Below are 230,686 nucleotides of genomic sequence, written 5' to 3' on the forward strand. Positions count from 1 at the left end.
CTATTGGGAGCTGTCATATTAATACTTCAGCACCTAAATATATTCTAACTTTATTTTTACGATAAATAGGCATTAAATTCCGTTAAAAAAATGTACAAAAAATGACGAAAAAAAACTATTTCATTTTACTAAAAAATCTTGTATGATACTTTCAGAAATAGTTTATTTTTGAAAATTGTATAAGCGAAAATTAGGGAAGGCAAATGGTGCGCCACCAGTAATGGTCCTAGTGGGTTCGATTCCCACCCCGAAATTTTTTGATATTACATTAAAAAATTTCGAGGGGAAATCGCAGTTAGCGGCTGCCCTCATACGGAGGGATCTGTATGTTGAAAAAACGTGAATTATCTGATTGTCCTGTATTGTTTGATTTAATGATTCACCCCGATGTCTTCCCTTTTGTGCGCCATAAAACGCATCAATATGAAGAATATCTCTTTCTTACTAAACAAATGATTGAAGCTGAGGAGCGTGGCGAACTGATTTCACGTACCATTCTCGATGAGTGGGGAAATCCAATTGGCACGATAACGCTTTATGATGTATCCAATCAGGCTGGCTTTTTAGGTACTTGGTTAGGGAAACCCTATCATGGAAAAGGATATAACCAATTGGCTAAACAGCATTTCTTTGAAGAATTGTTTTTTGAGCTTGAGATTGAAACGGTCTTTCTGAGAATAAAGAAAGAAAATATTCGTTCTTTTAAAGCAGCTCAAAAGATGCCCTATACTATGCTTGCAAACGAAAGTCGAAAAACCTTATATGAAGAAATCAACTCAGGGGAGTATTCATTTGATTTATTCGAGATAACAAAGGACCACTTCACTTTATCACAAATGCGACAACCAGCAGAGGTGTCTGTATTTGATATAAAAGAAGCTTAAAAAAGGTGTTATGCATAGTCTGCCTAATAGACTGTGCATACACCTTTTTTCGTAATAGCGGCCTTATTCTTTTGTTATCTTTTGCTGTTCGTATAATTTTCTCAAGATATATGTTTTGTACAACTCCAGCTTTCTCCGTTCAACAGGATGCCTTCTTATACCATTTTCTTTTAGCTTGGCCACATACCAACCCTTCGAACCTATGTATGCCATTCTCTCCTCACTCCACTCTGTTTTATTCGTTATACAATATATGAGTGATTTTAACTAATATGACACATAACTGAATAAACATAATCCAGCCAATTTAAGTAAAAATTAAAGTTTAAAAAGCAGAATTATTTTGTGGTATAATTTTTTATTGTCATACTTACTTTATACGGGGGGCATGGATATGAATTTATCTATTTTTACAAAGAGTAACTTTTCAAGAATAATTTCGGTATTCCTCCCGATATTAATTACACAGCTGGGACTGTTCGCTATCAGCTTTTTTGATACGTTTATGTCCGGGCAAGCAAGTCCTGAAGACCTAGCTGGAGTAGCCATAGGCACGTCTATATGGAGTCCTTTCTATAATGGACTTGCCGGCATTTTACTGGGAGTAACACCAATCGTCGCCCACTTAATTGGGGCTAAAGAAAAAGCGGATAAAATTCGCTTTTCTGTTATGCAGGCGATTTATGTAGCTGTCGCAATGTCCATCATTCTAATTGGCGCTGGTGCTTTAGTGCTTAAACCGATATTAACAGGCATGAATCTTGAGCCGGATGTTTATCAAATAGCCTATGGTTATTTAGTTGCTTTGGCATTCGGAATCTTACCAATTATGATTTACAATGTACTTCGTTCATTTATTGACGCACTAGGGAAAACTACCGTCTCCATGCTAATCACCCTTATTGCGATCCCAGTCAATGTGGTACTTAACTATATGTTTATCTATGGAAAGTTAGGTGTTCCGGCATTTGGCGGTATTGGTGCAGGAATCGCTGCATCAATTACTTATTGGGTTATCACTCTGGTTGCAGCAGTGATTATCATTAGATTACAGCCTTTCTCCGGTTTTGGCATTTTAAAATCATGGCCATTGCCCGTTTTTAAGGAATGGGTTGAATTAATGAAAATTGGATTCCCAATAGGTATGTCCATCTTTTTTGAAACCAGTATCTTTGCAGCAGTTACGCTGGCTATGAGCTCATATGATACGATTACGATTGCATCACATCAGGCTGCCATGAACTTCTCATCCTTCTTGTATATGGTACCACTTAGCTTTGCGATGGCATTGACCATCATTGTCGGCCATGAGGCAGGTGCCAAGAACTATAAAGCAGCTAAAGAATATTCAATACTTGGTGTTTTTTGTGCGATTGGTTTTGCAGGCATTAGTGCTATCTTCTTATTTATTTTCAGAGATTATATTGCTCTTCTATACACTAAAGATCCTGTGGTAGCTTCATTAACAGCTCAGTTCTTAATTTACGCCATCTTCTTCCAGCTTTCCGATGCTCTTCAGGCACCAATCCAGGGTGCTTTGAGAGGCTATAAGGATGTGAATATCACGTTCTTTATGTCCCTGTTATCCTATTGGATTATAGGGCTTCCACTTGGCATATTCCTTGCTAATTATACCGACCTTGGAGCATTTGGTTATTGGATTGGATTAATCTCCGGCCTAGCTGTTGGGGCAACTGGTTTAACATTGAGATTGTTATACGTTCAAAAAAGAAAATTTGTGCACACTTCAAATAGCTAACCATACAAAAAGTTCGCTTGAATAAACCAAGCGAACTTTTTTATTTACTATCTATTACGATGATTTTTCAGACAAAGTTACACATACTAAATTTTCAAGGCCAAGCTGCTTATCTGGTTTTTGATAAAACATCCTGCCCACCTGTTACTGGAATAACCGTTCCTGTAATAAAGTCAGCTTCTTCCGCACATAGAAACGAAATGACACGTGCGATATCACCGCCAGTTCCAGGCCTTCCAACTGGAACATTTTCTGATACTATACCTTCTTCTACACGAAAGCTTTCCTTCCAAGGATCCACAATATCCCCTGGACAAACCATATTGGCTGTGATTCCATACTCCGCCTCTTCCAAAGCCAGCGTTTTTGTCAAGGAGGTTAATCCCGTTTTGGAAGCAGCAAAAGCAGAACGGTATTTCCAGCCCGGAGCGTGGTCTGACTGATCAAACCCCATGGTAATAATTCTTCCCCATTTATTCACTCGCATATAGGGAATAACCAATCTGGCTAAGTAAAACATACTCGATAAATTCCCATTAATAAGATATTCCCATTCTTCTTCCATATATTCCATCATTGGTTTACGTTCCTGTATATATGGACCAGCATTATGTATCAGAATATCAATTCCACCACATAATTCATAGCATTGATGAATTAGTTTGCGATGATGATCTTGAACTGTTACATCATATGGCAAAGCATAAGCTTGCACGTTGTAGTTTTGAGCTAATTCCTGCATATCTTGGATGGCACTGTTTTGATTAGTACGATAGGTCGTAATGACATTTATCCCATCCATAGCTAATTGCCTTGCTGTAGCTCTGCCCAGTCCTCTTGCTGAACCAGTAATTAAAGCCGTTTTCCGAGTCAACTTCTTCTCCCCCTACAGGCAGTATTTACTATCTGTATTATACATTGAAAGATGACATTTCCGTTAATCAAAAGCTGACTTCTGCATTAACGACAATTACCCTTATCGCATATAGTAAGTTAACCTAATATGTCTCTTGAAAGTCGAGGTGATCAATTGTTTCCGTGGAACCTTTTTCCCAAAAATCAAAACCAAATGCCAGATTGGATGAAGTTCCTTAATCAGCCAGGTATGGAAAAGCAGATGGAACAATTATTCTCCATGCTATCACCTGATCAATTAGGAGGAATGATCAACCAACAATTTAAATCAAGTCCAGAACCAGATGAGCAAACGGTGGTCCATTCAAAACATTCCGTAGATATTCTGGAAACACATGATTATCTTTTCATTAGAATCCCAATAAAAGAGGATCATTTACCTAACGTTAAGGTATACCATACTTCTACAAAGCTTCTCCTATCCGGATTACCCCCGGATCCAGAGGAGAAACACTCTTTTCATCTACCTGCTCCGGTAAAAAAAAAGGGAGCGAAATCTTCATATCGGGATGAAATCCTGGAAATCATTCTCTTTAAGGTAAATGAATCAAACTATTCAGAAATTTCTATTCCTGAATGGTAAAAAAACTGGCTTGGATGACAGGGCCAGTTTTTTACTATCCTTTATTTTTCTCCCTGTAAAAATACAAGAACTTTATCTCCCGGTTTCCCATTGAATTCCACCTTCATATATTTAAGCCTGTTAGGGCAATCCAATATTTCTAATTTACCCTGGTTAACCAATCGCTTTTCAATCAAAGAGGCATAAATCGTGTTATCAGGGCTTACTGATAAGGAAACATGGATTCCTTTATCATTTGGATTTGCAGTTGCAACCGTAAAATACCTGAATTTGTGGACATCAAAAATGATATGTGCATTGCCGTTTGATTTAAAAAACAACTCTTTTTTTATATTAACAAATTCATGATTTTCCCTTTTTATATGCGCATTATTATTAAACTCTCCAACATCCAATCCTGCAATCTCTTTTATCCTGAATTCTGTTTGATTATGCGTTTCAGCGGTATATTGTTTTTCTTCCCTATGTAATTTGTACACCTGCGATGGTTCAATTACCTTTTTATCATTCTCCTGAATTGTCAAGATAGACCCTTCCTTTCTATCGATGCATAACGTAATTAACTATATGTGTATGCATCAATCTTTCGGAAAAGAAGGCATAAATGAATTCTTATCAGTGTCTACTTCTATAACTTTTTGACCAATAGAATATTTAAAATTTATGTTACTCATTTTTTATACAATATTATCACTCTCCTGGCGGAGAACATCTTCATTTAGACTGTAACTGTTCTAAACATGCTTATTGTGCTTACCTGACCAGTTTGTATTATAAGGAGTACAACATATAATGGGGCATTGATCCTACTTGGAGTAAATGTCTCGTTAACCATATTTCTATTTCTGATATTAATGCTCCGATGACTGTCCGTTTAGCCGAATAAGGCAAGATAAAGGAACAATCACACAAACATACATTTGAAAATTTCTACCCTAAGATATTCGCAGATTTCTTCTATTTATACGATTCTATTTTTAATAATTAAAATGATTCACACAGACTGTTTCTTATATTTTTCGCTTTGTAAAGCAAAGAAAACCCAAATTATCGTAATTAAAGTTACGTAACCTGTGCTATTTTCAATAGGTCTTCCGATAACCCACGCAATTATGTCTGCACTTAATAAAGCTAAAAAAGTAAGGGTGATAATAAGAATAACGGAATGAATTAACAGTTTAGTGAATCTAATCATTGTTAGTTTTGGGAAGTTAAACATTTAAAAACACCTCCTAATAATAGAGTCAGCATCAATAATCAGTAATAAAAGAAGATTATGGTACGTAAACAGAAAAAGGAGACAGCAAAGAAGCTGCTCCTCTATTTCAAACTATTAGCAATCATGGTTACGAAAGAGTAATCATCCTGAGATTATCCATTAATCGTTAATTAACAACAGTAAATTCTTTCTTTGGCATTGCATGCATTCCTCTTGCTGTCACATGAGGGATCATATAATAGTCCCCTTCCTGAGAGAATGACTTTTCAAGACTGTATATACCATCCTTTTTATGCTTAACGGCAATTTTCTCTTTATCCGAACCATCCTTTTTGCCAAATTCAAATTCGACAGATTCAGCATCCGTCACCTTATCATTCCCCTGTGTTACGGTCACCTCAAAAAGTACATTTTCATTCACTATGGCCGCCTCAGGTGAAAGTTTTACCTGGACATCAATGATAGCTGGCATTTCTTCATCTGCTGCTTTGTCCTGACATCCGAACAGGATTATTACTGTGATCATACATAGACTCAAAAATAATACATTCTTTTTAAACAACTTAATTCCAACCCCTTATCATTCACAATCCACTAATTCTAATAATACTCCAAAACTGGAATTAGAGACCAGTAATTAGTTGGAAAATTCACCAAATATTCAGGTTTTCTCTTTCTCATTTTTTTCTTTATTCCCTACTTGTATATTTCTGGATGAGGTTACAAAACCTATACTAAAAGGAGGTTAGACATGTGAGCCATCCATATTGTTGTCCAAACTGTAAAACAAACCGGTCACGTTTTAATGTGATTGAACAAACTCCCATTTACGTGAAACTTGATCCCCAATCAGGCACTGTTATTCAAATGTACGCAGACGATGAATTAGACGCCTTTCATTTACCCTATAATGGACCTGTCAGAAGAATCCAGTGCGCTGCCTGCGGTTTAATTGAAGATGAAAAAACATTTATTGCATTTGGTGAACGCTCGTTTAAATAATGTTGATTCAAAGCGCATTCATACTCTTTCCTGAAACATTAACCAAAAAATCGCCTCTCCTGGAATGGAGAAGCGATTTTTTTATTTTATATCCTCAGCCAATTTTTTCTTAGCTGCTTCTAGCTGTGGATCTTCTTCAGTAATTTTATTTCTTAATTCATTCATTAATTTATTTGTTGTGTCTCCCTGGATCACACCTGTTTCTTTTAAATCATGATCCTTTTGGAACTTTTTAACCGCTGTTACAGTGTTCTCATCAAAATATCCATCGGCTTTACCTGGATTATATCCAAGTGCTTTAAGCATTTTTTCAGCATTCTCAACTTCTGGCGACATTTTTGAAAGCTCTAGCTTTTCCTCAGGATCAATAAACGATAAATTTGCATAATCAGGCATTTTGACAGTAATGTCCGGCTTGATGCCTTTTTTATGAATCCAGTTGCCATCCGGTGTCAGCCATTTTGCATACGTAAACTTCAAATTGGATCCATCTGTGAAGTCCATTGCTGATTGAGCAGTTCCCTTCCCATATGACTTCACACCAATAATCGGAATATCAGCAGATTCATTTAACGCTGCAGCCACTATTTCAGATGCACTAGCACTGCCTTCGTCAATTAGTACAGCCGTTGACAATTTAAATTTATAACCGGTATCTGTCGCTTTTGCTACTTGTTTATTCCCGCTGCGGTCTTCAATCTGTACGAGATTTTCACCGGCTGGAACAAACATATTCGCTATTTTTTCAGCTTGGTCAAGCAATCCGCCCGGGTTTTGTCTTAAATCAAGCACAATTCCCTTCATACCTTGCTCTTCCACTTCACGTAATACTTTTTCAAGCTCTTCAGCTGTATTCTCAGAAAAGCTGGTTATCTGTATGTTTGCAATATCATCCGTTAAGTTCTCTTTATAAACTGTATTTACAGGAATTGTATCACGTATTATTTTAACGTTCATTGTCTTACTTGCACCCGGACGCTGGATTACTAAATTAACCTCCGTCCCTTTTTTTCCACGGATTAAGAGCACGGCATCGCTGGACGACATCCCTTGCAGGCTTTTATCATTTACTTTTAAAATAATATCACCCGCTTTTAATCCGGCTTTCTCAGCAGGTGCACCTTTTATCGGTGAAACAATTACAATTTGTTCATTTTCTGACATTATTTCTGCCCCAATTCCCTCAAAAGAAGAGGAAATGCTTTCATGAAAGCTGGCGGCTTCTTCTTGTGTCATAAAGTCCGAATATGGATCATCAAGTGATTCTACCATTCCATTAATGGCACCATCAATTAATTTATCGCGGTCCACTTCTTGGAAATAACTATTTTCCAAGGTATCCATAGCACTTTTGATTTTCTCCATATCGTTTTTAGATCCGCTAAGCGGAATCTTGATTCCTGATGTTGATTGTTGCGTGTTATCCATTATGTACCTTGTTGCAAAAACACTAAGGATAATGAGTAAAGCTGATCCTAAAATAAGATAAATCCATCTAACTTTAATATAGCCCTTCGGCTTGTTTGCTTGTTCTTGATCTTGTTCTGAATCCAACTGGTTCACCACTTTCACTGAACTATACTGCCTTAAAATTAACTATATTATATCAGAACTCCAAATGATATCCTACTCTGTTGCCAGCTGGATGTATTCCTCCAAGGTCAAGCCACGTTTTTTCATATCAGTGGCATAGGCTTTTCCCACATATCTAATATGCCAGGGCTCATACATATACCCTGTTGTTTTCTCGTCACCCTTTGGATAGCGGATGATGAATCCATATTCTGCAGAATTTTGGGCAAGCCATTGTCCGGCTGTTGTAGAGCCAAAATCTTCATTAAGCTGATAATTATTCTCTGCACTCGATACATCCATTGTTAGACCTGTTTGATGCTCACTCTTACCAGGCTCCGCTACCGATTGTTGGGCATACTCTATACCGGATGCTTCAATTTCCGCATTATATAGCTGTACCTGTCTTTCATAGGAACGAAAACCTGACACGGCTGCTAATTGTACTCCCTCTTCATTGGCTGCAGTAAACATCTTCTCAAGCGCCTCTGCAGCTTCCTTTCTCATCAGCTGTTTTTCATGCTCTCCTACGAATGAAAAAGTAACATTCGGTTTCACCAAATCATCTGCTCGGTAACCAATCGGCAGACTATTTTCTTTATTTACCAACACAAGAATATTATCAGGATTTTGGATATAGTTCACTCCATCCTCAACCTTAATATCATTTAAGAATTCAGCAGCCAGATTCACACTATTATCATCCTCTTCCGACCCTTGATTTCCTTGTCCATTTCCAATCGTTTCCTGCGTATGGTTCTCGTTCTCTTCTTTTTTCGATTGATCTGTGTCAATGGATAAATCATTACATGCTGTGAGTAATAAAGCCGTTGCCATCATCATCCCAAGAAGTATCTTTCTCATTTCTCTTCCCTCACAATTCTCTCTCTAGCTGTTTATTGTTTCAAAAAACCATTAAATCAGCCTATGCTATTTATTATTTTAGTAACTTTTTAAATTGATATGTTTTTAAGTTTTGTTTGTATTATACTAAGTTTCTGAAAAATTCAAACAAACTGTTAATCATCAAGGAGTGTACTATTTGGTCACTCGAACACATTTGCTTTAAATAGTGATATATTGATGTTTCCACTAATCCTTTTCAAGTATAGCTGAAATGTTCCCGATCTGCTTGATTTTTTCAAAAAATCTAAGTTGATAATTCAATATCAAAATTCAAATAATACATCAATAGTACAATTATAAAAAAAAGCTCTGGTTTTCACCAGAGCTTTCTTGTTTTTATAATATTAAGATTCAATAGCAGTATTTAAAGCAACTTCGATCATGTCATTAAATGTCGTTTGTCTCTCTTCAGCTGTCGTTTCTTCACCTGTAAGGATATGGTCACTGACAGTAAGAATGGATAATGCTTGTCTGCCATATTTAGCAGCTAAAGTGTATAACGCAGTGGTTTCCATCTCAATGGCTAGGATACCATATTGTGCCCATTTTTCATGGTCTGCTTTATCATTATAAAATTGATCTGCAGTAAATACATTACCAACTTTTAATTGAAGTCCTTTTTCCACACCTGTGTCATATGCTTTTTTTAATAAACCAAAATCAGCTGTAGGTGCAAAGTCGATTCCATCAAAAAGTAATTTATTCATATTGGAATCCGTTGATGATGTCATGGCTAAAATAACATCTCTCACTTTTACATCTTTTTGAATCGCACCGCATGTACCAACACGAATTAATTTTTGTACACCATAGCTTTGCATTAATTCATTTACATAAATAGAGATGGACGGAACTCCCATACCTGTCCCTTGAACAGACACTTTTTTCCCTTTATAAGTACCAGTATAACCAAACATGTTTCTAACTTCATTATAACAAACAGGATTTTCCAAAAATGTTTCAGCTATATATTTTGCTCTCAATGGATCTCCCGGCAATAGCACAGCTTCTGCGATTTCGTTTTCTTTAGCGCCTATATGTATACTCATGTTTGAATATTTCCTCCTTTATGTAAAGACAAAAATGTCTATATTCAACTATAACTATACCATAGGCTTTTTAAAAAGATAAAGTTACCGATAATTCAGATTTTAACAAACGTGAATTCGGTTCACTACAGCCCAACCGCCAGATTGAAGCTGGTAATAACTCTTTTTCTCGTACTTATCCCCGATCATAATGATATCACCACTTGATATGGTTCTTCCCTTATAATTCTCAGGTATTAAATCTCTTATATTAAACTTTCTAAACAATTTATTAATGACTTCCGTATGACTTTCTCCATCTATGTAGCCTTGATATACCTGTTTATATCCTTTCTTATCCCGAGGGTGTTCTGTTTGAAAAATGGCGATTTCATATTCTCTTCTTCGCAAAGCCGACCACTTTAAAATTCTTTGTTTAAGCATAATTTCCCTCCTAATACGTTTGTTATTTAAATTTACCCTTCCTATAACAAATTCCTGCAATGAAAAACTTCTAGTTTTGTCGAATCCTAAATTTATGAGTTTTGGCCTAGTCTTTTCTTATAAAGTATGCTGTTAAATGCTTACACCCCTGTGGTTAGAGAACAATTTACAATCTGCATATATTTGTTGAATCAAAAAACAGACCAGGAGAAGTCTGTTTTTTGTTTAGTGAGGCTCTTTTTTCTCTCTTGTTGTTTGATCGGCCACTAATTTTTCTAGTTTTTTTATAGCAGTTTTCATCACTTTCCCATAGGTTTCATCACCAAACATGTCACGTAAAATTCGATAATCATTATAAATATCGAGAAGATGATTAATTTTCTCTTGATGATCAGACTCCTGGTTACCATTTTTATTTAAATGTGCGAGCGGTGAGGGCTCTGTTAGTTTCTTATACTGATTTGATTTCAATTTTTGATTAAGAGCATGTTTCTTCAAAAATTGTTCTGCATCTTTCGCATCTGCAAGAAAAATCAAATCATCCTCATTGCATTCTAGCCATTCATTGTCTGTAATTCTAGATAATTCATAAATAATATCTTCCCACGATTCTTCTTTATATCTCCAAATTTCAGTTCGAAACCCAATGACTTTAAAGATTTCCTTTCCATACCCTTTCACTTGCACTAAATCTCCAAAAAAATACTTGTAATCAATATTTACATGTTCTGCTTCAAATAAAAGCCCTTCAAAATCCTCAACAAGCATTAAGGATGATTCCGTAAATACTCCATCAGCACCTTGGACCTCATATACATAGGTTTGATTAAATTCCTGAACAGACTTCACTTTACCCACGATTCCGTTCACAAGTATGACTACTGAATTACCAATTGCAAACTTCGGTTTATTACGCTTGCCCATTGCTGCCACCCCTCGCAGTTCGGGTAGAATTTTTATCAGTATATGCAGCTCTTTAATTGAGGGGAAGCCTATTATTTAAACTCTTTTAGCCATCTTCCCGAAAAAACAAGACTTGATTCAGTAAAAGGATTAAATTGGGGAAAGATTTATATTTTTGACTTTGGCTTAATTCACCGATTTAGACTGGATTTGTGACAGAGTTGGCTGCTTTCTTCCTGTCCCCTACTGTATTTACAGTAAATCAATTGTTACCCATTCTATGACTGTCGGAAAAAGACATAGTTTTTAATTTCAACTAATACAATCTTTTTCGTAAAAAAGAAAAGCAATCCACTTATTCAAGTAAATATGAATAAGCAGATTGCCAAGAAATTTTCATGCGATAGTTAAGTAGAAATATCTTCATCGGAAGGAATGGTTAGAATAACGCTCGTTCCTTCTCCTTCTACGCTTGTTACTTCAAATGTACCTTTTAACTCTTCCATGATTTTCATGCTCGTTGCCAGTCCTAATCCGGTACCATTTTCTTTAGTCGTAAAGAATGGGGTACCAAGCTTGGATAACGTTTCTGCTGGAATACCCGGTCCATTATCCTTAATGATTAATTTCATTTTATTCTCAAAACAATCTGTTAAAATGCTGATCGTTCCGCCATCTTTCATAGCATCTCGAGAATTTTGGATTATATTTAAAATTACTTGATAAAGACGATTTCGATCTGTATAAATGATTCCTTCATGATGAATATCTTTTAATATTGTTATATTATTTTTATTTAACTCCGCTCTTTGCAGTAAAATAATTTCTTCAATCAACTCAGTAACTGAATATTTTTTCAAGATTAATTGATATGGTTTTGATAGATTCAATAATTCGCCGACTATTCTATTCATACGGTTTAATTCTTCTATAATGATATCAATATAATTTTTAAATATTTTTTCATCATAGGGATGATCTCTTAATAGTTGGAAAAGCCCCCGAATCGTCGTAATAGGATTTCTGATTTCATGGGCTACTCCGGCCGCTAATTGGCCAACATATTTAAGCTTCTCCGTTCTGAGAATCTCCTTTTCCCGTTGTTCCAAGGTTTCTATCATGGAAATAAAGGCCCTATTAAGTACATTTAGCTCATGATATGTACTTTCAATTTGGTTATATTTTTTTCCGTTCGTATATCTCTCCACACCTTCTGCCATCCTGACAACAGGCTTAACTACTGTTTTAGATATATAATAGACAAATAGTAAAATACCAATCAGCAGTATTAACCCTATCATTAGATAACGATCAATTAATTGCAGCAATGGAGCATATACAACTTTTTTACTAGCTTCGGTAACCACATACCACTGCTCCTGGGCATCAGTTCTTTCCTTGATTGGTTTCACAGCAAATAACTGCTTGCCATCTTTGGATTGAATTAATTCATTTTGCTTATCAGAGGCAATCAAATCATCTAGTGAAAGATTATTTTCCTCCAGAAAGTTTGTTTTCATAATATTATCTTCATTTTGCTCTGATACAATCCAGCCCTCGTGATTAATCATAAACGCTGTATAAGGAAATTTTTCACGCTCAAGTGTTAAATTAGACTCTATCGTTTTCCACAGATAAAATAAATTAACTGTTGGAGCAAATACTCCATTTATTTCATTATCATTCGTATAAATTGGTGTGCTAATCAAAAAAAATGGCTTTTCACGATCTAATTTATACACTTTAGACAAATACTGAATGCCTGCACTTGATTTTTCGAAGGATTTACTATTTATAAAATAAGGAGTGATATCATTATACTCCTCCGAGGGAATTACATCCCCGTCCTTATTAACATAGATATATCCAGAGTAAATCGGCTTTGATTCAACATATTCCTTCAAAAAATTCAATGAATGCGTTTTATTGTCACTTTCTATATCGGAATGCCGACTTAAATAAACTAGATCACTGATTCTCTCATCTATAAAACGATCTGTTGTATCTGCCGCATGGTAAGCGGCCGTTCGCAATGTCATTCTAACTTGATTTTCAATTAACGATCGCTGGGTCGAATACGAAATAATCCCAAGGCATAGTAAAGGAACCGTTGAAATAATAAGAGAATAACTTAACAAACGGGTTTGTAATCGAACTGGCATAGGAACACCTGTTTCTTTCTGTTAAATTCAATTGCTAAAAAGCTAAGAATCCTACTAAAAATTTAATAAAGCTTTGATATGGTTAATCTGATTTTCTACAAACTATAACTCACCAATATGCTGAAGGTAAAGATTCCAGGCATCGTCAAATAGGCTCATGTCCAATATATAGTCAACATTCATTTCTAGATACAGACTTATTTCATGATAATCAGACGAATTCTTAGGAAAACCGGGATCATGAAAAACATTTTCAGCAAACATGGACATCTCACTTTTCTCCAGGGCATGCCTATATGTGTTTAAAAATCGATAAAAAGATTTCACTTGCTTTCGCTCCACTCATTTAACATTAATTATGCATTATACATATTACCTAAAAAAACTACATAATGCTATTATTTACCTTGTTGATTTGGGGTACTTCACGCGAATAATGATACGAATTACCTTCATTTATATAATAATTTTGTTAATCAACAATGACACCAAATCTTTTTGGTACTATGTATATTGCGGATAATTCTTCTTTCTATTCTGTAACAAGTATACATGAATACAATACATTTCCATATATTATAAAACAATTAAATGTTGCAGAATAACATTAATTCACAAAAAAACCTCGGAATAATCCGAGGTTTTCATTATACTAAAACCGGTTCTACTTTTACTTCCTGAACTTTACGGATAATATCACGCGCTACCCAGACCCCACAGGCACTTGCCTGCGCTAATCCCCTTGTAATACCGCCTCCGTCTCCACCTACATATAAATTTAATATGTCTGACTGAAAGTGCTCATCTAAATTTGGTCTTGCTGAGTAGAATTTTGCCTCTACTCCATAAAACAATGTGTGCTCAGATGCTAATCCTGGCGTTACTTTATTTAATGCTTCGGTCATTTCTATTAAACTTTTCATTGTATTGTAGGGTAAAACCAAGCCTAAATCTCCTGGAACTGCTTCTTTCAAAGTAGGCTCGATAAAACCTTCTTTTATTCTCTTAACAGTAGATCGTCTTCCTTTTAAAATATCGCCGTACTTTTGAATAATTAAACCGCCATTTGAAAGGGCATTTGCCAGTTTTGATATCTCATGGGCATATTCTGTAGGCTTATCAAACGGCTCAGAAAATTTATGGGATACCAGTAATGCAAAGTTTGTATTATCACTGCCAAGTTCAGGATCTTTATAAGCATGACCATTCGCCAGCATAATTCCAGAATGATTTTCAACTACAACATGCCCGGAAGGATTGGAGCAGAATGTGCGAACCTGCGTACCAACAGAGGTATTGTAGATAAATTTACCTTCATATAAATGTTTATTGATTTCTTCCATTACCACATTGGATGTTTCAACCCTCACACCAATGTCAACCTGGTTACTCGTCATTTTAAATTTACGTTTTTTAAGAATCTCTGTTAACCATTTGGAACCGTCTCTCCCCGGTGCGACCACGACATAATCAGAATATAGCTTTTCTCCATCTTTAAGAACAATTCCTTTGGCTACATATTGGTTATCCTGCTTTTCAGTTAATACATCTTCTACTTCTGCCTTAAAAACCATATCTATTCTGTCTTTTAAATATTCATAAATACTTTTTAAAATTTCAAGATTCTGTTCCGTTCCTAAATGACGTACATAAGCTCGCAATAGCTTTAACCCTGCTGCATAGCCTGACTTCTCAATTCGGCGCACTTCTTCACTCATTGGATTCGTAAGCGTATCAGTAGCACCATGCTTTATGTTAATTGCATCTACATATTTTATCAGTTCCACAACTTGATTTTTTGATAAATAATCTGTCATCCACCCGCCAAATTCGCTTGTAATATTAAATTTCCCGTCAGAATACGCACCAGCTCCACCAAATCCGTTCGTAATGGAACAAGCAGGCAAACAACCCGCAAAGCTCTTTCGATTAGTAGGTGGCGGACATTTAACTATTCTCTTCTGTAATATTGGGCAGTTCCGTCTATATATATCATGACCTTTATCAATTAAAAGAACCTTCGCTTCCGGTAATTTTAGAGTAAATTCGTAGGCAGCAAATATTCCGGCAGGACCGGCACCCACGATAATTACATCATAATTCGTTTTCATATGAGGATCTCCTCCATTTATAGGTCTGCTCCGCACTAAAAATCATACCAAAGCGAACATGAACCGTCAACAGAAAATACGAACATTATTTTTGTAAATTATATTTTTGTTCGTCTTTAAAGTGTTTATATGTAGTTTTTATCCAAACATAAGATGTTTTTTTACCAATCCATTAAAAAAGGACGGATAACCGTCCTTTTTCCCTTTAATCAGCAAGGGCTGCAGAAAGAAGCACCGATAATAATAAGGAGGATAAATAACACAACAATCAATGCGAATCCGGAACCAAAACCGCCTCCGTGTCCGTAACCTCCACCGTAACCATATCCACCGCAACCGCTGAAACATCCATCTTGACCACCGTAATACATTTGTTTCACTCCTTTAGAAGTTCATCATTACATTTTTACTATATGTGTTATTCGCCCTTTAGGTATGTGCATTCGCCTAATTTGATTGCCTTTTTTATGTAAATATTGTAACATTATTGTAACATCAGACTAGATTATAGAAAGAAAAATGGGGGTTAATCGTATTTTCAAACGCAAGCAAGGGTTATTACTTGTTGTGATGGTTGCCACAGGTTTATTGTTTTTTTTCAGTTTTAATGTATTTTACAGCAAAAGCCAAACACAAGGCTTAATGGATAAATTAGAGAATGGACAAACAATTCGCTATTTAGTATTAGGTGACAGTATTGGTCGCGGATCGGGAGCAGAAAAGCCTGAACTTACTTGGTTCTCCCAATTAGAAAACATGATTCATGAGAAATATGGAAGCAAAATGAACGGACAATATATTGTTCAAAGCGGTGCCACTTCATTTGAAGGCATCTATAAATTGCAAGAAACAAAGGTTTCCCCATACACAGATTTAATCTTCATTGTTTTTGGTGAAAATGACAGGAAATACATGCTGAAAGACGATTTTGCCGAATTGTATGAGAATCTAATCAGGCACGCTAAAATCAGTGCACCACAAGCAAACGTAATAACTGTGATTGAGAGCAGCTTGCCGGATGAGGGGTTTGCCCAAACAATCAAGGATATCAGCCAGCATTATGGAGCTGTCCCAGTAGATATGCGACCAGTCTTTAAACAGTCGCCATTATCGATTTCTGAATTAACAAAGGACTCCGTTCATCCAAATGGAAAAGGGTACTCTTTATATGCGAATGAAATCTTTAACACCCTTAGTACATTGGATCACGCACAAAAATCAGTGACTCTGCCTAAAGCCAAATATATTCAAAACGAGTATCAATTAAAAATGAATGGTCGATACAATTATAATAACGGGTTTACGAAACATAATGGATTTCTCCATTCAAATAAAGAAAAGAGTCAATTAATCTATCAATTTAATGGACCAATTGTTGGCGCCGTTTTATTTCGCGGTCCAGATGGTGGTACGGCGAATATTTATATAGATGATCAATTTCATAGTACCATCAGTACTTGGTGGCCCTTTCAAAAAGAAAGATATATTTATCTGGCCAATAACCTCGGGGAAGGTACACATGAACTAAAGATTGTTCCTACCGGACTTCAAAGTAAATACAATTCAACGAACGAATCTTATATTAGGATTTCTGGGATACTTGAAAAGGATAAAGATTAATAAGGAACTACTGTTTGTTACGGTTTCTCTTTTTGAATTTAGAATCTCAATTCATTTTCCACTAGAAAAAATAACACGTAACAGCAAAAGAGGAAGCGAATATGCTTCCTCTTTTCAATTACTTTTCACCGCAAAAGCAATACTCATATTTACAAAAATTCATCCTGTGCTTCAAAAATGTTTGAAAAAATCCCATTTGTTCTTTTTCTATTTTAAAGTAGCCTGTAACTGGATGCTCTGCTGATAGGTTGAAAATCCTGCGATAGTCATCTAATGGAATAGATACTAGTTCCTCTTCACCAATAACGATCTTATCTTCATCACTAATTTCGTTCCATTGAATCATCCTAGTTGTTTCTTCCTCAGAGAAAAAATATGGCGACGTACATTGTTCAACAAACAGTCCATTACTTTCAGCAAATTGAATAGCGGATTGACAATTTACATTAGACCCAATATACATATAGTAATCATAGCCAAAGTGTATGAAGAATTGATCTTTACTATAGAGCTTACACCATATAAAATTTCGCAAAATCATTTTGCAAATCAAACGCAATTCATTTTTGTTTACCAACAGGTCTTCTTTGAGAACCAGCTTTTCAAATTCCTGTTCGTATAAAGGTGATGTAAGGTCTTCTTCAGAAATCTTCTTATCCAATTGCAAAATTCTTAGTGAATCAATATTACTTTCCTCCATGAATTTAATCATGGAATTTATATAAGCTGTCTCAACCTGAAGATATTCATGAAAAGTGAATTCCTTCCCATTAATAAATTCCCCTATTTCAGAAGGACAAGTCCATTCCTCCGCTATGGTATAGTACCCATTTTCATCCCTAAAATCAGGATTAAACTTTGTGACACACCACTGAAAATTTATTTGTTTAACCACCCTGCCCCTCCTCCATTCTCCGTAAGTAAAGTATATCATTTACATTAAATTTCATATTGAAATTCCAAATTGCAGGAGTTTTCTTTTTAACATCTCGTGTTTTGCAAGGGAATTTAAGGCTATAAAAGCTCTTAAAATGAAACGAGAACCCGTTAGGTATATGATGTAAAAATATATCATAAAGAAAAAATAACAGATTCACATTTTCCAAAACCCATTTGCTCTATTACGAATACGGATTACATAACAAAAAGGATAATCACCCAAGCAGGCAACGGTGTCCTCACTTAGAGAGATTATCCTTTACAATTTAATATCAGCTGAACAACTTTACATATCGCCCGTATCCTTCTTTTTCCAATTCTTCTTTTGGTATAAACTTTAGTGCAGCAGAATTAATGCAGTATCTTATCCCTGCAGGACCCGGACCGTCGGGGAATACATGACCTAAATGAGAATCCGCTTCATTACTCCGGACTTCTACGCGACGCATGCCGTGTGAATAGTCGTCCTTTTCGATTACTTCAGACTCATCAATAGGTTTTGTGAAACTTGGCCAACCACACCCCGCGTCATATTTATCCTTTGAACTGAAGAGTGGCTTTCCCGAAACGATATCCACATAGATCCCTTCTTGTTGGTTGTCCCAGTATTCATTTCGAAAAGGCGGTTCTGTACCACTTCGCTGGGTTACGTCATATTGCATAGGTGTTAGTTCTTTTAGACGATCAGAATAATTGGTCAATTATTTTCACCCCAATGCTCTTTAATAAACCCTGAACGCCCTGAACCTACTTGATAGGATTCATAATGATCTTTATTCTTCTTATAGAAATGCTGATGGTACTCCTCAGCTGGATAAAAGGTTTTGGCAGGAAGAATCGGTGTTACAATTTCCTTTGTAAATCTACCGCTGTTACCCAACTCTTTTTTGGATTGCTCCGCAATTTCCTTTTGTTCCTCGGTTGTATAGAAAATGGCTGTCTTATAGGAGTCTCCTCGATCACAAAATTGTCCGCCTGCATCTGTTGGGTCAATTTGCTGCCAGAATAACTCCACAATTGATTTATATTTTATAATAGCGGGATCAAATGTAATTTCTACTGCTTCTACATGTCCAGTACTACCTGAACAAACTTCCTCGTAAGTAGGATTTTCTTTATGTCCGCCTGTATAGCCTGAAATAACACTTTTTACTCCTGGAAATGTGTCAAAGGGTTTTACCATGCACCAAAAACACCCACCGGCAAATATTGCTTTTTCCATCATCCTACCCCCTTTTGAGTTTATATTTATAAACGTATTGATATTCTACCCTTTTATTGTTAATTAAGAAAATGGTTTGCTTAAGACTTTTCTCATATAAAGACACATGCCTAAGCTCTCTTGCATATAGCTAGAATATAATTTGGAAGTGCAAGGAGTGAGACCAATGTCCTCTATGAATGGACAAAGCTATTATCAGAAGGCAAAGGAATACGATTTACTCTCCCAGTATTACAAATATACAAATCCTGATTTGTATATTAAGTATTACTACAGACATCTGCATTATATGGAACAGTTACTTCATCAAGGGGCAGGAAATGAGCGGACTACGCTTGGTAAGATAAAGTTTTTCCATGCCCTTCCATCTGTAAAAAGCATAGATTTATATATAAATGGAACACGGATTTTCAAGAACGTCCCATCTAAATCTGTTAGTCATTATTTATCACTGCCTGAGGGGAAATATGAATTTGACCTTTATCCGAGCGGCCAATCACATTCCGCTTTGTTAAGCAGAAAAGTAGACATTAAAGAAGGAACCCCTTATACCATTATTGCTGCAGCGAATCAAAATGGATATTCTCTCTTTTCAATCGAGGATAATCTTACTCTTCCGACCAGGGAGACAAAGTTAAACTGTTTAAATCTAAATCCTGATTCGGCTGGTATCGATATCGCTGTAACAGGTGGAGATACCATATTTTCTAATTTAGCCTATAAAAAGCCCAGCTCTTATCTTGGATTGACTCCGATGACAGTAGAATTTTTAGTGAAATGTTCAAAATCGAAAGAAATGATTCTTGATCCTTTTTCCGTCACCCTCCATCCCGACCAAATATACACAATGCTTATTTTAAGCTCGGGAAACGAACATAAAGACCCGGAAATTGTGTTTATTTAAAAGGCTCTGTTAAATGTAAATGTTGATTTTTGATACCTGTCCGAATCCTTGATATAATCAATATAAGAACGAATATTCGGGGAGGTTGTCAAGGTGGGCAAAGCGTTTAGCAACTTGTTAAAGTATATTGACAAATTACCACACACCCAAAAAGAACAAGTCTATCAATGGGTTAAACGCTATGTTGACCCTTCTTCCTCTGCTGGTGGTCGATTAATTGATGAAATGAGGGAAACTCGCTTCAAGGAAGGATTCGAGTGTCCTCATTGTTCATCGGAACACGTTGTTCGGTTCGGAAAATATAAGGGACGGCAACGGTATCAATGTAAATGTTGTAGCAAAACCTTTACTGACACAACCAACACCGTCTTGTACCGCACTCGAAAGGCTAACGAATGGATTACATTTGTTGATTGTATGTTCAAAGGCTATTCTCTGCGAAAATCTGCTGAAATCGTAGGGGTCACTTGGGTTACTCTTTTTTATTGGAGACACAAACTATTAAACGCCTTAAAACAAATGGATTTTGACCACTTTGAGGGAATCGTTGAAATGGACGAGACCTATTTCCTATACTCTCAAAAAGGACAACGTAGCATTATTGAACGCAAACCACGCAAACGTGGCGGGAAATCCAAGCAGAGAGGAATCAGCCACGAACAGGTTTGTGTCCTCGTTGCCAGAGACCGAACAAAAGCAACGGTCTCCAAAGTTGCTTGTATGGGGCGTATTATAAAACTGAAAGTCGATGCCTTAATTGGTTCTAAACTTTCCAAAGACAACGTGATTGTAACCGATGCTTGGAGGGCTTACAAAACCTATGCGAAAGAAAAAGGTTTAGAGCATTACCGTATTAAATCAGACGGTGGCAAACACGTTATCAAGGGTTTGTATCACATCCAAAATGTCAACGGTCTTCATTCTCGTCTAAAACAGTGGATAGGCCGCTTTAAAGGTGTGGCTACAAAGTATCTGGATAATTACCTTTCCTGGTTTTTGTTTGTCGATAGTCGTAGCAACGAAAGCACTAAACAGCATATTAAAGAATTTTTATTAACTTCATTTGTATTTGAAATGACGGACACATATGACAGTTTACGGTTAGCCAAATTTAGCGTGAAATAACCATATAACTTACGAAATCAGGTGACGATTCTTTGACTGAAAAAAAGGTTTACAAACCGCTTGAGGATTTATCAAACCAACAATTAAATGAAATTTTAGATAGGAACAGAATCTATGAACTTATTCCTCTTCCTCTTTCTGTCGGAGAGTATCATATAAATTGGAAGTATGCACAGGATTTATGTGCCAAGTTATCTGAACACGAGAATCCTCTAATAAGGGCGAATGCGATTTTAGGTTTTGCCTACATCGCAAGAACAAAAGGTATGTTGGAAAAACATATAGTTAAACCAATAGTGTTGAAAGAACTCCGAGATAATCAAGAATACAATTGGAGAATAATTGACGCTATACACGACATAAATCTTTTTATGAAATGGAAAATTGGAGCCAATGCAATAAAAGAATAGATTTTAAACATTTGAAAACATAGGGAAACTTTTATTCGAGTGAGTTTCCCTAACTTTATTGAAAAAATCAACATTAAAATTTAACAGAGCCATTTAAAAAATGAGAGGAATTGCATCCATGGACTCATGGTACAATTCCTCTTTTTACAATTATTCTACCGGAACTAACAAACTTAACTTAATTTCATCATTTTTGAGATCAAAAGACTTTGCTTTAACTGTGATTCCACTCTTAAGATCCATTTGGCTTAATGCCAAATATATGTTTTTTTCTTTAGGTCGTATCATAACCCATTCAGGTGTATCATATTTTTCGTTAATGTAATTCAATACAAATGTTGCCGGCAAGCTCATACCGCCAATTTGAATAGCTTCATGCTTTAAAAGTAAATCCCCATTTTCGAGTGTAACTGGTTCAAATAACACCTTGATTTCGACATTTCTGCCAAACGCGGATAATGTTCCGTACAATTCAAGACTTTCCTTTAAAAGCACCTCATATTTAATTGGACTATCTGAGCTTTCTTCCTCAATATAATAATTAATAATCCGATTAAGGTCTTCCTTATTGGATGTAAACGGTATCTCCACTTTTTCATCGTTAGTGGCTAGTTTATTTAATGATTCTTCATCCTTTATCGGACGAGTCGTCCAATAAATCAGGATACAGGCTGCAATTAGGTTGATTGCCAATAGCCCCAAAAAAAGTCCTTTCCACTTGTTATCTATTTTGAAGATTCTCCTCATTCTTCTCCCCCTCTTGTACCATCCTCATCGTATTTATGTTTTTAACAGTACTCTCTTTCATTTTCTCATATATACGTGAAGCAATAATCTCATAGCCCTTGTCATTCGGATGAAAATAATCCTCTTTGTATAAAAGATTTTCATTTGATTTTGAGAATGCATCATCAATTCGGATAAAAAAAGCATTTGGATCCTCAGAAACTATTCCCTCACTGACGCTATTCCAATCATCCATGATAATATCCAGTTCCTGAAATGCTGATATCCATTTCCCGAAAGGGTTATACAAGCCAACAAAATAAATTTCTGCTTCTTTATTATATTGTCTAATTATACTAAAGATTTCTTTCAGTCGCTCTTCATATTGAATAGCCTCCAGATTAAAATCCTGTATGGTTAAATTTGTAAATTGTTCTTTTACAACTCTCATGATATCGTTTCCGCCAATCGTAATGATAATGGCATCAGAAGTTTGTATATCGGCTATTAACTGTGGCGTATTCAGCCGTCTTAAAAGATCTGAAGATCGATTGCCGCGGATACCGTGGTTGGTAAATTCCGCTTCTCTTATCCCCTTATTTTGTTCTAAATAGGAGACTAAATAAGGAATATATCCCCCTTGATCACTGCTATCCCCAACACCCTGGGTCAATGAATCCCCCAGTGAAACTACCTTCACATCGGTTGGAAAGAAATCATTCGGAATTTCCCGCTTTAATGCTTTTGTTATAGATGAGGCTGAATGTTCTTCCACTTGCTTTCCAAAAAAATATTGATAAGGACTGCATCCTGAAAGCATAAATATCATAATCACAGTTATCAAGGTTTTCCAAAACATAGCTGTCACCTGCCTAAAGATTACTCTTTATTATATTCATTATAGTTACAATAAATATCCTTATCATATAAAAAAAGACAGGTTTCCCCTGCCCCTAATTTGACTGTAGTATTTTTATATGTTTAATAATATCCTCGAATGGAATACCTTCAACACCAGAATATTGCTGAACAACTGTGCCCTCTTGATCGACCAATGAAAAGCTCGTTCCATGAATTACCTGGTCCCCTTCAGCAGGCTTCTGCACCAATACTTTAAAGCTATCCTTCGCCAGGCTTTCAATCGTTTCTTGGTCATACCCTGTTAAGAAGCTCCAATTATCGAAATTCGCCTGAAAGCTTTCCCCGTATTTTTTCAAAATAGAAGGATTGTCTACTTCCGGATCGATACTAAAGGAAACAAAATGTACATCCTCAAGACCTTCTTCAGTAATCATATTTTGAAGCTTTTTCATATTGGAAGTCATCGGCAAACATACTGTATTGCAATTTGTAAAGATAAAATCAGCGATCCATACTTTTCCTTCTAAATCACCTTTTGATACTTTTTGTTCATTTTGGTCTGTAAAAGTAAAATCTTCTACCTTCCAATTTACCGCATTAGGTATTTCTTGTTGAGAGCAACCATTAATAATGAAAACCAGAAAAAATACCATTGCTATTTTGCCAAAATAGTTCATGAATTAACCACCCTGTGTTTAATCTCTAATACTGTTAATTTTATCAAAATCTGTATTTTCACAAAAGTATTTTGCCTTTGATTGACAGATTGTTTTATCCTTTTGAGATTTAAACATTGGTAGTTTCGTTTGAGTTTCTTTGACTCGTTATAAAACCCTACTCGAACTGAATTTGAATCGTCACAATTTCAGAGCGTGTACCAATCCGAATAGGCGGTCCCCAAAAACCAAAACCGGATGTTACGATCGAGTCCATCTGACCCTTTTTTAAATAGCCCCAATCATTTTCATATATCGCTTCAGTAATTAGATTTCCCGGAAAAATCTGGCCGCGATGGGTATGACCGGAAACCATTAAGTCAACGCCTTCTTGCTGCGCAATATCAAGTTCATAGGGCTGATGTTCCAACAAAATGGCGGGCTTTTCGAGATTTACACCGCTCATTAATTTTTCTAAAGGCAACCTATCTTCCTCAGTTCGATCCTTGCGCCCAATGAGAGTGAATTCTTCTTTAACCTCTACGGTTTCATCGTACAGCACTTGAATTCCGCTGCGCTCTACCGCTTCAATCAGTTCCTGCATCGTACCATCGTGCTTATCATGATTTCCAAGGGATGCATACACCCCATATGGTGCCTGAAGCTTGGATAATATCCGATCGATCTTCTGATCAAGGAATGGTTGAACATCATCATCAAATAAATCTCCAGGCAAAAGGATTAAATCAGGATTCAGTTCGTTAACTTTCTTTACAAAACGCTCCGCATGGTCTTTACCCGATAGCAACCCAAAATGTGTATCTGCAGCCATCACGATATGTAGGTTTTCGAGAGACGAGGAACCTTTATCCATCTTAATTTCATAGTTACGTACGACTGGGCTATAGGCATTATATGTACCGTATATCATAAATGTTATTAACAGCCCTAAAGTGATGATCCCTGCCCATAACTGCGTTTTCGGCCGATGCAGCCGTGTCAGGCGTAGAAGAATAACTGTAATATGAGCAAGAGGAACTAGCATTAACAGTAAGTAAAAGCATGCCATCCAATAAGCTCCAGCAATATTTAAAAATGTCAGCCCAGAAAAGCGGCCAATTATAAATGAGCTTGCTGCAAGTATAATGATGAGGCTGTATAGGATTTTAAATCGTCGGCTTGAAGATTCCGGTCGTAGCCAACGATATCCCCGCCAGCCTATATAGTAGACGAGGCCACCATAAAGCAGCAGTGCAATAATCAGAATAAGAATGAACATATGTATTCCATAAGACTCCTTTTCACATGACTTTTATCATTTTAGTTTAATAAGGTAACATCCTACTTTATTATGACTTACCTATTCTTGATTGTTAATTTATTTGATTTTTATTTTATTCCATATCAACTAAAAGGGACATACACTTTAAAAGTTGTTCCTTTGTTTTTCTCACTTTCGACTTCAATTTTCCCTTTCATTCTCTCGATAACTTGATAACAAACCATCAATCCAATGCCGGTTCCTTTATCTTTTAATGAGTAGAAGGCTGTGCCTAAACGTTTTATTTGTTCCTCACTCATACCATTACCTGTATCTGATACCGAAAAGACTATACACTCTCCTTCTTTCTGAATGGATAAAGTCAGTTCGCCGCCATCCTTCATTGCCTCAATCCCATTTTTCATAATATTGATTAATACCTGCTTCACTTCGTTTGTATTTATGTATATTTCCAAGTCAAAATCCAATTCGAAGTGTAAATGAATATTGCTGACCATTAAGGCATATCCGTTCATTAAATCAACAATATGAGCTGAGAACTCTGATAACATCACATATTCCTTCGATCCTAAGTCCGGCTTGGCAAGAGATAGATAATCGTTAATAATTCCTTCAGCCCGATTGATTTCGTCCACCATTAATTTTATATATGATAATTCCTCTTCAGATAACTTGCTTTTATTTTGGAAGATTTGCAGAAATCCTTTCACAACGGTCATAGGATTTCGAATCTCATGAGCAACAGATGCTGCTAATTGTCCAATGGCGTTCATTTTTTCAGCTTGTTGCAGCTCTTTTTGGATACTCGTCCTATATACAATATTATCAATTTCCTTTATGGCTTCATCAAAATTATTAATCAGCATTTCATTATTAGATTTAGAACCAATTTGTACTGAAGTAATTGAAAGCTTTTCAAATAAAATATGAAGCTGATGAACCATATAGTTGAATTGTTCAAAAAGCTCCTCAAATTCTGTTGAGGAATCTTCGGTTAACTTAATATTAAATTCACCCTGACTTACCTTCGTTATCCCTATAATCAACTTATGAACAGGGCCCATTAATTTATTTAAATAATGACAAAGGACACCATATGCCATACAAAAAATAATTAATATACTTCCAATGAATAGGAGTAACCAATACAAGTTTTTCGTGAACACTTCATCTGCATTGATTGTCACCGCTAATATAGCTTTATTAGACCCTTCTAATCCATCAATTCCAGCATAGGCATTGACCCATTTATTCGAAGATTCCTTATATATTTCTGTTATTTGCGGATTTTCACCATGTATGACCTTTTGAATATAAGGTAGGGTTCGTTTGCTTGGTATAAAGGGAGACCCTTCCTTTATACCATTAGGTTGAGTACCATCTGATGCACTGATGATTTCATAATGCTTTTTATTTTCGTTATATAAAATAATATGTCCGGAAAATAAGTGATTACTCTGTTTATCCATTTCGTTCAGATAGGTTTTCAGTTTAGACCTTGCACCTATTGAGGAATCAGTATTAACTGAAGCTTCATTTATTAATCGGGAGGGAATCATTGATGAGCCAAACATAACCATCCCCTTACCTCTTTCATACAATATATCTTCTGTATAAGCATTCATTAATTTATACCCAATAATCGAGATAAGAATGATAGTAATGAGCATTAACAAGACTAATAGCGTCAAAATTTTGCGTTTGATTGACATCGACTTTTTTATATTCTTCATAGATCCCTCACACAGTTTCATAGTATCTATCTATAATTAGACAAAATTAGGCAGTTTTCCTGTAATAAATATAAAATAATCGCAAAATCAAAAAAAAATACACTATCTCGATCTTGGATAGTGCATTTCTCTTACTGTTACATTAGTCGGCGTAATACATAAAGCCGATTGCCCCAATTCCCGTATGTGTACTAATAATCGGTGTTGTTTCATAAATTGGTACATCATCTATACCAAGTTCACGGATGATCATTTCTTTCAATTTTGTTGCAAGTTCGATTGCATCTGCGTGGGTTATGCCAATCCCCTTTAGAACTTTCCCCTCAATATCCTGCATAAGCTGCTTTACTAAGAATTTCACGATTTGGCCTTGACTTCTCACTTTCGCTACAGGAGTATACTCTCCTGTATCAAGTGAAGCAATCGGTTTGATATTTAAGAGAGAACTTAACATAGCTTTTCCTTTTCCAATTCGGCCGCCCTTAACTAGATTCTCAAGGGTATCCACCACCACAAAAAGTCGAGTATTTTCCCTAATATGATCCAATTTTTCAACAATCTCATCCATCGTTTTACCTTCTCTTGCCATTTCAGATGCCGCTAGTACCTGGAATCCCAGTGCATTGGATATATATTTGGAATTAACTACTGCAACTTTCCCATCAGCCATTCTGGCAGCAGTTTGAGCCGATTGCACAGTACCGCTCATTTGAGCAGTCATATGAATAGACAACACTTCACTTCCATCTTCTGTAAGTTTATTATATACTTCCAGAAATTCACCTGCTGGGGGCTGGGAACTTTTTGGCAATTCTTCTGATTGCTGCATTTTGGTAATAAATTCTTTAGATGTAATATCTACTCCATCAATGTATGTTTCGCCATTTATTGTAATTGAGAGTGGTACAACTGTTATGTCATTTTCTGCGATGATCTCCTTTGGCAGATCAAGCGTGGAATCAGTAACAATTTTAATATTTGGCATAGTTTCACTTCCTATATGTATGACTAATCATATTATACATGGTAGAAAATTAAATTTAAATGAATTTCATTTTCCTTAATATAAGTTTATGAAAAATTCTTATAATTCAAATACTCAATTCCAGCAAATCCTACCATGTAAATTTGTTAATCGATTTACGTTAAACGAAAGCATAACTGGCATGCAGCTGTACTAAATATATATTTCCTAAATTTAACTATTTATTATTTCCCCTCATCATGTATATAAACTCCAAGCTATTCTATTATTAAAAATAAAAAGAGTGTGAATCACTGTAGATTCACACTCTGCTGCATTCAAATTTCGTACTTAATTTAAATCCTGTTCCAGTTCGTACTGTTCTGCTTTTATTAGCTTTCGTTTATATACAAATTTTGATAGTGAAATGCTGATTTCATATAACAGCAATAACGGAACTGAAACTACAAAATCAGATAAAAATTCAGGCGGTGTAATAATAATCGCAACCACGATTAACACAAAATATGCGTATTTCCGATACTTCGCCATAATATACGGATTCAAGATACCCAAGGACGTCAAAAACATCATGACGACTGGCAATTCAAAGAGAAATGCAAACGGCAATGACATATGAATAATAAATTTCAAATATTTATCTGCCGTATAGGATGTCGTCATCACATCATTACCCAAATCTGTCAAGAAACTCATAACGATTGGAAAGATGACAAAATAGCCAAAGGATAATCCTGCTATAAACAGAAGAAATAATGCAGGTATATAGGATAATGCAATTTTTTGTTCGTGTTTCAAAAGTGCAGGTTTAATAAACAGCCAGAGTTGAATTGCTAGAACAGGTATTGTACAGGCAATAGCCACTATGGAGGCTATTGTAAAGTAAATCCACATAACATCACTAGGGCCAAGTACAATAAGCTTCTCATCTACATTACGAGTAAAAAATTTATATATGTCTTTAACGAAGAAAAAAGATACACATAAAAACAGTATAAAAGCAGTTACTGTGATGATTAACCTTGTTCTCAATTCATCAAGGTGCTCTATCATATTTAATTCTTTCTCTTCCAAACTAGAGTCACGCCTTTCTGAATCCCTTTAAAGAGGTGCAAGAATAAATTCTCACACCTCTTTTAAATAAACTATTAAATTATTTATTGATCTCTTTTTTAACATCCTTTATATCATCCACTACATCACTGGTTAAATCTTTTGTAGAATTTTTAAATTCACGTAATGTTTGACCGAAAGCTCTGCCGATTTCAGGTAGCTTTTTAGGTCCAAAGATAATCAGGACAAGCAAAAGGATTAACAGCAATCCTGGTACACCAATATTTGAAAACATTCTTTTCTCCCTCCCAAGCTGAAATGAATCTAATTCTATTATAATTGTTTTAAAGGTAAAGAAAAGTAATAATTTCATATACAAACAGAATATACTAACTTTTACTTATTTAGGAATTCGTTTTGTTAAATAAATCTACCATTCTAACTTATATTAAAAATTGATGAAGGCTGCTTCCTTTCTTTACTTCAACAAACTGGAATCCTTTAGTCTCCATTCGCTGCATCAGTCCATTATAATCCTCTCTTTTTTGCAATTCGATGCCAACAAGTGCAGGACCATTGTCTTTATTATTCTTCTTCGTATATTCAAACCTGGTTATGTCATCATTCGGTCCAAGCACCTCATCGAGAAATTCTCGCAGAGCACCCGCCCGCTGTGGGAAATGAACAATGAAATGATGCAGGAGACCTTCATATTGAAGAGAGCGGTCTTTAATATCCTGCATTCTCCCAATATCATTATTGCCACCGCTAATGATGCACACGACCGTTTTTCCCACCAATTGCTCTTGATACAAATCCAGTGCTGCAACGGACATAGCTCCAGCCGGTTCAGCCACAATCGCGTGCTCATTATATAATTCCAGAATCGTGGTACATACCTTTCCTTCCGGCACAGTAACCACATCCTTAAGCAAATCACGGCAAATAGCAAATGTTTTCTCTCCAACCTCTTTTACGGCAGCTCCATCAACAAAGGAATCAATTTGCGGAAGTTTAACCACCTGCCCCTCTTTGATTGCTGTTTGCATAGATGGTGCCCCAACCGGCTCTACGCCAATACAGGCAGTAACGGGAGATATACTCGCACTGTACGCAGCTATACCTGACATCAATCCGCCGCCGCCAACACTACCAAAAATATAGTCAACGGGTACGTCTATATCATGAAATATCTCTACAGCTACCGTACCTTGTCCAGAAATGACATTTTGATCATTAAACGGATGAATGAATGCTCTATTTTCTGCTTCCTCGCACTTCCTTGCTTCTATAAATGAATCATCAAACGTATCACCAATCAGGATAATTTCCACATATTCTTTTCCAAATAACTCCACTTGATTAACTTTTTGTCTTGGAGTGGTTGTAGGCATGTAGATTTTACCCATCACCTTTAATTCATTACATGCGTAAGCTACTCCCTGAGCATGATTGCCGGCACTGGCGCATACTATGCCATTTTGCAATTCCTCTTTCGATAGATTTAGCATCGCATAAAATGCCCCACGCAATTTAAAAGAACGTACATATTGAAGGTCTTCTCTTTTCAAATAAACATTACAATGATACTTTTCTGACAACCTCTTATTTCTTTGCAAAGGAGTGTGAGCAACCTTGTCTTTTAATTGCTGATACGCGATTAAAATTTGTTCAGGCGATACCCCTTCATTTGTTTTCACCAGATGCCTCATATGCTCTCCTCCATTACTTTTTTATTAATTTATAAATTATAGCAGGTACGAATAATAAATCAACAGAATTTTTAGAAAAATCAATTTAATAAAATTTAACTGATATACTTTTAATAATTTACAAATTAATTCCGTGTGATTAATTTGGCTACATTGATCACTTGATGGAATGCTGACCACTTTTTAAAAGCTTCAAAAAACGACAAAACAGGTAGAATTTTCTCCACCTGTTTTGTCGTTCTAGCTCTAATGATACGTATGCCTTTGATTTGATTTATGCACCCTTTAACAGATTGCTTCTTTCCTCTTTGATTCTAGTATGAATATGTTCAGCCACTGCTGTCATTCCCTCTTCTTCGTATTGTTCAGAGGTAATCGCAGGCAATATAACAAGTTTAACCTTCCCAGGCTTTATCTTATTATTGTTATTCTCAAACAAGTCCGCAGTACCTGTAATCATAAAAGGTACAATCGGCACCCTAGTATCTTTAGCAAGACGCAATGAGCCCGCTTTAAATTCACCAATCTCCTTACCTCTGTTGCGAGTACCCTCTGGAAAAATGAGAATTGAGTGGCCATCCTTTAATTTCTGTACCCCTTCTCTAATAGCCTGTATAGAAGCACGTCGATCCTTACGATCCATAAACACGCAGCCCATTACTTCCATCCAGCCAGCAACAATCGGAATTTTTTTTACTTCAATTTTTGAAATAAAGCCAAACGGCTTGGAGATACCAGCCATTAATACGGGTATATCAAAATCCCCTTCATGATTTCCTACAAATAATACTGGCCCATCCGGAATATTTTCGGACCCTACGACTTCCAGCTCACAGCCTGAATTCTTTAAAAATCCTTTTGCCCATTTTTTCGGAATTTGTTGAATTTCCACATCGTCATGAGCATTATTTTTCTCATAAACCTTCTTCATTTTAGATAGTCCTGGTAAGCTGTACAATAAAAAGCCACATAAATAAATAACCATATAAACTAACCGTAGCAATGTAATAAACCTCCTGTATCGAACCCTACTTGCGTATGTATTCTTTAAAATAATAATCGTATGGATTTCTTTCGTCTTTTGGTCCTTTTTCAGATGAAAGCAATTCCCATTCTTCATCATAATTTTGAACTAGGAAGAATGTATCTCCTTCAAAATGATGATCAATATATGTCAAATAGATTTTTGATACATACGGAAGAAGCTGTTCAAATAATACTTGTCCCCCGAATATGACACATTCAGTATCGGTATCTTTTTCTATTTGAAGAATTTCATCCACTGAGTGTACGACTTTTACTCCATCAACGACCCACGATGGATCTTTCGTTAAAACGACATTCGTTCTGCCAGGAAGAGGCTTTCCTATAGACTCAAACGTTTTTCGACCCATAATTAAAATTTTACCCATCGTGGTTTGTTTCACATGGGCCATGTCGGCAGGAATACGCCATGGAAGATTATTATTGATACCGATAACGCGATTTCGATCATGTGCTACAACAATTGAAAACATTTTAATCCTCCTTTTGTTTAATCTTCTCTTGTTAAATTTTAAATATCCATCTTCGAAAAATCATTGCTAATATCATTTTATCTCATATATCGAGTAACATATAAGAGAAAAACCGAACCACAGTCGGGAACGGTTATATTGACTTGGATATTTACGACTAACAGACTACTAAAAGTCATTTACTACTTGATATACGAAACAATTAAATATTACTGACTTCTTAATCGTCAATGGACCTATTTAACCATTTAAATAACGGATTTGCAAGGTCAAATTTCTAACAATCTATACATGTTTATTCAGTAACATGATATAAACTTCTTTCAAAATCCCCTCCGGTAGATGATTTAGATTTATTGTGTTTTTAGAAATAAAAGGTTTTTGGAATTCCGTTGTTACATAACGGGCATTATATTTTATAATTTCGTAAAATGCTAACCTCAGGTCCTTGTTGTAAAGTTGGTCATATTTATGGAGTAATTGATTAATATCTCTTATTGTTACTTGCTCGCTAATCAGCTCTAAACTCATAGCATACACTTCAATTGAAGGATGTTTATCCATGAAATAGCGATAATTTAGTAAAGATTCCTGTAATCTTTTCTTGTTAACTTCATGTTCTTGATGAATTGTCCCCACAGCACGATCCACTTTAAATGTAGCACCACACTGGTGGAGCCTGTACCCTAATTCCCAGTCCTCCCATCCATAGCCAATAAACTTTGGATCAAACCTTCCCGCCTGGTCTAATAAAGTACGCTTCACTGAAAGATTACCACCCATGCAGGCAACCCAAGGAATCAGAAATTTGTCCAATTCATCCCCATAAGGGACAATGATATTAGAATAATAATAATCTTTAAAACGGATTAAGTTTTGAAATTCTTCACTTAGGAAGTTTATATTCTGGTCCACGATTTTTTTTTGGGCTCTTTGAGTTATATAATAATAATACATGGCGCCAGTTAAAACCAAGTTTTCACATTTCTCATGCCTTTTAACATGATTTTCAATATAGTCAGGATAAACCAACATCTCCGCATCAAGAAAAATGATTAAATCCCCATCTGTATTGGCAATCCCTATATTCCTTGTTTCTGCAAGTCCCATTTTTTTATTATTTCGAACCATACGAAAATGATTCGGAAGATCAATTGTACTGGTGCGATCATCTGATGCATCATCCACAATCATCACTTCATAATTATCATGACTTTGTTTCCGTAATGCTTCAATTGTATTTTTAAGCTGTTCATACCGATTGTGACTCGGAATGACAATTGATACTTTCACGATTTTTCAACTCACTTACCTAATCATATTTTCCGATATCAATCCAATTTTCATTCTTCAAGCCCATCAATATAAGCCAGAAACAGCACATCTACATTTTCATTAATCTATCTAACCCGATTATTTCATTGATCCAAGAATCAGTAACAATTTCATCCGTAATAAATGTCTGCATTCCTGAACCTATATCGAATGCTACTTTTCCATACCTGGATGCTATATATGGGGTAAGGATAAGTGCATTTATCCCTGCTCCTAAAAAACATATATCAAAATCGATTGTTTTAAGCTGTTTTTTTACAGTTGGTATATCATCATAGGAATAGATAGGTAGTGCTCCCACTACTTTTACACCTAATGTTTTTCCATACTTATCTTCCATACCCTTTTTAGCTTTTTCAGCCAGTGATCCAATTAATAATACTTTTCTGTTACGTAATATTTCTTCAAACTTATCTTTTTGCGACTTCATAAAAACTCTTCTAATATTAGCTTCAAAATACTCTTTTGGTTGGATATTATAAATTGAAAAAACACGCTCCGTGATTTCCTTGGAATTTTCTTCAATTGTGTTATAACCCACAATATCAGCACTATTCACCGCGGCAATCCCTTCCATTTGAGCAATGGGGTTTGGAAACCTTATTCCACGATGATAAAAGCCTTCTTTCACATCTTTATTGGCTATCTTTTTTTCCTTTCTATAATGGCCTTGAAATTTATTTAAAATAGGATCCTTATCGAATTGATCTTGTCCCATCACAACGGCTTCGGTTTGACCGACTGATACAATCGATAGAGGCCTTTGTTTTTTCAAACTTCTTAAAATACGGTCCATTATTTCACCGCTTGATAATTGGTTTGACAAATTTCTCTCTCCCTTCGCTAAAAAAATCACATATATTAGATTATTTTTCTATCCATTTACAGTAGCTTAGTAAATCATTTACATGCTTTGTAACCCATGATTGCTCAGGAGTTCTCCGACTATTATTCTCAAATTTATTTAAATACCATTGAATTAAATAACATTTATAAAGGATTCGTGCTGCGAGATAACTACCATAAAATGGTTCCCATTTAACTGGCTGTGAACTGTATTTATTCCATCCGTCAACATAGGACCTCAAAGCTGTTTCATTTAACTGACTTGTAGGAACATGAATATCTTCCTCACCAATATATTCCATCAATAAAGTCATCGGTCCAATTTTCATATTCTCAAAATCAATAATTAAAACCTGGTCATTAGAATAGCTAATTAACGTATTAAACTTCGAAACATCACCAGGATGCAATGTACATGGTACTCCGTATAATTTATGGATTATTTGCAATATCCATTTTTGATCCATTCTTTTAATTAAATCTAAAAATTCAGATCCGCCAATCATTTTCAAAAGATCTTCTCTGCTTTCACGGAATTTAATACCCTCATAGATTTCATCAATATGGTTACGAATAGATATTTTGTCAATAAAGTGATCTAACTTCCCTCTATAATCTTCGTTCGTATTTATCAATTTATCAATCTTATCATTATCAAACTCATTTATTTGATTTCCCCACTTAGCTGCAAACTTCCCATAATCTTTATAAACCCTTTTAACGATTGCTTGATCACTAAAATCTGGGTTTACTCCTTCTATCCACTCTAGAATCAGGACCTTTACATTATTATGGGCATCATAGGCTATGATTTTTGGGATTTGTTCTTTTACAGAGTTAGATAATTTACTATAAAAAAGCACCTCAACCAGTATCGCTGAATCTCTTCCATATTTAATTAATATTTGTTCGGGTATAGCATTTTTATTTTCCCGCCATTTGATACGCTCTATTCTCTTTGAGGCGTCAAGTATCAACTCTCTTTCCAAAATCTCAAACGAATCCAAGCTCAGAATCTTTGCAATCTCATCAGAATTAAGTTCAGACATTCAATTCCTTCCTCTCATAATAAGCACAAGCATTTATGATTAATCTATCTTCCTTACTTCTGTTCATTTGTTATTATTTCCTGAATCAACTCGACAAATTGTTTTGCACGCTTTTTCGTCGTATGGTGTTCATGAACCATCAAATAGCCTTGTTTAGAAATCTTATACCTTTCTGATTCATTCTCCAGATAATACTGCGCCTTTTCCTGAAAATTATCTTCATTGATCTCCACAAAATGCACTCCTGGTACAAATCCCATGTCTTCTAACTCGTTCGATGAGGGAGCTAGCAACAAAGTCCTGGAGGCCGGTACTTCTAAATATTTTGTAAGAACATACTCATATCTTGAATTACATGTAAAAAACATTTTGGAGCGGTTTATTTCTTTTGCATATTTTTCACCAGCAAATACATTCTCTTCGTCATCATCTATATTTCGATAACCAGGATGCTCATGATAAACAAATCCAGGCTTATCTTTCATAGCTTGTACAACTTTATGTCTAATCGGATAGACCCGATGGTGTACCGCCCCCATTAACAAATAATCTATTTCTTTTTCTAACTTATAATCTTTAAAAATAGCTGGATTAATATGTTTGGGCAGCCATTTCATCATATGCGCAAACTCCGGATACCACTCGAGAAACTTATCGCGATAATACACAAATATATGCTTTACATTATCAGCATGGAGAGCTTCTTTCCTATCCTTAATATGATAATGAATATCATATAAATTAACTGCAAAAGGGATTTCCAAAGTGCTGAGGCCTGTAATTTTTGGAGAGTTACTTTCTCCGAATTCATTTATGAAAATAAAATCCGGTTGAACTTCTACTTTTTTCAGAATATCCTTAATATCGCCTGACTCATGCCAAACAGTTAAATTTGTTAGCTTGGCTACCTCCATCAATAAATAGTGAAACTCTGGGGATATATATTTGCTGAAATCACCAGTCGTCACAAGAAGGTTTATTTTTCGCACTTGTTTCCCTCCTTAAAAATATTAGAAATTACAACTTGTCTTTTCATACTATGAATAACTTCGCAAAAGGTAACTATAAATACCCAAATCGTGTATTTAGAACTGCTAAACTAATTTTTTTAAATTATTTCCGGCAAAAAAACAGCTGCCGATTTTGTCGACAGCCACAGATATAGATAAGGTGTTCATATCCTTATCTATCTCTTCTATTCGAAATAATTTCATTTACCGTAAACAGAAATTCCTCTACTCTCTTTTCCACAGAGTGTCTTTCTGCAACTAATTTATAGCCTTTATCAATTATTTGTTTTCTTTCCTCTTCATGCTCTAAATAATAATTCACTTTTTCAAGTACATTATATTCATCTACTTCAACAAATGTTTCCCCATCAATAAACCCCAATTCTTTTAACTCATTTGATCCCGTTCCCATCAATAATGTTTTGCAGGCCAGGCATTCGAAATATTTCATAAGAGGCAGCTTTTCAACAGAATCACATGTTACAAATATTTTTGCTCTTGATAATTCTTTGGCATATGTTATTCCTGTTAAACGATTCGAATTTGCTGGTAATTCTCCATAACCTGGATGATCGAAATACTTAAAGCCTGGATAATTTAACAACTGCTCATACATAGCAAATCGTTTTGGATATACCCTTTTGATTAGAATCCCCATCATTAAACAGTCAATATCCCGCTCTTGCCCATAGTCTCTGAAAATATCAAGTGGAACAAAATGGGGCATCCAAATGTACCGTTCCTTTAATTCGGGGAGGATACGGTTGCTTGCATCCCTATAATGTGTAAAAATATGCTGAATGTACTCCCGCTCATAAAACAGTCTGCGACGGTAAGGTTTATATTTAATCTCATGTATTATAGCCCCTACAGGTATAGAGGTATCCCTTATACCACGTATTGTAGGTGTATAATCCGACTTAAAATCATTTAAAAGAATAAATGAAGGTGACTGCGGCAGTCTACTAAGTATTCCGCTTAAATCACCATCATTTTCCCATATATATAAGTTACATTGTTTTTGAAGTTCTGAGACAAAGTATTCTGTACTTTTATTAACCCGATTATGGAACCTTTTTGTAATAAATAAAATGGTTAATTGTTTAATCAAACGCATATCCTCCTTAAAGCGGCTTCATGTGTTTATAAAAACCACATGAAGCCACATTATCTTTAAATAACTTAAGGAAGTTCAAGAGAAGTGATTTGATTAAATCTTACGATAAATGTCCTTCCTCCAAATGAAGAATCAACTTGTCTAAATTCAGCATAATCATTGCCTACATTAACAACTTGTACATTAGTTAAATCAGGTTCTCCATTAAATTGAGATCTATTGACATGAACTTCTGCAATTTCTTGACCCGTTCTTAAATAATGTCGTAGTAGCTGTCTAAAGGATACTCTTGCAATAGACCTTGATAGGGTCGATTCAGAATTATTCCTGGCCATTTCTTGAGTCGCTGTTATATACTCTGTTAACAGTTGTTTTAAGGAAGCACTTGTAATAGCTCCAGATGGAGTCTGCTTAGATTCAGGGTTCCACTCTGCCATTTTTGTTCACCTCACATATGTTTCAGCTATAATTAGCCGTAATTTAATTATATGGAGATTTTCTATGATAGCTTGTTTGCTTGTCCTATAACTTTTAAAGAATTTATTATGTAAAATGACCATTTTTATTGATGATGTACTTCACCCTAAAAGTTAGAGTTGAAATCTAACTTTTAGAGGTCACCTTATGAATCATTAGAAAATTAAACTTTTATCGAAGCTTTACGCAACTTCTTAACTGAAGTAATATTTATTCTTCTGAATTTAACTTTCCAATAATTGTTTCAATTACCGAACCAATCCCAGCTACAGACAAAACCATCAATAAAAAATAGCTAACTACTGGAATATAATAATCGACCATTACTAAGCCTATACTAACCCATATTCCAGTACACCAATGACAACTTAGTAATTCTCCGAAAAAATGTTTAATCCCCTTTTCTTTAACTATATAAAAAATGATTTCATTGCCTTCTTTATCGACTTCACTGATTTCCTCAAAAAATGGCTTTCTGATAAATTCAGTGATTTTATCAAACACAAATAGGCGTGTTAATCGAAAAGCTGCTAATCCTATTATGAATATTTTTACAATATCTAGCTCCATTATTAATCCCCTTTTTCTTCAATTTTTATAAATACATTTAAAAATAGGCTATATACTCAAACAACTATACTCTTATTTTCATAACCTGTTAGAGAAATGATTTCATCAAGGAGGAGAAGATATGAGCTGCGGTTCTGAATTTGAAACATCCAGTTGTATTTGTGATACTTTACTAGCTATTGTGGAAGCTCAAGATTTAGTAAAACCCGATGAAGAAACTCTTGGAAAAGGCTGCGAAAGAGCAATTAACGAATTAAATAATGGTAAACTTTTTGGAGGATACAAATATAACACGATTCCAATTATGCTTACTGTATTTAACACCGGAAAACTATTTGAGGGGCATGGAACAACTAAAAAGAAGGGAAAATGTTATTTTGTTGAATCCAAAATTTTCCGCATCGACAATGTTGATTCTGATTCTTGTTGTGCAACCTTAGAATTATTAAAGAAAAAAGATCATTTTCCAAAAGGTATAGACTCAGATGACCATCATTATGAAAATCATAAAGATGATTATAAAGATAATCATAAAGAAGATCATTATTTTGAGGAACTCGAAGGAACCGATGCTTATATTACTGTTGATTTGAAGATGTTTGGTGCAGTTACTTGCCTTTGTCCTGTAGCTATCCATCATGATTGTAAATAAACTGGCAGGTTATAATTTACTTTCATATATTTACAGCCTGGGGGTATCTCCTCAGGTTTTCTTTTTGTGTTTGATTTTTATTACCTTCACTTTTGATTCGATTTATTATCTTTAGGCTTATCCTCTTTAGGCTTATCCTTTCCTTCTGATACATCTTATGAAATTTACCTTTTTTTGATTAGGCGATAGCCAACATATTCATAAAAAGATGACCTATTTTTCAATTTCAAGAAAAATAAGGTCATTGTTATGTTTAATCTATATAATAGAAAGTTCATCAACATCATCTATGGCAATTAATCTAATTTTTTCATCTACTTTTACCTTTAAAAATTCTCCACGTTTACTCTCTATTTGCCCAACAAGGGTTTCTCCCTCAATTTTTATTTCACAGAAAGGCTTCTCCACTACTGATGGATACCTTGCTAACCTTATTAATTTCATACGAAGATCATCTTTTAGAGGATCACTTTCGACTTGAACCTCAATATTTTCATCCGACTTGAAATCTTCTTCACCTTGGCTTGTTTTTCCTATAAACAAATTTTCTGTGATATTATCAGTATCTTTTTTTAATGCTTCTTCATGCAACTTCTCTGTAAGTTCATTTTTTACAGCTGCTTCGTCCTCTTGTAGACTATATTCTTCTTGTAATTTATTATCCTCTTTTTCTTTGATACTTCCCTTACTGTGATAAACTTCCTGCATATTCTGAGCAATCAATTTACCTTTATTCACTGGTTGGATAATATAAAATATCGGTTCTTTTTTATTATTTTCCATTTCATTATCATTCATTGTTTTTCTTCCTTTCCTTAATGGGTCATTTTTATATGTATGCATATGGCCTTTGTCCTTTGACAAATTAGTTGTAACAAACAAGCCTTATCATTTAGCCTAAAAGACACATTTTCTGAGACAAGAAGTGAGGTGTGAATTGGTTTACGTCTTGTTTTTGTTATAACAGTGGTAACCTTATCTTCTTATGCTTTAAGGATAGAAACTCACCCTATCGACACAGAAAAGCCGATTGCAAGTTAAAGCAATCGGCCTTGTTCTCTTTATTTTCTCACTTCTTCCCAGATAACCGCCTGTTCTTCATCCCCTCTAGCAATTTCTGTTGAAGGCGCAAATATTCAAGCAGTTCATCTTTGGAAAGTACCTCGAATAGTTCTAAAAAAATCGATTCACCAATCTTTTGGGCCTCGTTTAAAGCTATACATCCCTGCTCGGTAATCTTTAAATAAACAGTGCGTCGATCTCCTTCATCATATAGCCGCTCAGCCAGCTCAAAATGAACGAGTTTTGAGGCAATATGCGTGACTGCTCCTTTGGTGTAGCCAAGCATATCAGCGAGTTCACTTTGCCTTAATGTCTTGCTATCACTAAGTTCAGCCAGAACGAGTACTGCCGATACACCGATTGGATAAGAGTAACGCGACGTGAAATCCACGATGTGCTCATTGGAGACTTGTTCAATGGAATGAATTAAGTCAAATAGATTATCTTGTTCCATCATCATCACTTCTTAACGAAGCATAGTTGCTCCACCATCGACCATGATGGTTTGCCCAGTAATATATTGAGAGTCTGCGCTCGCTAGGAAGACTGCCACACGGCCGATATCTTCCTCTACATCGCCGAAGCGGCCAAGCGGAATTTTATTCACAACAGCCTGGTAGTATTCCGGCTGCGCTTTTGCCCATGTACGTACGCCTTCAGAATCAGCAATCGGACTGATCAGGTTAACATTAATACCATAGCGTCCCCATTCATTAGCGGCAACACGAGTGATTCCGCGGATAGCTTCTTTCGCAGCTGCATAGGCAGCTTGTGTTTGGTCACCATTAATACCCGCTCCAGAGGCAAAGTTAATAATGTTTCCTTTTGTTTCCTTCAAATAAGGAAGGGCTGCCTGCATCAAGTAGAATGTAGGAAAGAATCCTGTTCCAAGTGACAGCTCTAAGTCCTCATGTGTAATCTCTTCAAATAATTTTTGTTTACATGCATGTGCATTATTGACTAACACATCCAGTTTGCCATACTTATCCACAACTGTTTGAATAATATTTGGTAAGTTTTCACGATCCATTAAATTAGCTTTCACAAACATGGAGTTTGGAGAGATGTCCTGCAGAATTTTTTCCGCCGCTTTGCCTGTTTCTTCATTTACATCGACAATCGCGAGGATAGCACCTTCCTTGGCCATTGCTTTCGCCATACCAAGCCCAATACCTCCCGCACCACCTGTAATAATGACAACTTTTTCTTGAAGTTTCCCCATAACAATTTCCCCTTTATTTTCTTATTAAACTATATTTTAACAATAAACTATTTATTAATAAACTAATACGCTTTCATTTTTAATAGCTTGCTTGGTTTTTCATTTATAAAAACTTCTTCATAAAATAAAACGTGCTCGCATAATAAAAGCAAGAAACCTATATGAGCTTTCTTGCTTCATAATTAATTTGCTTTTAACATAATACACATTTACTGATTGAGCACTTTACTTACATAAGGATATCCATCCAAAGCTTAACCGCTGTAGCTGCAATGATGACTGCAAGAATCCACTGCAAAACTTTTGTATTCATTGATTTGCTCACCCTTGCTCCAAGTGGTGCAGCAATGATACTTGCGATTATCATGATCAAAGCTGGTCCATAATCAACTTGTCCTGTCAGAATCTTACCAGTGCTTCCACCGACAGAGGAAATGAATGTAACCGCAAGGCTTGTCGCGATTGTCATTCTTGTTGGTATTTTTAGAACAACAAGCATGATTGGTACAAGCATAAATCCTCCTGCTGCACCAACAATTCCTGAAGAAATCCCTACAATAAAGGCAAGAATGGTGGCGAGTGGCTTGTTAAACGTAACTTCTTTAAGTGGTTGCCCATCAATTTGTTTTTTAGGAATAAACATCATAATTGCCGCGATAACAGCCAACAGAGCATATACAATATTGACAGCACTTTCTGATAAAAATAGAGAACCATAGCTTCCTATAAAACTTCCCGCCAGGATGGATCCCCCCATATAAAGAATGAGCTGCTTGTTTAAGTAACCGCCCTTCCGATAAGCCCAGACACCCGAAATGGAGGCAAATAATACTTGGACTGCACTAATACCCGAAACTTCATGCGGACTAAATGCGATAAGACCAAATAATGGCGGAATATATAAGAGCATCGGGTATTTGATGATTGAACCGCCAACTCCCAGCATCCCTGAGATAAAAGAACCTACGAAACCTATCATAAAAATAACTACTAAAAATAAAATATCCATATGCATTACACTCCTTTCCAATAAAAAAAGCGGACTTCCAAAGTTACGGATGTCCGCTATATTCTTATGCCTTCTGAATATAGAATTTCAGTACTCCGGCTTCTTCTGTTTGCTCTACGATGGTGTGCCCGCCAGATTTAGACCATGCGGTAAAGTCGTTCAACGCACCCTTATCTGTGGCAAGTACCTCCAGTACCTCTCCGGATTGAATTGCTGCTATTGCCTTCTTTGTTCTAACAATTGGCATTGGGCAAGCCAGCCCTTTTGCATCTAATGTTTTAGTGATTTTCATATCAATCTCTCCCTTTGTTAAATTAGCGAACTGCACAGCGGTTTGGACCAATTTCCATTTCAGTTTGTTCATCTAGTTCGGGTATAATTTTACCCATATTCACTTGACGGATTTGCTCATATGCATTTGGCTGCGGTGGCAGATTTTCTGTGACTATCTTACGGAATTCATTTTCATTATCAATATTTAAACCATGATTTTCAGTCAGCAAAGTTCTAAGCCGTTTGGCAACAGTACCGTCTTCGTTTACTTCATCCATAATCATGAAATGAGCAGGAAGGACAATTAATTCATCCGCAAGCACACGGTATCGTTCATACAATGTTTCACGTAAATCGTCCATCCAATCCTCGGCAAGACCAGCTAAATCCGGGCGCCCAATTGAATCGATGAAAAGAATATCCCCCGTAAGTAAGTAACTTCCGCCAATGACAAAAGAAGTGGAGCCGATTGTATGCCCCGGTGAGTATATAGCATTGACTTCAATCTCTGATTCGCCAAGCTTCACCGTTAACCCGTCTGTTAATGGCGTATAATTATATACAACTTCCTCAGCATCCTGCTGTGGAAGATAATACTGTGCACCTGTCTGTTCAGCAATTTGGCGCCCACCAGAGATATGATCAGCATGCAAGTGTGTGTCAAATACATGCTTGATTTTCACTCCCTTTTCTCTGGCAAAGTCGATAAATACATCCGTGAATCGGACTGCATCGATGATTGCCGCTTCCTCACCAGAGATGACCATATAGGAGAGACAGCCTTTGCCAAGGCGTACAAATTGATAGATCTCTCCTCCACCTTTCAAATCATCTACCTTTACAGGCTCAAGGTGCATACTCCATGCCTTCATACCACCTTCCAAATAGGCAACAGGTCGGCCAGCCTCTGCCAGCATTTCAGCAACCATGACAGATGATCCTTCTTTTGCACATACTACAAGAACTTCTTTATTCACCGGGATTTCAGAAAGAATTTCCTCTACACCATCTAGTAATTCAAAATAAGGTATATTCATATATTCAAAGCTCTTAGCCTCAATCTTCCAATCCTTAAATGCATCTTGATTACGAACATCCAAAATAAATAAGTCCTTATGTTCAATCACATATTTAGCCACATCGGTAGCTGTCCATTTCAAAACTTTCATTTTCAGTTACCTCCTGACGTGATTTTATTCGTTTCTTTTATTAATTCGCCTTTCCAATCTTTCATGCCAGGGAATACATTGAATACTTTTTGAAATCCGCTTTCGACAAGTTTGTGAGCAGCTAGTTCACTACGTCTGCCTGTACGGCAAATGACGTAAATATTTTGATTGGAATCTAGTTCACTCATTCTTTCCTCCAATTCCCCAAGAGGAATTGACTTTGCCTGAGGCACATGCCCAAAGGCATACTCGGCTTCCTCACGAACATCTAAAATGATACCCTCACTTGTTGCAAGATCTTCATTTGTTATTGTTCGTTCAAATGGTTTATCAACCTCGCTATCTGCACCACCCTTACGGATATAATGAATAAGGATTTCGCCATCTTCATTTGTACCAATATATTCATGGCCAGCTGATCCCGCCCAGGCAGCAAGATCGGCCTTTGATCCCTTATCTGTTGCCGTAATTTTCAATACCTTGCCCACAGCTAATTCTTTCATCGCTTTCTTCGTTTTCACGATAGGCATTGGGCACGCGAGTCCTTTTGCGTCCAAGTGAACATCTGCTTTGATTGACATTATGAGACCTCCTATACTCCATAGGGTATATTATTGTTTAAAAATTTTTGACCGTCTTCCCTTTCCAAACAAGCATACCTCCAACCATATTAGTTGCCTGAAATCCAATCGATTCCAGATAAGAGGCAGCATTGCCACTTCGAGCGCTTGAACGGCACACGAGAATGTATTCCTTATTTTTATCCAGTACACCAATACGGTCCTGAAGCTCACTAAGCGGAATATGGATAATGCCTTCAATATGAGCCTCAGCCACCTCTTCTTGCTCTCGTACGTCAATTAAATTTAGTAGCTTCCCTGCTTCTAAGCGTTCTTGAACTTCTCTTGCTGTAATTTCCTTCATTTAGCTCACCCTTCCTCAAATCCTTACAAGTATTAAATTAAACCTTAGAAAACTAACAGATCTTACTAACAGATCTTACTTGAATTTAAATAAACAAGTTGACTGCTCCATTTTCTGCGTCTGCAAGATAGGCGGCAACTCCGGCATAATGAACGTCATCCAGCAACTCTTCTTTTTTTAGACCCAATAAATCCATTGTCATTGTGCACGAAACTAGCTTGATCTCTTGTTCCTGTGCCATGTCAATCAAATCTGTTAAGGTGAGTGCATTATGTTTCTTCATGACATGCTTAATCATTTTTGGTCCCATGCCCATCATATTCATTTTAGAAAGCGCTAGTTTTTCAGCACCTCTTGGCATCATAAAGCCAAACATTTTCTCAAGGAGGCTTTTCTTTACTTTCATTGGCTCCTGTTTACGTAATGCATTGATTCCCCAAAATGTATGGAAGATTGTCACTTCATGGTCATAGGCAGCCGCTCCGTTTGCAATAATATAGGCGGCCATCGCCTTATCATAATCCCCGCTGAATAAAATGATATTAGTTGATTTCTGTTCCATTGCTCCTCCTTAGAATACATATACCCCTATAGGTATTTATTATTGTAAAAAAATATAATCTTTTCCTGTTATCTGCTTTTAACGAGCAAGTTTACCGCCTGTCCAATTAATTCATTCATCTGTTCCTCATCTCCATCAATCGCACGTACACATTCAATTAAGTTTTCACTGACGACGATACCAATTGTTCGCTCTATTCCGGAACGTACCGCTGAAAGCTGGGTGATCACATCCTTACAATCCTGTCCTTCATCCATCATACGTTGTATGCCACGAAGCTGACCTTCCATTCTTCTTAATCTCACTTTCGTTTTATCATCATAATTCATTCATCATTCCCCCTCTCAGTTGTATTATATCGATATGCCCATCGTATACCCCTATGGGTAATTGGTCAATCAGAATGCTCAATAAATTCTTCACATCCTTTCATGCCCTAAAAAAATACTGACATTCTAGATTAAAAGTACCTGCTTAGATTCATATTTTATATTCATTAGTTGCCATGTATTTGTTTATGTTATGGGCTTTTTAAACACTAGCAAACCGTATATTTTTAAAAAATTTGGCCATACTATGCTTAACTTTGTTTGATTTTTCAAGGAGAAATTTATGTATAGAGGTATTATATTATTGGATGAGAAATGTCCTATTATCCAAGTCCCAAATTTTGTGAAACATTGCCCATTAAAATCTGTCAATGATTTTATCTGTCAAAAAAATATAGAAATTGCAACCTTAAATCCCCATCAGCTTACCAGCTATTATACACGCCCGTTTGCCTTATATTTTGATTTAAAAAAAACCAGAAAAGATCGTAAGGTTACTTATGATTATTTAGTAATAAATCTTCACGAAGCTTTCCAAAAATTTACGGATACCTATCCGGAATATTGGAATGAAATACAAAGTTCGTTTCACCATATCCACTTAATTAAGTGACTTAGTAACTGAGTAACCCTTTAGTCTAATCCAATTGCATCACAATAACTCTATTATTTCCACCCGATAAATGAATAGATAAGATTCGAGTACTCATTACTTTTTGAAATTATGAAACAAACTCATATCCCTGCAGTTTTATATAAAAAGGCGTACAGAATATCACTATTCTGTACGCCTTTTTGCTATCAGTTATGAGGCTGTCCGTAAGCACTCTAAATTAAACAGCAATCGGTGCTTTGATCGTTGGATGCGGGTCATATCCTTCAATTTTTATTTGATCCAGATTCATATCAAAAATACTTGTAAATGAAGAGTCAATCACCAGCTCAGGAAGCGATCTTGGTTCTCTTTCCAATTGAGTCTTCACTTGTTCTACATGGTTTAAATAGATATGTGCATCACCAAGAGTATGGACAAATTCACCAACCTCCAGACCACATTCAGCTGCAATTAAATGAGTCAGCAATGCATAGCTGGCAATATTAAATGGTACACCGAGGAAGATGTCTGCACTTCTTTGATACAGCTGGCAGGACAGCTTGCCGTCTGCCACATGAAACTGGAATAAACTGTGACATGGCGGCAAAGCCATAGTTGGTACATCCTCCGGATTCCATGCAGATACAATCAATCTTCTGGAAGATGGGTTTCTTTTAATTTGTTCAATCACATCTTTAAGCTGGTCAATCGTTTCACCTGTTGACGTCTTCCATTCTCTCCATTGTTTCCCGTATACATTGCCAAGCTCTCCATACTTCGCCGCAAAGGCATCATCATTTAAGATTTTCTCTTTAAATAAATCCATTTGTTCCAAATATAATTGATTAAAATTTTCATCCTGTAAAGAACGAATACCAAAATCAGTCATATCAGGACCTTTATACTCTGAGCTTTCAACCCATTTTTTAAATGCCCATTCATTCCAAATATTATTATTATGCTGAAGCAAAAACTTGATATTCGTATCTCCGTTAATAAACCACAGTAATTCACTTGCAATCAAGCGAAATGGTACTCTTTTGGTTGTTAATAATGGAAAACCATCCTTCAGATTAAATCTCATTTGGTGGCCGAATACAGAGATTGTACCTGTCCCTGTACGGTCTTCTTTTTTTGTCCCGTTATTTAGAACATGCTGGCAAAGATTTAAATAGGCCTGTTCATTTTTCACCATTTGTTGATCCTCCTATTTTATTGTTCTTTTACTGTGTACCCATTCTTTTCAATATTTTTTATGATTTCGTATGTGAGAGGGGCCTTTTCCAAACATTCTGCTTTAGTTTCTTGATTGAAGTAATACATCGCAAAAACCTCAGCAAAGTACTCCTCTGGATAATCAATAAAGTATGCTTGATTCGGGAATAGTTGTTGCACTTCTTTTAACCAAGCATTTTGAAAGTAGCCCGTTTCACTAATATTATTCAATATAATTTGATCGACTGAATGTCCAAGCTCATGTAGTTCTAGATTAGTTGAACCATGGCCCGCTCCTTTTTCACTGTGCCCGATTTTTACTAAGACTGTTTTACTGCCACCCATTCCGGGTACTTCATCCCAATTTTTCGAGGAATACCCTCTTGGCTGAACTCCTTTTAAATGGGCAGCCTCCCGTTGATCCGTCAATGCTCCCGTAAATAACTTAATCTTAATTCTATTCTTTTTTAATACTTGAAGTAAGCCTTCAGGTAACCCACTTATTCTTTCTATAATAACCTCAGCCTCATCCCATTGATCTTGATCATCAGGTAAAACAATTATAGTTGATACCAATGATTTATTCTCAAAGCCAGATAAATTCTTTAAATAAACTGACTCTGCATAATTTTGCCCTAATGGAAATAATATAAGAGTGGCTACCATAATGAATATAAAAATGAATACAAGTAAATTTCTGGCCTTCATCACAATTCACTCCGAAGATTAATTTTTATATCATAAAAACCCTATTACCAGTCAATGAGAATATATAGGGTTATGTATAAAACTTCGTGAAGAAATCTAGATAGGCGTATATGTATGGTTTAACCATTTATCAACAATGGCATATATCCATTTCGACAAATCATTAAAAATTATACCATATGATGAGAGTTTCGAAGTGAACGAGTGGTCATAAAAATTATGGAAGTTCATCTGACCGTTTGCAGCTAAACAGCACCATCACAGCATTCCAGCAATCCCCTTTTACAATAAAGTATCCAGGGAGAGGTGGTTAAGATACGGTTCCATCCTGATAAATATAATCTTGATGACGAATTAATGGAAGATTTGTATTCTGCTATGACAGATTGGAGATTAGTGGTATTCGATAGTCTAATTACTCTTGGATTTTGCATAGGCTTTATTTTCATTCATCTCTCTTAAAAGAATTCCTGATCATATCCTGATCAGGAATTCTTTTAACATATTCTATGCCGACTGATTCTTTCTACTCTTATAAAAGTGCAACAGAATGGTTGCGCCAAAAATCACAATGATAATGAAAAAGAACATAGTATGATCGATATGTAGACCAAAATTGGAACCAACCATTTTAACAGCGATAAAGGCAATCAAAATATAAGCAGCACTTTCAAGCTCTGGTATTCTATCGATTAACTTTAAGAATACACCTGCCACACCCCTCATCATTAAAACACCTAATATGCCTCCAACGAACAAAACCCAGACTTGATTACTTACACCAAAGGCAGCCAGTATACTGTCTACAGAGAATGCGATATCCATCAACTCTACGGATGCAACTGTCCCCCAAAAGTTACCGAACAATCGTTTGAGCAAGCCAGATTTTTTTACGTCCGGAACATCAGGAGTCGTTTCAAAATGTTTATACTTTTTGTAAAAATACTGAATGGAAAGCCATGCAAGATAACCTCCTCCAATCAGTTTCACCCACAAAATTTCAATTAAATAGACACCTACTCCTATAGCTAGGAAACGGAATAAATAAGCTCCAATCAACCCATAAAACAAAGCTCTTTTTCGTTGTTTTTCCGGAAGATCCTTTACCATTACAGCAAGGACGAGAGCATTATCGGATGATAGCAAGCCCTCCATCAGAACCAGTGTACCAATTAATCCCCAACTGACTGGGTCAGACAATACCTCTATCCACATCTGCCCATCAAAAAACATAGCGTATGTTTCTATTAACTGTGAAAAGAATTCATTCATGGTTGTCTTCATCTCCTGATTATTTTCTTTAACACAAAAAAGAAAATACGTTGATTACAACGTATTAACCTGAAAATAGTAATCTATCAATTAATGATCTGCTTAGCTAATCCACTTAGGAGGAGTGTTTTGACTCCAATAAATCCTTGCCATCGAGTGATGGGCGTCAAAATTATCTTTGTATGTATGGTAATGAAATTCAAACCAATGGCCTTCTCCAGGCGGGTTCTCTCTCCTGACATGAAATCTGATGAGGTCTTCATTGGTTTCCCGATCATAAACATGAAATATTTTTTCACTTAAACCGCCGCTTGGCTTTTCTGATATCGCCATATTCAGCAGCTTTTCTTCCGGTACATCAGATGAAAATTCCTGCAAGGCGGATTCAATGTTCGGTAATACACTCGTATAAAATTCATCTTTTATATGGGGACCAATTCTACTCCCAAACTTTTCAAAGGATTGCTCCTCAGCGCGAAGCATGGCATACGATAAAAAATCACTTTGACTAAATACCGTTACAGGAGATTCACTGCTTACATAATCAGTTTGGCCAATAACAGGATTGTTTTTGGTTTCTTTGACAGTACTTCCTTCATACCATTCCTGATACTGAGATGGAGATATAATTCCAAAGCTTAAAACAGAAAGCCCAACTACCAAGGATTTCTTAAGAATACTTGACCAATTTTTCAAATTAAAATCACCTGCCTATTCAGCAAAACGGGCTATTTCTTCACCCCGTTTTATTAATATTGGAAGAGCGAATTTTGATTTTTTTAACTATTCTAATTCTATCACACCAAAATGAAATTTTGCAGTTTTTCTTTTTTCAACGCTAAATCCAAACCGGGAAAATCGATCACTCCTGAAATGGTCCTTAAGAATAATCCTCTTTTTGGCAACTCTCTTGGCTTCCACTACTGCTTCATCTGTTAACTCCTTGTAGGAAGCAAATGAACTCAAAGACTGAATTCCAGCACTTTCAATGACTCTTTCTGTAAACATTGGATCAAAATAAACGACATCATAGGAGCGATCCTCAGCTTTTTTAAGAAAGGTTAAATAGTCTATGTTCACAGCTTCAATTCTCCCGGCAGCTTCGCCAAATTTCTCATTCTTAAAAGGATAATTTTGCAGTCCCTCCTTAATAACAAAGTAAACAAACGGATTTAACTCTAAAGCAGTTATTTTCCCGCTACTCCCTATGATATAAGAGGCAATCAAGGCATCCGCTCCCATACCAAGTGTACAATCAAGAATAGACATCCCTTGATTTAATCCGGCTGCCCTGACAAATGGATCCACTTCCCCTTTCTCAATTCTCTTCATACGGACTGCGGCCATATTTGGATGGAAAAATAATGGATCTATTCCATGCAGGTCATATAATTCTGTTTTGATCTTCCCCACTACCAGACATGGTTGGTTATAGTAAGATTGCAACTGTTTAATCGTTCTTTTATTGCGTTCAATATACGGGATCCCTAATTGTTCAGCTGTTCTTAATGCTTTTTGATTCAGCACATTATTCGTTTTTTCAATCGTAGTGACAAACACATAAAAAACTCCTTTAAAATCTGCAAGATTTCTTGTTGAGCAGGCTTCTTTAAATCTAAAGCGATAGAAACTTATTTACCCTCAGGCTCATATTAAAAAAAGGAATACTCATGTGAGCATTCCCTTACGTTTATTTACAATACTCAGAAAAAGCATTTAATAAATTCTCTTTAACGTCTTCTAAAGTATGTCCTTCAATCTCATGTCTTGGAATAAAATGAACCACTTCATTTCCTTTTAATAAAGCCATTGAAGGTGAAGATGGAACTTCCCCAAGATATTCTCTCATTCTGGCTGTTGCTTCTTTATCCTGACCGGCAAAGACTGTTACAAAATGATTCGGTTTAATTTCAGCATTTACTGCTTCTGCTGCAGCCGGTCTTGCCAAGCCGCCCGCACATCCGCATACGGAGTTGACTACAACCAATGTAGTACCTTCTGCCTTTTCCATAAATTCATCTACTTGTTCCGAAGTCGTTAATTCTTCAAAGCCTGCTTCAGTCAACTCTGCTCTCATTGGTTTAACCATTTGTCTCATATATTCTTCATATGCCATAGACATTCATAATTCCCCCATTCAAAGTCTTACATTTGTAGGATACATTAGATAGCTTACATGTGCAATCCATGTATTCCCTAATATTGTATGTAACATTACCTAATATAGATGTAAACTCCCCGTTTAAACAGAGGCATATACTCTTTCCTATGCTCAACTAAAGCAGCTGCCAAGTGATTCGACACTGCCTTCCTGATATGCTCTATTATTCTTGAACCTTGTTATTTTTTCTGGCTTCAGTCATTTGTTTCCATACAGACCCAAGGGCTTCATCACCATTTTTAATACGCTCACTGGCCATCTTCGCCTGCAGAGCCACTTCAAATTCTTCATCATTTTCCGCTTTTCGAAGCGCTGGCAAAGCATTTTCCCCACCAACCTCATACAAGTACATGGCCGCTCTCCAGCGTACTAGCTTACTTTTATCAGCTAAAGCTTCAATCATAGCCTGCTCAGCTTCTGGGAAGCCTAAATCGGACAAGCAGTCCCCTGCTGTTCTTCTGACCGTGACACTCTTATCTTTTAGTCCCTTATATAAGTATGGCAAAACGATCGTGTCTTCAATCATTCCTAAATAGACCACAGCAAGCCTTCTGATAGATGCTTTTTCATCCTCCAAAGCTTTATTGAGCAGCGGCAGATCCAAAACATCCGGATCCTCCATCTGATCCAAAGCTTGAAATCTGGCCTTCCAGTCTTCCTGATCCAAATCAGCTTCCGTTAGCTTTCTTCTTTTCACCTTAACGGGTTCTGCCTTCTTGGTGGTGGTGTCCTGAGCGTCTGCAACAAGCAGCGCTAACCGTTCTTCTGGATATAAGGCGATGATTTCATCCATCACCTCTTTCCCAATCTGCTCAAGCTCCCCGTAACGATTTCCAAAATCACTCCATTTACGGATTAACACAGCATTATCATCCTCAAGCTGAGATTTTTGGAAAGCATCCATAAATGCTTTCGGCATAGCCCATCGTTTTTCTTCCAGGTCACTATTTGCTTTAATCTGGATAGGGATTCCTTTAAAAACTTGAATTTGGACCTTCACTTCTCCAAATCCTTTGTCAGAATTAATTGGATTAGTTCCAGTGTCTTCAACTGACTCACCAAAAACGGTTCGAACCTGTGCCAATATACCAGGCCAGTCATATTTAGCATTTCTTTCAACTGCCAGGAAGTCTGCTACATGGTATACACCTTTAACACCTTCAATATGTAAAATTTCTTTTATAAATGAAGGTGCGGTATCAATTGTATCCTTTTTATAATTCGTACTTTTCCCAGCCGGCAATTCTTCATTTAAGATAACCTTCATCGTATTCGGGCTCGGTGTCGGCTCAATCGAGACAATCCTCATCATAAAATCCCCCTGATCTATTTATCTAGGGGGATTGTAGCATATCTATCTAAATATTTACATACTTACGATTTAGCCTTCTTGTATTTCTGAAAGATAGGACCATCGTTCAATCAAATGTTCCAGTTCTTCATTTAATTGAATTTCTTCCTCAGCTAATTTATTCGCCAGTTCAAAATCACTGCCTGCTTTATTTAGTTCGGCAGCTACTTCCTCCAGTCGTTTTTCAACCGCTTCTATTTTTTCATCGATGCCTTCCCATTCTCTCATCTCATGATAGGATAGACGTTTTTTCGTTTTTGTCTCTTCTGCACGTTTTATTTTAGGAGTTGACTCTTTCTCAACGGCAGTTGCAAGTCTTTCCTGCTCCTGTTTCCATTCCAAGTAATCACTTGCCTGCCCATAGTATTGCTGAATCTGTCCATTCCCTGTAAATACCCATAATTTATGACATGTTTTATCCAAGAAGTATCGATCATGTGATACGGTTATAACAACACCCGGAAAATGCTGAAGATACTCTTCCAAAACAGTTAATGTCTGAATATCCAAATCATTTGTCGGTTCGTCCAATAAAAGTACATTTGGAGACTCCATCAATATCTTCAATAAATAAAGCCTTCTTTTTTCTCCGCCTGAAAGCTTCCCGATGACCGTCCCATGCGTATGTGGCTCAAAAAGGAAACGTTCCAGCATTTGTGCGGCCGAAATTCGCTCACCATCTGCAAGCGTGACCGCTTCACTTGTTTCCCGGATATATTCAATCATTCGCTTATTGAGTGGTAAATCTTCATTTTCCTGAGTATAATAGCCAATCAATACCGTAGAACCCCGATCAATTGAGCCACTAGTTAAAGACTCAGAACCGGCAAGCATTCTTAATATGGTTGTTTTTCCACTGCCATTGGCTCCGAGGATACCAATTCGATCTCCCTTTTGTAAAATGACAGAAAACTGATCGATTAAGAGTTTATTTTCATAGGATTTTGAAAGATTAACCAGCTCCAACACCTTTTTCCCAAGTCTGGTTGAAGCAACATCCAAACTTAAATCGTCACTTGCATTACCAGCATTCGCTTCCTCCTGCAAGGATTCAAAGCGCTGAATTCTCGCTTTTTGTTTCGTCGTTCTCGCTTTTGCCCCTTTCCGCATCCAGGCCAATTCCTGTTGGAACAGCCTTGAAACTTTATGAGCTGATTTCGCTTCCATCTCGTCTCTGATCGCTTTGATTTCTAAAAATTTCTCGTAGTTTCCGTCATAAGAATGCAATTGCCCCTTATCAAGCTCCCAAATCTTTTTAGTCACGGCATCTAAGAAATATCGATCATGAGTTACAAATAAAACCGAGCCTTGATATCCTTGGATATACTCCTGCAGCCACTCGATACTGTCATAATCCAAATGGTTTGTCGGCTCGTCTAAAATAAGCAAATCTGCTTTTTCCATTAATGCTTTAGCTAAAGCACAACGCTTTTTTTGCCCTCCGGATAAAGAACCCATTCTAACATTAAGGTCTTTGATTCCTAGCTTATTTAACATAATTTGTGCATTTGAATGGATCTCCCAGCCACCGTTTGCATCCATTTCAGCCTGCAAATGAAACATTTTATCAAGAAGAGCTGAATCATTTGGGGACTCCTTCATATGTTCCAATAGCTCTTCGTACTTTCGTACAGTTTGAAATACAGGTGAGTCATTTCTATAAATAAAGGCTGATACCTTTTCATCTTCGTTTACTTCAACATTCTGTCCTAGATATGAAATCCGGTAATCCTTTGGCTTATCAATCAATCCCCCGTCCATTTCTTCAATGCCGGCAATGATTTTTAACAGTGAAGATTTCCCTGTTCCGTTTAAGCCGATTAAACCAATTTTTTCGTTTTCACTTATGCTAAAGTTAATATCCTTAAAGAGAGTCTTCTCTCCGTATTCCTTTTTAATGTCGATTCCTTTTAATACTTTCATTCCATCATATCCTTTTTAAACTGTTCTAAAAACAACAAGATAAATTGATGACGTTCTTCTGCCAACCTTTTACCTGTACGTGTATTCATCAAGGTTTTTAATAGTAGTAATTTATCATAAAAATGCGTGAATGTACTAGGGGCAGAATCATCCTTCGGTAAATAAATAGGATGCCCCTTATGACTGCCATATGCGAAAGCACGGGCTATACCAATGGCTCCCAATGCATCCAGACGGTCCGCATCCTGCACAATGGCTGCTTCAGGGGATAAGCCCTCTCTTAAACCCTCACTAAATGAGATACTGGAGACATCCCTTTTAATCTTTTCCCTAATTTCTTCATTTTTCACATTAGATTCGAGCCATTCGCTAAGTACCGCTTCTCCCGCTTTTTTTGTCCCATTTAATTTGGAATCGGATAGATCATGCAGTAGGGCGATCAGTTCAATTAGCTCAGGATCGCCTGTTTGCTCGGTTTGATAGATTAATAAGGATAGCCTTCTGACACGATCCATATGCTGCCAGTCATGGCCCGTTGTATCGTTAATAAAACGTTTTTTCACGAATTCTTCCGCTGCTTTAATAGCTTCGCGCATAATAAACTCCTTTACTTTTCTATCCATCCGATTCCTACTGTTTCAACGCCTGCGTGAAGGCAAAGGGCAGTCCCGAGCGGATGTATCGTAATTGATAATTCCTCACTGATTCTTTCAACCATCCGGACCCAATCGCTTGTTTGACTGATCTGTTTTCCATACAGCATAAAAACTTCTTCAATCTGGGAGGACCCGAGGGATTGTTTTAAATAGGATTGGATTTTTTCTGTTGCCTTTTTCCATGTACGAACCTTGGTTTTAATCTGTAGACTTCCTTCCTGAAAGGTTACGATTGGCTTTATATTCAAAAGACTTCCCAGGTAATAGCTTGAGGTGTTAAGCCTGCCGCTATTATGAAGCTGCTGAAGAGATCCTATCCAAACATACACTCTTAACTTAGATTTAAGCGCATGGATTGCTTCCACAACTTCTGTAGGTTCATTTGAAGTTTCCCATATTTTAATAGCTTTCTTTATCAATAACGTCAATGGATAAGCAAGATAATGAGTATCCACATTAAAAACCGGGATATCCACCAGCTCGGCAGCTTGAACACTTGTAGAATATGTACCGCTTAATTTATCAGAGATATGAAAGGAGAAGATAGAGTCATAGGTAACAGCCAACTTGTCGTAAAGCTTTTTGAAATCGCCAATCGATGGCTGCGATGAGGTAAGAGTGGATCCCTTTTCTATGTGTTCAACTAATTCATCGGTTGTTAGATCTACACCATCCAAATAAGACTTTCCATCAATCATCATGTGGACCGGTAAAACGTAAACATCTTTATTGGCTCTAAATTCATCATCTAATACAGCAGAGCTGTCTGTTACCCACGCTACTTTTTTCATCATGCAACCAACCCCCATACCTCATGGAATACATAACCGATAAATGGCGTTACTCCTATTATAACCAAAAGCGTTTTTAAAAAGATACAAATATAAGACCTCTCCTTTGCTAGGAGAGGTCTGTCCTATAATAAATCAACGATACTTTTCTCTACTTCAGAAAGTTTTGTAGAGGGTGCAAAACGTTTTACAATCTTTCCATTTCGATCAATGAGAAACTTTGTAAAGTTCCATTTAATCGCCTTGGAACCCATCACACCAGGGGCCTGTTCTGTTAAATAATTAAATAATGGATGAGCTTGGTCTCCTCTTACATCCACTTTTGCGAACATAGGAAAGGTAATTCCATAATTAGTTCGGCAGAATGAATGGATTTCCATTTCATCTCCGGGTTCTTGATTCATAAATTGATTGCACGGAAATCCAAGAATAACCAAGCCCTGCTCCTTATATTTTTGGTAAAAGGATTCTAACTCTTTATACTGTGGAGTAAACCCACATTTACTGGCAGTATTCACAATAAGCAGGACCTTCCCCATATATCTTTCAAAGGAAACTTCATCTCCAGTGATTAAGTTAGCCTTAAAATCATAAATGTTCATCATCTTCACTCCCGCTAAAAATACATGACTGATCAAGTTTTACTTTCGTTCAAAAAAATCTAACCTTCTGCTTTCAGTATATGATGGATTTGGCTGACATAGGTATGTAATTGATCAATTTCATCCTCATAAATTGGCTTATCCTGCTTAATTTCAATCGTTACGAATGGATCTTCATGTTTAAATCCAATCGGAGTATGTTTAAAAACCCGGTAATGATACCCTTTATCCCAGATCTGCTTCAATATATGAATATTGCGGAGAGGATGCTCAGGATCGATATACCTAAATTTAATTTTAAGATCACATCCCGGCTCGCGTTTCGTTATGGATGATAGCTTTTCTGATGAGAAAGCTTGTAAACCTGCACTTAAAGAAAGTGTACATTCAACCGCTTTTTCCATCGAAGCATCAAGCCTTGTACTAATCTCAAAAATTCTTGACATATAGGCTAAGTCAACATAATCATGCCTGTCTATGATGGCTAACTCGCCTTCTAAGTCTAAATCATAAAAGGCACCTTCAACTACTACTTTCAGGTTTTCAAAAACTGATGGATCAAACATGAGATCACCTCCATTTTACATAATCTCCCTATCCTTATTAAAACAATCCGACCGCATTGCCATTCTCGTCGACATCCATCTTTAAAGCAGCTGGTCTTTTAGGTAATCCAGGCATTGTCATAATATCTCCAGTAAGTACCACAATAAAACCTGCTCCTACAGAAGGCTTTAGCTTTTTGATATACAATGTAAATCCTTCAGGCCTGCCCAACAAACTTGGATTGTCCGATAATGAATACTGGGTTTTAGCCATACAAACAGGGAGCTGCCCCCATCCTTCTGATTCATATTTATGTATTTGTTGCAGAGCTTCAGGAGAATATTCAATCTTTTGTGCCCCATATACAATTTTTGCGACTTTTTCAATTTTCTCTTGAATGGAATCCGTTGATTCGTATAGACGTTTAAATGTATTGGTATTCTCCTTCATAAGGTCTTCAAGTTTTGCTGCAAGGTCCAATCCGCCCTGCCCACCTTTTTCCCACACTTCTGTTAAAGAGAAAGGTAATCCATGTTTCTGACATAAAGTATTGAATCGTTCCACCTCTGCATCAGTATCTGCAGAAAATTTATTTAAAGCGACGATAAAAGGCAATCCAAAAGCTTGAATCGTTTCACAATGCTTCACTAAATTCTGGAACCCTAATTCAATCGCATTTAGATTTTCCTCTTTTAATTTATCCGATTGTACGCCACCATGCATCTTTAAGGCTCTTAATGTTGCCACGATAACGACAGCATCCGGAGTAAGATCAGCAGCGCTTGTCTTAATATTCAAGAATTTTTCTCCGCCAAGGTCCGCACCAAATCCTGCTTCTGTAACACAATAATCAGCTAGCTTAAGGGCTGTTTTTGTAGCAAGTACACTGTTGCATCCATGTGCAATATTTGCAAACGGACCACAATGAATTAGCGTAGGCGTATGTTCAATAGTTTGAACCAAATTAGGCTTTAAAGCATCCTTCAACAATAAAGTTAGTGCACCCTCTACACCCAAGTCTGAAACAGAAACAGGTGTATCCTGATAGGTGTATCCAATCACAATCTTCCCTAATTTATCTTTTAAGTCATCTAAATCTATCGCGAGACAAAGAATTGCCATGATTTCAGATGCTACGGTTATATCAAAGCCATCTTCACGGGGAATTCCGTGCTTATCCCCGCCAAGCCCGATTACAATATGCCGAAGAGCACGGTCATTCATATCAAGGACCCTTTTCCAAATAATTTTCCGCGGGTCAATCTGCAGTTCATTTCCCTGCTGTATATGATTATCAATCAGAGCTGCCAGTGCATTATTTGCTGTTGTGATGGCATGTAAATCACCAGTAAAGTGCAGGTTAATTTCGTCCATTGGGAGTACCTGTGAATAACCGCCGCCAGTTGCACCTCCCTTTACACCCATGACTGGTCCAAGAGAAGGTTCTCTCATCGCTATCATTGCTTTCTTTCCAAGAAGAGAAAACGCATCTCCTAGACCAACGGTTACCGTTGATTTCCCTTCCCCTGCTTTAGTAGGATTGATGGAAGTAACGAGAATTAATTTCCCATCCTTTTTGGTGCTGCGGGATTTTAACACATCAAGAGAGATTTTCGCCTTGTATTTCCCGTAAGCTTCCCAATCTTCTTCCTTTAATCCAATCGTTTCAGCAATTTGTTTTATGGGTTTCATTTTTGCATTTAAAGCAATCTCGATATCACTTTTTACAATTGTGTCCAAATTCATGCTGAGCCCCCTAAAAATCAATAGTCATAATTAGTTTAACAAAAAATATATATCAAACACACATTATTATTTACAACCTCTCAAAAATATGAATACAATGGTAATATTATTTAATATTTTGAAAATTTAAACAAACAAGGAGGTCCATATCTTGCCGATTACGATTCCAAATAAACTACCCGTCAAACAAATTTTAGAAGAAGAAAATATTTTCGTAATGGATGATAACAGAGCTCTTAGTCAGGATATCCGACCTTTAAACATTCTCATTTTAAACTTAATGCCTGAAAAAGAGAAAACCGAAGCACAGCTGCTTCGATTACTAAGCAATACTCCTCTGCAAGTCAAAATAACCTTTTTACGAATGGAAACACATGAAAGTAAAAACACACCCCATACACATTTGGAACAATTCTACTCAACCTTCCCCGAAGTATCAACGAAGCGCTTCGACGGCTTAATTATTACTGGAGCGCCGGTTGAAAAGCTAGACTTCGAGGAAGTTCACTATTGGAATGAGCTAATCAACATAATGGATTGGTCAAGGGAGCATGTAACCTCATCCCTTCATATATGCTGGGGAGCCCAAGCAGCCCTATACCATCATTTTGGAATATCAAAGCAATTATTAAATAAAAAATGTACAGGCATCTATAAGCATAAAGTATTGAAACCATTCGAAAGCCTTGTAAGAGGATTTGATGATGTTTTTTACGCTCCGCATTCAAGATATACAGATATTGAAGCAGAAGAGATCCGCAATCATGAGGAGTTAATCGTCTTAGCAGAATCGGAGGAAGCAGGTTTGTTCCTGGTCGCTTCTAAGGATAAACGATTAATTATGGTAACCGGTCATCCAGAATACGATTTGGCTACCTTGTCCCATGAATATAAGCGTGACTTATCAAAGAGCTCAGGTGCCCCTATTCCTCAAAATTATTTTCCTGAGGACGACCCGCTGCAGCTCCCATTTCATACATGGAAAAGCCACGCAAGTCTTCTATTTTCTAATTGGCTGAATTATTATGTCTATCAGACGACACCTTACCAGTGGAAATAATGATAAGTATTCTTACAATAGAAATTCTTATATAAAATATAAAAGACAGCCTATCAGCTGTCTTTTTCTTCTAATATCCAATATCCTCTTATACTTCATTAATAATCTTAACGATTTCAATATCCCTAAATGCCATTAAATCTATGATTCCCCTTTCAGTCTTTATTAAAGACTTAAGTGGATTATATCGATTTATGAGAAGAATCGAACCATATTCGCCATTATTCAGCTTTACTTTTTTGCCCACCAGCGCCTGAAGCAATCTATCCATGAAAACCAATAAAATATGAGCATCTAATGTTCCATATACATCATTCTGCATTTGTTTGATGATTAAATAAAATGGTGTTGCTTCGTGATAAACTCTTTCTGAGGACATCGCATGATATATATCTGCTATGGCGACAATCTTAGCAAAGTAATGAATTTGCTTACCCTTTAATCCATGAGGATACCCCATTCCATCTTCTCTCTCATGGTGCTGCAAGGCAACAATGGCAGCCGAATCAGGGATATGGTCGAGACTACTTAATAGTTCATGCCCATAGACGGTATGTTGTTTCATTATATTATATTCCTGAGAGGTAAGTTTACCTGATTTATCTAAGATGTTCTCCGGAACCATGGTCATGCCGATATCATGCAAAACAGCAGAAATCATAAGGTCTTCCAGCTCATCTATAGGCAATCTCAGCCATCTCCCGATTAGACCGGATAGAATTCCTACGCAAATGGAGTGCCAGTATGTATACTCCTCTTTACGTTTAGTTTGATGAAGCAATTCAAAAATTCGCGGACTCGATGATGCACTCTTGATAACAGGGATAATCTCCTGTTTAACCCGATTGACGGAAATTTCTCCACGTCTCTTTATATCCTTAAATATATGCCGAATATCCGTACATGCCTGATCCATGCATAAAGAAACCTCTTCTGTCGTCATCATTCGGAATTCCCCATTATCTTTGATAGAAGGTGTTTTTTGTTCCACCTTATCTCTTATTTCTTTTTGTAATTGATTCATATAAACTCTTTCCAGCAAATAATTAGAAAAACCATTATGATGTGTATCCATCAGACACCCCGACATATGTTTTCATTTCATTTTAACAATTATACCATATTTACCCAATTATCCAGTCACCTCTTAAAAATTTTCAATATTTTTTAAAATCCATTTTGACACTAATATTTGAATGTTGTATATTGAAATTATCATGACTTATCTAAAGTTTATGATAAATAGTAATTGGCTTTTGAGCCACAGTTTTAGGAGGAATAAATCTATGCAAAACGGTAAAGTAAAATGGTTTAACAACGAAAAAGGTTTTGGTTTTATCGAAGTTGAAGGCGGAGATGATGTATTCGTACATTTCACAGCAATTCAAGGTGAAGGATACAAATCTTTAGAAGAAGGCCAAGAAGTTACTTTCGAAATCGTAGATGGAGAAAGAGGACCTCAAGCTACTAACGTACAAAAAGCCTAATAATGAACCAAAATTAACAGCCGCCTATTGGATAGGCGGCTTTTCTGTTTTCTTATTTAAATTTCCGCCTATATGTTTCAAGGATTCACCAACTGTACACTGATTGATACAAAAACGGTGTGCATGAGTACGGCCGTTATCCCGAACAAGCTGTTTGTGTAGAAAGCAGCCATCACAATACGTACTTAACAAAAAATCAACCTGTTTAAGAGCATCTTTTTTTCCCTTTTTTTTATTCATCGATAACATCACCCCATTTTTGGTAATTCAAGTTGACCGTCTATCTCAATTCCCTCTAGTGCCTGTGTTGCCAGCCGATGTGCTTCCTCATTATCTTTTCTTGGAACTGCCATTGTCTCAAAGTGCAAGCCAAGATTCTTAAGCTGTTCTTCGATCCGATCCAGCCACTTATTTAAATTTTCTTCATAACAAGGCCATTCTCCTGTTAATTGTTTCAATACGACCTGAGAATCCCCTTTTATCATAATTTTTTGATGTTTAACTCCCAGTTCATCAAGCCTTTTGACAGCTGCTAATAATGCACAATATTCTGCTTCGTTATTGTCCTCTATATAATCAAAGACTTCATTGCTCCGTATGCGAAACCTTTTATTGTTTTGTGTGTAATAAATCGCAATGCCAGCTCCTGCAAAGGTTTCACCCGGTCTGTGACTTCCATCAAAATAAATCGTTACATTCTGTGGGGTTTCTTCTATTTCCTCTGTCAGCTTTTGAAACTGTTTCTTTGTCCATTCCTGTCCCAGTTCATCAATAAAAATGAAATCTCGCCATCTTCCCGTGCTTTCGAGATCATTGACAAGCCTTAAAGCAAATTGACTTTCCATTTCTTCTGATGTGAAGGTTATAGGAGGTATTTTGGATTTATTGTAGATACCCTTTACTGTTACGTTCATTTCTTTCTCCCTTCCCAATCCTTTATACAATTAATTCATTATATATAAATTATCCTGATACCACTAAAACTATGACAGTAGACATTTAATAAAAATTCATGTACTTTTTAACTTGAAAGGATGTTTTCTTATGATAGAAGTATATGTAGATGGCGCAGCTAAAGGAAATCCAGGTCCAAGCGGTGCCGGTATTTTTATAAAAGCAGATGGTGAAGTCCACCGATATTCCATACCCCTTGGCATCCATAATAATCATGAAGCTGAATACTTAGCCTTGATCCATGCTTTGAAGATATGCCTGGATAAAAATTACGATGTCATCTCTGTTCGAACCGATTCAAAACACGTGGCGGATGCAATGGAAAAAGAGTATGTAAAAAAAGAATCCTTTAGACAATTACTCAATCAGGCACTGGAGCTTTCGTCTGAATTCTCCTTATTTTTCATCAAATGGATTCCAGAATCGCAAAACAAATCAGCTGATCTGTTATCCCGGCAAGCTGTGCAAATGAACGAGCAGAAATAATCATTCGGTTGAAACGGTATGGAATAAAAATAGAAAAGAGGAAAAATCATTGTCGCAAGGGCTTATCCATCATATTGAAATCAATGTATCAGATTTAAATAAATCCATTGACTTTTGGGGCTGGCTTCTAGCTGAATTGGGATATGAACTTTACCAGGAGTGGGATAGTGGACAAAGTTTTAGAATAGGGGATACCTATATAGTCTTCGTTCAGACGGAGGATAAATATATGGATATCCCTTATCACAGATGTGGAACGGGATTAAACCATTTGGCGTTTCATGCCGAATCCAGGCAACAGGTAGACGATCTAACAAAGAAATTAAAAGAAAAGGATATATTAATTCTTTATCAGGATCAACATCCATTTGCAGGTGGGAAAAATCATTATGCCGTTTTTTTCGAAGATCCTGACAGAATTAAAGTTGAATTAGTAGCACCCTAACCTCCCTTAGGTTAGTTGTTCTAATGTATAGTAGTTGAAATTGTAACCCTAGAACATCTTGCCAACTATTTAAGTGAGAATTTTAGTATAACCAAAATACATTGTCAGTTCAGTATAAAAAACTCAGAAAACCCTTTAGGATACGACTAATTAAAATAGTTTATAGCAGGAATAACATCCATTGTTCCACTTTCTTTGATGAACTGAGTCAGTAGGTGAATATGGGCTGAACCTATTATTAAAAGTGTTCTGTCCTCGGGTGAAACAGTCATTTCAACAAGATTCGCATAAATAATTAAATTTCGCTGATACCACCATCTTAGCCAATCAATCCCGATATAGTCTGTTCCTTTTCCTATTTGTGCAATCATCATATTCAATTCATGCTCTAGTTTAATTCTTGAGTCTGTATTGCACGCTTTAACTAACTCATAAATATCAATGTGATCAAAGCTTTTATTTAACTTTGACCAGTAATGGTCCTTAATAAATTCATATTTATCTGGCTGTTCTTCTTTTGCCCAATCATATACCTGACCAAGTCCCCTATTCCCAACCGATTCCATCCAATCGACCGCATAAACTTCCTTATGACCTAATTCAGCAGCAGTCCTGAATCCAAATTGGTGGATTTCGTTGACCTCATTTCTCAACTCACCATTCAGATATTTATCATACTCGTCATTTAGAGAAGTATGTTCTTCTTTTACGACTTCAAGGGCTATTTTAGTCGGTTTAAATTCTTTCAGACATTTAACGACTGCTTCAATTTCCCTTTGCTGATCCGTTATGATAGACTCATCGAAATCTCCGCGATGAAAATCCGGTGTATATCGCAAATGAAAAGTTCCGAGAATCATTACTTTTGGCTTTTTCGACATGATATCCCTCCTAATCATCCATTTATTAGACAATATTCAGGAAAAATCCTGCCTAAAAAGCTATCTTTTAGCAATAAAGCTGGCAATACTAGTTTATATATGGATTAATAGCCACAAAAAAATACCTTGATTTATTGAAATCAAGATACCTGTAAGCCATGTTCCTTCATTAATTGATTTGCTTCTTTTCTGTTGGAAACTTTACCATTCACCAAGGTTTCCAGCAGTGATATATAAAAACCTCCATCAAATCTCTTTTGAGCTTTCAATGTATTTTCCAGTGCAATGTTTACGATCCAGTCTGGTGCTGAAGTCAACTGTTTTCCAAAATAGATAAATCCTATTGCCTCTTCTCCAAGACGAAATCCTTTCGAAGATAATCTACAAATATAGTCTTCTAATTTTTCCATGTATCCCCCAAACACACTCCTTCACAAAATTACTCTTTTATTGTAAAACATTTTTAAAAAGTTGAATACAGGTTTTTGTCGAATTGTCTGAAAAAGGTTGATCACCCAGGTGACTTTTACAACTGAATTAACCCTTCCCTTATTTCCCGGTATCCAATTTTAATAAATATTCATCAATGATTTTTTTATGGCTTTTAACGATTCTTCCCGGTAATTCATGTGGATAAAAGAATTCAAACTTTATAGATTCACTTTCATCTACAACTAATTCACCTTCGTATTCATTTGTATAATACGCAATCGTGACACAATAGAATTCATCTCCATTAGCAGCCTTTACAAAATACTCCGGTCCGGAATATACATTAATAAAATGCAGTTTGCCCAGCGTAAGGCCGGTTTCTTCTGTCACTTCACGTCTGGCTACTTCTTCGGTCGTTTCTCCCAGCTCCATTAAGCCGCCTGAGAGCCCCCATGACTCCTTCGGAAATTTTCTTTGCTGCAACAACAGCCTGCCTTCCTTGTCAGAAATAACGACGACTGATCCAACTAATATTAAGGGACGATGACCCACAATAGCTCTTAAATCTTCAATATAGCCCAATCTCATCTCTCCTTTTATTTACCGCTCTGTAATACTAATCAATGTAACAGCGAAGATTTTGCATGTTTATATGAATCAATCAAAAAAAAAAAAATCGAGCCCTAAACCTTCAGGCATAAAGCTCGATCATGACTACTCAATATATTTTTAGCTGACACGAATTCTTAATTCTAATTCTTCCAGTTCATCAGCCAAAATATCATGATTAATCTCATACATGAGATGTTCATGAGTCCAATCCTCAAATACATCTATTTGACATATAATTTGGGCCAATTCTTTGCTTATAAAGGCTGATTCCTGTCCTGCCGCCAGCTTTTTCTTGCATCGATTGAATTTTGGATCTAATAATTCCAGCTGTTCATATAGCCCCTCCAGCGTTTGGTAATGCTGGATAAGTGGTAAAGCTGTCTTTTCACCAATACCAGGACAGCCCGGAATATTATCACTTGCATCGCCCAGCAGTGCTTTTACATCGACCCATTGCGCTGATTCTATTCCATAATCCTCACGAAAATCTTCAATGGTATAAACACGATCTCCTGTTTTACTGGCAATAATTTGACTCGTATGTTCATTCAGCAATTGAAACAGGTCACGGTCATTACTGTAAATTAAGCATTTCCCCATGTTATTCGTACTCCACATAGTAGAAATCGCACCGATTACATCATCTGCTTCATAGGAAGGCACAGACAGCTGCTTAACGCCAATCCGTTCTAGACTTGAACGCAATGTTTCATATTGCATAATGAGCGGTGCCGGCAATTCTCCGCGTGTCGCTTTATAAAAATCAAATTTTTGTCTGCGGGACGATTCTTCGCGCTTTACATCCCAAGCAACAGCTAAATGCGTTACTTGGTGAGTTTTAATAAGGCTGAACATTTTTTGAAAAAACACGCGCAGTGCATTGGTATAAATCCCATTTTTATTTCGATATAATTGATCTTCTGTTTTCCCATAAGCAGTTGCAAAATAACCTCTGCTAAGTAAGTTAAAACCATCTATTAATAATAATGTATTAGTATTTTGATTCATCCTAATCCCCCTGATGTTCTGATTCTCTGTTATCAGATTGTACCATATCCGGGCCTTATTCTCTTCTTAAAAATTTCCCATCAAATCAATTTACTGGTCCGTTTCTATTCTGTTTTCCGGATAGGATATCCAATCGCTAAAGCTGCCGGCATAGATTTTCACATTCGTAAAACCTGCTTCCTTGAGTGCAATATAATTAGGAGTTGCTGTAATACCGGAACCGCAATAAACAATGATTGGCTCATCTTTGTTCAAGTGATTAAAACGGTTTTCCAACTCTGGTACAGGCAAATATTTACCGTTCCTGAAATTTTCAGTCCAATCCATATTTATTGCACCGGGTATATGCCCAGCTTTATGATCAATCGGCTCATGAATTCCTTTATAGCGGTCTGATTCTCTGGAATCTATTAAATAACCTGGTCTATCATTCTCTGCCCAGTCTTTCACTTCAGGGTAAGTGACTAATAGATTCTTATTCATGACAGGGGCATAATCTGTTGGTGTCAGCACAGGAATATCCTCGGTTACTGGATATCCTTTCTCCAGCCAAGCCTTTAATCCTCCATTAAGTACATATACACGCTCATATCCAAATAATTGGGCTGTCCATAGAAAGCGACCGGCAAAAGCTCCCTCGCCGCCATCATAAGCAATAACGGTTGTCTGTTCATGTATACCGATGGCTTTCATTAGTTCAATAAAGTCTTCTCTCGCAGGATGCGGGTGTCTTCCTCCATGTTCCTTAATTGGACCGGACAAATCCTGAGCAACATCCATAAAAGCAGCTCCCGGTATATGGCATTCTCTATATTGTTCTCGTCCCGCTGTTTTATTGGATAAATGGAATTGGCAATCGATGATACGTAAATCAGGATCACTCAAATGTTCAAATAACCATTCAGACTCTTTTACCAGCTGCAACTGCATTCTCCTCCTCCGATTCTAAAATTAACTTGATTTGCTTTTCAGCCTCCAGGTAAATTTGAGGATTAGATTTCTTGTTTAATGTCAATTCCATACTTTTCAATCGTTCATTGCCTTCGGTTTTCATCTCCTCAATTAATGAAAGACTTATATACTGAATGGCTGATTCAAAATGCTCAAACAATTTGTTCTGTTGATCTGTATAATAAACATCTAGATAGTCGTTTAACTTCTCCAAAAAGGCATCAGCCATTGGTTTTCTACCATTCTTTTCAAAGAAATGCTGGGTACCCTTGAAAAGTCTCAGTTCTTCTTTGAAATCATCTGCCGTTAAATTTAATAGCGCTCGGTCGGTATTATATTCGTTTTGTAAATCTGACTTAGGCTCACTGAATGACCAATCTTTATGGATGGTTTGAATCTCTTGAACTAACTGGACATAGGTATCATGCATGGTCTTTTTGACCATAACCTCTAAACGCAAGGATGTAGCCTGTATTTCATTGGCCAATTCAATTCTGACTTGATCAAGTAAACGATTCGTACAGGCTAAAAGGGACTGCCGATGGTCCTTTAATGTACCGGGATTAAAAAATTCTTTAAAATAATTCGGGAAGTTCAGGTTAATCCTTTGCTTACTATAATGAATCAATTCTTCTGTTTCCTGCTTCATCCTGGCCTTTTCATGAGTAAATCTTTTTTCATTTAATATCGCTAACACTCGCTCCCAGTTTTCATGCAATTGGACACGTCTTTTCGTCTTCTGCTCCTCGGTTTCATTGGACAGCTCGACAAGTCGACTGGTAAGCTGAAGTGCCTTATCCAAATCCAGCATAGCTGCATTAACTAATATACCTTTAAGCTCCTCCTGAATAAATGAATAGAAAGCTGATTCAAAATGGGAAAACAGCTCGATATATGCCTCATTTCCTGAATTGAGTTCTTCAGTCCTTTGTTGTAGCGCTGCACGACTTGAAATTGGATAAATCCGTGGATGATGGATTCCTGAAGTTTGCAATTCACTGCGTAAATAATCCTCAACCACCTTTCTCTCCTCCAGATTTTCAGCCAAATCAGCCGCATTCAAAAGGAAAAACATCTTATCCATACTGAATGAATCCTTAACCCGTCCCAGTTGATCAAGGAAATTTCGGTCAGCCCGTGCGAATGGGTGATTATAATACGTAATAAAGCAAATCGCATCTGAATGCTTTATATAATTGAAGGAGGTACCTGTATGTCTCGCATTAACAGAATCCGCTCCGGGAGTGTCAACTAAAATAACGCCTTTTCGCGTTAAATCACAGTCATAATATAAATCAATGCGTTCGATAAAGCATGATTTTGTTTCATCTATTGCATACACAGAAAACTCATCCAATGAAACGGCAAAACTTTTACCAAGATTTTCTTCAAAGGAGTCAATCCCCTTTAAAAATGCCTCCAGGAAAGAAACCTTTAATCCTAGCGCATAGCTTTGTTTCTTGAGCATGGTTTGCGCCTGTTTCCTTGCCATCGCTAGATCCTGTACTTTTAAACCATCCTCAAACCACAGTTCATTTAAATCATCGAGCAGCATGGTCTCCGTCTTAGCATGAATGGTAGCAGTACCATGTTTATGTAGGCTCGTTGGCGGCAAAATACGATTAATGACAGCGGTAGTAGGATTCGGTGAAACGGGTAAAACGTTTGCTCCTAAAAGTGCATTGGCAAATGAGGATTTCCCTGCACTGAAAGCACCAAAGAGAGCTAAAGTGTAAGTTTGATTCATCAGTGAATCTGCCCTATTTTTCAGCTCCTGCGCTAATTTCTCAAGACCAGGTAAGTGGTTCAAAGCCTGGGAAGCTTTTTGCAGCTTTAAAGCCACTTGCTCAGATGTATAAATCGGCTGTGCCGTCTCCACTTTTTTTATAATCCGTTCAGGCTTTGGCTCAGGTTCAATATCTTTAACTTCTTTAATATCCATCTCCACAATTGAACCCTCTTTTTGCTGGCTTTGCAGGAATTCCATGACTTCTGTAAGGTTATATCTGGATCTTTTAGTCAACTCATTCATAATTTTATCTTTATAGCTCCGCTGATTAGTCAGCTGTACTTGCCAATCCTGCCAAATGTGAAGAATAGAATGGTCCGATTTTAATTCCTCCTTCACCCGGGTGAGACGCCGCTCTCTTTCCTCTTCCCACTGACTCACCAAGGTATTGAAAAGAGTTAACGCTTGCTTGCCCGCAGCTTTTTTAATGGAAGATGCCAAATCCTTGGAAAAATTCAACACCAAGTCACTGGTAACAGAAGCTAACTGATCTACCTCAATGATCGTTTCATAGGGAATATCATAGTCGAATGACTGGATGATATTCTGACTCTCCTGTTTGTGTCCTGGATAATCGTTCATCATTCTTTGAAAATATTCATTTAAATTCCACAAAATTGTCGATTCAGTCTGCTGTTTAATATTTTGAATCAGATTAGCTTTACGAGTTTCTTTTTCTTGTTCTGTTTTACTTTTTCCAAATATTCTCCCGACTTTAAAAGATGTAACCATTGATTCCAAATATGATTTCGCCAGTTCCCTGGATTCATATGGAGTGATATTGCTATTTTCGATAATATGCCCAATTTGTTCATCAAATTTATCTTCCTCATGCTCACGGAAATTAATAATGCTTTTACTAAATTTTTCAGCAGAATCAATAATTTCTAACAAGTGATGATTCTGTTTGTCATGCAGCTGCTGCTCCAGATGATTTCTGGCTTGATTGGAATCCGCTTCTTTCCAATTTAGATGCTCCGTTATTAAATGGTTAAGAAGTGAATTCACATCATAAGCTGGCGCAATACCAGCTAATTCAGCTATTTTTTCAGTTACACGGTGAGCTTGGTTAAAGGGATGATCCTCCGCTTTCATAGTAGTAAAGTAAAACTCTTCTACTGGTATATCCCAATCCTTAAAAGCTTGCTTTACACTTTGTTTAAGAGATGTAAAAGAAAGCTCATCCTCCTGATGTTTATCGATTTGATTAATGATGACATATATTCTTTTCCCCATACGTGCCAGATCTCTTGTAAACTGAAAATTTATTTCTGACTGAATATGATTGTAATCGGTCACATAAAAAACCGCATCAGCCAGATGAAATGAGGAGGCAGTCGACAATTCATGGGCTTCATCAGTTGAGTCAATCCCTGGTGTATCCAATAAAACTAAGTTGTCTGCATACGGAAAATTCTGAATCATCAAATCGATTTTTTGGATGGAACCTCCGTTTTTCGCAAATTCTTTAATTTTGTTAAAATCAATTGGCGGCTGAAAGATTAGACATTTTTGATCATTTAAAGTGACCCTGGCTTCTCCATTGCCGCTCCTTATTTTCACGATATTAGCACTTGTCGGAATGGGACTGGAAGGCAATATCGGCTGTTTCAAAATATAATTAATAAGCGTAGATTTTCCGGCCGAAAAATGTCCGCAAAATGCCAAGCTATACTCATTATCATTAACCTTATTCATAATATCGATCGTTTTTTGTGCCCGTACTTGATCCCCATCTTGTTCAAAGTACTTATAAATAGCGTAAAGCTGGTTAAGTGTTACTTCCCTTGTATGCAGTCTCATACTTATCCCCTTATTAATAATCATTTATCTATCTATTTTATCGAAAATTGGAATAGTTGCCCATAAATATCTATTTTGGTAAAAAAATAAGTTCAGACTTTTGTCTGAACTTACATACTTTGATTAGCTTGTGATTGAGCTGCTATAACTTTAGGATTTGCTACATTATTTAAAACATGAACCATGACTCCGCTAAAGGCTGTTACCGTTGCACCTACAAATACCCAAATCATCATCATGCACCTTCCCTGTCATGTAGTTAATTGATAACGTCTCTCATTATAGTTCCAGTGTATCATCAATGATAATCATTTTCAATCAAAATTCTGTTCAAAACAGATATTACCTATACACGCCTGTGCTTTATGTAAGTTCTAAACAACAGGTAAACAATCTCCCCTGAATACCAAGACAGATTGTTCATGATTTTTCCGGTTAATTGCCGCTCTTCTTTTCGTTATGCTGAATCGTTATAAAAATTTCCTTCAATCGGTCCTGTCCACAGACATGGCAGACTTTCAGCATCTCATGTAATGAATGGCAATGAATACAATAATACTTTTTCATATGGTGTATCCACCTTTTTTACATACAGTATATGTAATATGATGGTTGCTGGTTCCTCATTTAGAGTATATTAATTCATTTCTCTTTGTTCTTTATTAAAACTGTAAACCACTCCAAAAAGAAGCATTATATCAATTGCATATGCCTATTTACTTTTATCTGTTCTAATTTTATGTAGATTGTACAGGAATAATATTGATGACGTACATATGATGATTCTGATTATATTTTAATAAAAGGAGTGAAATTTGTGAGTGATGACCAGAATCAATCCCCACAGTTGATCCCTCAGCAGCTAATTAATTTACTAGTAAGTGATCTTTTTCGGAAAAATGGAATTAACGCTGAGAAGGCTAAAGAAAAGTTATCCGATGAACAAAAGCAAATGATAAAAGAGTTAGTTAGTGATTTGACTAACCAGGTGGAAACATTTGTAAAATCCTCATCAACCGAGGATAACAAAAGCAATGAAAAATGATCATTTTAAAACGCCTGATTAGCAGGCGTTTTTTTTTCGATGGACAAACACATTTGAGCTTTTTGTCCAATCAAAACAAAGGACATCCTCATATTTTATAAAGACCAAATCACAAAGGAGTGGTAGAAAAATGTCAAATTATTTTGGTGACAATTGTGAAAGGGAAAGGGATGAGGAAAAGCGGCACACGGCAGAGATAGCCCAGGACGCTGATCAGTTCACTTCTGAAATCCAAGAATCAGATGAATTAATCATTATCAAGGATTCAGGTAACGTGTTTGTTCAAACTACAGAAACTCAAGCAGCAGTGTCCCTCCAATTAGCTTTGCAGCTCGCAATCGCATTGGTAATTGAAATTTCAATTGCAGATTCAGATGATAGCGATGGTGTTGTTCAAGACCTTCTTCAGCACTTTAATTCTGAGCAAAAGAGTGTACAAAAAATTCATATCGAAAATTCAAGGGACGTTAGGGTTACAACTACTGACACAGATATCTCTGCAAACCTTCAAGTAATGCTAGAAGCACTTCTAGCTATTGTAGCCAGATTAGATATCGCGTAAATTCAAAAAATAAAATAAGAGGTGAGAAGAAAAATGAGTGAAAAGAATTGGAGAGCATTAGACAATTTCAAATGTAAAAATGATGATGCGGAAGTCACCCAAGAGGCTGATCAAATCACATCAATCACACAGCAATCCTATGAATGGATCGTCGTCAAAGATTCAGAGGATGTAGAAGTGCATACAACAGATACTCAAGTGGCATTATCTTTACAAGCAGCTATTCAAGTAGCAATCGCAATTGTTATTAGTATATCAGTTGGGGATAATGAAGCCGGTAAAGGGGTAGTTCAAGATTTAAAACAATTTTTCAAATCTAAACAACGAAATACCCAAAAAACAATTATTACTGGTTCAAAGTGTGTAAGGGTCGAAAGTACGGATACTCAAATAGCTTTAAATATACAAGTATTAATCCAAATTCTTGTGGCTATTGTTGCTAGACTAGATATTGGATAAAGATGATGCTCAAGATACTAAAGATGGATAACCTGTATAATATAGTAAAAAGACATGACTAGCTCATGTCTTTTTACTTTTTAATCACTATTTTGAAATGAACTCTTGGAAATTTACTAATAAGCCGATCACTTACATTTTCGCCATGCCCCTGCCTTCTTGTAGAGTTATGCTCTATCAAACAAATATCACTGATTCTTCACATCTCTTTAATTATTCTGTACGTTGTTAACCAAAATGAATACTACCTTTTCAGTAATTTGATAGGATATATGGATAATCTAACAGTTTTTAGGTATTAAAATAGATAAACTTACCTTAAAATAAATCGAATTAATAAACTATTTCTTCCTTATTTTGAATCAGTGGACTATCTTTTTGGGGCTTTTTGAAGATTACATTAAACAATAGATTTAATCCTATCGCAGTTACCCCTCCAGCCACAATTCCGTTTTCAGTCAGAATTTTCAATGTATCTGGCAGATTAGCAAACATTTCCGGGACAACCGAAACCCCAAGACCGATTCCGCAGGAACATGCAATAATCAGCAAGTTTTCCTGAGATTGCAGGTCTACTTGGCTTAGCATTTTAATTCCCGCCGCTACCACCATACCAAACATAGCAACCATTGCTCCGCCCAGTACAGATGAAGGAATAATCGTTGTGATTGCTCCAATTTTAGGGCTGAAGCCAATCAGGACTAAGAATACACCTGCCGTATAAATCACATTGTTAGAACGTACACCGGACATTTGGATTAATCCGACGTTTTGAGAAAATGTTGTGTAGGGAAGAGAATTAAAGATACCACCGAACACAATCGCTAATCCTTCTGCCCGATACCCTTTAGCAAAATCCTCTTCTTTTAAATCCTTTTCACAAATATCAGATAAAGCAAGATAAACACCTGTTGATTCTACTAAGCTTACAAGTGCCACGAGAATCATCGTAATTATTGGTGCCCATTCAAAGGTTGGCATCCCGAAATAAAAAGGAGTAGGAGTTAGGAGTGCATCGGCATCGATTACAGCTTGGATGTTCACCTTTCCCATGAAAGCTGCTGCAACTGTACCTGCAATTAATCCAAGTAAAATAGAGATGGCTCTTATAAAACCTGTTGAAAACTTATAAAGAATAATAATAAATAGCAATGTACCAAATGCCAACAGGATATTAGATGTTGAGCCAAAATCACTCGAGCCTTCCCCACCAGCCATATTATTCATAGCTACCGGAATCAAAGTCATCCCAATAATCGTTACCACTGATCCAGTCACAACCGGAGGAAAAAATTTCAACAGCTTACTAAAATACTTACTTACTAAAATAACAAATAATCCTGATGCTAAAATAGCTCCGTATATAGCCGGTATTCCGTATTCTCCTGCAATCGCAATCATTGGACCCACTGCCGTGAATGTACAGCCTAGGACAACAGGCAACCCGATACCAAAGAATCGATTCTTCCATACCTGCAAAAGTGTCGCAATTCCACACATCAGAATATCGATTGAAACTAAATGTGTTAATTGCTCCGGGGTTAAGCCAATACTTCCACCAACAATCAAAGGTACTACAACTGCTCCGGCATACATAGCTAATACGTGCTGGATACCCAGTGAAGCGGTTTTCCATTTATTCATTTGCATTGGCTGTTTCCTCCTCCAAAAAGATTACTTTATTTTTTTCAAGGGATTGGATACGAGCGAGTGATTCCACCCGATATCCTTTATCTCTTAAAATTTCACCGCCATCCTGGAAGGATTTTTCAATAACAATTCCCAGTCCGGCAATTTTGGCGTTCGCTTGGTTCACAATATCAACCAAACCAAAAGCAGCTTGTCCTTTAGCCAAGAAATCATCAATGATTAATACAACATCTTCTTCATTTAAAAACTTTTGGCCAATGCAGATCGTATTTTCTTCTTTTTTCGTAAATGAATAAACAGTGGACGTATATAAGTCGTCTTGCAGGGTCAATGATTTTTTCTTGCGGGCAAAAATAACTGGGACCTGAAGCTCAAGCCCTGCCATAACCGATGGAGCTATTCCAGATGACTCAATGGTTAAAATTTTCGTAATCCCAGCATCCTTAAACCTCTTCGCGAATTCTTTACCTATCGCCACCATTAATTCAGGATCCAGTTGATGATTTAAAAACGTATCTACCTTTAGGACCTCACTTGAAAGGACTTGCCCTTCCTCCATAATTTTAGCTTTTAACAATTTCAACTTTTACTCCTCCAATCCCTTGCTTCAAATAAATGAACAAATAAAAAGGACCTACAAATTGTCACCTACCTAAAAGTGGGTACAACAATTCATAGGTCCTTTATATCCGGACAAATATGAACAGCGCATTATTAACTCGGGCGCTTGTTTCCCACTCATAGTCAGATTATTTCGGTGGCGAACCACACTGGTAATCTGGTAGAAACTCGCAGGCCATATCCCTGCTATTATATGAGTGCGTATGTAATTAGTATGTTGAGAATTATATCAACAAAATACTCGTTTGCAAAGTGTTTTTTCGTCAAAAACTACTTTTATATTGTCCAATATTTGTGTCCAAATAAAAGACGAATCTTCTATAAAGAAACTGTTTTTCACAATTCAGCCATATTTATTTCATTCATCCTACCCATAAAACGCTTGTTATATCAATTTTACACTATTAATACAGTAATAACCTTATTGGTGAACGATTTGTGAAAATGAAATAACCATCATCCATTTCCAATATTATCTAGTAGAATATACTCAAAGCACATTTCCATTATTTTCGAGAGGGGAGAAAAACGTGGCAAAAACTAAATTAAACGTACCCGTCAAGGTTAAGAAGAACGAAGAAACTAATCTTTCCGGAACATTGATTTCTGTCTTAACACTTGGGGCATTCATTTTAATTGTATGGGCAAGCGTTTACTTTTTATTTTTAGATCGTCTGTAGAAGAAGGGAGAGATTATCGGTCATGCATATCCATAAATTTGAAAAGATATGGCTTATATTAGGGGTAACAGCACTTTTTGTATTTTTAACTGTATTAGGGGTCAGTGCATTTTATGATGGAAACCAACCGGCAAGCTGCCTGGTGACGATTGATCCAGAAAAAGTAACAGAAACTAAACCTTTTGATAAACCGGGTTTACATAAAGTTGAAGGGAAAGAATGGGATTACGAATTAGTATTCGTTGTTTCCGCGTTTAAATTTGACCCAGGTGAAGTTCAAATTCCTAAAGGTGCAACTGTAAAATTCATGGCTACCTCAACGGATGTTGTTCATGGATTTGAAGTGGCAGGAACGAATGTCAATATGATGATTGAGCCTGGCTATGTGAATGAATATACAAAGACATTCGATAAAACCGGTGAATATTTAATTTTATGTAATGAATATTGTGGTACGGGCCATACCATGATGACGTCTAAAATCGAGGTGGTTGACTAATGAATAGGAATCAAACTGATCTTAAAGTAAACAGAGCTGATGGTAAGCTCGCTATGGCCCACTTCTATGTGGCATTTATCGCACTGGCTCTTGGAGGATTCGCTGGCCTTTTACAGGTTCTTGTCCGATCAGGAAAATACACACTGCCTGCCGGAATTACATATTATCAAGTTCTTACTGTTCACGGTGTTTTACTTGGACTTATACTGACTACATTTTTTATAATGGGCTTTCAATTTGCAGCAATCAGCAAAACAAGCGGAACACTATCTAAAAAGGCAAGAACGGTTGGTTGGATTGGTTTCTGGATGATGACCATCGGTACAGCTATGTCAGCTACAATGATTCTACTTAATGAAGCATCCGTTCTTTATACTTTTTACGCACCATTACAGGCTCATCCAATTTTTTATTTCGGGCTGGTATTTGTTGTAGTGGGAAGCTGGCTGGACGGCGGAGCTATGGTTGCAGCTTATATTAACTGGAGAAAACAAAATAAGGGTAAAGTTGGACCTTTATTATCATTCATGGTCATTATCAATAATGTATTATGGTTTACAGCTACCCTTGGTGTCGCGGCTACTGTGTTGGTACAGATTATTCCATGGTCACTTGGATGGGTTGATTCTATTAATGTTCTTATTAGCCGTACGTTATTCTGGTATTTTGGACATCCGCTCGTATATTTCTGGTTATTGCCGGCTTATATGGTTTGGTATGTCGTCATTCCGAAAGTAATTGGCGGAAAAATATTCTCTGATTCATTGGCGAGATTATCGTTTATTTTATTCTTACTGTTTTCTGTACCTGTTGGCTTCCACCATCAATTAACGGAGCCTGGGATTGATCCTGCATGGAAATTTTTACAGGTTATTTTAACTTTCCTGGTCATCATTCCATCCTTAATGACAGCTTTCTCCATGTTCGCCACTTTTGAAAGTGCAGGACGTGCAAAAGGCTATAAAGGAATCTTTGGATGGTTTAAAGCCCTTCCTTGGGGTGATGCGCGCTTTACGGTTCCTTTTATCGGAATGGTTGCTTTTATCCCTGCTGGTGCAGGAGGAATTGTCAATGCTTCCAACCAATTGAACCAGGTTGTACATAATACGATTTGGGTAACAGGACATTTCCATCTAACACTTGCTACCTCTGTTGTCTTAACTTACTTTGGTGCCATGTATTGGTTGGTTCCACATTTAACCGGCCGTAAGCTTACTAAAAAAATGAATAAATTAGCCATCATCCAAGCTATGACATGGGCAGTTGGAATGACCTTTATGTCTGGCGCCATGCATTTTGCAGGTCTGCTGGGTGCACCAAGAAGATCATCCTACTCCACATATGGCGGTTCCGCTCAGGCTGCTGAATGGATTCCATATCAAATCGCTCAGGCCGTTGGAGGCTCCATCCTCTTCATTGGTATCATTTTGATTTTAGTTATCTTCGTTAATCTAGCTTTCTTTGCCCCTAAAGGTGATGAAGAGTTTCCGATTGGTGAAGTATCAGAAAAGGCTGAAAAAACACCTTTCATCCTTGAAAATTGGAAGCTATGGATTGGTATTACAGCAGTTTTAATCATTCTCGCCTATACCCTGCCATTTGTAGACATGATCCAAAATGCACCACCTGGGTCAAAAGGATTTAAGCTCTGGTAAAGGTGCTATGACAAAAAACTATAGCAGATGCGGATGACAAATATGTTCTCTGCATCTGTTATTTTAATTATTTTGATATTTGAGAGTTTATTTGTTTATAAAATTGTATTTTCATATATTGGTGTACGCTTTAAAGTATCAATTATTCTACCTAATCTAAGAGATACCTGATTAGCTAATCATTATTGAGCGAAAAATGAAGTATATGAGCGAATTCCATCATATATGTGCGATTTTCAACTTAAATGAGCGAATTCTTAATTATATGAGCATCATCAGAATTAATTGCGCGAACGGGAAAATAATTGAGCAGTTTTGAGCCTAATTGAGCTTTAAAAATAGCCTTTGAGCGATTTATTTAAGGATTGAGCTAAACTAATTCATCCGTTCCAACCGTCATAATCAGCCTCTTTCTTCCCCTGTCATCCATTCTCCACAGCAAGTGAACAAGCCAAAACCTTTCCTCAGCAATAAATAAAGGCGCCGTCAAGCATCTAAACTTCTACTTAACGAACACCTTTTTATTGTTTATAAATCATACAGTGCAGTATATTTTTCTTTTAAATACGTTATCAAATACTGTGGATTTAATCCTTCTCCCGTAGCATCCTTTATAATCTCTAAAGGCAATTTCAACTTTCCATACTGATGGACATGCTTCGTTAACCATCCAGTAATTTTGTTATAGTCTCCATTTTCAATAGTTTCATCGAAGTTCGGAATATCCTTCAGCATTGCAGCTTTGAATTGAGCTGCATACATATATCCGAGTGCATAGGATGGGAAATACCCAAACATGCCACCTGCCCAATGGACATCCTGTAAAACTCCTTCACCATCATTTTCAGGCCGGATTCCCAAGTACTCTTCATACTTATCATTCCAATGCTTCGGCAAATCAGCTACTTTTAGATCTCCATTAAACAATCCCTTTTCTAATTCATACCGAATCATAATATGCAAAGGATACGTGAGTTCGTCAGCCTCAATCCGAATTAAGGAAGGCTTTGATTCATTAATAGCCTTATAGAACGTATCGAGGTCAATATTATCAAATTGTTCAGGCGAGACAGCTTTTAATTTATCAAAATTATGTTTCCAGTAGCTAAGATTACGGCTGATAAAGTTTTCAAAGAATAAGGACTGAGATTCATGGATACCCATTGATGTACCGGTACATAAAGGTGTTCCTTCTAATTCTTTATTAATATTTTGTTCATATACGGCATGTCCGCATTCGTGTATGGTACCAAATAGAGCAACACGGAAATCTTCCTCAACATATTTCGTTGTAATCCTCACATCATTTGCGTTTAAAGCTGTAGCAAACGGATGGACTGTATTATCCAGACGTCCCGCTTCCAGGTCATAACCTAATTCCTGAATCAATTCCATACATAATTTTTTCTGTGCTTCTTCACTAAATGACTTATATATAAAGTTCGTTTCTAGATTCTTATTCGATTCACCAATCTTTTTCACAAGCGGTACAATTTCTTCTCTTAGCCTGGCAAATACATCATCCAATATCTCAACTGTCATACCCGGTTCATACAAATCGAGTAATCCATCATAAGGATGATCAGCTTTTCCCCAATAGGATAAAAATTTCTTATTCACATCAATTAATTGTTCCAAATATGGCATAAACAACGAAAAATCAGATGTTTCTTTTGCCGTTTCCCATATACTTTCAGCCTTGGACTGTAGTTCAACATACTCCTTATACTCATTTGCGGGGATTTTACTCATCTTCTCGTATTCTTTTTTACATTCCTCAACAATGACAATTGTATTTGAATCCAACTGCTCCTTCAGTTCAGGCTTTGATAACTCTTCTATGTATCGTTCCATTTTAGTTCCGGTTGCCATTTCAAAATGTTCTTTCGATAAGATGGATAGCACTTGACTTCTCTTATCAATCGTTTTCTTTGGAGCCCCAGTGCGCATGTCCCATCCAATCAGTGCAGATGCTTCTCTGAATGCATCCATGGTATGTATATAGTCTAAAAACTCTTTTTCTAATAGGTTTGTCATATAGATCCCCCTTCTCCTTAAAGTATACTGAATATTTTACCATATTAAGTATACTAGGTAGATAGTTTTATATACGAATATGCGTACTTTTCCTACCAGTCCTGAAAAAGTCTAATTACCTAGTATTCCACCATTTCAAACTAAATAAAAAATGCCAACCCTTGGGGTTAGCGTTTACTTTTATTGCTGATTGTCTTCAAATTCCCTTTGTGTTTTTTCCGCGGCATCTTTCCCCAATATTGAAAATAAATCTGTACAAATAAAATCCTTGAATACCTTTCGTTTTTTCGTGGCGTGTTTGATAACACATGAATTTCTTGATCACTTACGAGTACTATTTCAGATATTTTTACCTGATTACTTTTTCGCATATAAAAACCATAAACAGGCTGGATAAAAAATTAATTAGGACAGATAAAGCTATAGAAATATGGTATACACAAAATAAATCCCTAAAGGGTGCTTATTTCTGCCCTCAAGACTAACTTATTTCCTTTGCCTCCTTTATTTTATGAAGTCACTAATTGCGTCTCTAAGGCTTTGTATTACAAGGCAAGAAGTAAGTCCTCATATCTGGGCTTTTCTTTTTCCAAGAAGTAAACGAAACTAAAAAATGTAAATCAAACAAGCAATGATGATTAATACTACAGCGATAGTCCAAAGCATTAGAATCAACTCCTTTCAAATAGAAGAGAAGTAGTGACTATGATTATTTGTATAGCAAGACGCCGCAAAATAGACCAATTAGGCATGTACCAATTATATTTTTGACCACATAAAATAATCAGCTCCTACACAAAAAAGATGAGAAAGACAAAAAAAAGACGACTCTATAAGAATCGTCAATCTATAATGTGGTAAACGTAAAATCAGGTTATTTAATATCTCTGGAAATGACGTCATATCAACCTTTTCTCGGCGGTCTCTTTCCCCAATACTGATAGTAATCCGTACGGATAAAACCATTAAACAGCTTTCGTTTTTTAGTGGCCGGTTTGCCATAAAACTGCTCAAAGTTTTCATCAGAAGTCAGCATATAAACAGACCAAGTTTCAAATGGACGGAGTGCTTCCCCCATCTCTTTATACATTTTCTCAACGGAAGGACGGTCGCTGAGGCGTTCACCATATGGAGGATTCCCAACAATTACGCCATATTCCTTGGTCGTTGTAAAATCACGGACCTGCATTTGTTTAAAGTTAATTAAATCCCCAAGTCCTGCTTCCATAGCATTTTCTTTTGCGATTTCAATCATCTTATGGTCAATATCAAACCCCGAAATGTCTAATTCCTGATCATAATTGGCCAGTTCTTCTGCTTCCTCTCTGACTTTATCCCAAATAGAAGAATCAATAATAGGCCAGTCTTCGGAAATAAAATCACGATTAAATCCAGGCGCAATATTTTGGCCGATTAACGCAGCTTCTATCGCAATCGTACCCGATCCGCAGAATGGATCAACAAATGGACGGTCCGGAGTCCAATTCGTCAGCTTCACTAATGCTGCTGCAAGGGTTTCTTTTAATGGCGCTTCACCCTGCCCTGTTCTGTATCCACGTTTATGAAGGGCCTGAGGGCCGGTTGTATCAATCGTTAATGTGGCTTTATCTTTTAAAAGCGATACTTCTACACGATATAATGGTCCATTTTCATCTAACCATCCATCTTTTTTATATGCTTTTTTCAAGCGGTCCACTATGGCCTTCTTCGCAATCGCCTGGCAATCTGGAACACTGAATAATTTAGATTTGACCGATTTACCTGATACAGGAAATTCAGCCGTGACATCCAAATAATTCTCCCAAGGAAGTTTTTTTGTACCTTCAAATAATTCATCAAATGTATAGGCCTTAAATTCGCCTACAAGAATTTTCACCCGGTCTGCTGTTCTAAGCCACATATTGGCTCTGGCAATGGCAAGCTCGTCTCCCTGAAACAGTACTCGTCCATTCTCGACTGTACATTCATACCCAAGGTCACGTACTTCCTGTGCGACAATCGCCTCAAGACCCATTGCTGCTGTAGCTATTAATGTAATCTTCATTGTTTCACCCTATCTAATCATATTACTTTTCCATTAAATTAAGTCGTTCGCGTCTTTTATCATACAACTCATACATTTTGAATGCAAACCAAATCAGCATTTCTCGTCTATATTACCGCATTAAATTGTGGTTGGTTTCATCCATAGCTTCGAAAAATCTGCATAGCCAAAATTCTTAATGCTAATATTCATAATATCATCTGAAAACAGTACACTTCGTTTGGAATAGTATAACGGCAATATTAAAGCAGATTTCATTAATCTTCGTTCCATTTGTTCATGAAGCTCACTCCACTTTTCAAAAGGAGTATTAGCATACTGGTTTAATATCTCGAATCGCTCTCCTTTATCTCCTAGGACTTGGGCAAGCGGAGAGGAACTCAACAATAAAAAATGAAAAAAAGATAAGCTATGATTCATTTCAAATACTTCTCCATGGATAAAAAAATCTGTACCATGATCTGTATATCCATTTTGCAGACTTTCTTCAAACGTGATCTCTTTTAATTTAACAGGAATACCTGCGGTTTCCAAAATCCCCTTTAACCAAAAGATAAGCTTTTCTGTATATGGAGTAGTCTGTAGAACAAGTGGTTTGGATACCTCTATAAATGGAACTTGATCCACTATGTATGGGTCAGATGGAGAGCGCAAAATACCACTTTGATTCGGTATAATTTTTGGATCCAATTGATTAATTTCATTTCTCCTTGCACTGATAACATATTGGATATAATCTCTTACTTCCTGCTTATTTATATCTGAATTGCGGTACGCATTCATAATCACAATACCAAACCCTGAATCACTCTCAACCTTATATGTTTCGATATCATCCTCTTTTACAGAGGATCGATAAATAGTCTCAAACCCCATCGGCATCTGAACAAATTCTATACAATCGAGCAGAGCTCTTTCCTTGTAATAGTCTTCAAACGCACGAAGAATTGTTTTTGTTTCATCATTTTTTTCCAGATAAAAGCTGCCCGTTCCAATTAATTTTCCATTGTTTACTTTATATATACTTGAGTTTATGGTGCTTAAGAGATGCAATATATAGCTGCACTTTTGTTTCAAGTTAATTTCTACCACATACTGTGCGAGGGAATGAATTCTTTGGACAATAAACCATATATCCCTGTGAATTGGATGATCACGCAAAGATTCCAAGCACCTTACAACATCATCTGCTGAAAGGTAGGAACCATCATGAAATTTGACTCCTTTTCTTATGTAAAGTCTTAACAAGCGATTCGAGCTTTCCCAGCTATGAGCAAGCTCAGGCCATATTTCATTATCTTCAGTCAGGTAAATCAAGCGATTGTAAATATTAGAAACTAAGTTAGCGCTATGTATATCGAGAGCTTCAAGAGGATGAAAGGACAAAAATGGATCCTTTCTAGGAATGATGAGTTTATCCTTTCCCTCATCATTAAATCCAAGCTTAGTTTGAAAGAGTCTCATCAGACGTAGTTTGCATTCAGAGGACCAATGCAGAGTTAGCCATTTTGCACTTTTTTCAATTGATTCATGATTGATTATATATTCCATTTCTTTTTCATATATGGATTCCACATTTTTGACCCACTCTATCTTAGTTGAATGTCCCCGTCCTTTTCCTGGCTGCAATCTAAACCACCCCTCCTCATGCCATCTTTGCATATATCTGGAGGTTTGCTTTGGACTAAGTTCGAGTAAATCCGCTATCTCTGCCTGTCTTACATATCCCGTTTGAATATGCTGCCAAAGAGTCAGTAGTTTAGGTTCCATCATCTACCCCTTTTCACCATAAAAGTAGACATTTATCAATTAATTGTCTATTTTCAGAAGCATCAGTCTAGTTTAATATAATTGATACAAAGGGGGTAAAACAATATGAAATTGAAGAATTTGCCACAAAATATTAAAGTACGGTTAGGCACATCTTTTTTTAACAGAATGGCATCAAGCTCTGTGATGCCATTTATGGCTTTGTATTTTGCTCATGAATTGAACAAAATCTGGGCAGGTGTCTTCTTGATTTTTACCGTCCTTATTACATTCGTTGCTAACCTGCTGGGAGGATATCTATCAGACCGTTTCAAAAGGAAGAAAATTTTATTAATGACTTCCTCTACAAGTGCCTTCATGTTTTTGATGATGACTTTGACCTTAATCCCTGAGAATGACTGGGTTTGGCTATTTGCAATTTGCTATGTTGGATATATGATTTCAAGTAGTCTTGGAAGGCCAAGCATGAGTGCAATTATTATGGATTCTACTACAAAAGAGACAAGAAAATTTGTTTATGCTCTTGATTATTGGCTCATTAATTTATCCATGGCCATTGGGGCAGCAATGGGAGGACTTTTATACAGTAATCATCAACTTGAATTATTTATCATCTTAACGTGTACATCCACCTTCATTGCCATTGCTTATAAAATTTGGCTGATTGAAGGTACGGTCCGTCAGTTAAAGCAATCACATAAAAACTTTCTGATTGATTTACTTCATAACTATAAAATTGCCCTTCAGGATACTCGCTTTGTAAAACTCGTACTTGGATTCATGTTTATCCTTTCCGCTGAATTCTCACTAAATAGTTATATTGGGGTTCGATTATCAGAATCCTTTGAAGTCGTTAACGTATTCGGATACCAAATTGGCGGTGTCCAAATGTTAAGTTTGATGAATATAGAAAATATGTTATTAGTCGTCCTTTTAACGTTTATTGTTTCCAATATTACGAATCGTTTTTCAAATAAACGTGTGTTAATCATTGGCCTGCTTATTTATGGTGTAGGGTATACATTTGTTACATCAGCCAATAGCTGGTATATGCTCTTATTATTTGGGTTTATTGCCACGATTGGCGAATTGATGTATTCACCTGTTTATAATACTGAACAGGCAAATATGATTCCTGAGGATAAAAGAGGTTCTTATTCTGCTTTTAGTAATATATCCTATAATGGCGCCGACTTAATTGCAAGATCAACCATCATAATAGGCGCTTTTGCCGCTCCGATGATGATGTCCGTTTATATCGGCCTGGTTATTGCGGTCGGAACTTCTCTTGTATATTTCAGCCTTTTTTATAAAGAAAAATATCAAAGAAACATCCAGACAAATACATAGTAATAATTTGAGTCAAGCTTTACCTGAAGCATAATGATTGTCATAAAGTACCGCATTAAAACAGGCTGCCGATCTAATCGGCAGCCTTTCATTCTTCCCTTAGTGGAAGTAGTTTTATTCAGATAATACATTTCCAAGATAACGTCCTGTAAGCCATGTTCTGTTCCTTCGTACTGCAATCGACTGGAATGTCTCGTACTCCGGTGGTAATCATCTATCTTCAGACTCCTACGAGTCTGCCCTTTCCCCTCGTTCATTTCCTTGGGAAAGGCGCCCCTACCAAATTTGGGTTTCTCGCTCGCGGGGTTTACCTCGTTCCACCCTTTTTGTTTCCAAAAAGGCTCCGTCACTGTGGCACTTTTATAGGTACCGGTGCCATATTCTAAAAGAACTTAGGCACTTTCCCAGCCGTCAGCCTGAAACAGACTGCCCTAGCTTATTGGGCTAGGCACGAACACTACAGGCATCTCAGCCTGTGCGAGCATGGACTTTCCTCTACAATTTGCATTGCAGCGATTACCCAGACGTTATCACATGCAAAATTCATTATACCCTCATTTCAACTATAAAACAACTGTTATCATTTGGAAGATATTTTATTCGTAAAGCTTACTTCCAAACACATGCTTTTCTAAGTTGGATAAGCGTTTTAAAATATCGAAATTGGTGGTACCTGTTGCTTGCTGAACTGGTTGTACAGTTCTTTTCGGCTGTTCTTCCAATTGTTTTTTCAGCTTCATATTCTCTTGCTGAAGTGATTCAATTTCCTGATGAAAAACCTCATAATCCTTTATAACTAAATCCAGGAATTGATCAACATCTTCTTGTTTGTATCCTCTGACACCCGTTTTAAATTCTTTCTCTAAGATATCCTTTGCGGTCAACTTTGTTTTATCTGAGAGCATTTTATTCACCTCAAATTCATACGACTAATATATAATATTTTTTCAAAAAAAGTGCTGTTTGTCAATTTCCCTCTTAATAATCTTCCCATTGTGCCTCATCAATTAAACTTTGCAGGTCCCAAAATGTTATTTGAATGATAGGATAATCCTGTTTATTCTGTTTCTTTTTACCTTCAAACCAACTATATTTAGGGCTTCCGTCCTTTTCATCATCGTACAATATTAACATTTCATCGCTTTTATCGACAATAAATTGGTTCTTCAGCTTTAACTGCCATGGTCCTTCATATGGCTTCTTCGAAATAGCCTCCACATAGTCTGCCTGAAGCAGTATTTCTTCATACAGTTCTTTAACCGGTTCTTTCCAATTCTCTTCCTGATTTAAATAGGGTAATAAAACACCGAGCTTAAGATCTGGATACTCTTCCTGCAAATCAAAGACCACCTGTGCAGCCCATAGCTCCACTCCGGGCTGCCCTGTAATGATTACCCATTCCATTCCTTCCTCGAGAAGAGTTAACAGGCGACTCAGCAGTGCTTTTTTTATGTATTTTATACCCTCGTGATTTTGATCAAAAATACCAAGCTCGTGGGCCTTATATCCTGTTACGAATACGACTTTTCCCATATAAGTTCACATCCATTTATTACATTATACATTAAATAATAAAAGAAGAGGCTTTACGCCTCTTACTTTTAAAAGCCATAGCCACTGCCACTACCTGAGCAACCAGGTCGCGGGGGAGTTGGTGTACCAAATTGATTAGATTGACTATGAACACTATTGGCACTTTGGAAAGAATGTGGGAAATGATGTTGATGTTGATACACATGCTTATTCACTTCAAGAGTTTGAACTGGATGCACATGCGGTACTATATGTGTATAGCAATTTTCCTTAACAAATTGAATCGGCTGGTGGCAAACCGGTGGGCACACCTGCACTTTGTTACACCCTGGTACTTGAATAGGACCACAATGATGTTGATGATGACGACGACCGAACATACGCGTCTCTCCTTTCATTATCTATATAGCTTACATAAATAGACTATGAAAAGGTGGATAAGACTGTACTAAGGCAATCACCTATTTTCCGTTTATAAAAAAATGTTTCAGCATCAGAACTGCTACATTATAATTAAATAGAATTAAAAATTACCATCGATAACCCAATAACAACAAAGAATAAATAAAAGACAACCTTATACATCCGATTTATGTTCACTTCCTTCTGCAAATTAACAAAGGTGTATAACATTAATTTACATGGGATGCACAAACATAACAACCATTATTTAGTTTTCTTTTATTCCAATTTTTTCATTATCAAGTTTCCGCTCCAGACGGGAGATGCGGTGAAGGGTTGATTTCTCATGAATACCATGCTTATGAAATGAATATTCTCTAATTTTCACCAAAGCTTTTTTTGAATATTTCAGAGCTTTAGCATAATCCTTTTTCTTATGTTCAAAATATTTTGCCAGCTCAATCAGGGAACAGCAAACAATTACTGGCGTCTGTGCATTGCTCGCCTCTTCCCAAAGCTTTACTGCCGCTTCTTCATTTTTACTTTTTTTATATTCGTTTGCCAAATGAAAGAGTACCTTCAAGCGTTCTTCATCATGCTTGGATTCAGTAATTCCTTTCTCAAAGGAACCTATAGCACGCTCCCGATCCTTTAAATAAGAAAACCACCTTGCCAGTTCAAATGAGTCCTCATGCTCCAATGTTTTATCGTTTAATAAAAGGGCAGACAAATGAATGTACAATGTGATTAAAGATAAAATGTCCCATTCATTGTGTTTCATTATTTTAAAGACAGCTTCAGGATTCTGCCTATCAACATAATCAAAATAAATGATAGGGGCCAGGTATCCCGGTACGTCATCCTTTCTCTCGAAACCAAGTACCTCTTTTTCAACAACTGATAGTTTTACTCGATCCAATTTATTTTTCCACAGTCTTCTAGAAGCATGATATAAATCGAAATGACCGAAATCCGGTAATTTTGGCAAGTGCTGACGCAAAAGAGTATGCTGCGTAACTACTTGCGGCCAGTCAAATGCTTTTCCATTATAGGTGACCAACGTCTCATAATTCACTTTTTCTAAAAAGGTCTTATAAAACGGAATTTCAAACCCTGGTCTAGGGAGAAAATGTTGTCTGACCTTGATATGCTCATCCTCCAAAAAAGCATATCCAAGCAAAAAGATGGAAGTCCCTGCTCCGCCACCTAACCCGGTTGTTTCTGTATCGAAGAAAAACATTTGATTTGCTTCAAATCCTTTGGCGGAAAGAGGGTGCTTTAGGTCGCTCTCATTCCAAATCTTCACAATTTGTGGAAGCATATCAAATGTATACTTTCCATGCTGATAATTAAGTGGATAGCTGACCTCCCTGATTAGGCAATATTCATTCTCGTAAATAACAGGAAAGGCCCCGAATTCGCTCCATTGCTCAAAGAAAGGGATGACAACATTTTTAATAGGTGTATCGGGTTCAGGTTCAGAGCATACTTCCATACGTTTTTTTGAGCCTTCGCCAACATTTGTATTCAAATGCTTTTTCATCCGGTTTAGTTTATTTTTAATGGACATGTAATTTGTCACCGGCCATTCGGTTTCCAAGAATGGATAACACTTTAATGGAATCCTCCTTTAAAGACGAGCCAGTGCCTTCCATTCCGACACAGGATGGGCAGCCATTTTCACATGGACAGACTCTAATTGCCTGAATCGTCTCCTGAATAATTTGTTCACTGTTTTCGTACATATGCTTGCTTAAACCAATTCCTCCCGGATAATGATCGTAAATAAAAATGGTCGGAAGCTCGTTATGTGTTGCCTTTACTTGAGGGTAAACATGAATATCCCCCGGATCACACAGCACATAGACTGGAATGATGCCTCGCAGAGCGTGAGCAGCACCCATTAGCCCTTCCTCGAGCCGCTCTTCCTTCCAATCGACACTCCCTTCCTTTAGAGAGAGCATACATGCATTCGTATGAATTTCTTCTTCTGGTAAATGGATTGGTCCCGAACCAATATTTTCATGTGAGTCAAATCTGATTTTCTTGAAGATGGTTGCCATAGCTCGAACAGAAACATCTCCAAATGTAGTTTCACTTTTCGGATTAACGTTTGTTCGGTCAATTTCCAGCACATCTACCTGAACTGCAAGATTTGCATCCGTATAGTAATCCACATTGACCTCGCGTACATATGCCTTCTTTTCTTCCCAATCCAAATACTCTACCTGATATTGGATTCCTTGATGTAAGTAAATGGCTTCATCATGTAGAAGAGTCATAGCTGAGAATCGGTCCGTTTCTCCGATAACCTGCACTTTTGGATTAGTTCGGTCTATAATGACCACATTCTCCTGCGAAGCAGATCTAAGACTGATTTCATGTGCTGGGAAAGCATCATTCATCCAATGCCATGTATCTTTATTTTTGTGCAATACATGCTCCTCTGCCAAATATTCCAGAATTTCTGTAACCTCTGCAGCGCCAAATTCCTCCCCTTCTTTAAACGGGATTTCAAAAGCTGCACATTTTAGATGATCAACAAGGATTACCAGATTATCAGGATTAATTCTCGCTGTTTCCGGACTTTTATTAAAGAAGTAATCAGGATGTTGGATGACAAATTGATCTAATGGACTGGAGCTCGCAACCATGATAATCAACGCCTCGCCGTGACGCCTTCCTGCCCTGCCTGCTTGCTGCCAGGCACTGGCTATCGAGCCTGGGTACCCCGTCATAATGCATGCCTGGAGCTGTCCTATATCCACGCCCAGTTCAAGTGCATTCGTGCTGACAACCCCATAGATTGATCCATCTCGCAATCCCTTTTCAATTTGCCTCCTTTGTGTCGGCAAATATCCCCCGCGATAACCCGTAATCGCCTTCGGTCCCAATTGTTTCGAAATTAATTCCTGTAAGTACGTAACCAATATTTCAACACGGACACGGCTGCGCGCAAAAACAATTGTTTGGATTTTATTCCTTAAAAGAGTGCTAGCTATCTTTCTGACCTCTAATATGGAGCTTCTGCGGATATTTAAAGGTTTATTGACGATTGGCGGATTATAAAACACAAAATGCTTTTTGCCTGCTGGTGCACCATTCCGCTCAATTAAGATCATTTTAGATTCCGTTAATTGTTCTGCAAGTTCCTTCGGATTGGCAATCGTTGCAGACGTACAAATAAAAATCGGATCACTTCCGTAAAAACGGCAAATTCGCTTTAACCTTCTGATCACATTAGCCGTATGACTTCCAAATACTCCCTTGTACGTATGAAGCTCGTCAATAACAATATACTTCAGATTTTCAAATAAACTGACCCATTTCGTATGATGGGGTAATATTCCGGAATGTAACATGTCCGGATTTGTCATTACGATATGGCCTGCTTTGCGGATTTTTTGCCTGATACTAGTCGGTGTATCACCATCATACGTATAGCTGTTAATATCTGCATCTGCAGCATCAATCAGTTCCTCTAATTCAGATTTTTGATCATAGCTCAATGCTTTTGTCGGAAATAAATAAAGAGCTCTTGTATCTGCATTCTCAAGAATCGATTGGAGAATCGGTAAGTTATAACACAATGTTTTCCCTGAAGCTGTAGGAGTGACCGCCACAATATTCTTATTATTTCTTATATATTTATAAGCTTCGGCCTGGTGGCTGTATAGAGCTTCAATCCCTCTTTTTTCAAGGGCAGACTTTAACTTTTCATTTAATTCAGTTGGAAAGGGTGAATACGTAGCTTTTTTTTCATCGATGGTATGCCAAAAAGCAATATTGTCTTTGTATTGTTCATCCTGTGAAAAATCATCTATGAACTCCACTAAATTTTTCTTCCCAAACATGATGCACACCTCATTTCTGTCATCATTGTACCGAATGAACGTTCCCTTGAAAAGGAAAAAGTCGCATCTTTTTCAAGATACGACCTTCCAATTATTGATTCACTTTTTCTATGAATGAGGTAATAGCCGTGGATACTTGCTCCGGGGTCTCAAATATTCCCATGTGCCCGGCTTTATCAATAACTATTTGTGTAATATGCTCTCCGCTCACAGTAAATACTTTCTCTATCGGTACAACCTCATCTCTTGCACCGGCTACGAGAAGAGCTGGGATATCGTTCCTTTGCAGCACATAATTCTTATCTTCACGATTTTTCATAGCCTTTAAAGCACCGATGATGCCTGTTGGTCTCGTTTCAACGCCAATATCATACAAAGTTTTCAGCATCTCTTGTTCGTTTTCCCTTGTTTCTTTTGACAGCAATTTAGGGATCAGATCCTTAACGAAAAAGGAAACTCCCTGTTCTTCTACTGTAGAGACACCTGCTGACCGTTTTTTCTTTGCTTCAGGGGAATCTGGTAATGCAGTGGAATGAATGAGTCCATATCCGCTGATAAGATCGGGATGGTGATCCACAAAGTCAAGGGTAATATATCCTCCCATTGAATGACCAAATAGATAAGCATCCTTTAAATCATGTTCAATAAAGAAATTATACAAATCCTCTGCCATATCATGAATATCGTATCCAATCTTTGTAGTATCTGTTTCGCCATGACCTCTTACATCAACAGCAATTACTCGGTAGAATTTCCTTAAATAAGGAATCACTTTTTCCCAGTAATCCTTGCTTCCGCAAAAACCATGCAGTAAGATAATAGGCTTTCCAGCGCCTTCTTCCTTAAAAGCTAATTTCACAAGATTATTCTCCATTTACTTCCACACCTTTTCATTTAATGATAATTAAATCTAAAGATCCGTCCCCGCATATTTTCTACGTTCAGGGTGGAGTCTTTTACATGTATGTATGATTCGATATTAAAAAGAGACAAGCTCAACTTCTAAAACTTTCTCTATATTTACCCATTCATTTTACCATTATCCCTCCTGTTATAACATTGCTTAAATATAAAGCAAAACCGCCATTATATAGCCAAATGACTATGATATCTTCGTTTACATCGTACTCCTTTATCACCCTAATTATTTAACAATTAAGAATAGCCTGCATATGCTAAAGATAGAATCATCAGAGGAGGAGAATATATGGCTCAAAACAAGAAGAATGGTGCATTTGAACCGCTCCGTAACTTCATTTCACAAATGGATGATTTGTTAACCGAGAACACAAGGAGCGGACTATTACAGTCTATGGATGATTTTTTCCAGAACCAAAAAATGTTTGCAAGCTTTCCCGTTGAATGGGAAGAAACAGAAACCCATTATATTATTCAAGCTCCTATCGCAGGTGTCGACAAAAATTACATTGAAATTGATATATCGGGTAGTAAATTAACAATATCATATGAAACTGTACGAAAAGTAAATAAAGGCGATCAAATCTATGCTACAGAAAAACAAAAGAAATCGAGAAGCTTTACATTCCATTACCCAATTGACGAAGAACAAATTGAGGCTAGCCACGAAAATGGCTTATTAACAGTCAAAGTCCCCAAATCAAAAAAGAAACGCATATCTATCCGATAAATAAAAAACTGCCGATCTATAACCGGCAGTTTTTTATGTGGTTACTTTAAATATAGAACCTACACCTTTTACTAAATTGGATACCTGATTCATTGAATTTAACATCATTCCCGCAGTATCAATCATTTTATTAAAATCGATACTGCCTTCCTGTGTTTTAAATTGATTAAGAACCGATGAAAAATTACTGCCCTGATTTTTTTGCATAAAGCTTTGTTTAGGATATGGATTAGTAAAAGCTGTATTCATCTGCTGTAAAGGATAAAAATCTTCATCCTTAGAGTATAATGGGTTTTGAAATGGATTCACCTGTTCTTTTGGGTATTGATTCGGCATTTCCTGCTGCGGATAGCCGTAAAAATGTTGATCCTCCATCATACCGCCTGACATTGGCATACTTCCTGGATATTGCTCCATATAGTATGGATTAAAGGATGGCTGTTGATACATTTGGTTAGGATAGTAGGGTTGGTAAGCAAGGTTTCCTTCAAAAGGATTCAATTGTTGTTGCTGAATGCTCTCCGGCCCCCAACTACCCTGTGGTTGAACTTGAGGAGCCCCAGTTCCAGCCGGATAGATGTTTCGATATTCATATGGAGGCAAGCGGGATGCAGCCGGCATTCCATAATAAGGATTAAAATCACCATTACGCCTTCTAGCTTTCTTCTCAAGAAGTGGTTTAAGCATAACTCTCCCTCCGCTCTAACTATATACTTATACAGTATGCAGCATCTGGAATTGGGTGCTATACCGTTACTCCCCGTTCACTTCTTCCATCCGAATCTGTTCGAGTACAAACAAAGCTGCATTGCAATGTTTAATGAATCTCGACTTGCTTGACTCCGGAAAGTAACAATGGACAGAAACTTGTAAAACATTATTATGGGTATTCTTAATCTGCATGAGGGATAGATATTTAGGTCTTTTATCAGCTACCCATTGCTCAGCCTCAATAAGCCATTCATCTGCCAGCTGCTTAGTATGGTCGGCAAACGGCTTAATCACAGTGTGGAAATCTGCACGCTCTTCCGTTTCGCGTGCTTCTCTATAGATTTTTTCAGCATCTTTAACGATTTCTATCAAATCGATTGTCTTTTGATAAAAGTTATCTTTCATTTACATTACACCCTTGTTCTTTTTACCTAATCTAAACAGAATTTCCGAAAAAATGATACTATCTTGTATTTTTACGTTAAATGAGCCAATTTCAATATAGACAGTTGTGTATCATGTTTGTAATCATCAATAAAATTATTCATTTTAATTTGAATATCTGCCATATCCATATCAATCTTCCTGGCTTCAGTTTTGATTGTATACGTGAACTCGGCTATTGTATCATTTACTTCATTATCTGTTTTTCTAATTATTTCTTCCTCAAGGGCTATTATTTCCTGCTCCAATTCCCTTAGCAATGTGATGATATTTTCTTTGGAACTCATGCACCTCACCCTTTCCTCATTCTTATACACTTAAGGTTTCGATTTAACTATTTCAATCCCTTCATAGACGACAAAACTAGAAGAGTATCGGCAAAGAAAACAGAGACGGCGCACGTAAATGCTTCCTTCGACAACTTGCATAAACTCTCTAAACATAGACAACCTAATGAATAGGAGGTGTAGTCATGAAGAAAAATACATCAGCTGCTCAAGAGAAAAAAAAGAAAAGCAATAACGCATCCAGCAAGCATACAGGCAATCCAAAACTAGATGGTCCAGATAAACCATCAACTTAAAACATTAGCTACCACTTACTTAATAGCCGGAGGATTTTATATTCTCCGGCTTTTTATTATTCTCTTTCACTTATGTCGCTTAAAAGATGACCTCGATAACATTCTTCTATATAATCATATACTCTAACCTTTTTATCTAAAAAGTACCTTTGACGAATCCAGCCAATTTATTATAAACTTCGAAGTGCCTTAGTTTCGTTTACATTCTATCAATTTAGTATTTATTGAAAGAGAAATACACGTTTATCTTATAATAAAATTACATAAATGAGTATCTGTACTAATTATTTAAACTTTCTATGTAAGTAATAATGAATTTTACAATTTTGATGCTATTTTTGTTATGATAAGGATGGGCTTGGAGGGATACTATGTCTATAAAATATCCTAATGGAAAACAATATAACCCGATTGCGAAAACCGGCAGCAAAGTACTGAAACAGAAAAAAGTGAATTATTCTAATCGGGGAATGACATTGGAGGATGACTTAAACGAAACAAATCTTTATTATATAGAGAATAACATCGCAATTGTTCACAAAAAGCCAACACCCGTTCAGATTGTTAATGTGTCTTATCCTAAGAGGAGCGCTGCAGTCATAAAAGAAGCCTATTTTAAGCAAGCCTCCACAACGGATTATAATGGTGTATATAAAGGCAGATACATTGACTTTGAAGCGAAGGAAACCAGACAAACAACCTCTTTCCCTTTAAAGAATTTTCATGAACACCAAATTGTCCATATGCGCAATATCATTAAACATGGTGGGATAGCCTTTATTATTATGCGCTTCAGTGTAACAGAGGAAATTTACTATTTACCGGCTGAGACACTGATCTATTATTGGGAAGAGATGCTATCTGGCGGTAGAAAATCTATACCAAAAAAGGATATTGAACATACAGGTGAAGTGATTCCGCTTGGGTTTTCACCAAGAATTGACTATATTAAGATAATTGACAAAAAATATGGTACCCAACTATTTTAAATGGTCCTTTATCCTGAAAGGAAGGTATGTAACACAATGTCAGATCAATATAAAACAAGGACAGAAAAAAGAAAATATGCAAATTCCAAAAGAAATAAAAAACAAAAGAAACAATCAAAATCATTATTAAAAAGAACCTTAATTGTTTTAGCTGCACTATTTATTATTGCAGGTATTTCAGTTGGAGGAGTTTTTGCATACTGGGCTGTCACAGCTCCTGAGATTGATGACAGCGCCCTGATTGATCCTATTTCTTCGAAAATCTATGATAAAAACGGAGATATATATACAGAAGTAGGCTCAGAAACAAGAGATTACGTCGATTATAAGGATGTTCCTAAATTGATGGAAAATGCCATCCTGGCAACTGAAGATGTGCGTTTTTATAAACATCATGGAATTGATATTATTCGCGTTGGCGGAGCTTTAATTGGAAACATAACAGGCGGCTTCGGCTCTCAGGGAGGTAGCACCATTACCCAGCAGGTAGTGAAAAACTCTTTCCTTAAATCAGAAAAAACGATTAAACGTAAAGTACAGGAAATGTACCTTGCTTTTCAACTTGAGCAAAAATATTCTAAAGAACAAATTTTTGAAATGTATGTTAACAAAGTATATATGTCATCCGGAGTCCATGGGTTTTCCACAGCATCCAAGCTGTACTTTGGCAAAGAATTGAATGAGCTTACCTTATCTGAAGCTGCCACGCTGGCAGGTATGCCGCAAAGCCCAAATAATTACAACCCGTTTACGTATCCGGAAAAAGCGGAAAAACGAAGAAACATCGTACTTAAACTAATGGAAAAAGCAGGTTTCATCACTGCGGAAGAACACGAAAAAGCGCAAGCCGAAAGTGTTGAAGATAGCTTAGTACCAGAAGAAAAACGCGAGAAAACAACAAACACAAAATATAATGCTATTGTTGATCAAGTCATCGATGAAGTAGAAGAAATTGGAGACTACAATATATACACAGATGGCCTTCAGGTATATACGTCCATCGATCCTGATGCACAGGAACTAATGGAGGAAATACTGAATAGCGATAAATATATCGACTACCCGAATGATAAATTCCAGGCTGGTACGGTCTTTATGGATACAAAGACCGGAGAAATCAACGCAATGGGCGGTGGAAGAAACCAAGAAGTAGCCCGTGGCTTTAACTATGCAACAGATTTAAAAACAAGGCAGCCGGGTTCAACCATTAAACCAATTCTTGATTACGGTCCAGCAATTGAATATTTGAAATGGTCGACTGCTCATATTATTAAAGATGAACCATATAAATATAGTTCCGGACAATCAATTGGTAGTGCAACGGGTACCTATAAAGGGAATGTAACGATTCGTGAGGCGCTTTATAAATCACTTAACGTCCCTGCAGTTAAAACACTCCAAGAGGTTGGTGAAGATCAAGCTGGTAAATTTGCAAAAAAATTAGGTGTTGACTTTGGGGAAATTTACGAAGCATCCGCAATCGGCGGTGTAGACAAAGCAGCATCCCCTCTACAAATGGCAGGTGCCTATGCTGCATTTGGTAACGAGGGTATCTATAATAAACCGCATGTCGTAAAAAAAGTAGTTCTAAGAGACAATGATACTGTTATTGAAACGGCACCGGAACCACAAGTTGCCATGAAGGATTATACAGCCTTTATGATTACAAACATTTTGCAGGATGTTGTGACTAAAGGTACAGGAACTGCAGCCAATATTCCAGGTCTTCACATTGCAGCAAAAACAGGAACAACAAACTACTCTGCAGAAGACCGGGCAAAATATAATATCAGTAAGAGCAGTTCACCGGATGCGTGGTTTATTGGATATACAACGAATTACACCATGTCTGTTTGGACGGGCTATGATCAACAATTAAAAAATCCGATGAGTAAGCAGGAAACAAAAATAGCCGCAAAAATCTTTAAAACAATGATGGGCAAAATGTCTGAGAATGTGACAACTGATAATTTCAAACAGCCAAGTTCGGTTGTCAAAGTTGCCCTTGAAAAAGGAACAAACGCTAAAGCAAGTGAATATACACCAAGTGATCAAATTGTATATGAGTACTTTGTAAAGGGACATGAACCTACTAAAACATCAGAAAAATATACAAAACCAAATGCGCCTTCTGGTCTCAACGCTGCTTTTGATGAAGCATCTAATCGAATAAACGTGAGCTGGAAATATGATTCTTCTAATGACGCAGAATTTAATGTTCAGGTTGCCGTGGATGGCGGAGACAGACAAACGTTAACCACTACAAAGGAAACTTCCTTTAGTCTCGATGCTCCAGAAGCCGGGAAAAAGTATACGTTCTATGTAACAGCTACTGTAGACGGCCAGGAGAGTGACTCAGCATCTACATCTGTTTCTATTCCTGAAGCTGCTCCAGAGGAGGAAGAACAGCCTGAAGAGCCAACTGAGGACAATACAGAGGATCCAAACCAACCTAACCCAGACAATGGCACAGGTAATGAAGAAGATCCGAATGAAGGTAACAATCCTGAAGAAGGTACTAATCCTGGTGAAGGCACCAACCCTGGCGAAGGCACCAACCCTGGCGAAGGAACTAACCCTGGTGAAGGCACCAATCCTGGCGAAGGTACTAACCCTGGTGAAGGCCAGCCAGAACCACAGGATGAGGATGGGCAAGAACAGCCTGCTGCGAGAAGTAATAGTACTTCCCAGCCTGACGAAACTTCCTATCTGATTCCACCTGCTATTCAAGAAATGCCTAGACATATACGTAAAATTGCCTAAAACAAAAAAAGAGATCGGACTTAATAGTCCGATCTCTTTTTTCATTCTCCTTCATGTATACTTATTTAAAGCTGCCATTTTGGCCGCAATCTTGATTTGCTCTTCCATTAGGCTTTTTAATTGCATAAAGCTTGGGTAAAAGTATGGCCTTGCCAATATAAAGGGCAAACGCTCTTCCACATTAACCGGTTTCCCCTTTAATTCCTTTAGACATGCAGGGAAGCCGCATAAATTTACAGGTACTTGATTCGACCAATACATAAACGAAACATATAGTACAATTCCTTTTAACATATATGGTTTAATTTCCTGCTTTTCTCTGTTAGCGAACATTATTTCCAACTGTCGAACGATTTCCGCCCATTCATTCGTCAGCTGCTCCCTTATAACAGAGAAATCCTCCCAGGGCCTGTACAGATCATTGCCTTTATAATAATAATAATCATATGGAAAACCAAGATTAAAAATATCTTTATTCCATCTCAAAAAATCATTTTTATCAAGTTGATTGTACTCAAAATTAAAAGGTTCAAGATTTAATTCTGGAATATTCATTTTCCTTTTCCTGCTGCTTTCATTCTTTTTTTCCCTTCACGGCACAGTAGAAGCATAGGACACTCCTCACATTTTGGCGATTGAGCTTTGCAATGGTATCTACCAAAGAAAATTAATCGGTGATGGGTAATCGACCATTCTTCCTCTGGGATTCTTCTCATCAGCGTTTTTTCAACCTCTAAGACGGAGTCCTTCCACCTGCATATACCAAGCCTTTTACTTACTCTCTCCACGTGTGTATCCACAGCGATTGCAGGTGTTCCATACGCTACTGAAACAACCACATTCGCTGTCTTTCTCCCTACTCCGGGAAGCTCAACTAATAAATCCCGGTCATTCGGAACTACCCCATTGTATTTTTCCAGAATAATCTGCGATAACTTCTGAATATTTTTCGCTTTATTTCTGTATAAACCAATTGAACGAATATCATTTTCCAATTCACTAAGCGGTACAGAAAGGAAATCCTCTGGTTTTTTATATTTTTGAAAGAGATTTTTCGTTACTTTATTCACCAAAGCATCCGTACATTGTGCCGATAATACTACCGCCACGGTTAATTCGAATGGATTGGAATGATTTAATTCGCAATGGGCCTCAGGAAACATTCTTGCCATTTCGTCGAGACAATAACGAATTTGTGTATTGGTAAGCATCTAAATCCCCCTCCCTTTATTCTTTATTTTTCGCGAATAAAAAGACCGGATAAAAGGATCTATCCTGGTCTATCGATTAAAGTCTATTCTAGCCAATTATATAATGGCAACTCTTTAGCAACGGGAACAGTTTTAGCAGGACTTTTTTTCGTGTAGCTTCTGAAGCGTTCACTATACGCCTTGGCTTGTTCCAACGTTTTGATACTGTGTTTCTTCCAATCGAACAAAATACGATCTATATATCTGAAACTGAGCTTTCCGGAGATAACGGCTTCTTTAAGAGCAGCCTTAACCAAATCAGGTGAATGCTGATCCTCATCCAGCCACATCGTTAATGTTTCACCCTCAAAGGGTGATAAGGGCCGGCCAAATTCCTTTTCAAATACGGTATATAAGGATTCACTCTTAATTACTTTCTCTTCAAAGTCGGTTTGCTTAGCTTCTTTTAAATAATGATAGGCCAATTTTTCAAATAATGGCTTGATTGAATAGCTCTCATAACCTGGTTTTTCATCCTCTGTAATATCTAAGAAACCATGCTGAACCAGTTTTCTGAGCAGGTTAGTACAGTCCATTTCAGTGAGGTTCATTACAGAAGAGATTTCAGCAGGAGTGGGAAATGAATTCCCGTTCATCGAAAAGTTTTCAACATGTAGTAAAAGCATCATCTCTTGTTCATTTAATCCCATCTCTTTGTAACTGCTTAACAAATAAGAGGGTATGACAACATTCGCCTGCTTAATCCAATTCGACAGATTTTTTATAGTCATAATTCGACACCTCACCTTTTAGTATACCATGTATGCTGATTTTGAAGTACGGAAAAATAAAACCTGACAATAAAATAAATTGCCAGGTTTTATTTGACTATTAAGGATATAGACGATTTAAAAGACGAGGGAATGGAATCGTTTCACGAACATGTTCCACACCGCTTATCCAAGCAACCGTTCTCTCTAGCCCAAGACCGAAGCCAGAATGAGGAACGGAACCATATTGACGTAATTCATAATACCATTTGTAAGCATCCATACTTAAATTATGTTCATCAAGTCTTGCTTTTAATAGATCCATATCGTGGATACGTTCTGATCCACCAATGATTTCACCATAGCCTTCCGGTGCAATTAAATCTGCACATAAGACAACATCATCACGGTCAGGAGCAGGCTGCATGTAGAACGGCTTAATTCCTGTAGGATAATGGGTGATAAACACAGGCTTATCATAGCTTTCTGCAATTGCTGTTTCGTGAGGAGCACCGAAATCATCGCCCCACTCGATATCATCAAATCCCTTCTCATGCAAGAATTTAATTGCATCATCATAGGTAATTCTAGGGAATGGTGCTTTGATATTTTCTAATTTGGAAGTATCTCTTCCTAGCGTTTTCAGCTCAATCACACAATTTTCCAGTACAGATTGAACGATATAGGAAACATATTGCTCTTGAACTTCTAAGTTCTCATTGAACTCAACAAATGCCATCTCTGGTTCAATCATCCAGAATTCGATTAAATGACGTCGCGTTTTGGATTTCTCAGCACGGAATGTTGGACCGAAGGAGAATACTTTCCCAAGTGCCATTGCTGCCGCTTCCATATATAATTGTCCACTTTGAGATAGATAAGCATCTTCATCAAAGTATTTCGTTGCGAACAATTCTGAAGTACCCTCTGGAGCACTTCCTGTAAGAATCGGCGGGTCAACTTTTACAAAGCCCTCTTTATTAAAGAATTCATACGTAGCACGAATGATCTCATTACGAATTTTCATGACAGCATGCTGGCGCTTTGAACGAAGCCATAAATGTCTGTGATCCATAAGGAACTCAGTGCCATGCTGTTTCGGTGTAATCGGATAGTCAACTGCTTCTGCAATTACTTCAAGTCCTGTTACAAGTAGTTCGTAACCAAATGGGGAACGCTCATCCTCCTGAACAATACCTTTCACCCATACGGACGTTTCCTGAGTAATCTTCTTAGCGGTATTGAATAATTCTTCATCAACCTCTGCTTTGACAACTACGCCTTGAATAAAGCCTGTACCATCGCGCAGCTGCAAGAAAGCAATTTTTCCTGAAGAACGTTTATTGGCAATCCAAGCACCTATCTTAACTTCTTCATTAACATATTTATATACTTCATTAATTGTACATTTCACATTTTTTCCCTCCAAAGCTTAAACAAAACCAGGTTATGTACCCTATTCATTATACAAGTACCAAAATGGACAAGCAAATACAAAATTTCACCTGTACATGAAATAATCCATTATTTCATCGATCCTTTGCAGAAAACATCCATTCTCGCTTGCTCGTTTTTTAAATTAATCCTTAACCCCCTCATTTACCATCAGTCAGTAAGGTAATGAAGCGGCTTAAATTAATACCATTCACTCAAAAAACCCCTTTAAGATCATCCAGGAATTTTCCTTAAGGGGTCGTTTCGTTTACCGTCTCCCTGTGAATCCTATTTATTCAGCCTTTGTTGCTGATTTATTTATCACATATTCCTTTATACGCTTAACAGCTTCTTGAAGTGCTTCTAACGATATAGCATACGATAAGCGTATATTATCAGGTGCACCAAAGCCAGAACCGGGAACTACGGCTACCAGAGCATTTTCCAATAGATCTTCTACAAAATCATCTACACTGTTAAATCCACACATCTCTGCCGTTTTTGAGACATTTGGGAACAGGTAGAATGCCCCCTGAGGTTTCAGACAAGTCAATCCCGGTATCTCAAGCAATTGATCGTAAATAGCATCCAATCTTTGTTCAAACGCACTTCGCATAATTTTAACTTGATCTTGCGGTCCTGTATAGGCTTCAATTGTTGCATATTGTGCGGTCGTTGTCGGATTGGACGTACTGTGGCTTGCCAAGTTCGTCATTGCTTTAATTAACGCTTGGTCACCTGCCGCATAACCAATTCTCCATCCTGTCATAGAATGGGATTTGGAAACACCGTTAATGACGATTGTTTGCTGCTTAAGCTCTTCGGAAAGCTCTGCTATCGATACATGTTCATGGTTGTGGTAGACCAATTTCTCATAAATTTCATCTGAAACTATAATAATATCATGTTTTAAACATACCTCACCAATCGCCTGTAATTCTTCAGCTGTGTATATCATACCGGTAGGATTGCTTGGTGAATTGATAATAAGCGCTCTCGTTTTTTCAGTAATTGCTTTTTCAATCTGTAAAGGCGTTACCTTAAATTGATTTTCTTCTTTACCTTCAATATAAACAGGCACTCCATCTGCCAATTTAACTTGTTCCGGATAGCTTACCCAATATGGAGTAGGAATCAGCACTTCATCCTCTTCATCCAAAATTGCCTGAAAAAGTGTATATAAAGCGTGCTTGGCACCTGAAGCGATAAAAATTTGGCCGTTACTGTATGTTAGTCCTTGATCTTTTTGCAGTTTATCTGCGACAACCTTGCGCAGGGATTGCAATCCAGCAGAAGGTGTATATTTTGTGTGGCCATCCCGCATGGACTTTTGCGCTGCTTCGAGTATGTTAGCTGGAGTATTGAAATCTGGTTCTCCTGCTCCAAGTCCAATAATGTCCAGACCTTGGGCTTTAAGCTCTTTTGCTTTGGCTGTTATTGCTAGTGTTGATGATGGTGTTAATGCTGATACTCTTTTTGCTAATTTCATCCGGTTCCATCTCCATCCTACAGATTATCGTAATTACGTATTAAATTGCCTGTTTTGAAATTCAGGTAATAATACCCATAAAGGTCTTTATTATTTTTATAGGTTACTTCCCATAAGGGTTGATTATTTTCCATTCCCAAATGGGCAGACACAATCTTCTTCACATTCTTTTTTTCTTTCACGATTGCAATGGCTTTATTTTTACTAATACCTTCTGAGAGGGCAATAATCTGGCTTTTCTTTTTCTTATCATCCGGCACCCAAACACCGATTTTTTTGCCATCTGCTGTTTTGCCAGTTATTACACTCCATGTCTCATTTCCATTATATAAATAGAAATCATCCACTTCTGTCATTCCAGCTGTTTCTCTGGCAATATCTTCTGCACTCTTTTCAGCGTCTTTCCTGGTGCTGTCACCAGCATAGATAGCCTGAATAAAAAAGCCACTGCCAATCAGGATAATAATCACTATGCTCCAAATTACTTTTTTCATATCTATTTCCTTTCAAGTTATGTACGGTATATTGAAAAAACAGCTGTTTGTTGATCTTGTTTATCTAATGCCAAGCCAAACATTAAATTCTCTTTTTTCAACGTTTTATTTAAAGAATCAACGATTTTATATAAATCATTCGTGTATGTCAATTTAACACTTGATAATAGCTCTACCTTACTCTCCATTGTAAGTCCTCCCAAAACGTAGCGCTCTCGTACACATTATACCAAAATAAAATTGCAAATAGCTTTACTTTACTAAAAAAGCGAGCCAAACATTAAATTCCTTACATATTCCTGTATATTGGCTTTACGTAATTTAGACCATGTTCAAACATACTTCTATCACTCCGAATCAAATCATTCTCGATCAAGACCCATTTGCTGTCTTTTTTATAATTCGGAGAAGTATTAAGCAAGCTTCTTAAATTAATGATTAACTCAGGTATTAAATCCTCATCTGGAATCGTGCTGTTCATTTCGACTGGAGGCTCAACCATTAAAATCATTGATCGGCCATTATAAGTATGCCAAACCTGATCCCAGCCAGTGTAATTCATTAAGAGAATTGATTGGTCAACAGCAAGATGATTTCGCAGCATTTTCATGGCAGAACCGGAGGATAGTCCCTGAGCCTGCAACTGTATGTGCGTAAATTCTGCTAATCCCTTCATATCATTATATATTGTTTTTAATGATTCTTGTGATTGAAAAAGAAGGATTAAGGGCTTTTGTTGCTTTTTCACAAAATTAATCAGCGTATATCCCGACTTTTCCTTCAATGGAGTCAATATCGTTAAATATTGCTCTTTTACCGGGGGGATCACCAGGCTACTCAACTTGTTTTCCTGAACACCTAATTGTTGTGAAATAAAATGGAAGGATCCACCTACCGTCAAGACATCTGAAATAAATAAAATATGGCTATCCGGCTTTAATAAGTTTCGATTAACCCATTTTGAGACCGATAAGGGCTGGGCATATATTTGGACTGAATTTCTATTTCCCTTTACATTCCAACTCGCCCAAACCTCATCATTTGTATCCAGACTCTTAAAAAACCTATTTAAAGTAACTCGGATTAAATTTATTTCCCCCGATAATTTTGTTAATTCATCAATAATGTTAAATTGACTTCGCTTTAATTTTTCAATTGGTACTTGGTTCAACTCACCAAGGATCTGTTGAAATTGTACTACTAATAAACCGAGAGAGTCATACAGATCATTGGCTTCTTTTAATAATTGATCCATGTATTTTTTATTCTCCAGCTCAGAAAAATCAAGCTTACATTGCACTCTAGGTCCGTCCATATCCTTTTTGCTTTTCATTCCATATGTGAACAATGCCTCAAAAAAACTCTCCACACTGCATGCGATTTCTTCCAATAAAACAGCCAGTTGATTTTCATTATATGGACCGGTTGTTTTTTCCTTTAAAAGTAATATGACAGATCTCAGTAATTGCCGATTATCCAAAGTTCCAATTTTATTCAAGAGATTCCTCACTTCTACATAGCTCAGCTCTTTCGTTAATCCGCTTTCAACAGAGGATGGAAAATAATTAGCTTCCTCAAGTACTATATTAGGGCACTCGCTTAAGAAATCCCCTGTTTGAATATCCGAAATTAGACTGTCATGAGTACTAAGAATAATCTTTGCCTGCTTAGCAGCCAGCATCTGTCTCGAATAGAAGTCCCGTTCCGTCCACGGCTTAAGCAAGCGTGGATGCAAATGGGCATGGTGGGCTACTTCCTTCCAATATTCTCTTCCCCCCGAGGATAAATTAAGCTCTTCCAAACAGCCTGTATTTGTCATGGTTAACCAGACTAATATTTGCATTTTTGCGATTGTACTTTCGTAATTTTGTTGTTTTTCCCGCATCGATTGCTCGAACTTCGGCAAACTTAAATACTGCTCCTTAGAATGCAATATGCTAACTTGATTTTGAATCATTTTAGAAGAATAATCCCTCTGAAAAATACCCATTAACTGTTCAGCTGTATGTTTAGTATGGGCAGCTATGGTTACCTGTACATGATTTTCATTGGCATATTCATAAAAGGCTTTTATATGTCCGGTAAAATCCCGTGTCCCATCTTCTACTAAACTAACGTTATGACTCTTAAAGCTCTTCTTTAATATGTTATGTAACGCTGATTCATCAAGAGAAATATGTTTTTTTTCATTCTCCTGTTGTGTTAGGCTTTCAATTGATTTCTGCCTAACAATTGCGATACCACGATAAATATCTAGATCTGGTCTCCATGGCTCACTCATCGTTGAATATTCATTTAATATCTCAGCCAATAATTCTTTAAGCTCGCTTTTTAATAAAAATGATAATCTGTATAATGATTTAATGGTAGGTTTCGGCAATTTCTTTAATTGTTTGTAAAACTCGATAAACAAAAGAGCCGTTACATAAGCATCACTGTCTGCTTGATGTGGCCGCTCATGAAGAAAGCCATAGGCTTTTCCTAACTCCTCTAGTTTAAAACTCGACATTCCAGGATTGACGATTTTTGCTAGTTCCACCGTATCTACGGTATATCCAAGAAAACGCTCATACCCTACACGTTCCAATTCAGCCTGTAAAAATGTCAAATCGAATAATACGTTATGAGCAACAAAAACAGCCTCATCCAATACACCAATAATGTAGGGTGCCAACTCTTTAAATGTCGGTGCATTCTCCACGTCTGCATCCGTAATACCGGTTAATTCCTGTATGAATAGAGGGATGGACCTCCCTGGATTTATGTAAGATGAATATTGGTATGTGATTTCACCATTTTCAATGACGTTAGCCGCAATTTGAATGATGCGATCACCATTTTTAGGGTTATTACCTGTAGTCTCCAAGTCGATTACTACATACTTACTTTTCATATTTAACACCTGCTCACTTCTTCTCTAACTTGCTTCTGTTTAGCTGATGGAAAAATTCACAATGGCACCTTATTTTCCATTTTATTTTTTGGGTCCCCTATCATACACTCTTCATATCATTTATCGTTACCCATTATCTACTGTTATATCAAAACCAGCCTTATTAATCAAAGAAGAATGAAGACTATTGGTTAATAAAAAACAAACGCTGGTTCCCTTAAAGATTTAAGGGGATCAGCGTTTGTTCATTAACAAAGTCATTAAATGATCGTTGCCTCTGGTTCGGCTCCAAGCATTTCAACAATTGTATTATACTCATCAAGAACAGCCACTTTAGGCCGATGGCTTCTTACATAAGCTTCTTCTATTAATCCATAGGATATAATGATTATTTTATCACCTTCCTGAACTAGACGGGCAGCAGCTCCATTTAGGCAGATTACACCACTTCCTCTCTTACCGGGAATGATATATGTTTCAAAACGTGCACCATTATTATTATTTACAATCTGAACTTTCTCATTTGGAAGCATATCTACCGCATCTAATAAATCTTCATCAATTGTAATACTGCCTACATAGTTTAAGTTTGCCTCAGTAACTGTTGCTCTGTGAAGCTTTGCTTTCATCATATTGCGAAACATAATCTTACCCCCTTGTATGACTATAAATTTATGATAATGTTGTCGATTAAACGAACAGACGTATATTGAACCGCCACTGCAAAGATTATCTTTTGATCATACTCTGTAATCTCACTCAAGTCCGGATAGGATAATCCTTCAAAATAATCGATTTGACCATTGATATGGGATTGCAAATACTCTTTCCCCTTTTCAAGCGCTTCCGCGGGACTGGCACCTTTTTGCAGCTGAGCTTTCACTTTGCAAAGACTTTTATAGATAAATGGAGCTTCTTCTCTTTCCTGCTCTGTTAAATTAATGTTTCTGGAGCTTAATGCAAGACCATCCTCTTCACGCTTAATCTCAACACCAACCAGTTCAATCGGGAAATTAAAGTCATGGATAATCCCTTCTACTACAGCAACCTGTTGAGCATCCTTCAGTCCAAAATAAGTTCGGGTCGGATGGACAATAGTGAACAATTTTGTCAAAACAGTCGCCACTCCATCAAAATGACCCGGTCTGGATTTTCCGCAAAGTACATCGGTGCGCTCATGCACTTTTACCGTCAGGGTTTGCTTATCCCCATACATTTCCTGAACTGTTGGATAAAATAAATAATCCACCCCTGCATTTCGTGCCAGCTCTTCATCCCGTTCCATATCGCGTGGATATTTATCAAAATCCTCATTAGGACCAAATTGAAGCGGATTTACAAATATACTGATAACTACCACATGATTTTTCTCTCTTGCTTCTTGAATAAGTGATAGATGTCCTTCATGCAAATATCCCATAGTTGGGACAAATCCGATGGAATGTTTCTTTTCCCTCTCTAAATCAAGTACTTCACGCAGTTCATTTATCTGGCTGATAATCTTCATTTTTCTCCTCCATACAATGAGGCTAGTTCTTCTTCCTTCATCGTGAATGAGTGATCACGATCCGGAAAAATTCCCGATTTCACTTCTTTTATATGCTCAGACAAAGCATAGCCAATCACATCATTTAAATTAGCATAGGATTTAACAAACTTGGCCACTCTGCCTACACCATATAATAAAACATCATGATAAACGAGAACCTGACCATCCGTACCGTTACCAGCACCAATCCCGATTGTTGGGATTATTAGTTCATTCGATATATGTTCAGCGACCTGATAAGGTACACATTCGAGCACAACGGCCATTGCCCCGGCTTCTTCACACTTTTTCGCATCCTCCAAAAGTTTAATTGCCGCCTCACTTGTTTTACCCTGGACTTTATAACCTCCAAGTACACCAACTGATTGCGGTGTTAAGCCTAAATGCGCTACTACCGGTATACCTGCATCTGTCATCGCTTTTATTTTGCTAATAACATCTCCGGCACCCTCCATTTTGACCGCATCAGCCCCTGCCTCCTGCATAAGTCTTGCAGCATTTTTTAACGCTTCCTCATTTGTTGTGTGATACGTCAAAAACGGCAGATCCGTCACGATAAATGTGTTAGGTGCGCCTCTTTTAACAGCCTTCGTATGATGAATCATATCCTCGATAGTGACAGGAACAGTAGAATCATATCCTAAAATAACCATTCCAAGAGAGTCACCTACAAGAATCATATCGACCCCCGCTTGTTCTGCCAGTTTAGCAGATGGATAATCATACGCAGTCAGCATTGAAATTTTTTCTCTGTTTTCTTTTAGTTTCAAAAAATCCACAGCAAATTTCATTTTTTCTTTCCTCCTTTTCATTCCGAGGAGAGAAAAACCTATTTACCAAATAAAAAATCCTTCTAATTACAGAAGGATGGATTGGCATAATAGCTTTTATCCCTCTGTCCCGGTCCTTTCTTGGATACAGGCAGAATTATAAATCTATTTAAAATGACTACTATACAAGGTGCAGGTCGTTTCCGCTCCCGCCCTTCTATGAATTATAACATTCAGTCATTTTTATATGCCATATATTAACTCATTTTCAATTAATTTCTTTTTTTAAAAACAACCGCTTAATATTGTCCATTATTGATGCACAGTTATATCTCCGGAATAAACCAAATGGCTTTTTTGCTCATCATCCATGATAATCAATACACCATCATCATTAATTCCGGTTGCCAAGCCAGTTAAAGATCCTCGCAGGCTTTGGACGGTGACCTTCTTCCCAATGGTAATGGTAAGCTTTTCCCAAAGCTGTTTTATTGGTTCAAAACCTTTTTCTAAATAAAGTAGATATATATCTTCAAAATTCTTAAAAAAGCTTTGTAAAAATTCAGATCGATCTACTCTTTGTTTCTTCTCGATTAAGACAGAAGTAGCGATCTCTTTTAACTCATCAGGAAACGATTCAAGGGGCTGGTTTATATTCATGCCAATGCCGATAATCACATGATGAATTTGATCGGACTCCGCATGAAGCTCTGTTAGTATTCCCGCAATCTTCCTTCCTTCTACCAACACATCATTTGGCCATTTGATTCCTGCATTCACACCAAATTTGTTTAGTGTCTGAACAACAGCTACAGCTGTTAACAACGTGAGCTGAGGGGCATGGTAGGGAGGAATATCAGGTCTCATAATCATACTTAACCAGATCCCTCCATTTGAAGGAGAATGCCACTTTCTTTTTAATCGCCCTGTACCTTCCGTTTGTTCATCACTAATCACAGCTGTACCATCTTTAGCTCCGCTTCCCGCAAGTTCTCTGGCAACAACTTGAGTGGATGAGACTGTATCATAAGAATATATAGATTGTCCTACAAATTCAGTCTGTAACCCCATTAGAATATCAGTGGCCCTTAGAGAATCTAATTTTTTCAAGAGCCGATACCCCTTTTTCTTTACAGCCTCAATTTCGTAGCCTTCCTGACGCAGCTGGTCAATATGCTTCCATATCGCCACTCTTGAACAGCCAACTAAATCAGCTAATGCCTGTCCTGATATATAATCCTCTCCAGCTTTCGCAAATGCTTTGGCAATCTCATGCTTTAAAGTTTGTTCTCTTGAATGAGCCATTGTTTAATTAACTCCTTTTTATTCGGGACCTTATGATCCAGAATTCCGTTAATCACTTCATGCATAAGCTCCTTAATCCACGGTCCACCTGGTTTATCAGCCCATTTCATCAGGTCGTTTCCGGAAACCTCTATAACAGTTTCCTTATGAATTGGCATACGAGCATGCAGATCAGTGATTGCGTCGTAGTCTGGGTCCGCATGATGATATACTGACCAAACCCTTTCCACGCTCAGGGTGTTTTCAAGGCCAAGCTGATAAATGGTATAGGGAGTAAATGAGGAACTCTCTCTTTTCTTCGTTTCACGGATCAACAGACCTATTTTTTTCATTTGACTTGAAGAAAGCTTCCAGTGACTGTATAGGGATTGATCCTGACCATTAAAGAGGGCAATCAAAGCCATCCATTCTTCAAATGATTCACAACGGTTTAAGGGCAGTGCAAGAAACTGCTCTATATGAGCCGCAAATTGACCAAAACCCGGAAAATAGGCTAGCAAACCTTCGTCTGCAGCAATTTTTAACCCTTTTTCTGGATATTGCCCAAGAACCATTTTTTGAAACTCAGCTGTTTTCCGTTCCTGTGCTATATGTAAGAGTAAATCGGCATTTTTCCGTAATGCCGATCGTGTATTTTCATGCAATGTAAACCCTAGCTGGCTTACAAATCGAACAGCACGAAGAATCCTTAGCGCATCCTCACTAAATCGTTCATCCGCCGGACCAACCGTCTCGATTACCTTTGTATGTATAGCTTTTTCTCCATCAAATGGATCATACAATTTTCCATCCTGGTCCATGGCAATTGCATTCATCGTAAAATCTCTTCTCTTTAAATCCTCATGCAAAGAGGTTACAAAGATGACTGAATCTGGCCGTCGATAATCTTTATATGCAGATTCTGTTCTAAATGTCGTGATCTCAAACGAGTCTCCTTTATAAAGCACTAATACAGTTCCATGATCAATACCAACGTCTACTGTATGGGTGAAAATTTCCTTTACTTGCTCGGGAGTGGCGGAGGTAGCAATATCCACATCATCAATTTCCTTCCCCATTAAAGTATCCCTAACGGCTCCACCAACAAAATAGGCTTCATAGCCCTTCGCCGTTAACTGATCCAAAACAGGACGCGCTCTGATAAATTCCTGGTTCATTCATCCTTCTCCCCATTTTTCAATAATGAATAATACAAGTCCTCATATTGATTCACGATATGTTCGGTTTGAAAATGATCTTTAATTTTATGAATAGCGTTATTACCCATATTTATTCTCAGCGAATCATTTTCAAGCAATTCCAACAATCGCATAGAGGCATCTTCGATATCTCCTAGCTCGATGGTGTATCCGTTAATCCCATCTTCAATAACCTCAGGAATTCCCCCAATTTTGGTTCCAAGACATGGAACGCCATAGATCATCGCCTCAAGAAGTACTAACCCAAAACTTTCTTTTTCTGACATAAGGACACATACATCACTAATGGAATAGAGCTCCTGTAGATTTTCCTGTTTTCCTAACAGAATTATTTTCTCCTGTAAGCCCATTGCTTTAATTTTTTTACTTACAAAAGACATTTCCGGTCCGTCGCCTACCAATAAAAGTTTACTCGGTATTTTGTCTGCCACGGCTCCAAAAGTGTCAATGATATCAGGTACACGCTTCACCTTCCGAAAATTCGAGACGTGAATGACAATTTTTTCATCTTCTTTAATTCCGAGCTCTGCTTTTAAATTAGCCACATTACCAGCATCCGGTTCAGGCGCCGGATAATCGATAAAATTATAAATTGTTTGGATTTCTTGATCCGGTTGAATTAATTCATATGTCTCTTTAACAAGTTCATGAGACACGGCCGTAACCGCATCGGATTTTTCAATAGCGAACTTAATCATGTCCTGCAGAGAAGAATCATACCCTAGTATCGTAATATCCGTACCATGGAGAGTCGTTACTACCTTTAGGCCAGAGGAGGTCATTTGCTTGGCCAAAATTCCGCAAACGGCATGCGGCATCGCATAATGGGCATGAATGATATCAAGCTCTTCCATTTTGACCACCTCGGCTATCTTGCTGGCCAATGACAAGGTATATGGAGGATATTGAAAAACGGCATATTGATTAACTTCAACCTGGTGAAAATATATATTTGAGTATCGCTTTTTTAAGCGGAACGGTACACTGGATGTTATAAAATGAATCTCATGTCCCTTCTCCGCCAGCTTAATTCCTAATTCGGTCGCAACAATCCCTGATCCGCCGACAGTAGGATAACAAACAATTCCAATTTTTAACTTTTTCATTTCTTTCCACCTAACAAATCTTGATCAAGTAAAAGAGGTTTTTTCGTTCTAAATCCTTCTGCAAATAACACGCCTGCCTCTCTTCCATATGCCCGCTCTCTGCCTTCGATTGCTTCGAGATATCCTTCTGTAAGAGGGGTCACAACCCCATCATCCGTTTTAATAAATTGAGAGGAATAGCTTTTTAAACTGGATAATTTACAATGAAAATAGCTGCTGATATCCACACAAAAATCGGGCGGATGAAAGCTATTGATCATGTAATAAAAAACATGCTTCGGCTTATGGGCCTCCAGCTTACTTTCATCCTCATATTTCCTAATACCAGCTGAAAAGACAGCCTCTTCGACCAAAGCTGCACAATGTCCATGATCCGGATGACGGTCAGGAACAGCGGGTACAAAGATGATTTCAGGCTTGTATGTTCTTATAACAGAAACAATCTTTGAGATGTTTTCAGGTGTGGGATATAATTGCCGATCTCCCATATTTAAATTCAAGCGTTCCTTTACACCTAAGATAGCAGCTGCCTGTTTGGCTTCCTTCAATCTGTTTGTGGGAGTACCATTCGATGAAAGCTCCGCCTCGGTTAAGTCACAGATGACAACGGAATGGCCTAATTCTGTATATTTTGCTATTGTACCCCCCATTCCGATTTCCACATCATCGGAATGGGCGCCAAAACATAGTATGTCTGTCTTCATTGTGGGCATATTACTCCTTTTCCCTAACAATATTTCTCCATTTAAGGTCTCCACGTTCTAAACCATGTATTAACATTTCAGCCGTTCCCATATTAGTTGCCAATGGAATGGAATAAACATCAGCCAAACGCATTAAAGCGGACACATCCGGTTCATGCGGCTGCGCAGTCAATGGATCTCTGAAGAAAATAATAATATCAATATCATTTACTGCAACCATCGCCCCAATTTGTTGATCTCCCCCGAGTGGTCCGGACTGATAACGATGAACTGACAGGCCTGCTTCATCCTGTATTCGCTTTCCCGTTGTACCGGTAGCAAAAAGCTGATGCTCTTTTAGGATATGTTTATACGCAAGCGTAAATCGAATCATGTCGTCTTTCTTTTTGTCATGTGCAATCAATGCGATTTTCATGGAACAGTGCTCCTTAATCAATAATATTTTCTAATCCATATACTAATTCTTCTATATTCATGACGGTTTCCACCGACAATTTAACTCCGCTCATAAAAGAGTTTCGATCATATGAATCATGTCTTAGAGTAAATGTCTGACCTTCTCCGCCGAACATGACCTGTTGATGCGCAACAAGTCCAGGTAAGCGTACACTATGTATTCTCATTCCTTCATAGTCTGCACCACGTGCACCTTTTATTGTTTCTTTTTCATTTAAATGTCCCTGTTTTTTTATTTGTCTTTCTTCAGAAATTAATTGTGCTGTTTTTATAGCTGTTCCTGAAGGAGCATCAAGTTTTTGATCGTGATGCAATTCAATAATTTCGACATCCGGAAAATATTTAGCTGCCTGCTTGGCAAATTTCATCATTAACACAGCACCAACAGCAAAATTCGGTGCAATAATACACCCAATTCCGTTTTCTTTTGAAATTCTTTTGATTTCATTTAAATCTTCATCTGAAAAGCCGGTCGTTCCAACAACCGGACGGATATGGTGTGATAATGCTGATAATGTATGGATTCTTCCAGACTCCGGAGTGGTCAAATCAATCAGTACATCCGCTTTAACTTCAGAGAAACATTTTTCATGATCTGTATAAATTGGAACATCTATACCGGTAAATCCATCTATTTCACTTAATTTCAACCCATCATTCTTATGATCCAATACAGCTACTAAATGAAAATGTTCTGTATTCATCACTAAATTTACTGCTGCTTTCCCCATTTTACCTCGCGGCCCTGCAATTATGACATTAATCATCAATCATTCTTCCTTTCTTGTCCAACGGTCTTTGTCCCTGGAATTGAATTTCTCCATCACCCTGTCATGTGCATCCTGTAAATCAATATTCAGCGAATTGGCCATACAAATTAGCACAAATAAAACATCTCCTAATTCTTCTTCAATTGCTTTTTCTGTTTCAGATTCTTTTTTGGGTTTTTCACCATAATAATGGTTAATCTCTCTCGCCAATTCTCCAAGCTCTTCAGTAAGTCTCGCTGTCATGGCAAGCGGACTGAAGTATCCCTCTTTAAATTGCCCTATGTATTGATCTACTTCCTGCTGTAAGTCAGCGATTGTTTTCTTATGTTCCATACAGTTACACCCTTTTCTCTTAATGTTAGCGTATTTCTTAGTTATCGAACAATAAATATGATAGAATGCAAAAGGATATCATTCATTATTTTTCCTCAATTGTACACTATAATAATAATTGAGTTAGCAAGAAAGGGGTTAGAATGTGTTTTTCAACTTAAAGCTTAAAAACGTCATACTGATATTATTAGGGGCTGCAATAATGTCTTTTGGCCTTGTTCATTTTAATATGCAAAACGCATTAGGTGAAGGGGGATTTACAGGGATTACCCTTTTAATTTATAACTTAACTGGTATTAGCCCTTCGATTACCAATATTTTATTAAATATACCTCTTTTCTTTGTAGGATATAAACTGTTGGGCAAAAAAACCTTTTTGTATACACTTATCGGTACCATCGCTGTATCTGTATTTATTGCGATTTTCGAAAAATATCAAATACATATTCCTTTAAAGGATGACCTAATGCTCGCGGCTTTATTTGCAGGTGTGTGCATTGGTGTCGGTTTAGGAATTATTTTCCGTTACGGCGGAACGACTGGCGGAGTCGACATCATCGCACGGCTCATGTTCAAATATAAAGGCTGGAGCATGGGAAAAACCATGTTTATGTTTGACTTCTGCGTTATCGTTTTATCACTCGTAACGTATTTGGAATATAAACAAGCCATGTATACACTTGTCCTCGTTTATATTGGCAGCCGTGTAATTGACTTTATCCAAGAGGGTGCATATGCAGCCCGTGGTGTGATGATCATAAGCAACTCCAATTCCGTGATAGCTGAAAAGATTAATCAACAAATGGAACGCGGTGTTACATTACTCAAAGGGGTTGGCTCATATACCAAACAGGAGCGCGATGTGATTTATTGCGTTGTAGGCAGCAATGAAATTGTACGCCTTAAGAGCATTATTACATCCATTGATCCACATGCATTTGTTTCCGTATCTGTCGTACATGATGTACTTGGTGAAGGATTTACGTTGGATGAAAATAAAAATCCGCTTGAAAAATAAGCAATATAGGAAAACCCCCTTCATATACGAAGGGGGTTTCTCTTATTAATCTTCACCATTCATGCCGGTTAGCATAAATACAAATCGTAACAATTCAAGTACAGCAACTGCTGCAGCTGCAACATATGTTAAGGCTGCGGCATCTAAGACTTTTTTCGTTTCTTTTTCTTCATCAGCCCTGATTACACCTAAAGCAACAACCTGTTTCATAGCACGGTTAGAAGCATTGAATTCAACCGGCAGTGTAACGAATTGGAATAACACGGCTGCCCCCATAAACAATACTCCCAGCCATGCTAGATTTAAGCTGCCAAGCAACAGCCCAGCTAAAATTAAAATCCAGGAAAAGTTAGAACCGATATTAGCAACTGGTACTAGCTTATGACGGATTCTCATAAAGGAATAATCTTCTTTATCCTGAATGGCATGGCCAACCTCATGAGCTGCGACAGCGGTGCCGGCGAGTGAATGACCATGATAGTTACTTGATGATAATCTTACCACTTTATTTGTAGGATCATAGTGGTCACTTAATACTCCATGTGTTTCTTCTACTCGTATATTGTACAAACCATTTTCGTCCAACAACTTACGGGCAACTTCCGCACCCGTGTAACCATTCGATGCAGGAACCTGTGAATATTTCTTGTAAGCCCTTTGAACTTTCATTTGTGCATAAATTGGGATAATTAAAAGCAGTATAAAATAAATTAAAAAGCTCATTTATATCCTCCATTTCATTTCTGTTATTTATAGTTGTGTTATGGTAATTGTAATAATGTCGTATTACATCTGTCAATGGATAGATATTATTCAAAATTTTATCAAAAATTCTGTTTTTTCTTTTTTGTATGAAGCTGATCATCTGAAGCTTTATATTTCCTCCATCCAACATAGGATAAGGTCATAATTATAATACTTCCAGTTGAAATGATTACCCACCAAAGGGATGGATCTGCATCATCTTTTTCTGCTTCCTCAAATATATCACGCAGCTGCTCCTCTAAGGAAATCATATCAGTTTGTGATTGATCAGAAAAGACTTGCGGACGATATTGATCAATGAATTGAATATGGGCATCCACTTGCTGAAAACGTTCAGGTGTTACATCTATTTTCAACGATGGATATATAATATTGTAAATCGTTAATAAATGATTTAATTTTTCCTGAAAAGCAATGGAATCCTGTTTCTGGATCGATACCTTTGTTTCCCCTGCAGCAGAGATCATGCTATCCTTTAAACTCGCCCATAATGGTGCGCCATCACTATGAACAGCATCAAGTACTAATCGGAATTTCGTTATTTCATTGATTACCTCATCATCTGTTTTTTCTTTATTTTTCACAGTTTGAATGGCTTCCTCATAGGCAATCGTTATAATATTAATTTCATCCATTGTATAGTTTGAGCTCTCAATTGCCTGATCATAAAATTTATCTGAAAATGCTTCCAATAAACGCTCTGCTTCATCACGTCTATCTACTTTTGCAAATTGAAGGGATTGATCAGCAAGGGTCTCTAACGAATTTTGTTTATCAGGTCCGTTAGCATAGGTCGTAATGAATCCTGATGATATTATAATGGCTATTGAGATAAATAAAGATTTAAACTTCATAAAAATATCCCTCCTCATACTACTTAATCGTATGTGTGAAGGGACAAGACTAGAACCATTTATTGCCTGAGATGAATGGAGTATATTTCCCGATTTTTACGAAGAGTAAACCAATACCCTACTCCAATCGAAAGTACACTCAGCCAAAAAGTGAAATAAGCAATTTGAGGGATATACTGATTTAAAACACTATACGTCGGCATCATCCCATAAACATAATCAATGATTTCATTATGTAACACGACAATCCCAGCCACGGTTAAATGCCATGGTTTAACCCGATAAAATGGAGCATAAAGAATTCCTTCAATTGCCATTGCAGCATGCGATAGAATCAGCATGACAGCGATCAAAGATACATAACCCTCTACAGAGAAAGTTAATATATTCATGACAACTGCCCAAATACCATATTTAAAAAGAGAAACGATTGCTAAGGCTTCAAATAAACCAAAATTGCGCCCTAAAAGCCAGCCAATAACAGCAATACAAAAAAATAAACTGGCAGTTGGACTGTCTGGTACAAAAGCAAGAAAGGCTACTGGTGTTATTTCAAGCTGCCCTTTATACCAATAATATCCGTATATTGTTCCCAAAAGATTAACAGTGAATAAGATCCATAAAAATGTCTGATTTCTTAATACAGCATAAAGCCAGCTATTCATAATATCCTCCATCACAATCTGAATTATTCCAAATAAAGTTGCTCGATTACTTGATTTTCAGCCAAATCATCCCTACTCTAAATTTCTCTCTAAATATGAGCTTTTCAATTCAGGTGGAAGCTCACTGGCCGCCCCATATTATTAATAATACAAATAACTATACCTCATTTGTCAACATGATTACGACGACTATGACGATCATCTTAGCAGACAAAAGGGGTACTCATCTGAGCACCCCTCAAAAAAACATTATTCCCCTTTTGAATCTCCGCCTGCATTTGCTCCCTTAATAAATTCTGCCAGAGTTTTTAATTCTTCATCAGAACCTTTAAAAACTGGTGGCATTTTTTTATTTTCGGTACCATTTACAGCGATATGACCGATTTCATCAACCTCTAATTTTGTACCAAGTAATTTAGGACCATTTCCACCCTGTAAGGAGTCCCCATGACAGCTTACACAGCCTTGTCCTTGATATAATTTATATCCCTCTGACTCTTTATCGATTGCTACATCCTCAACAATTTGTCCTTGCAGCTTTGCTGCTGCCCAGTCATGTTGAGAAACAGTTTCCCATGTTAGGTAAAATATAGCTGCAAATGCAAGCAACATAAAACCTACTGGGAAAATCCGTTTAGTTGGTTTGCGTTCCGGTCCGCGATCCAGAAACGGTGCAAGCATTAATGCACCAAAAGCTAGTCCCGGAATAACCAAAGCCCCGATTAAATTATATGGCCCGGAAGCATATGAATATTTAAGCAATTGATACAAAAACATAAAGTACCAGTCAGGTAAAGGCGCATATCCCGTATCTGTTGGGTCAGCAATCCTTTCGAGCGGTGATGGATGGGCAACTGTAAGACATAAAAAACCTACTAAAAATACAGCACCTACCATCCATTCTTTCAGCAAGAAATTGGGCCAAAAGGCTTCTGTTTTTCCTGGATACTCTGAATAATCTTTTGGAATATTCGGTTTTCTATCTGCGCTTATCCTTGAATCCCCTACAAATCTCATTCCTTTACCACGATGCATAAGGATATCCCCTCCTTCGTAACATTTCCATTTTCAACTAATATCTTATAGCGGTCCTGATATTCCCTGTTTGCGTATCATTAAGAAGTGAGCTGCAATTAGTCCAATAAGCGCCGCTGGAAGGAAGAATACATGAATCGCAAAGAAACGCGTTAAGGTTTGCGCCCCGACAATCGTAGGGTCACCAGCAAGCAACGTTTTTAAGTATGGCCCGATGAATGGCACCGAATCGATAATGGTCAACGTTACTTTTGTAGCGAATAACGCTTTCATATCCCAAGGAAGCAGATACCCTGTCAATCCTAGAGCTAGCATTATAAAGAAAATTAAAACTCCAACAATCCAGTTTAGTTCACGGGGCTTTTTATAGGCACCCTGGAAGAACACACGAAGAGTATGTAAAAACATCATGACAATGACGACACTTGCTCCCCAGTGATGCATGCCCCGAACAATTTGACCAAAAGCAACTTCATTTTGTAAATAATAAACAGATTCCCAAGCATTTTTAATATCCGGCACATAATACATGGTTAAAAACATTCCGGATAAAATTTGAATGACTACGATGAAAAACGTCAATCCCCCAAAACAATAAACAAATGCCGAAAAGTGATGGGCAGGGTTTACATGCTCAGGGACTTCATGATCAGCAATGTCGCGCCATAATGGCGTGATATCCAATCGCTCATCAATCCAATCGTACATTTTATTAAGCATTGATTATGCCTCCCTACACTTCGTTTTCTTTTGCATTGCCCAAGTATAATACTCCATCTTTTTCCTGCTTGTCGTAAACATCGAGCGGCCCGATTGGAGGTGTTTTCGGAATGTTTTTACCATTCTTTTCGTAACGCCCCCCGTGACATGGACAGTAAAATTCATTCTTATGATCTTCTGATCCTTCCCAGTTCACCGTACACCCCAAGTGTTTACATTCCGGAGAAAGGGCAACTATCTTGCCGTTCTCATCCTTGTAAACCCATGCTGTTCTTGTCTCTTCAGCTTCGTACCAACCATCTTTAACCTCAGTTTTATAATCGACACGAGTTGGTGTTTCAGTAATCTCAGATATTTTTAATCCGGTATTAATGAACTCCCCAGATGCATTCGCTTTCAAAGCTGGATCGACTGCAAAACGCAGCATAGGCATAAGTGTTGCCGCTCCCATGAACCCCCCAACGCCCATAAGCGTATAATTCAGAAATTGGCGTCTTGATACTTTTTGGCTGCTCATAAAATTTCTCCCCCCCTTATATCGAAAAAGTCATACAAAATAGAAAATTGCACAAACTCCATAAAACTAGGACATTACAATAATATCCTAATATTTTTAATAGGTCAATAAACTCCCAGTTAAGGAAATACATGTTTTATTTTTCCTGTTTTATACCAATATACTATTTACTTACAAAAACATCATTTATTCCAGGATTCTGTTAGTATATCAACAAGCTGTTTCATTTGATCACTTATAACTGTTTTAATCGCATCAAGAGGCATTTTTTCGATGGGGATTGCCGGTATCCATAAAACATGTCCGCTCTCATCTATACTTGTCCATTTACTGTCAGTAGTGAGAAATTGGATATATTTAAATCCCTGACCTCTATAATAATCTACCCAAACAGACAAGAGATTTAATTTCTCCTCTGTCTTACTATTTTTAATATATGGCAGAGGTAGGGCTAAAAATAGACGGCCCTTTAATTCTTTTTCGAGCTCATGCGTCAGCAATGTCATAAATTCATAGGATGATACCGTCTGGCTAAATGTATCATCAAAATCAACCGGATTTAACGGGATAACTATAGTATCAATATATTCTTTGGATTTACTAAATAATTCTGTATCAACTGACTGATATTTCATAATTTTCCCCCTCGACTTCTTTTTCCATTGTAAAACATAATAAGTAAAATATATACAAATAAGCTTACAATTCAGGGAGAAATCTTTGTTCCTCATCCTGCTGGGATAAGCAACTGCCAAATCAAGCGTGGAAGCATAAAAAAGACCACACATAATCTCTTTCTCTCAAAGAAATATGTGTGGCTGCTATTAGTTAAAAGATTCCTGAGATCGGATTCTTTTCAACTGACTGCTTAATTTATTAAATAATTCTATATCACGGTTATCAATTGCCTCATCAATCATCTGTGCTAACCGTTCCTCTTCGAATCTTGATAGACTGATTTTTAAAATATTTTCTGCAATATATTGATCCTGTTCATTACCGGGGAGGTTTTTTGGCTGATAAGGATTTTCCTCAAGTACGGCTGCATACTGATAGGATGAGTAGGCTGTCCTGAAATTCAATTGTATGTAGATATCCTCGTCCTTATTAAGCCGTATATCATGGAATGACTTCTCTGCGTCAGTTGTCATGATATTACTCTTATAGAATCTAAATGGCACATCTTCCACACAATGAGTGGACATGACCATTCCTTTTGGACAATACTTAGCTCCTTCCACGAAATGAACATTCATCATGAGCTGATCATGACTCATTAAGTAATTTAATATCCATACACATTCTCTGCGCTTTAATTGGTAATGGTTCAGAAACCAGCGTATAAATTCCTTCTTCTCATCGACAGAAACAGGGGTTTTCAAGGTGGAGCCCTCCTCTGTACAAATTAGTTAAATTCGTTCTAAAATATCAATATACTCATCATTGCTTGGGTCTTCGTGGAGTAATGTCTTAAATATCGACCTGGCCTCTTCAAATTTACTGTCTTCCAGCAAGAAATAACCGTATTCATGTAAAAAGTCTCTATTATCTCCAAAAAATTCATGTGCCTCTTTGTAACATGATAATGCTTCACTATACTCCTCAAGCTCTGAATATGCCGTTGCCAGGAGCCAATTAAATTGCGGGTCATCCTCCCCCATCGCTCTAACAGAGGATACCAAATCAATGACATGGTCAAACATTTCTTCGTGTAAATAAAGCTTGCCTAAAGTTAGAATTGCCTCGAGGTAACCCGGATCAATCGCAATAGCCTCCGATAGCCATTTAATAGCTTTCTCTGTATTTCCAAGCTTAGTTGCTAGCTCAGCACCATACAGGAATATTTCCTTATTGAAAGGATCTTCCTTAATCCCTTCTTCTGCAACATCCAGTGCTTTTTCCAAATCAAGGGACTCTTCATAGGCCATGGCTAAATACAAATAAAGTGAATGATAGGCAGGGTCTATTTCCTTAAGCTCTGTAAACTTAGCTATTGCCGTTGGAAATTCTCCTGCATGATACGCAGCAAATCCATATTCAAACAATAAATTTACGTCATCATCCTCCCTGCCAGCTTTCTTGAAATAAGGGAGCGACTCTTCAAATTCGCCCAATGATACAAGTGATAAGGCTAATCTCTTATAAATTGAAACGCCATTTATTACAGTCTCATTCTTTAAGATACTGCTATATAATTCTACAGCCGAACGGAAATGTCCTTGTTGATAATAAAGTTCTGCAAGAGCAAATTTTACAATAGGTTCATCCGGTAAAATTCGATTGGCCTCTTTCAGCTTTTGAACACTGACCTCCTCCATACCCATTCCCTGATATAAATCCCCTAATAATAGGAGTGCTCCTGGGTACATCGGATCTTCCTGATCAATTTTCTCTAAATACAACAATGCTTCCTCTTCCTGCCCCAATTCAGTTGATACTTCAGCCAATGAAAATAAAATCTCTCCTTCATCGGGATAACGCTTCAGCAATTCTTCAAAAAGCTCCTTTGCCTCTTCCATAAACCCAAGTGAAGCGATTTCTTCCGCCAAGGTATAAACATCGTCATCATTGTTGGATTGCTTAATCTGATTTATATGTTTTTTAGCTTCTTCAAATTCACCTTGCATCAGTTTTTTTATAATTGATTCAATTTTCATCATTGGTATTCCTTTCTGTTTCCCTAAATCTATAACAAATCTGCTGGTCATTCGGCAAAATAATGTTCGTCCAATCCGGAGCCTCTAAAATTTTGTTATTACCCCTATTATACTCACTTTTTTTAACCTGTATAAAGAGCTAATGGAAACTCCAGAAAAAAATATTTATCTGATAAGGAAATTAAATGATTTTTTTGTGGTATAGAGCTTGGAGTCTTAATTTTAAGGTTATATAAGTATACTTTATCATTTAACAAAAAGCGACCGAATCGTACTCTTCCATTTCATTCTATCTATCCATTTAATTGATTACATTTTCACCGCCCTATCAACCATTTTTACATGTGTAAAGGCAAGGGTTTCATTGACTTTCTTTTAGACATGCTATGAAACTATCAGAAATTTTAGTACCAAAAAAGAGAGGTTCCCCTCTCTTTTATTTCTGAATGGATACAAGCTTAATTAAATCATCAAAGAAACCTGGATAGGATACTGAAATGGCATCAGCATTGTTTAATACTACAGAGTCTTTGGAAAGCAGTGAAGCAATCGCCAATGTCATTCCGATACGGTGGTCCCCCAGGCTGTCCACCGTACCTCCATGCAAGGTTTGTTCTCCCTCAATGATTAAACCATCGTCTGTTGGAGTTATATCAACACCAAGCGCACCCAATTGAGTAGCGATGGCATCAATTCGATTTGTTTCTTTAACCTTTAACTCAGCAGCATCTTTAATGACGGTTTTTCCCTTAGCCTGTGAAGCTAACAGGGCAATAACAGGCAGCTCATCAATTAACCTTGGAATGATATCTCCGGCAATTGTTATCCCCTTTAAAGAGGAAGTTTTTACTGTAACCGTACCGGATTCTTCCGCAAGTTCTCCGAGTTTGTCTAACTGAATTTCAATATTTGCTCCCATTTCTTTCAAAACATCAATAATCCCCGTTCTTGTTTGATTCAGCCCAACGTTCTTTAATATAATCTCACTGTTTGGTACAATGGTACCGGCAACCATCCAAAACGCTGCAGAGGAGATATCTCCGGGAACATGAACATCCTTTCCGCTCAGCACCTGATTTCCTGTAACTCTGATCATATTGCCGTCGATATGGATGCTCCCCCCAAACGATTCAATCATCCGTTCAGTATGATCCCTCGTGGCTGCTTTTTCAATGACCGTTGTGGTTCCTTTCGCATGTAATCCAGCCAAAAGAATAGCTGATTTCACCTGGGCACTTGCTACCGGAAGCTCATATTCAATACCTGACAGCTCACCTTGGTTCATTTCAAGCGGTATAAAGTTACCATCCTCTTTTCCGGATATTCTTGCTCCCATTTTCCTCAGCGGATCTACCACTCTTCTCATTGGCCTTTTTGCAATGGATTCATCACCAGTGAAAGTGATAGAAAAGGGCTGGTTGGCGAGTAACCCCATAAGCAGTCGGATGGTTGTCCCTGAATTGCCGACATCAAGCAAGCCAATCGGCTCCTTTAAACCGCCATATCCATTACCCTGGATGGTGACCTTATCGCCTTCTCTTTGTATATCCACACCCATTTTTTGAAAACACTCAATAGTACTTAAGCAATCCTGACCCTCTAAGAAATGATATACCGTCGTTTTCCCTTCCGCTATTGCCCCAAACATGACCGCTCTGTGCGAAATAGATTTATCTCCCGGCACTTCAATCGTGCCTTTCAACTGGGGGTTTTTGAATAATAGGATTTTTCCCATGCCTTTCCTCCTTTTTTATCTCAGTCATAATAAGTATCGTAATTAGTTGCATCACGTAAACATTCCACCGCTAGTTTGCGATCTTCACCTGATTGGAAGGAAATCACCAATACACCGTACACTTCTTCACGCGTCTCAATGATTCTTATATTAGTAATACTTATATTAGATTTTGCTAAATAACCGGTAATCTCCGAAATGACCCCTGGATAATCCGGGACATCCACATATAAATCATAAAAGGACGGAATTGCACCCTTTTTACGGGCCGGCATCTCATCACGAAACATTTTTGCACTTTGGAAAAAGGAATATAATCTTGCCTCATCCTTCGTACGAATCCATTCTCTCACCTCTGACATTTCATCTATCCAGGAGTCCAAAAGATCGATTAATACTTGATCATTTTGAATCAGAATATCCTTCCACATTTGGGGACTGGATGAAGCTATTCGGGTAATATCCCTGAATCCTCCGGCAGCAAGTCTTGCAACTAAATCATGTTTCGCTTCAGCCTGTTCAGCCTGATTAACAATCGAGGCTGCCATAATATGCGGCAAATGACTGATGACACCTGTCATTAAATCGTGCTCATGAGCATCCACTTCAATGAATTTGGCTTTCGTCCCCTTCAGCCACATCTTCAGCTCAGCAACCTCTTTAACACCTGCATGAGCAGCCGGTGTCAATATATAAAAAGCATTTTCAAAAAGATGCACTTTTGCCGCAGCTACTCCGCTTTTATGAGATCCAGCCATTGGGTGACCGCCTATAAACGTATAATTCATGCTAAACAAACGCTCTGCTTCTTTCATGATCTTTGCCTTTGTACTTCCTACATCCGTAATTATAACGTTTTTTTTCAGCGTACATGCTGACAGGCTTTCCATAACGGTTGATGTAGCTTGCACCGGGACTCCGATAATGATAACATCTGCTCTTCCGGCAGCCTCTTTATAATCCGTAATTTCTTCATCTATTACTTTTAATGCTTTTGCCAGCTGCACCTGTTTTCGATCCACATCATACCCTAGTATCAATGCCTTCGGATGTTCCTTTTTAATAGATAAAGCAATGGATCCTCCAATTAAACCAAGACCTATCATTAATACATTCCCACGCATGGAGGCACCTCACCTACTATCTATTTGATTTCTTTATTTTCTTTCATCAAGAGGAAATTTTTCAGCTCTTTCAAAACAGCTTCATTCTGCTGGTCAGAACCAACTGTAATCCGAATGGATGTCGGGAAACCCAAAGCCTGGCCGGAACGAACGATAAAGCCTTTTCTCATTAAATACTGAAAGACTTCATTCCCATCATGACCTGTATCGATTAAGATAAAATTTGCTTGTGATGGATAGTAACTTAAGTTATGAATCTTACAAAATTCATAATATTGCTGAAGACCATCTCTATTTTTTTGTTTGCATTCCTCAATAAATTGTTGATCACTTATAGCAGCAATCGCAGCCTTTTGAGCTAATGCATTGACGTTAAACGGCTCTCTTGCAGGCTCAAGCATACGGATAATATCGGAATTAGCCACTCCATAACCAATACGCAAAGCCGCCATCCCGTAAATCTTGGAAAAAGTATGCAATAGGATTAAATTATCAAACTGATTAATTAACGGCAAGATTTCAGGATAATCTATAGCTGTGACGTACTCATAATAAGCTGCATCAAATACAACTAATACATCGTTAGGCACCTGACTCAAAAATGGGAGAAGCTCCTCACCTCTTATGTATTCGCCTGTCGGATTATTAGGAGAACAAATCCACACAATCCCCGTGTCAGCATCAATCTGACGAAGCATGCCATCAAGATCATGTCTGCCATTTATATGCGGCACCTCCCTGATCTCTGACTGCTCCAGAATGGCATTATGGCTATACTGACTAAAGGTACCCGTAGACATAACCGTATTTACACCAGGAGCAAGAATCGCCTTTGCTATCATTTGGATAATATTATCTGAACCATTTCCAAAGATAAGCTGATTTTTTTCAACTCCTAAATAGTTAGATAAGACTTCACGCAAATTAACGGCCCCGCCATCCGGATACAAGGGAAGTGACCATTCTGTTTCCTTCAGCGTTTTTGCGACCTCGGATGAATATCCATATGGGTTTTCATTTGATGCCAGTTTGATGATCTCCTCCAACCCAAACTCCCTTTTTACGTCCTCAATTGGTTTGCCTGGCTTATAAGGCTCTAATGTATATAAATGATTCTTCCATTTCAAAGCTCCAGTTCCCCCTTTTTTATTGCTTATTTCTCTGTTAAATCAGGTCTAAGGACCGTAGCCCCCTCCAGATAAATATGCTTGATATCCTTTTGGGCTGTATCCATATTGGCATGAATCATAATCCGTATGGCCAATGATAAGGAACCCGGTACTGGAATTTCACGCATGCACATAACGGGAACATATGTAAATCCATCTATTTTTCTAACAATAGCAGCTGGAAATCCTGCATCTATATCGTCTGTAACAGATATGAATATAGATGCAATAGATTCTGCCTGAAGATGATTCTGTTGAATCATTTCTCGAAGTAAGATCTCTGTTTTATTTTCAATGAGTTCTTTTTTATTTGCTTCTATGGTAATGGCTCCTCGGATGCCTCTCATCATAATGAATAACCCTTCTCCCTTCCGACTATATTGTTTAAGAAATAGGTTAATTCGTCTTGTATTTCCGTATCAGAATAGGAATGTAAGGCTGGTCTGCCATAATCATTTAAAAGGACCGTCGCTATTGTCCCTTGTTTATTTTTCTTATCAAGTTTCATAAATGGCAGCAATAATTCTGCTGATAAAATTTCTTTTGGTATTTGAAGGTAGCCTAAATTGGTTAACCAATCCTTAAATGCAGTTAGATTAAAAGAAAAATCAGCATACTTTTGGCTCAAATATAGGTCAAATAACATACCAAAGGCTACAGCTTCCCCGTGGGTTACCACTCCATATCCAGCTGCCCCTTCAATCGCATGAGCTAATGTATGACCAAAATTAAGAAAAGCACGCGAGCCTTTCTCCTTTTCATCCTCCGATACAATAGTAGCTTTAACAGAAATCCCTTTTTTTATATACGAAGCCAATGATTTGGATTGCAGGTCAGAAATACTGCAATACTGATTTCTTAAATCATCATAAAAGGATTTACTGCATAGCAGCGCATGCTTAATTAACTCCGCAAATCCTGAGCGCCATTCCTTCTCTGGTAAAGTGGATAAAAAGGAACTATCATAGAAGACTGCCTCCGGTTGATAGAAACAGCCTACTAGATTTTTACCCAGCTGATGATTAATAGCCACTTTTCCTCCAACTGCACTGTCATGAGCCAGCAAGGTTGTTGGCAGTTGAATGTAGGGAATGCCTCTCATATAGGTCGCAGCTACAAATCCAGCTAAATCTCCAACCACTCCCCCGCCCAGAGCTAACACGAGGCTGTCACGATCAAGTTTATTTTCAAATCCTACCGTTAAACATTCTTCGTATACAGAGAATGATTTTGCTCTTTCTCCTGTTGGTACGGCATGGATGATTACTTCATAGCCACGTTTGGCCAACAACGTTTCAATCAGCTCTGAATAAAGAGAAGATACCAGTTCATCCGATATCATATATACTTTTGGTTTTCCTTTGAAATTTTTCTTCAAAAATATGGGGAGCTCTTCAATCACTCCATCACCTATAAAAATCGGATACTCCTTTGAAGAAGTTTTAATTTGAATAGTTTCCATTAGAATTCCCTCGCATACATTCTTTGCTGATTAACGGATTCAACCAATGTCTCCATCCGATCAGAATAAAACTGTTCAATGATTGCATTGGCAAGCTCCCATGCTACCACATGCTCAGCAACGACTGCCGCTGCCGGAACAGCACATGCATCAGAGCGTTCTATCGAGGCTGTAAACGACTCTTTCGTGTCAATATCCACACTTTTGAGCGGCTTATACAAGGTAGGGATTGGTTTCATAACTCCACGCACTACTACAGGCATTCCAGTTGTCATTCCGCCTTCAAAACCGCCTAGGCGATTCGTTTTACGGCTATATCCCTGTCCTTCCTCCCAAATGATTTCATCATGCACCTGACTGCCTGGAATTCTGGCCACTTCAAAGCCAATCCCGAATTCGACACCCTTAAATGCATTAATACTAAGGATTGCACCTGCAATTTTTGCATCTAGTTTACGATCATAATGAACATAGCTCCCGACACCAGCAGGCATTCCAGTCGCCACTACTTCAACGACACCACCTAATGTATCGCCATTCTTTTTAGCCAAATCAATGGCTTCCATCATCTTCTCAGCAGCTTTTTCATCAAGACAGCGAACCGGAGAATCCTCTGCCAGCTGTTGGATCTCTTTAATATCCTTAACCTCTGTTTCAGCTGCTTTAATGCCACCGATTTCAACAACATGCGAAACAATTTCTATACCAAGCAGACTAAGCAGTTTCACCGCAACAGCTCCCGCTGCCACTCGGACAGTTGTTTCTCTTGCAGACGAGCGCTCTAAAACATTGCGCAAATCCCTATGTCCATATTTCATACCGCCATTCAGGTCAGCATGCCCTGGGCGCGGTCTTGTGATTTTACGTTTAATTTCGTCTTCTGCCTTTTCATCTATTGGCTCAATTCCCATGACATGGGTCCAATGAGTCCAGTCCCGGTTTTTAACTTGCAGAGCAACAGGTGATCCTAATGTCCTGCCATGACGAATTCCTGCTGTAATCTCTACTGTATCTTTTTCAATTTGCATTCTTCTACCGCGTCCATATCCCTTTTGTCTCCTGGCAAGATGCTTGTTGATATCTTCCTCAGACAACGGCATTCCTGCAGGTAATCCTTCTATTAAAGTTGTTAATTGGGGGCCGTGGGATTCCCCAGCAGTTATATATCTCATAAGGCTCCTCCTTCATCACTTTAAAGCATTTATGTAATAATATATCATATACTGTTATTCTTATGGTAATTTTCTTGCTTATATTGTACATCAGATTAACAAGGTACTACCATTCACTCTCTGCCGACGTCTCCTGATTATCTTTCATTTCAGTATGTCTATTAGCTATGTACCCTATGATGATTTCTCTTTTTATAAAAAAACGTATTTGTACTGATAAAATCATATACAGTTGGGTTGAAGATCTGTTCAGTACTGCCCACAAACAAAACTCCGCCAGGACGAAGTGATTGGGAAAATTTCTTATATAATAAACCCTTTGCTTCATCCGTAAAATAAATCAAAACATTACGGCATATGATTAAATCGTATGATTGGCCATACGAATCAGCCAGTAAATTATGTTTCTTGAACGTGACCGCATTTTTTATCTGTTGATTAATATGATAAAATCCATCCACGAATTCGAAATGCTTATTCTTTAACTCTACTGGTACTTCCCCCAAAGATTTTTCTGAATAAATGCCTCTCCTGCAAATTTCTAAGGCATTCTGATCTATATCGGTTGCCAGGATAGAGACACGATTCAGGGCATTTAAGCGGGTTAGCACCATGGCAAGTGAATAGGGTTCATCACCAGTTGAACAAGCGGCGCTCCAAATTTTCAAAGTCTTTTTTTCAGACAATAATTCTGGCAGAATCTCCTTCTCCAAAACCTCCCACCTTCTATAATTCCGAAAGAAGTTCGAAACATTAATCGTCATACGGTCCAGAAGCTCATTTAATAAATACTGGTCTTTACGAAGATGATTGTAATAATCCTGAAACCCATTAAAACCTTGTTTTTCATATAAGGAGGTAATTCTTCTTTTCATTTGCGCTTCCTTATATAAAGATAAATTGATTCCTGTTAAATAGTTAATCCCTTTAACAAACCCCTGATAGTCATCATTAATTTTTATCATATACCCCTACGACTCCAATAAATTCTTTTACTATAAGTATACAAAATTAGCAGATTCAATGATATAACCACACTTATTACGTATGCCCATAACGATCACATGATCTTTTCTATAAACCCCCATAAACCGGTAAGATATGCAATTAAAAAAGCCGCCAACCTTGTTGACAGCCCTTAATCTTTATCTATCTACTTAATAAATCCACTCATTCGCTAATTTTGTATATTCAGCAAGCTCTTCTTCTTTAAAGAAGATTCCAAGTTCTCTCTCGGCACTTGCAGGTGAATCAGAGCCATGGATAATGTTTTTGCCTACCGTTACACCATAATCTCCGCGAATTGTACCAGGAGCAGCATCTTTTGGATTGGTAGATCCCATCATTTGACGAGCAGTCGCAATCACATTTTCCCCTTGCCATGCCATTGCAAAAACTGGTCCTGATGTAATAAAGTCAACCAATTCACCAAAGAAAGGACGCTCTTTATGTTCCTCGTAATGCTTTTCAGCCGTCTCTGTTGGAATCATCATCAATTTCGCTCCAACAAGCTGAAAGCCCTTTCTTTCTAAACGTGATACAATTTCCCCGATTAAATTTCTTTGTACACCATCTGGTTTAACCATTAAAAATGTTTTTTCCATAATTACACCTCTGTTCGTATGTATGGGCTTTCAGAAAGAATAATACCATTATTTACATGTATAAAGCAAACGAAAAAGGAAATAGCATTTTAGTATTTCCTTTTTCCGATAAATCTTGCTATTTCATATAAATAATCCGTATTCTTCGACTCTGGCAATAATTCTAGAATATCAAATGCTTTATCCAGGTAAGCATTGCTTAAGTCGATGGATTTCTCGATTGCTCCTGATTGCTTGATAGATTCGAGTATAGGCTGCAACTCTTCTAACCTCATATCTTCGTGAACAGTTCGGATAAGCTTGGCCAATTGCGGTTGCTGTAAGGCATACAAAACAGGTAAGGTAATATTCCCCTGCCACAAATCACTACCCGCAGGTTTCCCTAGATCTTTTTCAGAGGCCGTGAAATCAAGTATGTCATCCATTATTTGAAAGGACATGCCCACATAGTATCCATACAAGAATAATTTTTTGTGTATATCCTCCGATACCCCTGCACTGATCGCACCTAATTGGCAGCTGGCCGCAATTAAGACAGCCGTTTTTCGTTTAATACGCTTTAAATAGTTACGTAGATTTTGATCAAAATTGTATTTATCACGTATTTGTTCTATTTCGCCAATGCTGACTTCCATGATGGTTTTAGCTACTACCTGATGTGCCAATGGATCTTTAATATGAGTCATAAGCTCCTGAGCCCTGGCAAATATGTAATCTCCTGTATAAGTAGCCATTTTATTATCCCATTTGGAACAAACCGTCAGTGATCCCCTACGCAGTTTGGCTTCGTCAATGATATCATCATGTACTAATGATGCTGAGTGAATAAGTTCCAGAGCAACTGCAGCATGCTTAATTTGATTAATATCATACTCTCCAAATTTTGCGGTGAGCAGTACAAAAACAGGGCGTATCCGTTTGCCTCCAGCTTTCAGAGTGTGCATAGATGCTTCCTGAAGTGGTCTGCATTCAGTTTGTATCGATGAACGCAGCTCTTTTTCGATTAATTGGATATCCTGTCTGAAAATTGAATACAATTTTGGTAATTTCATAGTTCCACTTCCCGTTAAACTAATATGCGCCCTTTATTTTGATTGTTTGAATCCAAAATGAGACGCAGCTGCACCACCGGAATAAGGTTTATATTTAACCTTCACAAAACCGGCTTCTTCAAAGAGTCTTTTCAATGCCGGTGCACTTGGAAAATCAGATGCAGATTCCTGCAGCCAGGAATACTCCTTGTAACTCTTAGCCAATAATTTACCCAAGAGAGGCATAATATGCTTAAAATAAAAATAATATAGCTGTCTGTAAACCGGTAACGTCGGTTGAGAAGTATCTAAACAAACAGCCATGCCACCCGGTTTCAGAACACGGTTCATTTCTTTCAATACCGTTAAGTAGTCAGGGACATTCCGAAGACCAAATCCAATTGTGACAAAGTCAAATGTATTATCTTCAAAGGGAATCTCCATTGCATTCCCATGAAGCAGTTCCACATTATTTAACTGCTCCTTTTTAACCTTTTGTTCGCCAATCTTGAGCATATTTTTACTGAAGTCCAAACCCGTTACCTTACCAGAGTCGCCAACCTGTCTCGCCAGCGCTATCGTCCAGTCAGCTGTACCGCAGCATACATCCAGTGCCTGATCTCCCTGTTTAACATCCATTTTTTTCATCGTATCGGCACGCCAACGCTTATGTAACTGGAAACTGATTACTGAATTCATGGAATCATAATTATCAGAAATCTTTTCAAAGACACCGTGTACACGTTCCTCTTTTGTTTGTTGTTTCATTATGAATTCCCTTTCCCCACATCGTCTTTTTATATGTTTTCAAGATTACCTTATACTTGTCTCAATCCGTAAAACCATTTCATCCTTAAAATTGTATTGCAACATAGCTGATCTTAATCTATCACTTACCTTTGTAATTTCCCTTTTAAGTAAATCTGATATTTTATCAGCAGTTTCATCATTTACACTATGTATTGATTGTAAGGCTTGAATAAATTTAGAGTTACACTTATTTTGATAACCGTCCAATTCTGCCATTAATCTATTCCATAATAAAAAGTCTATAAACAAATCCTTTTGTTCAATTACGTTAAAATACTCAGCTGTTTTTTCGACCAGTATGGTTTCAATCTGTTTAAGATACTTTACTAATGTATCTATATCAGCATCCTTATCCATATATAAGTGTACCTTAGCCTCATTCACTTCCTGAACTCCCCTGGACATTAGGTTAATAAACTCGATATCTTTTGTTTTCGCCAATATATGATAATACATACTGCTATAATAATCTCCAGCCAAAATCGATAACTGCCGTTTCCTTAATTTTGCCGGACTTTCGGATTCCTCTGTGTTTGAAACTCCCTCATGGGTATCCAGGGCAATTTGCATAAGCATGACAGATACTATGTAATATGGCATAAACTTTTGATCCACATTGGCATCACGCAGAATTTTAACCATAACCGCTATCATATCATCATTTATGACTGGCCGATCAATATGATCTAATATTAAAGAATGATAGATAAGTTTCTTTATCTCACTATTAAATTGTATGACTTCATTATTGATGCTATCCAATGGTAATCACCCATGCTTCCACTTCTGATTCCGTACCATAATCGGCACATTACGTATTCATCATACTTATCTTACTATCCTTTTAAATTGCTGTCGAATGGTTTAAAAGGAGAGAATAGATAATCGGTTATTCCTTTTCACTTTCTATTTCACCGTATGGCGTGTACATAACCGCTTTTCCTCTGATTTTCATAGCTGATGTGTGTTCTGTAAATTGAACAAATAACACTTCACCTTTATCAAGCTTTTCTGAATGATGGAATTTAGTATCCTCACCTCTGGTTAATCCAATAACACTCACTCCATCTTCCAATGCTTTTATAACTACAAAATCATTTGATTGAAGGTTCTCCATTCTCTTACTCCTTTTCAACTTTTATCTCATGATTATTTATTAATTAAGCTTAATACTTCCTGACGGGAGATTGAGTCTGTCGCCAATGTTCCTCTTACTGCGGAAGTAATTGTCTTCGATCCTGGTTTTTTAACACCTCTCATAGTCATGCACATATGCTCAGCTTCAACTACGACCATCACTCCATGAGGAGCCAGTGTGTCCATAATAGAATCTGCAACAGTTGATGTAATCCGTTCCTGTAATTGCGGCCTTCTGCTCACTGCTTCGACCGCTCTGGCTAATTTACTCAAACCTGTAACACGTCCGCCTTTTGGTATGTAGGCCACATGTGCCACTCCAAAGAATGGCACGAGATGGTGCTCACACATAGAATAAAAAGGGATATCCTTAACAAGGACTAATTCTTCATGATCTTCACCGAATACCGTTTCAAAATATTCTTTAGGATCCTGTCTCAATCCGGAAAATACCTCTTCATACATTTTTGCTACACGTTTAGGTGTGTCCAGGAGCCCTTCCCTTGTTGGATCTTCCCCAAGAGCCTCCAAAATCATTGTCACTGCTTCTTCTATTTTACCGCGATTGATTTCACTCATTTTATGTCTTCCTCCCATTGCTATACCTAATTTCAACTATTTCCATAGTAGCACATTTTATTCTTAGAGCCATAGATTATGGACTTCATAATAGAAAAAGAGTCATTACCAAAGAAATTGGTAATGACTCTAATCGCGTATAGCGCTTATTCAAGTAAAATCGTATGTAAAAATTACTTAACAGCGTCTTTAAGTGCTTTCCCTGGTTTGAATGCAGGTACTTTGCTGGCACTGATTTCGATTTCCTCACCAGTTTGCGGGTTACGTCCTTTACGAGCAGCACGCTCACGAACTTCAAAGTTACCGAAACCAATCAATTGTACTTTATCTCCATTTTTAAGAGCTTCTAAAATGGATTCGAACACTGCGTCTACTGCTTTAGTTGCGTCTTTTTTAGAAAGCTCGCTAGCTTCAGCAACAGCGTTGATTAATTCTGTTTTGTTCATGCCATTCACCTCCTCCCAAAGTATGCTTCCATTCTACTTCAATACTTTTTAAGTTGTAATGAAATATTTTCATCAGTCAAAACAAAAACTTGAAATAATTTGTCATTAATCATTTTTAACATAAAAAACCATTGATAAACATTGATATATAAGGGTTTTTGCTTTGAACTTGATTTCTGATAAAAGATTATCATAATCCATAGACCATATCAAGTAAATTGGCGAATTTACAGGCATTTATTCGAATAATGTAGGTTATTTTTCTATTTTTATTGCCATATCTTCTTATTTGAGGTATTTTGAAAGTTAAAGACATTTATAAAAACACTTGATTTTTGCAAAAAAATACAGAGGATTACGGATCCGTTACGGTCCGTAAAACCCTCTGTATCTGTTAAAGAATAATGGCAATTAATCCGCCAGATCCTTCATTAATGATTCTTTCAAGCGTTTCCTTTAATTTATATCGTGCATTCTCCGGCATCAAACTTAATTTAGCTTGGATTCCCTCACGAACTACAGTAGACAAACTGCGGCCAAATATATCTGAATTCCAGATGCTCAGAGGATTATCTTCAAAATCCGCCATTAAATAACGAACCAATTCTTCACTTTGTTTCTCTGTTCCGATTATAGGGGCAAATTCTGATTCAACATCTACTTTTATCATATGAATGGATGGCGCCACAGCTTTCAGCCTAACTCCAAACCTGGATCCCTGTCTAATGATTTCCGGTTCATCCAGACTCATATCCGCCAGAGAAGGAGAAGCAACACCATAACCCGTTTGTTTAACCATTTTAAGGGCATCCGCGACCTGGTCATACTCCGCTTTCGCGTAAGCAAAATCCTGCATTAATTCAAGCAAATGATCCTTCCCTCGTATCTCAACACCCACAATCTCTTTTAGAACCAGGTCATACAATTCATCAGGTGCTGATAAATCTATTTCGGCTACTCCCTGGCCCATTTCAATCCCAGCCAATGAAGCATGACCAACAAACTCATACTCTTCAAAAAGATGGACGAGTCTATCAACATCTCTAAGCCTTTTAATATCCTGAACCGTTTCTCTTATAGCATCCTGATAGCTGACCCTCAGCCAATGATTTTCATTAAGCACCATAACCCATCTAGGTAGATTCACATTCACTTCCAGAACAGGGAACTCAAACAATGCTTCCCGCAGGACATTTAACACATCCCCTTCCCGCATGCTCTCAACACTTATGGCAAGCACCGGGATATCATATTTTTCCTGAAGCTTAGCACGCAGAATCTCTGTATCCGGGTGATAAGGGCTGACTGTATTAATAATCATGATAAAAGGCTTTCCAACCTCTTTTAGCTCTTCTACGACCCTTTCCTCAGCATCTACATAGTCTAACCTTGGTATCTCTCCTATTGACCCATCTGTCGTCACTACAACGCCAATTGTAGAATGGTCCTGTATGACCTTACGAGTGCCAATTTCAGCTGCTTCATGAAACGGAATTGGCTCTTCATACCAAGGCGTATGAATCATCCTTGGCCCATTCTCATCCTCATATCCTTTCGCACCAGGAACGGTATATCCTACACAGTCAACCATACGAATATTGACCTCTAACCCTTCGTCTACCTGAACCTGCGCTGCCTGGTTCGGCACAAATTTAGGTTCCGTAGTCATGATCGTTCTTCCTGCTGCACTTTGTGGTAATTCATCAATCGTACGTGCTTTTTCAGCTTCACTTTTCATACCAGGAAGAACAACCAACTCCATAAATTTCTTAATAAATGTAGATTTACCCGTCCGAACGGCTCCAACTACTCCTAAATATATATCGCCGCCGGTTCTCTCGGCTATATCCTTAAATATATCGACCCTTTCCAAGAGATCCCCTCCCGATTCCTCCATATATGAGTACATATACGTAATTATTGATAGTCTTATAAACTTGGACACTATATATTTATGCTATAGCCCATTAAACTTATGACTAGTTTTTTCTCTCCTCTCCTTTTATGTAAACAACCGACTGCTATTTTGATTAAAAATGAACCAATTATTCGGAGTATCATGATAAAGCACCGAATTATTCAGGAGATGTCAAAATTTAAAATACAATCTGGAATAAAAAAAACCTTTCTTTTACAATATATTTTGTAAAAGAAAGGTTATTCCTCAATTGCCATAAAGACAGGTTTATTTGCTATTTGATCCCATGTATAAGGTAATGAATAGGCAGGAACAAAGAGGCTGTCTTTCACTAACTCTGCTCTTATATCTTCACCCTTTTTAAATCCCGCCGAACGATCAATAAGTAAATCATATAAATCCGGTGTATAGTCAATGTACAATTCGCCATCTTCGCCTAAAACAAGGTGTAACGATTTACCTGTGAAGGGACTTTTCACGGTAGGTTCCTTGTCAAATCCCATATTTTTATAGTTGAGTGCATAGACATTGGTACCAATTTTTTCTTCAAACGCAGGATAGCCCTGTGATTGAATTTGCAGCTTGGTATCCCGTATTGTCTCGGCTAAACGTAAATCAATCAGCCTAACAGTCGGATTTGTTTCTTCATTAACGAGTGTGTATTCAAAAATCCCGCCATTTTCATAGGCATTTCCCGGAATTTCAGACATATATTTTGGAACCAATTTCTGAAAATCAATTATGTATTTCATATAATACGGTGTATCTTGATCCTTTGTCACAATCGGCAACAGGTTGCCGCCATTATCTTTTCTATATTCCAAAACAGCTTTCTGAACGGATTCGACCTGATCTTCATAGGGTACCTGGTTTTGCTGTAAATTCTCCTGCGGATACATACACCCGGATAGAAAAAGAATTGTACACAGCAAGAATGTCATTCCAGATATTTTATGTAGTTTCTTATTCAACACTTTATCCATTTGTAGGACCACTCACAATAATAATGACCATAATAATGGCTGCTATAAACATAGATACATAGGCTATCGTGGCTAAAAGATATTTTAATATACCCTTTAATTTATATCTGCTTAGATATATAGCCAGCACTGCGATTGCCATTAAGCCCATCCCAGCAATCGAAATCCACATTTTTTGCATTGCTATGCTCAATATTCGGCACCCCTTTTTCATCAATTCTTTTTACCATATTTTTAAAAAGAATAATATTTTTTCAACCTTTGCTATTATAACCCAAAATATACCTAAAAGAAAACAAAAACGGAAGCTCGGGTTTTATATACCCAAACTTCCGTCCTGGACTAAATATATAGACTTAGACTAAGTTTATGCTGGCTCAGTCTTTTATAAAGTATACTATGTTTAAATGACCATCTCAGCAAGTAACAAATGCCTATTTTTTGACAAAATCATTAATTAATGATTATTAATCATGCTATCCATCAAATCTTCCATTTCATGCTTCTTGCTTCTAGTCATAAGATCATCTACTTCTGTCTTAATATCCTTGTCATTAAACAGGACATCGTACAAGGCAGTCGTAATTGGCATCTTCACTTGGTATTTCTCCGACAACTGATAAGCTGCCTTCGTTGTTCTCACGCCTTCAACAACCATTCCCATGCTTTCAAGAACCTCTTCAAGATTCTTTCCTTTTCCAAGCATATTACCGGCACGCCAGTTTCTTGAATGGACGCTTGTACATGTTACAATAAGGTCACCGATACCTGTTAATCCAAGGAATGTTAACGGGTTTGCTCCCATCTTCACACCCAGACGAGTGATTTCTGCAAGACCGCGAGTCATCAAAGCGGCTTTGGCATTATCTCCGTATCCAAGTCCATCCGTAATCCCAGCTGCTAAGGCAATAATGTTTTTCAAGGCACCCCCAATTTCCACACCAACTAAGTCTTGGTTTGTATACACGCGGAAATTTTGGTTCATAAATAAATCCTGAATACGCACTGCTGCCTCCATATTTTTAGAAGCAACCGTAACGGTTGTAGGAATCCTTCTGCTTACCTCTTCAGCATGGCTTGGGCCGGAGAGAACAATGATATCTTTTGCTATATCCAAAATTTCTTCTTCTATCATTTCAGATATACGCAGCAAGCTATCTGGCTCGATCCCTTTGCTTACATGGACGATTGTCACTTTATCCTGGACAATCGCTTTAACCTTGCGGGCCACTTCACGAATTGCTTTAGTCGGTACAGCAAAAACAATAACCTCTGAGCCAGACAATGCCTCTTCCAAATCATAGTATGCCTTAATAGCGGAAGGGAGCTTGACATCAGGTAAATAACGAATATTTGCCTGTTCACGATTTATCTCATTGACATGTTCTAACTCATGCCCCCAGATTTTTACCGCATGTCCGTTATCTGCAAGGACAATTCCAAGTGCAGTTCCCCACGAACCTGCTCCCAAAATGGTGACTGATTGTTGCATAGACTCCACTCCTCAAAAAAATTATTTACGTAGTCGAGAAAATATTTTTATAGGCGTTCCTTCAAATCCAAATGCATCTCTAATTTTATTCTCCAGGAAGCGTTCATAGGAGAAGTGCATTAATTCTGGATCATTTACAAAGACAACAAAGGATGGCGGCTTAACGGCCACTTGTGTAGCATAATATATTTTCAACCTTTTGCCGTGATGGGTTGGCGTTGGATTCATTGCTACTGCATCCATTATAACATCATTCAGGACATTCGTTTGGATACGCTGTGCATGGTTTTCACTTGCCAAATTAATCATTGGAAGCAAAGTATGGATACGTGCTTTCGTTTTAGCAGACAAGAACACAATTGGAGCATAGTCAAGGAACTGGAATTCAGCCCTGATTTTCTCTTCAAACTTCTTCATCGTTTTATCATCTTTTTCAACTGCATCCCATTTGTTCACTACAATAACGATAGCTCGTCCTGCCTGATGGGCATACCCAGCAATCTTTTTATCCTGTTCAATAATGCCTTCTTCCCCGTCGAGGACCACTAGGACAACATCTGAACGTTCAATAGCTCGTAATGCACGTAAAACACTGTACTTTTCAGTACTTTCGTATACCTTACCTTTTTTCCTCATTCCAGCGGTATCAATGATGACATAATCATCGCCATTATATTTATATGGAGAATCGACCGCATCTCTTGTTGTTCCTGCGATATTACTTACAATAACGCGCTCTTCACCCAAAATCGCATTAACTAATGAGGATTTTCCAACATTCGGTCTACCGATCAAGCTGAACTTAATCACATCTTCGTCATAGTCAGGTGCTTGGTGATCAGGGAAGCTTTGTACAACAGCATCTAGCAAATCCCCAATTCCAATTCCGTGAGAGCCAGAGATTCCTATTGGTTCACCAAAGCCCAATGCATAGAAATCATAGATCTGATCGCGCATCTCAAAGTTATCCACTTTATTTACAGCAACGACTACTGGTTTCTTTGAACGATAAAGAATTTTTGCCACTTCTTCATCAGCAGAAGTCAATCCCTCTCTGCCACTCGTCATAAAAATAATAACATCCGCTTCATCAATAGCAATCTCTGCCTGTTGACGAATCTGTTCTAAAAACGGTTCATCCCCTATATCAATACCGCCTGTATCAATAATATTGAATTCATGGTTTAACCATTCTCCAGAACTATAAATCCTGTCTCTGGTTACTCCGGCTACGTCTTCTACAATTGATATTCTTTCTCCTACAATCCGATTGAATATTGTAGATTTCCCTACATTCGGCCTGCCTACTATGGCTACAACTGGTTTTGGCATGGTCGTTCATCCTTTCAACTATCCTAGCTAAATTCCTGTTTATTTTCACTGAATTGTTAGCATGTTTAATGTATTTATATTTTATGAAAAAAGAACCCTTCTTAATCATAAAGAAGGGTCTAACTATATTATGATAGCAAACGTTTCGCAAAGTAACAACTCTTCTGCTATATTTCCTTACTATTTTTGACGTGAAATTTAAACTCCCTTGGAGTTTTCCTTTCAATATTCTCGGTAAAAAGTAAACTAAATTACTTTTCTTAATGGAATTTATCCAACAGGTTTTTATCTAACGCCCTTACCTTTTAACCCTACATGCTGCTGATGATAAATCCTTCGCCTCGGTATTCTTTTTGTCCATAGATTATTGGTTTTATTTAAAAGGATAGTAATGGTTATCGCCAGTAACAAAAGGTCCAATGATTCAAATGTACCTATCGCTTTAACTGGAAACCCGTAAACATATAAAATCCCTGAATAAACTGCTTCACCAAGTATAATGGCAACACTAAGTATACTGACCCTTTTAGTTGATTCTAAAAAGATTATACTCAGTACAACCAGCATACCGGCCGCAATATAAATCCAGTTTACAATAAACCATACTGGATATAGAACTGAATAAATTCTAATACATATAAAGGCAATAGTAATAAAAAAAATAGCGACTGTCATTCTAATTAATTCTTTATTCGTCCAATGTCTCCATTGATAAAAAGACCAAAGCAGGGCCGCAATAAAAAACAGATTTAAATGTATACTGAATATATGGATGGACAGACCGGCAAAGCAAATCCCTGCCAATAGTCTGATCATTCCTCTCCGTCTTATCTTAACCGATTCATCTGATATAAAAATAAAATACCAACACCCAAGCCACATTAAACTGAAAAATAAATAACCTTCATGCATAAAAACCTCCCTTAGCAGTATGCCAACTTTCAATTTTTTTAAACATTTCAAATGTAATAGGAAATTGATTTATTTAACACATCTTCGGTAAGCAGGGCATTCGATTCTTTTCTATAAATTCAGTAGATACCCAAAGACACCCTCACTTTCATAAACAGATATTCTACATAACAGATTTTTTCAGCCACGCTAATTCTGGCCCTTTAATCGCAATCACGACCAAGTTACACTCTAATCCTCGGGTCATTTCACAAAACTAAATAATACAGAGTGAAGCATAACGCTGATTGGTAACTTTATTCGATTTTTTGTTTATACATAGAAACAGCCCTTCTCTATACCTGAGAAGGGCTGTTTTTTACTTAATATTAAACCTAAAGCATGCAAGCCTGTAAGGGCATCTAACACATTACTTTATTTTTTTAAATTCTTTAACTGCTCTCCAATCATTTCACCTAATTGGAAGCCTCTTGTTTCTTCAGGGAGTTCATAGTTATCCATTTCAGCAGCTGGATTTTCTTGCAATTCTTTAATACTTAGAGATAATCTGTGCTCATCCTCATTCACGTCAAGCACTTTAACTTTAATAACATCTCCCTCAGACATAACCTCATGAGGAGTGCCGATATGTTTATGTGAAATTTGAGAAATATGCACCAAACCTTCTACACCAGGGAATACTTCCACAAAAGCACCATAGGATACAAGACGTTTAACCGTCCCTTCCAAAACACTGCCTTTTTTTGCTTTATCAGTAATATCTGACCAAGGTCCAGGCAGGGTCTCTTTTATGGATAATGAAACTCTTTCAGTATCACGGTCAATAGATAAAATCTTGACTCGGACGTTGTCTCCCTCTGAGACAACATCTGAAGGTCTGTCCACATGTTCATGAGAAAGCTGAGATACATGAACTAAACCATCAATACCTCCAATATCAACAAATGCGCCGAAATCAGTTATTCGCTGAACCGTTCCTTCAAGGACTTGGCCAGCCTGTAAAGATTCCAGAACGCCAATTTTTTTCTTTTCTTTCTCTTCACGCACAACATCTCTGTGTGAAAGGATTAAGCGGTTTTTTTCTTGGTCCAGCTCTACAATCTTAAACGCTAGCTCTTTCCCTTTGTAGTCAGAGAAATCTTCAACGAAATAATCTTCGACAAGCGAGGCAGGTACAAATCCACGTACTCCCAAGTCAACAACTAGACCGCCTTTTACAACGTCTTTAACCTCAGTTTCAATTATTTCACCATTTTCAAATGAAACAACCAGGTCTCCCCACGCTTTTTCTGCATCTACTTTTCTTTTCGATAGAATCAGAGCTTCATCTTCGACTTTGATAATCTCAAACTCAAGCTCGTCCCCTTCCTTCACCACATCTGAAGCTTTTTCAACGTGCAGACTGGAGAGCTCACTGATAGGGACAATGCCATCATGCTTACTATTTTCAACTTCAATTACGACTTGTTTTTCTTCAACTTTAGTTACAGTCCCACGCACTCTTTGGCCTACATTAAACTCGGTTACATTAATATTGTTCATATCCTCTGTCATATGTACTCCTCCTAACGATCACGGGTTCAATTACCTTTCAATTTATATTTAATACCACTAATCCGCCAGTATTAAACAATATTCTAAATAATCTCTTTTTTCTAACTTCTTATAATTTGTACTATTTGTCAAGCAGGATGTTTAGCGGTTTTGATCAATCAATTGCTTTATATGAGCCATTATGACTTTCGTCACTTCCTCAGGGGAGGCTTTTTGACTACGGTATTCTTCCATGTCAATTGGAGGACCGTATATAACTTTTGTTTTAGAAAATGGTTTATAGGAACCAATCACGGCACAGGGAATAACTTTAGCGTCCGTTCTCAACGCAAAGAAGCCTGCACCCGCAAGACCCTCTCCCAATTCGCCTGTCTTACTGCGAGTTCCTTCAGGAAACAGACCTAAGACATGTCCATCTTTTAAAGCACCCAATCCCTTTCGCAAGGCATTCCGGTCACTCATACCTCTTTTAATAGGAATGGCATGAACACGCGGTAAAATAGTTTTAAGAACAGGTACATTAAACAGTTCTTCTTTAGCGATAAAATGAACATCCCGCGGGCACGTCATCCCTACAACTGGCGGGTCTAATTCACTGATATGATTGGAGCATAATAAAACACCGCCTGTCTCAGGAAAATGTTCTCTTCCTGAAACTGAGACACGGTATAAGGGAGTTAGAGCTATCTTTACTACGCCCCTGGCAAATCTATAAAAGCTCATCCATATACTCCTTTCTCATTCGCTATCTTCATAATAGCATCCACCACTTCATCAATTGAAAGACTTGTTGTATCAAGTTCAATTGCATCTGCTGCTTTTTTCAAAGGAGATACTTCTCTTTCTGAATCAAATTTATCACGGGCCGCAATATCTTGTTTTAATTGTTCAATATCCGAGTCAAACCCTTTTAAGATATTTTCTTCATGTCTTCTTTTGGCACGCTCATCTACACTTGCAAGCATAAAGATTTTGACTTCAGCATTTGGCATAACTTGAGTACCTATATCTCTGCCATCCATTACAACGCCGCCTTGTTCAGACAGGAGCTGTTGTCGTCGAACCATTTCTTCACGGACCAGTTTATGCTGAGAGACAGCGGAAACATTTTTAGTTACATTCGGCGTTCTTATCTCTTCAGATACAATAACTCCATCAACCAGTACATCTTGTCCTTGTTCACTATTCTGCAATTTTATATCCGTAGACATTAATAGATCATAAAGAGCTGCTTCGTTATTCGGATCTATTCCATTATTTAATGCCTTATAAGTTAAAGCCCTGTACATTGCACCTGTATCAATATATATGTATGTTAGCCTTCTAGCAATAATTTTCGCTACTGTGCTTTTACCTGCAGCAGCAGGACCATCAATAGCAATCGATAATTTCTTTTTCATTTGTTCCTCCTTGTTGTACACAAAAATTAATCATGACTATTTTAACACAGCTTTACAGGATATAAATCAATATGAATGTAAAAAAATGAGACAAAGTACTTTACTTTGTCTTTAGAAAACCTAAATATTCATTTGCTGGAAATTGCATCCATAATTGCTGTATAATTATTTTCGATGACGCCTTCATATCTTGCGAGTGTTTTCCATTTAGTAAAGGTATGTTCACGATGAAAAACAAGCTGAAAAAATAATAAAAATAAAAGTTGAATGATAGCCATTTTCTTGATAAATCGCTCTACCGCATTCATATGGAACAATCCTCCTCTTACTTATGAGTTTGTCCATACAGATATGTATTTAATCCCCAAAACCTCTGTTTCTTTCCTCCAATTGCCTTTCAAAACAATAACGCAGCAAAATTTGCCGTTCTGCTTCAGTGATTTCGGTAAATTCGACAGATACTTTTTTTCTATTATTCAAAACTTCGACAATTCTTTTCACTTGTACCTGAATGGGTAGTTCACACACTTCCCTATTTCTCATCTCAAATGTAAACTGCAGTATTAGATTAGTATGAGTATCAATCTTTAAATTTTGAGGAACAATGATTGCTGCTCCTCCTGCGCTAATATCCGTTGTTAATGCCGTAAAGGGGGGGAATTCATTATTAATGGGCTGTACATTTACTTTTGTGGACAAGCTTACACGCACATATTCTCTTCGCTGAATTTTTTCCAGATATTCATCACCAGGATAATCTAAAAGCAGCAAAGGTATATTTTCCCTTACTCTTCCCTGGATTTCCGTATTAAACAGATAGGTATTTTGATCCTTTCCAACAAATGTTCCCCTGAAATTCGTTCCATTTATTAAGTAATCTATTCTGTTCGTATATATATTAACTGGATAATCAATATAAAGAATCCCATCTCTAACATCCATTAACTTGCATCTATATGTTTCAGGCTGATCTAATTGGCTCTTCTCAAGTATGATGGTCATTCCGATTGTTAACATAGTTAAACCATTTCCCCTCTGACATGTGTAAGAATATTCCAAAACAAGGACTTATGTACTATTATGACAGAGAATACAAAAAAAGGAAAAGACCGTTTCCAGCCTTTTCCTTAGATTATTTTTTATGAGACATCATCATACACTTTTCTTGCTTCATGCATGATTTCTACTTTTTCTTCATGCCCGTTTTCAGCATTAATAAAAATTCGGTAGGTATCATCACCTACTGTTCCCATAAATTCATAACAGAGTACATCTTCATATAAATTATTTGTGATAACGGCTAATCTTTTTTCCATAATCATTACTTTTCCACTGATTTGCTTTTCAGCTTCTTTTTCAGTGATAGCCGGTTTATTAATTTTTCTTTCCTTATCATGATTTTGAAGATAATCGTCTGCTCCCAATCCGATGATATCTCCATTATCTAGTGCTACTTTGATACGGATTGCTTCAGGATAGATCCTCACTTGATCTTTAACCGTTACAAACGTATAAACACCAACATTATTATATTGAGTACTTTCAAATAACTCCATATTCTGATAGCCCATGTTATTCAGATATTGCCGAGCTTTCTTATATCCATCGTTTAACCCGATCTTAGCATCGGATACTTGACGATCATTAATAATATAAATTGGATGTCCACCTTTTTTAGTCAAATCGATTCCAATCATATTACCTGTAGAAGCACTCTTCAAATTCACATGATAGAACTCGTATTTTGAACCATCCTTATTTGCAGTTACGCTGACAGTTTTAGCATTAGAGACACCTGTATATTTTTTTGCCAGTTCAATTGCTTCCTTACGGGTTATTTCTTTTCCGGACAAATTTTTATAATCTATGTTTTTTTCCTCCACAGATGTAAATGTAGGTCCATATTCACTTTTTTGTCCAATTGACTTTACATTTTTATCTATCGTTTTAAGTCCATCAATAACTTGGTTGTCCCGTTGGCTGTCCCCCTTCGTATCCGCCAAGGCTGTTTCCACATCCATCCAACGTAAATCATTGTCGCTGATTTTCCTTTGAACACTCCTTAGCTCATCTCTTATTTCCGTTGCGTCACTATACAGAGCTTTTAATGTATTATATTCTTCATCAGATAGCGGACTTTTATCTAAATCTCGCACAGATGTCTTATAGGCGAAATCACCGATATTTGTTAAAAATTTCTCCGTTTCATGAAATGGCATTAATGTTAGGGGCAAATGACCAACATTATTATGTGCTTCACTTGTTAATCTCCAAACCTCAGCCAATGCCGGAGATAGAGAATCCTTTGTATTCATAGCCAATGTCGTCCCGATTTTATCATTTAACACATCAATTTGATAGTTCAGATCATTAAAGGCACGCTGATAATTATTCTCGGTTTGATTCATGATAGCTATTTTTTCTTGATGATCCTGATATGCCCAGTACGCTGTTCCAACTAAACCGATTAGCAATACAGCAATCACGATATTTCTTATCATTACATTCACCTCAGTTGCAGAATATATGCTTGCCGATTTTTTTTATTTGCGGACGACTCCATATCCATGAACTTGTCGCTGTTTCCGGGTTAAAATAATATTCAGCTTCACCGGTCGGATCCCAACCATTGATAGCATCTATAACTGCGTTTCTTGAACTCTCATTAGGTTCAAGCCAGATTTGTCCGTCAGCTACCGCAGTAAATGCTCCCGACTGAAATATAACCCCTGAAACTGTATTTGGAAACGATGAACTTTGGACCCTATTCAAAATAACCGCAGCAACTGCTACCTGACCCTCGTATGGTTCACCTCTCGCTTCACCATGAACTGCGTTCGCCATTAACTTTATATCACTTTCCGAAAATCCAGCTGGTATATTTGCAGCTGTACCGGTCGTCTTTGTGGATGTGTTCTTTTTCGCCGTATTTGTTGATTTTGTCGTTTTATTCGATGATGATTTTGGCTTAACTTGATGCTCAATTGGAGTTCCCTGATAATAAGTAAACTCATTTCCTGAATTGATTTGTTTTTTCACCCAGGAAGCATTGTAATTAGAGGCGCTAACCAGTTTACTTTTAGTCTTTGCTCCACCTAACCCATCAATAGGTAAGCCGAATTGTTCCTGAAAATTACGCAATGCCCAGTATGTTCCCCATCCAAAGACCCCATCGATTTTTCCATGATAAAAGCCTATATTTTGAAGACGCGCCTGTAATTCGATGACATCATCTCCGACAGCTCCCCTTTGAATCACTTGATTGGTAAATGCTTCAGTCTGGATATCAAAAATGGGTGAGAGGAATAAAAAACAACCAATTATTGAAAAGGATACTAACTTCCTTACTAAACCCTTCATTTCATGCCCTCCTGTAGAATTAATGACAGTAAGGGTAGTTTTTGCAAACACATATAAAATATTCAGTCCAACATGAAAATCATTTTCAAACTAGAGGATTGATGATTATAAAAATAAGTTGCATACAAAAGCTTTTTGAGCTGATAGCAGAGAAAAGCAAAGTTGAATGGAGGTAGGGAAAAATCATTTAGGATTGTAGAAGCAGTGGGGTATGAAGCATATTCTTTGTAACATAATAAGCAACAATTTCAGGATGAATTCATGACCTTTATTTACCCTGGAGGATTAAAGCCGCAGACAACATAAATAGATAAAACATCCTTTAAAATAAAAAAACAAACCCTAATCAAATCTACTCCTAAAAAGAAGCAGATTTAGATTTAGTGTTTGTTTCTATTTTACTGCAGTTTACAGTTTATTAAACTGATTCAAATGACTGTTTAAAAGCCTTTTCTGTTAAAATTCTTGCCTTTTTTACTTTCCAAAGTCCGAGACCCCATAGACAGAACATAAATGGAATTAAATATACATACCATTTTTCCTGCTCCATCAATATATAGTTAAAGGAACCATGCAAGGCAATCGGAATGAACAAGGCTGTCAGCATATAAGTCAGCTTTAACCTGGGCTGGGTTTGGAATTTGGCTTTCCCAAAATAAAAGCCCATGATGACCCCAAACAGTCCATGACTTGAAACAGGGAACATCGCTCTTCCCCATGCATATTCAAGCCCATTCGAAAATAAATAGAGGATATTTTCCAATGTTGCAAACCCCAAAGAAATAGAAACTCCATAAACAATTCCATCATAGGGTTCATCAAAATCAACATGGCCATAGATCAACCAAAGGAATAAAGCCCACTTAATCAGCTCTTCTACCATTCCCTTTTCAAAGAAGGCATCAGCCCAAACAGAAAGAAAAAGCCCTTCTGCCTGGATGACATATTGAATAAACATAACAGGTATGACAAATAACGCACCATAGATAAATACTTTAAATACAACTGATACAGGCTCAGTGTTATATTGATCTTTCAGGTAAAAATAAATTAGCAAGGCTATACCAGGTGCAACGCCCGCTGTTAATATATTTAACATGGATTACCCTCTCTTTTTTACTCTTTCGTCCTTTAATCGTAACACGGACGAAAAAAAAAGAAAATCAAGAATTCTCACAGCTTTCATGTGATTAGTGTAATTCGAACCCTACAACTTAAACGCAGCCTTGATATCGACATTACCATTGGATAATAATATGGCCAATTTCAATCTTGCCTTCTTGCTGTCATAATCCTCACCTAGAATCACACCCCTATTTTGCAGGTCATGCGCACTGCCGTGGTATCCATAGGCAGGATACACTTTTCCTTCTTCCGCACTTGTACTGATAACAATTGTTATCCCGTTATCCAAAGCAGATTGGATTGAGTTGACCATTAAAGGTGTTACTTGCCCACGGCCGACTCCTTCTAGCACAATTCCACGTGCGCCGGCATTTACAGCGGCATCAATCATAATCCCATCTGCACCTGTATAGCATTTTACGATATCAACGCGCGGTATTTCCGGACCGATTTTGTAAGATTCATTATAGATCGGCTTTTGATAGACGCTGACTACATCATTATCGATGATTCCAAGATATCCATAACCAAATGATTCAAAGCCCTGGAGATTCGAAGCATGGACTTTTTTCACGTATCTTGCAGAATATATCCGCTCATTAAAGACAACCAAAACTCCGCTATGCTTTAAGTGTTGATTTGCGGCTACATAGATTGAATTCCGTAAATTGGAATATACATCGGTTCCGACATCCTGAGGGGAGCGCTGTGAGCCTGTTACCACTATTGGTCTTGGATCTTTAGTTGTTAGATCAAGAAAATAAGCCGTTTCCTCTAACGAATCCGTTCCATGAGTGACTACCACTCCACAAACTCCTTCATCCTCCAATTCCTTTTCAATGGCTTCTTTTATTAAAACCATATCTTCGAAACCAATATGCATGGAAGGCTTTTGCATTAAATCTATAATTTTTATATCGAAACCCTCCGGCAACTGACAGAGTGCTGCTAATTCCTCACCACTCATAGCACCCGAATTCAGAAGTCCTTTAGAGATTTCTTTACTGGCAATCGTTCCACCAGTCGTAATTAGTGAAATTTTCTTCATTTTACACCTCTTAACAAGTAATCAAGCATTCTTAATGCTACTCCAACCCTTCCTTATCTTTTACCGCATTTGCTATTTGTCCACCATGAAATCTTCCATTCTCAATAAAAATTTCATTAGCATTATTTCCGGCCACAATCACACCAGCCACAAATAGGTTCTCTATGTTTGTTTCCATTGTTTGCTCATCAATCATTGGTTTCCCTGTATCACTTTGTATTTCAACACCTACATTGGTTAGAAGGCTGTAATCCGGATGGTACCCTGTCATAGCAAAAACAAAATCATTTTGTATTTCGATTATTTGCCCCTCTTTTTCATAAATGACAGTTTGCTCTTTAATCTCTTTTACGACTGAATTAAATTCCATTTTGATAATTCCGTTGCGGACATATGATTCAAACTCGGGCAAAATCCAAGGTTTAATGCTTTTTGAATAAACATTTCCCCGATATATGACTGTTACTCTTGCTCCCGCTTTTACAAGCTCTAGCGCAGCATCTACGCTTGAATTTTTGCCACCGATCACAACCACATCCATATCGTAGAAAGGATGTCCTTCTTTGAAATAATGGTATACCTTATCCAAATTTTCACCTGGTATATTCATCATATTTGGTTGATCATAATAGCCCGTTGCAATGATACAGTATGGTGTTTCATATTCATTTTTGGTTGTTTTTATTCTAAATAATCCATTCTTCTGCTTTTCTATTACTTCCACACATTCATATGTATTTATTCTGAGATTCTTCCTCTTCGCTACTTCTCTATAGTATGTTAATGCCTGGAGTCGAATAGGTTTCCGATTTTCAGTAATGAAAGCGACATCCCCAATTTCTAATTTCTCACTGGTTGAGAAAAAGGTTTGATGTGTTGGGTAATGATAAATCGAATTAACAATATTCCCCTTTTCAATAATCAATGGATTTTTACCAATTTCCTTTAAACTAATGGAAGCTGACATACCACATGGTCCGCCGCCAATCACAATTGCTTCTTCATAGTGCATACTTCTTTCCTCCAAATAACCGTAAACTGGAATTTCAATTTGTATGTAGTATCTAGTACTTCTCAATGAATATTTAAATAACCCTTTTAGAATAACATTTTTAGAACCTAAACTCATCCACCACATGCAAAAAAGTTTTCTATCTCACGAGGGACAGAAAACTTTCTTATTGTTTGCAGTATTAAATCCAGCCTCTGAAACGCGATGCTTCGGCCATTTTCCGTACCCCAACCATATAGGCAGCGAGGCGCATGTCTACACGGCGGGATTGAGCTGTATCGTAGATGGTATTAAATGATTTAACCATTACTTTTTGTAATTTTTCCTCAACTTCTTCTTCAGTCCAATAGTATCCTTGATTATTCTGTACCCATTCAAAATAAGATACTGTAACACCACCGGCAGAAGCTAAAACGTCCGGTACTAACAGTATACCGCGATCTGTTAGAATACGCGTTCCTTCCAAAGTGGTTGGACCATTAGCAGCTTCAACGACAATCTTCGCTCGTATATTGTGAGCGTTTTCGTCTGTAATTTGATTTTCAATTGCGGCAGGTACCAAAACATCACATTCCAGTTCAAGTAATTCTTGGTTGGTTATCGTATTCGTGAATAGGTTGGTTACTGTACCAAAGCTGTCTCGACGATCCAGCAAGTAATCAATATCAAGGCCATCGGGATCATGTAAAGCCCCATTTGCATCTGAAATACCGATTACCTTGGCACCGGCATCATGCATGAATTTTGCCAAAAAGCTTCCTGCATTTCCAAAGCCTTGGACAACAACTTTCGCTCCTACTAAATCCATTCCACGTTTTTTAATCGCTTCATGGATACAAATAGTTACCCCTTTGGCAGTGGCTGATTCCCTGCCATGTGAACCGCCAAGAACAAGCGGTTTACCGGTAATAAATCCCGGAGAGTTAAATTCATCTATACGACTGTATTCATCCATCATCCAGGCCATAATCTGTGAATTGGTGAAAACATCCGGTGCCGGGATATCTTTTGTAGGACCGACCAATTGGCTTATCGCCCTGACATATCCACGGCTAAGCCTTTCCAATTCCCGAAAAGACATATTGCGCGGATCACATATGATACCGCCTTTTGCCCCTCCATACGGTAAGTCTACAATGCCACATTTCAAACTCATCCATATGGATAAAGCTTTAATCTCATTCTCTGTAACATTAGGATGAAAACGAATTCCACCTTTTGTCGGACCTATAGCGTCATTATGTTGAGCACGATAACCAGTGAAAACCGTTACAGAACCATCGTCCATTTTAACAGGGATTTTCACAGTTAGCATACGAAGCGGTTCCTTCAATAATTCAAATACCTCTTCTGGATATCCAAGCTTATCTAAAGCCTTATGGATGACAGTCTGAGTCGATTTTAAAACATCTAGTTTGTCCTCAGTGGAATGATGGTCGGCTGTCATTATAGTACCTCCTACAGATGTATAATAAGTAATATTTTCCTACCAGCATAAGTATACAACTTTGGCAATTGTCTGGAAAGTGAAATAATAGAATAATAGGGTTAAAAATTACAAAACAAAAATTTTTGAAAAAATATTCAGATTTATTATTCGCTTTTATAAATTCAGTATACTTAATAAAGCCTGGAAAGTGCAAGAGTACTGTTTTGGCCTTTATAAACACGCTTAGATTAAATAAAAATAACCACATCTTTTAGATGCGATTATGATAGGAAATATTTTTTTATAATAGTAATTATATTCTCTTTACTTATCCTGTGTCCGTAATCCGACAGGTATTCTTTACTCAAGGTCGAGAATTCTCCAAACTCCAAAAGAATAGACATAAGAGTTGCTTGGTTTATAAGAGTATCTTCTTTTATCTCTAAATAGTATTTGGACTTCCAAAAATAAAGGATTCCTTTCACATTCCAGCTAGTCTTTATAATTCTGCAAGCTTGTACCACATCATCAAACTCCGCAAATTCATATATGACTTGATCTCGCTTCATTATATTAACAGATAGGTACCCTTCTATTTCTTCTTCTTCTTCTTCGAGATCTTCGTTTAAATTGTACGCATCCCTTTTTAAAATTATATAGATTCCGTAGCATGGATAAGAGTATACATCCATCTGAAAAAATCCAGCAACCAAATTCCCACATTCTTCAAGCACTTCTTGAATAATATGATAAAAAAAGCTATGGGTTTCCACCGAATGACTGGTTAGCACCTGACAGGTAACACCTCTGTCTTCCAATTCATCGTAGGGAATAAATAGTTTGAACAATGTCGGATTGATTTGTTTAAGCTTCATGAAAAAATCCTCCTGTAGCTACTCTCTCCATTCCATTGTATGAAGGGAGTCACAGTCGGTACCTTGTTTTAAAATCATGAAGGAGTTAACTTCTTTAAATGGATTAAATGAGTCTCAGGTTTTGCCATTAATCGCAGCGGAAGTAAGCTTGTTCCATATCCATTACTTGTTAGGATGGTCGTATCATTCCTCTCGCTGACGCCGCCTAATTTATATCTGCCCATTCCAAAAATCCTAATTTGTCCCCCATGTGTATGGCCGCTCAATACTAAATCAATTCCATATGATTTCTCAATTTCCTTTTCAATTTTCGGAGTATGACTGGCTAGAATTCTAAAACTGTCAGATTCCACTTCTTCCATTGCCAAATCAAGCCGCCCCGTTTGTTCCTCTTCATCATAAAAGTCAATTCCAAGCAGGCGTATTTTACCGCCATCCTTTGTTTCAAACAGTACGCTTGTATCTAGTAATTCATGGATATCCAACTCTACAAAAAGTGCATCCAGTTCATGTCTATCTATTTCATAATCATTATTACCCCATATGAAATAAACAGGACCTACACTTTTTAATTTAGTTAAATTTTCTTTTATTCTATCTAGCGGTACCCCTTTTTCAGCTAGGTCACCGCCAATTAAAACAAAATCAGCCTTCCCTTTTACCTGCCCAATAATTTCATTACTGATGACCCGCCTATGTATATCTGAAATAAAAAAGATTGTGATGGTCTCATCACTTGGAAATGTACTGAATTCAAACGTATGATCAATCACTCGGTCCTGATGCGCAAGCCTGTACATATATATGAGTAAGCACACACATAAAGCAATTAATAAACCAAAAAAGAACAGCACTGCCATAGTATCTCCCTTTCAATCCTTTATATCTTATAACTAAAAGAAGCCAGCCTAATAAATGACTAGCTCTACATTTATTTATATCTTTATTTTTGATCAATATGCAAAACTTTTTCATCAATATGCAAGACTCTAAAGCCTGATTCCTCTAATTTACGGATAAATTTATCTACATTCGGCGCTTTCACTACTTTAATGACAATGCGCCTTAAAAGTTTATCGGTTTCATCAAAGGTAACTAATGAAATTATTTGTTGCTGATATTGCCTTGCAATCTCAGTTAACCTGGCAATACGCCCCTTGGTTTCGACTGTAGTTAATGCTATCCTCACACCAGGTACATGAACGCCAAAGGTACTCTGGAATTGTTCAATTATATCATAGCGCGTAACAATGCCATGGAAATACTCGTAATCATCCACTACGGCTAATAAAGGTGTCTCTTTTAAGTCCAAAAATATATTTTCGTATATTTCGTCTTCTTTTAATGTTTTGTTTACCTCAGCGATCGATTCTGCTTTTGTTTCCTTTAAAAAAATATCTCTCGGCAGCTCTGATAAGAAGGCTGCTTTGTATACTCGATACCTTGTGATCGTACCTATATACTTATTTCCTTTAAGAACTGGCACTCCCTCAATTTGATGTTCATCCAGCACCGAGAAAACCTCTTGAAGAGTATCATTGTAAGAAACCGTATGACAATGATATTTTGAAATCATGATATTCTTTACAAACATCAAAGCACCCCCACCGCAATCTAGTATAAACATTCCCTATAATTGATACTTATTCGACAAATCTCAGACTTTACCTGCCTATTTTGTGAAAAATTATTTATTTTCGTGAAAAAGATTAATATCATATAAATCTTTAAATTTATTAAAGAGGATATGTCTATTTTTCCAAGCTACATCATTTTTCCATAGATCCTTACTCCTATCTATAATCTCACATCGCAGTGCGTGAAATTCCTTTTCTGCCTTGTCCATCTTTTTTTTGTAATAAAGCATCCCTCCATACATAAAGGCAAGCATTAGCATACAGAGAATGATAAACTCATTGTCAAAAAAATAGTTATACATGGACATAAAAGAATAAGAATAAAGAGGAATAATGTTCTTATATACATAAACAACTAGAATTGCTGTTAAACCTAATGTAATGTAAATAAATAAAAAATGACGGGATTTATAATGATCGAACTTGCGTTTTCTTTTCACCACATTGTTGAGCATTATTTTTGTAGCCTCATCGGTATGTTCGTCCAAATCATTGATATACGCTTCCATAAACCACCTCTCCTTTTCATAATCATGTTTATGAAAAGAAGCGGTCAATTATGTAATTCTTGTCCATTATTTATTTACCCGTTCCCTATACATGCTTACTTTTACTAAATCTATTATAAGACTGCTTTTACCTTGCCAGCTTGCTTATTTATGACAAATCCAAGGATTAAATCAATGGTGAAATGCATCGCGATTGTAACAAATAAATTGCCTGTCCACTCATAGATAAACCCAATAAAGAAACTTAACAGTAAGATATTCACAAACAAGTATACATTATATAAATACCTTATATGGATTAGTGCAAATATGAGGCTGGCCATCCATAAACCAACATATGTTTGAATGATTCCCCTGAATAATAATTCCTCACTGATAGAAACTAAAAGGACAATAAAGACTAGTTGCCGTCCATTGAGAGAACTAAAAATACGTTGATTGATTCCGCCATCATTAAAGTATCTCTCGGGAAGATACCTCATCGAAAGTAAGTCGTAGAGAACTACCAGCAATCCTGCTGGGATTCCTATAAGAAGGATAGACCAATCTTGAAAATCAAATAACAATAAAAACTCCTGTATATCATCAAAGACCCATATCCCCAAAAAAGAGGAGATTATAAGCAAAAGCAATTGAGTTTGAATCAATGCCTTGTATAGTTCTTCATCCTTTAACTGACTCACGAGCTCTGCCTGTTTATTTTTCATTTGTTTACTCTGCCCTTCCAGTAAATAATTGTTTCAATTGCATACGCCAATTTTGATCTTCCCGAGGAATGTCTTGCCGTTGTTTTGGAAGGATAGCGATAAGTGCATCTAGTGTTGCTCCACACCGGTCACAGCAAGTCTTTGTTTTATTCTGTAGCTCCTGATTAAAATAGGAAGCGATGCTGCTCTTTCTGCACTCAGTGGAAAGAATCCATTCTTTCAATAGATATAATTTCATGAGTTTTTCTTTTTTTCGATTTTCCAGTTCTACATCTATTCGCTCAATTCGTTCATAGGGGTCAAGAATATTCCCCTTTAATAAAGCCTTATTTAATTCTTTTATCCGTTCTATTTTGTCATCACCAATAAACTCCTCAGCTGTAAGATTGGAGGCCTCATGATGAATAACCCATTCAATTTCTGAACGAATTGGAAAATCTCTTTCAATCAGATGGGAAGCTTGCCATTCATCTCCTTCTGAATATAACAATATGGCCACTGCCGGCAATCCATCTCTTCCAGCCCTGCCTATTTCCTGTACATATGCCTCCACACTCAACGGCATGTTTACATGTAAAATAAATCGTATATCATTTTTATTAATCCCCATACCAAATGCATTGGTGGCCACGATGATTCTTAACTGCCCAGATAAAAATTGCTGCTGAATCAGGATTCGGTCACTAGTTTCCATACCGCCATGATAATAAGCAACACCATCAAAGCCCTTTTCTAGTAGAAATCCACTTAATTGTTCAGCAAGTTTTCGGCTGGATACATATATAACCCCTGCACCTGGCACTTTATTCAGTGCATCAATTAAAATTTGAAGCTTATGCTGATAATCAGCGGCTTCTTCTACCAGGATACTGATATTCTCCCTGTTCACACTATGGATTACTCTCGCCGCATCCTCCATACATAAATTTTTTAAAATATCCTCTTGAACCTCAGGAGTAGCAGTAGCTGTTAAAGCTAAGGTCAATGGGTTATTCAGTTCTTCTCTAATACGGCCGAGCTGCAAATAACTCGGTCTAAAATCATAACCCCATTGTGATATACAGTGCGCTTCATCTACAACAAACAATGCAATGTTGAGCTTTTTTAATTTATCTAAAATAAATCTGGATTGCAGCATTTCTGGCGAGATATATATAAATTTTAATAATGATAATGACCTCAGCACCATATCCCGTTCCTGCAGGGTTAAAAATGAATTTAAGGAGGCAACCTTTTTTTCGCCTTTCGCCTTCATTTGTTCTACCTGATCTTGCATAAGAGCCAACAATGGTGAAATGATAATAACCAATCCATCCATCAAGTATCCGGGCATCTGAAAACACAAGGTTTTACCGGTCCCAGTTGGCAGCATAGCAAGTGTATCTTTGCCGGTGATAATGGATTCTATCACTTCCTTCTGTCCAGTTCGAAACGTTTGGAATCCGAACATTTTTTCTAATTGAGCTTCTAGCGGCTGCATACTTACACTTCCTTTATAGTTGCCATAACGAGCCTGATTTTAAAATAAGTTATCTCAGATGGAAGGACCATTTTTAAAGATCTTAACTGTTTTGTTTCATTAGTAGCAATGGCCTGTTTGATTTGTTCTTTCTCTGTTGCACTTACAAAATCATCTATCGGAAAATCAGGTACGTTTGAAACGATTTCAACAAGATGATCTTCAATCGTATTCGTTTTTAAATTCCGTACGGCTGCTACTTCTTCTTTGGACATCCCGGCTTGAAGCATTTTTAATGTTCTTTGCGTAGAAGCAGTTAAAAGAGATTGAACAGGTTTACCTATAAGCACAAGTTCTTTCAATAGTATATAAGGAGACTGAACACTGGCTTTAAGCATATAATGAATAGTATCCCAAAAGAGAAGTCTCGCATAAAATACATCTATATTAAGCTTTCGTGCAGCCTGTTCGATTGTCAAACCCGCATGCTGGTGACCTGAGAAGGCTGAAACAATTAATTCTGCTCCGGCTTCATTTACATTACTTAATAAATCATCAAGCTCCTGATATAGAAGCTGGGCCAATTCCATTGAAGAGAGAGGAATCTTTTTAAATAATTTTTTCACTAACAGTTGTTCCTCTTGATTACGGGAAACCGCAATGAAAGAATGATTGCCATTTAGCAAACAGGACGACGTTTGTACCAATAATTGCAGCCTCATCCAAAATCCATGAGCTGCATCTTGAAAGGTACGACCATCCAGGTTAGTTAACTGAGGATAATCCTTTTCCCAAAAGGAAAGTGCTTGTTTACCATGCTGCGTACAGACATAGGTATTAATACCTGTTTCTTTTATATATCCTTTTTTGGTTAATTCAATAATCTTTTGATCCCAAGTCTCTCTTTTTAACTTTGGAAGTACGCCAAAAAACCGAGATATATTAAACAAACGAGCATCTTGAATGGGCTGAGAGGATTTTTTCCCATTAAGTATATGTAAAGGGGAATATACTGTTCTTTGCCCCTTTAATGCATTTATTAAATACAGTATTAATCCGTCAAAATATGGTATAATCATGTTTTAACCCCTTTATCCTACATGTCTGACACTTTTTATCTTACCAAATAGTTGTACCCTCATGCTTAAAATTCAATAGCCTATTTTTCCTTTATTCGCTAAAAACACGCGAAATATTGGCTATTGAAAAGTTATACCATGAGTTTTACAATAAGGTGAGGGGTTTGATATCCAGTTCGGTATCAAAATATATATTTTTTTACCTGGGAGGTATTTAGCATGGCTAAATTTACTATTGTTGACAAAGAAACTTGCATTGCTTGTGGTGCTTGCGGAGCAGCAGCTCCAGATATTTACGATTATGATGATGAAGGTATTGCATTTGTTACTTTAGATGATAACCAAGGTATTGTCGAAATTCCAGATGTTCTGCTTGATGACATGATGGATGCTTTCGAAGGTTGCCCAACAGATTCTATTAAAGTTGCTGACGAATCCTTTGACGGAGACGCATTAAAATTCGAATAGTCTCCCATTAATAAAAGCCTCTGCGGTTTCGCAGAGGCTTTTATTTAATCTATTTTATACATTTCGCAATACAGATTGCTTCGAAAACCAGCCCTGCATTTTAGTGAATAATAGCATAAATACAATGGCAATTAAGGTTCCTTTTATTAAATTGAAAGGAATGATCGCCGTGGTGATCATTGCTCGAATCTCTGTACCAGACATGTTCCAATTCATTAACACACTGTAGCTTGGCAGCAAAATGAAGTAATTGACAAGACTCATAAATAAAGCTAATACGATTGTGCCTCCTACAAGTCCGTACACCATGCCTCTTTTGGTGCCGATTTTTTTATAAAAATAGTAGGCTGGAAGGATAAACGCGACGCCTCCGATAAAGTTAGCAAAATGCCCAATCGGAATTCCTGTGTCGCTTCCTGTCATCATGTAATCCAGAATATTTTTTAATAATTCTACCAGGATACCCGCAACCGGCCCAAAAATGATGGCCGCAATTAAAGCTGGAATATCACTAAAATCAATTTGTAGAAATGTTGGAAAACCAGGGAATGGAAAATTAATAATCATTAGAACATATCCAATCGCACCCAACATCCCAATCGTAACCATTTTTTGAATCTTACTTACACCACTGCTTTTCATTATTTCCTCTCTCCTTTAGGTTTGGTACTACCTCTTCCAGAAGAAAGGCTCTGCCTAAAACGTCAATCATGAAGCCATGCCATAAAAAATCCCTTTATCTTAATTAGATAAAGGGAGAAAAAGGCAATGTGAAACAAAACGTTCACGAAAGATCGTTTTTTGAACGTTAACAGAGACCTCCATCTTCTCCCATCCAGACTATACTGTCGGCTTTGGAATCTCACCAAATCCTGCCTTTACAGGCTCGCGGGCTTAGATTATAAATCATCACCGCCGGTAGGGAATTTCACCCTGCCCCGAAGATAGACCGTATTTAATTAGTAAAATGCTTTAGAAAAATAATCAGGCTAGACATTCCACCTGTATATTTAACTAGACCATTTCTATATTGATTTTATCCCACTAAACTAAATAATACAAGAGATTAGAATCCTATATAAATAGATCAAAAAATATATATTTGTAAAAAATTCATAAATTAATGGCCTCACCTCTATTTTCCTCGAACCAACTAAGCCGTCTAAATTATAGAAAATGAAGTCTTTTTAGTATCTGCCGGCAACAAAAATTAGACTTTTCCAAAATTTTAAAATAGTAAGCGCTTGCAATGTTGAATCTTGATTGACACACAGATTATAAGTCTTGTAGAGTGGAAACAAGATTAAATACTTCTACAGGATGGTGACAAGATTGTTTAAAGTGCTCATAGCTGATTCAATAAAGCCTGATGGTTTAACACCATTCATTGGCAGGAATGACATCGAGGTTGTCCAAAAAAAGATAGATGAAGTAAGCAGTGAATTGCATCTGTTTGATGCACTTTTAGTTAGAAGTGCTACAAAAGTAACAAATGATTTACTTCAAAAAATGACAAACCTAAAAATTGTAGCCCGGGCTGGCGTAGGGATCGACAATATAGATGTTCCTTCCTGTACAAGTCGTGGAATCATTGTGGTCAATGCACCGGATGGCAATACAATTTCTACCGCTGAACACACTTTTGCCATGATGGCATCCCTGGCCCGAAACATTCCTCAGGCTCACCAATCTTTAAAAAATGGTGCTTGGGAGCGAAATCGCTTTGCCGGAGCTGAATTAAAAGGTAAGACGTTAGGAATCGTTGGTATGGGGAGAATTGGTACTGAATTATCCAAGCGGGCGAGAGCTTTTCAGATGAATATTTTTGCCTTTGATCCTTTCATTACGTCAGATCGGGCAAAAGAATTAGGCATAACGGTCGGTTCACTCGATAACCTGCTTCAAGTATCTGATTTCATCACCGTCCACACCCCATTAAATAAGGATACAAGAGGCTTATTAAACAAAAATACAATACATAAATGCAAAGACGGTGTCTATCTGATCAACTGTGCCAGAGGAGGCATAATTGACGAGGACGCTTTATATGATGCGGTTCTTGAGGGAAAAGTAGCCGGAGCTGCACTGGATGTATTTGTAGAAGAACCTCCGGTGAATAATAAATTATTGTCCTTGGATCAAATCATTGTCACACCTCACCTTGGAGCGTCCACTGCTGAAGCGCAATTAAATGTGGCTAAGCAGGTGGCAAAAGAAGTAGTCTCATTTGTGGATGGAATACCAGTGTCAAACTCCATCAATTTACCAGCTATACCTGCTGAATTATTTAATAGAATACAGCCATATTATCAATTAGTGAAAAAACTTGGCTCTTTCCTATCACAATATATAAACGAAGGCATAAAAGAAATTTCCATTACATATGGCGGTGATGCTTTTGATTTTGATTCATCAATTTTAACAAAATCACTTGTTTCTGGATTTTTTAAAGAACGGGCTGATGTCACCATCAACGAAGTAAATGCCCTGTTATACGCTAAGGAACGTTCCATCACTATAGGTGAAAAAATCTCAAACGAAACATATGGTTATTCAAATAGTATAACGGTAAGAATTAAAGGCGATACCAGACAAATTGAAATGAAAGCAACCTATATAAAAGAATATGGGCCGCGTATCATTGCCATCGATGACTTCAAAATCGACTTTTACCCTGATGGCCATATCCTATATATCCAGCACCACGACAGACCAGGCGTGATTGGCATTGTCGGTAAAAAACTCGGCGATCTTAATCTCAATATTGCCACCATGCAGGTAGGACGGAAAGAAGCCGGCGGTGAAGCCATTATGATCCTTACGTTTGATGAAAAAATTCCTCATTCCGTCATAAATGAACTTGCCGGCAATGATGAAATATCCGTCGCCAAAGCAATTAATTTGAGTGAGGCATAGAATAATAAGAATAGGGCATCTCATAAGCTGGCTTAGCTTATGAGATGCCCTTTCCTCTTATATTCTATTAAAATTACTTAGTCTCAGTTCAATAAGCCACTTTATTCTCATGTTTTTGGATTTGCTCATGCAATGTCTCTCTTACAGCTCCGGGTCCCCCAATCAGTTGCTTAAAAAATTCTTCGATTGTATTTCCTAAGCCAACTTCGTACAAGTCCACCCCAAAAATTCTTTCGTTTGAAAGAATAGGCTGTAAGTGGTTACTGACTGATTCAGGTTGGCCGAACTCGATTCCATGAAGATACTGCTGCAAATCTTCTAAAATAGGATCAGGACTGATGTTCATTTTTTTACCAGCATCATTCACACCAAGTAGATACCGGCACCAAGCCGCAATCGTTAAAGGAATAAATGTTAAATCAGTTATTTGAAGGTCATTTCTTTCGGCATATAATTTGATAGTCTCCCCAAATCGGATTCCTAATTTCTGCGAAGTGTCTGTAGCGATCCTCCCAGGTGTATCCGGAAAAGTGCTTGTACACCGTTCCGTAGAGTTTTTAATGTTAAATACCACTAACAGGATTCAATAGCTCTCCTATAAAATGTCCAGTATCAGAATGCAAAAAAGCACATCACCTAAGTGATATGCTTTCATCAAACAGTTCCTTGTGTAACAAGAATTATCTTCTTAATTCTACTTTTTCGCTGGCAGAAAAAATGTAAATGTCGTACCCTGTCCAACCTTGCTGTAGACATCTATTTTACCGCCATGACCATGAATAATATTTTTTGCTATTGCAAGGCCAAGGCCTGTGCCAGATCTCCCTCTTGTTCTTGCTTTATCAACCTTGTAAAACCTTTCGAAAACAAAAGGCAGCTCTTCCTCAGAAATACCTACACCAGAATCCTTCACGTCAAATTGAGTACCATTATCCAATGTTCTTTGGATAATTTGCACTTCACCTCCCCCAGGTGTATGGCGCAGGGCATTATCAATCAAGTTGGTGAATACCTGTTCAATGCGGTCAGGGTCCAGCTCAACAAGCGCCTCAGGATGGTCAAGGGTTGTATAGACATCAACATTTTTTTCCTGAGCTGCCCGCTGGAACTTTTTCGATATTCTACCAAGAAAGCTGCCAACTTCTACTTCCTCAATATTTAAAGTCTGATGTCCTGCTTCCATTCGAGCCAAGTCTAAGAGTTCATTAACCAAGCGTCCCATTCTTAATGATTCATCATATATGACCTGTGCCATTTCTTTTTTCTCATCTGCTGTTTCCGCAATATCATCTATAATTGCTTCACTATATCCTTGAAGCATAGCAATAGGCGTACGAAGCTCATGCGATACATTGGCAATAAAATCTTTTCTCATCTTATCAAGCCGGCGTTCCTCCGTCATATCCCTTAATACAGCTACAGCTCCACGGATATCATTTTGACGGTAAAGGGGATTCATAAGTATTACCCAATCGTGCCCCTGCGTGGTAATCTCGGCTATTTTAGCTTTTCCCGTTCCCTTAACCTCGAGGAATAAATCGCTTAATGCATCAGGGACTTGGTTTCCAGACTGTTTTTTTTGATTGGTTTCATCCAAAAAACTATACCTTAAAAAGTCATCTGCTGGAGGATTCGTTACAAGAATTTCACCGTCTCTGTTAAACATGATCACTCCATCAGCCATATTAATTAAAATATTCGATAAATTCTCTTTCTCCTGCTGTAATGCCGTCATATTATACTTCAGCTGCCGTGCCATTTGATTGAATGCAATCGCCAATTCGCCAATCTCATCGTTTGTTAAAATGGGAACCTTCATGTCAAATTTTCCTCTGGCCAATTCAGATGCTGCTTCCCTCATTTTTCTAAGCGGAGCAGTCACTCTTGATAACAGGAAGAACGCAAAAATCGTCGTTAAAACAATCCCTATCCCGACAGCTATCAAGATGAAGATTGTCGTTTGTGCGTTTGTACTCTCACTCGAGTCTACAGACTGAAATGCATAGATGGCGCCATCCATTCCGTCATTAGTGATTGGAATTCCGACAATTGTACCCTGAGTAACATTATCCCCGCCCAAAATAGACGATAGATAAGTGGTTTCTGAAACTTGTCTATCATTCACTAATGACTTTTTTAAGGTTTCATCACGAGAAAAGAGTTGATAGACTTCTTTCTTATTCAAATCATTCAAACTGCTGTATATATTGGTATCATCTAAAATAATAACAATATCCTTATTCGGATCGATGATTTGCCAAACAATTTGTGTTGATTGCTCGATATCTGAATGTTCCTCTAAAATCATTTCAACTTGTTTGGCTGTTCGAAACAAAGAAGATTTAGCTTCCTCCATACTTTGATTATGGAAAAACTCCAGCAGTAATACAGTTAAGATGAATAGAACGAAGGAAAACAGCAAAATAATGGTCATCCAAAGTTTCCCGACTACACTTTTCCAAAACATTAGTCGTTGACTACCTCGAATTTATAACCAACACCCCAAACGGTTACAATCATTCTAGCTGCATCCTCAGATACTTTATTTAATTTTTCTCTTAATCTTTTAATATGTGTATCAACGGTACGTAAATCCCCAAAGAATTCATAGTGCCAAACTTCTTTTAGCAATTGTTCCCGATCATACACTTTATCCGGGGTTTTAGCGAGAAAGTATAATAGTTCATATTCTTTAGGTGTTAATGCAACCTCTACACCGTCCGCCAATACTCTATGCGCATCATTATCGATCGTTAGATGATTAAAGACGACAACATCTTTAGTTGAGGTCTCTGATTGAATATAGGAATTTTTCGATGACCTTCTTAACAATGCTTTCACTCGTAAGACTACTTCCCTTGGACTAAAAGGCTTTACGATATAATCATCCGTGCCTGCTTCAAAACCTTGCACTCGGTTTATTTCTTCCCCTTTAGCAGTCAACATAATAACAGGTGTTGCCTTTTTTTCACGCAGTTCTTTACAAACCTCAATTCCATCCTTGCCAGGCATCATCAAATCCAGAAGGATTAAATCATAATCATTCGCCAAAGCAAGTTCTAAAGCATCTTCCCCATTAGCAGCCTCATCAATTGTATATTTTTCGCGCTCTAAATACATTTTCAATAGTCTTCTAATACGGTCCTCATCATCTACTATAAGCAATCGTATGTTGTTCTCTTCCATCACCCGGACCTCCTTAAGCATTAACTAATAACGATACAAATTTATCCACGATATCAGTTTTATTATACATGCATACTAAATATTTAGGAATAGAAAAGTGAATATTTACATAAATAAAGCGATTCTATAAAGTTAAATTTATAGAAAAATAATATCTATCATACAACCAGATTTTTTTAATATAAGATTTTGCCTAACTTCCTATTCAGTTGTCATCCAACTTAAAAATAGTAAAAGCATCATAAATCGGAATATAATTGCAGTTAATAGCTTAAGCCTGATTTTCTAAAGAAGAGTTAAGAACAAAGGGCTTCCATACTTGGAAGTCCTCTTTTTTCTTAATTGCTAGCATATGAGTGTAATCCAACGATAATTAAATTCACCGCGATAAGATTAAACATAATGATAATAAATCCTATAACTGCAAGCCAGGCTGACTTTTCGCCATGCCACCCCTTCGATATGCGCAGATGCAGAAATGCTGCATAAAATAGCCATGTAATTAAAGCCCATACTTCTTTAGGATCCCAACCCCAAAATCTTGACCAGGCTATTTGGGCCCAAATCATGGCAAATATCAACCCTCCCAAAGTAAATACAGGGAATCCAATTAGAATGGATCTGTATCCAACCTCGTCAAGTAAATCTAAATTCACTGATTTTGCCAACGGCTGTATAGCTGCTCCTATACGCTTACGTAAAATTAAACGCAGCACTCCATATAGCACGACACCTATCATGATGGACCAAACTACTGTATTCAGTTTTTTTGAATTGATTATTAATGGCAATTCAATTAACGGATCCATCCCTGTACCGGAAACCAATTTTGCTTCCTTCGGGACAAACAACGCCGGCATATTATATTCCTCTGTTTGCTCTGCACCGCTCTTATTGACCCAAGTATATTCAGTTTTATAATCAGCTATAGAAAACATAGTAGTAGATACAACAAAACCAATCGTACAAATTAATCCTAATAAAACGGCTTCCAGCCAAAACGTACTTTTTGATGCTTTCGTTTGTTTAACAGCCCGTATCAGATAAATTAATCCGGCCACAAAACTTATTGCTAAAATAGCTTCTCCCGCTGCTACAGTAGTAACATGTATATACAGCCAATCACTTTTTAATGCCGGAATAAGCGGCGAGATATCCCGTGGAAACATGCTGGCATACGCAATAACTAACAGCGCAATCGGAAGCGCGAATACTCCCAGAATGGCTGTTTTATATATGAAATAAATCATTATAAATGCTCCAACCAACATCATTCCAAAGAATGTTGTAAACTCAAATAGATTACTGACAGGAGCATGTCCTGACACTATCCAACGTGTGATAAAATAACCCAGCTGTGCAATAAATCCAATAATAGTGATAATAATTCCAGCTTTTGCCCATTTTTCATAACTCCACTTATCGTTCTTACCTTTTATGGATCCCGCAAATACAAAAGTTGCTATTAAGTACAGCACAAAAGCAATATATAGCAAATTACTGCTTAAAGTCGCCACTCTGTTTTCCCCCTCTTTCTTGAATCTCTTCCCCTTCGGCTTGATCATACGGTAATGGAATAGAAGTCCCCTCTAATATTTCATTAATCTCCCGCCTGATACCAAACCAGTTTTTATTCGTATGAGCGGCCACAAATATTTTATCCCCACTCTTTTGAATCCAAATACGCCTATGATTCCAATAAGCCCCCTGTATAACGCCAATCATAAAGATAAGCCCTCCGAGCGCAAGTACCCATAAAGTTAGGTCTTTACGTACTGTTAATACAGTTGCAAAACCTGTCTCTATATTTTTGAATTTAAGTTTATATTCGGTCTCACCCAAAGGCTCAAGGGTTTGTTTAATCGCAACAAAGCTAACTTCTCCTTCTGGATGCTCTGGTGATACCATTTTGAAGATAAACGCAGGGTTATTTGGAAATCGACTCTTTGTTGTCGGCTGCTCATTCTCATTAAATTCAAAATCAGGAAAATAACTCTCCAGGTGCACGGAGTACCCATTACCCAGGTCATAGCTATCTTTCGGATTATTCAAATCAACGGTTAAGTTGCCATGCTCCTTTTCAGTTGCTTTATCAATTAAGGTGAATGACATTTTCGTCATGTTTTCCTCGTAGGATGTTTGATATAAAGCAAAGGAATCAAATTTCAAAGGTTCATTTACACGTATCGGATAATCTTTAACTTTTTCAAGCTTTACTTCTTCCCCTGGCAAGGTATCCCCTACCGCTTGATAAAGAGTGGCATCTGTTTGATAATTTTTTACGACCGTACCAACCCGGTCAAGCGTTGCCTCAAACTCTTCTTTTTCCTTATCTTTATCATAAACTTCTACAGTAAATTTATGGTTTTCAACAAAGTACTCACCATTCGTTCCAGGTACAGCTTTCTTTTCACCTTCTTGAATTCTGAGGTAATCATTCACATACATCCCTGGAATAAAACGCAACATTCCGCCAATTAAGAAAATGATCAGGCCTATATGATTAACATAAGGACCCCACCTCGAAAAACGGTTCTTCTCTGCTAAAATATTGCCGTTCTCTTCTCTTATGTTATAACGCTTTTCTTTTAATCTCGTTTTGATTAATTCATAGTTTTCTTTTTCCTCTGCTATATCAGCTTCACCAAAAATCCGCTGTCTGCGTAAAAAACCCTCATTCCTGATTACTCTCTGATTCTTTAAAGCTCTGAATAGCGGAATAAAGCGGTCAAGACTGGCGATAACAAGTGAAACTCCTAAGAGGGACACTAACAGTAAAAACCACCATGAACTATATAAATTATGTAATCCTAACTCATAATACACTTCACCAAACCAGCCGTACTTACTTTCATAAAACGTTTCAGCGGGTTCTCCATTTGGAATATACATTTCTTGCGGGAAGATGGTACCGATAGAAGCTGCAATTAATGGAAGAATGATTAAGGTTACGCCAACCTTTACGGATGAGAAAAAATTCCAAATCTTATCAACTACTGATTTATTGTAGGTTTGCGATCTTCTGGCACTGCCTTCATATTTCATATCCAATAATTTTTTTTCTTCTTCTTCCTTATTGAGCACCTTACCGCATGCTTCACAAAATATCGTTCCATATGGATTAACATGACCACATTCACAAGTTATTTCCTTCATCCTTATTACCCCTTGTTATGGCTGTATTTTCTCCATCATCTTTTGAATCTTCTCTTCAGTTAAACTACCAGTGGTTGAATCTACGACCTTACCATTTTTATCAATTAAAAATGTGGCCGGCAAGGGATTAATCAGATACTGATGCTGCACCTGATTGTCCTTATCGATGACAACCGGAAAAGTAAGCCCATGTCTTTGAACAAATTTATTCACGACAAAATCAGATTCATTTACATTGACAGCTAATACCTGTACACCTTTATCTTTGAACACTTCATATTGACTTTGAATATAAGGCATTTCATATTCACATGGTTTACACCACGTCCCCCAGAAATTCAGAAACACTCCCTGCCCCTTATAATCCTCTAACACATGCTTAACCCCTTCAAGATCTGTCAGAGCAAAGTTTGGAGCGGTTTCATTCATTTTAAGGGTTTTTTCCTTGTCCATGGTTAAACTCGAAAATACCACATAAATGACGGCTCCAGCTAAAAGGGCCAGAACCCCTATTCTCATCCATTTACGCTTTTGTTTGGTCAAAAAAGTTCCCTCCCGCTATGCTTTAGACACACAAGAATATAGCGCTGCCAGAAAGGCACTAATTTAGGGCAGCGCTACGGTTGTATTTACTTATCTTTATGAAGCGCCATAGAACGCAGTTGCTTTACTTCATGTGGTGTTAACTCTCTGTAATCTCCAGGACTAACACCGTGCAACGTCAAGAATCCATATCTTTCACGTTTAAGTTTGATAACGGGCATCCCAATCGCTTCAAACATACGGCGGACTTGGCGGTTTCTGCCCTCATGAATCGTCAGCTCTACAATAGAGGACTGTTTTCTGCGATCCATTGATAGCAATTTAGCTTTCGCAGGGGCTGTTTTACCGTCTTCCAATTGAACACCACGTTCCAATTTCTTTATTATTTCGCGGGATGGAATACCTTGAATTTTCGCTACGTACGTTTTTTCTATTTCGTACTTTGGATGCATCAGGGCATTGGCAAACTCACCATCATTCGTCAGCAGGATCAAACCTGATGTATCGTAATCCAGTCTGCCTACTGGATAAATCCGTTGTTTGATCAGTGGAAATAAATCTGTTACGGTCTTTCTCCCTTTGTCATCGTTGGCAGCGGAAATGACACCTCTTGGCTTATAAAGCAGAAAATATACCGGTTCTTCCTTTTCTACAGGTACTCCACTTACCTCTATTTGATCATTTGGGCCAACCTTAACGCCAAGCTCTTTTACAATCTTACCGTTAACAGTTACTTTGCCTTCTACGATTAACTGTTCCGCTTTTCTTCGGGAGGCGATTCCTGCCTGTGCTATCACTTTTTGTAATCTTTCCATTTTAATCACCTGTCTAATTTTACTTTTTCTGTATTCTTTACTCAAATAATAGGCATTCTACCTAGTTGTTCATTATACTTTGTTTTTGCAGAAAGTGATATGTCCTATCACGCATATTATTTCATTACTTACTAAGAAACACAAAAAAATCGGCTTTTTATACCGATTTTTGTTAAATCTGACTATTTTTTTCACTTCTTTTAGCATTTTGTGACAAATTTGTGTCTATTGGAACATAATAGCAGCTAATAAGATTGCCGCACCAATCCCGACGAGGTCAGCTAACAATCCCACCTTTAAAGCATCTCCCATTTTCTTAATTCCTACTGCACCGAAATAAACAGTTAAGACATATATGGTTGTATCCGTGCTCCCCTGGATTGTGGAAGCAACCTTCCCTATAAAAGAGTCAGGTCCATATGTGGCAATCAAATCACTGACCATGCCGAGAGAAGCATTTCCCGATATGGGTCTTATTAAGGCTAAAGGTACTACCTCTGAAGGCACACCTAAGAAGTTTAATACCGGTTTCATCCAGCCTATCAGCAAATCCATAGCACCTGAAGCACGAAAAATAGAAATGGCCACCATCATACCAATGAGATAGGGAATAATCGAAAATGTGATTTTTATCCCATCTTTTCCGCCTTCCACAAAACTCTCGTAGGTCGGGACCTTCTTTATGGCACCCATGACAAGGATGAGCAAGATAACCACAGGTATCATCCAAATTGATATGGTTGAGATCCAGTGCATCAATCCATCCCCTTTCTTACTCTTTTCCAGTAGAAGTACCGATCTAAAATAATAGCTGCTATCGTTGCAATGACGGTTGCCAAAAAGGTCGGGCCGACAATTTCTGTCGGATTGGCTGAATTATAATGAATGCGGATTCCTATGACGGTTGTTGGAATAAGCGTCAGCCCAGAGGTATTCAATGCCAGAAACGTAATCATAGAGCGGCTTGCTGTATCCTTTCCGCCATTTAAGTCCTTTAATTGTTCCATCGCCTTTATACCCAGGGGTGTAGCTGCATTTCCCAGTCCAAATGTGTTCGCCATTATATTGGATACGATATATCCCATTGCCGGATGATTTGGCGGCACATCTGGGAAAAGCCTGGATACGATTGGCTTTGTCAAACGTGTTAAACTATCCAATAGACCTGCCTCTTCTGCAATCTTCATGATGCCCAGCCAAAAAACAAGGACACTCATAAGGCCGAAGCATAGAGTGACCGATTCTTTTGCACTCTTAAAGATCGCTTCATTAACTTCCGCCATTGTTCCAGTAAACATCGCATAAATGATTCCAATTATACTGATTCCGACCCATATATAATTAACCATTTGTGTTTACACCTGAAAAAGTATAGAAGACGTCTTTCCATATATCGAAGACAGTTTGATCTTTTTTATGTAGATAAACCGGTTTAGATATAAGCGTTTGTCCATCAAGAATTAAATTCACCTTTCCAACCTTAGCCGGAAGATTTTTTCCTTTTTTCCACTGTTTTTTGGGCTTTTTCAGTTCATACTTTACTTCGACCTCCTCTTGTTCTTTTTGCGTAAGCGGGTAGGATAACGATGATTTTAAATAAGCTTTATTTTTATAAAATCCTTTTTTTATCGTTTTTATGTCTCCACGCGGTACTACTTCAGTTAATGTGTAATTGTTAAATCCCGCCTCAAAAAGAGCTATATGATCAGCCCAATCTGTAGAATCATCGATAGTAACCGTAATAAGATCCAATCCATCCTTGGATGCAGTTGTCACTAGCGTGCGGCGCGCTTTTTTTGTATAACCTGTTTTACCGCCTGTGGTGTATTTATATTTTTCCGTTAACAGCCTGTTTTTGTTTTTCCAAACACGGTCCCATACTTCATTCGGGTTGGGTGCCCGATGGATCTTAGTTCCGGCAATTTTCTGATACATTTTATTCCCCATCGCATACTTAGTTAGGATTGCCATATCATAGGCTGTGGAATAATGGTTATCAGAATCATCAAGACCATGCGGATTGGTGAAATGACTGTTCTTCATGCCAATCCATTCTGCTTTCTGATTCATTAATGCAGAAAAACCCTCCACACTTCCTCCCACATATTCAGCAATGGCAATCGCCGCATCATTTCCTGATCTGAGCATAAGTCCATAAACAAGGTCGCTTAATTTTATTTTTTCTCCTACCTGCAAATAGATCGCCGATCCCTCTGCTTTTAAAATCGCATCTGTCACCGTTACAGTTTTATCCATCTTCCCCGATTCAATCGCAAGAATTGCGGTCATAATTTTAGTAATACTCGCTATCCTTCGTTTTGTATGGGCATCCTTCTCATATAAAATCCGGCCGGTGCTCTGCTCAATCATAATTGCACTTTTAGCCCCTGTTTGGATTCTTTCAAGTTCTTGCGCTTGTGCAGAAACTGTTTTTATCGGCGAAAGTAAACTTGCCAAACACAAAATCATAATGAGGATGGTGCCTGCCAGCTTCCATAACACTAAGCGGATTGGATCGTTCTTTACTGAAAGATTACGTTTCGAGTTATATTTCTTACGTTTATATTTGAAAGAGTACACTTTCACCACACTCGTCCCCTTCATGTTTTTGTACAAGTCTATGCGCTTAATTTCTTAAATATTCGAAGACAGGTTATTCAGGGTGAGTGATAAGTGAATTAGATTATGTATGAAGGAGGATGCTAAAATTCTTCAGGTAATAATTACATAAAAAAAAGGCAACTAAAAGTTTATGTAAACTTCGTTGCCCATTTACGATCAGTGATGAATCTTCACTCTTTTTTTAATTGAATCACGAACAGCATGAGAAAAGATAGTAAGAATATAGCTAAAACCCACATCCATGCCATGAGCATGTTGCCCGAATCAAGGGCTGTATAAATAGCTATCGGAACTGTTTGCGTAACGCCTGGAATATTTCCAGCAAACATTAAAGTAGCGCCAAACTCCCCCAATGCTCGAGCAAAGCTTAAAATACCGCCCGTCATAAGCGCTCTCGATGCTAACGGAAGGGAAACATGAAGAAAAACCTGCCATTTACTTGCTCCATCTACTCGAGCAGCATCTTCGATTTCATGGTCAATACCTTGAAAACCAGACTTAGCTGATTGATACATAAGGGGAAAAGCCACAATCGTAGCAGCAATGACAGCCGCCCACCAAGTAAATATGACTGGCTTCTCAAAAATCCACTCAATTGCTTGTCCAATGATACTTTGCTTTCCCAACAAGACAATCAAAATAAATCCTACTACTGATGGCGGCAGAACTAGAGGCAACATAAGAAATGTCTCAAAAGCCGCTTTTCCCTTAAAAGATTTCATAGCTAAATAGCGGCCAATAAATGTCCCTGATATGATAACAATTATTCCCGAAACCACTGCTATTTCAATTGAAAGAATAATAGGTGATAAAAATTCATGTAACATATTCATTCCTCAGTTCACTATGAATCCGTATTCCTCAAATATGGCCGTTGCTTCCTTCGATTGAAGAAAGTCATAATATCTCTTTGCTTCAACAGGAAATTTTGTATCATTTAGAATACCTAAAGGATACATAATAGGTGTATGGTTTTCTTTATTTGCCGTCGAGATGATCCTACTGTTATCTGATACAAGAGCATCTGTTTTATATACAATACCAGCGTCTACATTACCTGTTTCAACATACGACAGAACTTGTCGAACATCTTTTGCTAAAATGAGTTTACTCTCTACCTCATCCCATATTTCTAGTACTTCTAATGTTTCCTTGGCATATTTTCCTGCAGGAACAGATTCAGGAATACCAATTGCGATCTTATCGATTGTTCCATTCATTAAATCTTCAAAACCACTAATTTTGTTAGTTTCATTAGGACTCGGAGCAATTAAAACAAGTTCATTTTCTAATAAATTGATATGCTCCCCGTCCGCAATCATTTCTGCCGTAATTAATGATTCAAACTTATCTTCTGAAGATGATAAAAACAAATCCACAGGAGCACCTTGCATGATTTGCTGCTGAAGCACACCGGAGCCAGCAAAATTATATGTAATATTCATTTCTGGATTTTCTTTTTCAAAAACAGCTTGAATGTCTCTTAGCGCATCCTGCAAACTAGCTGCAGCTGAAATTCTTAGTTCTACTTTTTCTTCTTTAACTTCTTGTTCAGAACATGCAACTAGAGTAATGACTAAAAGGAATAGCATTGTAAAAATCGATACAGATTTTTTCATGTAATCCTCCTTGATGTATACCTACTTAAACAGAAATCATCTCAAGATTCAGTCTAATTTTAATGAAGAGCGTTTCTGATTTCACTTAATCCAGCTTAGTCTCCTGGTTCCTCAAGGGTTTATGGATCCCCTTTAAGATGGGTAACAGGGGGTGTGGGTCACAAAGGCTTAGCCTCATAACGTGATATTCTTAGCCTATGTTCCTTGACCAGTCCTTCTTAGGACTTCACTAAAAAAATCTAGTAAATTGATCTATTAACCACCTATAAAGAACATCCCTATCTTTTTTCTATTAGATATCGTTTGTTCCGTCCGTTCATCAGAATAACGGTCCGCCCTCAATTCCCAAACTTGACGAATGTGGTCCAGCAGTTCCTCATCTGTTACACCTCTACGGATTAATTCTTTTAAATCATAGCCTTTTGAGGCAAACAAGCACGTATAAAGATGTCCATTCGATGAAACCCGTGCCCTTGTACAGGAAGAACAAAAAGAATCCGACACGGATGTGATAAAACCAATTTCGCTCTTGCTATCTTTATAGCGATAGCGTTTAGCTATCTCTCCAAAATATTGCTCATCAACAGCCTCTAAATCGAAAACCTTAGACAGCTTTTCATATAGTTCTTTTTTCGCTACAACCTCTTTGAAACTCCATCCATTATCATTACCTACATCCATAAATTCGATAAAGCGCAGAGATACGCCCATCTTTTTAAAATAAGAAGCCATTGGGATGATATCATGATCATTGACTCCCTTTTGTACGACCATATTCACCTTGACCTGAAAGCCAAGGTTAACGGCATTCTCTATATTACGAAGAATAATAGAGGGCTGAATGCCACGACCATTCAACTGACCGAATACTTCGTTATCTAAAGAATCAAGACTAATATTTAAACGTCTTAGCCCAGCATTGTATAAGTCATGAGCATACTTTGAAAGCAAAAGACCATTCGTAGTTAAACCAATATCCTCAATTCCCTCTATTTTCACTAACCTTTCAACTAATTTAGATAAATGACTTCGTAATAAGGGCTCCCCGCCTGTTAAACGCAGCTTTTTTACACCAAGACCTGCAAATAAACGGACTGTTCGTTCTATCTCCTCAAATGTCAGAAGCTCTTGTTTCTTTAAAAACGCATAATCATCTCCAAAGATTTCTTTAGGCATACAATATGTACAGCGGAAATTGCAGCGATCCGTAACTGATAGCCGCAAATCACGAATCGGTCTTTTTAATTTATCCAATAAAGACTGTGAGGTCATGGTTATTCCCTTCTTTTCATTCGGTTTCCAGGTCATTGATATTATCAAATACCACCCTTTGTATTCTCCGGCGGAATTTCATTTATCCATCTAACTCTTACTGTCCTTAACAGCTGTAAAAACGCGTTTTCTTTAACCTCCACTAACTGGAGGTATAAACACCACCACATCTCCATCTCTAATTTTCTCATCTTCTGTCACATATTCTTCGTTTATCGCAACAAGGACTGAATGCTTTTCGAAGTTTGGATAGGTTTCTTCTGCCCATTGCAGCAACTCTCGGACAGACCATTCCATTCGTTCGATGTTCTCTTCCGCTTTACCGGTCAAGTCTCGCATACTTGCAAAATAGAGAATTTTTATCATTTTATTGACTCCTCTGATAATGGCTTTTTATGTTGATTCCCCACCCATACTTCCCCATTTTCCCAAATCTCCTTTTTCCAAATTGGAACAATTTGTTTAATCCGTTCAATCGCATATTCGTTTGCTTCATAAGCATTCTTTCTGTGAGGTGAAGAAATAGCTATAACAACGGCTATATCTGATATTTCCAATTGTCCAATACGATGAGCAATCGCCACTCGTGTACCCGGCCATTTCATTTCAATTTCTCTACCAATTTCCGCCAGCTTTTTTTCAGCCATTGGTCCATACGCTTCATATGCCAAGGATAATGTTCGAACACCGTTTGTCCATTCCCTTACATGACCGGAGAACACGGTTACTGCGCCCGCTCCCTCGTGTAATACATAATCTGCATATTTTTGAACCTCTATTGGATCTTGAACTATTTCAAATGGTTTCATGATCATCACATCCCTGTATAATCTAGCATCCATCACTAGCATCCATCTATTCAATGACTCTTCTTCTACCGACTGCGACATCATATGTTTACTGACGGACATAGATTTTTTGATAATATCCAACCGGTTCCCATAAGTGTTGTTTCCCCCTATTTTTATAAACCTACGATTAATCAAACTTTCATAGCATCCATCGAGATGCACCTTCCTCTACTCCCAATAGCAATAAATCAACTTCATCTCCAGCCTTCCAGCCCTTTTTTCCACCGGGGAGAACGATAAATGCATTTCCCCTAGCAATGGATGTAACCGCATTCGATTTATTAAAACCAGCAGGAGTCGCGCTTAATCCTGAAGAAGTTACTTCATACGTTGCTCGAATAAAACGAGTAAACGGATTAGCATCCAAAAAATCTTCTGCTAATGCAGCCTTTACGTTTGGCATAAACGGTTTACAGCTACCCATCATTTTTAACAGGGTAGGACGAACAAATAATTCAAAGCCCGAATAACAGGCAGATGGATTTCCAGATAAACCAAATAAATACTTTCCATTATTCACTGCTACTGTCGTAACACTACCTGGGCGTATGGCTACTTTATTAAATAAGACATTCGCTCCAAGATGTGAATAAATGACTGGCATAAAATCAAAATCTCCAACTGAAACACCACCAGTTGTAATAAGACAATCTGTCTCTTCAATTGCTCTTTCCACTGTTTGTAGGGATTGCTTTAGATTATCCGCTTGAATACCATATGTATGATTTTCAATTCCCATCCGTTTCAGCTGTGCTTCAATCATGGGTCCGTTACTATTGCGGATTTTGCCTGGTACAAGATCATCCTCTACTGCCAATAATTCTGTACCTGTAGATAAAATACCAACTACTGGCTTCTTGGCTACTTTCACGTGCGTATATCCAAAGGTCGCCAACAACGCAATCACACCTGGAGTAATGAACGCCCCCTCTTCAATAAGCCGTTCATCTTTCCTGGCATCTTCTCCTTTAGGAGAAACATTTTCATTCATTTCAAATGATTTATAAATAGATATGTGATCTTCCTGTTCTATCACCTGTTCAAGCATAACAACAGCATCTGCATCCTTAGGCATCATCGCCCCGGTCATAATCCGAATGGCTTCTCTGGGAGCAAGTGTCTTTTTAGAAATATATCCAGCTCCAACCTCATCAATTACCTGAAAGGATACGTGATGCCCGTCTGAGGCTCCAACTGAATCGGAGGAATGAATGGCAAATCCATCATATGCCGATCGATCAAATGGAGGAACATCATGTTTAGCAATAATCGGTTCCGCTAAAATTCGGCCATATGCTTCTGACAAAGGGACAATTTCAGCTGAAGCAGGTTGTATTTCCTTCATAATTTTCTCTATTGCTGCTGAAATTTGAATTGGTATTCTTTTTTCTACCATTCTTTTATCTCCTTACAAATAGAATGCTATACTATGGATAAATCATATAGAAAGGATGTTTTTCCATGACAGAATTCACTCATTTCAATGAACAGGGTCGTGCCAAAATGGTTGATGTTTCCCATAAAGATAAAACCGTTCGGACTGCTCTTGCTAAATCTTCTATTCTTGTAAACCAACATATTTATGCTCAAATTTTTGATTATTCAAATAAAAAAGGAGATGTCTTTGCCGTTGCCCAGGTTGCTGGAATTATGGCTGCCAAACAAACATCTTCTATTATTCCTATGTGTCACCCTATCCCGCTATCTGGTATCAATATCGAATTCAATTGGGAAATAGATGAAGCAAACTCCCATTATGAAATTAGTATTCTTACTGAAGTTAAAACAATAGGTGCGACCGGTGTCGAAATGGAAGCACTTACGGCAGCATCTGTTTCAGCATTAACCATTTATGATATGTGTAAAGCCTCCGGTAAAGAAATGGTCATTGGGCCAACCATGCTTTTGAAAAAGACTGGTGGCAAAAACGGTGATTACACGCGTAGCTGAAGAGATAAATTGAAGGTTTAGCTACACTTTTCGGTTAGCTATATATTTTATAAAAGTTAACCGAATGGACTTCCTTCCATTTCTCCTGCAGCAAGCTAGACACAGTTGTCCAGTCTTCCATGACCTTTTTCCGACACTGTATTACACAAACATTTGATGAAATAATTTTAGTCCTTCCGTGCTATCCTGTAACCCATGTATTAACAGTCTCCCATTTGTGAACAAGATCATTCGATATTGTTCTGTATGAAATTGGATAAAATAAGGAGTCTTTTTAAATCGATATCCCTGCCTTATTGCCAGTCGCTCAGCATCTTCTAAAGATACACGGCGATTAGCTTGAGGGATGATTTGTATAGTGTCTCTCCCGCATAACACCATAGATTTCATTTCTTCGCTTTTTTCGAGCGAAGGATATACAGGACAATGTCCGCATGTAGGACAATCCTCTTTTTTAATACGAGATACTCCAACCTCTAAGCTGGTATGATTCCAAACATCAAAATGATATACTTTTCCCCGCAGCTTCTCCGGATGACCAGTTAACCATTGCATAACCTCTGTACATTGATGGGCTGCTGTAATTTGAACGGCTGGAGCAATAACTCCAACCGAATCACAGGTTTCATTTAACGAGGGCAAAGCCGGGAAAAGACATCTGAAACAAGCCGTTTTACCCGGTATGAAAGTGAAAACAGTGCCACTCGCACTTACACAGGCCCCATACACCCAAGGTATCCCATATTTATGTGCAGCATCATTTATAGCCATTCTTGTTTCAAAATTATCAGTTGCGTCTACCAAGATATCACATTTTTCTGCTATGTCTTCAATGAGTGTACCATCTGCATTTTCTAAATACGTAAAGAGGTGAACATTTGAACGGATTTCCTTCAATCGTTGCTCAGCAGCTATCACTTTAGCTGTCAGATTTAAAGCATCTTTCTCCACAAATAACTGCTGTCTATGTATGTTGGACATTTCTACAAAGTCACGATCCACTAAATGTATCGCCCCTATACCTGCACGAACAAGTGTCTCCGCTATTACCGATCCAAGTGCACCGCAACCGATAATACCTACTGTTGATTCAGCCAAGCGTATTTGACCATCGCAGCCAATAGGCTTAAACAACTCTTGCCTAGAAAATCGGGTACCCATGTTCATTGGCTCCTTTATTTAAACGAACTATCTACTCATCTCTTTAATAGTCTTACACGTTCTCCAATCTGCCGACCAGATAATGGATTGTATTCCATTTTATATTATCAGAAAATTAAATACAATAGACCTCACCAGTGAATCATTATTTGACTAAAAAAGATGAAACCTATTACATGAAGGCTTCATCTTTTTTATACCTTATAGATCCTTTTTCAATTCTCTTACGACATGTGCTAACTCCGGCAAAATCAATTTATTCATTGCCAACTCCACTGCGCCAGTGGAACCAGGTGTTGCGAAGATTACCTTCCCTTGAGTTACTCCAGCGATGGCTCTGGATAAAATAGCTGCGGAACCAATATCCTCCTGATAACTCAGCATTCGAAAAATCTCACCAAACCCTGGCATTTCTTTATCTAGTAAACCCTTAATTGTTTCAATAGTTACATCCCGATAGGCAATCCCAGTACCGCCATTACTTATAATGGCATCAACCTCTCTATCCTCCAACCCAGCTGAGAGTTCCTGCTGAATAACATCCTGCTCATCCTTCACTATTTGGTAGCGCGTAATGATATGTCCAGCTGACTGCAACAAACGCATCATAAGCTGCCCGCTTCGATCCGTATGCTCATCTCTTGTATCACTTACCGTAAGCACCATTACCTTCACACAATCCGGAGCCGATCTCCGATGCTCTATTAAACTCATGCCTATCCCTCCCTCCCATCATATTATCACAAATAATGGAAGTAATAGACTTGCTCAGGTAAGGAAGTATAAGGGGATAAACTAGACCTCAACTAAAAAGGTCAACCAAAGTCTTGGTCAACCTTCAAAAATAAACCTGGCGTATTTGAACGTACTTTTATTTCTTATATATTTTCCAGCCAATTTTCCGCGCCTGTTCAAATCGTTCGCTAACATTGTTGCAATTAACCAAATTCCACCAGTTGTTTATATAAGCCGGACGGTCAGTCTTGTATTGTAAATAATACGCGTGCTCCCAAACATCCAATACTAATAAAGGGATTGTATCCCATTGCGTCAGAATCATATGCCGTTCAGATTGTAAAATTTCCAGCCGATGGGCTCGGTTGGACCAAACTAAAATCGCCCAGCCTACACCCTCAACCTTTTTAGCAGCTTCGGTAAATTCCTTTTTAAATTTTGTGAAGCTGCCAAAATCTCTTTTAATAAAGTTCATTAATTCACCTGTTGGTTCCCCACCGCCATCAGGCTTCATATTGTACCAAAATATAGTGTGCAAATAATGTCCTGATCCGTGAAAAGCAGCTTCTCTTTCCCAATGCTTTAAAAGGTCATAATCATCTTTATCGCGGGCTTCTTTCATTTTAGTTTCGGCTTTATTCAGACCATCGACATATGTCTGATGATGAATAGTATGATGCAATCTCATAATCTCACGGTCTATAAAGGGCTCCAAAGCATCATAGGAGTATGGCAATGGCGGCAAGGCATGTCTTCCAGGCGGTACATATGAATCGCCATTATGTGCCTTTTGAACAGATTCATCCAGCTCCTTCATCATATTCTGAAGCTCTATTAACTCATTTTGGGATGGGGTTTTATTTTTCATGCTGTTTAAAAGGGCCGTGAGATTATCAACCCGCTCCATGATCAAGCTTCGAAATGACTCCTCTTGATTGGTTGCCCATTCAACAATCGCAGTCTTCCATTTATCTACTTCTTCCCAATACTTTTTAAAAGGATTCATATTCATCAACCTCCCCGTCATACAACAATATTCAAAAGGAGGTTGACTTAATTCTTATTTTTTCAATGAAATAGGTATGACTTTCCAATTAAAAATAAACCCAAATAAAAATGCGATTACACTATACGTAATCGCACTTCATATCCTGTTAATTTGATTGAACCATCTTTGTTCGATAATCGGTTTCATAGTATTCAAGTTCTTCTCTGATTTTTTGAACATCAAATTCCAGTTTTGTAATCAGGCTTTTCAAGCTTTCTGGTGCTTCTTCACGGAATTTTATACAATTGCGCCCTGTATACGCTGAACGGCTGTCCTCAAACCATAAATCACTTTTTGGAGCAAAATATTCTTCAATACATTTATGATATACGCGGTAAAGAACTCGCTCTGCAGCACCTTTATTAAATGGTTCGTTTTTAAGGACAATCCTGCAAGCCTCTAAGCCTTCTTCACAATAAACCAGCAGCTTACGGATTGTTGAAAACAAGCCCTTATAATAGAGCTCATCGCCGCTTTTTTCCTCCATCAAACGTTCAATTGTCATTTCATTCATGTAAATCTCGAGAGTTTGTACTGTTTGCTCCAAAAATGTTGTTACATCCTCCAACTGGCTCTTCACTAATGTATTACCCAACCGGAACCCTCCCTTAAAAATTCAAACCCTTTGATCATGTAAAACTCCACTATTCCTTGTGTTCATTTACTTTCTAATAGGACAAACAAACTCTTAACCTTCCCTGGCCATAATCGTTTCTTTTAAGCTCAGTTACTAAATAGTTTACCATATTCAACCTACTTTTTATTGTTGATTAACGTTCAGGGAGGAATATTTTACATTATTATACGACAATTCAAGCTCAAACTTCTGGATTTTTCTGCATTTTATTTAAAATTTCTTTTATCTGGGCGTATGGTAAATCTTTAAAAATAGTTAAAAAGATAGCCTCAGAATTTATATATACCCGTTTTCTTTCATGAAAATGCGAATTTTGCAACAAACAAAGGAGGGCAACAATATCTCTCAACGTATATCCAGTCAGTAATTCCCGAACTGGGGACATCCACTCAGCCTTTTGTTCTAACAAAACTTCTTCAAAATACCGAAGATAAATAACCTGAAATTCTTTTATTTTTCCATTTTGCTTGTATGTCACGGTTGAACGATTGAAAAAATCCTCAGGTGAATTGGGTTTTTCCTTTTCTAACTCATATCCTATACAAGACAAGATTTTCAAGCTTCATCCTCCTTATTCCATCTCTTGGAATTTATGAAAAAACAAATCTGCTTCCTCGTCATTAAATCCATCATCTGTGTCATCCTGCAGCGCCGGCAGCTCGTCCAAAGATTTTAAACCGAAGTAATCCAAAAACTCCTTGGTCGTTCCGTATAAATAGGGTCTTCCCGCCCCTTCTGCACGACCCGTTTCCTGAATTAAAGCCTTGGCCATTAAGGTTTGTAAAGGGCGTTCCGTTTTGACACCGCGGATAGCCTCAATCTCAATTCTGGTTATAGGCTGTTTATAGGCGATAATCGCCAATGTTTCCAGTGAAGCCTGCGAAAGTGTGTGTGCCGAAGGTGTTTCAACAAGCTTTTTCAAATAGGGTGCATGCACTTTTTTTGTCGCCAATTGGTAGACACCGGCCAATTCAACAACACAGATCCCGCGATCTTCATTTTGATATAGCTCTTTAAGATCATATAACGCATCTTTTGCCTCTTCTTCTGTCACTTCCATTACGGATGAAATTTGCTCAAGAGATAACCCTTCATCACCTGCCGCAAAAAGTAATGCTTCCAATATTGATTTCCAATTAACGATATCCAACTGTAAAATCCTCCTGCTTCCATTCTATGAAAATTTCCTCGAAGTTATTTGTTTGTTCCACCTGAATTTCATTTTGCTTCATCAATTCCAGGACAGCAAGAAAGGTGACAACTAACTGCTCTTTTTCCTCTGTGTTAAAGAGAGAGGTAAATAAGACCTTTTCTCTTTTTTCCTTAAGATAATCCTTTATTTCCTGAATCCGTTTATCTATCGTAATTTCCTGACGTGTAATTCGAGTTTGTAACGGTTTTCTTAATTTTTTTCGTCTCATTAATTTTTGAAAGGCGCTCAGCATATCATAAAGGCTGACATCTAAGTCATGGCGTTCCGTTTTTACATCTTCCGTATATGGCGATAAATCAATCGGAGGTTTAGTAAATAATAACGCCCTTTCAGCTTCCATATTTTTAAACTCATCAGCTGCCTCTTTATATTTTTTATATTCAAGCAGCTGTGTAACTAATTCTTCACGAGGATCGTCACTCATCAAGAATTCATCCTCTTCCTCATCCCATTCCTCTTCATGTTTGGGTAGGAGCATTTTACTTTTAATAGCTAAAAGTGTTGCCGCCATGACTAAATATTCACTGGCTATATCCAGTTCCAGCTCCTTCATGGTGTGGATATAGGCAACATATTGTTCGGTGATTTCAGAAACAGGAATATCATAAATATCTATTTCTAATCGATTTATTAAATGCAGTAATAAATCGAGTGGACCTTCAAATGCATCTATCTTTATTTTATAACTCATCTCTTTATAGGCACTCCTACTTATTTCAACTAGTTTAAGTATAATTTAACTCAAGCTTCTTTCCAATAGAATGAACAAATTGATTTTCTAAAAGGTGGGCAAAAGCCCATACATTCCAGTATGGATTACATAGTATGACAATGTAAAGAAAAGATCCAAAGAGGAGGATTCACAAATGGGAGATGGCGCAGTTGGAGGTTACGGTAGCGGATTTGCGCTAATCGTAGTGTTATTCATTCTACTCGTAATTGTTGGAGTAGCTTGGTGTTAATTAAATGATGAATCTAAGGAACAGGCTGTCGACTAGGTTGATAGCCTGTTTCTATTGTTATCAGCTAGATAATCCCGCTCTTCTCACCATTTAAAATCCTTATTCTTTTCTTATCCATGTTCGTTCATGTATATTTATCTATAATCATAGAGAGATATTGAGGTGACAATAACCAAATGAACTACCCAATTGAGTTCATTCAGTACTTAGCCGAATTTCATGGAAGCAGAGATTATTTTGAATGCCATGAAATACTTGAAGAGTACTGGAAAAAACATCTCCCGTTAGATCGAGAATCTGTATGGGTCGGATTTATCCAGCTGGCCGTCGGTATGTATCATTACCGCAGAAATAATGAATCAGGAGCTATTCGCACCTTACAAAAATCAAAGCAAATTTTAAACAAACATACCGAAGAAATGAATCAATTAGGTATGGATTCAGATGGTTTACTCCAATTACTGACTGACTCCATACATAGGTTAAAAAACAATGAACCATACAAAAGTCCATTTTTGCCGATTGAAGATCCAGATTTGCTCGCGGCCTGCCAAACCATTTGCAAAGAATATGGATATTCATGGAATTGCAGCAGCAATCTTACTGATCCATTATTAGTGAATAGGCATTCTACCCGTGATCGTACAGATGTTATTCAGGAACGATTCAAGCAACTTCAAAAGCGCAGCAAAAATAAATAGAGAAACCCTCTTAAATAAGGGTTTCTCTATTTTCATGCTTTATTATCGGCTTCACAATCCAGACATTTTGAAATAAACTCCGCTGTTATATCTCTGGAAATAATTTCGTATCCCTCATATAATTCAATCAGACAGTTTACCATTTCATGGCCAACTCCCAGACCCCTATGAGAGGGATTAACGGATAAATCGGTTACCGTAACCGTCTTTCCATCCAAATCTACCCCGATCAGACCTATAATGTCCTCATCTTGTTTCCAAAGATATAGTTGCCTGTCTGATTCTGTTTCATATGATTTAACAGTATTCTGGAGCTTCTTTAAATCTTTTTCATCAGGCATAAAAGATAATAAACCCATTGCGATTTTTTCAAAGCTCTTCTTGTATCTAATTAACATGTTTGATCCCTCATTAAATGAGAATAATAGAATGGTATTTAATAATCTTTCTTATCATACTAGTTTTTAACAATGAATTCAACTGACACAAATGCAAAGTCCTTTCTTTGCCATGCTAGACAACAGACATACATTTTATCCCAAAAAGGCTTTATATATACAATTCTAACGATTCGTACCCTATACAATATAGCCAAAATGGATAGAAATAACTGTAAAAGAACGCAAGAAAGAATAGACAATCTTCCAATTCCATTATAATATGACAGAGTTAACACAATTGGCAATTTGTTTGCCTAGATTACTATAACTACATAAAAAAATGAAACTTTTATCATTTTTTTACGTCTAACTGGTACGGGAGGTTATCACAATGAAAAAACAGCTTTTAAAATTAATGTCAGTTTTGTTGGCAGTTAGTTTTCTCATCCCTAGTGTAGCTTTGGCTGATATGCAAAGAGGCGACATGGTCGTTACACTTGGCGAAAACCTGACTCAGGAACAAAAAAAATTATTGTTAGCTGAAATGGACGCTCCAAAGGATGTAGAGATTGTAACAGTTTCTAATTCAGAAGAGCATAAATACTTGGATGGTAAAATTGCAAGCAGACTGATTGGAACAAAAGCAATCTCCTCTTCATCCATTACGATTGCTGCCAAAGGTTCCGGGATTACGGTCAAAACGAAAAATATCAATTGGGTAACAGAAGATATGTATAAAAACGCCTTGGCAACTGCCGGTATAAAAGATGCAGAGATTTATGTTACGGCTCCTTTTGAAGTTTCCGGTACAGCTGCCTTAACGGGCTTAATTAAAGCATACGAAGTGACAACAGACACCAAAATATCTGAGGAACAAAAACAAGCCGCCAATGAAGAAATGGTTGAAACAGCCAAACTAGGTGACCAAATCGGTACAGATGAAGCTACATCACTGGTTGAGTCCATTAAAGAAGAGATCGCTGTTAACCCGCCTCAAAATGATGCTGATTTGCGCAGCATCATCGAAAAGGCAGCAGAGCAGCTTGGCATCACGTTAACGGAGCAACAGATCCAGAGCCTAATCGATTTATTTAACAAGCTTCAGGATCTAGGAATTGACTGGAACAAAGTTGGAGAGCAAATAAATGCCGCTAAAGATAAAGTGACCAATTATCTTCAATCAGAAGAAGGGCAATCCTTCCTTGATAAATTAAAAGCATTTTTTGTAAGTCTAATCGACGCAATTAAATCCTTATTCTCCTAATACAATTAGAGGCTGCCGGAAATGGCAGCCTCTAATTATTTATTCATATAATGGCAGGTCATTTTTTATTAGATCTTCAAGACTCTCTCTTTTCACAACAAGACGCGATTCCCCATTTTCTACAAACACAACCGCAGGACGACGGAGCCTGTTGTAGTTATTGGACATTGAGTAACCATATGCACCTGTACAAAAGACCGCCAGCAGATCCCCAGGCTTAACCTTAGGCAGCGGAAAGTCCCAAATTAACATATCCCCGCTTTCACAGCACTTCCCTGCTATGGCTACTTCTTCAAATACTTCATCATTCAGGCGATTGGCAAGAGCAGCTTCATAATTTGCCTGATAGAGAGCAGGACGAATATTATCACTCATTCCTCCATCAACCGCCCAATATTTACGAGTTCCCGGCACATGCTTACTTGATCCAATTTCGTAAATGGTTGTTCCGGCATCCCCAACCAATGAGCGCCCTGGTTCAATCCAAATTTCCGGCATAGACAGACCAGCTTCTTCAAAATCGGATTTTACTTCACTCACAATTTCTTCTACATAGCGAGAGACAGGAATAGGCTCATCCTCTTCTGTATAACGGATTCCAAAACCACCACCTAAATTTAAAACCTTTGGTGAAAATCCATATGTTTGATTCCAATTCGCAATTTGTTCACTAATCTTTTTAGCGGCCAAAATAAATCCGGTTGTTTCAAATATTTGTGAACCAATATGGCAGTGTATACCCAATACGTCAAAATACTCGCTCCGCAGTACAATTTGCAGAGCTTGTTCCGCCTGGCCATTCCATAGATCAAATCCAAATTTAGAATCCTCTTGTCCTGTTAGAATATAATCATGAGTATGCGCTTCAATTCCAGGAGTTACCCGTAAAAGTATGGAGCATAGTTTACCTTTCATTTTGCACAGCTCTTCTAAAATAGCAATCTCGTGAAAATTATCAATTACGATACAGCCAACCCCCGCTTCAAGCGCCATTTCTAATTCATCAACACTTTTATTATTTCCATGTAAATGAATCCGTTCAACCGGAAATCCGGCCTGGAGGGCTGTATACAATTCGCCTGCAGAAACTACATCCAAAGATAGCCCTTCTTCCATAGCAAGCTGAAACATCGCAATGGAAGAAAAGGCTTTGCTCGCATAGGCCACCTGAGCATCAACACCCAGCCTGCCAAACGTATCTCTGAACATTCTTGCCCGTTCTCTAATTAAAGCCACATCATATATGTATAAGGGAGTGCCATATTGCTCTGCAAGAGAAACAGTATCTACTCCCCCTATTTCTAAATGGCCATGTTCACTCATTTTTCCTGTCCCATAAAAGTGCATGTAAACTCCCCCTTGACGTTATAACAAAAATAGACAGCCATTAATGCTGTCTATTTTTTGAATAGTATAACTACTTTATCACACTAATACCCTAATTCAAAATGAATTATTTTGTACGATCCACCGGATGTAAAATCCGCGGTCTTAAATGTCTGCCAGGCACCGGCCTTCTGATAATAATATTCGAAAGCGCTTTGGGTGCAAATGGGATAAACGGCCATAAATAGGGTGTAGATAACGTATTTAATCTGGTTAGAAAAAAAATGAAGAGCGTATTGGCAACCATGTACCCGGGTACATGGAACAAAGCAGTAAAAATTAAAATCAGATAGCGCATATATTTATTGGCCAAGCCGAGCTCCAAGCTTGGAGTGGCAAAACTGCCAATCGATGCAATGGCTACATATAGTAATACCTCAGGTACCATCCAACCAACATCAATGGCTATTTGACCAATTAGGACGGCAGCAATAAGTCCCATGGCTGATGATAAAGGAGCAGGTGTATGTATCGAAGCAATTCTGAGCAGTTCAATTCCAACCTCCGCTACAGCAATCTGTAATAGAATATGAACATGTGCATCATCCTGCGGACCAATAAACTTCATAGTTTCTGGTAGCAAATGGGGTTCCAATACAAATAATAACCATAATGGCAATATAAAAAGAGAAGCAAAAATACCGAGAAAACGGAACCATCTAAGAATGGTGCCCACTGAAGCTGCCTGTCTGTATTCCTCTGCATGCTGGACATGATGGAAAAAGGTCGTCGGTGTAATCATGATACTTGGCGACGTATCTACATAAATAAGGACATGCCCTTCGAGTAAATGGTTGGCTCCTACATCTGCCCGCTCGGTATAGCGAACCATTGGATAAGGATTATACCCTTGATTGACCAAATATTCCTCAACCGTTTTTTCGGCCATCGTCAATCCATCAATTTCAATTGATTTCAGTTCATCCCGAATGATATTAACGAGCTTCGGATTAGCTACCCCATCAATATATCCAATCGCAATATCTGTTTTGGAGCGTTCTCCAACACGCATAATTTCGAATCGCAAACGTTCATCGCGAATTCTCCTGCGTGTTAAGGCAGTGTTAATAATAATATTTTCAACATAACCGTCCCTTGCTCCTCTTGTGATCCTCTCTGTATCCGGTTCCTGGGGCTGTCTCCCCGGATAACTCCTCACATCTACGATCAGAGCTTTTCCGCTGCCTGCAACAATAATGGAAATCAAGCCTGACAATACCTGATCTACCATTTCATCCATCGTTTGAACAACCTCGACAGATTGTTGTACTAGCCGATTTTTAACCAGGTCATAGATAGGGACATCCAAGGCATTGTCTTCTTGTTCATTAATATCAGTCAATGTCTCTAAAATCTCTATGATAAAACTGGTATCACACAAACCATTAACATAATACATTTGCATCATTGTATCGCGAATCAGGATTTCTCTTACTCCTAAATCAAAACTTACTCCAAGACCCACATTTTTCTCCATGTATTGCTTTACGGCCTGTATGTCACTCGATATGGGTGTTTTCTCCTTTTGATTGGCCTGCATGGTATCCACTCCTTTCGAGAATCAGTTTTACAGCACTAAGTGTTATGGGACTGCCTTTAGCAATATCATCATATTTAGACATTTTGCCTATATCACCAATACCGACAACAATAGGTGCATGAATAGAATCGATACTATAGACTGTATCTCCATTAATTCGTTTAACATCCATTTCTGGTATTCCAAATTTATCAACGCCAAATCCGGTAAGATTCCCTTCGCGATCAATACAGACATCTACTTTTGTCCATTCTTCCTGTTTCGTTTTTGAAGCAACGGCAAGAATTCCAAGAAGATTGATATCAGGGTGTTCCGCAACATATTTCATTAACTGCTCACCAGCCCCTTCTCCGACCAGACCACTGTCATCAAACATAACCAACACCGGGTCATGGGCTGCAGATTTAATGAGTTTAATCAGTTCAGCTCCGCCCATTTTTGTTGGATTTCCATAGGAGGATGAAATGCAGCGACCGCCGATTTCTTTTGCTACATGTTCGATCGTTCTTTTCGCATATTCGTCTCCATCTGTGATAATGATGATATTTCGCTTCCCTTTCAACTCTTTCACCGCCCTATGACTTTTATTGATTATAAACAATCCACTGAAATAGTGAGCCCATTATTTTCCCGAGAACAAGCGCCATCAGAATATATAGAATCCGCTCCTGCATTCCGATTCTTTTTGCCAAGATCGGAAAGACATTTAAAACCTCTGTCAAAGCTGCTGCTAGCATCCCGTTAAAAACGCCGCTAAATATGCCCATGATTGATAGGAGTATCGGAGTTAATCCCAATGAAAAGTCCCATAAGCTGGATATGGTCCCACCTATTGCTCCGAGTATAACCGCACTTTCAAAATAATGAACAGATTGAACCTTCGTAAGCTGTGTAAGCCTTGGTATAATATTAAGGACAGTCAGGAAAGCCACATATCCGGCTCCGACCGATACCCCACCTGAGAATCCAACTATCAGCACAAAAACGAACTCAGTCATCTTTTACGGAAGTAATCGAATGTTTGTTTTCATTCATAATGATGTATTGATCTAAATCCTGCTGATAGTTAAACATCTCTACTTCCATTGGACTTGGTTCATCATTTAATCTTTTTGTGAAAATATGATTAAAGAACAAAATCATCCCAATTCCGAGTCCAAATGAATAGGGTATTTGAAATACAAGTGGATTTGCAGAATGCTTACCGGTAATCATATAATAGAGACGTTCATGCAGCTCCCTCATACTGACATCCTCATGAAAATTCATAATCGCAAAGCCAGCCCCTATAAAAAGGACAATCCACACAAGAATAAACAAAAGGTTCGATACTTTCTTCGTTTTACGTTCTACCTCTACAATTGTTTGCGATGGGCCATAGGTGTCCATTTTCATTTCGGGAAAATGCTGAAAAATTGCTTGGAGAACAACCGTTACATCCAGAATAAAAACATTTTTATTCTTCGAAAATTCACCCAGAACTAAACTTCCAACCTTTTCTTTTACTTCGTCTGTCCCAATTATATTGGCAATATCCGAAAGTCTTATCGGATGGTTCGGCAAAACTTTCGCCCGATATTTTAAACGGATATAAACACATTCCTCCATGAATATTTTCATCCCCATTTCCTTAATTCACATGTATTTATAGTATGGTTAGAAAAATCAGGAACCATACCAAAAATCATAAATTAGTTTATAGAGAGATACATTCAATCGCAAAAAAAAAACCGTACGAACCAGCACTCTAGTCCATACGGTCTTTCATTTGATTTAAAATCTTTTTTTCTAATCTAGATACTTGTACCTGGGAGATTCCTAGCCTCTCTGCAACCTCCGTCTGCGTTTGATCCTTATAATACCGTAAATAAACAATTAATTTCTCTCGTTCATCCAATAAGGCGATTGCCTCTTTCAAAGCAATTTTTTCAAACCACTTTGTCTCTGAACTATCTGCTATTTGGTCTAGCAAGGTAATCGGATCGCCGTCATTCTCATAAACCGTTTCATGGATTGAAGAAGGCGATCGGCTTGCCTCCTGTGCCATAATGATTTCCTCAGGTGATAAATCCAAATACTCACTGATTTCTGTAATGGTTGGCGTCCGTCCGAAGTGCTTAGATAATTCATCCTTCGCTCTTCTGATTTTGTTGGACATTTCCTTCAATGAACGACTGACTTTTACCGTGCCGTCATCACGAATGAAACGCTGAATCTCTCCAATAATCATGGGAACTGCATAGGTTGAAAATTTAACATTATAGGATAAATCAAATTTATCTACAGATTTCAATAAACCAATACACCCTATTTGAAATAAGTCATCTGGTTCATATCCTCTGTTAAGAAATCTTTGTACAACTGACCATACAAGCCTCATGTTTTTCTGGATGATTTCGTCTCTAGCTAATTGGTCACCTTGCTGGCTTTGAAGTATAAGTGTTTTTACCTCTTCGTCCTTAAGCTGGGCGGTCTTTTTACCCTTTTTGACTTCCACATCCATTGTATTAGTCTCCTTAATTACATAAAGCTTTGCTTTTGGAAAGATTTTTCATAAGCCTTACCTCTGTTCCTTCACCTCTGGATGAATCGATATAAATCTCATCCATAAAGTTCTCCATTATGGTAAAGCCCATACCGGACCTTTCCAATTCTGGCTTGGTTGTATACAAAGGCTGCCTTGCTTCATCGATATCTCTGATTCCAATGCCATTATCCCGGATTGTCAGTTCCACTCTTTCTTCCTCAAGATCCAATATCGCAGTGATATAGATTTTGCCCTTGGCATCTCCCTCATATCCATGGATAATCGCGTTGGTGACCGCCTCCGATACAACCGTTTTAATTTCGGTTAACTCATCAAGTGTAGGATCCAATTGCGCGATGAAAGCTGCCACCGTAATCCGTGCAAATGATTCGTTTTGACTCAATGCAGAAAATTCTATAGCCATTTCGTTTTTCATTTACGCTACCCCCAATCCCTGTATAGCTGCTTCCTCTGAAGATTCAAGACGAAGAATTTTAAACATTCCGGACATCTCAAATAACCTATGAACAGAAGGCGAGATGGCACAAACAATCATTTCCCCTTCAAATTGCTGAATTTGTTTATATCTGCCTAAGATCACCCCAAGACCGGAGCTATCCATAAAACTCAACTCGCCCAAATTTAAAATGATATGGCGAATGCCACCAGTTTCTATTAATTGAGATGCCTTGTTCTTTAAATCCTCCGCCGTATGATGATCCAATTCTCCCTTCAGGCGAATACATAATATATCCTCAATCGTCTTCATATCAATTTCTAGACTCACAGTACCTTTGCCCCCTTCAAAGAAAGTATAGTGGTGATTTTCGCCAAGCTCCACTTCAATTCCTTCTTAAAGACAAAACTAGTGATATTCTCTTTCTATTCGTTTAATTTCGCATACCAATGCTTATTCGTCGCCGGTATGGGTAAACATGCCGAAAGAACGCTTAAATAAATCAAACCAGCTTGCTCGTTTTACATCTTTTGATGCAATAAGAGGGGTTTCTGAAATTACTTTGTCGTCTCTCATCATTTTTAAGACACCAAGCTGATCCCCTTTTTTGATTGGGGCCTGTACATCTTTTTTCAGTACGATATTCGGACGGATATTCACATTGTCTTCCCCTTTTTTATTTAAAAGAGAAACTGAATCGTTTGTGACCAGACTTACTTTCTTCTGTTGACCTTTTTCAATTTTCAAAAGTGCAAGAGGCTGTTCTTTCTTATAGACCGGACGTGATTGATAATTAGCAAAGGCATAATCCAGCATTTTTGTAATTTGAGAATTTCGTTCCTTTGGATTCTCAGCTCCAAATACAACTGCAATGACTCGTAAATTATCTTTTTTAGCTGTTGCGGTTAAGCAATATCCTGCTTGATGTGTAAAACCTGTTTTTAATCCGTCCACACCTGGGTAAAATTTCACCAGTTTGTTCGTATTCACAAGCCAGAATTTTTTATCTGAATCCTCACGTAAGTAAGATTCATATAAACTCGTAAAATTTGTGATTTCCTCATGCTTTAGTAACTCTTTTGCTATAGTCGCCATATCAAATGCTGAACTGTAATGATCAGTTGTCGGCAGTCCCGTACAATTTTGAAATTTAGTGTTCTTCAATCCCAATTCCTGCACTTTGGCATTCATTCTTTTCACGAATTCCTCTTCGCTTCCAGCAATTTTCTCAGCCATGGCAACGGAGGCATCATTCCCTGAACCAATCGCAATTCCTCTAAGCATTTGCTCAACTGTCATTTCCTCACCTGGTTCAAGGAAGATTTGCGAACCACCCATTGAGGCAGCATATTCACTTGTTCGAACTTTATCTTCCATCGTTATACGCTTTTGATCTAATGCCTCCATGATTAACAGCATAGTCATAATCTTCGTCATACTGGCGGGAGACAGCCGCTCATCTTTATTTTTATCATATATGACAGAACCCGTATCCTTTTCTATCAGTATTGCTGACTTCGTTTTAGGTGCTAAATCTAATTCCGCCGTTTTTGTTTTTTCGGCTGCAAATGATGGTACAGACATACTTAAAGTGAACACTACTACTAATAAAGCTGAAACATACCGTTTCATGGACAGACCTCCTACTCATGATAAATTCCAGTTTTACCAACAACACCACTTTTATACAGTCCAGAATCTTATCTCAGATAAAATTATATTTCCTGGTGAGGACCTAATTAATTTGAATGAAGATTTTAAATATGCAGTCTTAATTTCAAAGGGAATTCAGCTATTTCTGTGTTAGTAGAACCAAATTAACTAACATTAGATGTTCTGAAATTAAATTATCGAGCAAAACTCGAGAGGAGAGAAATTTGAGCCTGTAAATCATAAAAACATCCTTATTTTTAAAGGAAATTGGTTAAAGCGAAGACTTTTCAGTCTGCTTTTTATAATCAGTATTTAAATTTCATCTATATAACAGGCAACCTATAAACAATTGAGCGAAATTTTATAGCAATAGTTCGATTTTGAAAGGAATTGAGCGAAAAGGGAGTGGAATTGAGCGATATTTCAATTTATTGAGCGAACGGTAAAGCAATTAGCGGAAAATGAGGTTAATTGAGCGGGAATTCTGGTGATTGAGCAATCATGTAAGACTCTTAAGCGATTAGCATGGCTATTGTGCGATCATTAAGCATTTGAACGAACGATTTACACAGTAATTGAATCAAATTTGGACACTAGAGCAATTTATATCAGGCCAAAGTGAATTATTTATTCATTTTACCCTAGCATGTCATTACGCATGGTATCTTACTCCTACTATTAACCGTAAAAAAATAGAGGCTATCTAATAAAAACTATTAGACAGCCTCCTGTTAAAACTTACTTACGCTTCAATTTTCATTTCTGATACGATTGATTTCACTAAGTTCAAGAACGTAGATTTTACTTTTTCAGTCGTTTCAATTACCTCGTCATGTGCCAAAGGCTGATCCAGGATTCCAGCAGCCATGTTTGTAATGCATGAAATACCGAGTACCTTCATGCCTCCATGAGCAGCAACGATAACTTCAGGAACTGTTGACATTCCCACTGCATCTCCGCCTAAAATACGTGCCATTCTTACTTCTGCTGGTGTTTCATAAGTAGGACCTGTAAATCCAATGTAAACACCTTTTTGAATCGAAATATTTTGTTTAGAAGCAACTTGTTCTGCCAATTCCACTAATGATTTTGTATAAGCACTTGTCATATCAGGGAATCTTGGTCCAAACTCACTGTGATTCGGTCCAATTAATGGGTGTGCGCCCATGTAATTAATATGATCTGTGATAATCATCAAATCACCAGGCTTGAAGCTTTCATTTACTCCGCCTGCTGCATTTGTTACAAGAATATGCGTCATTCCCATTGCCTTCATAACACGTACCGGGAATGTAACTTCTTGCATGGAATATCCTTCATAATAGTGGAAACGCCCCTGCATAGCCGCTACTGTTTTGCCTGCCAGCGTTCCAACAACAAGTTGGCCGGCATGTCCTTCAACAGTAGAAACTGGGAAATGAGGTATTTCACTGTATGGGATTACAGTGGCATTTTCAATTTCATCAGCCAATACTCCCAACCCTGAACCAAGAATCAATCCTAGTTCCGGCTTTTGACCGGATACCTCTAAAATATGCGCTGCTGCTTCATTTACTTTTTCAAACATTCTGTTCTCTCCTTTTAATTTAGTTCCTTAAGGAAGCTTACTCCATGCTCAGGCATTTTCACACCGAAGTTATCAGCAACGGTTGCACCAATGTCCGCAAATGTACTGCGGATCGGCAGTTCTTTACCTTCTTTAAATTGTTTGGAGTATACAAGTAAAGGAACATATTCTCTCGTATGGTCTGTTCCAGGATGAACCGGATCATTACCATGGTCTGCTGTAATAATTAGCAGATCGTCTTCCTTCATTTTATCCAGTACTTCCTGCAATCTTCCATCGTACTCTTCTAATGCTTTACCGTACCCAATAGGATCGCGTCTGTGGCCAAATACAGCATCAAAATCAACAAGGTTCAGGAAGCTTAGACCAGTAAAGTCCATGTCCAATGTTTGGACCTGCTTATCCATTCCATCCATATTACTTGTTGTGCGAAGCGCTTTTGTTACGCCCTCGCCATCGTAGATATCAGCAATTTTCCCAATGGAGATTACATCAAAGTTACTATCCTTCAACTCATTCATTACCGTGCGTCCAAATGGTTTTAACGCATAATCATGGCGATTTGGCGTACGTTTGAAATCACCAGGCTCTCCAACGAATGGGCGAGCAATAATTCTGCCTACCATATATTCTTCACGAAGAGTCATTTCTCTGGCAATTTCACAGATACGATAGAGCTCTTCAAGAGGTACTACATCCTCATGAGCTGCAATTTGCAGAACGGAGTCAGCAGAAGTGTACACGATTAATGCTCCGGTTTTTACGTGTTCTTCTCCCAATTCTACTAGGATTTCTGTACCGCTCGCCGGTTTATTCCCAATAATTTTTCTGCCGCTCTTTTCTTCCAGCTCCTGAATTAATTCCGGCGGAAATCCATCCGGAAATACACGGAACGGTGTATCAATGCGCAGCCCCATGATTTCCCAGTGGCCAGTCATCGTATCTTTCCCATTGGATGCCTCTTGCATTTTTGTATAATAAGCCATTGGCTTGACTGCCTTTTGAATCCCTTTAATTTCTCTGATGTTTGACAAGCCTAATTTACCCATGACAGGCATGTTCAACCCATTCATTTTTTCAGCTATATGTCCAAGTGTATCCGAACCTTTATCGCCAAATTTCTCTGCATCAGGCGCTTCACCAATCCCAACAGAATCCATTACAGTTAAAAATACTCGCTTAAATTTCATACCTGAAACCTCCAGCTTCTTTTATATGTAGGTTACCCTTTCTCAACGCCTGTAATCTTCCATAAATTTCAGTAGAATTTACGGGTCAAAAGTTGCAGGCGTCAGAGGTCTGACTTCTTTATTTTACATCACCGGGGAAACGTTGCCAATTTAAGTTTACCAAATTTTAATAGTTTTATTTTTCGGTATTCACTCAATATTCAAAAAGTCTTTAGACCTACTGCTTATTTCTTTTTAGAAACGTGTTCAAAAATAAAGACGGCACCTTACCGGAAGCCGCCGTAACTATCCTAAACTTAGAGAATCCCCTTTTAAGCTCGGGGATGGAACTTACTGTATACATCCTTTAAACGGACATTCGTGACATGTGTATATATTTGTGTTGTCGAGATATCAGCATGTCCGAGCATCTCCTGAACAGCCCGCAAATCCGCACCATTCATTAGTAAATGAGTGGCAAATGAGTGGCGAAGGGTGTGAGGTGTCAATGACTTTTGAATATTCGCCTGCTCAGCAAGCTTCTTGATAATTTTCCATAACCCTTGGCGGCTGAGACGTCCGCCGTGATGATTCAAAAATAAAGCATCCGATTTATTCTTTTGGCTAACCAATCTAGGTCTACCTGATGTTAAGTAGGTGGTAATCGAATCAAGGGCCATTTGCCCCACCGGGATAATTCGCTCTTTATTTCCCTTCCCTATACAGCGAACAAATCCCATTTCTATATGTACATTATCAATATTTAACTCTATTAATTCACTAACCCGCATACCAGTTGCATAGAGCAGCTCTAAAATAGCCTTATCCCGTATACCGAAAGCGTCAGCTGGGTTAGGTGCATTCAGCAATGCCTCCGTTTCCTCCTGGCTTAAAACCTTTGGCAATGATTTCTCAGTATGAGGGCTTTCAATCAAGACAGACGGATCTGTTTCCGAAATACGTTCCCTTAATAAAAATTGATGGAAGGATCGAATGGAAGCTGTATGGCGTGCCAGCGTTTTGGACGATTTTCCATCATCCCTTAATTTACCCAGGAACTGGACAATATGAACACGGGAAACGTCCTTCCAGTTGTCAATTTGTTGATTTTTCAAAAACTTATAATAGGAATCCAAATCTCGTTTATACGATAGGAGGGTGTTTTTAGCCAACCCTTTTTCGATTGTTAAATAATGGATAAAATCCTGCAATGGATCTTTCATTTTCATTTACTCCCCATCTAAATAAAATAGAAAGAGTCTTTCTCTCCATCCAGGCTCCTCTTCATCATTGATGGATTGAAAAACCTTTACAGCCGTTCCCTTAGGCTCGTCATAGCGATGATAATTTTCATATTCCTCATTAAACCAAACAATAGCAAAATAAAATAATATCGTAAAGCCAACAAACATGATGAATACCTTGCTTGTTTGCCAAAATAATTTAATCAAATTTCTCATAATTCTCTAGTCCTCCAGGCCTTTTTATCAATTTATGCCTGTTTGGACATGTTTTATACATATCATCCACGTTTTATGAGTAAAAGATAAAACCTTTCCACAACGGAAAGGCTTATCTTGCATGGTTATTCCCGGACCCTGCAGTCTCCGGCTCTTCTTTTTTATCTTGGCAACGATGGCAAACCCCATGAAATGTCAGGCGATGATCCTTAATTTTGAATCTGAATTTCTGTTCAACAATCGGTTCTACATCATCTAATAAATCTTCAAGAATTTCATCTACCGCTCCACATTCTATACAGACTAAATGGTGATGAAAATGCGCTGCTCCCTCTTGTCGCAAATCATAACGGGATACCCCATCACCAAAATTAATTTTATCTACTATTTTAAGCTCAGTAAGCAATTCAAGCGTTCTATATACAGTTGCCAAACCGATTTCCGGTGCTTTTTCTTTAACGAGCAAATATACATCCTCTGCACTTAAATGGTCTTCTTCATTCTCGAGCAACACTCTAACCGTGGCCTCTCGCTGCGGCGTCAGCTTGTAACTTGAAGAATGTAATTGCTTTTTTATTCGATCTAATCTAGATTCCAACCCTTTTCCTCCTCGCCGCTGAATCTGTCCGGATTTCATCATCATATTATAGAAGAAGGCAAAAAGGGATTATGAGTCCGGCCTTCTATCACCATTTATAGTATAGCAAAAAAAACGTCCATGTAAAATATAATAATTATAAACAACTTATAATAATGATTATTATCTAATAATTATTATTAACTCATATTATCAATTACAGCTTTCATTAGCCCCGGTGATAAAAAGGATTCAATCAAGGCTGCAACAACAAAAGACACTAAGGCCATTCCAAGCAACAGAGAATACTGGAAAAAATAAGGCCTTAATTTTTCGCGGCTTGATTTTAAAAATTGGCGTTTAATCATTTTAATGGAGATAATGACGGCGCATGATGCCATGATAATGGTTACGGGTACAAGGATGATATTCTGAGGTAATATGGATACACACGCAAGCATAAAGCCCTGCCACCCTGTTTGGCTAACCAAAAAACCGACAGTAAAGCCGATCACGATTCCTTTTATAAAAAGAAGGATTAAAATCATTGGTAACCCGATAATCGAGATTCCAAGAATCCACATTAAGATAATAAACTTCGCATTCTCCTGAAAGCTATAGATGAAAATTTCACTGCTTGCACTGACTTTCCCTTGCTTTAATTCTCCGAAGAACTGAGACAAATAATAAAACAGGTCCTCTTTCTGAGTTAAAGATAAGCTGTTGACAATAATTGCCCCAAAAATGATTCCCATCAGGAATAGGACCATAATAAAAATGAAAATAGATAAATGATCTTTAATATGAAAAAGCAAAGCTCTTTTATAATACGATTTTTTCACAGGGGAATTCTCCTCTCCGGTTCCATTACTAGATTCTATGTATTTACTAGAGATTGTATTCTAGTAAAAAATAAATTCTTACTAGTCTAAATAGTATGATATAATCTCTTTAATTTACATAAAAGGAGGAGATTGGCATGAATCCGATCCTGATGGACATACCAGAAAAACTTGATGGAAGCCGAATTTATTTGCGTTCTTGCAAGCCGGGAGACGGGCCTATGGTCCATGATGCCATATTGGCTTCAAAAGAAGATTTAAAACCCTGGATGCCCTGGGCTAATCGAGATCAGACATTAGAGGAGACAGAGGACAATTTACGAAGAGCACAGGCAGAGTTTATTTTAAGAGAAGATATACGTCTATATGTGATGAGAAAAGAAGATAATATTTTCCTTGGTTCCACCGGACTACATAGAATGAATTGGGAAACAAGAAAGTTCGAGATCGGATATTGGATGGATTCTCGTTACACTAAAAAAGGATATATGACAGAGGCTGTTGAATTATTGACGAACTTCACATTCGATAAATTACTAGCTAACCGGGTGGAAATTCGCTGTGATTCAAAAAACATAAACTCCAGACGGATTCCTGAAAAACTGGGTTACACTCTTGAAGGGACATTAAGACACGACAGCTATGATTCTACAGGTACCTCCCTTCGTGATACATGCATTTTCTCTAAAATAAGAAGTGATTTGTAAAATAGAAAAAAGGGCAGTGAATGCTATTCACTGCCCTTTTTCTCCATTAATCCGTAATAATCTTCCCGTAAATACCGCCTCCGCCTTTTTGCAGAGACAATGTACCACCCCGTGCCTGATAGATGAGCATGGCTATTTTTTCAGGAACTAGCCCCTTTAGCTCCTCCAGGCTGGCTTCATGGATGACAGCCATTTCTGAACCAAAACCAGCTACTAATTTATCCAATGTTCTCGGTCCTAGCCCTGGAATAAACTCAAGCGGGATATGATGAATATAAGGCGGTCTCTCTTGCAGAACATCTCCCAGCTCTGCATCTGCAAGATCATTGATACGTTCAGCTACTCCACGTGTCACCTGATTAGAGCCGCAATAAGGACAGCGCTCTGAATACACAGCTAGAGTTTCGCCGCAATTCTCGCAAACTGTTTCATGGTATTTACCTAAATACGGATTCAGTCCGTAATTAGCTAAAATGGCACGTCCTTCTTCTTGTTGAAGTGCTTTATGCCATTCGGTAAAGTTAGGCTCCTGCAGCAACAGTTTTTGATATTCACGAGCCAGCTTTGGCAACGAATGTGCATCACTATTTGTTAAAAAGGGATAGCGGTTCAGCTCGCTTAACTTGGATGCCATTGTCGTATCAGCACTGAGCCCCAGCTCAACAGCGTCAATCCAGTCTGGATTCAGAACCTCGTTTAGGCTCTTTAAGACCCCTCTGCCGTACAAACTTTTATGGGGAGTGAAAATATGTGCAGGGATAAATAACCCGCTCAAATCCTTTACTTTTTTCTGCAATACGGTAGCACTCTCATAAATACGCTGAGAGCTGAGAGTATTATTTTTAACTCTCGTTGCAAACCATTCCGAAAACAGCTTCATTTTTTCAAGAGTAGGAAAATAAGCCAGCACATGAATGGGCCCTTTGCAGTTTGCATCATTGATTTCAATCTCACTCCCAGGAATCAAAACGGTACCGTCTTTATGTTGAAGACCGCCGCCCTCGAGTTCTTTCATCTCTCCTTTTGCCATGAGCCCCTCAAGTTCTTCTATCACCTCAGGAACATGGCAGTCGATGACCCCAACCATATCGAGTCCTTTTCTTGTCGCAGCATATTCAAGAATAGTTGAAATCGTTAGGGTCCGCGCTCCTGTAATTTTGACAGGCTTCCCAGATTTCGTTCTCCCCACATGAATATGAAAATCCGCGTAATATGTCTTCATTTATTTAGACTGTGCCTCTTGGAGCTGTAAATATTGAACCGCATAGGCTGTTTTGGCATCCTGAATTCTCTCTTCTTTAATCAGTTCCAAAGCCTCTTCTAATGTGACTTCCATCAAGTCCACGAATTCATCCTCATCAAGGCCTCTTGCATCTTCCTTTTTAGAAAGACCCTTAGCCAGGTAAATATGTACAATCTCATCTGCAAATCCAGGCGATGTGTAGAGGGAAATAATATGTTCAATGGACTCGCAGGCATATCCGGTTTCCTCTTCCATCTCGCGAACCACACAATCTCTTGGATCTTCACCGGCATCCAATTTACCGGCAGGAATTTCAACTAACGCTTTTTCCATCGGCTTACGGTATTGCTCAACAAGCACGAGCTTATTTTCATCTGTAACGGCAATCACTGCGACCGCTCCAGGATGTTTAATTAATTCTCTGGTCGACGTCTTTCCATTCGGAAGAAGCACTTCATCCACACGTACATCTAAAATTCTTCCTTTAAAAATAGGTTCTGATTTGATCGTTTTCTCTTCATATTTGTACATCGTTAAATCTCTCCTTTTGTTCTAAAAAGCATTCCTCTGTTCATACATTTTACCATATAGCATGTCCAAAGGGGTGCGTTATGAAAATATGGATCAGTGACAATCAAATCATTTTGAGCGGAAAAGCTTGGGAAGTAAAAGAGAAATTAAAGCAATATAGCAATCAATATGTGTATGTTACGGACTGGCTGCAGGCCGCTCGGCAAATAAAATGACGGATTTAACTCCTTCCATTACAATAAAGAAAAGACACACTGTAATAGCGAAAGGAGATTTCCTGTGAAAAAGAGACAAATTGGAGAATCTGACTTATATGTTACGGAGATGGGACTAGGATGCATGTCTCTCGGCAAAGACGAAAAACAAGCCCGACTAATACTGGAGACAGCTATCGAACACGGAATCAACTATTTTGATACAGCCGATTTGTATGATTTTGGCCTTAATGAGGAAATGGTCGGAAGGGTGTTAAAACCATATCGACAGAACCTGATATTAGCTACAAAGGCAGGTAACAGATGGAATGACGAGAAAACTTCATGGTCCTGGGACCCTTCGCGAACCTATATTAAGCAGGCCGTAAAGGATAGCCTAAAGCGTTTACAGACCGATTATATCGATTTATACCAGCTTCATGGCGGTACAATAGACGATCCCTTGGATGAAACCATTTCCGCCTTTGAAGAATTAAAGAAAGAAGGCTATATATGTGAGTACGGCATTTCCTCCATCCGTCCCAATGTCATCAAGGAATTTGCAAACCACTCAAGTATCATATCGGTCATGATGCAATACAGTCTTCTCGATCGAAGACCGGAGGAATGGATGCCATTACTGGAGGAGCATCAAATCAGCATCATTGCCAGAGGTCCTGTAGCAAAAGGCCTTTTAACAGAGGAAATGTTAAATAAAGCTTCCGATTCTATCCGCGAAAATGGATATTTGGACTATACATATGAGGAGCTAGAGTCTCTGCTTCCATCCATTCAAGAAAAAATAGCGAGCCGTTCCATGAATGAACTGGCTTTACAATATATCCTCTCTTCTAAAGCGGTAGCTGCTGTGATCCCTGGGGCAAGCAGCGAAAAACAATTACTTGAAAATATAAAGGCTATAAACAGCAAACCGTTAGCAGCCGAAGAGCTGGAACTATTGCGCTCCTTAACTAAAGCAAATAAATATGAGACACATCGCGATTAAACGGGAGTCAGGCTATTTCATCTAAATAGCCTGATTCCTTTTCTTATTTTTATCCTATACATAGAATAACCAGTCGAAATCTTCCCGTTGGTAATCACAATAAAAATAATCATTCGTTTTTGAATCATACACATAATCCTGCTGGCACTCTTCGAAATGGTCAACAATCCATTTCATGGCTGAAATAAATTGGTAGGCTTCCGCATTCGTCATGGTTGGATGAATGGAAAATCGAATCCATCCAGGTTTAACCTCTAAATTGCCCTGATCAACCAATTCCATGATTTGTTGGGAACTCTCCTTGGAGATTCCCAATAAATAATGCCCATACGTTCCCGCACAGGAACATCCGCCCCGTACCTGAATTCCAAACCGGTCATTTAATAGTTTAACAATCAGATTATAGTGTACCCCCGGAATCATAAATGAAATAATACCCAATCGTTCTTCTTTCTCTGGTTCGAGAACCTTAATTTCAGGTATGGATAACAATCCCGGAAGAAGGATGGAAAGCAATTCTTTCTCTCTTGCCAACATATTGTCTACCCCCATTTCCTCCTTTAGCCTTATACATAATGCTATTCGAATGCATTGCAGGATTCCTGGTGTTCCACCGTCCTCCCTCGTTTCAATATCCTCATAATAGCTTTTGTTTCCCCACGGATCCGTCCAATTGACAGTGCCGCCGCCAGGATGATCAGGTATGTGGTTGTGATACAAATTTTTATTAAAAATTAAAACACCACTCGTACCGGGTCCGCCCAGGAATTTATGCGGAGAAAAACAAATCGCATCCAGCTGTTCTGCAGGATTCTCGGGATGCATATTGATATTTACATATGGAGCGCATGCAGCAAAGTCTATCACACAGATACCACCGTGCTTATGCATCACGCTTGCCAGTTCATGATATGGAGTAATGAGTCCGGTTACATTGGAGCATGCGGTAAAAGCACCGATTTTCAACGGTCTGTTTGAATAGGATTGTAACTGCCGTTCTAATTGCTCCGGACTGACATTCCCTTTTTGATCAGGTTCCACGATAACTACATCGGAAATCGTCTCAAGCCAGGAGGTATGGTTGGAATGATGTTCCCGATGGGTAATAAATACAACCGGTCTTTCCTCAGGCTTTAGTTCAAGCCTCGATTCCCATTTTTCTGGTATGCGCAAGCCAAGTATACGTTGAAATTTGTTAATGACCGACGTCATTCCAAAGCCATCAAGGAGAATCGCATCATCCGGACCAGCGTTTACATGCTCTTTTATGATTTTCTTTGCATGATGATACGCATTCGTCATGAATGAGCCGGTTTGGTTTGATTCCGTATGGGTATTTGCCATAAACGGTCCAAATTCCTTCGTGATTTTATCCTCTATCGGTTTATATAATCTTCCGCTTGCTGTCCAGTCCGCATATATAATCGGCTTTTCTCCGTATGGGGTTGAAAACGTTTTGTCATTTCCTATAATGTATTTGCGAAAATCATGGAAATATTGCTCCAGCTCTCCAAACCATTCTCGCTGATGATTTCCAATTCTTGCCCTCAGCAATCCTGTTCACCTTCTATCTGCATAAGTCAGTAACAGTATATGAATAAAAAGCCTATTGGTTATTGCCGTGGAGAAAATAGTACTTTCTTACAAAAAAGCCCTATCACTTTTCAGTGATGAGGGCCTTCCATTATTCTTCCATTGATTTCTCAGTTTTAAATTTCCCTGTCAGAGCAATAAGTTCATTTGTAATTTGAGCAAGTCCATTAGCATATTCTGCTGTCTCTTTTACCATCGCATTCTGTTCCTCTGCGGATGCAGAAACTTCTTCAGCAGAAGCCGCTGATTCCTGAATGGTTGTGGATGTCTCTTCAATCATGCCCTCAACTCTTTTAACATCTTCATTAATCATTTGAAAGGACTCAGTTAATTTCTCTAAATGATTCTTTGTATACCCAACCTTTTCATTTATGATTGTCAGTGTACTGCTGCCTTCCATCACTGTTTCAACCTGAGTACGGAACTGATTTAAATTATTTTCCATAACGTTCATCGTGTTAAATGTGTCTTTTTGAATTTTATTAATTAAATCCTTGATCTCTTCAGTAGCTTTATTTGTCTGTTCGGCCAGCTTACGTACTTCATCTGCCACTACTGCAAAGCCTCTCCCTTGCTCCCCCGCTCTTGCGGCTTCAATAGCTGCATTCAGAGCCAATAGGTTCGTTTGGGCCGAAATATCTGTAATAAACCGAATTATATTTTCAATTTCATTTGCTCGTTCGCCTAAATGCTTCACTTGTTCGTTGGCATGAGCAATATCGTCACCAAGTGCTACTAATACCTGCAGTCCTTCGAGAATCATCACTTGTCCATCCCTTGCTATAAGTGATGATTCCTCTGCATTGCCCAATGTTTCTTTTGTAAAATAAGTCCCTGTTTCAACCTGTTTTGTAATATTCACCATTGTCTCAAAGATATGGTTAGCTTTATGTGATTGAGTATCAATTCCAGATGCGATATACGAAACAGTGGTGGCAATTTGATCAGCAGCCACACCGGTTTGCTGAGTACCCTCTGCCATCTTAACGGTATTGGCATGGATTTTATCAGATGATTCCTTGATGGCACCTATTAAGTACACAAGCTCTGTACGCATTTGTTCCATTCCACTCGCAAGTGTGCCGATTTCATCCTTTGTTTCTGCAACAATTGGTTCTGTTAAATTTCCCTTGGCAATCAACATGACTTGTTTAGATAACTTCTCTATTCCCCGAGTAACCGGACGTGTCACTCTATAAACCATGGTGTAGCCGATCGCTAGGTTCATAACAAAAACCGTTAACGCAGTCGTTAAGGCCTTTCTCGTCTGCTCTGTCAATTGATTTATATCCTTATGAATTCCATCAACAGCCTGTTTCTGTAAGTCACCAAGCTGCTGTTCCATAGTTTGTTCAAATTGAGTAAAGATCACCTTAGGCTCATTACCAGCTTCTATCCCCTTTTCTGTGAAACTCTCAGCCATTAGCTGCCCGGATTGATAAAACTCGGTAAAGGAATCTGCTAATGAATCCAATTTTCCGGATGATACACCCAGTTTTTTTAAATCCTCGGCATGATTCTTAAATTCTTCTGCATACGTATCAGCCAACGAATAAGTATCAATCGTGTCCGAGCCTTTCGTAGCACTGATTCCTTTGAATACCTGCTGCACCTGAATAACATTGACTTTCATTTGATCTGTTAGTAGTACAATCTCTAAGGAACTCTTATTTATTTCCTGAATGCGCTTTTCATTCGAATACAGATTGTAAGCGAGAACAGCAGCTACTATTAAACTTAAAACAGTAACGCTGATAAAAGTGATAACAATTTTTCGCCTGATATTCATCTCTAAAATTCCTCCAAAAATTCCCGATATATCTTCCCGTTATCTATATCGGCCAGTTCTGCGTAATATGTAACCATTTTGTGGAGAAACCTATAATTTTTTGCAGAAATAATGGTAAATAGTGGTTAGAACTATTTACTTATACAAATAAAAAGACCACCCTGCTTTGCAGTGCCTCGAAAAGGTAGTGTTCAACTTCCTTTTAAGAGTGCATTACATTTAGGGTGGTCCCTTCCTTTATCCCTTAAACTGCTTCCAGTTCAGATTGCTCTCATTTAATAGCTCTTCAAAGCTTTTATTTTTCTCGCGGCGTTTTCGTTCCTCACGCTTTTGTTTTTCCATTTGCTGTATTCGACGTTGCTCTTCTTCCTTTAATTCACCTTTTTTATTCTGCAATTGGCTCAAAATATCTTGATTTAGCAGATCTCCCAAGCTAATTGAGCCATCATCGTTTTTCTTGGATGGTTTATGTTTCATCATCGGATATTAGCTCCTTTTTTCTTTCTATTATAATGGGTCAGTCAAATTAAGTCAGGTATGGTTTTAATACTTTTTAATAGCCTCTATTTCCTTTTTCCTATTTAAGGTAAAAATTGTAACTTTATACCATATTATTCATATAAATATGATATGATTTATTAGGAACTAAAGGAGGGGTATGATGGGCAGAGAATTTGACCAGCTATTTGATGAATGGGCTGCTAATTATGATGAAACGGTATCCGGTTCTGATGACCAATATACCGATGTTTTTTTACATTATGAACAAATCCTAGAAACAGTTGCATCCCATGCGGATGGCTCTGTAATCGAATTCGGAGTCGGAACAGGGAATTTGACTGCACGGCTACTGGAAAAAGGAAACCAAGTTCTCGGAATTGAGCCTTCCACAGAAATGAGAAAAAAGGCAAAGAAAAAGCTCGGATCCTTATCAATTGTAGACGGTGATTTCTTTCACTTTCCGGTTGAAAATGGAGTCGACACATTTGTAAGCACCTATGCCTTTCACCATTTAACCGATGAGGAAAAAGAGAAAGCTTTTGCTCTATACTCCAATCTTCTAACACCAGGCGGAAAAATCGTTTTTGCGGATACGATGTTTTTAACGAAAGAGGATCAGCAGGCGGTCATTGATAACGCTGAGCGCAACAATTTCGATCGATTAGCAGAGGATTTACGAACTGAATATTACACGACGATCCCTTACTTGAAATCAATCCTGGAAAAGCATCAATTTCATGTAACATTTGAGCAGCTAAATACATTTGTCTGGCTCATGCATGCCACTAAACAATAATTAAACAATAGCATCTATCCCTATAGCAATATAGGGTTTTTTCGTTTGTGAATCTGCCTATTATTTCAATGTTTGTTTTCTCTGCAGAATGGTAAACTAAAGGATGATAATGTGTTTTTCGGAGGGTTTCATTTGAAAAAGAAAAGATGGTATTTTATCTTCGGTGTCATGATTGCATACATAATCGGAATTGGCGTATTCTTCTCTAACATGCTGATGTATATGAAACGAAAAGATGTTGAGGTCGTTCGGAAACGTGAAATCGAGGCAGGCCGTTTTGACACTGCTTCCTTTCAAAAACTGCCTCAGGAGGAGAAATGGATTCAATCCAAACATGGATACCGGATTCATGCTATATTTGCAGAACCACATAAGGAATCAAAAAAATGGATGATCATTGCGCACGGAATCACTGAAAATAAGTGGAATTCGATTCGCTATGTCAATTTATTTGCAAAAAAAGGATTTAACACCGTCATTTATGATCATCGCCGCCATGGTGATTCGGAAGGAAAAACAAGCAGCTACGGATATTATGAAAAAGATGATCTTGCCGCTATTGTAGAAGAATTAAAGGCTCAAAAGGGTCATGATATTTTGCTTGGCATCCACGGTGAATCAATGGGTGCGGTCACCCTGTTACTATATGCCGGCACCGTTGAGGATGGAGCTGATTTTTACATAGCGGATTGTCCATTCTCCGAATTCTCCGAGCAAATAGCTTACCGCCTAAAAAAAGACTTCCATCTTCCAAAATGGATGGTTCTCCCCTTTGGGGATTGGTGGCTTAAACGGAGAGATGGCTATTCATTTAGAGAAGTTTCTCCTTTAAAGGCAGTAGAGAATATAAAAAGCCCTGTTCTTTTTATCCATAGTTTAGAGGATGCGTATATTCCCTCAACCATGAGCGAGGAATTATATGAACACAAAAAAGGACCGAAACAGCTGTACCTAGCCGAAAAAGGCCAACACGCCCAATCCTATAATACGAATCCTGAAGCTTATGAAAAAGTAATCGATTCTTTTCTTAAAGCACATGTGCCCCCTTTCTTTTAGGGTGGCACTTTTTTAATGGCTGTTTTCGTAAGGATCATTTTTGCTATTATTCAATTAACTCGTTATTCTACTAAAGCCCCATTCGTATTATAAGGTTGATATGTTCTATTTTATTTTGACATTGATAACAACAATACCAATCAAAAGCCATAAAATATATAATGCAAATACATAATAGAAAAAACTGTCCGGAACCAAAGGGAAAAAAACAGATATAATGCCAAGGCCAATAAATAATATGCCCGCATACTTTGAAAGTTTCTTTTTATCTTTAACTTGACCTTCCACATATCCTGCTAAAATATGCACTTTCCCCTTTCCCCAAATGATATAAGCAAGCAAAAAATGAAACCCTGCAGTGATAAGACCAACAAAAAGCTCCATCATTTCTCCTCCTTTTATACGGCGTTTGTATTATATATCTTATAATAATTATTTCTTTCGCTAACCTGCCCCTACACAGCTCCTGATATTAGAACAATGCCCTAAGTAAGATAAGAACTTACTTTTTTATTCCATTTGTATTTCCGTAATGGTCAACATGATCTCAAGTCCTCTAATATTGAGGATAAAAAAGTTTGGTCACATTCCATTTCAAAGTGTAATTCATTTTCCATATGTGCTTTTTCCTTAAAGTAACCTTGTAAAACAACTTGCCCCATTTGATTGAATACAACCTCTAATTTAAGAGAAGTTTCGTAATTCCAAAAAGTAGCCATTCCTTTAAGTTCACGATAGCACTTATCTAATTGCTTATAAAACTTATATATATCCCCAGTCGTAAACCACAATTCACCTAAGACATAATAGTTTCCGCTCTTAATTTCAACGATGCCCACAGCATCATAACCACCAAAATGACTTGTATCTTCAGGAAAACCACTTATATTTTGTGATTCAATTCGGATAAAGCCTTGATTGCCTTTAACAGTAAAACCATTCATAGTTTCAACTCGTTTCCCAGAAAGCTCATGTTCAATAATAACCATTGCGAATTCCATTTCTTCCTTAAGAGTTCAACAGAAAAGAACATTAATCCTCCCTAGATCTATGCTCCAGTTCGTTTTAATGCAACTCTCCACTATCTATCGTCCCTTTTCATCTAATCTATTGGTATAGAAATTAAAAACTTCTTCTGATTTTTCATATTCTACAAAGTTCTATATCATATCCCTTAGTTAATTAAACATATGTAAAAATCAAAATATCGACTTTACTTAACCATAAGAGATATGGGCTGTTCTTATCTAACACTTTAGAAGCTCGATGTATATCTAAAATTAATAACTATACTTCTTTACCTTAGAAATAGGTTCATTTTTGTATTACACAACAGAACCCGTTAAGGATACCCTCGCCTTACATATAATAAAACCGCCTATCCATTAGGCGGTTTTATACTTTATCATCAATTATTTTTCCCTAATTCCTCAAATATTCCAATCTTAAGCTTCACTTTTCCATTGTCATTTTCATACACATCTAATACAAACATTTTATAATCGCCGTAATTCTCATCAAAGAAATCTCTTGCGCTTTTTGGCATATAACAAATTTCTTCATAGTCTATTTCTAACGTGTCTTTGTCCTTTTCAAAATCATAGCCCGTATTTACTTCATTACCTACGTTATAAATCTCTGTAATAGCAAATTCATCCCTATGAGTGACAGTGAAAGTTTTAAGGGGTTTAGTGTCCTTGTAATAGTCCCATTCTGTTCTATCAGCTTCATTACAATATTTGCATTTTCTGTAGCCCATTTTTTCTGCTTCATCTGTTGCTATTGCTTTCCATCCTTTAAAATTTTCTTGATATTCGGCAGGCCAGTTCTTAAAACAATTAACGTGTGTATGATACGTTTTCCCGCCGTCAGATAACAAGCAAATATGGCTGTCATTAAGTGTTAAGTTAAGGTTATATTCCTTAGTTGTTCCATCTGAAAATGTAACGGTAACGGTTTCTTTTTCCAGCTTTTCAACCGGGCTTGATTGTTCAACAGGTTCAATAGATACAACGGGCGCTTGCTCTTGTTTTAAGATTTCAGCGTCTTGTGCAGTCTCATTTTTTGGCGGCATAACGGTCTGTATAGTTTCTTGTTTTATTGGTTCAGCCTCACGCGTCGTTTGTTGATTTCGATTTACTGGGCTTTCTTTTTGACGCTTAAAATATAGATACGCCGCCAAGCCCAAAATCAAAAGTAAAATACCAAGCATTTATCACATCTCCTTAAATATAATTACCATTTTGGTAAATACTAGCTCTGAAAATTTGTCCATGTCGAAAAAAGCAATTCTATTATTTAGAATCTCCTTTGATATCCTATCTTATGAGTTCTTTTATTACGCCCTATTTGTTTGATACTTCGTTGATCTTTACCAATCCAATTATAAGCCCATTATAAAAAGGCATTGACCTTCTTGAATCAATGCCTCCGTCAGCTGAATTAGAATGAGGTATTATTGTTCCTCTTCATTACATAATTCTTCAGCAACCTGCTTTATACGTTCCATTGTTACACCTTTTCTTTGTTCAATAGCTAAGGGATGGTTAGTTGGTTCCATCTCTATGTAAGGGGGGATTCCAAGTGGTCGAGTGTGTACATTTATTTTTAAATTTACTGTATTGGGGTAACAAGAAATATCAGTTGATAACCAACCAAACATCGGTTCTAGTTTATCTTCTCTTCCTTCCACAGCCCAATATTCAATTGTTTTATTAAAATTTGTTTCACTCAATGAAACCCAGACATCCCAAATAAACGGTCCATCTCCGTCTTTCACAGGAATTTCTATACATCCACGTATAAAGAAATGTTCATCGTTCACTATGCACAAATCTTCATTCATTTCAATCCGTTCTTCTTGTTCTTCTAACGGTATATCGTAGCAATAGTCAGGAACAGGGCTACTATAGCTCATAGGGAGCTCATCGTGGAACTTTCCACAGCAGCCACATAAATAACCTTCATTATATTTACTCATTTAAATATCCCCCATAAAATCGTTTTCGATTAACTTTATCTCCCCGGATTAAAACCTTAATTGGTTTTTATATACATTTATTATTGTAATTTTATCATAGTCCCTTTAGAGCTCACCTGCCCCTACTTCCATTAGAAATTCAACACAAAAAGGCATTAATTCTTCTTAAATCAACGCCCTGTTTGTTTAAATACATTTATTCTCAACGTCTAACAATTTATTGATAAAACTGTTAATCATTGTTTACAAGAATGCATCCTTTTTTTTGCCTATAGAAGACATAGCAAAGATAAACGGTGTGAAAAATAAAAGAGTAATTGCAAGTATTCCATATGCAGCACCTTCAAAACCCCTTACTTGAAAGCTGATGATGAAAATCACAACAGAAGTTAGTAAGGATAAAAAAGGGGGCAATTTTGTATAAGCGCTTTGATATTTCTTAAGAAAATAAGTTATAACAATAAAAATAATGCCAATAATTACACCTAAACCAACCGGGACAAAGACTAACATAACAAACCTCCTATAAAATTCCATTTTAAAGATGATTAATACTAACACAATAATCTGAATATTTAAAGTTGTTTTTTCCATACTCTTAGACCTATTTAGTGAAAAAGGGAAAATTTAAATAAACATATTAGGATTCGAAACGTAAATAACATAAAGATTGAATTATTAATACCCACCTCCTTTTAGCATATGTTTACAGAAAAAATACTGGTATAATAAGGGAAATGAGATACTGAAAATTCTGAGTTTAGAGGTGTGTAAATGATTAAACAGAGAAGAGGCGGAATGGTTGGACGATAAAATTTATGATTTATCCAAACGAATAAGATATATGGAAGAAGAGTTAGTGGAGTTAAAAAAAGAGTTAAGAACCATACATAATGAAGTTAATCTTAATGTGGAAAACAAAAGTGAAAAAGTTGAGATAAAAAGAAATATCAAAAAACCTGAAATAAAACCAGAAAAAGAATTAATCAGCTTTGAATCTATGATCTCAACTTGGTTACCTAGAATATTTATATTCGTTTTTATTTTAGGAGTTATTTGGGCTTTTATGGCAGCATCTGAAAACGGATGGATAAATCCCGTGGTTCGTGTAATAGTTGGTTTCTTATTAGCTGGATTCTTATATATCATTGGAGAAAAGCAATATAAAAAGGCAAAGAATACGTTAGGAATAGTATTGTTAGGCGGAAGTATAATTGTTTATCTTATATCTGTCTTCTCCGGTAATGTTTTGTACCACATTATCCCATTCTATGTGACTGTATGTTTATTAGCGCTCGGAATATATATAGGAGTTTATCTATCGAGAAAATACAAATCTCAATCCTTGCTTACCATTATAGGAGTAGGTGCTTATTTTTACCCTTTCCTATTTGCAGGAGACAAAGGGAATGAATATGTATTTTATATATACGAAACTGCTGTATTTATAGGATTAATACTAGAATCTCTTAGAGGGCAATATAAAATCACTTGGAATGTGGCAAACTATGCATTTATGTTCACTGTATTATTTTTTGGATTAGTAGGCAGTGGGGAAATTTCAACCTTAACGTTCCTCACAATCGCTATTCAGCATTTCTTTATTATTTATTTAACATTTAAAACAAACAACATATTTGTTAAAAATATGTATATTCCAGCTATCACGATCGGTTCATTATTCATGCTCTTAATCGGAGTTGATGTGTTTGATCAAACACCAAGCTACCAATACACGTTCTATTCAATAATGGCCATCGTATACTCTTTGCTTAGTTACGTGAAAAATAAAAGTCACACTGAACTAAAAAACATTTTCTTTGTTATTTCGATGTTCTACATATTTATACTGCTAAACGATATAGTGATTGATCCATCATCAAAATTAATCCTCTTTACCATGCAAGCCGTACTAGTTTACTATTTTGCTCAAATAAGGAAGAGTATATTAGGGACAATAGCTAGCATAATACTGCTCTTATCCGTATTGGTACAATTATTCGACAAGCCGGGATACATGCTATCACTAGAAACTTTTGTTGTATGGATGATCATAATCAGCTTCTTCTTTGTTCTCTATATAAAAGAAACAATAACAAAAATCATCGACAGAAATATAATGAAATCTACTTTACCCTATATAATAGAAGTATTACTGATCATATTTATAAGCAAAATGGCATACTATTTCACAGATGATTCTTCTTTAATGATTAAGAATATCGGTTTGTCATTATCTTGGGTCATTATCGTTGGAGTAACATACGGGTTATTTAGTTACTTTAAAGAAAAAGTTTGGAAAAACATCGGCTTAATATTCCTGTTTATTACGCTATTAAAAGTTACTTTCTACGACCTATCAGGTATAGATGTAGTTTGGAAAGCAATATTATTCATCATACTTGGCGTAATTGGGCTGCTTATTTCTAAGGTGTTTTATACAAAAAAATGAGTGGGATTTCCCTTTGCTTTCGTTTAAAAAAAGGTTCAGTCAAAATTTCTGACTGAACCTTTTGAATTTTCTCCTTATAGAGCCTATTGAAAGATGACATTCATCATTGGATTTAAATACTGATTAGGGCTTTTCAGCTGATAGCTATTTGTACTGCTGGAATAATCAATAATAAGCTTTTCATCTAAAAAGATTTCATGATATTTATTTAACCATACAGGATAGGCATTGGTTTCCCATTTTACTTCTTGAGAAGTAGTTTCTTTAACAAAATATAAATTGGTTACACCGCTTACTACGCAGCCACAGCCTTCTGTTTCATACTTCAAACAAAATACGCCTTCTTGATCTGTCAGCTTGTCTTTTACCTTTTCTAATGCTGCGTCTGTCCATGTAATTTCCACTGTTGTCCACCATGCTTTCTCTCTATTTATCTCATAGGTTCCCGATTTCACTTAACCCGCAAACCTGTTAATAATTAAATCTGAAATAAAAAAAGCAGCATTCAATGAACACTGCCTCTATGTCTTAAAAATGAACGTTCAGCTTAATGAACTGCTCTCGTATGTTTTTGTATCAAACTTTGTAAAGCCGCCACTGCTTCATCGCCAGTATACGTACCTTTATAACTGAAACCATTCTCTGAGCAATATTTTTGCCCTAATGCTACAGCATCTTCTTTAGTCATTTCTTTTTTTAACTCTCCTATAACTAATCCATAAGGTGCTTGATAAATCGTGCTATATTTTTCTTTTTCCATTTTTCTTTACCCCTTTTGTTTTGATATCCCATGGCAAAGTTATCAGAACTGAAATCGATGTTAAAAATTCATTATCTGTATATTTCTTACTTCTAGGTCTATATACATAGTAAACTTTTTGTGGAATTTTGTCTAATATTTGCGTTTTCATGTCCTCAAAATTGGGTAGTAAAGTTTATTTAGAACAAAAAAGAAGAGCCATAACCAACATATGCATAAGCTTATAGCAAATTGCAGGCCATCAATTTTTCAATTGTACGTCCATAATTTCCTGATAAAATACAAAACAAACATCTCCGTCCTCATCAACGATATGAAGCTTTTGAGCCTGTTCATTGCAATAATGAATATGTCCTTCCACCGTACCGTACCGGCGACTGGCTGTACGGTAATAGCGGATCATCACAGGCTTCCCATATTCCAAAGCCTCCATAATTATCGTATTCATCGCTTCCACTTGCTGTTCATCAAGCTCATTCCTTGTTTCATAGCTGTCCTCATGTGCCCATGCTCTAAGCATTGTTACGTGTTCAGGCAGCATCATTGATGTCCATTTTATTTTTCCGCGATCTCGAATCATTCCCTGCAGCCTCCATTTCACTTGTCTGTTATGCTCTATGTCCTCCAACCAACGTACTTCGATGCTTGGCCGTTCCTGCCTCTGTATACGACACGGCACGTAAAATCGCATTCGATCCAAATTTTTTACGCATTCGATCCATCACAAAGCCAAGTTCGCGTTTGCGCCAGCTATCCTGGTCAAATAGACTGATTTGCATCTCTCGATCGGGGATAACATTCGAAAGTGTAATAGAAATTTTCCTAACTGTTTTGCCTGTATAAAACCGTTCAAACAAGGTTAAACACATTTCATAAATATCCATCGTAATATTGGTCGGTGTTTCTCTTGTCATAGAGCGATGAAATCCACCTCCAAATTCATCCTGGCTATAATAAATCCCCAAGCTGACGGTTCTGCCCGCCATCCCGCTTGCACGTGTTCTTCTTGCTACTTCCTCACTCATTTCCAGAATAACATGCTTGATTTCCTCAGGCTTTTTATAATCACGCAGTAAAACCTGGCCTTTTCCAAAGCTGATTTGCCCTTCCATAATTGGAGCACTGATATCCGATAAATCAACACCCCAGGCATGGTGATACAATTGATTGCCCATAATGCCAAACTTCTTTTCAAGCGTCGCCAGATCATAACGCGCCAATTGACCGATTGAAAAAATCCCCATTCCATTCAGCTTCTTTTCCATCGGCTTTCCGATTCCCCACATTTCGCTCAAGGGGGATAAGGGCCATAATTTTTCTGGTACATCCTCATAGGTCCATTGGGAGATTCCTTTTTTCTTGGCCTCCAAATCAAGACACAGCTTAGCAAGCAGCATATTCGGACCGATTCCAATCGCGCATGGAAGCTGGAATTCCCGATCAATTTCATCCTGGATTTTTTCAGCAATTTCTACGATATCTCCCCATAGACGAGTGGTCCCATCCACCTTTAAGAAGCTTTCATCCACACTGTACGTATGAATTGCGCTTTTAGGTACATATCGATTGAATAAACGGCTGATTTCAGTAGAGATACGCAAATACGTAGCCATATTAGGATTAACCTTTATAATGCGCGGATCATCCGGAATCTCAAACAATCTCGAGCCTGTCTTAATGCCAAACTCTTTCTTCATTTTGGGAGATGAAGCCAGCACCACACTGCCGCTCCGTTCCGTATCACTCACCACAGCCAAATAACATTCAAGCGGATCCAGTCCCATCATCACCGCTGAACAGCTGGCAAAAAAACTTTTCATATCCACGCACATAACATAATGATGCGGTAAAGTACTGTAATCAATCATGTTAAAACCTTCTTTTAAATAGAATATATGTTCGTCCTTATTATATTCTTAATGATAAGCGAATATACGTTCGTGTTCAATGGAAAATTATTTACAATTTATGTATAAGAGCATGCAAGCGTGCAAATACTTTAAGACAACTGACATAGATTACCCTAAAATTCAGCAAAAAAAATAACAGCTTATCGTAAAATAAACTGTTTTAGATTACTAAAATGATTCTTTTGTGGAGAATTAGAGTGAACATAGGTAGAATTCAGCACCTTAATAACGGCTAATAAAGCAGCAGTTATTTTACCAAAGCGTGCGTCTACAGCCAATGCACCCAGTAGAAAATCAATAGCTTCTATCCCTATTTTTTCTGGAACAGGGATGAAATATCTGGCTTTAGGAGTAACAAAAGATCACACAAAACAGCGACTATGAGCGGACAACCAATACCCGCGAAGTAGCTTGCTATTTCACTATTTCTTTCAATTTATTTAACTATAAAATTTACACTAGTAAAAATAGTGATTATGTATGTATATATTAATCAATAATTTTAACTTCCAAAAAATCGCATCCTGTAATACCTTGCCTTTCTATTTCATCTTTTACTTTTTCTGAAATAAAGATTGGTTGCTCCGCACCTTTTAACTTAAAAATATGTTTCCCATAGATTTCATTCCTATTAATCGCATATTTTACAAAGCTATACACTTGGTCATCATCTAAATCAAATACATCATAAGTTGAGTGTTCATAATTAATTGCATCAACAACTTCTAATACATTAGCAATAATAAAATCCTCAATTAATAAATTACTCTTTTGATTTCTTAGAATAACCGAAAGCATTTGGATGTTATCAAGGGCAAATTTTGATAGTAGGGTATTGAATTTAGGTGAAATAATAAATAATGATAAATCATTAAGAGCATAATCGGCAATAATTTCATCTTCATTACGAAGATAATCAAAAATCAGAGGTTTTCCCCAATTTTCCACAAATCCCCCTGTAGATAAATCGTAATTATTCCAATTATAATCTTCGTTACAAGTAATACCGATTTCGAACTTATTATTATAGTCTTTAAGCAATTTATAATATTTCACTATTTGTCCCTCCAGCTTGAAAATTTATTATTATCTCTCTTCCCCCTTACTTATCTGGTCTACATTGTGCGAGTTATCTAAATTATTTATATAACTCTCTTCACTATCTAAAAATTCGACTAGGTTACTAATTAGTCTATCAATATTGTCATTTTTATTATGAGCAGTTGGGTCATAATCGTCCTTCGGCTCCATATAATAGATAGAACTCTCCATTTCTTCCGGGTAATCAAAATCACTATACACTTGATCGACATTCTCCAACAGAAGAATTTTGTCTTCTGTTGCCCCCACCATTTCTTTTAAGATGCAATATCTCCATTTACGTATCTCATCTTGTTGATTATAGCTATAATTAATTTCATCTAATAGTTCTGTAATTAGAGTTATTAGTTCATCATTATTGTTTTTTTTCCATAATAATTCGTCTAAATTAGTACTAATAATACTTGGATTGCGTAATGTAAAACTCTCTGCAAAATCACTTATACTTCCGAGATTCAAACAACCTAATTTTATTCCTTCCATTAATGTTCCCCAATTATATTCGATTTTATATTTTTCAAAAATCTTTATATCATACATTTATTATTTCACCCTTTTTTTACAGCATTTAACCTACCTGTCACTCCGACTCCTAATAAATCTACGATGAGTAACTCCTTCTTTCTTTGGTTCTGGATCTACAATCCATTCAAAACTTGCATAAATTTTTTACTTCTATTTGAAAATGGATCTTCAAGTCTATAATTTTTCAGGTCTTTAAACGAAGCAAAAAATCTCTATCACTCATTTTTTCAGCTATTTTTTTGTGATAATCACGGTACTATTAATCGTCCCATATTCGAATGACCAGTTCTTTTTACTCTTATCCCAAAATAATTCCTTTCCATTTTGGATTAAATATTCTACCATCGGCTTATTATTACACGATTTGACATTAAATTTCCAAGACGATATTTAGTTCATTAAATGATTCCTTACTTTCAAATAATCCTTCCTCATCGTCTATTCCAATCATTCTTATTTCACTATCTGATAGATATATGATTTTATCTGGATTTAATAATTTTCTTTGATATAAATTTTCCAATAAGTTAACTTGTTCTTCATTCATTTCATAATATTCTTTCCATGATTGAATGGCTGAATTAGTATCCATCAATTGTCTCTTTAATATTCCACCACCGTTTTCATATAGCTCCTCCGATGTATTAATTGATAGCAGCCCGGTTTCATCCCCCCATATCGCAGTAGTAATTAATGGCACTACTGTTCCATTAACTTCTTCTAATAAATACTGTAATGTTTCCTCTTTTGCTATTTTTATAATATCTTTGGGCGCACCTTGAAAATATTTTAAAGCTTCGATGTCTGAGGATATTCTATTATCATTTCTAAATGCTGCAACTAATTTGTTTTCTACAAAGGTAACCGTCCCTCTTATTCCATTACTATCCTGAACATTATAATTTATATCATCCCAAGAGTGTTCGTTTGATAAAAATGGAAACTGCTCCACCATAATAGCATGTGCAATAGATGCTAAAATACAACCTTCCCATAGTTGCTTATACTTCCAATCACTTATAATACCTGGATTTGTTTCCATATACTCCTCCTTATTTATTAGATTTACGTCTATTTTCTTTTCTTGTAAGGACTTTTGCATTTGAACAACTATTCTTTGCTAACATATGAACGATTACCTTCGCGATAATATCCTCTGAAATACAAAAAGCTACAAATGAGATAGAGTAACTTTCCCCCCATTTGTAGCTTTCCCTTCTTTATCCAATACACCTTACCTATAACATATTTTCAATTCATTTCAATAGAATATTTTATCAACTTTATAGATGACCATTTAATTTCATTTTATTTGAGATATTCAATTCCCACAACTCACCAATAGGCACAATTGATCTTTTTCTAAAGTCGATTTCTTCTCCTTCAGCCCATAAAAAAGGATATATTAGGATACCCTTGTTTCCTTCAGTCGACTTTACCTCTTCTCTCCAGTTTGTCCATTGAAAGTTTAAGTAAAAAGAATTTATATCATCATAACAAAGCCAATGTACAAAATCAGAACACTTCATCTCCATATCTTCCCATTCAAGTGTGTCTGGTGCAAAATAATATATATTCCCTACATTTCCACCAATATCCCCAACATTTTACTACTAGACCCCAATAATCGTAACCAACCATCTTCGATCAACAGACCACCTGTATAGTAAATGATTGTTCCCAGCACTGACTTTGTGGATAATTGGTAATTTGAAAGAATTTTTGAATTCATACTTAAATCGGGCTCAAAGAGTGTTACATTGTTATTTGATTCTTTTATCCAGCTTTTTACTAACCTCAAAGTTGTTTCAGATGAATCTATCAAATCATTTGAATTATTCATAAATTACCCCTCATATAATCTTTGATCACAAATTCCACTTTTGTTCCATTAGCATATCACCTTAAACTAGTGTCCCATAAAAAAGGCTATGTAGTAAAAGTATTATGCTCTTTTACTTACATAGCTTATATTTTAATCCTCTTAATTCTCTAAAAATTTTTTCTTTGTATAGTTACACATTATTTGGATTTAACCAATTATTATTCGTTAATATCTTCAATAAATTCTAAAAACAAATCCTGCAAATCATCATTATTTTCCATTTCCTCTATATAAAGAGTCAACTCTTTTGAAAAATTATCTAACGTACTATTACCATCTATAACTCCTAAAACATTTGATATAGTATCAATCATTGTTTGCTTTATTATCTTCATTAATGTTTTTTTATTTTCTTCTGATAAAGAAGAATATAAATCTAAAGCCTCAACCCAATACTCATCTGTATTTTTATTTACTGTGATAGTATTAAACAACTCGTTATATATTTTCAAATTTTCTATGACAATTGATTTATATAGTGCTTTTATAAAATCTTCATTCATTTTCCACTTTCCTCTTCCCGAATAATATTCTTACCATCTTTATTCTTCAGTCGCCATAACTAATAAGTGATATAAAAAATCCCCAAATGATTCATCGTACACTTCGAATTCCTGCTCCTCAATTGGTAATCCACCAATAAACAGAACAATAGGATTGCTACTATTATTGGAGCAATCAATGCAAAAAATTTCTCCGTCAAATCCAGATTCGTAAACAGGAAGTAAGTAGAGTGGTAAATTTGCTCTTTCTCTCAAGAATTTAGTATACCAAATAGCACTTGGTACACCATCATTGTCAATGTCACTACCTGCTCCGTATATCTCTACCCCATGTATATCACCCATTCCATAGATCGACAAAAACTTTCTATAACTATCTGGAAAAATTAAATTCAACTCATCTTGCAAGTTATCTATCTGTTCTGTGCTTAGCCCTCCAACAAAATCAGCAAATTCGATATCTTTTTCTATAAGCTTAAAGGCTTCTTCTAAGTTTGACATAACAACAAACTCCTTTTCTATTATTTACGAGATTTCCAATAATTATATCTATATTTATCAAATGCAGGTCTGTTTATTATACTCTTACCTTTTCTTTTGTGTAGTACACTATAATATATCTGATGGACAGATGCTGTTTCAATGATGTCTCCAGCGATATGGATTGACTTCCCCAATCACTTTACTCTATTCTTGCTGGAATCGGCTCAATTAATAGACTAATTCTGCTTATACAGCTGTTTAAGCAGCCATAACCTTATCCGTAAGTCTGGAAAACTCCTCATTTCAGTCTTTTTGTTGCAGAAATCATTCATTCTAATAAGAATAAGAATCTTTACTTAACTATAAATCTGTACAGAGCGTTTATTATGGCTCACTTCATAGGTGATGATTCCAGGATTTGTACAACTACCTCTCAAGTAAAAGCATATTTAATTTGGAATCTTCTAAAAAAGGTTATAATAGCAGTGCAAGAGTGATTTTCGAAGAAGTAATCTGATATATTTTCCAAAAAAATAAAAATAAAAATAAAAGGAGAATGATTCCATGATTATTGTTCAAAACAAAATTAAAACCAAACCAGGTTTCGCAGAAAAAATGGCAGGCCGTTTCACTTCCGGTAACGAATTAGACAAATTCAAAGGATTTGTTAAAGTAGAGGTTTTACTTACAGAAGGCCTAACAGAGTATGATGAAATGAGCGTCAATATGTACTGGGAGGATGAAGAAAGCTTCCTTGCCTGGAAAAACAGTGATTCCTTCAAAAAAGCGCACAAACGTCCGGAAGGCAAACCGGATGAGGCTAAACAGGACTCTCCTATGTTAGGAAGCCAACAAACTACATTTAGAGTAGCATCCGTGAAAGAAGCAGCGCCAATAAACTAATTTATACTAAAAGGTCTTTCCAAAAACACTTGGAAAGACCTTTTATTTTGTGAATTAAATGATTTACCTTTTTAATAAAATGTTTCTTTAAATTTCTCCGGCTTTTTTACATAGCCTTCGATGATAAATCCACATTCCGTGCAAATCATGTATTCAATCTCTGAACCTATACTCACTTTATTTTTGGGGTACATGACTCCATATCCAGTATGTTTCCCGATTCCCAGCTCTTTCTCACCACATTGAGGACATTCTTTTACTTTAGAATGCTTCACGTTAGTCCCTCCACTCGAAAATCTCAATTCATTTTCTTCATAAGGAAAACGCCACAAACTCCAGTACATTACTTTTCGCCGCTCGAGAAAATCTAGGCTAGGATTTTACTTCCACAAGACGATGCTCTTCAAAAAAAGCTAAAACCCTGCGATACACAGCGATTTCATTCTCCTTTTTAGAGAATCCATGTCCTTCATCCTCCATGACCATATAGGAGATATCTCTCCCCTTTTCCTTAAGAGTCTCCACAATTTGGTCTGATTCCGCCTTTACAACTCTTGGATCATTGGCACCTTGGATAACAAGCATTGGCTTTGTCATCTGCTCAATATAAGTAATAGGTGAGTCTTCTATCAATTTCTCGCGATCTTTTTCGGGGTGACCTACCCAAGCATCCATCATTGGTTTCCAATCTTCCGGCACTGAATTAATAAAGGAAAATAAATTGGATGGACCACAAATATCTACCACTGCCTTAAAGTAATCAGCATGGCGTCCATGTAAAAGCAATGACATGTATCCACCGTAACTGCCTCCAATTAGGAAGATGTCACCTTTCTTAGTATATCCACGGTCAATTAGCCAATCTAGGCCAGCAATAATATCCAATCGGGCTCCTGCACCCCAGGCACGCTCCACCATTTTGGTGAATGTTAATCCATATCCAGTGGAACCACGGAAGTTAGGAGTAAAAACACTGTATCCATTGTCTAAGGCATATTGAAAGAATGGACCAAAACCTTTCCGTACTGCAGACTGTGGTCCCCCATGGACCCATAAAAGAGTCTCTCCGTTATCATTTTCCGGTTTTGCTTTATATAACAACGCTTCAATTGGAAGACCGTCAAAAGATGGATACGTAACAATCTCGGGTTCTACTATTTCCTCCTTCTGGATACCAGCTAGGGTATTGTCAGTAATTGCGACCCATTCATCCTCACCAATCTGTTTAAATATATTCGCAAGTGTGTTTGAACTCTTTCCGAGCAAATAAAGGGAACCAGAATTAGAAACAACCTTTTTCGTTAGGAGGTCACATGGATGGTTCAATTTTACCCATGCTTGATTCTCAATATGATAGGCGTATAAATAATCCCGCACTCCTTTTTCAGCAGTAATATAGACTATTTTGTTTGTCTGATCGTATGTAAGATTGGTGAAGCTCTCCAGCGGCAATTCTTTAAGCTTAGTAAACTCCCTAGTTTCCAAATTAAAGCTTGCTAAATAAGAAAAATCTGCATCATAATCCGTGATTAAAAAGATCTCCTGATCCGAAACAATCACAGCATCACTTACGGTATGCTCCTTATCAGTTGGCGGAGTCAGCAGGATATGTTCATCCGCTTTTTTCACATAATAAAGAGAATTGGTATTAGAAAATTGTTTGGTATAGAGAATAACGGATTCATCCTCACTCACTTCCGCTAGAATGGTACTGCCTCCGTTCCCATCCAATACTTTCGTCTCTTCACCCGTATTCATTTGTAAGCAATAGCTACTGAGGAAGGACGCATTTTCTTTGGTAGATGTATAGTATAATCGCTCGCCGTCTTTTGATAGGAACGGATGAAAATTACGTGTATTCTCTTGAAAAACTAGCTCCTTCAAGGCACCGCCATATGTCGGCATGGCATAAAATTGAGTATTCTCATCACCGTCATGATCAAAGCCAGCTATAACGAATCTTCCTTTTGGGTCATACAGTAAATACTCAGATGGCTGATCATTGAAGGTCAGCCGATACGGAAAAGCAATAGGCATATTCATCGCCCAAAGATTATATTTTCCACTTATATTGGTACTGATGATAATCTGTTTTTCATCGGGGCTGACAGCAAAATCAATTATAGAAACGGTTCGCAGCAATTGTTCTACATCTGGCTTTGGAAATGTAAACATAGACATACTCCTCATATTCATTTTTTTGTGATACCCAATCAATCTAACCCACATTATGTAAAACATCTGATAGATAACAACTTACAGCAAATAGTTGACCTTAAATCCTGGACTTAATTCACTCCAGACATCAAATACTTGACCATCTAAATCATAAAAAACAAAATTCCGTCCAGGATGCCCTCGATCTTCAATGTTCCCTACCCTTACATTCTTCTCTGTTAATTCCATATGAAGCTCCGTTAACTTTGCCAATCCATCTACTTCAAAGGTAATCGAAAAGCGTTCATTTCCATGCTTATCTATAAAATTAGAACTTTCACCATCTGGTGCTTGAACAAGGAAAAAGCTTTGAGTTGCAAGATTAATAATCGCTTTATCCTCATCTTCATAGCTTAATTCTGCTCCAAGCTTATCCACATACCACGCTGAAGATTCTTTAACATTCCTTACAGAAATATAAGTTGTACCAACTCTTATTAATTTATTTTTCATCCCATCTCCCCTGTAATCAATCTGTTTATTCCCAATCCTTCGCCATAATGATAAATCGATATGATTCTCCTCTTATGTCATTCATGAATTCTCCTACTTGTTGAAATCCTTCTCTTTTATACACTTTAATGGCCCGGTGATTAAAGTCGACTACCGCCAATTCTAAATGGTGATAATGAATAAGGAATCTCCCTTGCTCTACAATGGCATGGAAGAAAGCGGGACCATGTCCTTTTCCAGTCAGAGAGGGCTTCATCTGAATTCCAACTGCCAGTATCTCTGCTTCATACTCATCACTTACATCAAAAAACTCGCAGTTCCCTACAAGCTCCTCACATTCATTTACTACCGATAATTCTCGTTCTTTCTGAACACTTTGCCTAAAGCCATCTATCTTTTCTTGCTGAATCGAATTATCGTAAAACGAATACATATCATCGTACGTCCATGATAAGAACTCCTCTATATCCTCTTCGGTACGTTTTCTTAATAAATACTCCATCTTTTTTGCCTCTTATCTAATTGTATTTAGGTTGCTGCATTTCTTCGTTCATATTTCCAAAGAAGCCTAAACGATTTCCCCATGGATCTGTAAATGTGACCCATTTAACTGGTACGCCTTCACGGGAGTAGATGTCAAAAAAATCAATATGCAGCTCTTCCTTCATTCTTTGTCTTTCTTTTTCTATAGATGTAACCTCAAGCCGAAGCGGACCACTTCCTTCAGCCGGTGTCCCTTTAGCGACTTGCAGCCAACCCCCGGGAATTATCTCCCACTCCACAAAATCAGCATGAGGCACAAAATCTGGTGCCCTGTTCAAAAATACTTCATACCATCTCCTGCCTTGTTCAAAATCAGCCACACGGACCTGATAGGTCATTTCAGCTACCAAGAATATTTCACCCCCTTTAAGAGTTCATAATATTACAAAAATTTTGTATAAAACTTCAGAGGGCAACACACATACATAGTGATAAACGATTTATTTACTCTTAACTTAATAGATTCAAGCGGAAAGTACCTACATCAAAAATGGTATAATATTCTAAAGTGAGGTGGATTTTATGTTGAACATCGGTGACATCATTTTTCAGTTAATCTCAATTTTAGTTGTTATCTTTTTTATTGTTATGATTGTATCTTTCTTTCGTTCTTCAAAAAAACGGAAGGAACAGCTAGATCGAATTGAAAATAAATTAGATAAACTGTCAGAGCAATCAACTAAAAATCAGCTCGGTTTATAAGCCGGGCCTTTATGTTTTTCTTTGCGGGATCATTTTATAAAGCTATTACTAAACAAAACCAAGACAGCTACTAGTTCTTTTTACTCAAATCAAAACGAGTTATTTCTTCTTTGCCCAAGGATACAATTAAAGTTGCCTCCAGTGCGTTCTCTTTTAAATGTTCTATCTTGTCTAGAGAAGGTACTGAAAGAACTTCCTCTGTTTTTTCTTCAACGCCTAAATCATAATGGATGGTGAATTCTCCTGTTTCTTTTTCTTCAATAGTAGCAGTATAGGAATAGCCGAAACCCAAGCCTGAACCATCATAATCTGCCGGTTCAAAAATATTAAAGCCCATCACTTTATGAGAAGCCGATACTAATTTTTCGGCAGGTTCAATCCTAACCGTCAAGCCTACTCCTTTACTTACGTCTCCAACCTTTTTATTCCCTACATTTCTAATCACAAATGTGTAATACAGGGATGTGGGCACGACTTCTTTTCCTGCGTTCTCACCTTCTTGCAGAATAGTGGAGCCTGTTTCATTTTTATCATTCACAATATCTGCTTCTGCACTGACCAGTTCTAGATGCGTGTTGGTGGAGCAAGCGCTGAAAATGCTGATAACGACAAATAGGAAAGTAAACAACAAACTGAATCGTTTCATGCAACCTCCTTTTTTCCTGCCTATTGCGTTTGATAGGCGGAGAACCATTTTGAAGTTGGAAATTCCTCACACATGGTTAGATGAATAGCGATTGCTGCCTGGGAGCTGCTTGATCTTCTTCCAGGCTTCTACCTCATCTTTGTGCTGCTTCCCTTGATTGTTCGGGTCAGCAAAATAGTAACGGATAAATTGATTGTATTCAAATTGCGGGGAAATTTTTTTCGTATAGGATGGATCTTTTTTTCGTTTTTCTTCTTCATACCAAGCATTCACCGCCTCACGGTAGGTTTTCCCGACATGATTTTTAAAGTATTCCTGGATGTGGGTAGTAAAATGAAAGGTAGGAATAACCGTTTGAAAAAATGCTCTTACTTCTTGACTGCAACGGTGATTTTCTTTGATGATTGTATGGAGGTTTAAGATTTTTTCGGGTGTTTGTGGTTTTACATAGGCCTTACTGTTCTAATCGGCTTTTTTATTTCCCCTGTTTCAAGAAAGACTTCAATTCGATTGGAGATCTCTATCTTTGAGCCTAAAACAGCAAGTCCATTTTCTCTGCAAAATATTTGCAATTCTTCCTTCACCCAATAAAATTCTCTAAAACTTTGGACACTACTACTTCTAGTAAGCTTAGGTCTCAGTATAATCCACCTCCATATATATCCATTTAATTATAGAAAACTAGTACTTATTTAGCAACGTACATGACAAAAATGAATTTACTAAAATTAACAGGAGAAATATATTAGCCACGATTTTAATTATATGCTATAATCTAGTCAACCTTTAAAACTGTTATACTATTTTATGCTTTACTGTTTCAATTGCCTTGCTCTCTTCGCCTTGAGCAGGGCATTTTTATTTCTTCCACTAAACTACCTTATACCAGCACAAAAGAAGTTGATATACTAAGGTTTAAACCACCTTGGATTAATCCCCCGAAATTCATTTCTGAATATCCCAGTACATCTACCCGTTTTAATGTGGTTTACATTTCACGCCTGTTACACTAATTCTCTCAGCTGTATAATGTTCTACTTTTATATTATGAATAATGGATAATGCCATAGAACCATCTTGGATTAGCAATTACAGGTAATAGCTAATCAAGCATATTCGATGCTTTTTTTAAGCATAATGAAAAGATAAACAATAATGCAGTGTGAGAATTTTGGAGGATAGAAACGTGGATGAGATAAGTTTAAGCTTAATAGCAATAAAGGTACTGGTTGGATTTATATCTATAAACATCATACTCATTTTAACTGGAAGAACCTCCATTTCTCAATTAACACCAATTCATTTTGTTTTTATTCTATTGCTCGATGATTTTTTAGGACGTATCATCTATGAAAATAATGTAAGTATTTTAAAATATCTATATGCAATTGGAATATGGACTTTTTTAATGATTATTTTAGAGTATGCCACTCTTAAGTTTACAAAGATTAGATTTTTCATTCAGAGGAAGCCAGTTCTATTCATTAGAAATGGAATAATTGATTATAAAGCAGCCAAAAAAGCAAGGTTGGATGTAAATCAACTATTAAGCATGTTACGGCAAAAAAGTGTCTTTTCTGTAAGAGAAGTTGAATTTGCAATATTAGAATATAATGGTCAAATAAGTATCGCTCTGAAGTCTAAATATAAAAATCCAACAATCGAGGATTTAAACCTTACGGAAAAACAAGTCCTGCTACCGAGAACCCTTATTAGCGATGGGGAAATTATACGTGATAATTTAGCAGAATGTGGATTTGACGAAAATTGGTTGATTAGTGAGTTGAATAATAAAGGTTTTGATTTAAAAAGCATTTTTTATGCTGAGTGGAAAAATGATGAAGGGATACACATTTCACCTAAATAAAAACGCTGTGTATAAACGTTTTCTAGTAGAGATAGTTAGTTTTGCCGTACAATTTAGTTCTCAATCCTCAGGAAATACATATTCAAAATTCAAATGAATCATTCAACAAAGCTTAAACAAAAGAAAAACAGATCCTGTAACCAGGATCTGTTTTATTTATGTGTCGATCAGATTAGTTTTTTTGAACGTTAGTAGCTTGTGGTCCACGTTGACCTTGTTCTACTTCAAAAGTAACTTCTTGACCTTCGTCAAGTGTTTTGAAACCTTCACCTTGGATAGCTGAGAAGTGTACGAATACATCGTCTCCACCTTCGCGCTCGATAAATCCGAAACCTTTTTCTGCGTTAAACCATTTTACTTTACCATGTTCCATTTTTTGTTGCCTCCTAGTGTGCTAACACACAATTGTATTACTATCCTTGCTTTTCGATCGTAAGACGACAATAATTGTTCAACTTTCAACCGCATCAAACAAAAATAATTCTACCTAATAATAACAGGTTCTGAACGGAAGTGCAAACGATTACCTCAATTATTTTTAAATTTTTCTTCAAATCATGATTTTTTTGAAACTCTTTTGCAAGATTATACCTATTAAAGCGATGGTAAATAAAACAAATCATCAAAAATCACTTTTACAAAGACGGTTCAACGTTCATTATATAATGGTATATAGTGAAGAAAAGGAGCTGGTAAGAATAATGGAACAAAGCTATAAAGCGTTAATCGTAGATAAACAGGATGAACAAACAGCAATCAAATTCATACAAAAACCGTTACATACCCCACAAGATGGCGAAGTTCTCATAAAAGTAAAATATTCAGGTGTAAATTATAAGGATTGCCTAGCTACAATTCCGAATGGAAATATTGTGACTTCCTACCCAATGGTACCAGGCATCGACCTAGCAGGCACGATTATTTTATCGACTGACACTCGCTTTAAGGAAGGAGATGAGGTAATTGCCACAAGCTACGAAATCGGTGTATCCCGTGATGGAGGATATGCGGAATATGCTTATATTCCTGCTGATTGGGTTGTCTCATTGCCAAAAGGGCTCACTCTAAAAGAAGCAATGATCATTGGTACAGCTGGATTTACCGCCGCTTTATCCGTCCAGCGTTTGGAGGAAAATAAGGTAACTCCTGATCGAGGTCCTGTGATTGTTACTGGAGCTACAGGAGGCGTTGGCAGTTTCGCGGTCTCCTTCTTAGCAAAACTCGGATTTACCGTTGAAGCCAGCACAGGAAAATTAGA

Annotated in this window: 256 protein-coding genes, 1 other RNA gene, 2 pseudogenes and 2 riboswitches (2 of these 261 only partly in view); of the genes and pseudogenes, 42 read left to right on the top strand and 217 right to left on the bottom strand. The window is 37.4% G+C overall.

Features of this window, described 5'->3' with window-relative positions; all coding sequences use genetic code 11:
* Both A8L44_RS13195 and A8L44_RS13200 read left to right on the top strand, forming a co-directional pair.
* Window positions 1-48, top strand: partial view of an undecaprenyl-diphosphate phosphatase gene (locus A8L44_RS13195; RefSeq protein WP_066107074.1) — the final stretch only. 753 nt of this gene lie to the left of the window's left edge; 48 of the gene's 801 nt are visible here — the last part of the coding sequence; the start codon falls outside the window, past its left edge; it ends in the stop codon at window positions 46-48.
* Between the two features lie 278 nt (window positions 49-326).
* On the top strand, window positions 327-884 hold the full coding sequence (locus A8L44_RS13200; protein ID WP_066107075.1) for a GNAT family N-acetyltransferase: 558 nt from the start codon (window positions 327-329) through the stop codon (window positions 882-884).
* 63 nt (window positions 885-947) lie between these two features.
* Here A8L44_RS13200 and A8L44_RS18595 read toward each other — a convergent pair whose 3' ends face one another.
* Window positions 948-1,097, bottom strand: coding sequence for a YflJ family protein (locus A8L44_RS18595; protein WP_077248137.1), 150 nt, complete (start codon window positions 1,095-1,097; stop codon window positions 948-950).
* A gap of 181 nt (window positions 1,098-1,278) precedes the next feature.
* On the opposite strand from A8L44_RS18595, the gene A8L44_RS13205 reads away from it, so the two are divergent.
* Window positions 1,279-2,643: an MATE family efflux transporter gene (locus A8L44_RS13205; RefSeq protein WP_066107078.1), complete on the top strand. Its 1,365-nt coding sequence runs from the start codon at window positions 1,279-1,281 to the stop codon at window positions 2,641-2,643.
* A 109-nt stretch (window positions 2,644-2,752) separates the two neighbouring features.
* On the opposite strand, the gene A8L44_RS13210 is transcribed toward A8L44_RS13205, so the two are convergent.
* Complete coding sequence (locus tag A8L44_RS13210) at window positions 2,753-3,517, bottom strand: SDR family oxidoreductase (protein ID WP_066107081.1); 765 nt, start codon at window positions 3,515-3,517, stop codon at window positions 2,753-2,755.
* 129 nt (window positions 3,518-3,646) lie between these two features.
* Here A8L44_RS13210 and A8L44_RS13215 point away from each other — a divergent pair, with 129 nt between their 5' ends.
* Window positions 3,647-4,141, top strand: coding sequence for an Hsp20/alpha crystallin family protein (locus A8L44_RS13215; protein WP_139063858.1), 495 nt, complete (start codon window positions 3,647-3,649; stop codon window positions 4,139-4,141).
* 41 nt (window positions 4,142-4,182) lie between these two features.
* On the opposite strand, the gene A8L44_RS13220 is transcribed toward A8L44_RS13215, so the two are convergent.
* Both A8L44_RS13220 and A8L44_RS13230 read right to left on the bottom strand, forming a co-directional pair.
* Window positions 4,183-4,665 (bottom strand): DUF6385 domain-containing protein, encoded by a 483-nt coding sequence (locus tag A8L44_RS13220; protein WP_066107089.1) that lies wholly within the window; start codon window positions 4,663-4,665, stop codon window positions 4,183-4,185.
* Window positions 4,666-5,526: 861 nt separating this feature from the next.
* Window positions 5,527-5,886: a FixH family protein gene (locus tag A8L44_RS13230; protein WP_139063859.1), complete on the bottom strand. Its 360-nt coding sequence runs from the start codon at window positions 5,884-5,886 to the stop codon at window positions 5,527-5,529.
* A gap of 227 nt (window positions 5,887-6,113) precedes the next feature.
* Here A8L44_RS13230 and A8L44_RS13235 point away from each other — a divergent pair, with 227 nt between their 5' ends.
* Window positions 6,114-6,362 (top strand): DNA alkylation repair protein, encoded by a 249-nt coding sequence (locus tag A8L44_RS13235; RefSeq protein ID WP_066107097.1) that lies wholly within the window; start codon window positions 6,114-6,116, stop codon window positions 6,360-6,362.
* Between the two features lie 81 nt (window positions 6,363-6,443).
* Here the strand turns inward: A8L44_RS13235 and A8L44_RS13240 are convergent, their stop codons facing one another.
* The 9 genes from A8L44_RS13240 to A8L44_RS13275 all read right to left on the bottom strand — a co-directional run bounded on the left by A8L44_RS13240 (window position 6,444) and on the right by A8L44_RS13275 (window position 15,859).
* Window positions 6,444-7,925, bottom strand: a complete 1,482-nt coding sequence (locus tag A8L44_RS13240; protein ID WP_254654731.1) for a S41 family peptidase — start codon at window positions 7,923-7,925, stop codon at window positions 6,444-6,446.
* A gap of 63 nt (window positions 7,926-7,988) precedes the next feature.
* Window positions 7,989-8,798 carry a M15 family metallopeptidase gene (locus tag A8L44_RS13245; RefSeq protein WP_066107103.1) on the bottom strand — a complete coding sequence of 270 codons (810 nt, stop codon included), beginning with the start codon at window positions 8,796-8,798 and terminating at the stop codon, window positions 7,989-7,991.
* Between the two features lie 386 nt (window positions 8,799-9,184).
* Entirely contained in the window at window positions 9,185-9,889 is a 705-nt protein-coding gene (gene deoD, locus A8L44_RS13250; RefSeq protein ID WP_066107105.1) for a purine-nucleoside phosphorylase, read from the bottom strand.
* A gap of 102 nt (window positions 9,890-9,991) precedes the next feature.
* Window positions 9,992-10,312, bottom strand: coding sequence for a YodL domain-containing protein (locus tag A8L44_RS13255; protein ID WP_066107108.1), 321 nt, complete (start codon window positions 10,310-10,312; stop codon window positions 9,992-9,994).
* 225 nt (window positions 10,313-10,537) lie between these two features.
* Window positions 10,538-11,236, bottom strand: a complete 699-nt coding sequence (locus A8L44_RS13260; RefSeq protein ID WP_066107111.1) for a hypothetical protein — start codon at window positions 11,234-11,236, stop codon at window positions 10,538-10,540.
* Between the two features lie 386 nt (window positions 11,237-11,622).
* Window positions 11,623-13,377, bottom strand: coding sequence for an ATP-binding protein (locus A8L44_RS13265; protein ID WP_066107114.1), 1,755 nt, complete (start codon window positions 13,375-13,377; stop codon window positions 11,623-11,625).
* A gap of 102 nt (window positions 13,378-13,479) precedes the next feature.
* Entirely contained in the window at window positions 13,480-13,719 is a 240-nt protein-coding gene (locus A8L44_RS18600; protein ID WP_308810532.1) for a YozE family protein, read from the bottom strand.
* Window positions 13,720-14,024: 305 nt separating this feature from the next.
* Window positions 14,025-15,488, bottom strand: a complete 1,464-nt coding sequence (locus A8L44_RS13270) for an NAD(P)/FAD-dependent oxidoreductase (RefSeq protein WP_066107115.1) — start codon at window positions 15,486-15,488, stop codon at window positions 14,025-14,027.
* 209 nt (window positions 15,489-15,697) lie between these two features.
* The gene (locus tag A8L44_RS13275; RefSeq protein WP_066107118.1) at window positions 15,698-15,859 is read right to left on the bottom strand and encodes a YjcZ family sporulation protein; all 162 of its coding nucleotides are present in this window, start codon (window positions 15,857-15,859) and stop codon (window positions 15,698-15,700) included.
* Window positions 15,860-16,007: 148 nt separating this feature from the next.
* Between A8L44_RS13275 and A8L44_RS13280 the strand changes: the two genes are divergently transcribed.
* Window positions 16,008-17,108, top strand: coding sequence for an SGNH/GDSL hydrolase family protein (locus A8L44_RS13280; RefSeq protein WP_077248139.1), 1,101 nt, complete (start codon window positions 16,008-16,010; stop codon window positions 17,106-17,108).
* A 118-nt stretch (window positions 17,109-17,226) separates the two neighbouring features.
* Here the strand turns inward: A8L44_RS13280 and A8L44_RS13285 are convergent, their stop codons facing one another.
* From A8L44_RS13285 to msrA, 3 genes are all read right to left on the bottom strand, one after another.
* Window positions 17,227-18,003, bottom strand: coding sequence for a DUF7683 domain-containing protein (locus A8L44_RS13285; protein ID WP_066107121.1), 777 nt, complete (start codon window positions 18,001-18,003; stop codon window positions 17,227-17,229).
* A 316-nt stretch (window positions 18,004-18,319) separates the two neighbouring features.
* A complete protein-coding gene (msrB, locus tag A8L44_RS13290; RefSeq protein ID WP_066107820.1) occupies window positions 18,320-18,709 on the bottom strand; it encodes a peptide-methionine (R)-S-oxide reductase MsrB in 390 nt (129 codons plus the stop codon).
* Between the two features lie 35 nt (window positions 18,710-18,744).
* A complete protein-coding gene (gene msrA / locus A8L44_RS13295; RefSeq protein ID WP_373925470.1) occupies window positions 18,745-19,269 on the bottom strand; it encodes a peptide-methionine (S)-S-oxide reductase MsrA in 525 nt (174 codons plus the stop codon).
* Window positions 19,270-19,435: 166 nt separating this feature from the next.
* On the opposite strand from msrA, the gene A8L44_RS13300 reads away from it, so the two are divergent.
* The 3 genes from A8L44_RS13300 to A8L44_RS13310 all read left to right on the top strand — a co-directional run bounded on the left by A8L44_RS13300 (window position 19,436) and on the right by A8L44_RS13310 (window position 21,708).
* A complete protein-coding gene (locus A8L44_RS13300) occupies window positions 19,436-20,173 on the top strand; it encodes a DUF4397 domain-containing protein (protein WP_066107128.1) in 738 nt (245 codons plus the stop codon).
* A 93-nt stretch (window positions 20,174-20,266) separates the two neighbouring features.
* A complete protein-coding gene (locus A8L44_RS13305; RefSeq protein ID WP_066107131.1) occupies window positions 20,267-21,298 on the top strand; it encodes an IS1595 family transposase in 1,032 nt (343 codons plus the stop codon).
* A gap of 32 nt (window positions 21,299-21,330) precedes the next feature.
* Complete coding sequence (locus A8L44_RS13310; RefSeq protein ID WP_066107136.1) at window positions 21,331-21,708, top strand: hypothetical protein; 378 nt, start codon at window positions 21,331-21,333, stop codon at window positions 21,706-21,708.
* 150 nt (window positions 21,709-21,858) lie between these two features.
* Here A8L44_RS13310 and A8L44_RS13315 read toward each other — a convergent pair whose 3' ends face one another.
* The 18 genes from A8L44_RS13315 to A8L44_RS13400 all read right to left on the bottom strand — a co-directional run bounded on the left by A8L44_RS13315 (window position 21,859) and on the right by A8L44_RS13400 (window position 38,637).
* Window positions 21,859-22,455, bottom strand: coding sequence for a YpmS family protein (locus A8L44_RS13315; protein WP_066107139.1), 597 nt, complete (start codon window positions 22,453-22,455; stop codon window positions 21,859-21,861).
* The gene (locus tag A8L44_RS13320) at window positions 22,430-23,293 is read right to left on the bottom strand and encodes an SGNH/GDSL hydrolase family protein (protein WP_066107142.1); all 864 of its coding nucleotides are present in this window, start codon (window positions 23,291-23,293) and stop codon (window positions 22,430-22,432) included. Before A8L44_RS13320 ends, A8L44_RS13315 begins: the two co-directional genes overlap by 26 nt.
* Before the next feature lie 94 nt (window positions 23,294-23,387).
* A complete protein-coding gene (locus A8L44_RS13325; RefSeq protein ID WP_175354300.1) occupies window positions 23,388-23,972 on the bottom strand; it encodes an SCO family protein in 585 nt (194 codons plus the stop codon).
* Between the two features lie 157 nt (window positions 23,973-24,129).
* A complete protein-coding gene (locus A8L44_RS13330; RefSeq protein ID WP_066107145.1) occupies window positions 24,130-25,230 on the bottom strand; it encodes a metallophosphoesterase in 1,101 nt (366 codons plus the stop codon).
* A gap of 125 nt (window positions 25,231-25,355) precedes the next feature.
* Complete coding sequence (locus A8L44_RS13335) at window positions 25,356-26,966, bottom strand: sensor histidine kinase (protein WP_066107148.1); 1,611 nt, start codon at window positions 26,964-26,966, stop codon at window positions 25,356-25,358.
* Between the two features lie 142 nt (window positions 26,967-27,108).
* Complete coding sequence (locus A8L44_RS13340) at window positions 27,109-27,951, bottom strand: DegV family protein (RefSeq protein ID WP_066107152.1); 843 nt, start codon at window positions 27,949-27,951, stop codon at window positions 27,109-27,111.
* A gap of 330 nt (window positions 27,952-28,281) precedes the next feature.
* A complete protein-coding gene (gene tatC, locus A8L44_RS13345; protein WP_066107156.1) occupies window positions 28,282-29,025 on the bottom strand; it encodes a twin-arginine translocase subunit TatC in 744 nt (247 codons plus the stop codon).
* A gap of 79 nt (window positions 29,026-29,104) precedes the next feature.
* Window positions 29,105-29,299, bottom strand: coding sequence for a twin-arginine translocase TatA/TatE family subunit (locus A8L44_RS13350; protein WP_066107160.1), 195 nt, complete (start codon window positions 29,297-29,299; stop codon window positions 29,105-29,107).
* Between the two features lie 148 nt (window positions 29,300-29,447).
* On the bottom strand, window positions 29,448-30,716 hold the full coding sequence (gene ilvA, locus A8L44_RS13355) for a threonine ammonia-lyase IlvA (protein WP_066107163.1): 1,269 nt from the start codon (window positions 30,714-30,716) through the stop codon (window positions 29,448-29,450).
* A gap of 274 nt (window positions 30,717-30,990) precedes the next feature.
* Window positions 30,991-31,719, bottom strand: a complete 729-nt coding sequence (locus A8L44_RS13360) for a lysophospholipid acyltransferase family protein (protein ID WP_254654727.1) — start codon at window positions 31,717-31,719, stop codon at window positions 30,991-30,993.
* 25 nt (window positions 31,720-31,744) lie between these two features.
* Window positions 31,745-32,233, bottom strand: a complete 489-nt coding sequence (locus tag A8L44_RS13365; RefSeq protein ID WP_066107165.1) for a dihydrofolate reductase — start codon at window positions 32,231-32,233, stop codon at window positions 31,745-31,747.
* A 285-nt stretch (window positions 32,234-32,518) separates the two neighbouring features.
* Window positions 32,519-33,526 carry a glycosyltransferase family 2 protein gene (locus A8L44_RS13370; RefSeq protein WP_066107166.1) on the bottom strand — a complete coding sequence of 336 codons (1,008 nt, stop codon included), beginning with the start codon at window positions 33,524-33,526 and terminating at the stop codon, window positions 32,519-32,521.
* 91 nt (window positions 33,527-33,617) lie between these two features.
* A complete protein-coding gene (locus A8L44_RS13375) occupies window positions 33,618-34,394 on the bottom strand; it encodes a GT-D fold domain-containing protein (protein WP_066107169.1) in 777 nt (258 codons plus the stop codon).
* A gap of 40 nt (window positions 34,395-34,434) precedes the next feature.
* A complete protein-coding gene (locus A8L44_RS13380; protein ID WP_066107173.1) occupies window positions 34,435-35,463 on the bottom strand; it encodes a hypothetical protein in 1,029 nt (342 codons plus the stop codon).
* A 53-nt stretch (window positions 35,464-35,516) separates the two neighbouring features.
* On the bottom strand, window positions 35,517-36,452 hold the full coding sequence (locus A8L44_RS13385) for a glycosyltransferase (RefSeq protein WP_066107176.1): 936 nt from the start codon (window positions 36,450-36,452) through the stop codon (window positions 35,517-35,519).
* 193 nt (window positions 36,453-36,645) lie between these two features.
* On the bottom strand, window positions 36,646-37,584 hold the full coding sequence (locus A8L44_RS13390) for a glycosyltransferase family protein (RefSeq protein WP_175354301.1): 939 nt from the start codon (window positions 37,582-37,584) through the stop codon (window positions 36,646-36,648).
* Window positions 37,585-37,655: 71 nt separating this feature from the next.
* Window positions 37,656-38,027 (bottom strand): hypothetical protein, encoded by a 372-nt coding sequence (locus tag A8L44_RS13395; RefSeq protein WP_066107177.1) that lies wholly within the window; start codon window positions 38,025-38,027, stop codon window positions 37,656-37,658.
* A gap of 250 nt (window positions 38,028-38,277) precedes the next feature.
* A complete protein-coding gene (locus A8L44_RS13400) occupies window positions 38,278-38,637 on the bottom strand; it encodes a DUF1360 domain-containing protein (protein ID WP_066107182.1) in 360 nt (119 codons plus the stop codon).
* A 121-nt stretch (window positions 38,638-38,758) separates the two neighbouring features.
* On the opposite strand from A8L44_RS13400, the gene A8L44_RS13405 reads away from it, so the two are divergent.
* Window positions 38,759-39,289, top strand: coding sequence for a CotY/CotZ family spore coat protein (locus A8L44_RS13405; RefSeq protein WP_066107185.1), 531 nt, complete (start codon window positions 38,759-38,761; stop codon window positions 39,287-39,289).
* 258 nt (window positions 39,290-39,547) lie between these two features.
* Here the strand turns inward: A8L44_RS13405 and A8L44_RS13410 are convergent, their stop codons facing one another.
* From A8L44_RS13410 to A8L44_RS13455, 10 genes are all read right to left on the bottom strand, one after another.
* Window positions 39,548-40,087, bottom strand: coding sequence for a hypothetical protein (locus A8L44_RS13410; RefSeq protein WP_066107189.1), 540 nt, complete (start codon window positions 40,085-40,087; stop codon window positions 39,548-39,550).
* Window positions 40,088-40,358: 271 nt separating this feature from the next.
* A complete protein-coding gene (locus A8L44_RS13415; protein ID WP_066107193.1) occupies window positions 40,359-40,805 on the bottom strand; it encodes a MarR family winged helix-turn-helix transcriptional regulator in 447 nt (148 codons plus the stop codon).
* A 12-nt stretch (window positions 40,806-40,817) separates the two neighbouring features.
* Window positions 40,818-41,573, bottom strand: coding sequence for an SDR family NAD(P)-dependent oxidoreductase (locus A8L44_RS13420; RefSeq protein WP_066107196.1), 756 nt, complete (start codon window positions 41,571-41,573; stop codon window positions 40,818-40,820).
* Window positions 41,574-41,802: 229 nt separating this feature from the next.
* Window positions 41,803-42,582, bottom strand: coding sequence for a sulfite exporter TauE/SafE family protein (locus tag A8L44_RS13425; protein ID WP_175354302.1), 780 nt, complete (start codon window positions 42,580-42,582; stop codon window positions 41,803-41,805).
* Window positions 42,583-42,646: 64 nt separating this feature from the next.
* Window positions 42,647-42,874: a sulfurtransferase TusA family protein gene (locus A8L44_RS13430; RefSeq protein ID WP_066107202.1), complete on the bottom strand. Its 228-nt coding sequence runs from the start codon at window positions 42,872-42,874 to the stop codon at window positions 42,647-42,649.
* 22 nt (window positions 42,875-42,896) lie between these two features.
* A complete protein-coding gene (locus tag A8L44_RS13435; RefSeq protein ID WP_066107205.1) occupies window positions 42,897-44,024 on the bottom strand; it encodes an MBL fold metallo-hydrolase in 1,128 nt (375 codons plus the stop codon).
* 2 nt (window positions 44,025-44,026) lie between these two features.
* Complete coding sequence (locus A8L44_RS13440; protein WP_066107211.1) at window positions 44,027-44,605, bottom strand: sulfurtransferase TusA family protein; 579 nt, start codon at window positions 44,603-44,605, stop codon at window positions 44,027-44,029.
* A 37-nt stretch (window positions 44,606-44,642) separates the two neighbouring features.
* Window positions 44,643-44,948, bottom strand: a complete 306-nt coding sequence (locus A8L44_RS13445; protein WP_066107216.1) for a rhodanese-like domain-containing protein — start codon at window positions 44,946-44,948, stop codon at window positions 44,643-44,645.
* A gap of 85 nt (window positions 44,949-45,033) precedes the next feature.
* On the bottom strand, window positions 45,034-45,510 hold the full coding sequence (locus A8L44_RS13450; RefSeq protein WP_066107219.1) for a DsrE/DsrF/DrsH-like family protein: 477 nt from the start codon (window positions 45,508-45,510) through the stop codon (window positions 45,034-45,036).
* 68 nt (window positions 45,511-45,578) lie between these two features.
* Complete coding sequence (locus tag A8L44_RS13455) at window positions 45,579-45,839, bottom strand: metal-sensitive transcriptional regulator (RefSeq protein ID WP_066107222.1); 261 nt, start codon at window positions 45,837-45,839, stop codon at window positions 45,579-45,581.
* A gap of 283 nt (window positions 45,840-46,122) precedes the next feature.
* Here A8L44_RS13455 and A8L44_RS13460 point away from each other — a divergent pair, with 283 nt between their 5' ends.
* Entirely contained in the window at window positions 46,123-46,452 is a 330-nt protein-coding gene (locus tag A8L44_RS13460) for a hypothetical protein (protein ID WP_066107225.1), read from the top strand.
* 220 nt (window positions 46,453-46,672) lie between these two features.
* Here A8L44_RS13460 and A8L44_RS13465 read toward each other — a convergent pair whose 3' ends face one another.
* The 13 genes from A8L44_RS13465 to A8L44_RS13525 all read right to left on the bottom strand — a co-directional run bounded on the left by A8L44_RS13465 (window position 46,673) and on the right by A8L44_RS13525 (window position 59,405).
* Window positions 46,673-47,629, bottom strand: coding sequence for a thymidylate synthase (locus tag A8L44_RS13465; protein WP_066107229.1), 957 nt, complete (start codon window positions 47,627-47,629; stop codon window positions 46,673-46,675).
* 17 nt (window positions 47,630-47,646) lie between these two features.
* Window positions 47,647-48,357: an anthrax toxin lethal factor-related metalloendopeptidase gene (locus A8L44_RS13470; protein ID WP_066107232.1), complete on the bottom strand. Its 711-nt coding sequence runs from the start codon at window positions 48,355-48,357 to the stop codon at window positions 47,647-47,649.
* A 507-nt stretch (window positions 48,358-48,864) separates the two neighbouring features.
* Window positions 48,865-49,629, bottom strand: coding sequence for a TerC family protein (locus A8L44_RS13475; RefSeq protein WP_066107240.1), 765 nt, complete (start codon window positions 49,627-49,629; stop codon window positions 48,865-48,867).
* A 102-nt stretch (window positions 49,630-49,731) separates the two neighbouring features.
* Window positions 49,732-50,325, bottom strand: coding sequence for a YpjP family protein (locus A8L44_RS13480; RefSeq protein ID WP_066107243.1), 594 nt, complete (start codon window positions 50,323-50,325; stop codon window positions 49,732-49,734).
* 87 nt (window positions 50,326-50,412) lie between these two features.
* Entirely contained in the window at window positions 50,413-51,189 is a 777-nt protein-coding gene (locus A8L44_RS13485) for a class I SAM-dependent methyltransferase (RefSeq protein WP_066107246.1), read from the bottom strand.
* A gap of 130 nt (window positions 51,190-51,319) precedes the next feature.
* A complete protein-coding gene (locus tag A8L44_RS13490) occupies window positions 51,320-51,751 on the bottom strand; it encodes a BrxA/BrxB family bacilliredoxin (RefSeq protein ID WP_066107248.1) in 432 nt (143 codons plus the stop codon).
* A gap of 202 nt (window positions 51,752-51,953) precedes the next feature.
* Complete coding sequence (locus A8L44_RS13495) at window positions 51,954-53,099, bottom strand: conserved virulence factor C family protein (RefSeq protein WP_066107251.1); 1,146 nt, start codon at window positions 53,097-53,099, stop codon at window positions 51,954-51,956.
* A 72-nt stretch (window positions 53,100-53,171) separates the two neighbouring features.
* On the bottom strand, window positions 53,172-55,064 hold the full coding sequence (locus tag A8L44_RS13500) for an ABC-F family ATP-binding cassette domain-containing protein (protein ID WP_066107254.1): 1,893 nt from the start codon (window positions 55,062-55,064) through the stop codon (window positions 53,172-53,174).
* Window positions 55,061-55,660, bottom strand: coding sequence for an HD domain-containing protein (locus A8L44_RS13505; RefSeq protein ID WP_066107831.1), 600 nt, complete (start codon window positions 55,658-55,660; stop codon window positions 55,061-55,063). Before A8L44_RS13505 ends, A8L44_RS13500 begins: the two co-directional genes overlap by 4 nt.
* 11 nt (window positions 55,661-55,671) lie before the next feature.
* On the bottom strand, window positions 55,672-56,514 hold the full coding sequence (locus A8L44_RS13510; RefSeq protein WP_175354303.1) for a DegV family protein: 843 nt from the start codon (window positions 56,512-56,514) through the stop codon (window positions 55,672-55,674).
* A 122-nt stretch (window positions 56,515-56,636) separates the two neighbouring features.
* Window positions 56,637-57,113 (bottom strand): glutathione peroxidase, encoded by a 477-nt coding sequence (locus A8L44_RS13515; protein WP_139063861.1) that lies wholly within the window; start codon window positions 57,111-57,113, stop codon window positions 56,637-56,639.
* A 59-nt stretch (window positions 57,114-57,172) separates the two neighbouring features.
* Window positions 57,173-57,679 (bottom strand): hypothetical protein, encoded by a 507-nt coding sequence (locus A8L44_RS13520; protein WP_066107259.1) that lies wholly within the window; start codon window positions 57,677-57,679, stop codon window positions 57,173-57,175.
* A 37-nt stretch (window positions 57,680-57,716) separates the two neighbouring features.
* Window positions 57,717-59,405 carry a formate--tetrahydrofolate ligase gene (locus tag A8L44_RS13525; RefSeq protein WP_066107261.1) on the bottom strand — a complete coding sequence of 563 codons (1,689 nt, stop codon included), beginning with the start codon at window positions 59,403-59,405 and terminating at the stop codon, window positions 57,717-57,719.
* Between the two features lie 151 nt (window positions 59,406-59,556).
* Here A8L44_RS13525 and metA point away from each other — a divergent pair, with 151 nt between their 5' ends.
* Entirely contained in the window at window positions 59,557-60,465 is a 909-nt protein-coding gene (gene metA, locus A8L44_RS13530) for a homoserine O-acetyltransferase MetA (protein WP_066107265.1), read from the top strand.
* A gap of 88 nt (window positions 60,466-60,553) precedes the next feature.
* Here the strand turns inward: metA and A8L44_RS13535 are convergent, their stop codons facing one another.
* The gene (locus A8L44_RS13535) at window positions 60,554-61,540 is read right to left on the bottom strand and encodes an HD-GYP domain-containing protein (RefSeq protein ID WP_066107267.1); all 987 of its coding nucleotides are present in this window, start codon (window positions 61,538-61,540) and stop codon (window positions 60,554-60,556) included.
* Window positions 61,541-61,751: 211 nt separating this feature from the next.
* Here A8L44_RS13535 and cspD point away from each other — a divergent pair, with 211 nt between their 5' ends.
* The gene (cspD, locus tag A8L44_RS13540) at window positions 61,752-61,952 is read left to right on the top strand and encodes a cold-shock protein CspD (RefSeq protein ID WP_066107270.1); all 201 of its coding nucleotides are present in this window, start codon (window positions 61,752-61,754) and stop codon (window positions 61,950-61,952) included.
* A gap of 24 nt (window positions 61,953-61,976) precedes the next feature.
* Here cspD and A8L44_RS13545 read toward each other — a convergent pair whose 3' ends face one another.
* Both A8L44_RS13545 and A8L44_RS13550 read right to left on the bottom strand, forming a co-directional pair.
* Window positions 61,977-62,192 carry a zinc-finger domain-containing protein gene (locus A8L44_RS13545; RefSeq protein ID WP_066107273.1) on the bottom strand — a complete coding sequence of 72 codons (216 nt, stop codon included), beginning with the start codon at window positions 62,190-62,192 and terminating at the stop codon, window positions 61,977-61,979.
* Between the two features lie 8 nt (window positions 62,193-62,200).
* Window positions 62,201-62,866 (bottom strand): reverse transcriptase-like protein, encoded by a 666-nt coding sequence (locus A8L44_RS13550; RefSeq protein ID WP_066107277.1) that lies wholly within the window; start codon window positions 62,864-62,866, stop codon window positions 62,201-62,203.
* Between the two features lie 130 nt (window positions 62,867-62,996).
* Between A8L44_RS13550 and A8L44_RS13555 the strand changes: the two genes are divergently transcribed.
* Both A8L44_RS13555 and A8L44_RS13560 read left to right on the top strand, forming a co-directional pair.
* Window positions 62,997-63,392: a reverse transcriptase-like protein gene (locus A8L44_RS13555; RefSeq protein WP_066107281.1), complete on the top strand. Its 396-nt coding sequence runs from the start codon at window positions 62,997-62,999 to the stop codon at window positions 63,390-63,392.
* A 49-nt stretch (window positions 63,393-63,441) separates the two neighbouring features.
* Window positions 63,442-63,837, top strand: a complete 396-nt coding sequence (locus tag A8L44_RS13560) for a VOC family protein (RefSeq protein ID WP_066107284.1) — start codon at window positions 63,442-63,444, stop codon at window positions 63,835-63,837.
* Window positions 63,838-63,983: 146 nt separating this feature from the next.
* On the opposite strand, the gene A8L44_RS13565 is transcribed toward A8L44_RS13560, so the two are convergent.
* From A8L44_RS13565 to A8L44_RS19395, 8 genes are all read right to left on the bottom strand, one after another.
* Entirely contained in the window at window positions 63,984-64,718 is a 735-nt protein-coding gene (locus A8L44_RS13565; protein ID WP_254654728.1) for a DUF5694 domain-containing protein, read from the bottom strand.
* Window positions 64,719-64,858: 140 nt separating this feature from the next.
* Window positions 64,859-65,128 (bottom strand): DUF6123 family protein, encoded by a 270-nt coding sequence (locus tag A8L44_RS13570; protein ID WP_066107287.1) that lies wholly within the window; start codon window positions 65,126-65,128, stop codon window positions 64,859-64,861.
* A gap of 139 nt (window positions 65,129-65,267) precedes the next feature.
* A complete protein-coding gene (locus tag A8L44_RS13575; RefSeq protein WP_066107291.1) occupies window positions 65,268-65,732 on the bottom strand; it encodes an NUDIX hydrolase in 465 nt (154 codons plus the stop codon).
* Window positions 65,733-65,879: 147 nt separating this feature from the next.
* The gene (locus A8L44_RS13580) at window positions 65,880-66,770 is read right to left on the bottom strand and encodes a 5'-3' exonuclease (RefSeq protein ID WP_066107294.1); all 891 of its coding nucleotides are present in this window, start codon (window positions 66,768-66,770) and stop codon (window positions 65,880-65,882) included.
* A gap of 90 nt (window positions 66,771-66,860) precedes the next feature.
* Entirely contained in the window at window positions 66,861-67,700 is an 840-nt protein-coding gene (locus A8L44_RS13585; protein WP_066107297.1) for a sulfurtransferase, read from the bottom strand.
* On the bottom strand, window positions 67,672-71,313 hold the full coding sequence (locus tag A8L44_RS13590; RefSeq protein ID WP_066107300.1) for a dynamin family protein: 3,642 nt from the start codon (window positions 71,311-71,313) through the stop codon (window positions 67,672-67,674). The genes A8L44_RS13585 and A8L44_RS13590 overlap by 29 nt, the downstream gene beginning before the upstream one ends.
* A gap of 110 nt (window positions 71,314-71,423) precedes the next feature.
* Window positions 71,424-71,549 carry a hypothetical protein gene (locus tag A8L44_RS19390; protein ID WP_257469018.1) on the bottom strand — a complete coding sequence of 42 codons (126 nt, stop codon included), beginning with the start codon at window positions 71,547-71,549 and terminating at the stop codon, window positions 71,424-71,426.
* Between the two features lie 199 nt (window positions 71,550-71,748).
* Window positions 71,749-71,880, bottom strand: coding sequence for a hypothetical protein (locus A8L44_RS19395; RefSeq protein ID WP_257469017.1), 132 nt, complete (start codon window positions 71,878-71,880; stop codon window positions 71,749-71,751).
* A 250-nt stretch (window positions 71,881-72,130) separates the two neighbouring features.
* On the opposite strand from A8L44_RS19395, the gene A8L44_RS13595 reads away from it, so the two are divergent.
* The 3 genes from A8L44_RS13595 (at window position 72,131) to A8L44_RS13605 (ending at window position 73,379) form a co-directional block, all read left to right on the top strand.
* Window positions 72,131-72,358, top strand: coding sequence for a hypothetical protein (locus A8L44_RS13595; protein ID WP_066107303.1), 228 nt, complete (start codon window positions 72,131-72,133; stop codon window positions 72,356-72,358).
* 130 nt (window positions 72,359-72,488) lie between these two features.
* Window positions 72,489-72,920 carry a spore coat protein gene (locus A8L44_RS13600; protein ID WP_066107304.1) on the top strand — a complete coding sequence of 144 codons (432 nt, stop codon included), beginning with the start codon at window positions 72,489-72,491 and terminating at the stop codon, window positions 72,918-72,920.
* 33 nt (window positions 72,921-72,953) lie between these two features.
* Window positions 72,954-73,379, top strand: coding sequence for a spore coat protein (locus A8L44_RS13605; protein WP_066107306.1), 426 nt, complete (start codon window positions 72,954-72,956; stop codon window positions 73,377-73,379).
* 333 nt (window positions 73,380-73,712) lie between these two features.
* Here the strand turns inward: A8L44_RS13605 and A8L44_RS13610 are convergent, their stop codons facing one another.
* Together A8L44_RS13610 and A8L44_RS13615 are read right to left on the bottom strand one after the other, a co-directional pair.
* Window positions 73,713-75,029, bottom strand: a complete 1,317-nt coding sequence (locus A8L44_RS13610; protein WP_066107309.1) for a nucleobase:cation symporter-2 family protein — start codon at window positions 75,027-75,029, stop codon at window positions 73,713-73,715.
* Complete coding sequence (locus A8L44_RS13615; RefSeq protein WP_077248146.1) at window positions 75,016-75,612, bottom strand: xanthine phosphoribosyltransferase; 597 nt, start codon at window positions 75,610-75,612, stop codon at window positions 75,016-75,018. Before A8L44_RS13615 ends, A8L44_RS13610 begins: the two co-directional genes overlap by 14 nt.
* 138 nt (window positions 75,613-75,750) lie before the next feature.
* Window positions 75,751-75,867, bottom strand: a riboswitch (purine riboswitch).
* Window positions 75,868-76,180: 313 nt separating this feature from the next.
* Here A8L44_RS13615 and A8L44_RS13620 point away from each other — a divergent pair.
* The 3 genes from A8L44_RS13620 to A8L44_RS13630 are packed head-to-tail and all read left to right on the top strand — an operon-like array spanning window position 76,181 to window position 78,484.
* Complete coding sequence (locus A8L44_RS13620) at window positions 76,181-76,330, top strand: cytochrome c oxidase subunit 2A (protein ID WP_066107311.1); 150 nt, start codon at window positions 76,181-76,183, stop codon at window positions 76,328-76,330.
* 22 nt (window positions 76,331-76,352) lie between these two features.
* Window positions 76,353-76,829: a cytochrome c oxidase subunit II gene (locus A8L44_RS13625; RefSeq protein ID WP_066107315.1), complete on the top strand. Its 477-nt coding sequence runs from the start codon at window positions 76,353-76,355 to the stop codon at window positions 76,827-76,829.
* Window positions 76,829-78,484 carry a b(o/a)3-type cytochrome-c oxidase subunit 1 gene (locus tag A8L44_RS13630; protein WP_066107318.1) on the top strand — a complete coding sequence of 552 codons (1,656 nt, stop codon included), beginning with the start codon at window positions 76,829-76,831 and terminating at the stop codon, window positions 78,482-78,484. Before A8L44_RS13625 ends, A8L44_RS13630 begins: the two co-directional genes overlap by 1 nt.
* A 528-nt stretch (window positions 78,485-79,012) precedes the next feature.
* On the opposite strand, the gene A8L44_RS13635 is transcribed toward A8L44_RS13630, so the two are convergent.
* The 3 genes from A8L44_RS13635 to A8L44_RS13645 all read right to left on the bottom strand — a co-directional run bounded on the left by A8L44_RS13635 (window position 79,013) and on the right by A8L44_RS13645 (window position 84,335).
* Entirely contained in the window at window positions 79,013-80,521 is a 1,509-nt protein-coding gene (locus tag A8L44_RS13635) for a carboxypeptidase M32 (protein WP_066107322.1), read from the bottom strand.
* Window positions 80,522-81,425: 904 nt separating this feature from the next.
* The gene (locus A8L44_RS13640; protein ID WP_066107325.1) at window positions 81,426-82,565 is read right to left on the bottom strand and encodes a THUMP domain-containing class I SAM-dependent RNA methyltransferase; all 1,140 of its coding nucleotides are present in this window, start codon (window positions 82,563-82,565) and stop codon (window positions 81,426-81,428) included.
* A 120-nt stretch (window positions 82,566-82,685) separates the two neighbouring features.
* The gene (locus A8L44_RS13645; RefSeq protein ID WP_066107328.1) at window positions 82,686-84,335 is read right to left on the bottom strand and encodes an ABC transporter substrate-binding protein; all 1,650 of its coding nucleotides are present in this window, start codon (window positions 84,333-84,335) and stop codon (window positions 82,686-82,688) included.
* A 105-nt stretch (window positions 84,336-84,440) separates the two neighbouring features.
* Between A8L44_RS13645 and A8L44_RS13650 the strand changes: the two genes are divergently transcribed.
* The gene (locus A8L44_RS13650; RefSeq protein WP_066107331.1) at window positions 84,441-85,685 is read left to right on the top strand and encodes an MDR family MFS transporter; all 1,245 of its coding nucleotides are present in this window, start codon (window positions 84,441-84,443) and stop codon (window positions 85,683-85,685) included.
* A 144-nt stretch (window positions 85,686-85,829) separates the two neighbouring features.
* Here the strand turns inward: A8L44_RS13650 and rnpB are convergent.
* From rnpB to A8L44_RS13685, 7 genes are all read right to left on the bottom strand, one after another.
* An RNA gene (gene rnpB / locus A8L44_RS13655) (RNase P RNA component class B) lies at window positions 85,830-86,213 on the bottom strand.
* A 68-nt stretch (window positions 86,214-86,281) separates the two neighbouring features.
* Window positions 86,282-86,590 (bottom strand): cell division regulator GpsB, encoded by a 309-nt coding sequence (gene gpsB, locus A8L44_RS13660; RefSeq protein ID WP_066107334.1) that lies wholly within the window; start codon window positions 86,588-86,590, stop codon window positions 86,282-86,284.
* A 73-nt stretch (window positions 86,591-86,663) separates the two neighbouring features.
* Complete coding sequence (locus tag A8L44_RS13665; protein ID WP_066107337.1) at window positions 86,664-87,218, bottom strand: DUF1273 domain-containing protein; 555 nt, start codon at window positions 87,216-87,218, stop codon at window positions 86,664-86,666.
* A gap of 68 nt (window positions 87,219-87,286) precedes the next feature.
* The gene (locus A8L44_RS13670) at window positions 87,287-87,535 is read right to left on the bottom strand and encodes a CotD family spore coat protein (protein WP_175354304.1); all 249 of its coding nucleotides are present in this window, start codon (window positions 87,533-87,535) and stop codon (window positions 87,287-87,289) included.
* Between the two features lie 353 nt (window positions 87,536-87,888).
* Entirely contained in the window at window positions 87,889-89,190 is a 1,302-nt protein-coding gene (locus A8L44_RS13675) for a ribonuclease H-like domain-containing protein (RefSeq protein ID WP_066107339.1), read from the bottom strand.
* Window positions 89,180-91,474 carry a DEAD/DEAH box helicase gene (locus A8L44_RS13680; protein ID WP_066107342.1) on the bottom strand — a complete coding sequence of 765 codons (2,295 nt, stop codon included), beginning with the start codon at window positions 91,472-91,474 and terminating at the stop codon, window positions 89,180-89,182. The genes A8L44_RS13675 and A8L44_RS13680 overlap by 11 nt, the downstream gene beginning before the upstream one ends.
* Before the next feature lie 91 nt (window positions 91,475-91,565).
* The gene (locus A8L44_RS13685) at window positions 91,566-92,348 is read right to left on the bottom strand and encodes an alpha/beta fold hydrolase (RefSeq protein WP_066107345.1); all 783 of its coding nucleotides are present in this window, start codon (window positions 92,346-92,348) and stop codon (window positions 91,566-91,568) included.
* A gap of 333 nt (window positions 92,349-92,681) precedes the next feature.
* Here A8L44_RS13685 and A8L44_RS13690 point away from each other — a divergent pair, with 333 nt between their 5' ends.
* Window positions 92,682-93,122 carry an Hsp20/alpha crystallin family protein gene (locus A8L44_RS13690; protein WP_066107346.1) on the top strand — a complete coding sequence of 147 codons (441 nt, stop codon included), beginning with the start codon at window positions 92,682-92,684 and terminating at the stop codon, window positions 93,120-93,122.
* A gap of 33 nt (window positions 93,123-93,155) precedes the next feature.
* Here A8L44_RS13690 and A8L44_RS13695 read toward each other — a convergent pair whose 3' ends face one another.
* The 3 genes from A8L44_RS13695 to A8L44_RS13705 all read right to left on the bottom strand — a co-directional run bounded on the left by A8L44_RS13695 (window position 93,156) and on the right by A8L44_RS13705 (window position 94,564).
* Window positions 93,156-93,809, bottom strand: coding sequence for a YppG family protein (locus tag A8L44_RS13695; protein ID WP_066107348.1), 654 nt, complete (start codon window positions 93,807-93,809; stop codon window positions 93,156-93,158).
* Between the two features lie 66 nt (window positions 93,810-93,875).
* Window positions 93,876-94,238 carry a YppE family protein gene (locus A8L44_RS13700; RefSeq protein ID WP_066107351.1) on the bottom strand — a complete coding sequence of 121 codons (363 nt, stop codon included), beginning with the start codon at window positions 94,236-94,238 and terminating at the stop codon, window positions 93,876-93,878.
* Between the two features lie 71 nt (window positions 94,239-94,309).
* A complete protein-coding gene (locus tag A8L44_RS13705) occupies window positions 94,310-94,564 on the bottom strand; it encodes a hypothetical protein (protein ID WP_066107354.1) in 255 nt (84 codons plus the stop codon).
* 667 nt (window positions 94,565-95,231) lie between these two features.
* Here A8L44_RS13705 and recU point away from each other — a divergent pair.
* Both recU and A8L44_RS13715 read left to right on the top strand, forming a co-directional pair.
* Entirely contained in the window at window positions 95,232-95,849 is a 618-nt protein-coding gene (recU, locus tag A8L44_RS13710) for a Holliday junction resolvase RecU (RefSeq protein WP_066107357.1), read from the top strand.
* A gap of 36 nt (window positions 95,850-95,885) precedes the next feature.
* The gene (locus tag A8L44_RS13715) at window positions 95,886-98,612 is read left to right on the top strand and encodes a penicillin-binding protein 1A (protein WP_066107360.1); all 2,727 of its coding nucleotides are present in this window, start codon (window positions 95,886-95,888) and stop codon (window positions 98,610-98,612) included.
* Between the two features lie 51 nt (window positions 98,613-98,663).
* On the opposite strand, the gene A8L44_RS13720 is transcribed toward A8L44_RS13715, so the two are convergent.
* The 18 genes from A8L44_RS13720 to A8L44_RS13805 all read right to left on the bottom strand — a co-directional run bounded on the left by A8L44_RS13720 (window position 98,664) and on the right by A8L44_RS13805 (window position 115,074).
* A complete protein-coding gene (locus A8L44_RS13720; protein ID WP_066107363.1) occupies window positions 98,664-99,167 on the bottom strand; it encodes a YpoC family protein in 504 nt (167 codons plus the stop codon).
* On the bottom strand, window positions 99,164-99,823 hold the full coding sequence (nth, locus tag A8L44_RS13725; RefSeq protein ID WP_066107366.1) for an endonuclease III: 660 nt from the start codon (window positions 99,821-99,823) through the stop codon (window positions 99,164-99,166). Before nth ends, A8L44_RS13720 begins: the two co-directional genes overlap by 4 nt.
* A gap of 83 nt (window positions 99,824-99,906) precedes the next feature.
* A complete protein-coding gene (locus A8L44_RS13730; protein WP_066107369.1) occupies window positions 99,907-100,593 on the bottom strand; it encodes a DnaD domain-containing protein in 687 nt (228 codons plus the stop codon).
* 100 nt (window positions 100,594-100,693) lie between these two features.
* Complete coding sequence (gene asnS, locus A8L44_RS13735) at window positions 100,694-101,986, bottom strand: asparagine--tRNA ligase (protein ID WP_066107371.1); 1,293 nt, start codon at window positions 101,984-101,986, stop codon at window positions 100,694-100,696.
* A 312-nt stretch (window positions 101,987-102,298) separates the two neighbouring features.
* A complete protein-coding gene (locus A8L44_RS13740) occupies window positions 102,299-103,495 on the bottom strand; it encodes a pyridoxal phosphate-dependent aminotransferase (protein ID WP_066107373.1) in 1,197 nt (398 codons plus the stop codon).
* A gap of 17 nt (window positions 103,496-103,512) precedes the next feature.
* Window positions 103,513-103,989 carry a cell wall elongation regulator TseB-like domain-containing protein gene (locus A8L44_RS13745; protein ID WP_066107378.1) on the bottom strand — a complete coding sequence of 159 codons (477 nt, stop codon included), beginning with the start codon at window positions 103,987-103,989 and terminating at the stop codon, window positions 103,513-103,515.
* Between the two features lie 17 nt (window positions 103,990-104,006).
* On the bottom strand, window positions 104,007-104,177 hold the full coding sequence (locus A8L44_RS13750; protein ID WP_066107380.1) for a YpmA family protein: 171 nt from the start codon (window positions 104,175-104,177) through the stop codon (window positions 104,007-104,009).
* 101 nt (window positions 104,178-104,278) lie between these two features.
* Complete coding sequence (locus A8L44_RS13755) at window positions 104,279-106,882, bottom strand: exonuclease domain-containing protein (protein WP_066107383.1); 2,604 nt, start codon at window positions 106,880-106,882, stop codon at window positions 104,279-104,281.
* A gap of 260 nt (window positions 106,883-107,142) precedes the next feature.
* Window positions 107,143-107,526 carry an aspartate 1-decarboxylase gene (panD, locus tag A8L44_RS13760; protein WP_066107385.1) on the bottom strand — a complete coding sequence of 128 codons (384 nt, stop codon included), beginning with the start codon at window positions 107,524-107,526 and terminating at the stop codon, window positions 107,143-107,145.
* A 20-nt stretch (window positions 107,527-107,546) separates the two neighbouring features.
* Window positions 107,547-108,389 (bottom strand): pantoate--beta-alanine ligase, encoded by an 843-nt coding sequence (gene panC / locus A8L44_RS13765; RefSeq protein WP_066107388.1) that lies wholly within the window; start codon window positions 108,387-108,389, stop codon window positions 107,547-107,549.
* Window positions 108,386-109,222 (bottom strand): 3-methyl-2-oxobutanoate hydroxymethyltransferase, encoded by an 837-nt coding sequence (gene panB, locus A8L44_RS13770; RefSeq protein ID WP_066107390.1) that lies wholly within the window; start codon window positions 109,220-109,222, stop codon window positions 108,386-108,388. The genes panC and panB overlap by 4 nt, the downstream gene beginning before the upstream one ends.
* Window positions 109,223-109,513: 291 nt before the next feature.
* The gene (locus tag A8L44_RS13775) at window positions 109,514-110,506 is read right to left on the bottom strand and encodes a biotin--[acetyl-CoA-carboxylase] ligase (RefSeq protein ID WP_066107394.1); all 993 of its coding nucleotides are present in this window, start codon (window positions 110,504-110,506) and stop codon (window positions 109,514-109,516) included.
* Complete coding sequence (locus A8L44_RS13780) at window positions 110,479-111,663, bottom strand: CCA tRNA nucleotidyltransferase (protein WP_066107396.1); 1,185 nt, start codon at window positions 111,661-111,663, stop codon at window positions 110,479-110,481. The genes A8L44_RS13775 and A8L44_RS13780 overlap by 28 nt, the downstream gene beginning before the upstream one ends.
* Complete coding sequence (gene bshA, locus A8L44_RS13785) at window positions 111,660-112,811, bottom strand: N-acetyl-alpha-D-glucosaminyl L-malate synthase BshA (RefSeq protein WP_066107399.1); 1,152 nt, start codon at window positions 112,809-112,811, stop codon at window positions 111,660-111,662. Before bshA ends, A8L44_RS13780 begins: the two co-directional genes overlap by 4 nt.
* On the bottom strand, window positions 112,808-113,515 hold the full coding sequence (gene bshB1 / locus A8L44_RS13790) for a bacillithiol biosynthesis deacetylase BshB1 (RefSeq protein WP_066107402.1): 708 nt from the start codon (window positions 113,513-113,515) through the stop codon (window positions 112,808-112,810). Before bshB1 ends, bshA begins: the two co-directional genes overlap by 4 nt.
* A 10-nt stretch (window positions 113,516-113,525) precedes the next feature.
* Complete coding sequence (gene mgsA, locus A8L44_RS13795) at window positions 113,526-113,930, bottom strand: methylglyoxal synthase (protein ID WP_066107405.1); 405 nt, start codon at window positions 113,928-113,930, stop codon at window positions 113,526-113,528.
* A gap of 13 nt (window positions 113,931-113,943) precedes the next feature.
* A complete protein-coding gene (gene dapB / locus A8L44_RS13800; RefSeq protein ID WP_066107408.1) occupies window positions 113,944-114,738 on the bottom strand; it encodes a 4-hydroxy-tetrahydrodipicolinate reductase in 795 nt (264 codons plus the stop codon).
* A 3-nt stretch (window positions 114,739-114,741) separates the two neighbouring features.
* Window positions 114,742-115,074 carry a nucleotide pyrophosphohydrolase gene (locus tag A8L44_RS13805; RefSeq protein ID WP_066107409.1) on the bottom strand — a complete coding sequence of 111 codons (333 nt, stop codon included), beginning with the start codon at window positions 115,072-115,074 and terminating at the stop codon, window positions 114,742-114,744.
* 145 nt (window positions 115,075-115,219) lie between these two features.
* Between A8L44_RS13805 and A8L44_RS13810 the strand changes: the two genes are divergently transcribed.
* Window positions 115,220-116,092 carry a YitT family protein gene (locus tag A8L44_RS13810; RefSeq protein ID WP_066107413.1) on the top strand — a complete coding sequence of 291 codons (873 nt, stop codon included), beginning with the start codon at window positions 115,220-115,222 and terminating at the stop codon, window positions 116,090-116,092.
* A 45-nt stretch (window positions 116,093-116,137) separates the two neighbouring features.
* Here A8L44_RS13810 and A8L44_RS13815 read toward each other — a convergent pair whose 3' ends face one another.
* The 47 genes from A8L44_RS13815 to A8L44_RS14045 all read right to left on the bottom strand — a co-directional run bounded on the left by A8L44_RS13815 (window position 116,138) and on the right by A8L44_RS14045 (window position 159,405).
* Window positions 116,138-116,815 carry a zinc metallopeptidase gene (locus A8L44_RS13815; protein ID WP_066107416.1) on the bottom strand — a complete coding sequence of 226 codons (678 nt, stop codon included), beginning with the start codon at window positions 116,813-116,815 and terminating at the stop codon, window positions 116,138-116,140.
* A gap of 101 nt (window positions 116,816-116,916) precedes the next feature.
* Window positions 116,917-117,711 (bottom strand): sporulation protein YpjB, encoded by a 795-nt coding sequence (locus A8L44_RS13820; protein WP_066107420.1) that lies wholly within the window; start codon window positions 117,709-117,711, stop codon window positions 116,917-116,919.
* Between the two features lie 59 nt (window positions 117,712-117,770).
* On the bottom strand, window positions 117,771-118,376 hold the full coding sequence (locus tag A8L44_RS13825) for a DUF1405 domain-containing protein (RefSeq protein ID WP_066107421.1): 606 nt from the start codon (window positions 118,374-118,376) through the stop codon (window positions 117,771-117,773).
* A gap of 249 nt (window positions 118,377-118,625) precedes the next feature.
* Window positions 118,626-119,411, bottom strand: a complete 786-nt coding sequence (locus tag A8L44_RS13830) for a menaquinol-cytochrome c reductase cytochrome b/c subunit (RefSeq protein WP_066107424.1) — start codon at window positions 119,409-119,411, stop codon at window positions 118,626-118,628.
* 45 nt (window positions 119,412-119,456) lie between these two features.
* Window positions 119,457-120,131 carry a menaquinol-cytochrome c reductase cytochrome b subunit gene (qcrB, locus tag A8L44_RS13835; protein ID WP_066107427.1) on the bottom strand — a complete coding sequence of 225 codons (675 nt, stop codon included), beginning with the start codon at window positions 120,129-120,131 and terminating at the stop codon, window positions 119,457-119,459.
* 13 nt (window positions 120,132-120,144) lie between these two features.
* Window positions 120,145-120,648, bottom strand: a complete 504-nt coding sequence (locus A8L44_RS13840) for a ubiquinol-cytochrome c reductase iron-sulfur subunit (RefSeq protein WP_066107430.1) — start codon at window positions 120,646-120,648, stop codon at window positions 120,145-120,147.
* Window positions 120,649-120,830: 182 nt separating this feature from the next.
* Window positions 120,831-121,283: a DUF2487 family protein gene (locus A8L44_RS13845; protein WP_066107433.1), complete on the bottom strand. Its 453-nt coding sequence runs from the start codon at window positions 121,281-121,283 to the stop codon at window positions 120,831-120,833.
* 189 nt (window positions 121,284-121,472) lie between these two features.
* Complete coding sequence (locus tag A8L44_RS13850) at window positions 121,473-122,030, bottom strand: ReoY family proteolytic degradation factor (protein WP_066107436.1); 558 nt, start codon at window positions 122,028-122,030, stop codon at window positions 121,473-121,475.
* Between the two features lie 27 nt (window positions 122,031-122,057).
* Window positions 122,058-123,305, bottom strand: a complete 1,248-nt coding sequence (locus tag A8L44_RS13855; protein ID WP_254654729.1) for a tetratricopeptide repeat protein — start codon at window positions 123,303-123,305, stop codon at window positions 122,058-122,060.
* A gap of 436 nt (window positions 123,306-123,741) precedes the next feature.
* The gene (gene aroA / locus A8L44_RS13860; protein WP_066107439.1) at window positions 123,742-125,040 is read right to left on the bottom strand and encodes a 3-phosphoshikimate 1-carboxyvinyltransferase; all 1,299 of its coding nucleotides are present in this window, start codon (window positions 125,038-125,040) and stop codon (window positions 123,742-123,744) included.
* A gap of 20 nt (window positions 125,041-125,060) precedes the next feature.
* Window positions 125,061-126,164 (bottom strand): prephenate dehydrogenase, encoded by a 1,104-nt coding sequence (locus tag A8L44_RS13865; protein ID WP_066107442.1) that lies wholly within the window; start codon window positions 126,162-126,164, stop codon window positions 125,061-125,063.
* Window positions 126,165-126,184: 20 nt separating this feature from the next.
* Window positions 126,185-127,291 carry a histidinol-phosphate transaminase gene (gene hisC / locus A8L44_RS13870; RefSeq protein WP_066107445.1) on the bottom strand — a complete coding sequence of 369 codons (1,107 nt, stop codon included), beginning with the start codon at window positions 127,289-127,291 and terminating at the stop codon, window positions 126,185-126,187.
* Window positions 127,292-127,317: 26 nt separating this feature from the next.
* Window positions 127,318-127,683 (bottom strand): chorismate mutase, encoded by a 366-nt coding sequence (gene aroH, locus A8L44_RS13875; protein ID WP_066107448.1) that lies wholly within the window; start codon window positions 127,681-127,683, stop codon window positions 127,318-127,320.
* Window positions 127,680-128,795 carry a 3-dehydroquinate synthase gene (gene aroB, locus A8L44_RS13880; protein WP_066107451.1) on the bottom strand — a complete coding sequence of 372 codons (1,116 nt, stop codon included), beginning with the start codon at window positions 128,793-128,795 and terminating at the stop codon, window positions 127,680-127,682. Before aroB ends, aroH begins: the two co-directional genes overlap by 4 nt.
* Window positions 128,795-129,967 carry a chorismate synthase gene (aroC, locus tag A8L44_RS13885; RefSeq protein WP_066107454.1) on the bottom strand — a complete coding sequence of 391 codons (1,173 nt, stop codon included), beginning with the start codon at window positions 129,965-129,967 and terminating at the stop codon, window positions 128,795-128,797. Before aroC ends, aroB begins: the two co-directional genes overlap by 1 nt.
* A 161-nt stretch (window positions 129,968-130,128) precedes the next feature.
* Window positions 130,129-130,932, bottom strand: a complete 804-nt coding sequence (locus A8L44_RS13890) for a CheR family methyltransferase (RefSeq protein WP_066107456.1) — start codon at window positions 130,930-130,932, stop codon at window positions 130,129-130,131.
* 192 nt (window positions 130,933-131,124) lie between these two features.
* Complete coding sequence (gene ndk, locus A8L44_RS13895) at window positions 131,125-131,571, bottom strand: nucleoside-diphosphate kinase (RefSeq protein WP_066107459.1); 447 nt, start codon at window positions 131,569-131,571, stop codon at window positions 131,125-131,127.
* 89 nt (window positions 131,572-131,660) lie between these two features.
* Window positions 131,661-132,623, bottom strand: coding sequence for a heptaprenyl diphosphate synthase component II (gene hepT / locus A8L44_RS13900; RefSeq protein WP_066107464.1), 963 nt, complete (start codon window positions 132,621-132,623; stop codon window positions 131,661-131,663).
* Window positions 132,624-132,656: 33 nt separating this feature from the next.
* Window positions 132,657-133,370, bottom strand: coding sequence for a demethylmenaquinone methyltransferase (locus A8L44_RS13905; RefSeq protein ID WP_066107467.1), 714 nt, complete (start codon window positions 133,368-133,370; stop codon window positions 132,657-132,659).
* 45 nt (window positions 133,371-133,415) lie between these two features.
* Window positions 133,416-134,174, bottom strand: coding sequence for a heptaprenyl diphosphate synthase component 1 (locus A8L44_RS13910; RefSeq protein ID WP_066107470.1), 759 nt, complete (start codon window positions 134,172-134,174; stop codon window positions 133,416-133,418).
* Window positions 134,175-134,301: 127 nt separating this feature from the next.
* A complete protein-coding gene (gene mtrB / locus A8L44_RS13915; RefSeq protein ID WP_066107475.1) occupies window positions 134,302-134,529 on the bottom strand; it encodes a trp RNA-binding attenuation protein MtrB in 228 nt (75 codons plus the stop codon).
* A gap of 32 nt (window positions 134,530-134,561) precedes the next feature.
* Window positions 134,562-135,128: a GTP cyclohydrolase I FolE gene (gene folE / locus A8L44_RS13920; RefSeq protein ID WP_066107479.1), complete on the bottom strand. Its 567-nt coding sequence runs from the start codon at window positions 135,126-135,128 to the stop codon at window positions 134,562-134,564.
* A 173-nt stretch (window positions 135,129-135,301) separates the two neighbouring features.
* A complete protein-coding gene (locus tag A8L44_RS13925) occupies window positions 135,302-135,574 on the bottom strand; it encodes an HU family DNA-binding protein (protein ID WP_049670554.1) in 273 nt (90 codons plus the stop codon).
* 394 nt (window positions 135,575-135,968) lie between these two features.
* Window positions 135,969-137,447, bottom strand: coding sequence for a stage IV sporulation protein A (gene spoIVA / locus A8L44_RS13930; protein WP_066107482.1), 1,479 nt, complete (start codon window positions 137,445-137,447; stop codon window positions 135,969-135,971).
* 284 nt (window positions 137,448-137,731) lie between these two features.
* The gene (locus tag A8L44_RS13935) at window positions 137,732-138,475 is read right to left on the bottom strand and encodes a hypothetical protein (RefSeq protein WP_254654730.1); all 744 of its coding nucleotides are present in this window, start codon (window positions 138,473-138,475) and stop codon (window positions 137,732-137,734) included.
* Window positions 138,468-138,668, bottom strand: coding sequence for a DUF2768 domain-containing protein (locus tag A8L44_RS13940; RefSeq protein WP_066107485.1), 201 nt, complete (start codon window positions 138,666-138,668; stop codon window positions 138,468-138,470). The genes A8L44_RS13935 and A8L44_RS13940 overlap by 8 nt, the downstream gene beginning before the upstream one ends.
* Before the next feature lie 264 nt (window positions 138,669-138,932).
* Window positions 138,933-139,967, bottom strand: a complete 1,035-nt coding sequence (locus tag A8L44_RS13945; RefSeq protein ID WP_066107488.1) for an NAD(P)H-dependent glycerol-3-phosphate dehydrogenase — start codon at window positions 139,965-139,967, stop codon at window positions 138,933-138,935.
* A 21-nt stretch (window positions 139,968-139,988) separates the two neighbouring features.
* The gene (gene der / locus A8L44_RS13950) at window positions 139,989-141,299 is read right to left on the bottom strand and encodes a ribosome biogenesis GTPase Der (protein ID WP_066107491.1); all 1,311 of its coding nucleotides are present in this window, start codon (window positions 141,297-141,299) and stop codon (window positions 139,989-139,991) included.
* Between the two features lie 285 nt (window positions 141,300-141,584).
* The gene (locus A8L44_RS13955; protein ID WP_066107492.1) at window positions 141,585-142,211 is read right to left on the bottom strand and encodes a YphA family membrane protein; all 627 of its coding nucleotides are present in this window, start codon (window positions 142,209-142,211) and stop codon (window positions 141,585-141,587) included.
* 414 nt (window positions 142,212-142,625) lie between these two features.
* Window positions 142,626-143,765, bottom strand: a complete 1,140-nt coding sequence (gene rpsA, locus A8L44_RS13960; RefSeq protein WP_066107495.1) for a 30S ribosomal protein S1 — start codon at window positions 143,763-143,765, stop codon at window positions 142,626-142,628.
* A gap of 141 nt (window positions 143,766-143,906) precedes the next feature.
* Window positions 143,907-144,488 carry a lysophospholipid acyltransferase family protein gene (locus A8L44_RS13965; RefSeq protein WP_066107498.1) on the bottom strand — a complete coding sequence of 194 codons (582 nt, stop codon included), beginning with the start codon at window positions 144,486-144,488 and terminating at the stop codon, window positions 143,907-143,909.
* On the bottom strand, window positions 144,485-145,165 hold the full coding sequence (cmk, locus tag A8L44_RS13970) for a (d)CMP kinase (protein ID WP_066107501.1): 681 nt from the start codon (window positions 145,163-145,165) through the stop codon (window positions 144,485-144,487). The genes A8L44_RS13965 and cmk overlap by 4 nt, the downstream gene beginning before the upstream one ends.
* 128 nt (window positions 145,166-145,293) lie before the next feature.
* Complete coding sequence (locus tag A8L44_RS13975) at window positions 145,294-145,473, bottom strand: DUF5359 family protein (protein ID WP_066107506.1); 180 nt, start codon at window positions 145,471-145,473, stop codon at window positions 145,294-145,296.
* A gap of 49 nt (window positions 145,474-145,522) precedes the next feature.
* A complete protein-coding gene (locus A8L44_RS13980) occupies window positions 145,523-146,182 on the bottom strand; it encodes a flagellar brake protein (protein ID WP_066107509.1) in 660 nt (219 codons plus the stop codon).
* A 122-nt stretch (window positions 146,183-146,304) separates the two neighbouring features.
* A complete protein-coding gene (ypeB, locus tag A8L44_RS13985; RefSeq protein ID WP_066107512.1) occupies window positions 146,305-147,666 on the bottom strand; it encodes a germination protein YpeB in 1,362 nt (453 codons plus the stop codon).
* 10 nt (window positions 147,667-147,676) lie between these two features.
* A complete protein-coding gene (sleB, locus tag A8L44_RS13990) occupies window positions 147,677-148,525 on the bottom strand; it encodes a spore cortex-lytic enzyme (RefSeq protein ID WP_066107513.1) in 849 nt (282 codons plus the stop codon).
* A 418-nt stretch (window positions 148,526-148,943) separates the two neighbouring features.
* A complete protein-coding gene (gene prsW, locus A8L44_RS13995; protein WP_066107516.1) occupies window positions 148,944-149,624 on the bottom strand; it encodes a glutamic-type intramembrane protease PrsW in 681 nt (226 codons plus the stop codon).
* A gap of 108 nt (window positions 149,625-149,732) precedes the next feature.
* On the bottom strand, window positions 149,733-150,698 hold the full coding sequence (locus A8L44_RS14000) for an asparaginase (protein WP_066107519.1): 966 nt from the start codon (window positions 150,696-150,698) through the stop codon (window positions 149,733-149,735).
* 37 nt (window positions 150,699-150,735) lie between these two features.
* Window positions 150,736-151,710 carry a YpdA family putative bacillithiol disulfide reductase gene (locus tag A8L44_RS14005; RefSeq protein WP_066107522.1) on the bottom strand — a complete coding sequence of 325 codons (975 nt, stop codon included), beginning with the start codon at window positions 151,708-151,710 and terminating at the stop codon, window positions 150,736-150,738.
* A gap of 181 nt (window positions 151,711-151,891) precedes the next feature.
* Window positions 151,892-153,157: a Glu/Leu/Phe/Val family dehydrogenase gene (locus tag A8L44_RS14010; RefSeq protein WP_066107527.1), complete on the bottom strand. Its 1,266-nt coding sequence runs from the start codon at window positions 153,155-153,157 to the stop codon at window positions 151,892-151,894.
* A gap of 263 nt (window positions 153,158-153,420) precedes the next feature.
* A complete protein-coding gene (locus A8L44_RS14015; RefSeq protein ID WP_066107530.1) occupies window positions 153,421-154,014 on the bottom strand; it encodes an adaptor protein MecA in 594 nt (197 codons plus the stop codon).
* A gap of 74 nt (window positions 154,015-154,088) precedes the next feature.
* A complete protein-coding gene (locus A8L44_RS14020) occupies window positions 154,089-154,874 on the bottom strand; it encodes a metallophosphoesterase (RefSeq protein ID WP_066107533.1) in 786 nt (261 codons plus the stop codon).
* 83 nt (window positions 154,875-154,957) lie between these two features.
* Complete coding sequence (locus tag A8L44_RS14025) at window positions 154,958-155,608, bottom strand: CBS domain-containing protein (protein ID WP_066107536.1); 651 nt, start codon at window positions 155,606-155,608, stop codon at window positions 154,958-154,960.
* Between the two features lie 93 nt (window positions 155,609-155,701).
* On the bottom strand, window positions 155,702-156,160 hold the full coding sequence (locus A8L44_RS14030) for a YpbF family protein (RefSeq protein ID WP_066107539.1): 459 nt from the start codon (window positions 156,158-156,160) through the stop codon (window positions 155,702-155,704).
* A gap of 113 nt (window positions 156,161-156,273) precedes the next feature.
* Window positions 156,274-156,867, bottom strand: a complete 594-nt coding sequence (locus A8L44_RS14035; protein ID WP_066107543.1) for a CPBP family intramembrane glutamic endopeptidase — start codon at window positions 156,865-156,867, stop codon at window positions 156,274-156,276.
* Between the two features lie 4 nt (window positions 156,868-156,871).
* Window positions 156,872-158,347, bottom strand: coding sequence for a RecQ family ATP-dependent DNA helicase (locus tag A8L44_RS14040; RefSeq protein ID WP_066107546.1), 1,476 nt, complete (start codon window positions 158,345-158,347; stop codon window positions 156,872-156,874).
* Between the two features lie 2 nt (window positions 158,348-158,349).
* Window positions 158,350-159,405, bottom strand: coding sequence for a helix-turn-helix domain-containing protein (locus A8L44_RS14045; RefSeq protein ID WP_066107549.1), 1,056 nt, complete (start codon window positions 159,403-159,405; stop codon window positions 158,350-158,352).
* Between the two features lie 219 nt (window positions 159,406-159,624).
* Between A8L44_RS14045 and A8L44_RS14050 the strand changes: the two genes are divergently transcribed.
* Window positions 159,625-159,873, top strand: a complete 249-nt coding sequence (locus A8L44_RS14050) for a ferredoxin (RefSeq protein WP_066107552.1) — start codon at window positions 159,625-159,627, stop codon at window positions 159,871-159,873.
* 54 nt (window positions 159,874-159,927) lie between these two features.
* Here A8L44_RS14050 and A8L44_RS14055 read toward each other — a convergent pair whose 3' ends face one another.
* On the bottom strand, window positions 159,928-160,515 hold the full coding sequence (locus A8L44_RS14055; protein WP_066107555.1) for an ECF transporter S component: 588 nt from the start codon (window positions 160,513-160,515) through the stop codon (window positions 159,928-159,930).
* A gap of 177 nt (window positions 160,516-160,692) precedes the next feature.
* Window positions 160,693-160,823: riboswitch (FMN riboswitch) on the bottom strand.
* Window positions 160,824-161,205: 382 nt separating this feature from the next.
* Here A8L44_RS14055 and serA point away from each other — a divergent pair.
* Window positions 161,206-162,789 (top strand): phosphoglycerate dehydrogenase, encoded by a 1,584-nt coding sequence (serA, locus tag A8L44_RS14060; protein ID WP_066107558.1) that lies wholly within the window; start codon window positions 161,206-161,208, stop codon window positions 162,787-162,789.
* Window positions 162,790-162,877: 88 nt separating this feature from the next.
* On the opposite strand, the gene A8L44_RS14065 is transcribed toward serA, so the two are convergent.
* From A8L44_RS14065 to A8L44_RS14140, 16 genes are all read right to left on the bottom strand, one after another.
* Window positions 162,878-163,363, bottom strand: coding sequence for a hypothetical protein (locus A8L44_RS14065; protein WP_066107562.1), 486 nt, complete (start codon window positions 163,361-163,363; stop codon window positions 162,878-162,880).
* Between the two features lie 120 nt (window positions 163,364-163,483).
* Window positions 163,484-165,256 carry an ATP-binding protein gene (locus A8L44_RS14070; RefSeq protein WP_066107565.1) on the bottom strand — a complete coding sequence of 591 codons (1,773 nt, stop codon included), beginning with the start codon at window positions 165,254-165,256 and terminating at the stop codon, window positions 163,484-163,486.
* On the bottom strand, window positions 165,256-165,975 hold the full coding sequence (locus tag A8L44_RS14075; protein WP_066107568.1) for a response regulator transcription factor: 720 nt from the start codon (window positions 165,973-165,975) through the stop codon (window positions 165,256-165,258). Before A8L44_RS14075 ends, A8L44_RS14070 begins: the two co-directional genes overlap by 1 nt.
* Window positions 165,976-166,313: 338 nt before the next feature.
* Complete coding sequence (gene ccsB, locus A8L44_RS14080) at window positions 166,314-167,492, bottom strand: c-type cytochrome biogenesis protein CcsB (RefSeq protein ID WP_066107571.1); 1,179 nt, start codon at window positions 167,490-167,492, stop codon at window positions 166,314-166,316.
* Window positions 167,473-169,131, bottom strand: a complete 1,659-nt coding sequence (gene resB, locus A8L44_RS14085) for a cytochrome c biogenesis protein ResB (protein WP_066107574.1) — start codon at window positions 169,129-169,131, stop codon at window positions 167,473-167,475. The genes ccsB and resB overlap by 20 nt, the downstream gene beginning before the upstream one ends.
* A gap of 15 nt (window positions 169,132-169,146) precedes the next feature.
* A complete protein-coding gene (gene resA / locus A8L44_RS14090) occupies window positions 169,147-169,674 on the bottom strand; it encodes a thiol-disulfide oxidoreductase ResA (RefSeq protein WP_066107578.1) in 528 nt (175 codons plus the stop codon).
* An 86-nt stretch (window positions 169,675-169,760) separates the two neighbouring features.
* The gene (gene rluB, locus A8L44_RS14095) at window positions 169,761-170,489 is read right to left on the bottom strand and encodes a 23S rRNA pseudouridine(2605) synthase RluB (RefSeq protein WP_066107581.1); all 729 of its coding nucleotides are present in this window, start codon (window positions 170,487-170,489) and stop codon (window positions 169,761-169,763) included.
* A gap of 225 nt (window positions 170,490-170,714) precedes the next feature.
* Window positions 170,715-171,245, bottom strand: coding sequence for a spore maturation protein (locus A8L44_RS14100; RefSeq protein WP_066107585.1), 531 nt, complete (start codon window positions 171,243-171,245; stop codon window positions 170,715-170,717).
* Complete coding sequence (locus A8L44_RS14105) at window positions 171,245-171,838, bottom strand: nucleoside recognition domain-containing protein (RefSeq protein ID WP_066107588.1); 594 nt, start codon at window positions 171,836-171,838, stop codon at window positions 171,245-171,247. Before A8L44_RS14105 ends, A8L44_RS14100 begins: the two co-directional genes overlap by 1 nt.
* Window positions 171,831-172,958 (bottom strand): D-alanyl-D-alanine carboxypeptidase family protein, encoded by a 1,128-nt coding sequence (locus tag A8L44_RS14110; protein WP_066107848.1) that lies wholly within the window; start codon window positions 172,956-172,958, stop codon window positions 171,831-171,833. Before A8L44_RS14110 ends, A8L44_RS14105 begins: the two co-directional genes overlap by 8 nt.
* 323 nt (window positions 172,959-173,281) lie before the next feature.
* The gene (gene modB / locus A8L44_RS14115; protein WP_066107591.1) at window positions 173,282-173,938 is read right to left on the bottom strand and encodes a molybdate ABC transporter permease subunit; all 657 of its coding nucleotides are present in this window, start codon (window positions 173,936-173,938) and stop codon (window positions 173,282-173,284) included.
* 9 nt (window positions 173,939-173,947) lie between these two features.
* A complete protein-coding gene (gene modA, locus A8L44_RS14120; RefSeq protein WP_066107594.1) occupies window positions 173,948-174,730 on the bottom strand; it encodes a molybdate ABC transporter substrate-binding protein in 783 nt (260 codons plus the stop codon).
* Window positions 174,731-174,985: 255 nt separating this feature from the next.
* A complete protein-coding gene (gene moaA, locus A8L44_RS14125) occupies window positions 174,986-176,002 on the bottom strand; it encodes a GTP 3',8-cyclase MoaA (RefSeq protein WP_066107850.1) in 1,017 nt (338 codons plus the stop codon).
* Between the two features lie 132 nt (window positions 176,003-176,134).
* On the bottom strand, window positions 176,135-176,368 hold the full coding sequence (gene moaD, locus A8L44_RS14130) for a molybdopterin converting factor subunit 1 (protein ID WP_066107599.1): 234 nt from the start codon (window positions 176,366-176,368) through the stop codon (window positions 176,135-176,137).
* Window positions 176,365-176,811, bottom strand: a complete 447-nt coding sequence (locus A8L44_RS14135; protein WP_066107853.1) for a molybdenum cofactor biosynthesis protein MoaE — start codon at window positions 176,809-176,811, stop codon at window positions 176,365-176,367. Before A8L44_RS14135 ends, moaD begins: the two co-directional genes overlap by 4 nt.
* A gap of 181 nt (window positions 176,812-176,992) precedes the next feature.
* Window positions 176,993-178,249, bottom strand: a complete 1,257-nt coding sequence (locus A8L44_RS14140) for a molybdopterin molybdotransferase MoeA (RefSeq protein WP_066107602.1) — start codon at window positions 178,247-178,249, stop codon at window positions 176,993-176,995.
* A gap of 65 nt (window positions 178,250-178,314) precedes the next feature.
* Here A8L44_RS14140 and moaC point away from each other — a divergent pair, with 65 nt between their 5' ends.
* Window positions 178,315-178,803 (top strand): cyclic pyranopterin monophosphate synthase MoaC, encoded by a 489-nt coding sequence (gene moaC, locus A8L44_RS14145; protein WP_066107605.1) that lies wholly within the window; start codon window positions 178,315-178,317, stop codon window positions 178,801-178,803.
* A 141-nt stretch (window positions 178,804-178,944) separates the two neighbouring features.
* On the opposite strand, the gene A8L44_RS14150 is transcribed toward moaC, so the two are convergent.
* The 7 genes from A8L44_RS14150 to A8L44_RS14180 form a co-directional block, all read right to left on the bottom strand.
* A complete protein-coding gene (locus A8L44_RS14150) occupies window positions 178,945-179,964 on the bottom strand; it encodes a ThiF family adenylyltransferase (protein WP_066107608.1) in 1,020 nt (339 codons plus the stop codon).
* A 201-nt stretch (window positions 179,965-180,165) separates the two neighbouring features.
* Window positions 180,166-180,678, bottom strand: a complete 513-nt coding sequence (locus tag A8L44_RS14155) for a MogA/MoaB family molybdenum cofactor biosynthesis protein (protein WP_066107611.1) — start codon at window positions 180,676-180,678, stop codon at window positions 180,166-180,168.
* A gap of 157 nt (window positions 180,679-180,835) precedes the next feature.
* Entirely contained in the window at window positions 180,836-181,705 is an 870-nt protein-coding gene (locus A8L44_RS14160; protein WP_066107614.1) for a superoxide dismutase, read from the bottom strand.
* 148 nt (window positions 181,706-181,853) lie between these two features.
* Window positions 181,854-182,342, bottom strand: coding sequence for a DUF3907 family protein (locus tag A8L44_RS14165; RefSeq protein ID WP_066107615.1), 489 nt, complete (start codon window positions 182,340-182,342; stop codon window positions 181,854-181,856).
* A 223-nt stretch (window positions 182,343-182,565) separates the two neighbouring features.
* Window positions 182,566-182,943, bottom strand: a complete 378-nt coding sequence (locus tag A8L44_RS14170; protein ID WP_066107619.1) for a hypothetical protein — start codon at window positions 182,941-182,943, stop codon at window positions 182,566-182,568.
* Between the two features lie 12 nt (window positions 182,944-182,955).
* Window positions 182,956-183,534, bottom strand: a complete 579-nt coding sequence (scpB, locus tag A8L44_RS14175; RefSeq protein ID WP_066107622.1) for an SMC-Scp complex subunit ScpB — start codon at window positions 183,532-183,534, stop codon at window positions 182,956-182,958.
* The gene (locus tag A8L44_RS14180) at window positions 183,521-184,288 is read right to left on the bottom strand and encodes a segregation/condensation protein A (protein ID WP_066107623.1); all 768 of its coding nucleotides are present in this window, start codon (window positions 184,286-184,288) and stop codon (window positions 183,521-183,523) included. The genes scpB and A8L44_RS14180 overlap by 14 nt, the downstream gene beginning before the upstream one ends.
* Before the next feature lie 175 nt (window positions 184,289-184,463).
* Here A8L44_RS14180 and A8L44_RS14185 point away from each other — a divergent pair, with 175 nt between their 5' ends.
* Window positions 184,464-184,559 carry a YjcZ family sporulation protein gene (locus A8L44_RS14185; RefSeq protein ID WP_066107625.1) on the top strand — a complete coding sequence of 32 codons (96 nt, stop codon included), beginning with the start codon at window positions 184,464-184,466 and terminating at the stop codon, window positions 184,557-184,559.
* Window positions 184,560-184,735: 176 nt separating this feature from the next.
* Window positions 184,736-185,260: a DUF309 domain-containing protein gene (locus tag A8L44_RS14190; protein WP_066107627.1), complete on the top strand. Its 525-nt coding sequence runs from the start codon at window positions 184,736-184,738 to the stop codon at window positions 185,258-185,260.
* Between the two features lie 32 nt (window positions 185,261-185,292).
* On the opposite strand, the gene A8L44_RS14195 is transcribed toward A8L44_RS14190, so the two are convergent.
* The gene (locus A8L44_RS14195) at window positions 185,293-185,658 is read right to left on the bottom strand and encodes a GNAT family N-acetyltransferase (RefSeq protein WP_066107629.1); all 366 of its coding nucleotides are present in this window, start codon (window positions 185,656-185,658) and stop codon (window positions 185,293-185,295) included.
* Window positions 185,659-186,031: 373 nt separating this feature from the next.
* Between A8L44_RS14195 and A8L44_RS14200 the strand changes: the two genes are divergently transcribed.
* Window positions 186,032-186,904 carry a DUF1002 domain-containing protein gene (locus A8L44_RS14200; protein WP_066107633.1) on the top strand — a complete coding sequence of 291 codons (873 nt, stop codon included), beginning with the start codon at window positions 186,032-186,034 and terminating at the stop codon, window positions 186,902-186,904.
* Window positions 186,905-186,943: 39 nt separating this feature from the next.
* Here the strand turns inward: A8L44_RS14200 and lysA are convergent, their stop codons facing one another.
* From lysA to spoIIM, 15 genes are all read right to left on the bottom strand, one after another.
* Window positions 186,944-188,251, bottom strand: coding sequence for a diaminopimelate decarboxylase (lysA, locus tag A8L44_RS14205; protein WP_066107636.1), 1,308 nt, complete (start codon window positions 188,249-188,251; stop codon window positions 186,944-186,946).
* A gap of 106 nt (window positions 188,252-188,357) precedes the next feature.
* Window positions 188,358-189,830 (bottom strand): spore germination protein, encoded by a 1,473-nt coding sequence (locus A8L44_RS14210; RefSeq protein ID WP_066107639.1) that lies wholly within the window; start codon window positions 189,828-189,830, stop codon window positions 188,358-188,360.
* Window positions 189,790-190,392, bottom strand: coding sequence for a stage V sporulation protein AE (locus tag A8L44_RS14215; protein ID WP_066107642.1), 603 nt, complete (start codon window positions 190,390-190,392; stop codon window positions 189,790-189,792). The genes A8L44_RS14210 and A8L44_RS14215 overlap by 41 nt, the downstream gene beginning before the upstream one ends.
* A gap of 22 nt (window positions 190,393-190,414) precedes the next feature.
* A complete protein-coding gene (locus A8L44_RS14220) occupies window positions 190,415-190,828 on the bottom strand; it encodes a stage V sporulation protein AB (RefSeq protein WP_066107644.1) in 414 nt (137 codons plus the stop codon).
* Window positions 190,821-191,438, bottom strand: coding sequence for a stage V sporulation protein AA (locus A8L44_RS14225; protein ID WP_066107645.1), 618 nt, complete (start codon window positions 191,436-191,438; stop codon window positions 190,821-190,823). The genes A8L44_RS14220 and A8L44_RS14225 overlap by 8 nt, the downstream gene beginning before the upstream one ends.
* Window positions 191,439-191,577: 139 nt before the next feature.
* Window positions 191,578-192,333 (bottom strand): RNA polymerase sporulation sigma factor SigF, encoded by a 756-nt coding sequence (gene sigF / locus A8L44_RS14230; protein ID WP_066107647.1) that lies wholly within the window; start codon window positions 192,331-192,333, stop codon window positions 191,578-191,580.
* Window positions 192,334-192,346: 13 nt separating this feature from the next.
* Window positions 192,347-192,793 (bottom strand): anti-sigma F factor, encoded by a 447-nt coding sequence (gene spoIIAB, locus A8L44_RS14235; RefSeq protein ID WP_066107650.1) that lies wholly within the window; start codon window positions 192,791-192,793, stop codon window positions 192,347-192,349.
* Window positions 192,794-193,144 carry an anti-sigma F factor antagonist gene (gene spoIIAA / locus A8L44_RS14240; protein WP_066107855.1) on the bottom strand — a complete coding sequence of 117 codons (351 nt, stop codon included), beginning with the start codon at window positions 193,142-193,144 and terminating at the stop codon, window positions 192,794-192,796.
* Window positions 193,145-193,267: 123 nt separating this feature from the next.
* Window positions 193,268-194,446: a D-alanyl-D-alanine carboxypeptidase family protein gene (locus A8L44_RS14245; protein WP_066107653.1), complete on the bottom strand. Its 1,179-nt coding sequence runs from the start codon at window positions 194,444-194,446 to the stop codon at window positions 193,268-193,270.
* 763 nt (window positions 194,447-195,209) lie between these two features.
* Window positions 195,210-196,034 (bottom strand): purine-nucleoside phosphorylase, encoded by an 825-nt coding sequence (locus tag A8L44_RS14250; protein ID WP_066107656.1) that lies wholly within the window; start codon window positions 196,032-196,034, stop codon window positions 195,210-195,212.
* Between the two features lie 14 nt (window positions 196,035-196,048).
* On the bottom strand, window positions 196,049-197,224 hold the full coding sequence (gene deoB / locus A8L44_RS14255) for a phosphopentomutase (RefSeq protein ID WP_066107658.1): 1,176 nt from the start codon (window positions 197,222-197,224) through the stop codon (window positions 196,049-196,051).
* A gap of 311 nt (window positions 197,225-197,535) precedes the next feature.
* Window positions 197,536-198,426, bottom strand: a complete 891-nt coding sequence (gene xerD, locus A8L44_RS14260; protein ID WP_066107858.1) for a site-specific tyrosine recombinase XerD — start codon at window positions 198,424-198,426, stop codon at window positions 197,536-197,538.
* 6 nt (window positions 198,427-198,432) lie between these two features.
* Window positions 198,433-198,663 carry a YqzK family protein gene (locus tag A8L44_RS14265; protein WP_066107661.1) on the bottom strand — a complete coding sequence of 77 codons (231 nt, stop codon included), beginning with the start codon at window positions 198,661-198,663 and terminating at the stop codon, window positions 198,433-198,435.
* A 112-nt stretch (window positions 198,664-198,775) separates the two neighbouring features.
* Entirely contained in the window at window positions 198,776-199,261 is a 486-nt protein-coding gene (gene fur, locus A8L44_RS14270; protein ID WP_066107665.1) for a ferric iron uptake transcriptional regulator, read from the bottom strand.
* Between the two features lie 179 nt (window positions 199,262-199,440).
* Window positions 199,441-200,082: a stage II sporulation protein M gene (gene spoIIM / locus A8L44_RS14275; RefSeq protein ID WP_066107668.1), complete on the bottom strand. Its 642-nt coding sequence runs from the start codon at window positions 200,080-200,082 to the stop codon at window positions 199,441-199,443.
* Window positions 200,083-200,219: 137 nt separating this feature from the next.
* Here spoIIM and A8L44_RS14280 point away from each other — a divergent pair, with 137 nt between their 5' ends.
* The gene (locus A8L44_RS14280) at window positions 200,220-200,789 is read left to right on the top strand and encodes a GNAT family N-acetyltransferase (RefSeq protein WP_066107671.1); all 570 of its coding nucleotides are present in this window, start codon (window positions 200,220-200,222) and stop codon (window positions 200,787-200,789) included.
* A gap of 46 nt (window positions 200,790-200,835) precedes the next feature.
* Here A8L44_RS14280 and A8L44_RS14285 read toward each other — a convergent pair whose 3' ends face one another.
* Both A8L44_RS14285 and A8L44_RS14290 read right to left on the bottom strand, forming a co-directional pair.
* A complete protein-coding gene (locus tag A8L44_RS14285; RefSeq protein WP_066107675.1) occupies window positions 200,836-202,011 on the bottom strand; it encodes an endonuclease Q family protein in 1,176 nt (391 codons plus the stop codon).
* Complete coding sequence (locus tag A8L44_RS14290; protein ID WP_066107678.1) at window positions 202,012-202,563, bottom strand: NUDIX domain-containing protein; 552 nt, start codon at window positions 202,561-202,563, stop codon at window positions 202,012-202,014.
* An 80-nt stretch (window positions 202,564-202,643) separates the two neighbouring features.
* On the opposite strand from A8L44_RS14290, the gene mciZ reads away from it, so the two are divergent.
* Together mciZ and A8L44_RS14295 are read left to right on the top strand one after the other, a co-directional pair.
* Window positions 202,644-202,778: a Z-ring formation inhibitor MciZ gene (gene mciZ, locus A8L44_RS18605; protein WP_077248152.1), complete on the top strand. Its 135-nt coding sequence runs from the start codon at window positions 202,644-202,646 to the stop codon at window positions 202,776-202,778.
* Window positions 202,779-202,842: 64 nt separating this feature from the next.
* Window positions 202,843-203,763, top strand: a complete 921-nt coding sequence (locus A8L44_RS14295; RefSeq protein WP_066107679.1) for an aldo/keto reductase — start codon at window positions 202,843-202,845, stop codon at window positions 203,761-203,763.
* A 54-nt stretch (window positions 203,764-203,817) separates the two neighbouring features.
* On the opposite strand, the gene A8L44_RS14300 is transcribed toward A8L44_RS14295, so the two are convergent.
* The 3 genes from A8L44_RS14300 to A8L44_RS14310 form a co-directional block, all read right to left on the bottom strand.
* The gene (locus tag A8L44_RS14300; RefSeq protein ID WP_066107683.1) at window positions 203,818-205,317 is read right to left on the bottom strand and encodes an aminotransferase class V-fold PLP-dependent enzyme; all 1,500 of its coding nucleotides are present in this window, start codon (window positions 205,315-205,317) and stop codon (window positions 203,818-203,820) included.
* Window positions 205,318-205,447: 130 nt separating this feature from the next.
* Entirely contained in the window at window positions 205,448-207,145 is a 1,698-nt protein-coding gene (locus A8L44_RS19030; protein ID WP_066107687.1) for a methyl-accepting chemotaxis protein, read from the bottom strand.
* Between the two features lie 237 nt (window positions 207,146-207,382).
* Window positions 207,383-207,625, bottom strand: coding sequence for a YqkE family protein (locus A8L44_RS14310; RefSeq protein WP_306821548.1), 243 nt, complete (start codon window positions 207,623-207,625; stop codon window positions 207,383-207,385).
* A 181-nt stretch (window positions 207,626-207,806) separates the two neighbouring features.
* Here A8L44_RS14310 and A8L44_RS14315 point away from each other — a divergent pair, with 181 nt between their 5' ends.
* Window positions 207,807-208,442, top strand: coding sequence for a class I SAM-dependent DNA methyltransferase (locus A8L44_RS14315; protein ID WP_066107690.1), 636 nt, complete (start codon window positions 207,807-207,809; stop codon window positions 208,440-208,442).
* 132 nt (window positions 208,443-208,574) lie between these two features.
* On the top strand, window positions 208,575-209,498 hold the full coding sequence (locus A8L44_RS14320) for an alpha/beta hydrolase (protein ID WP_316245991.1): 924 nt from the start codon (window positions 208,575-208,577) through the stop codon (window positions 209,496-209,498).
* 105 nt (window positions 209,499-209,603) lie between these two features.
* On the opposite strand, the gene A8L44_RS14325 is transcribed toward A8L44_RS14320, so the two are convergent.
* From A8L44_RS14325 to A8L44_RS14345, 5 genes are all read right to left on the bottom strand, one after another.
* Complete coding sequence (locus A8L44_RS14325; protein ID WP_066107697.1) at window positions 209,604-209,882, bottom strand: DUF3784 domain-containing protein; 279 nt, start codon at window positions 209,880-209,882, stop codon at window positions 209,604-209,606.
* Between the two features lie 152 nt (window positions 209,883-210,034).
* Window positions 210,035-210,487 carry a WapI family immunity protein gene (locus tag A8L44_RS14330; protein WP_139063863.1) on the bottom strand — a complete coding sequence of 151 codons (453 nt, stop codon included), beginning with the start codon at window positions 210,485-210,487 and terminating at the stop codon, window positions 210,035-210,037.
* A gap of 419 nt (window positions 210,488-210,906) precedes the next feature.
* Complete coding sequence (locus A8L44_RS14335; protein ID WP_066107704.1) at window positions 210,907-211,710, bottom strand: hypothetical protein; 804 nt, start codon at window positions 211,708-211,710, stop codon at window positions 210,907-210,909.
* 243 nt (window positions 211,711-211,953) lie between these two features.
* Complete coding sequence (locus A8L44_RS14340; protein WP_066107705.1) at window positions 211,954-212,478, bottom strand: DUF2199 domain-containing protein; 525 nt, start codon at window positions 212,476-212,478, stop codon at window positions 211,954-211,956.
* Window positions 212,479-212,721: 243 nt separating this feature from the next.
* The gene (locus A8L44_RS14345; protein ID WP_066107708.1) at window positions 212,722-212,991 is read right to left on the bottom strand and encodes a YesK family protein; all 270 of its coding nucleotides are present in this window, start codon (window positions 212,989-212,991) and stop codon (window positions 212,722-212,724) included.
* A 289-nt stretch (window positions 212,992-213,280) separates the two neighbouring features.
* Between A8L44_RS14345 and A8L44_RS14350 the strand changes: the two genes are divergently transcribed.
* A complete protein-coding gene (locus A8L44_RS14350; protein WP_066107710.1) occupies window positions 213,281-214,930 on the top strand; it encodes a DUF2339 domain-containing protein in 1,650 nt (549 codons plus the stop codon).
* Between the two features lie 83 nt (window positions 214,931-215,013).
* Here A8L44_RS14350 and A8L44_RS14355 read toward each other — a convergent pair whose 3' ends face one another.
* The 11 genes and pseudogenes from A8L44_RS14355 to A8L44_RS19495 form a co-directional block, all read right to left on the bottom strand.
* Complete coding sequence (locus tag A8L44_RS14355) at window positions 215,014-215,334, bottom strand: iron-sulfur cluster biosynthesis family protein (protein ID WP_066107713.1); 321 nt, start codon at window positions 215,332-215,334, stop codon at window positions 215,014-215,016.
* Window positions 215,335-215,477: 143 nt separating this feature from the next.
* The gene (locus A8L44_RS14360) at window positions 215,478-215,690 is read right to left on the bottom strand and encodes a hypothetical protein (protein WP_066107718.1); all 213 of its coding nucleotides are present in this window, start codon (window positions 215,688-215,690) and stop codon (window positions 215,478-215,480) included.
* A 241-nt stretch (window positions 215,691-215,931) separates the two neighbouring features.
* Window positions 215,932-216,270 carry a YolD-like family protein gene (locus A8L44_RS14365; protein ID WP_066107721.1) on the bottom strand — a complete coding sequence of 113 codons (339 nt, stop codon included), beginning with the start codon at window positions 216,268-216,270 and terminating at the stop codon, window positions 215,932-215,934.
* Window positions 216,271-216,298: 28 nt separating this feature from the next.
* Window positions 216,299-217,558 (bottom strand): Y-family DNA polymerase, encoded by a 1,260-nt coding sequence (locus tag A8L44_RS14370; RefSeq protein WP_066107727.1) that lies wholly within the window; start codon window positions 217,556-217,558, stop codon window positions 216,299-216,301.
* Between the two features lie 531 nt (window positions 217,559-218,089).
* Window positions 218,090-218,656, bottom strand: a complete 567-nt coding sequence (locus tag A8L44_RS14375; protein ID WP_066107730.1) for an Imm43 family immunity protein — start codon at window positions 218,654-218,656, stop codon at window positions 218,090-218,092.
* Between the two features lie 30 nt (window positions 218,657-218,686).
* Window positions 218,687-219,241, bottom strand: coding sequence for a DUF2247 family protein (locus A8L44_RS18610; RefSeq protein WP_077248154.1), 555 nt, complete (start codon window positions 219,239-219,241; stop codon window positions 218,687-218,689).
* A 355-nt stretch (window positions 219,242-219,596) separates the two neighbouring features.
* On the bottom strand, window positions 219,597-220,268 hold the full coding sequence (locus A8L44_RS14385; protein WP_139063864.1) for a hypothetical protein: 672 nt from the start codon (window positions 220,266-220,268) through the stop codon (window positions 219,597-219,599).
* A gap of 241 nt (window positions 220,269-220,509) precedes the next feature.
* A pseudogene (locus A8L44_RS19400) lies at window positions 220,510-221,069 on the bottom strand (DUF2625 family protein).
* Between the two features lie 200 nt (window positions 221,070-221,269).
* The gene (locus A8L44_RS14400; RefSeq protein WP_066107739.1) at window positions 221,270-221,614 is read right to left on the bottom strand and encodes a transposase; all 345 of its coding nucleotides are present in this window, start codon (window positions 221,612-221,614) and stop codon (window positions 221,270-221,272) included.
* 39 nt (window positions 221,615-221,653) lie between these two features.
* Window positions 221,654-222,115 (bottom strand): SMI1/KNR4 family protein, encoded by a 462-nt coding sequence (locus A8L44_RS14405; RefSeq protein WP_066107742.1) that lies wholly within the window; start codon window positions 222,113-222,115, stop codon window positions 221,654-221,656.
* 20 nt (window positions 222,116-222,135) lie between these two features.
* Entirely contained in the window at window positions 222,136-222,291 is a 156-nt protein-coding gene (locus tag A8L44_RS19495) for an HNH/ENDO VII family nuclease (RefSeq protein ID WP_077248156.1), read from the bottom strand.
* Between the two features lie 370 nt (window positions 222,292-222,661).
* On the opposite strand from A8L44_RS19495, the gene A8L44_RS14410 reads away from it, so the two are divergent.
* Window positions 222,662-223,000, top strand: coding sequence for a heme oxygenase (locus A8L44_RS14410; protein ID WP_066107745.1), 339 nt, complete (start codon window positions 222,662-222,664; stop codon window positions 222,998-223,000).
* A 71-nt stretch (window positions 223,001-223,071) separates the two neighbouring features.
* Here the strand turns inward: A8L44_RS14410 and A8L44_RS14415 are convergent, their stop codons facing one another.
* The 5 genes from A8L44_RS14415 to A8L44_RS14435 all read right to left on the bottom strand — a co-directional run bounded on the left by A8L44_RS14415 (window position 223,072) and on the right by A8L44_RS14435 (window position 226,563).
* Window positions 223,072-223,275 carry a transcription initiation factor TFIIIB gene (locus tag A8L44_RS14415; protein ID WP_066107748.1) on the bottom strand — a complete coding sequence of 68 codons (204 nt, stop codon included), beginning with the start codon at window positions 223,273-223,275 and terminating at the stop codon, window positions 223,072-223,074.
* 97 nt (window positions 223,276-223,372) lie between these two features.
* Window positions 223,373-225,175 carry a S9 family peptidase gene (locus A8L44_RS14420; protein WP_066107751.1) on the bottom strand — a complete coding sequence of 601 codons (1,803 nt, stop codon included), beginning with the start codon at window positions 225,173-225,175 and terminating at the stop codon, window positions 223,373-223,375.
* An 81-nt stretch (window positions 225,176-225,256) separates the two neighbouring features.
* Window positions 225,257-225,670, bottom strand: coding sequence for a VOC family protein (locus A8L44_RS14425; RefSeq protein ID WP_066107755.1), 414 nt, complete (start codon window positions 225,668-225,670; stop codon window positions 225,257-225,259).
* 25 nt (window positions 225,671-225,695) lie between these two features.
* A complete protein-coding gene (locus A8L44_RS14430; protein ID WP_066107758.1) occupies window positions 225,696-226,172 on the bottom strand; it encodes a GNAT family N-acetyltransferase in 477 nt (158 codons plus the stop codon).
* Window positions 226,173-226,188: 16 nt separating this feature from the next.
* On the bottom strand, window positions 226,189-226,563 hold the full coding sequence (locus tag A8L44_RS14435; protein ID WP_066107761.1) for a VOC family protein: 375 nt from the start codon (window positions 226,561-226,563) through the stop codon (window positions 226,189-226,191).
* A 172-nt stretch (window positions 226,564-226,735) separates the two neighbouring features.
* On the opposite strand from A8L44_RS14435, the gene A8L44_RS14440 reads away from it, so the two are divergent.
* Window positions 226,736-226,915: a DUF4083 family protein gene (locus A8L44_RS14440; RefSeq protein ID WP_066107764.1), complete on the top strand. Its 180-nt coding sequence runs from the start codon at window positions 226,736-226,738 to the stop codon at window positions 226,913-226,915.
* A gap of 70 nt (window positions 226,916-226,985) precedes the next feature.
* Here A8L44_RS14440 and A8L44_RS14445 read toward each other — a convergent pair whose 3' ends face one another.
* Window positions 226,986-227,561: a hypothetical protein gene (locus A8L44_RS14445; protein WP_066107767.1), complete on the bottom strand. Its 576-nt coding sequence runs from the start codon at window positions 227,559-227,561 to the stop codon at window positions 226,986-226,988.
* Between the two features lie 66 nt (window positions 227,562-227,627).
* Window positions 227,628-228,202 (bottom strand): annotated as a pseudogene (locus A8L44_RS19565) (DUF6434 domain-containing protein).
* Window positions 228,203-228,747: 545 nt separating this feature from the next.
* Here A8L44_RS19565 and A8L44_RS14455 point away from each other — a divergent pair.
* Window positions 228,748-229,428, top strand: a complete 681-nt coding sequence (locus A8L44_RS14455; RefSeq protein ID WP_066107770.1) for a DUF421 domain-containing protein — start codon at window positions 228,748-228,750, stop codon at window positions 229,426-229,428.
* A gap of 172 nt (window positions 229,429-229,600) precedes the next feature.
* Here the strand turns inward: A8L44_RS14455 and A8L44_RS14460 are convergent, their stop codons facing one another.
* Window positions 229,601-229,801 (bottom strand): cold-shock protein, encoded by a 201-nt coding sequence (locus A8L44_RS14460; RefSeq protein ID WP_066107773.1) that lies wholly within the window; start codon window positions 229,799-229,801, stop codon window positions 229,601-229,603.
* A gap of 328 nt (window positions 229,802-230,129) precedes the next feature.
* On the opposite strand from A8L44_RS14460, the gene A8L44_RS14465 reads away from it, so the two are divergent.
* A protein-coding gene (locus A8L44_RS14465; RefSeq protein ID WP_066107774.1) for an acrylyl-CoA reductase family protein crosses the window boundary here: on the top strand, window positions 230,130-230,686 show its 5' portion. It continues 442 nt past the right edge of the window; 557 of the gene's 999 nt are visible here — the first part of the coding sequence; it begins with the start codon at window positions 230,130-230,132; its stop codon lies beyond the right edge, outside the window.

Origin of the sequence: Bacillus sp. FJAT-27986 (assembly GCF_001685035.1) — a bacterium.
In the GTDB taxonomy this organism is placed as follows: domain Bacteria; phylum Bacillota; class Bacilli; order Bacillales; family Pradoshiaceae; genus Pradoshia.

Excerpts from the sequence above, each read along its gene's own strand:
- A8L44_RS14400 (WP_066107739.1), bottom strand. The coding sequence starts at position 221,614 with ATGAATGAAGATTTTATAAAAGCACTATATAAATCAATTGTCATAGAA.
- A8L44_RS14050 (WP_066107552.1), top strand. The coding sequence starts at position 159,625 with ATGGCTAAATTTACTATTGTTGACAAAGAAACTTGCATTGCTTGTGGT.
- A8L44_RS18595 (WP_077248137.1), bottom strand. The coding sequence starts at position 1,097 with ATGGCATACATAGGTTCGAAGGGTTGGTATGTGGCCAAGCTAAAAGAA.
- A8L44_RS13680 (WP_066107342.1), bottom strand. The coding sequence starts at position 91,474 with ATGTTTGGGAAGAAAAATTTAGTGGAGTTCATAGATGATTTTTCACAG.
- A8L44_RS14280 (WP_066107671.1), top strand. The coding sequence starts at position 200,220 with ATGAATCCGATCCTGATGGACATACCAGAAAAACTTGATGGAAGCCGA.
- A8L44_RS13740 (WP_066107373.1), bottom strand. The coding sequence starts at position 103,495 with ATGAAATTAGCAAAAAGAGTATCAGCATTAACACCATCATCAACACTA.
- mtrB (WP_066107475.1), bottom strand. The coding sequence starts at position 134,529 with ATGGAGAACCTTCAATCAAATGATTTTGTAGTTATAAAAGCATTGGAA.
- A8L44_RS14310 (WP_306821548.1), bottom strand. The coding sequence starts at position 207,625 with ATGATGAAACATAAACCATCCAAGAAAAACGATGATGGCTCAATTAGC.
- A8L44_RS13720 (WP_066107363.1), bottom strand. The coding sequence starts at position 99,167 with ATGAATATTCCAGAATTAAATCTTGAACCTTTTAATTTTGAGTACAAT.
- A8L44_RS13515 (WP_139063861.1), bottom strand. The coding sequence starts at position 57,113 with ATGAACATTTATGATTTTAAGGCTAACTTAATCACTGGAGATGAAGTT.
- mgsA (WP_066107405.1), bottom strand. The coding sequence starts at position 113,930 with ATGAAAATCGCATTGATTGCACATGACAAAAAGAAAGACGACATGATT.
- A8L44_RS13365 (WP_066107165.1), bottom strand. The coding sequence starts at position 32,233 with ATGTTTTCAATTGTTGTAGCACATGATCGAAATCGCGTTATCGGTATC.
- A8L44_RS14335 (WP_066107704.1), bottom strand. The coding sequence starts at position 211,710 with ATGCTTGGTATTTTACTTTTGATTTTGGGCTTGGCGGCGTATCTATAT.
- A8L44_RS14100 (WP_066107585.1), bottom strand. The coding sequence starts at position 171,245 with ATGCACTGGATCTCAACCATATCAATTTGGATGATACCTGTGGTTATC.
- A8L44_RS13690 (WP_066107346.1), top strand. The coding sequence starts at position 92,682 with ATGGCTCAAAACAAGAAGAATGGTGCATTTGAACCGCTCCGTAACTTC.
- A8L44_RS13845 (WP_066107433.1), bottom strand. The coding sequence starts at position 121,283 with ATGAAATATCAGTCAGTTGATACAGAATTATTTAGTAAATCCAAAGAA.
- A8L44_RS14030 (WP_066107539.1), bottom strand. The coding sequence starts at position 156,160 with ATGGAAGCGTATATCAATGATTTGGACGAACATACCGATGAGGCTACA.
- A8L44_RS13585 (WP_066107297.1), bottom strand. The coding sequence starts at position 67,700 with ATGCAGTTGCAGCTGGTAAAAGAGTCTGAATGGTTATTTGAACATTTG.
- A8L44_RS13230 (WP_139063859.1), bottom strand. The coding sequence starts at position 5,886 with ATGATCACAGTAATAATCCTGTTCGGATGTCAGGACAAAGCAGCAGAT.
- A8L44_RS13260 (WP_066107111.1), bottom strand. The coding sequence starts at position 11,236 with ATGGGCAAGCGTAATAAACCGAAGTTTGCAATTGGTAATTCAGTAGTC.
- lysA (WP_066107636.1), bottom strand. The coding sequence starts at position 188,251 with ATGCACTTTTATGGGACAGGAAAAATGAGTGAACATGGCCATTTAGAA.
- A8L44_RS13820 (WP_066107420.1), bottom strand. The coding sequence starts at position 117,711 with ATGAAGTTTAAATCTTTATTTATCTCAATAGCCATTATAATATCATCA.
- A8L44_RS14200 (WP_066107633.1), top strand. The coding sequence starts at position 186,032 with ATGAAAAAACAGCTTTTAAAATTAATGTCAGTTTTGTTGGCAGTTAGT.
- A8L44_RS14185 (WP_066107625.1), top strand. The coding sequence starts at position 184,464 with ATGGGAGATGGCGCAGTTGGAGGTTACGGTAGCGGATTTGCGCTAATC.
- A8L44_RS14150 (WP_066107608.1), bottom strand. The coding sequence starts at position 179,964 with ATGGGTACCCGATTTTCTAGGCAAGAGTTGTTTAAGCCTATTGGCTGC.
- aroA (WP_066107439.1), bottom strand. The coding sequence starts at position 125,040 with ATGGGAAAAATCCTATTATTCAAAAACCCCCAGTTGAAAGGCACGATT.
- A8L44_RS13610 (WP_066107309.1), bottom strand. The coding sequence starts at position 75,029 with ATGCAAATGAATAAATGGAAAACCGCTTCACTGGGTATCCAGCACGTA.
- msrB (WP_066107820.1), bottom strand. The coding sequence starts at position 18,709 with ATGCAATATGACGTAACCCAGCGAAGTGGTACAGAACCGCCTTTTCGA.
- A8L44_RS13440 (WP_066107211.1), bottom strand. The coding sequence starts at position 44,605 with ATGTCAATCAAAGCAGATGTTCACTTGGACGCAAAAGGACTCGCGTGC.
- bshA (WP_066107399.1), bottom strand. The coding sequence starts at position 112,811 with ATGAAAAAGTTAAAAATTGGAATTGTTTGTTATCCTACTGTCGGCGGA.
- moaA (WP_066107850.1), bottom strand. The coding sequence starts at position 176,002 with ATGACCTCACAGTCTTTATTGGATAAATTAAAAAGACCGATTCGTGAT.
- A8L44_RS13600 (WP_066107304.1), top strand. The coding sequence starts at position 72,489 with ATGTCAAATTATTTTGGTGACAATTGTGAAAGGGAAAGGGATGAGGAA.
- A8L44_RS14330 (WP_139063863.1), bottom strand. The coding sequence starts at position 210,487 with ATGGTTATTATTGAACATGAGCTTTCTGGGAAACGAGTTGAAACTATG.
- A8L44_RS14290 (WP_066107678.1), bottom strand. The coding sequence starts at position 202,563 with ATGTACAAATATGAAGAGAAAACGATCAAATCAGAACCTATTTTTAAA.
- A8L44_RS13380 (WP_066107173.1), bottom strand. The coding sequence starts at position 35,463 with ATGTCTGAACTTAATTCTGATGAGATTGCAAAGATTCTGAGCTTGGAT.
- A8L44_RS14020 (WP_066107533.1), bottom strand. The coding sequence starts at position 154,874 with ATGGCAGTGCTGTTCTTTTTTGGTTTATTAATTGCTTTATGTGTGTGC.
- A8L44_RS14000 (WP_066107519.1), bottom strand. The coding sequence starts at position 150,698 with ATGAAGAAAATTTCACTAATTACGACTGGTGGAACGATTGCCAGTAAA.
- A8L44_RS13340 (WP_066107152.1), bottom strand. The coding sequence starts at position 27,951 with ATGCCAAATATTAAAATTGTTACTGATTCCACGCTTGATCTGCCAAAG.
- A8L44_RS13570 (WP_066107287.1), bottom strand. The coding sequence starts at position 65,128 with ATGGAAAAATTAGAAGACTATATTTGTAGATTATCTTCGAAAGGATTT.
- A8L44_RS13325 (WP_175354300.1), bottom strand. The coding sequence starts at position 23,972 with ATGAACTATTTTGGCAAAATAGCAATGGTATTTTTTCTGGTTTTCATT.
- A8L44_RS14105 (WP_066107588.1), bottom strand. The coding sequence starts at position 171,838 with ATGGTTAATTATATATGGGTCGGAATCAGTATAATTGGAATCATTTAT.
- A8L44_RS14365 (WP_066107721.1), bottom strand. The coding sequence starts at position 216,270 with ATGATTCGAGATCGCGGAAAAATAAAATGGACATCAATGATGCTGCCT.
- A8L44_RS14220 (WP_066107644.1), bottom strand. The coding sequence starts at position 190,828 with ATGACTGAGTTCGTTTTTGTGCTGATAGTTGGATTCTCAGGTGGGGTA.
- A8L44_RS13265 (WP_066107114.1), bottom strand. The coding sequence starts at position 13,377 with ATGCCAGTTCGATTACAAACCCGTTTGTTAAGTTATTCTCTTATTATT.
- panC (WP_066107388.1), bottom strand. The coding sequence starts at position 108,389 with ATGAAGATTATCAGCCAGATAAATGAACTGCGTGAAGTACTTGATTTA.
- A8L44_RS13435 (WP_066107205.1), bottom strand. The coding sequence starts at position 44,024 with ATGAAAGTTTTGAAATGGACAGCTACCGATGTGGCTAAATATGTGATT.
- modB (WP_066107591.1), bottom strand. The coding sequence starts at position 173,938 with ATGTTACATGAATTTTTATCACCTATTATTCTTTCAATTGAAATAGCA.
- A8L44_RS13840 (WP_066107430.1), bottom strand. The coding sequence starts at position 120,648 with ATGAGCAGCCAAAAAGTATCAAGACGCCAATTTCTGAATTATACGCTT.
- A8L44_RS13565 (WP_254654728.1), bottom strand. The coding sequence starts at position 64,718 with ATGTCGAAAAAGCCAAAAGTAATGATTCTCGGAACTTTTCATTTGCGA.
- A8L44_RS19395 (WP_257469017.1), bottom strand. The coding sequence starts at position 71,880 with ATGAAAAAGTATTATTGTATTCATTGCCATTCATTACATGAGATGCTG.
- A8L44_RS13280 (WP_077248139.1), top strand. The coding sequence starts at position 16,008 with ATGGGGGTTAATCGTATTTTCAAACGCAAGCAAGGGTTATTACTTGTT.
- A8L44_RS14250 (WP_066107656.1), bottom strand. The coding sequence starts at position 196,034 with ATGTTTGAAAAAGTAAATGAAGCAGCAGCGCATATTTTAGAGGTATCC.
- moaD (WP_066107599.1), bottom strand. The coding sequence starts at position 176,368 with ATGATAAAAATTCTCTATTTTGCAAGTATGCGAGACTTGACCGGTAAA.
- A8L44_RS14245 (WP_066107653.1), bottom strand. The coding sequence starts at position 194,446 with ATGAAACGGTATGTTTCAGCTTTATTAGTAGTAGTGTTCACTTTAAGT.
- A8L44_RS13780 (WP_066107396.1), bottom strand. The coding sequence starts at position 111,663 with ATGAACCAGGAATTTATCAGAGCGCGTCCTGTTTTGGATCAGTTAACG.
- A8L44_RS14045 (WP_066107549.1), bottom strand. The coding sequence starts at position 159,405 with ATGATTATACCATATTTTGACGGATTAATACTGTATTTAATAAATGCA.
- A8L44_RS14040 (WP_066107546.1), bottom strand. The coding sequence starts at position 158,347 with ATGCAGCCGCTAGAAGCTCAATTAGAAAAAATGTTCGGATTCCAAACG.
- gpsB (WP_066107334.1), bottom strand. The coding sequence starts at position 86,590 with ATGCTCTCAGATAAAACAAAGTTGACCGCAAAGGATATCTTAGAGAAA.
- A8L44_RS13695 (WP_066107348.1), bottom strand. The coding sequence starts at position 93,809 with ATGCTTAAACCACTTCTTGAGAAGAAAGCTAGAAGGCGTAATGGTGAT.
- A8L44_RS14340 (WP_066107705.1), bottom strand. The coding sequence starts at position 212,478 with ATGAGTAAATATAATGAAGGTTATTTATGTGGCTGCTGTGGAAAGTTC.
- deoD (WP_066107105.1), bottom strand. The coding sequence starts at position 9,889 with ATGAGTATACATATAGGCGCTAAAGAAAACGAAATCGCAGAAGCTGTG.
- A8L44_RS13410 (WP_066107189.1), bottom strand. The coding sequence starts at position 40,087 with ATGAATGATAATGAAATGGAAAATAATAAAAAAGAACCGATATTTTAT.
- A8L44_RS13905 (WP_066107467.1), bottom strand. The coding sequence starts at position 133,370 with ATGAAACAACAAACAAAAGAGGAACGTGTACACGGTGTCTTTGAAAAG.
- A8L44_RS13665 (WP_066107337.1), bottom strand. The coding sequence starts at position 87,218 with ATGGGAAAAGTCGTATTCGTAACAGGATATAAGGCCCACGAGCTTGGT.
- A8L44_RS14015 (WP_066107530.1), bottom strand. The coding sequence starts at position 154,014 with ATGAAGCTTAAACAAATCAATCCGACATTGTTCAAACTATTTATTCCC.
- modA (WP_066107594.1), bottom strand. The coding sequence starts at position 174,730 with ATGAAAAAATCTGTATCGATTTTTACAATGCTATTCCTTTTAGTCATT.
- A8L44_RS13605 (WP_066107306.1), top strand. The coding sequence starts at position 72,954 with ATGAGTGAAAAGAATTGGAGAGCATTAGACAATTTCAAATGTAAAAAT.
- A8L44_RS13510 (WP_175354303.1), bottom strand. The coding sequence starts at position 56,514 with ATGATGAAAAAAGTAGCGTGGGTAACAGACAGCTCTGCTGTATTAGAT.
- A8L44_RS14210 (WP_066107639.1), bottom strand. The coding sequence starts at position 189,830 with ATGCAGGCCAATCAAAAGGAGAAAACACCCATATCGAGTGACATACAG.
- A8L44_RS13775 (WP_066107394.1), bottom strand. The coding sequence starts at position 110,506 with ATGGCTCATTCAAGAGAACAAACTTTAAAGCATGAGATTGCCAAAGCA.
- A8L44_RS13955 (WP_066107492.1), bottom strand. The coding sequence starts at position 142,211 with ATGCATGAAGGTTATTTATTTTTCAGTTTAATGTGGCTTGGGTGTTGG.
- A8L44_RS13455 (WP_066107222.1), bottom strand. The coding sequence starts at position 45,839 with ATGAATTATGATGATAAAACGAAAGTGAGATTAAGAAGAATGGAAGGT.
- A8L44_RS14285 (WP_066107675.1), bottom strand. The coding sequence starts at position 202,011 with ATGAAGACATATTACGCGGATTTTCATATTCATGTGGGGAGAACGAAA.
- deoB (WP_066107658.1), bottom strand. The coding sequence starts at position 197,224 with ATGAAATTTAAGCGAGTATTTTTAACTGTAATGGATTCTGTTGGGATT.
- A8L44_RS13205 (WP_066107078.1), top strand. The coding sequence starts at position 1,279 with ATGAATTTATCTATTTTTACAAAGAGTAACTTTTCAAGAATAATTTCG.
- aroB (WP_066107451.1), bottom strand. The coding sequence starts at position 128,795 with ATGGAAACTATTCAAATTAAAACTTCTTCAAAGGAGTATCCGATTTTT.
- A8L44_RS14420 (WP_066107751.1), bottom strand. The coding sequence starts at position 225,175 with ATGTTTACATTTCCAAAGCCAGATGTAGAACAATTGCTGCGAACCGTT.
- A8L44_RS14070 (WP_066107565.1), bottom strand. The coding sequence starts at position 165,256 with ATGTTTTGGAAAAGTGTAGTCGGGAAACTTTGGATGACCATTATTTTG.
- A8L44_RS13580 (WP_066107294.1), bottom strand. The coding sequence starts at position 66,770 with ATGAATCAAAATACTAATACATTATTATTAATAGATGGTTTTAACTTA.
- rpsA (WP_066107495.1), bottom strand. The coding sequence starts at position 143,765 with ATGACAGAGGATATGAACAATATTAATGTAACCGAGTTTAATGTAGGC.
- A8L44_RS14445 (WP_066107767.1), bottom strand. The coding sequence starts at position 227,561 with ATGAAACGATTCAGTTTGTTGTTTACTTTCCTATTTGTCGTTATCAGC.
- A8L44_RS13730 (WP_066107369.1), bottom strand. The coding sequence starts at position 100,593 with ATGACTATAAAAAATCTGTCGAATTGGATTAAGCAGGCGAATGTTGTC.
- ndk (WP_066107459.1), bottom strand. The coding sequence starts at position 131,571 with ATGGAAAAAACATTTTTAATGGTTAAACCAGATGGTGTACAAAGAAAT.
- A8L44_RS14075 (WP_066107568.1), bottom strand. The coding sequence starts at position 165,975 with ATGGAAGAGAACAACATACGATTGCTTATAGTAGATGATGAGGACCGT.
- A8L44_RS14325 (WP_066107697.1), bottom strand. The coding sequence starts at position 209,882 with ATGGAGCTTTTTGTTGGTCTTATCACTGCAGGGTTTCATTTTTTGCTT.
- hepT (WP_066107464.1), bottom strand. The coding sequence starts at position 132,623 with ATGAAATTACCAAAATTGTATTCAATTTTCAGACAGGATATCCAATTA.
- A8L44_RS14195 (WP_066107629.1), bottom strand. The coding sequence starts at position 185,658 with ATGTTAATTAGATACAAGAAGAGCTTTGAAAAAATCGCAATGGGTTTA.
- A8L44_RS14315 (WP_066107690.1), top strand. The coding sequence starts at position 207,807 with ATGGGCAGAGAATTTGACCAGCTATTTGATGAATGGGCTGCTAATTAT.
- sigF (WP_066107647.1), bottom strand. The coding sequence starts at position 192,333 with ATGGATGTGGAAGTCAAAAAGGGTAAAAAGACCGCCCAGCTTAAGGAC.
- folE (WP_066107479.1), bottom strand. The coding sequence starts at position 135,128 with ATGAGTGAAATCAATCGCGGTAAAATAGAAGAAGCAGTGACAATGATT.
- A8L44_RS14225 (WP_066107645.1), bottom strand. The coding sequence starts at position 191,438 with ATGGAGGAATGTGTTTATATCCGTTTAAAATATCGGGCGAAAGTTTTG.
- prsW (WP_066107516.1), bottom strand. The coding sequence starts at position 149,624 with ATGTTAAATATATTAACAGCGGGCGTTGCACCTGGTATAGCCTTGCTA.
- A8L44_RS13645 (WP_066107328.1), bottom strand. The coding sequence starts at position 84,335 with ATGGAACCTAAACTACTGACTCTTTGGCAGCATATTCAAACGGGATAT.
- A8L44_RS13635 (WP_066107322.1), bottom strand. The coding sequence starts at position 80,521 with ATGACAAACCTATTAGAAAAAGAGTTTTTAGACTATATACATACCATG.
- A8L44_RS14155 (WP_066107611.1), bottom strand. The coding sequence starts at position 180,678 with ATGAGTTTAATAGAGCATCGGAGATCGGCTCCGGATTGTGTGAAGGTA.
- A8L44_RS13625 (WP_066107315.1), top strand. The coding sequence starts at position 76,353 with ATGCATATCCATAAATTTGAAAAGATATGGCTTATATTAGGGGTAACA.
- A8L44_RS13855 (WP_254654729.1), bottom strand. The coding sequence starts at position 123,305 with ATGAAAATTGAATCAATTATAAAAAAACTGATGCAAGGTGAATTTGAA.
- A8L44_RS13590 (WP_066107300.1), bottom strand. The coding sequence starts at position 71,313 with ATGAGACTGCATACAAGGGAAGTAACACTTAACCAGCTTTACGCTATT.
- A8L44_RS14135 (WP_066107853.1), bottom strand. The coding sequence starts at position 176,811 with ATGAAACCATTTGAAATAGTTCAAGATCCAATAGAGGTTCAAAAATAT.
- aroC (WP_066107454.1), bottom strand. The coding sequence starts at position 129,967 with ATGAGATATATAACTGCTGGGGAATCCCACGGCCCCCAATTAACAACT.
- A8L44_RS13550 (WP_066107277.1), bottom strand. The coding sequence starts at position 62,866 with ATGAACGTAACAGTAAAGGGTATCTACAATAAATCCAAAATACCTCCT.
- A8L44_RS13475 (WP_066107240.1), bottom strand. The coding sequence starts at position 49,629 with ATGAATGAATTCTTTTCACAGTTAATAGAAACATACGCTATGTTTTTT.
- A8L44_RS14010 (WP_066107527.1), bottom strand. The coding sequence starts at position 153,157 with ATGACAGCCGACCATCATTCCACTGAGGACAAACTAGATGTTTTAAAA.
- rluB (WP_066107581.1), bottom strand. The coding sequence starts at position 170,489 with ATGGAAAGATTACAAAAAGTGATAGCACAGGCAGGAATCGCCTCCCGA.
- A8L44_RS13750 (WP_066107380.1), bottom strand. The coding sequence starts at position 104,177 with ATGGAGAGTAAGGTAGAGCTATTATCAAGTGTTAAATTGACATACACG.
- A8L44_RS14160 (WP_066107614.1), bottom strand. The coding sequence starts at position 181,705 with ATGAATCCTTTTAAAAAGTATTGGGAAGAAGTAGATAAATGGAAGACT.
- A8L44_RS13400 (WP_066107182.1), bottom strand. The coding sequence starts at position 38,637 with ATGGAGCTAGATATTGTAAAAATATTCATAATAGGATTAGCAGCTTTT.
- A8L44_RS13415 (WP_066107193.1), bottom strand. The coding sequence starts at position 40,805 with ATGGAACAAGATAATCTATTTGACTTAATTCATTCCATTGAACAAGTC.
- A8L44_RS14425 (WP_066107755.1), bottom strand. The coding sequence starts at position 225,670 with ATGAAAAATAAATTAATAAGAGTTGGTACAACTTATATTTCTGTAAGG.
- A8L44_RS13945 (WP_066107488.1), bottom strand. The coding sequence starts at position 139,967 with ATGCAACAATCAGTCACCATTTTGGGAGCAGGTTCGTGGGGAACTGCA.
- A8L44_RS13630 (WP_066107318.1), top strand. The coding sequence starts at position 76,829 with ATGAATAGGAATCAAACTGATCTTAAAGTAAACAGAGCTGATGGTAAG.
- A8L44_RS13545 (WP_066107273.1), bottom strand. The coding sequence starts at position 62,192 with ATGAATAAAAAAAAGGGAAAAAAAGATGCTCTTAAACAGGTTGATTTT.
- mciZ (WP_077248152.1), top strand. The coding sequence starts at position 202,644 with ATGAAAATATGGATCAGTGACAATCAAATCATTTTGAGCGGAAAAGCT.
- A8L44_RS13215 (WP_139063858.1), top strand. The coding sequence starts at position 3,647 with ATGTCTCTTGAAAGTCGAGGTGATCAATTGTTTCCGTGGAACCTTTTT.
- A8L44_RS14440 (WP_066107764.1), top strand. The coding sequence starts at position 226,736 with ATGTTGAACATCGGTGACATCATTTTTCAGTTAATCTCAATTTTAGTT.
- A8L44_RS14360 (WP_066107718.1), bottom strand. The coding sequence starts at position 215,690 with ATGGAAAAAGAAAAATATAGCACGATTTATCAAGCACCTTATGGATTA.
- A8L44_RS14460 (WP_066107773.1), bottom strand. The coding sequence starts at position 229,801 with ATGGAACATGGTAAAGTAAAATGGTTTAACGCAGAAAAAGGTTTCGGA.
- A8L44_RS13460 (WP_066107225.1), top strand. The coding sequence starts at position 46,123 with ATGTATAGAGGTATTATATTATTGGATGAGAAATGTCCTATTATCCAA.
- A8L44_RS13495 (WP_066107251.1), bottom strand. The coding sequence starts at position 53,099 with ATGAGGATTGTCTCGATTGAGCCGACACCGAGCCCGAATACGATGAAG.
- A8L44_RS13420 (WP_066107196.1), bottom strand. The coding sequence starts at position 41,573 with ATGGGGAAACTTCAAGAAAAAGTTGTCATTATTACAGGTGGTGCGGGA.
- panD (WP_066107385.1), bottom strand. The coding sequence starts at position 107,526 with ATGTTTCGCAATATGATGAAAGCAAAGCTTCACAGAGCAACAGTTACT.
- A8L44_RS13490 (WP_066107248.1), bottom strand. The coding sequence starts at position 51,751 with ATGTCTATGGCATATGAAGAATATATGAGACAAATGGTTAAACCAATG.
- A8L44_RS18610 (WP_077248154.1), bottom strand. The coding sequence starts at position 219,241 with ATGTATGATATAAAGATTTTTGAAAAATATAAAATCGAATATAATTGG.
- A8L44_RS13640 (WP_066107325.1), bottom strand. The coding sequence starts at position 82,565 with ATGAAGATTACATTAATAGCTACAGCAGCAATGGGTCTTGAGGCGATT.
- A8L44_RS14370 (WP_066107727.1), bottom strand. The coding sequence starts at position 217,558 with ATGATTGATTACAGTACTTTACCGCATCATTATGTTATGTGCGTGGAT.
- nth (WP_066107366.1), bottom strand. The coding sequence starts at position 99,823 with ATGCTTACCAATACACAAATTCGTTATTGTCTCGACGAAATGGCAAGA.
- msrA (WP_373925470.1), bottom strand. The coding sequence starts at position 19,269 with ATGGAAAAAGCAATATTTGCCGGTGGGTGTTTTTGGTGCATGGTAAAA.
- A8L44_RS13465 (WP_066107229.1), bottom strand. The coding sequence starts at position 47,629 with ATGGTGAAAAATGAACAGGCCTATTTAAATCTTTGCCAGCATGTTCTA.
- A8L44_RS13805 (WP_066107409.1), bottom strand. The coding sequence starts at position 115,074 with ATGGAACATAAGAAAACAATCGCTGACTTACAGCAGGAAGTAGATCAA.
- A8L44_RS13505 (WP_066107831.1), bottom strand. The coding sequence starts at position 55,660 with ATGCGCGAAGCTATTAAAGCAGCGGAAGAATTCGTGAAAAAACGTTTT.
- recU (WP_066107357.1), top strand. The coding sequence starts at position 95,232 with ATGTCTATAAAATATCCTAATGGAAAACAATATAACCCGATTGCGAAA.
- A8L44_RS13335 (WP_066107148.1), bottom strand. The coding sequence starts at position 26,966 with ATGAAGAATATAAAAAAGTCGATGTCAATCAAACGCAAAATTTTGACG.
- A8L44_RS14055 (WP_066107555.1), bottom strand. The coding sequence starts at position 160,515 with ATGAAAAGCAGTGGTGTAAGTAAGATTCAAAAAATGGTTACGATTGGG.
- A8L44_RS14005 (WP_066107522.1), bottom strand. The coding sequence starts at position 151,710 with ATGCACTATGAAGAAGCAATTGTGATTGGCGGCGGACCATGTGGTATG.
- spoIIAB (WP_066107650.1), bottom strand. The coding sequence starts at position 192,793 with ATGAAAAACGAAATGGCTATAGAATTTTCTGCATTGAGTCAAAACGAA.
- A8L44_RS14190 (WP_066107627.1), top strand. The coding sequence starts at position 184,736 with ATGAACTACCCAATTGAGTTCATTCAGTACTTAGCCGAATTTCATGGA.
- A8L44_RS13330 (WP_066107145.1), bottom strand. The coding sequence starts at position 25,230 with ATGTTCATTCTTATTCTGATTATTGCACTGCTGCTTTATGGTGGCCTC.
- A8L44_RS13470 (WP_066107232.1), bottom strand. The coding sequence starts at position 48,357 with ATGAAGGCCAGAAATTTACTTGTATTCATTTTTATATTCATTATGGTA.
- A8L44_RS13450 (WP_066107219.1), bottom strand. The coding sequence starts at position 45,510 with ATGGAACAGAAATCAACTAATATCATTTTATTCAGCGGGGATTATGAT.
- cspD (WP_066107270.1), top strand. The coding sequence starts at position 61,752 with ATGCAAAACGGTAAAGTAAAATGGTTTAACAACGAAAAAGGTTTTGGT.
- A8L44_RS13965 (WP_066107498.1), bottom strand. The coding sequence starts at position 144,488 with ATGAGCTTTTATAGATTTGCCAGGGGCGTAGTAAAGATAGCTCTAACT.
- A8L44_RS14385 (WP_139063864.1), bottom strand. The coding sequence starts at position 220,268 with ATGGAAACAAATCCAGGTATTATAAGTGATTGGAAGTATAAGCAACTA.
- A8L44_RS14140 (WP_066107602.1), bottom strand. The coding sequence starts at position 178,249 with ATGGTAGAAAAAAGAATACCAATTCAAATTTCAGCAGCAATAGAGAAA.
- A8L44_RS14035 (WP_066107543.1), bottom strand. The coding sequence starts at position 156,867 with ATGAAAAATAAACAGGCAGAGCTCGTGAGTCAGTTAAAGGATGAAGAA.
- A8L44_RS13270 (WP_066107115.1), bottom strand. The coding sequence starts at position 15,488 with ATGAAAACGAATTATGATGTAATTATCGTGGGTGCCGGTCCTGCCGGA.
- A8L44_RS13705 (WP_066107354.1), bottom strand. The coding sequence starts at position 94,564 with ATGAGTTCCAAAGAAAATATCATCACATTGCTAAGGGAATTGGAGCAG.
- A8L44_RS13500 (WP_066107254.1), bottom strand. The coding sequence starts at position 55,064 with ATGAAAGTATTAAAAGGAATCGACATTAAAAAGGAATACGGAGAGAAG.
- A8L44_RS13535 (WP_066107267.1), bottom strand. The coding sequence starts at position 61,540 with ATGGATACACATCATAATGGTTTTTCTAATTATTTGCTGGAAAGAGTT.
- sleB (WP_066107513.1), bottom strand. The coding sequence starts at position 148,525 with ATGAAGGGTTTAGTAAGGAAGTTAGTATCCTTTTCAATAATTGGTTGT.
- A8L44_RS13425 (WP_175354302.1), bottom strand. The coding sequence starts at position 42,582 with ATGGATATTTTATTTTTAGTAGTTATTTTTATGATAGGTTTCGTAGGT.
- A8L44_RS13865 (WP_066107442.1), bottom strand. The coding sequence starts at position 126,164 with ATGCGTGGGAATGTATTAATGATAGGTCTTGGTTTAATTGGAGGATCC.
- A8L44_RS13925 (WP_049670554.1), bottom strand. The coding sequence starts at position 135,574 with ATGAACAAAACAGAATTAATCAACGCTGTTGCTGAAGCTAGCGAGCTT.
- A8L44_RS13245 (WP_066107103.1), bottom strand. The coding sequence starts at position 8,798 with ATGAGAAAGATACTTCTTGGGATGATGATGGCAACGGCTTTATTACTC.
- moaC (WP_066107605.1), top strand. The coding sequence starts at position 178,315 with ATGACAGAATTCACTCATTTCAATGAACAGGGTCGTGCCAAAATGGTT.
- A8L44_RS13300 (WP_066107128.1), top strand. The coding sequence starts at position 19,436 with ATGTCCTCTATGAATGGACAAAGCTATTATCAGAAGGCAAAGGAATAC.
- cmk (WP_066107501.1), bottom strand. The coding sequence starts at position 145,165 with ATGAAAAAGAAATTATCGATTGCTATTGATGGTCCTGCTGCTGCAGGT.
- aroH (WP_066107448.1), bottom strand. The coding sequence starts at position 127,683 with ATGATGAGAGGCATCCGAGGAGCCATTACCATAGAAGCAAATAAAAAA.
- A8L44_RS13320 (WP_066107142.1), bottom strand. The coding sequence starts at position 23,293 with ATGTTTTGGAAAACCTTGATAACTGTGATTATGATATTTATGCTTTCA.
- A8L44_RS13700 (WP_066107351.1), bottom strand. The coding sequence starts at position 94,238 with ATGAAAGATAACTTTTATCAAAAGACAATCGATTTGATAGAAATCGTT.
- A8L44_RS13430 (WP_066107202.1), bottom strand. The coding sequence starts at position 42,874 with ATGAAAATCACTAAAACATTAGATGCAAAAGGGCTGGCTTGCCCAATG.
- A8L44_RS13675 (WP_066107339.1), bottom strand. The coding sequence starts at position 89,190 with ATGTCCATTAAAAATAAACTAAACCGGATGAAAAAGCATTTGAATACA.
- dapB (WP_066107408.1), bottom strand. The coding sequence starts at position 114,738 with ATGATTAATGTCATAATTGCAGGGCCGCGAGGTAAAATGGGGAAAGCA.
- qcrB (WP_066107427.1), bottom strand. The coding sequence starts at position 120,131 with ATGCTTAATAAAATGTACGATTGGATTGATGAGCGATTGGATATCACG.
- A8L44_RS14430 (WP_066107758.1), bottom strand. The coding sequence starts at position 226,172 with ATGGAGTATTTATTAAGAAAACGTACCGAAGAGGATATAGAGGAGTTC.
- A8L44_RS13200 (WP_066107075.1), top strand. The coding sequence starts at position 327 with ATGTTGAAAAAACGTGAATTATCTGATTGTCCTGTATTGTTTGATTTA.
- A8L44_RS13935 (WP_254654730.1), bottom strand. The coding sequence starts at position 138,475 with ATGGATAAAGTGTTGAATAAGAAACTACATAAAATATCTGGAATGACA.
- A8L44_RS14345 (WP_066107708.1), bottom strand. The coding sequence starts at position 212,991 with ATGTTAGTCTTTGTCCCGGTTGGTTTAGGTGTAATTATTGGCATTATT.
- A8L44_RS13445 (WP_066107216.1), bottom strand. The coding sequence starts at position 44,948 with ATGAAGGAAATTACAGCAAGAGAAGTTCAAGAACGCTTAGAAGCAGGG.
- A8L44_RS13755 (WP_066107383.1), bottom strand. The coding sequence starts at position 106,882 with ATGAAAAGTAAGTATGTAGTAATCGACTTGGAGACTACAGGTAATAAC.
- A8L44_RS14180 (WP_066107623.1), bottom strand. The coding sequence starts at position 184,288 with ATGAGTTATAAAATAAAGATAGATGCATTTGAAGGTCCACTCGATTTA.
- A8L44_RS13275 (WP_066107118.1), bottom strand. The coding sequence starts at position 15,859 with ATGTATTACGGTGGTCAAGATGGATGTTTCAGCGGTTGCGGTGGATAT.
- A8L44_RS13685 (WP_066107345.1), bottom strand. The coding sequence starts at position 92,348 with ATGGAGAATAATCTTGTGAAATTAGCTTTTAAGGAAGAAGGCGCTGGA.
- A8L44_RS19390 (WP_257469018.1), bottom strand. The coding sequence starts at position 71,549 with ATGATGATTTGGGTATTTGTAGGTGCAACGGTAACAGCCTTTAGCGGA.
- A8L44_RS13825 (WP_066107421.1), bottom strand. The coding sequence starts at position 118,376 with ATGAATAGCTGGCTTTATGCTGTATTAAGAAATCAGACATTTTTATGG.
- A8L44_RS13890 (WP_066107456.1), bottom strand. The coding sequence starts at position 130,932 with ATGATAAAAATTAATGATGACTATCAGGGGTTTGTTAAAGGGATTAAC.
- panB (WP_066107390.1), bottom strand. The coding sequence starts at position 109,222 with ATGAAATTTGCTGTGGATTTTTTGAAACTAAAAGAAAACAGAGAAAAA.
- A8L44_RS13520 (WP_066107259.1), bottom strand. The coding sequence starts at position 57,679 with ATGTTTGATCCATCAGTTTTTGAAAACCTGAAAGTAGTAGTTGAAGGT.
- A8L44_RS13315 (WP_066107139.1), bottom strand. The coding sequence starts at position 22,455 with ATGAGGAGAATCTTCAAAATAGATAACAAGTGGAAAGGACTTTTTTTG.
- A8L44_RS13395 (WP_066107177.1), bottom strand. The coding sequence starts at position 38,027 with ATGGCAGAGTGGAACCCTGAATCTAAGCAGACTCCATCTGGAGCTATT.
- A8L44_RS14110 (WP_066107848.1), bottom strand. The coding sequence starts at position 172,958 with ATGATTTTGTGTTTGGCAAGTTTACTTTCGCCGATAAAAACAGTTTCT.
- A8L44_RS13715 (WP_066107360.1), top strand. The coding sequence starts at position 95,886 with ATGTCAGATCAATATAAAACAAGGACAGAAAAAAGAAAATATGCAAAT.
- bshB1 (WP_066107402.1), bottom strand. The coding sequence starts at position 113,515 with ATGAAGACAGACATACTATGTTTTGGCGCCCATTCCGATGATGTGGAA.
- A8L44_RS19030 (WP_066107687.1), bottom strand. The coding sequence starts at position 207,145 with ATGAATATCAGGCGAAAAATTGTTATCACTTTTATCAGCGTTACTGTT.
- ypeB (WP_066107512.1), bottom strand. The coding sequence starts at position 147,666 with ATGATAAGAAATATCGTGATTGCTGTATTGCTAATCGGTTTAGTTGGA.
- A8L44_RS14025 (WP_066107536.1), bottom strand. The coding sequence starts at position 155,608 with ATGTTTGTAAAGAATATCATGATTTCAAAATATCATTGTCATACGGTT.
- resB (WP_066107574.1), bottom strand. The coding sequence starts at position 169,131 with ATGAAGGAAATAACTTGTGAATGTGGTCATGTTAATCCATATGGAACG.
- A8L44_RS14265 (WP_066107661.1), bottom strand. The coding sequence starts at position 198,663 with ATGAGAAATTTGATTAAATTATTTTGGCAAACAAGCAAGGTATTCATC.
- A8L44_RS13555 (WP_066107281.1), top strand. The coding sequence starts at position 62,997 with ATGATAGAAGTATATGTAGATGGCGCAGCTAAAGGAAATCCAGGTCCA.
- A8L44_RS13350 (WP_066107160.1), bottom strand. The coding sequence starts at position 29,299 with ATGTTTTCAAATATTGGTGTACCAGGATTGCTGTTAATCCTTTTGCTT.
- A8L44_RS14405 (WP_066107742.1), bottom strand. The coding sequence starts at position 222,115 with ATGTCAAACTTAGAAGAAGCCTTTAAGCTTATAGAAAAAGATATCGAA.
- A8L44_RS13255 (WP_066107108.1), bottom strand. The coding sequence starts at position 10,312 with ATGCTTAAACAAAGAATTTTAAAGTGGTCGGCTTTGCGAAGAAGAGAA.
- xerD (WP_066107858.1), bottom strand. The coding sequence starts at position 198,426 with ATGAAAGATCCATTGCAGGATTTTATCCATTATTTAACAATCGAAAAA.
- A8L44_RS13650 (WP_066107331.1), top strand. The coding sequence starts at position 84,441 with ATGAAATTGAAGAATTTGCCACAAAATATTAAAGTACGGTTAGGCACA.
- ilvA (WP_066107163.1), bottom strand. The coding sequence starts at position 30,716 with ATGAGGCATCTGGTGAAAACAAATGAAGGGGTATCGCCTGAACAAATT.
- A8L44_RS13405 (WP_066107185.1), top strand. The coding sequence starts at position 38,759 with ATGAGCTGCGGTTCTGAATTTGAAACATCCAGTTGTATTTGTGATACT.
- A8L44_RS13745 (WP_066107378.1), bottom strand. The coding sequence starts at position 103,989 with ATGAAAAAAGTAATTTGGAGCATAGTGATTATTATCCTGATTGGCAGT.
- A8L44_RS13525 (WP_066107261.1), bottom strand. The coding sequence starts at position 59,405 with ATGAATTTGGACACAATTGTAAAAAGTGATATCGAGATTGCTTTAAAT.
- A8L44_RS13815 (WP_066107416.1), bottom strand. The coding sequence starts at position 116,815 with ATGAGCTTTTTAATTTATTTTATACTGCTTTTAATTATCCCAATTTAT.
- A8L44_RS13975 (WP_066107506.1), bottom strand. The coding sequence starts at position 145,473 with ATGAATGCGGTAGAGCGATTTATCAAGAAAATGGCTATCATTCAACTT.
- A8L44_RS14410 (WP_066107745.1), top strand. The coding sequence starts at position 222,662 with ATGATTATTGTTCAAAACAAAATTAAAACCAAACCAGGTTTCGCAGAA.
- A8L44_RS13830 (WP_066107424.1), bottom strand. The coding sequence starts at position 119,411 with ATGCATCGTGGTAAAGGAATGAGATTTGTAGGGGATTCAAGGATAAGC.
- der (WP_066107491.1), bottom strand. The coding sequence starts at position 141,299 with ATGCCAAAACCAGTTGTAGCCATAGTAGGCAGGCCGAATGTAGGGAAA.
- A8L44_RS13980 (WP_066107509.1), bottom strand. The coding sequence starts at position 146,182 with ATGTTAACAATCGGAATGACCATCATACTTGAGAAGAGCCAATTAGAT.